The sequence below is a fragment of the Methanofervidicoccus sp. A16 genome (assembly GCF_003351865.1).
In the GTDB taxonomy this organism is placed as follows: domain Archaea; phylum AGJL01; class Methanococci; order Methanococcales; family Methanococcaceae; genus Methanofervidicoccus.
In genome coordinates this window covers 864232-1094917 of the sequence record NZ_CP022242.1, presented here as the reverse complement: position 1 = coordinate 1094917, position 230686 = coordinate 864232, and the positions used below count along the sequence as shown (strand labels likewise).

At 34.8% G+C, this 230686-nt stretch carries 188 protein-coding genes, 8 tRNA genes, 3 rRNA genes and 1 other RNA gene (1 of these 200 cut by a window edge); 112 read left to right on the top strand and 88 right to left on the bottom strand.

Features of this window, described 5'->3' with window-relative positions:
• Window positions 1-14 precede the first annotated feature (14 nt).
• The 4 genes from CFE53_RS05075 to rnpB all read left to right on the top strand — a co-directional run bounded on the left by CFE53_RS05075 (window position 15) and on the right by rnpB (window position 3610).
• A tRNA-Ala gene (locus CFE53_RS05075) sits at window positions 15-87 on the top strand.
• A gap of 100 nt (window positions 88-187) precedes the next feature.
• Window positions 188-3177: ribosomal RNA gene (locus tag CFE53_RS05070) — 23S ribosomal RNA — on the top strand.
• Window positions 3178-3227: 50 nt separating this feature from the next.
• Window positions 3228-3342: ribosomal RNA gene (gene rrf / locus CFE53_RS05065) — 5S ribosomal RNA — on the top strand.
• A gap of 31 nt (window positions 3343-3373) precedes the next feature.
• Window positions 3374-3610: RNase P RNA component (gene rnpB / locus CFE53_RS05060), an RNA gene on the top strand.
• 72 nt (window positions 3611-3682) lie between these two features.
• On the opposite strand, the gene CFE53_RS05055 is transcribed toward rnpB, so the two are convergent.
• From CFE53_RS05055 to CFE53_RS05045, 3 genes are all read right to left on the bottom strand, one after another.
• Window positions 3683-3883, bottom strand: coding sequence for a ferredoxin family protein (locus tag CFE53_RS05055; protein WP_148120778.1), 201 nt, complete (start codon window positions 3881-3883; stop codon window positions 3683-3685).
• 1392 nt (window positions 3884-5275) lie between these two features.
• On the bottom strand, window positions 5276-6259 hold the full coding sequence (locus CFE53_RS05050; protein ID WP_148120777.1) for an RNA-guided pseudouridylation complex pseudouridine synthase subunit Cbf5: 984 nt from the start codon (window positions 6257-6259) through the stop codon (window positions 5276-5278).
• Between the two features lie 534 nt (window positions 6260-6793).
• Entirely contained in the window at window positions 6794-6976 is a 183-nt protein-coding gene (locus tag CFE53_RS05045) for an AtpZ/AtpI family protein (protein ID WP_148120776.1), read from the bottom strand.
• 55 nt (window positions 6977-7031) lie between these two features.
• On the opposite strand from CFE53_RS05045, the gene CFE53_RS05040 reads away from it, so the two are divergent.
• The 3 genes from CFE53_RS05040 to CFE53_RS05030 all read left to right on the top strand — a co-directional run bounded on the left by CFE53_RS05040 (window position 7032) and on the right by CFE53_RS05030 (window position 10190).
• Window positions 7032-8174, top strand: a complete 1143-nt coding sequence (locus CFE53_RS05040) for a GTPase (protein WP_148120775.1) — start codon at window positions 7032-7034, stop codon at window positions 8172-8174.
• Between the two features lie 54 nt (window positions 8175-8228).
• Window positions 8229-9053 (top strand): DUF2400 family protein, encoded by an 825-nt coding sequence (locus CFE53_RS05035; RefSeq protein WP_148120774.1) that lies wholly within the window; start codon window positions 8229-8231, stop codon window positions 9051-9053.
• Between the two features lie 555 nt (window positions 9054-9608).
• Window positions 9609-10190: an FmdE family protein gene (locus CFE53_RS05030; protein ID WP_148120773.1), complete on the top strand. Its 582-nt coding sequence runs from the start codon at window positions 9609-9611 to the stop codon at window positions 10188-10190.
• Here CFE53_RS05030 and CFE53_RS05025 read toward each other — a convergent pair.
• Window positions 10187-10942 carry an N-glycosylase/DNA lyase gene (locus CFE53_RS05025; RefSeq protein WP_148120772.1) on the bottom strand — a complete coding sequence of 252 codons (756 nt, stop codon included), beginning with the start codon at window positions 10940-10942 and terminating at the stop codon, window positions 10187-10189. The two genes, CFE53_RS05030 and CFE53_RS05025, sit on opposite strands and share 4 nt — an antisense overlap.
• 318 nt (window positions 10943-11260) lie before the next feature.
• Between CFE53_RS05025 and CFE53_RS05020 the strand changes: the two genes are divergently transcribed.
• Both CFE53_RS05020 and CFE53_RS05015 read left to right on the top strand, forming a co-directional pair.
• The gene (locus tag CFE53_RS05020; protein WP_148120771.1) at window positions 11261-12916 is read left to right on the top strand and encodes an ATP-binding cassette domain-containing protein; all 1656 of its coding nucleotides are present in this window, start codon (window positions 11261-11263) and stop codon (window positions 12914-12916) included.
• A 672-nt stretch (window positions 12917-13588) separates the two neighbouring features.
• On the top strand, window positions 13589-14731 hold the full coding sequence (locus CFE53_RS05015; protein WP_148120770.1) for a class I SAM-dependent rRNA methyltransferase: 1143 nt from the start codon (window positions 13589-13591) through the stop codon (window positions 14729-14731).
• Between the two features lie 286 nt (window positions 14732-15017).
• Here the strand turns inward: CFE53_RS05015 and CFE53_RS05010 are convergent, their stop codons facing one another.
• Window positions 15018-15362, bottom strand: a complete 345-nt coding sequence (locus tag CFE53_RS05010) for a DsrE/DsrF/TusD sulfur relay family protein (protein ID WP_148120769.1) — start codon at window positions 15360-15362, stop codon at window positions 15018-15020.
• Window positions 15363-15372: 10 nt separating this feature from the next.
• The gene (locus CFE53_RS05005; protein ID WP_172456362.1) at window positions 15373-15585 is read right to left on the bottom strand and encodes a sulfurtransferase TusA family protein; all 213 of its coding nucleotides are present in this window, start codon (window positions 15583-15585) and stop codon (window positions 15373-15375) included.
• A gap of 1089 nt (window positions 15586-16674) precedes the next feature.
• Here CFE53_RS05005 and twy1 point away from each other — a divergent pair.
• The 8 genes from twy1 (at window position 16675) to CFE53_RS04965 (ending at window position 23789) form a co-directional block, all read left to right on the top strand.
• Window positions 16675-17646 (top strand): 4-demethylwyosine synthase TYW1, encoded by a 972-nt coding sequence (twy1, locus tag CFE53_RS05000; protein WP_148120767.1) that lies wholly within the window; start codon window positions 16675-16677, stop codon window positions 17644-17646.
• A gap of 222 nt (window positions 17647-17868) precedes the next feature.
• A complete protein-coding gene (locus CFE53_RS04995) occupies window positions 17869-19044 on the top strand; it encodes a radical SAM protein (RefSeq protein WP_148120766.1) in 1176 nt (391 codons plus the stop codon).
• A 4-nt stretch (window positions 19045-19048) separates the two neighbouring features.
• A complete protein-coding gene (gene coaBC, locus CFE53_RS04990; RefSeq protein ID WP_148120765.1) occupies window positions 19049-20245 on the top strand; it encodes a bifunctional phosphopantothenoylcysteine decarboxylase/phosphopantothenate--cysteine ligase CoaBC in 1197 nt (398 codons plus the stop codon).
• Window positions 20246-21319, top strand: coding sequence for an archaeosine biosynthesis radical SAM protein RaSEA (locus tag CFE53_RS04985; RefSeq protein WP_148120764.1), 1074 nt, complete (start codon window positions 20246-20248; stop codon window positions 21317-21319). It abuts the gene before it with no gap.
• Between the two features lie 315 nt (window positions 21320-21634).
• On the top strand, window positions 21635-22291 hold the full coding sequence (gene pyrF / locus CFE53_RS04980) for an orotidine-5'-phosphate decarboxylase (RefSeq protein WP_148120763.1): 657 nt from the start codon (window positions 21635-21637) through the stop codon (window positions 22289-22291).
• A 4-nt stretch (window positions 22292-22295) separates the two neighbouring features.
• On the top strand, window positions 22296-22556 hold the full coding sequence (locus CFE53_RS04975) for a hypothetical protein (RefSeq protein ID WP_148120762.1): 261 nt from the start codon (window positions 22296-22298) through the stop codon (window positions 22554-22556).
• A gap of 11 nt (window positions 22557-22567) precedes the next feature.
• On the top strand, window positions 22568-23287 hold the full coding sequence (locus CFE53_RS04970; RefSeq protein ID WP_148120761.1) for a uroporphyrinogen-III synthase: 720 nt from the start codon (window positions 22568-22570) through the stop codon (window positions 23285-23287).
• 4 nt (window positions 23288-23291) lie between these two features.
• Window positions 23292-23789, top strand: a complete 498-nt coding sequence (locus CFE53_RS04965) for an MJ0936 family phosphodiesterase (RefSeq protein WP_148120760.1) — start codon at window positions 23292-23294, stop codon at window positions 23787-23789.
• 1254 nt (window positions 23790-25043) lie between these two features.
• Here the strand turns inward: CFE53_RS04965 and CFE53_RS04960 are convergent.
• From CFE53_RS04960 to CFE53_RS04935, 6 genes are all read right to left on the bottom strand, one after another.
• Window positions 25044-25685 carry an HPP family protein gene (locus CFE53_RS04960; RefSeq protein ID WP_148120759.1) on the bottom strand — a complete coding sequence of 214 codons (642 nt, stop codon included), beginning with the start codon at window positions 25683-25685 and terminating at the stop codon, window positions 25044-25046.
• A complete protein-coding gene (locus CFE53_RS04955) occupies window positions 25686-26447 on the bottom strand; it encodes a 4Fe-4S binding protein (RefSeq protein WP_148120758.1) in 762 nt (253 codons plus the stop codon).
• Between the two features lie 871 nt (window positions 26448-27318).
• A complete protein-coding gene (locus CFE53_RS04950) occupies window positions 27319-27984 on the bottom strand; it encodes an METTL5 family protein (protein WP_148120757.1) in 666 nt (221 codons plus the stop codon).
• A 1-nt stretch (window position 27985) separates the two neighbouring features.
• Window positions 27986-28867 carry an RIO1 family regulatory kinase/ATPase gene (locus CFE53_RS04945; protein WP_148121167.1) on the bottom strand — a complete coding sequence of 294 codons (882 nt, stop codon included), beginning with the start codon at window positions 28865-28867 and terminating at the stop codon, window positions 27986-27988.
• 288 nt (window positions 28868-29155) lie between these two features.
• Complete coding sequence (locus CFE53_RS04940; protein ID WP_148120756.1) at window positions 29156-29557, bottom strand: 4Fe-4S binding protein; 402 nt, start codon at window positions 29555-29557, stop codon at window positions 29156-29158.
• Window positions 29558-29571: 14 nt separating this feature from the next.
• Window positions 29572-31110 (bottom strand): homocysteine biosynthesis protein, encoded by a 1539-nt coding sequence (locus CFE53_RS04935; RefSeq protein WP_148120755.1) that lies wholly within the window; start codon window positions 31108-31110, stop codon window positions 29572-29574.
• Between the two features lie 77 nt (window positions 31111-31187).
• On the opposite strand from CFE53_RS04935, the gene amrB reads away from it, so the two are divergent.
• A complete protein-coding gene (amrB, locus tag CFE53_RS04930; RefSeq protein WP_148120754.1) occupies window positions 31188-32042 on the top strand; it encodes an AmmeMemoRadiSam system protein B in 855 nt (284 codons plus the stop codon).
• A gap of 1078 nt (window positions 32043-33120) precedes the next feature.
• A complete protein-coding gene (gene hemB, locus CFE53_RS04925; protein WP_148120753.1) occupies window positions 33121-34095 on the top strand; it encodes a porphobilinogen synthase in 975 nt (324 codons plus the stop codon).
• 380 nt (window positions 34096-34475) lie between these two features.
• Here hemB and CFE53_RS04920 read toward each other — a convergent pair whose 3' ends face one another.
• The 3 genes from CFE53_RS04920 to CFE53_RS04910 form a co-directional block, all read right to left on the bottom strand.
• On the bottom strand, window positions 34476-35114 hold the full coding sequence (locus CFE53_RS04920) for a DDE-type integrase/transposase/recombinase (RefSeq protein WP_148120752.1): 639 nt from the start codon (window positions 35112-35114) through the stop codon (window positions 34476-34478).
• A gap of 641 nt (window positions 35115-35755) precedes the next feature.
• Window positions 35756-36640, bottom strand: a complete 885-nt coding sequence (gene dapF, locus CFE53_RS04915; protein ID WP_148121166.1) for a diaminopimelate epimerase — start codon at window positions 36638-36640, stop codon at window positions 35756-35758.
• Between the two features lie 520 nt (window positions 36641-37160).
• Window positions 37161-38516, bottom strand: coding sequence for a signal recognition particle protein Srp54 (locus CFE53_RS04910; RefSeq protein WP_148120751.1), 1356 nt, complete (start codon window positions 38514-38516; stop codon window positions 37161-37163).
• Window positions 38517-39823: 1307 nt separating this feature from the next.
• On the opposite strand from CFE53_RS04910, the gene hemC reads away from it, so the two are divergent.
• Window positions 39824-40729: a hydroxymethylbilane synthase gene (gene hemC, locus CFE53_RS04905; protein WP_148120750.1), complete on the top strand. Its 906-nt coding sequence runs from the start codon at window positions 39824-39826 to the stop codon at window positions 40727-40729.
• A gap of 3 nt (window positions 40730-40732) precedes the next feature.
• Here hemC and albA read toward each other — a convergent pair whose 3' ends face one another.
• The 3 genes from albA to CFE53_RS04890 all read right to left on the bottom strand — a co-directional run bounded on the left by albA (window position 40733) and on the right by CFE53_RS04890 (window position 43007).
• Window positions 40733-41005: a DNA-binding protein Alba gene (gene albA / locus CFE53_RS04900; protein WP_148120749.1), complete on the bottom strand. Its 273-nt coding sequence runs from the start codon at window positions 41003-41005 to the stop codon at window positions 40733-40735.
• 287 nt (window positions 41006-41292) lie between these two features.
• Complete coding sequence (gene tfe, locus CFE53_RS04895; RefSeq protein ID WP_148120748.1) at window positions 41293-41907, bottom strand: transcription factor E; 615 nt, start codon at window positions 41905-41907, stop codon at window positions 41293-41295.
• The gene (locus CFE53_RS04890; RefSeq protein WP_148120747.1) at window positions 41871-43007 is read right to left on the bottom strand and encodes an ATP-grasp domain-containing protein; all 1137 of its coding nucleotides are present in this window, start codon (window positions 43005-43007) and stop codon (window positions 41871-41873) included. The genes tfe and CFE53_RS04890 overlap by 37 nt, the downstream gene beginning before the upstream one ends.
• Before the next feature lie 342 nt (window positions 43008-43349).
• Between CFE53_RS04890 and CFE53_RS04885 the strand changes: the two genes are divergently transcribed.
• On the top strand, window positions 43350-44402 hold the full coding sequence (locus tag CFE53_RS04885; protein ID WP_148120746.1) for a radical SAM protein: 1053 nt from the start codon (window positions 43350-43352) through the stop codon (window positions 44400-44402).
• A 787-nt stretch (window positions 44403-45189) separates the two neighbouring features.
• Here the strand turns inward: CFE53_RS04885 and CFE53_RS04880 are convergent.
• The 3 genes from CFE53_RS04880 to CFE53_RS04870 form a co-directional block, all read right to left on the bottom strand.
• Complete coding sequence (locus CFE53_RS04880; protein WP_148120745.1) at window positions 45190-45591, bottom strand: class III signal peptide-containing protein; 402 nt, start codon at window positions 45589-45591, stop codon at window positions 45190-45192.
• A gap of 13 nt (window positions 45592-45604) precedes the next feature.
• The gene (locus CFE53_RS04875) at window positions 45605-46189 is read right to left on the bottom strand and encodes a hypothetical protein (RefSeq protein ID WP_150131694.1); all 585 of its coding nucleotides are present in this window, start codon (window positions 46187-46189) and stop codon (window positions 45605-45607) included.
• Between the two features lie 241 nt (window positions 46190-46430).
• Window positions 46431-47567 (bottom strand): DUF515 domain-containing protein, encoded by a 1137-nt coding sequence (locus CFE53_RS04870; protein ID WP_148120743.1) that lies wholly within the window; start codon window positions 47565-47567, stop codon window positions 46431-46433.
• A gap of 385 nt (window positions 47568-47952) precedes the next feature.
• Here CFE53_RS04870 and CFE53_RS04865 point away from each other — a divergent pair, with 385 nt between their 5' ends.
• Window positions 47953-49260 carry a formylmethanofuran dehydrogenase subunit B gene (locus CFE53_RS04865; protein WP_148120742.1) on the top strand — a complete coding sequence of 436 codons (1308 nt, stop codon included), beginning with the start codon at window positions 47953-47955 and terminating at the stop codon, window positions 49258-49260.
• Window positions 49261-49710: 450 nt separating this feature from the next.
• On the opposite strand, the gene cfbA is transcribed toward CFE53_RS04865, so the two are convergent.
• A complete protein-coding gene (gene cfbA, locus CFE53_RS04860) occupies window positions 49711-50136 on the bottom strand; it encodes a sirohydrochlorin nickelochelatase (protein WP_148120741.1) in 426 nt (141 codons plus the stop codon).
• A 162-nt stretch (window positions 50137-50298) separates the two neighbouring features.
• On the opposite strand from cfbA, the gene CFE53_RS04855 reads away from it, so the two are divergent.
• The 5 genes from CFE53_RS04855 (at window position 50299) to argS (ending at window position 54294) form a co-directional block, all read left to right on the top strand.
• Window positions 50299-50550, top strand: coding sequence for a 50S ribosomal protein L31e (locus CFE53_RS04855; protein WP_148120740.1), 252 nt, complete (start codon window positions 50299-50301; stop codon window positions 50548-50550).
• A gap of 25 nt (window positions 50551-50575) precedes the next feature.
• A complete protein-coding gene (locus tag CFE53_RS04850) occupies window positions 50576-51262 on the top strand; it encodes a translation initiation factor IF-6 (protein WP_148120739.1) in 687 nt (228 codons plus the stop codon).
• Between the two features lie 13 nt (window positions 51263-51275).
• Entirely contained in the window at window positions 51276-51506 is a 231-nt protein-coding gene (gene rpl18a / locus CFE53_RS04845; RefSeq protein WP_172456361.1) for a 50S ribosomal protein L18Ae, read from the top strand.
• A 384-nt stretch (window positions 51507-51890) separates the two neighbouring features.
• Entirely contained in the window at window positions 51891-52559 is a 669-nt protein-coding gene (gene hypB / locus CFE53_RS04840; RefSeq protein ID WP_148120738.1) for a hydrogenase nickel incorporation protein HypB, read from the top strand.
• A gap of 7 nt (window positions 52560-52566) precedes the next feature.
• A complete protein-coding gene (gene argS / locus CFE53_RS04835) occupies window positions 52567-54294 on the top strand; it encodes an arginine--tRNA ligase (protein ID WP_371678290.1) in 1728 nt (575 codons plus the stop codon).
• A gap of 428 nt (window positions 54295-54722) precedes the next feature.
• On the opposite strand, the gene CFE53_RS04830 is transcribed toward argS, so the two are convergent.
• From CFE53_RS04830 to yhbY, 7 genes are all read right to left on the bottom strand, one after another.
• A complete protein-coding gene (locus tag CFE53_RS04830) occupies window positions 54723-54878 on the bottom strand; it encodes a 50S ribosomal protein L39e (protein WP_148120736.1) in 156 nt (51 codons plus the stop codon).
• Between the two features lie 2 nt (window positions 54879-54880).
• Window positions 54881-55483, bottom strand: coding sequence for a 7-cyano-7-deazaguanine synthase (locus tag CFE53_RS04825; protein ID WP_148120735.1), 603 nt, complete (start codon window positions 55481-55483; stop codon window positions 54881-54883).
• 14 nt (window positions 55484-55497) lie between these two features.
• Window positions 55498-55848, bottom strand: coding sequence for a DNA-binding protein (locus CFE53_RS04820; protein ID WP_148120734.1), 351 nt, complete (start codon window positions 55846-55848; stop codon window positions 55498-55500).
• Window positions 55849-55861: 13 nt separating this feature from the next.
• On the bottom strand, window positions 55862-56308 hold the full coding sequence (locus CFE53_RS04815) for a 30S ribosomal protein S19e (RefSeq protein ID WP_148120733.1): 447 nt from the start codon (window positions 56306-56308) through the stop codon (window positions 55862-55864).
• A 354-nt stretch (window positions 56309-56662) separates the two neighbouring features.
• On the bottom strand, window positions 56663-59626 hold the full coding sequence (locus CFE53_RS04810; protein WP_216360695.1) for a DEAD/DEAH box helicase family protein: 2964 nt from the start codon (window positions 59624-59626) through the stop codon (window positions 56663-56665).
• 259 nt (window positions 59627-59885) lie between these two features.
• Complete coding sequence (locus tag CFE53_RS04805; protein WP_148120732.1) at window positions 59886-62468, bottom strand: site-specific DNA-methyltransferase; 2583 nt, start codon at window positions 62466-62468, stop codon at window positions 59886-59888.
• A 175-nt stretch (window positions 62469-62643) separates the two neighbouring features.
• The gene (gene yhbY / locus CFE53_RS04800) at window positions 62644-63039 is read right to left on the bottom strand and encodes a ribosome assembly RNA-binding protein YhbY (RefSeq protein WP_148120731.1); all 396 of its coding nucleotides are present in this window, start codon (window positions 63037-63039) and stop codon (window positions 62644-62646) included.
• A 99-nt stretch (window positions 63040-63138) separates the two neighbouring features.
• Between yhbY and CFE53_RS04795 the strand changes: the two genes are divergently transcribed.
• The 5 genes from CFE53_RS04795 to CFE53_RS04775 all read left to right on the top strand — a co-directional run bounded on the left by CFE53_RS04795 (window position 63139) and on the right by CFE53_RS04775 (window position 68742).
• On the top strand, window positions 63139-64656 hold the full coding sequence (locus tag CFE53_RS04795; RefSeq protein WP_148120730.1) for a methanogenesis marker 3 protein: 1518 nt from the start codon (window positions 63139-63141) through the stop codon (window positions 64654-64656).
• Window positions 64657-64898: 242 nt separating this feature from the next.
• Complete coding sequence (locus CFE53_RS04790; protein WP_148120729.1) at window positions 64899-65558, top strand: carbonic anhydrase; 660 nt, start codon at window positions 64899-64901, stop codon at window positions 65556-65558.
• A 747-nt stretch (window positions 65559-66305) separates the two neighbouring features.
• On the top strand, window positions 66306-67493 hold the full coding sequence (locus CFE53_RS04785; RefSeq protein WP_148120728.1) for a homocitrate synthase family protein: 1188 nt from the start codon (window positions 66306-66308) through the stop codon (window positions 67491-67493).
• Window positions 67490-68071 carry a hypothetical protein gene (locus CFE53_RS04780; protein WP_148120727.1) on the top strand — a complete coding sequence of 194 codons (582 nt, stop codon included), beginning with the start codon at window positions 67490-67492 and terminating at the stop codon, window positions 68069-68071. Before CFE53_RS04785 ends, CFE53_RS04780 begins: the two co-directional genes overlap by 4 nt.
• 362 nt (window positions 68072-68433) lie before the next feature.
• Window positions 68434-68742, top strand: coding sequence for a chorismate mutase (locus tag CFE53_RS04775; RefSeq protein ID WP_148120726.1), 309 nt, complete (start codon window positions 68434-68436; stop codon window positions 68740-68742).
• Between the two features lie 29 nt (window positions 68743-68771).
• Here CFE53_RS04775 and CFE53_RS04770 read toward each other — a convergent pair whose 3' ends face one another.
• The 3 genes from CFE53_RS04770 to hacB form a co-directional block, all read right to left on the bottom strand.
• Window positions 68772-70457, bottom strand: a complete 1686-nt coding sequence (locus CFE53_RS04770) for an S-layer protein (protein WP_148120725.1) — start codon at window positions 70455-70457, stop codon at window positions 68772-68774.
• A 286-nt stretch (window positions 70458-70743) separates the two neighbouring features.
• A complete protein-coding gene (locus tag CFE53_RS04765; protein ID WP_148120724.1) occupies window positions 70744-72519 on the bottom strand; it encodes a ribosome biogenesis/translation initiation ATPase RLI in 1776 nt (591 codons plus the stop codon).
• The gene (hacB, locus tag CFE53_RS04760; protein ID WP_148120723.1) at window positions 72520-73008 is read right to left on the bottom strand and encodes a homoaconitase small subunit; all 489 of its coding nucleotides are present in this window, start codon (window positions 73006-73008) and stop codon (window positions 72520-72522) included.
• Window positions 73009-73376: 368 nt separating this feature from the next.
• Between hacB and CFE53_RS04755 the strand changes: the two genes are divergently transcribed.
• The 11 genes from CFE53_RS04755 to larC all read left to right on the top strand — a co-directional run bounded on the left by CFE53_RS04755 (window position 73377) and on the right by larC (window position 86536).
• Window positions 73377-74486, top strand: coding sequence for a hypothetical protein (locus tag CFE53_RS04755; protein WP_148120722.1), 1110 nt, complete (start codon window positions 73377-73379; stop codon window positions 74484-74486).
• A 429-nt stretch (window positions 74487-74915) separates the two neighbouring features.
• Entirely contained in the window at window positions 74916-76829 is a 1914-nt protein-coding gene (locus tag CFE53_RS04750) for an aldehyde ferredoxin oxidoreductase N-terminal domain-containing protein (RefSeq protein ID WP_148120721.1), read from the top strand.
• Window positions 76830-76837: 8 nt separating this feature from the next.
• Entirely contained in the window at window positions 76838-77392 is a 555-nt protein-coding gene (gene afpA / locus CFE53_RS04745; protein ID WP_148120720.1) for an archaeoflavoprotein AfpA, read from the top strand.
• A gap of 124 nt (window positions 77393-77516) precedes the next feature.
• Window positions 77517-78593 carry a hypothetical protein gene (locus CFE53_RS04740; protein ID WP_148120719.1) on the top strand — a complete coding sequence of 359 codons (1077 nt, stop codon included), beginning with the start codon at window positions 77517-77519 and terminating at the stop codon, window positions 78591-78593.
• Window positions 78594-79604: 1011 nt separating this feature from the next.
• Window positions 79605-80375, top strand: a complete 771-nt coding sequence (locus CFE53_RS04735; protein ID WP_148120718.1) for a coenzyme F420-0:L-glutamate ligase — start codon at window positions 79605-79607, stop codon at window positions 80373-80375.
• Between the two features lie 8 nt (window positions 80376-80383).
• A complete protein-coding gene (locus tag CFE53_RS04730; RefSeq protein WP_148120717.1) occupies window positions 80384-80920 on the top strand; it encodes an SIS domain-containing protein in 537 nt (178 codons plus the stop codon).
• A gap of 616 nt (window positions 80921-81536) precedes the next feature.
• Window positions 81537-82622, top strand: coding sequence for a 3-dehydroquinate synthase II (locus tag CFE53_RS04725; RefSeq protein ID WP_148120716.1), 1086 nt, complete (start codon window positions 81537-81539; stop codon window positions 82620-82622).
• Between the two features lie 11 nt (window positions 82623-82633).
• Complete coding sequence (locus CFE53_RS04720; RefSeq protein ID WP_148120715.1) at window positions 82634-83392, top strand: geranylgeranylglyceryl/heptaprenylglyceryl phosphate synthase; 759 nt, start codon at window positions 82634-82636, stop codon at window positions 83390-83392.
• A 4-nt stretch (window positions 83393-83396) separates the two neighbouring features.
• The gene (locus tag CFE53_RS04715) at window positions 83397-83798 is read left to right on the top strand and encodes an HIT family protein (RefSeq protein ID WP_148120714.1); all 402 of its coding nucleotides are present in this window, start codon (window positions 83397-83399) and stop codon (window positions 83796-83798) included.
• 355 nt (window positions 83799-84153) lie between these two features.
• Window positions 84154-84300: a hypothetical protein gene (locus tag CFE53_RS06950; RefSeq protein ID WP_148121163.1), complete on the top strand. Its 147-nt coding sequence runs from the start codon at window positions 84154-84156 to the stop codon at window positions 84298-84300.
• 1003 nt (window positions 84301-85303) lie between these two features.
• Entirely contained in the window at window positions 85304-86536 is a 1233-nt protein-coding gene (larC, locus tag CFE53_RS04705; RefSeq protein WP_148120713.1) for a nickel pincer cofactor biosynthesis protein LarC, read from the top strand.
• Here larC and CFE53_RS04700 read toward each other — a convergent pair.
• The 5 genes from CFE53_RS04700 to CFE53_RS04680 form a co-directional block, all read right to left on the bottom strand.
• Window positions 86522-87190, bottom strand: a complete 669-nt coding sequence (locus tag CFE53_RS04700) for a (Fe-S)-binding protein (protein ID WP_148120712.1) — start codon at window positions 87188-87190, stop codon at window positions 86522-86524. The two genes, larC and CFE53_RS04700, sit on opposite strands and share 15 nt — an antisense overlap.
• 3 nt (window positions 87191-87193) lie before the next feature.
• Window positions 87194-87910 (bottom strand): GTP-binding protein, encoded by a 717-nt coding sequence (locus CFE53_RS04695; RefSeq protein WP_148121162.1) that lies wholly within the window; start codon window positions 87908-87910, stop codon window positions 87194-87196.
• A gap of 46 nt (window positions 87911-87956) precedes the next feature.
• Window positions 87957-88736: an ATP-binding cassette domain-containing protein gene (locus CFE53_RS04690; RefSeq protein WP_148120711.1), complete on the bottom strand. Its 780-nt coding sequence runs from the start codon at window positions 88734-88736 to the stop codon at window positions 87957-87959.
• Window positions 88737-88757: 21 nt separating this feature from the next.
• Complete coding sequence (comA, locus tag CFE53_RS04685; protein WP_148120710.1) at window positions 88758-89516, bottom strand: phosphosulfolactate synthase; 759 nt, start codon at window positions 89514-89516, stop codon at window positions 88758-88760.
• Window positions 89517-90059: 543 nt separating this feature from the next.
• A complete protein-coding gene (locus tag CFE53_RS04680; protein ID WP_148120709.1) occupies window positions 90060-91598 on the bottom strand; it encodes a radical SAM protein in 1539 nt (512 codons plus the stop codon).
• 280 nt (window positions 91599-91878) lie between these two features.
• Here CFE53_RS04680 and glnA point away from each other — a divergent pair, with 280 nt between their 5' ends.
• The 4 genes from glnA (at window position 91879) to CFE53_RS04660 (ending at window position 105611) form a co-directional block, all read left to right on the top strand.
• The gene (gene glnA, locus CFE53_RS04675; RefSeq protein ID WP_148120708.1) at window positions 91879-93228 is read left to right on the top strand and encodes a type I glutamate--ammonia ligase; all 1350 of its coding nucleotides are present in this window, start codon (window positions 91879-91881) and stop codon (window positions 93226-93228) included.
• 259 nt (window positions 93229-93487) lie between these two features.
• On the top strand, window positions 93488-96502 hold the full coding sequence (locus CFE53_RS04670; RefSeq protein WP_148120707.1) for a helicase-related protein: 3015 nt from the start codon (window positions 93488-93490) through the stop codon (window positions 96500-96502).
• Window positions 96503-96865: 363 nt separating this feature from the next.
• Window positions 96866-102076 carry a NosD domain-containing protein gene (locus CFE53_RS04665; protein WP_148120706.1) on the top strand — a complete coding sequence of 1737 codons (5211 nt, stop codon included), beginning with the start codon at window positions 96866-96868 and terminating at the stop codon, window positions 102074-102076.
• Between the two features lie 256 nt (window positions 102077-102332).
• Window positions 102333-105611, top strand: a complete 3279-nt coding sequence (locus tag CFE53_RS04660) for an Eco57I restriction-modification methylase domain-containing protein (RefSeq protein ID WP_148120705.1) — start codon at window positions 102333-102335, stop codon at window positions 105609-105611.
• Between the two features lie 43 nt (window positions 105612-105654).
• Here the strand turns inward: CFE53_RS04660 and CFE53_RS04655 are convergent, their stop codons facing one another.
• Window positions 105655-105993: a DUF4870 domain-containing protein gene (locus CFE53_RS04655; protein WP_253254742.1), complete on the bottom strand. Its 339-nt coding sequence runs from the start codon at window positions 105991-105993 to the stop codon at window positions 105655-105657.
• A 203-nt stretch (window positions 105994-106196) separates the two neighbouring features.
• Between CFE53_RS04655 and CFE53_RS04650 the strand changes: the two genes are divergently transcribed.
• The 3 genes from CFE53_RS04650 (at window position 106197) to CFE53_RS04640 (ending at window position 108341) form a co-directional block, all read left to right on the top strand.
• Window positions 106197-106604, top strand: coding sequence for a toprim domain-containing protein (locus CFE53_RS04650; RefSeq protein WP_148120703.1), 408 nt, complete (start codon window positions 106197-106199; stop codon window positions 106602-106604).
• Window positions 106605-106608: 4 nt separating this feature from the next.
• Window positions 106609-107295, top strand: a complete 687-nt coding sequence (locus tag CFE53_RS04645) for a 2,5-diamino-6-(ribosylamino)-4(3H)-pyrimidinone 5'-phosphate reductase (protein ID WP_253254741.1) — start codon at window positions 106609-106611, stop codon at window positions 107293-107295.
• A gap of 350 nt (window positions 107296-107645) precedes the next feature.
• Window positions 107646-108341, top strand: coding sequence for a TrmJ/YjtD family RNA methyltransferase (locus tag CFE53_RS04640; protein WP_148120702.1), 696 nt, complete (start codon window positions 107646-107648; stop codon window positions 108339-108341).
• Between the two features lie 278 nt (window positions 108342-108619).
• Here CFE53_RS04640 and CFE53_RS04635 read toward each other — a convergent pair whose 3' ends face one another.
• On the bottom strand, window positions 108620-109015 hold the full coding sequence (locus tag CFE53_RS04635; protein ID WP_148120701.1) for a translation initiation factor IF-5A: 396 nt from the start codon (window positions 109013-109015) through the stop codon (window positions 108620-108622).
• 361 nt (window positions 109016-109376) lie between these two features.
• On the opposite strand from CFE53_RS04635, the gene CFE53_RS04630 reads away from it, so the two are divergent.
• Window positions 109377-109748, top strand: coding sequence for a UPF0058 family protein (locus CFE53_RS04630; RefSeq protein ID WP_148120700.1), 372 nt, complete (start codon window positions 109377-109379; stop codon window positions 109746-109748).
• 7 nt (window positions 109749-109755) lie between these two features.
• Window positions 109756-111108, top strand: coding sequence for a CCA tRNA nucleotidyltransferase (gene cca, locus CFE53_RS04625; RefSeq protein WP_148120699.1), 1353 nt, complete (start codon window positions 109756-109758; stop codon window positions 111106-111108).
• Window positions 111109-111264: 156 nt separating this feature from the next.
• Here the strand turns inward: cca and CFE53_RS04620 are convergent.
• From CFE53_RS04620 to CFE53_RS04595, 6 genes are all read right to left on the bottom strand, one after another.
• Window positions 111265-111343: transfer RNA gene (locus CFE53_RS04620), tRNA-Met, on the bottom strand.
• Window positions 111344-111610: 267 nt separating this feature from the next.
• Window positions 111611-112834 (bottom strand): bifunctional sugar-1-phosphate nucleotidylyltransferase/acetyltransferase, encoded by a 1224-nt coding sequence (gene glmU / locus CFE53_RS04615; protein WP_148120698.1) that lies wholly within the window; start codon window positions 112832-112834, stop codon window positions 111611-111613.
• 129 nt (window positions 112835-112963) lie between these two features.
• A complete protein-coding gene (locus tag CFE53_RS04610) occupies window positions 112964-113782 on the bottom strand; it encodes an NAD(P)H-hydrate dehydratase (protein WP_148120697.1) in 819 nt (272 codons plus the stop codon).
• Window positions 113736-114353, bottom strand: a complete 618-nt coding sequence (locus CFE53_RS04605) for a DUF3343 domain-containing protein (RefSeq protein ID WP_148120696.1) — start codon at window positions 114351-114353, stop codon at window positions 113736-113738. Before CFE53_RS04605 ends, CFE53_RS04610 begins: the two co-directional genes overlap by 47 nt.
• Window positions 114354-114383: 30 nt before the next feature.
• A complete protein-coding gene (locus CFE53_RS04600; protein ID WP_148120695.1) occupies window positions 114384-114854 on the bottom strand; it encodes a YeeE/YedE thiosulfate transporter family protein in 471 nt (156 codons plus the stop codon).
• Window positions 114855-114863: 9 nt separating this feature from the next.
• On the bottom strand, window positions 114864-115331 hold the full coding sequence (locus CFE53_RS04595) for a cytochrome C (RefSeq protein ID WP_148120694.1): 468 nt from the start codon (window positions 115329-115331) through the stop codon (window positions 114864-114866).
• Window positions 115332-115457: 126 nt separating this feature from the next.
• Here CFE53_RS04595 and pstK point away from each other — a divergent pair, with 126 nt between their 5' ends.
• The 4 genes from pstK (at window position 115458) to pfkC (ending at window position 119904) form a co-directional block, all read left to right on the top strand.
• Window positions 115458-116228, top strand: a complete 771-nt coding sequence (gene pstK, locus CFE53_RS04590) for an L-seryl-tRNA(Sec) kinase (RefSeq protein ID WP_148120693.1) — start codon at window positions 115458-115460, stop codon at window positions 116226-116228.
• A gap of 183 nt (window positions 116229-116411) precedes the next feature.
• Window positions 116412-117512, top strand: a complete 1101-nt coding sequence (locus tag CFE53_RS04585) for a GTP-binding protein (protein WP_148120692.1) — start codon at window positions 116412-116414, stop codon at window positions 117510-117512.
• 9 nt (window positions 117513-117521) lie between these two features.
• Entirely contained in the window at window positions 117522-118424 is a 903-nt protein-coding gene (map, locus tag CFE53_RS04580) for a type II methionyl aminopeptidase (protein WP_148120691.1), read from the top strand.
• A 58-nt stretch (window positions 118425-118482) separates the two neighbouring features.
• Window positions 118483-119904 (top strand): ADP-specific phosphofructokinase, encoded by a 1422-nt coding sequence (gene pfkC, locus CFE53_RS04575; protein ID WP_148120690.1) that lies wholly within the window; start codon window positions 118483-118485, stop codon window positions 119902-119904.
• A gap of 157 nt (window positions 119905-120061) precedes the next feature.
• Here the strand turns inward: pfkC and CFE53_RS04570 are convergent, their stop codons facing one another.
• The gene (locus CFE53_RS04570; protein WP_148120689.1) at window positions 120062-120940 is read right to left on the bottom strand and encodes a DUF2121 domain-containing protein; all 879 of its coding nucleotides are present in this window, start codon (window positions 120938-120940) and stop codon (window positions 120062-120064) included.
• 229 nt (window positions 120941-121169) lie between these two features.
• On the opposite strand from CFE53_RS04570, the gene hypA reads away from it, so the two are divergent.
• Window positions 121170-121544: a hydrogenase maturation nickel metallochaperone HypA gene (gene hypA, locus CFE53_RS04565; protein ID WP_148120688.1), complete on the top strand. Its 375-nt coding sequence runs from the start codon at window positions 121170-121172 to the stop codon at window positions 121542-121544.
• A gap of 1153 nt (window positions 121545-122697) precedes the next feature.
• On the opposite strand, the gene CFE53_RS04560 is transcribed toward hypA, so the two are convergent.
• Both CFE53_RS04560 and purD read right to left on the bottom strand, forming a co-directional pair.
• Entirely contained in the window at window positions 122698-123846 is a 1149-nt protein-coding gene (locus CFE53_RS04560) for an alanine--glyoxylate aminotransferase family protein (RefSeq protein ID WP_148120687.1), read from the bottom strand.
• A 452-nt stretch (window positions 123847-124298) separates the two neighbouring features.
• Window positions 124299-125642 (bottom strand): phosphoribosylamine--glycine ligase, encoded by a 1344-nt coding sequence (gene purD, locus CFE53_RS04555; protein WP_148120686.1) that lies wholly within the window; start codon window positions 125640-125642, stop codon window positions 124299-124301.
• A gap of 72 nt (window positions 125643-125714) precedes the next feature.
• Between purD and CFE53_RS04550 the strand changes: the two genes are divergently transcribed.
• Together CFE53_RS04550 and CFE53_RS04545 are read left to right on the top strand one after the other, a co-directional pair.
• Complete coding sequence (locus CFE53_RS04550; protein WP_148120685.1) at window positions 125715-126104, top strand: DUF2111 domain-containing protein; 390 nt, start codon at window positions 125715-125717, stop codon at window positions 126102-126104.
• Window positions 126105-126122: 18 nt separating this feature from the next.
• Window positions 126123-126560, top strand: a complete 438-nt coding sequence (locus CFE53_RS04545; RefSeq protein WP_148120684.1) for a methanogenesis marker 5 protein — start codon at window positions 126123-126125, stop codon at window positions 126558-126560.
• An 854-nt stretch (window positions 126561-127414) separates the two neighbouring features.
• On the opposite strand, the gene CFE53_RS04540 is transcribed toward CFE53_RS04545, so the two are convergent.
• The gene (locus tag CFE53_RS04540) at window positions 127415-128596 is read right to left on the bottom strand and encodes a TIGR00375 family protein (protein ID WP_148120683.1); all 1182 of its coding nucleotides are present in this window, start codon (window positions 128594-128596) and stop codon (window positions 127415-127417) included.
• A gap of 798 nt (window positions 128597-129394) precedes the next feature.
• Window positions 129395-130180, bottom strand: a complete 786-nt coding sequence (locus CFE53_RS04535) for an MBL fold metallo-hydrolase (protein ID WP_148120682.1) — start codon at window positions 130178-130180, stop codon at window positions 129395-129397.
• A 115-nt stretch (window positions 130181-130295) separates the two neighbouring features.
• Between CFE53_RS04535 and CFE53_RS04530 the strand changes: the two genes are divergently transcribed.
• Together CFE53_RS04530 and CFE53_RS04525 are read left to right on the top strand one after the other, a co-directional pair.
• Window positions 130296-131009, top strand: coding sequence for an anaerobic ribonucleoside-triphosphate reductase activating protein (locus CFE53_RS04530; RefSeq protein ID WP_148120681.1), 714 nt, complete (start codon window positions 130296-130298; stop codon window positions 131007-131009).
• Window positions 131010-131062: 53 nt separating this feature from the next.
• The gene (locus CFE53_RS04525; protein WP_148120680.1) at window positions 131063-131827 is read left to right on the top strand and encodes a PP2C family serine/threonine-protein phosphatase; all 765 of its coding nucleotides are present in this window, start codon (window positions 131063-131065) and stop codon (window positions 131825-131827) included.
• Between the two features lie 288 nt (window positions 131828-132115).
• Here the strand turns inward: CFE53_RS04525 and CFE53_RS04520 are convergent, their stop codons facing one another.
• Together CFE53_RS04520 and CFE53_RS04515 are read right to left on the bottom strand one after the other, a co-directional pair.
• Window positions 132116-133645 (bottom strand): alkaline phosphatase, encoded by a 1530-nt coding sequence (locus CFE53_RS04520; RefSeq protein WP_148120679.1) that lies wholly within the window; start codon window positions 133643-133645, stop codon window positions 132116-132118.
• Between the two features lie 202 nt (window positions 133646-133847).
• A complete protein-coding gene (locus CFE53_RS04515; RefSeq protein ID WP_148120678.1) occupies window positions 133848-134255 on the bottom strand; it encodes a nucleoside-diphosphate kinase in 408 nt (135 codons plus the stop codon).
• Between the two features lie 98 nt (window positions 134256-134353).
• Here CFE53_RS04515 and purE point away from each other — a divergent pair, with 98 nt between their 5' ends.
• A complete protein-coding gene (purE, locus tag CFE53_RS04510) occupies window positions 134354-134830 on the top strand; it encodes a 5-(carboxyamino)imidazole ribonucleotide mutase (RefSeq protein ID WP_148120677.1) in 477 nt (158 codons plus the stop codon).
• Here purE and CFE53_RS04505 read toward each other — a convergent pair.
• Together CFE53_RS04505 and radA are read right to left on the bottom strand one after the other, a co-directional pair.
• Window positions 134827-135438 carry a hypothetical protein gene (locus tag CFE53_RS04505; protein WP_148120676.1) on the bottom strand — a complete coding sequence of 204 codons (612 nt, stop codon included), beginning with the start codon at window positions 135436-135438 and terminating at the stop codon, window positions 134827-134829. The two genes, purE and CFE53_RS04505, sit on opposite strands and share 4 nt — an antisense overlap.
• 942 nt (window positions 135439-136380) lie before the next feature.
• Entirely contained in the window at window positions 136381-137349 is a 969-nt protein-coding gene (gene radA / locus CFE53_RS04500) for a DNA repair and recombination protein RadA (protein ID WP_148120675.1), read from the bottom strand.
• Between the two features lie 123 nt (window positions 137350-137472).
• On the opposite strand from radA, the gene cbiT reads away from it, so the two are divergent.
• From cbiT to CFE53_RS04480, 4 genes are all read left to right on the top strand, one after another.
• Entirely contained in the window at window positions 137473-138018 is a 546-nt protein-coding gene (cbiT, locus tag CFE53_RS04495; RefSeq protein ID WP_148120674.1) for a precorrin-6Y C5,15-methyltransferase (decarboxylating) subunit CbiT, read from the top strand.
• Window positions 138019-138438: 420 nt separating this feature from the next.
• Window positions 138439-139671, top strand: coding sequence for a hydroxymethylglutaryl-CoA reductase (NADPH) (hmgA, locus tag CFE53_RS04490; protein ID WP_148120673.1), 1233 nt, complete (start codon window positions 138439-138441; stop codon window positions 139669-139671).
• Window positions 139672-141122: 1451 nt separating this feature from the next.
• On the top strand, window positions 141123-141659 hold the full coding sequence (ftnA, locus tag CFE53_RS04485) for a non-heme ferritin (RefSeq protein ID WP_148120672.1): 537 nt from the start codon (window positions 141123-141125) through the stop codon (window positions 141657-141659).
• Window positions 141660-142354: 695 nt separating this feature from the next.
• Window positions 142355-144604 (top strand): DEAD/DEAH box helicase, encoded by a 2250-nt coding sequence (locus CFE53_RS04480; protein ID WP_148120671.1) that lies wholly within the window; start codon window positions 142355-142357, stop codon window positions 144602-144604.
• A 242-nt stretch (window positions 144605-144846) separates the two neighbouring features.
• Here the strand turns inward: CFE53_RS04480 and CFE53_RS04475 are convergent, their stop codons facing one another.
• The 4 genes from CFE53_RS04475 to dnaG form a co-directional block, all read right to left on the bottom strand.
• Window positions 144847-146082 carry a methanogenesis marker 15 protein gene (locus tag CFE53_RS04475; protein WP_148120670.1) on the bottom strand — a complete coding sequence of 412 codons (1236 nt, stop codon included), beginning with the start codon at window positions 146080-146082 and terminating at the stop codon, window positions 144847-144849.
• A 174-nt stretch (window positions 146083-146256) separates the two neighbouring features.
• Entirely contained in the window at window positions 146257-146694 is a 438-nt protein-coding gene (locus CFE53_RS04470; protein ID WP_172456360.1) for a UPF0179 family protein, read from the bottom strand.
• Between the two features lie 8 nt (window positions 146695-146702).
• Window positions 146703-147026 (bottom strand): UPF0058 family protein, encoded by a 324-nt coding sequence (locus CFE53_RS04465; protein WP_148120668.1) that lies wholly within the window; start codon window positions 147024-147026, stop codon window positions 146703-146705.
• A 458-nt stretch (window positions 147027-147484) separates the two neighbouring features.
• A complete protein-coding gene (gene dnaG / locus CFE53_RS04460) occupies window positions 147485-148741 on the bottom strand; it encodes a DNA primase DnaG (protein WP_148120667.1) in 1257 nt (418 codons plus the stop codon).
• A 448-nt stretch (window positions 148742-149189) separates the two neighbouring features.
• On the opposite strand from dnaG, the gene purC reads away from it, so the two are divergent.
• Window positions 149190-149918, top strand: a complete 729-nt coding sequence (gene purC, locus CFE53_RS04455; RefSeq protein WP_148120666.1) for a phosphoribosylaminoimidazolesuccinocarboxamide synthase — start codon at window positions 149190-149192, stop codon at window positions 149916-149918.
• Between the two features lie 20 nt (window positions 149919-149938).
• A complete protein-coding gene (gene purS, locus CFE53_RS04450; RefSeq protein ID WP_148121160.1) occupies window positions 149939-150190 on the top strand; it encodes a phosphoribosylformylglycinamidine synthase subunit PurS in 252 nt (83 codons plus the stop codon).
• Between the two features lie 305 nt (window positions 150191-150495).
• Here the strand turns inward: purS and CFE53_RS04445 are convergent, their stop codons facing one another.
• Entirely contained in the window at window positions 150496-152223 is a 1728-nt protein-coding gene (locus tag CFE53_RS04445) for a DUF505 family protein (protein ID WP_148120665.1), read from the bottom strand.
• Between the two features lie 594 nt (window positions 152224-152817).
• Here CFE53_RS04445 and CFE53_RS06910 point away from each other — a divergent pair.
• Window positions 152818-153042, top strand: a complete 225-nt coding sequence (locus CFE53_RS06910; RefSeq protein WP_253254740.1) for a hypothetical protein — start codon at window positions 152818-152820, stop codon at window positions 153040-153042.
• 36 nt (window positions 153043-153078) lie between these two features.
• Window positions 153079-154002: a hypothetical protein gene (locus CFE53_RS04435; protein WP_148120663.1), complete on the top strand. Its 924-nt coding sequence runs from the start codon at window positions 153079-153081 to the stop codon at window positions 154000-154002.
• 98 nt (window positions 154003-154100) lie between these two features.
• Here CFE53_RS04435 and CFE53_RS04430 read toward each other — a convergent pair whose 3' ends face one another.
• Both CFE53_RS04430 and hypF read right to left on the bottom strand, forming a co-directional pair.
• Window positions 154101-154982 carry an AIR synthase related protein gene (locus CFE53_RS04430; RefSeq protein WP_148120662.1) on the bottom strand — a complete coding sequence of 294 codons (882 nt, stop codon included), beginning with the start codon at window positions 154980-154982 and terminating at the stop codon, window positions 154101-154103.
• Between the two features lie 750 nt (window positions 154983-155732).
• On the bottom strand, window positions 155733-158063 hold the full coding sequence (gene hypF, locus CFE53_RS04425; protein WP_148120661.1) for a carbamoyltransferase HypF: 2331 nt from the start codon (window positions 158061-158063) through the stop codon (window positions 155733-155735).
• A gap of 194 nt (window positions 158064-158257) precedes the next feature.
• Here hypF and CFE53_RS04420 point away from each other — a divergent pair, with 194 nt between their 5' ends.
• A complete protein-coding gene (locus CFE53_RS04420; protein WP_148120660.1) occupies window positions 158258-158992 on the top strand; it encodes a glycosyltransferase family 2 protein in 735 nt (244 codons plus the stop codon).
• A gap of 1 nt (window position 158993) precedes the next feature.
• On the opposite strand, the gene CFE53_RS04415 is transcribed toward CFE53_RS04420, so the two are convergent.
• The 4 genes from CFE53_RS04415 to ppsA all read right to left on the bottom strand — a co-directional run bounded on the left by CFE53_RS04415 (window position 158994) and on the right by ppsA (window position 163406).
• The gene (locus CFE53_RS04415) at window positions 158994-160025 is read right to left on the bottom strand and encodes an MnmC family methyltransferase (protein ID WP_148120659.1); all 1032 of its coding nucleotides are present in this window, start codon (window positions 160023-160025) and stop codon (window positions 158994-158996) included.
• A 342-nt stretch (window positions 160026-160367) separates the two neighbouring features.
• Window positions 160368-160709, bottom strand: coding sequence for a DUF555 domain-containing protein (locus CFE53_RS04410; protein ID WP_148120658.1), 342 nt, complete (start codon window positions 160707-160709; stop codon window positions 160368-160370).
• Window positions 160710-160733: 24 nt separating this feature from the next.
• On the bottom strand, window positions 160734-161048 hold the full coding sequence (locus CFE53_RS04405; protein ID WP_148120657.1) for a DUF357 domain-containing protein: 315 nt from the start codon (window positions 161046-161048) through the stop codon (window positions 160734-160736).
• A 60-nt stretch (window positions 161049-161108) separates the two neighbouring features.
• Complete coding sequence (gene ppsA / locus CFE53_RS04400; protein ID WP_148120656.1) at window positions 161109-163406, bottom strand: phosphoenolpyruvate synthase; 2298 nt, start codon at window positions 163404-163406, stop codon at window positions 161109-161111.
• A gap of 330 nt (window positions 163407-163736) precedes the next feature.
• On the opposite strand from ppsA, the gene pstB reads away from it, so the two are divergent.
• From pstB to CFE53_RS04375, 5 genes are all read left to right on the top strand, one after another.
• Window positions 163737-164498, top strand: coding sequence for a phosphate ABC transporter ATP-binding protein PstB (gene pstB, locus CFE53_RS04395; RefSeq protein ID WP_148120655.1), 762 nt, complete (start codon window positions 163737-163739; stop codon window positions 164496-164498).
• 19 nt (window positions 164499-164517) lie between these two features.
• A complete protein-coding gene (gene phoU / locus CFE53_RS04390) occupies window positions 164518-165228 on the top strand; it encodes a phosphate signaling complex protein PhoU (RefSeq protein WP_148120654.1) in 711 nt (236 codons plus the stop codon).
• Window positions 165229-165477: 249 nt separating this feature from the next.
• Entirely contained in the window at window positions 165478-167385 is a 1908-nt protein-coding gene (locus CFE53_RS04385) for a DUF2341 domain-containing protein (protein ID WP_148120653.1), read from the top strand.
• Window positions 167386-167394: 9 nt separating this feature from the next.
• On the top strand, window positions 167395-167928 hold the full coding sequence (locus CFE53_RS04380) for a hypothetical protein (protein WP_148120652.1): 534 nt from the start codon (window positions 167395-167397) through the stop codon (window positions 167926-167928).
• Between the two features lie 2 nt (window positions 167929-167930).
• The gene (locus CFE53_RS04375; protein WP_148120651.1) at window positions 167931-169823 is read left to right on the top strand and encodes a DUF2341 domain-containing protein; all 1893 of its coding nucleotides are present in this window, start codon (window positions 167931-167933) and stop codon (window positions 169821-169823) included.
• A 674-nt stretch (window positions 169824-170497) separates the two neighbouring features.
• Here CFE53_RS04375 and CFE53_RS04370 read toward each other — a convergent pair.
• Complete coding sequence (locus CFE53_RS04370) at window positions 170498-171595, bottom strand: DNA topoisomerase IV subunit A (protein ID WP_148120650.1); 1098 nt, start codon at window positions 171593-171595, stop codon at window positions 170498-170500.
• A 174-nt stretch (window positions 171596-171769) separates the two neighbouring features.
• On the opposite strand from CFE53_RS04370, the gene ftsZ (CFE53_RS04365) reads away from it, so the two are divergent.
• The 4 genes from ftsZ (CFE53_RS04365) (at window position 171770) to CFE53_RS04350 (ending at window position 174215) form a co-directional block, all read left to right on the top strand.
• The gene (ftsZ, locus tag CFE53_RS04365; protein ID WP_148120649.1) at window positions 171770-172867 is read left to right on the top strand and encodes a cell division protein FtsZ; all 1098 of its coding nucleotides are present in this window, start codon (window positions 171770-171772) and stop codon (window positions 172865-172867) included.
• A gap of 14 nt (window positions 172868-172881) precedes the next feature.
• Entirely contained in the window at window positions 172882-173100 is a 219-nt protein-coding gene (locus CFE53_RS04360) for a protein translocase SEC61 complex subunit gamma (RefSeq protein WP_148120648.1), read from the top strand.
• Between the two features lie 121 nt (window positions 173101-173221).
• Window positions 173222-173662, top strand: coding sequence for a transcription elongation factor Spt5 (locus tag CFE53_RS04355; protein WP_148120647.1), 441 nt, complete (start codon window positions 173222-173224; stop codon window positions 173660-173662).
• 64 nt (window positions 173663-173726) lie between these two features.
• Window positions 173727-174215 carry a 50S ribosomal protein L11 gene (locus CFE53_RS04350; protein ID WP_148120646.1) on the top strand — a complete coding sequence of 163 codons (489 nt, stop codon included), beginning with the start codon at window positions 173727-173729 and terminating at the stop codon, window positions 174213-174215.
• A gap of 847 nt (window positions 174216-175062) precedes the next feature.
• On the opposite strand, the gene CFE53_RS04345 is transcribed toward CFE53_RS04350, so the two are convergent.
• The 7 genes from CFE53_RS04345 to CFE53_RS04320 all read right to left on the bottom strand — a co-directional run bounded on the left by CFE53_RS04345 (window position 175063) and on the right by CFE53_RS04320 (window position 181976).
• On the bottom strand, window positions 175063-175929 hold the full coding sequence (locus CFE53_RS04345; protein WP_371677860.1) for a branched-chain amino acid ABC transporter permease: 867 nt from the start codon (window positions 175927-175929) through the stop codon (window positions 175063-175065).
• Between the two features lies 1 nt (window position 175930).
• Window positions 175931-176089, bottom strand: a complete 159-nt coding sequence (locus CFE53_RS06945; protein ID WP_371677858.1) for a hypothetical protein — start codon at window positions 176087-176089, stop codon at window positions 175931-175933.
• Window positions 176074-176991 (bottom strand): branched-chain amino acid ABC transporter permease, encoded by a 918-nt coding sequence (locus tag CFE53_RS04340; protein WP_148121159.1) that lies wholly within the window; start codon window positions 176989-176991, stop codon window positions 176074-176076. The genes CFE53_RS06945 and CFE53_RS04340 overlap by 16 nt, the downstream gene beginning before the upstream one ends.
• A gap of 227 nt (window positions 176992-177218) precedes the next feature.
• Complete coding sequence (locus tag CFE53_RS04335) at window positions 177219-177941, bottom strand: ABC transporter ATP-binding protein (protein WP_172456359.1); 723 nt, start codon at window positions 177939-177941, stop codon at window positions 177219-177221.
• A complete protein-coding gene (locus tag CFE53_RS04330) occupies window positions 177934-178695 on the bottom strand; it encodes an ABC transporter ATP-binding protein (protein ID WP_148120645.1) in 762 nt (253 codons plus the stop codon). Before CFE53_RS04330 ends, CFE53_RS04335 begins: the two co-directional genes overlap by 8 nt.
• A gap of 1641 nt (window positions 178696-180336) precedes the next feature.
• Window positions 180337-181602, bottom strand: a complete 1266-nt coding sequence (locus CFE53_RS04325) for an ABC transporter substrate-binding protein (RefSeq protein ID WP_172456358.1) — start codon at window positions 181600-181602, stop codon at window positions 180337-180339.
• An 80-nt stretch (window positions 181603-181682) separates the two neighbouring features.
• A complete protein-coding gene (locus CFE53_RS04320) occupies window positions 181683-181976 on the bottom strand; it encodes a hypothetical protein (RefSeq protein ID WP_148120644.1) in 294 nt (97 codons plus the stop codon).
• Between the two features lie 80 nt (window positions 181977-182056).
• Here CFE53_RS04320 and CFE53_RS04315 point away from each other — a divergent pair, with 80 nt between their 5' ends.
• The 6 genes from CFE53_RS04315 to CFE53_RS04290 all read left to right on the top strand — a co-directional run bounded on the left by CFE53_RS04315 (window position 182057) and on the right by CFE53_RS04290 (window position 187763).
• Entirely contained in the window at window positions 182057-183211 is a 1155-nt protein-coding gene (locus CFE53_RS04315; RefSeq protein WP_148120643.1) for a bifunctional 5,6,7,8-tetrahydromethanopterin hydro-lyase/3-hexulose-6-phosphate synthase, read from the top strand.
• Window positions 183195-184295 (top strand): nicotinate mononucleotide-dependent phosphoribosyltransferase CobT, encoded by a 1101-nt coding sequence (gene cobT, locus CFE53_RS04310; protein WP_148120642.1) that lies wholly within the window; start codon window positions 183195-183197, stop codon window positions 184293-184295. The genes CFE53_RS04315 and cobT overlap by 17 nt, the downstream gene beginning before the upstream one ends.
• Window positions 184296-184562: 267 nt before the next feature.
• Entirely contained in the window at window positions 184563-185216 is a 654-nt protein-coding gene (locus CFE53_RS04305) for a YIP1 family protein (protein WP_148120641.1), read from the top strand.
• Window positions 185217-185227: 11 nt separating this feature from the next.
• Window positions 185228-186742: a COG1361 S-layer family protein gene (locus CFE53_RS04300; RefSeq protein ID WP_148120640.1), complete on the top strand. Its 1515-nt coding sequence runs from the start codon at window positions 185228-185230 to the stop codon at window positions 186740-186742.
• The gene (locus tag CFE53_RS04295; RefSeq protein ID WP_148120639.1) at window positions 186735-187415 is read left to right on the top strand and encodes an ABC transporter ATP-binding protein; all 681 of its coding nucleotides are present in this window, start codon (window positions 186735-186737) and stop codon (window positions 187413-187415) included. The genes CFE53_RS04300 and CFE53_RS04295 overlap by 8 nt, the downstream gene beginning before the upstream one ends.
• A 232-nt stretch (window positions 187416-187647) precedes the next feature.
• Window positions 187648-187763 (top strand) — tRNA-Trp (locus tag CFE53_RS04290).
• Between the two features lie 29 nt (window positions 187764-187792).
• Here CFE53_RS04290 and CFE53_RS04285 read toward each other — a convergent pair.
• Window positions 187793-188707 carry a diadenylate cyclase gene (locus CFE53_RS04285; protein WP_148120638.1) on the bottom strand — a complete coding sequence of 305 codons (915 nt, stop codon included), beginning with the start codon at window positions 188705-188707 and terminating at the stop codon, window positions 187793-187795.
• 496 nt (window positions 188708-189203) lie between these two features.
• On the opposite strand from CFE53_RS04285, the gene CFE53_RS04280 reads away from it, so the two are divergent.
• Complete coding sequence (locus CFE53_RS04280) at window positions 189204-191096, top strand: beta-propeller domain-containing protein (protein ID WP_148120637.1); 1893 nt, start codon at window positions 189204-189206, stop codon at window positions 191094-191096.
• A 958-nt stretch (window positions 191097-192054) separates the two neighbouring features.
• Here CFE53_RS04280 and CFE53_RS04275 read toward each other — a convergent pair.
• The 5 genes from CFE53_RS04275 to CFE53_RS04255 form a co-directional block, all read right to left on the bottom strand.
• Window positions 192055-193185 carry an iron ABC transporter permease gene (locus tag CFE53_RS04275; protein WP_148120636.1) on the bottom strand — a complete coding sequence of 377 codons (1131 nt, stop codon included), beginning with the start codon at window positions 193183-193185 and terminating at the stop codon, window positions 192055-192057.
• Window positions 193185-194234, bottom strand: a complete 1050-nt coding sequence (locus tag CFE53_RS04270) for an iron ABC transporter permease (RefSeq protein ID WP_148120635.1) — start codon at window positions 194232-194234, stop codon at window positions 193185-193187. The genes CFE53_RS04275 and CFE53_RS04270 overlap by 1 nt, the downstream gene beginning before the upstream one ends.
• Before the next feature lie 65 nt (window positions 194235-194299).
• Window positions 194300-196429 (bottom strand): PKD domain-containing protein, encoded by a 2130-nt coding sequence (locus tag CFE53_RS04265; RefSeq protein WP_148120634.1) that lies wholly within the window; start codon window positions 196427-196429, stop codon window positions 194300-194302.
• Entirely contained in the window at window positions 196426-197307 is an 882-nt protein-coding gene (locus CFE53_RS04260) for a hypothetical protein (protein ID WP_253254739.1), read from the bottom strand. Before CFE53_RS04260 ends, CFE53_RS04265 begins: the two co-directional genes overlap by 4 nt.
• Window positions 197308-197880, bottom strand: coding sequence for a cellulosome anchoring protein cohesin region (locus CFE53_RS04255; protein WP_148120633.1), 573 nt, complete (start codon window positions 197878-197880; stop codon window positions 197308-197310). It abuts the gene before it with no gap.
• 198 nt (window positions 197881-198078) lie between these two features.
• Here CFE53_RS04255 and CFE53_RS04250 point away from each other — a divergent pair, with 198 nt between their 5' ends.
• Together CFE53_RS04250 and CFE53_RS04245 are read left to right on the top strand one after the other, a co-directional pair.
• A complete protein-coding gene (locus CFE53_RS04250) occupies window positions 198079-199440 on the top strand; it encodes an ABC transporter substrate-binding protein (protein WP_148120632.1) in 1362 nt (453 codons plus the stop codon).
• A gap of 50 nt (window positions 199441-199490) precedes the next feature.
• On the top strand, window positions 199491-203153 hold the full coding sequence (locus tag CFE53_RS04245) for a CARDB domain-containing protein (protein ID WP_148120631.1): 3663 nt from the start codon (window positions 199491-199493) through the stop codon (window positions 203151-203153).
• A gap of 609 nt (window positions 203154-203762) precedes the next feature.
• Here the strand turns inward: CFE53_RS04245 and CFE53_RS04240 are convergent.
• Entirely contained in the window at window positions 203763-204212 is a 450-nt protein-coding gene (locus CFE53_RS04240) for an Hsp20/alpha crystallin family protein (RefSeq protein ID WP_148120630.1), read from the bottom strand.
• A 145-nt stretch (window positions 204213-204357) separates the two neighbouring features.
• On the opposite strand from CFE53_RS04240, the gene CFE53_RS04235 reads away from it, so the two are divergent.
• The 4 genes from CFE53_RS04235 (at window position 204358) to CFE53_RS04220 (ending at window position 208070) form a co-directional block, all read left to right on the top strand.
• The gene (locus CFE53_RS04235; protein ID WP_148120629.1) at window positions 204358-205560 is read left to right on the top strand and encodes an oligosaccharide repeat unit polymerase; all 1203 of its coding nucleotides are present in this window, start codon (window positions 204358-204360) and stop codon (window positions 205558-205560) included.
• Between the two features lie 127 nt (window positions 205561-205687).
• A complete protein-coding gene (locus tag CFE53_RS04230) occupies window positions 205688-206818 on the top strand; it encodes a DUF373 family protein (protein ID WP_148120628.1) in 1131 nt (376 codons plus the stop codon).
• Window positions 206819-206842: 24 nt separating this feature from the next.
• Window positions 206843-207793, top strand: coding sequence for a magnesium/cobalt transporter CorA (gene corA, locus CFE53_RS04225; RefSeq protein ID WP_148120627.1), 951 nt, complete (start codon window positions 206843-206845; stop codon window positions 207791-207793).
• A gap of 1 nt (window position 207794) precedes the next feature.
• Entirely contained in the window at window positions 207795-208070 is a 276-nt protein-coding gene (locus CFE53_RS04220) for a signal recognition particle subunit SRP19/SEC65 family protein (protein WP_148120626.1), read from the top strand.
• Between the two features lie 962 nt (window positions 208071-209032).
• Here CFE53_RS04220 and yjjX read toward each other — a convergent pair.
• The 3 genes from yjjX to cgi121 are packed head-to-tail and all read right to left on the bottom strand — an operon-like array spanning window position 209033 to window position 211419.
• A complete protein-coding gene (yjjX, locus tag CFE53_RS04215; protein WP_148120625.1) occupies window positions 209033-209674 on the bottom strand; it encodes an inosine/xanthosine triphosphatase in 642 nt (213 codons plus the stop codon).
• The gene (hisD, locus tag CFE53_RS04210; protein ID WP_148120624.1) at window positions 209667-210956 is read right to left on the bottom strand and encodes a histidinol dehydrogenase; all 1290 of its coding nucleotides are present in this window, start codon (window positions 210954-210956) and stop codon (window positions 209667-209669) included. The genes yjjX and hisD overlap by 8 nt, the downstream gene beginning before the upstream one ends.
• A 4-nt stretch (window positions 210957-210960) precedes the next feature.
• Complete coding sequence (gene cgi121, locus CFE53_RS04205) at window positions 210961-211419, bottom strand: KEOPS complex subunit Cgi121 (protein ID WP_148120623.1); 459 nt, start codon at window positions 211417-211419, stop codon at window positions 210961-210963.
• Between the two features lie 462 nt (window positions 211420-211881).
• On the opposite strand from cgi121, the gene cobA reads away from it, so the two are divergent.
• From cobA to argB, 19 genes are all read left to right on the top strand, one after another.
• Window positions 211882-212607, top strand: coding sequence for a uroporphyrinogen-III C-methyltransferase (gene cobA, locus CFE53_RS04200; protein ID WP_148120622.1), 726 nt, complete (start codon window positions 211882-211884; stop codon window positions 212605-212607).
• A 115-nt stretch (window positions 212608-212722) separates the two neighbouring features.
• A complete protein-coding gene (locus CFE53_RS04195; RefSeq protein ID WP_148120621.1) occupies window positions 212723-213310 on the top strand; it encodes a flavodoxin family protein in 588 nt (195 codons plus the stop codon).
• Between the two features lie 117 nt (window positions 213311-213427).
• Window positions 213428-214516: a cell division protein FtsZ gene (ftsZ, locus tag CFE53_RS04190; RefSeq protein WP_148120620.1), complete on the top strand. Its 1089-nt coding sequence runs from the start codon at window positions 213428-213430 to the stop codon at window positions 214514-214516.
• Between the two features lie 104 nt (window positions 214517-214620).
• On the top strand, window positions 214621-216030 hold the full coding sequence (locus CFE53_RS04185; protein WP_148120619.1) for a winged helix-turn-helix transcriptional regulator: 1410 nt from the start codon (window positions 214621-214623) through the stop codon (window positions 216028-216030).
• On the top strand, window positions 216030-217079 hold the full coding sequence (locus tag CFE53_RS04180) for a cell wall-binding repeat-containing protein (RefSeq protein ID WP_148120618.1): 1050 nt from the start codon (window positions 216030-216032) through the stop codon (window positions 217077-217079). Before CFE53_RS04185 ends, CFE53_RS04180 begins: the two co-directional genes overlap by 1 nt.
• Window positions 217080-217149: 70 nt before the next feature.
• Window positions 217150-218307 (top strand): MJ1255/VC2487 family glycosyltransferase, encoded by a 1158-nt coding sequence (locus tag CFE53_RS04175; protein WP_148120617.1) that lies wholly within the window; start codon window positions 217150-217152, stop codon window positions 218305-218307.
• 444 nt (window positions 218308-218751) lie between these two features.
• On the top strand, window positions 218752-219708 hold the full coding sequence (gene cofD / locus CFE53_RS04170) for a 2-phospho-L-lactate transferase (RefSeq protein WP_148120616.1): 957 nt from the start codon (window positions 218752-218754) through the stop codon (window positions 219706-219708).
• A 9-nt stretch (window positions 219709-219717) separates the two neighbouring features.
• Entirely contained in the window at window positions 219718-220515 is a 798-nt protein-coding gene (locus CFE53_RS04165; RefSeq protein ID WP_148120615.1) for a D-aminoacyl-tRNA deacylase, read from the top strand.
• A gap of 15 nt (window positions 220516-220530) precedes the next feature.
• Window positions 220531-221181 (top strand): NAD-binding protein, encoded by a 651-nt coding sequence (locus tag CFE53_RS04160; RefSeq protein ID WP_148120614.1) that lies wholly within the window; start codon window positions 220531-220533, stop codon window positions 221179-221181.
• Between the two features lie 279 nt (window positions 221182-221460).
• A complete protein-coding gene (gene bioF, locus CFE53_RS04155) occupies window positions 221461-222573 on the top strand; it encodes an 8-amino-7-oxononanoate synthase (RefSeq protein ID WP_148120613.1) in 1113 nt (370 codons plus the stop codon).
• Window positions 222574-222705: 132 nt separating this feature from the next.
• On the top strand, window positions 222706-223344 hold the full coding sequence (locus CFE53_RS04150) for a DDE-type integrase/transposase/recombinase (RefSeq protein ID WP_148119920.1): 639 nt from the start codon (window positions 222706-222708) through the stop codon (window positions 223342-223344).
• 73 nt (window positions 223345-223417) lie between these two features.
• Window positions 223418-223491, top strand: a tRNA-Thr gene (locus tag CFE53_RS04145).
• Between the two features lie 12 nt (window positions 223492-223503).
• A tRNA-Pro gene (locus CFE53_RS04140) sits at window positions 223504-223578 on the top strand.
• A gap of 23 nt (window positions 223579-223601) precedes the next feature.
• A tRNA-Tyr gene (locus CFE53_RS04135) sits at window positions 223602-223678 on the top strand.
• Between the two features lie 4 nt (window positions 223679-223682).
• Window positions 223683-223759 (top strand) — tRNA-Lys (locus CFE53_RS04130).
• Window positions 223760-223771: 12 nt separating this feature from the next.
• Window positions 223772-223886 (top strand): 5S ribosomal RNA (gene rrf / locus CFE53_RS04125).
• A gap of 12 nt (window positions 223887-223898) precedes the next feature.
• Window positions 223899-223973: transfer RNA gene (locus tag CFE53_RS04120), tRNA-Asp, on the top strand.
• Window positions 223974-223977: 4 nt separating this feature from the next.
• Complete coding sequence (locus tag CFE53_RS04115; RefSeq protein ID WP_371678286.1) at window positions 223978-224649, top strand: 4Fe-4S binding protein; 672 nt, start codon at window positions 223978-223980, stop codon at window positions 224647-224649.
• A 1209-nt stretch (window positions 224650-225858) separates the two neighbouring features.
• The gene (gene argB, locus CFE53_RS04110) at window positions 225859-226749 is read left to right on the top strand and encodes an acetylglutamate kinase (protein ID WP_148120611.1); all 891 of its coding nucleotides are present in this window, start codon (window positions 225859-225861) and stop codon (window positions 226747-226749) included.
• A 148-nt stretch (window positions 226750-226897) separates the two neighbouring features.
• Here the strand turns inward: argB and CFE53_RS04105 are convergent, their stop codons facing one another.
• The 5 genes from CFE53_RS04105 to hisG form a co-directional block, all read right to left on the bottom strand.
• Window positions 226898-227407: a DUF2085 domain-containing protein gene (locus CFE53_RS04105; RefSeq protein WP_371677841.1), complete on the bottom strand. Its 510-nt coding sequence runs from the start codon at window positions 227405-227407 to the stop codon at window positions 226898-226900.
• Window positions 227404-227841, bottom strand: a complete 438-nt coding sequence (locus tag CFE53_RS04100; protein ID WP_148120610.1) for a hypothetical protein — start codon at window positions 227839-227841, stop codon at window positions 227404-227406. The genes CFE53_RS04105 and CFE53_RS04100 overlap by 4 nt, the downstream gene beginning before the upstream one ends.
• 138 nt (window positions 227842-227979) lie before the next feature.
• A complete protein-coding gene (gene fsa / locus CFE53_RS04095; protein WP_148120609.1) occupies window positions 227980-228636 on the bottom strand; it encodes a fructose-6-phosphate aldolase in 657 nt (218 codons plus the stop codon).
• Between the two features lie 864 nt (window positions 228637-229500).
• On the bottom strand, window positions 229501-230358 hold the full coding sequence (locus CFE53_RS04090; protein ID WP_148120608.1) for a DUF5518 domain-containing protein: 858 nt from the start codon (window positions 230356-230358) through the stop codon (window positions 229501-229503).
• A gap of 127 nt (window positions 230359-230485) precedes the next feature.
• On the bottom strand, window positions 230486-230686 hold the 3' end of the coding sequence (hisG, locus tag CFE53_RS04085; protein ID WP_148120607.1) for an ATP phosphoribosyltransferase. 666 nt of this gene lie beyond the right edge of the window; only the last 201 of its 867 coding nucleotides appear in the window; the start codon falls outside the window, past its right edge — the gene reads right to left on this strand; its stop codon occupies window positions 230486-230488.

Sequence of the window (230686 nt, the reverse complement as noted above, 5' to 3'; positions counted from 1 at the left end):
CAGGCTTACATCATGGGCCCATAGCTCAGCTGGGAGAGCGCCGCCCTTGCAAGGCGGAGGCCGTGGGTTCAAATCCCACTGGGTCCACTTTTATTTTTTTCGATCCATGATCTTGGGGGTCATGGATCGATAGCCCGAAGGGAGATGAGGGCCCCATAAGCCCCCGTACCTGGTGATATCCAGGTACTCCTATATCCACCTATCCTACCTGGTGGATGGCTCGGCTTGGGCGCCGACGAAGGGCGTGGCAAGCTGCGATAAGCCTGGGGGAGGAGCAGGCATCCGTAGATCCCAGGATCCCCGAATGGGACTTCCTGCCCCATTTGGGGCGCTCCGTAAGGAGCGGGAACGCGGGGAATTGAAACATCTTAGTACCCGCAGGAAAAGAAACCAACAGGGATGCCGTGAGTAGGGGCGACCGAAAGCGGCAGAGGGCAAACTGAACCCTGGGTGGTAACATCCAGGGGATGTGGGGTTGCAGGGCCCCCGTAAAAAACCCAGGTCGGGAAGCCGAAGTTGCCTGGAATGGCACACCATAGAGGGTGAAAGTCCCGTAGGCGTAACCGACCTGGGTTTTGGGGTGTCCCTGAGTACCGTGGGTCGGATATCCCGCGGGAATCTGGGAGGCATCGGTCTTCCAACCCTAAATACGTCCCAAGACCGATAGCGAACTAGTACCGTGAGGGAAAGCTGAAAAGCACCCCTAGCGGGGGGTGAAAAGAGCCTGAAACCAGGTAGGGACAGTATGGCACGGCCCCAAAGGCAACTGTTCCGAAGGAAACCCTCGCGAGAGGGGAGTACGAGGAACAGTGTCCAGGGTCGTGCCGTCCGTTTCGAAAAACGGGCCGGGGAGTGTATGGCTGTGGCGAGCCTAAGACCTTAAAGGTCGGAGGCGTAGGGAAACCGACAGGTCCGCAGGCCTTTGCCGAGGGACGGGGTCTTAAGGGCCTGGAGTCACAGCCATACGACCCGAAACCGGGCGATCTAGGCCGGGGCAAGGTGAAGCCCCTCATCAGAGGGGTGGAGGCCTGCAGGGGTGTTACAATGCAAAGTGCTCCCCTGACCCCGGTCTAGGGGTGAAAGGCCAATCGAGCCCGGAGACAGCTGGTTCCCCCCGAAGTAGCTCGCAGGCTAGCCGGGGGTTAGGTAGTGGGCAGGGTAGAGCACTGATAGGGTGGATAGGGGGCGAAAGCCCTCGCCACCCTGTCAAACTCCGAACCTGTCCACGCCGTAGCCCCCGAGTGAGGGCATACGGGTAAGCCGTATGTCCGAGACGGGAATAACCGAGACCCGGGTTAAGGTCCCTAAGTGCCGGTTAAGTGTGAACAGGAAGGGCGTCCCTGGCCTAAGACAGCAGGGAGGTTGGCTTAGAAGCAGCCATCCTTTAAAGAGTGCGTAACAGCTCACCTGCCGAGGTCAGGGGCCCCGAAAATGGACGGGGCTAAACCGGCCACCGAGACCCGGGGGCACCGAAAGGTGATCCGGTAGGGGGGCGTTCTGCGGGGGTAGAAGCTCGGCCGTGAGGTCGAGTGGACCCCGTAGAAATGAGGATCCCGGCAGTAGTAACAGCAAAGTGGGGTGAGAATCCCCACCGCCGAAGGGGCCAGGTTTCCACAGCAATGATCGTCAGCTGTGGGTTAGCCGGTCCTAACCCCCAGGGTAACTCCCTTGGGGGGAAAGGGAAACAGGTTAATATTCCTGTGCCGCCAGGGTACGTGCGGCAACGCAAGGCCAGTTCCTGACGCTTCAGGGTAGGCCAACCACCCCCGTCGGGGTGGTCAAGGGTATAAGTCCGGGGAGAGTTGTAATAACGAGAACCGGATGAAAGCCTGATGAGCCGCCCGTTAGGGCGGTTTGGCCGAGCCCTGGAGCCCGTGAAAAGGGAACTGGCAAGGATCCCTGGCGACCGTACCTAGAACCGACACAGGTGCCCCTAGGTGAGTAGCCTAAGGCGTGTCGGGAGAATCCAGCCGAGGGAAGTCGGCAAATTGGCCCCGTAACTTCGGGAGAAGGGGTGCCAGCGGCCTTCTCAAGGGGCTGCTGGTCGCAGTGACTAGGGGGGTCCGACTGTTTAATAAAAACACAGGTCTTAGCTAGCCCGAAAGGGTGTGTACTAAGGCCGACGCCTGCCCAGTGCTGGTACGTGAAACCCGGGTACAACCGGGCGAAGCGCCAGTAAACGGCGGGGGTAACTATAACCCTCTTAAGGTAGCGAAATTCCTTGTCGGGTAAGTTCCGACCCGCATGAATGGCGTAACGAGACCCCCACTGTCCCCGGCTGGAACCCGGTGAACCTACCTTTCCGGTGCAAAGGCCGGAGACCTCCAGTGGGAAGCGAAGACCCCGTGGAGCTTTACTGCAGCCTGCCGTTGGGGCATGGTCGTGGGTGTACAGCGTAGGTGGGAGCCGTCGAAGCCCCCTCGCCAGGGGGGGTGGAGGCGCCCATGGGACACCACCCACCCATGACCATGTCCCTTACCCCACTAGGGGGACACCGGTAGGTGGGCAGTTTGGCTGGGGCGGCACCCTCCTGAAAAGGCATCGGGAGGGCCCAAAGGTCGGCTCAGGCGGGTCAGAACTCCGCCGTTGAGTGCAAGGGCAAAAGCCGGCCTGACTTGGTTGCCCACAATACGCAACCAAGAGGCGAAAGCCGGGCCTAGCGAACCCCTGTGCCTCACCGATGGGGGCCAGGGATGACAGAAAAGCTACCCCGGGGATAACAGAGTTGTCGCGGGCGAGAGCCCATATCGACCCCGCGGCTTGCTACATCGATGTCGGTTTTTCCCATCCTGGGTCTGCAGCAGGACCCAAGGGTGGGGCTGTTCGCCCATTAAAGGGGATCACGAGCTGGGTTTAAACCGTCGTGAGACAGGTTGGTTGCTATCTGCTGGAGGTGTGGGCTGCCTGAGGGGAAGGTGGTTCTAGTACGAGAGGAACGAACCACCGGCGCCTCTAGTCTATCGGCTGTCCGACAGGGCATGCCGAGCAGCCACGCGCTAAGGGTTAAGGGCTGAAAGCATCTAAGCCCGAAACCCACCCCGAAAATAGGCAGCCGTTCCCTTTGGGGACGAGGGCACCCCTAGAAGAGGGGGTTGATAGGCTAGGGATGTAAGCACCGAGGGGTTTCCCCCCGAGGTGTTAAGTCCGCTAGTACTAATCGCCCGAGGGGATATAGGAGTACCTGGACACTTAAAGGTACGGGGGCTTATGGGGCGTTTTTTACCTGGCATGACGGCCATAGCGGAGGGGCTACATCCGATCCCGTCCCGATCTCGGAAATTAAGCCCTCCAGCGATGCCCCAAGTACTGCCTTTGGGTGGGAACGGGGCGACGCCGTCAGCCACTCTTTTTTAACAATTTTCAACAAACCATGGCAAGGGGGCTGGCGACTCTCCGTAAGGAGGAAGCTCCGCCCACCCATAAAGTGCATCATGCCCCGAGAGGGGCTGAATGGCCTACAGAAACGACACGGTCTTGGAACGATGACGATGATAGCAAATTGAGGAGCTCCAAGGGGCCGGTGAAACGAGGCCATTCTGCACGGGTGCAAGCGTTCAGCGCTTAGCCGAATGTCGCCGAAATTACAGAAGGCGGGCTATAGCCCCCATGCCATGGAAAATTTTATTTTTTAATAATATATTGATACATCTAAATATGTCGATTATTTGTATTAAAAAAATATTTAATCCAAGAGAGAAATAGCCTGATCTGGACACTGTAATACACAAAGCTGGCACTTGGTACAATTCTCAGGATATTTAGGTATAGGTGGATAAATACCTTTTTTATTTAATTTTTCAGATTTTACAAACACATCTCTTGGACATATGAATATACAAATATCGCATCCTTTACAGTAGTTCTCATTTATTTCAATTTTCACATTATCACCTAAAGATTTTATCAGTTATAAAAGGGAGCATATACGGATAAAAAGTAAGACCTTGTTGTCGATCTTTGAAATTTATTGATTAGTTTTTACTAATTTTACCTATATATATTATTTCTTAAATTTTTTATTTGTAATAATTACTTTTAATTATGATACAGAGACTTATTTGACTTAACGTATAAAATTTAAAAATTTAAAATAATAAAAGTCATTGAAAAAATTATTATAAAAATATAAGAATTAATACGTTAGATAGATTACTAGCAACAGTCTCTGTTAGAAGGATCCGCCCCTTTTTCCAATATTCAAGAACATTTCAAAAAGCATATATCTCTTATCTAGTTTTAACAATTCTTTTTATACTATTTTATTATAAGTAAGATAAATTATAATAAACCCTACTTCCCATCAAAAGGATAGTTTAAAGAATAAGAAGAATTATAAAAATAATAAAAAACTCCTCTAAGAATAAAGGATTAGCAGAAAATTTTAAAACTGTCTCTCCCGTTCTAAGATACTCAAGAGATGAAAACGAGATTTCACATTAATTAATGCTATGATTTACTATTTTTTTAATATTATTATTCTTATTATTTATTGAGATCTTGATGGTAGTTGTTTTTAATGCAAACTCTTTTTTGTTTATAACTATAATAAACCCTAATTCCCATCAAAAAAATTCTGATAAGAATAATAATTATAATAAAAGTATAAAAAGAAGGGTATTAAAATCAAAATAAGAGATAGATAATCTTTTCCTGGAATACTCTAAGATACTATAGAAGTGGAGTAGATCCTTCCTAACAGTCTGCTATTGTTAATGCCCCAGTTCCCATCAAAGTGATAATTTAAAGAATAATAAAAATAATTATAAAAATAATAAAGAAAAGGTTTAAAAAAAATAAAAAACTTCTATCATCCTAGATACAAAAAATTTTAAAAATAATATTGAAGGAGAATGATCCTCTGAATACCTTCTAATACAAGGATTCAGAATAGGATTTTCTATCTTACCTAAGTGTTCAGAAAGAACTTAGGATATCTAATATTTTTATAATTGATTATTTTTATTATTCTTTTAATCACACTTGGTGGGAACTAAGGTATTATAATTATTATTTTTTATCAGAATTTTTTATGGGAGTTAAAGTTATACAGAATAATTTTTTAATATTTTAATAATAATTTTTATTTACCTTTTCGTGGAATTATAGTAAAAATTTTATCTAAAAAAATAAAAACTCCTGAAAAGAAAAGATAACAGAAAATCATCCTTATTTTCTAACTTCTTAGTATAGGTCAAAAGATAGCAGAGAAATTTATTTTATCCCTTTTCTGCCTTTATTTCTAATTTATTCATTTCACTGTTTATTATAATTTATTTTATCTTTTTCCCTTCCACATCCTTGGATAAACGCCCCTCTCCATTAACACCCTCTGAGTATCCGCTATAGGGCTGGTATATTTCTTCCCCTCTTTTTTAATTTTCAATATATCCTTAGTACTTAGTAGTGACTTTCCTATCGCTACAGCCTCTCCTTTTAAGGTCTCCACCACCACAGTCTCCCCAGGCCCAATGCCTTTACTGATCTTGGAGATACCACTTAAATAGACATCTGCACCATGACATACAGCATCCACTGCACTGTCCTTTACTACCACCTTCTTTAGATGTTGGAGTCCATACTCTAAGGGTTTAACTATCCTCCTAAGTTCCTCCTCATCTCTATCCTCCCGCCAGAATACATAGGCATCCTTTAGATCCTGGAGATATACTGCCTCATCCTCTGTAAATGGACCACTTCTTATTCTACGAAGTTCCTGCATATGGGCGGAAGTACCTAGGGCCTCTCCAATGTTCCTTGCAAGGGTTCTAATATAGGTTCCAGATTGACACCTTACCTTAAATAGAATATCCCTCCCATCTATCTCCAATATATCCATCTTGTATATTTTCCTTATCCTTGGGCTCCTCTTTACAGCAGACTTTAAAGGGGGCCTTTGAATTATCCTTCCAGTGAATTCCTTAAATACCCTATAGATATCTTCCTCTTTAGCATCTCTGTGGAGATGCATGAGACATATATACTCCTTTGGAAGAGCGTGCCAGAGTTGAATACATTTCGTAGTATTCTCCAACGCCACAGGAAGTACACCAGTTACCTTGGGATCAAGTGTCCCCCCATGTCCAGCAAGATTTAAATTTAGTATCTTCTTTACCCAGAGGGCTACCTCATGGGATGTAGGTCCAGAAGGTTTGTCGATAACTACAAGACCATTTTTTAAAAGTTCCTCGATAGGTCTCTTATAGGGATTATGCCCATACTTATAGTTAGTCTCCGCCTCCTCTAAGGTTATTAGATCCAAACTTATCACCGTTAAGGTATTTCCACTAAAAAAGAATAATAATTATTATACAAATAATAAAAATTAAAAATACTGAAAATTTAATATTAATACACCTTTGAGATATAAAGTTTATAAAAATTCTCTAGATCTTTCCTAAGTATCTAAAACATTAGGGAGATTATTTATTTTTTAATAATTTTTATATTTTAATAACCCTAATTCCCATCAAAAAAATTCTGATAAGAATAATAATTATAATAAAAGTATAAAAGGAAGTATTAAAATCAAAATAAGAGATAAATAATATCTCTCCTAGGATGCTATAAGACACTATGGAGAAGTGGAGCAGATCCTTCTTAGCAGGTTGCTATTATTAATTTTGTTAAAAGTATTATATTTTAATAATATTTTAATATTTTTTCAGTTTTTATTATTTTTATTATTTAAATCATTACTTTGATGGGAATTAAGGTATTATTAATATTATAATTATTATTTTTATAAAGGGAGTATTATCTTAATGGCTAGGTTAAAAAACAATAGTGCGAGTCATTAAATATATTTCCTCCTTATCAACCTAAATACATTTAAAAATGCTAGAAATACTCCTAACAGAAACCCTACCACTACAAAAATACCGTTGTCGTACCTCTGATATAGAATATATCCAACAGTTATTCCTACCACTATATAGAGAACAAAGTCATAGGCGAGTTGAAGATCTTCAAGTCTCATAGAAAACCCCAGTACAATATATATACAATAGGATGTTTTTAAACTTTGGGATACTATGAGGGGCAAGAGGATAAAGAAGGTTCCCACTAAAAAGATAGTAGATAAGATTCTAGAGGACTGTGATGTCGTACTCTTTGTATTAGATGCTAGGAATCCAGAGGGCACTAGGAATAGAAAACTAGAAAAAAAGATTAGAGAAAAGGATAAAAAAATCATATACGTTCTTAATAAGGCAGATTTAGTACCTATAGAGATCCTAAGGGAATATAAAGAGAAAATGAAAAATGAAAATCCTGAAAGTACTGTAGTATTTGTAAGTGCAAAGCATAGAAAAGGTACCAAGATACTGAGAGACGCTATTAAAAAATACCTACACTCTGAGAGTATCCAAGAGGGCAAGGTAGGAATAGTAGGATATCCCAATGTAGGCAAATCCTCACTTATAAACAGTTTAACTGGTAGAAGAAGTGCTACCAGTGGTCTTGTTGCAGGGCTTACTAAGGGGGAACAGTGGGTAAAACTGACAAAAAACATTAAACTACTAGACACTCCAGGTATTATAGAGCCAAAAGAGGAGGACGAATTGGTAATGTTAGGTGCTCTTAGATACGAGAAGATAAGGGATCCAGTAGCCCCTGCAGTGAAGATACTTAGGGGCATCCATGCCATTAACAGGGATGCCATTAAGAGACTTTACAGGGTAGATGTTGAAGATGCTCCAATAGAGGAGGATACTTTGAGGGAAATAGGAAGGAAGTTGAACTATTTAGAAAAGGGTGGAGAGGTTGATATCACAAGAACCGCAAGAACTATAATAAAAGATTATTTAGAAGGGAGGCTAAACTATTACAACGTGGAGTTAAAGGGGTACGGCCAGGAGAGAGAAGATAACATCGACTTTATAGTTAAACATCTCCATGACTTTCCCTTTGTTGAAGATGCCTATGGTATAGTTACTCATCTGGAGGGTGTAGATGAGTTGAGAAGATTAAAGGTTAAGAAACCTGTACTTGGATCCAAGGAAGTAGGGGACGCTGTAGTGGTTGTATCCTTTGGAGAAAAGACTTATGACAGTGGTAGAAAGAAGGTAGAGGAGTACGCTAAGAGGAACAACATCGATCTATACTCTGTTTCTAAAGGTAAATGTGGCAGGAACAGGATAGTTGTAGGGGTGGGGGAGAGAAGAGTGAATAAATAGAGTTAAAATAATAAATATTAATAAAAAATTATTAAAAACTGAAAGGAGATTTACATGGATAGGGAACTATTAGAGTTGTTAAAGAAGTTTATTGAGATACACTCCAATATACCAGACCTACAGTTTAATCCAGATATACATCCAAAACTTCCAATAAATCCCTACTCAAAGGACCACAGGGAGAAAAGAAGGACTGCACACTACCTCTTACTTGTTGCATCCATCGATGAGGGGAATATCGTTGGGAGAGCAGATAATGCAAGGAAACTCATTGTAAGGTTTTATCAATATTTCAAAGAGAACCTGTTTAAAATAACTGATAGGTATATTTTTGAGGATATCTTGGATTACATTACTGCCGATCTATCTCTTGGTAGGCTTAAAAGGATGATTCCAGAGATCCTCGCAAGTGTCAACAGGTTTGTGATGGGAAGAGCAAAGGGCGACTTGATTAGTTATAGTAGGATGTTTCAAAAGCCTTACAACTTTGTTGAAGAGATTGGGAGGAATATCCTACGTATGGGTAAAAGTAATAACTCTGTAAGGAAGAAATCCTGGATGTATATGCGTTGGATGGTGAGGGAGCATCCAGATCTTAGGATATTTGATCACTTTTCACCTAGAGATCTCTTTGTACCTTTAGATAGAAACGTTGCAAGGGTTGCAGTATCTCTGGGAGTGCTTAAATCAACTGACAATCTCAATTGGGAGGATGTAGTTAAAGTAACGGAGTTCGCAAGGACACTTTATCCTGAAGATCCTGTAAAGGTTGACTACCCATTTTTCCTCTTAGGGAGGGAGATCAGAGAGTTGAAATTACCACTTAACACTGAAAACCTCAAGTTGCTCTTGAAGAAAAAATTATACTGTAGTTTTTAAGGATCAGAGTAAAGAGATGGTTATTTGCTTTTTTTCAATAGTCTTTTAGTACTTTGATATAAGGGTTTTTTATTGTAGGTCCTATCATAGACTGTTGTAGAAGTGGTACTGCTATGGAGGAAAGTTGACAGAGTTTTACCTCTATTTTCGTAGTTATATTTTTTTTACAAAAATCCTTATTAAAATTTATATTAAATAAGATTCTTTATAATTTTAATAATTTTTTTATAGTTAGTTTTATTATTTTAGATTATTATTTTAAATAGGAGGATAGGACTGATTATAGAAATAATAAAAACTAAAATAGAAAGATCCTAAGATATAACCGTTAACACCTAAAAAGTTAAAATCTGCCGTTATCTAATTGAACACTTTGAACACTGGTCTGTTATTTTTTATAGTATTCAACTTTAGTATTTCAGCAGTTTTTAAGATTTTTTATTTTTATAATAATTATTATTATTTTTTATCAGATTTTTATGATGGGAACTATCTAGTATAAATTATAATGAGTACCATAAGAATATATTATTCAAAAAATTGTTAGGTGATAAAATGGAAGAAGATTTAAACAAATTAATAGAATTTCACGGACATTACTGTCCTGGATTGATAATAGGTTATAAAGTGGCGAAATACGTTCTCAAAAATTTTAAAAGATCCCAAGATGAAGAGTTGGTGGCTATCGTATATAATAACTCATGTAGTGTAGATGCGATACAGTTTATACTTGGCTGTACCTTTGGAAAGGGAAATCTGATATTCAAAGATTATGGGAAGCATGTTTATATATTCTATTCAAGGGAGAATAAAAAAGGAATTAGAATATCTCTAAAAGAGGAAATTAGTAAGGAAATGAACACAGTTCGAAACTCTATGCTAAATACCACAGGAGAGGGCATAGATATAGACGCTGTAAAGAAATGGAAGGAGGAGTACTCTGATAAATTATTAAATCTACCTGAAGAAGAACTCTTCAATGTAAGGGACGTAGATATTCCAGAACCTAAGAGATCTAAAATATACCCATCTATTCAATGTGAGGAATGTGGGGAGTACTTTATGGAGATTAGGGGGAGGATAATAGATGGGAAAATAGTCTGTATGGAATGTTTTGAAAGATTATTGGAGAACTAAACTAACTCTATCAACTTTTTTACCTTTTGACACACATCTTCATTTAGGGATTTCAGAGGTTTCTTTACCCTTTCCCAATCTCCTAAGGCTGGCCACAGTAGGGAATCTATATGGAGGGGAGGAACTCCACTCTCTATGGCAACTTCATTCCAAAATTTTAATACATCTCCTTTTGTAAATTTTGCAGTGTATTTTTCTATTCTACTATCTTTTGGAATCTCAACAGTGTAGGGATAAGGGATAAATCTGTTAAATACCATCCTACCTCCATAACCGAAGATCTTAACGGCGAACACTACAGTCTTAGAGGAACCTTTGGTATTCAACACCTTGGCAAGGGAGTTTCTGAGAAGTTCCATGTTGTTATAGTAGTTTTTAAACCTCTCCAGGGAGAGAGTACTTAATAGATACTTCAACTTATACAGTCTCTTTATCTTGCCCTCTAAAAATCTCCTATTACCTTTCGAGTTGGAGAGAAATCTTATATACTCTTCTAGTGTATCTCCCGATATATCCTCCCAGGGATACTCTGAAAACTCCTTCCACCACCTCTCTCCAGTGGTAGAGAGTTGATAGGATACTAAGGCATTGAGTATTATCAACTTTAAAAACAACTCGTCGTTATCCAACCTCTCTTTAAGATTTTTCAGATATATATACTGTAGATCTATTTTTTCCTCGATGAGCCTCGCAGACTCTATTCCTAGAGATTTTATAATACATTTTAACTTATTTACCCTATCGTCCTCCATAACAATCACAGTTATAATAATAATCTGTCAGAAAAATTCGCTCCTTACTATAATATGAGATCTTTATTTATATTAGTCTCAAAGTTTATTCTTAGATATAAAATCCTATTAAAAAAATAGAATTAACGTAAGATTATAATAATTATTAAATTTAAAATAATTAAAAAAATGAGAGTTATTATTCCGCCATTCTCAGTACTTACTATGACCGAAGAGAGAGCAAATAAGTGGTTTTTTACTTTAACTATACATTATCTCTACTTCGAGTATTCTCTTATTTCTATTATTAAATTAACCTAACTATTTTCAGGTGATACTATGACAGCGGTAGTGGTCAAAAACCTCACTAAGAGATACGGTAATAAGGTAGCCCTAGATAACGTCTCTTTTCATGTTAAAGAGGGAGAGATATTAGGAGTAGTAGGAAAATCTGGGGCAGGAAAGTCTACACTGATCAGGATACTTAGAGGGGTAGATAGGGACTATGAGGGATACATCGAGATACTTGGTAGAAGGGACGATTTCAGAGAAGTTACAGCCATACACCTTCAGAGGAACTTTGCACTTTGGGCCGAGCCTGCAATCAACAACATTATAAGGAAGTTATACGCTGTAAGGAACAACTGTGATGAGTCTCTGCCTATGGAGGAGGAGTGGGAAGAGTACGAAAAAAAGGCTTTAGAGATATTGAGATTAGTTGGACTGGAACATAAAAAAGATGTATTTGCCAACGTGTTAAGTGGGGGGGAAAAACAACGTTTAATACTGGGAAGGCAGATAGCGAAGATATACGAGAGAGGAGAGGGAGTACTTCTTTTAGATGAACCTGCAACTATGGCCTGTCCAGCGTCAAAGCAGATACTCTTAGATATCCTAAAAAATATAAATAAAGAGTTGAATGTTCCCATAATTATTACATCCCATCTCCCAGAGATCCACAACTACCTCTGCCACAGGTGTATTCTACTGGAGGAGGGTAGGGTTGTATTGGAGGGAAAACCTAAGGAGGTTATAGAGAAGTTCTTACAGGAGATGTCTCCTCCCTACATTAGGAAATCTAAACCTAAGGATAGAGCAATAATAGAGGTAAAGAACGTATCTAAGAGGTACTTCGTAGTGCGAGGAGGAGAAACGTTGAATATGAGAGACGTCTCCTTCCATGTAAAGGAAGGGGAGATACTCTCCATCATAGGACCAAGTGGTGCTGGAAAATCTGTACTCTTAAGACTCCTTGCAGGACTGGAGTTCCCAGATAGGGGAAAGATCATAGTTGACGGTATAGATCTAAGTGAGTATGGATGGGAGAGAATAGAACTACGGAGAAGAATAGGAATACTACACCAAGAGTTTTCCCTCCCTCACTACATAACAGTAGGAGATATGTTGAAATATAGGGCTGGAGTAAAGGGGGAGAGGGCTATAGCCACTGCTAAGTTAAAATCTGAGGAGTTAGGTATATCTCCAAAGGTTGTAGATGGGATTTACCAGTTGATAGATCTCCCTGAGGAGGAGATGAAGAGTAAACTTGAGAGGTTGGGACTAACCTACGATATTGTAAATATCCTATTCCCCGCCCTTGTAGATGAAGACTTCAATCCTATGGAGATCCTTAAAACGCTAAACTTAGGGGAGGAGGTACTGAATAAAACACCTCTAGAGTTAAGTGGTGGAGAGAGAGTGAGGGTGGCCCTAGCCCTACAACTGATAACAAAACCTAAGATACTCCTCCTAGACGAGCCCTTTGGAGATCTAGATCCTATCACCTTGAGAGACGTCGCAAATTATCTGAAAAAGATAAACGACAAATACGGCACCACTATAGTACTGATCAGCCATCATATACCTCTAATAAAGGAAATAAGCGATAGAGTGATACTTATAGACAGGGGGAAAGTGGTGATGGAAGGAGACCCAGAGGTTGTCTGTGATAGGTTTATAGAGATAAGTAATTCAAGGTTTTTGGGAGGAAGATAAAAAAAAATGTAGTGAGGGTATAAAATAAAATGAGAGTTAAAAACTTGTCTATATTATTTTTTCTTGGAACTTTTTAAGATCTTAAATTTTTTATTCTTTAGATTACCTAGGTTCCTATTAAAGTGATAATAAAAAAATTTAAAATCTAATGATAAAATAATAATAAAAAACAATTAGAATAATAAATAGTAAAAAATTAATAAACAAAAGAAAAAAGAGGTAAAAACTCTTAAAAAGGAGGGTTAGCAAAGATCCTATTCTGTTTTCTAGTCTCAGAGATAAATCAGAGGATATAATAGATTTTATTTTTTTACTAAATTGGTCTTTTATTAGAGATATTTTTGGTTATAATTATTATTTTTTATTATTAATTTTTAAAATTTATCATAAGATCTCTTGTTGTTATTTAGTATTAAAAATAATTTTGTTCAGTATTGAATGAAAATAATGTCGATACTATTAAAATAGGATCATTTCTTCTCCCAATGTTTAAAAGGAAGTAAAAAGTATATTATTGTTATTATCATTATTTAATTTTTATTTAGGCTTTTAATAGAAAGTAGATTAATAATTATTATTTTAATTTTTAATTATTATTAAACCTAAAAATAGAATACGGTGAAATTTACCTCTTAATAAAAAGGTAAAACCACGTTTATAGGTGATAACATTATAAAACTCCAGATAGATAAAAGGGCCTACGAATCTATACAGAACTTTTCAAGGATAATATACCTCAAAGGGATACTGAACAGGGAGGATCTACCTGAAAGGGATGAAATAGTGGATCTCTACTACAGAGATAGATTTGTAGGTAGGGCCATCTATAACAGGGAAAGTCCCACTATAAAGATACTAACACTAAAGAAAGAGGAAATAGATAGGGATTTTTTCTATAAAAGAATAAAAAAGGCTATTGAATACAGGGAAAAGATCCTCGGTTTTAAAAATACCTACAGAATGATATACGCAGAGGGAGATTACCTACCATGTATAGTACTTGACAGGTACAACAATATAGGTTCTATGCAGATCTCCTCTAAGATCATGGAAAATTATGCACCAATAATATACGAATGTGTGGAAGAACTTACAGGTATCACAACCCTATATGTCCAAGGTGCTAAAAAAGGAGATAGAATAAAACCGAGGATATTTGGAGATAGGAGTGATGTTGAAACTATTATAGAGGAAGGTAGGGGAAGGTTCAAGGTAAATGTAAAGGGTCATAAAACAGGTTTCTTTTTAGATCAGAGGGACAACAGGATAGATATAGAAAAATATATCAAAGAGGGGGATAGGGTATTAGACGTATGTTGTTATACAGGTGGCTTCGCTGTACACTGTGGAGTAATGGGTGCCGAGGTGTGGGGAATAGACATATCAAAGAAGGCATTAGAAGTTGCAGAGGAGAATATGAAGTTGAATAATATCAAAAACTACCATTTCATATGTGGGAATGCCTTTGATATAATGAGGGAGTTGATAGAAGATGGAGAGTCCTTTGACGTTGTAATACTAGATCCGCCATCTTTCACAAAAACCTCCAAGGATGTTAAAAATGCCCTGAGGGCCTACAATACTCTTAACTACCTTGGTCTGAAACTTAGCAGAAGGATGTTAGTTACATGTTCCTGTTCTCACCATATAGACAGGGAAACCTTTAAAAGTACTGTAGTGTCATCCTCTTTAAGGGCTAAGAGGGAAATTAAACAGATCGGAGGTTATAGAACCCAATCTCCAGATCATGTAATTACCATGGCCAATAAAAATTTAGAGTATTTAAAGTGTCTATTTTTTGCTGTAGAATGTTAAAAAATATTGAGAACAATAACCATCTTTACAGTTTCTAGGGATTAAGATATACATAATATAAAAAAAGAATGTAAAGCCTGGCATTGCTCTCTTCCGACTACCTAAACATTTGAGGGTAGTAAGAATTTACTAACTCTTCTTTTAAAAGGTATTAAAGATATATTTATTTCTCTCCTTTATATTAATTTTTATTATTTTATTTTTTGATTATAGTTTAAGGTTTTCCTATTGACTAAAAATTAATTATAAAAAATTAATAAAATAAAAAAATTAAAACTAAAAAACATTAGAATGTGACAACTTTATCACTCTCTTTCACAAAGTCCACCAAGTCATGCATTGTACCTAATATTACTCCATCTATAAGATCTTCCTCACTTAAACCTCTCGCTCTACAGCAGGGACCACAGGCCTTTACAACCGCTCCAGATTCTATACAGTTTTTTAAGTACTCCATATAGTTTGGAAACTCAGAGGGATTTTGAGATTTCTTCGCTAGGTAGACACCGTCCTCTATAAGGAATATATTTACATCTATACCTTCTAACAGGGATGTAAGGGCAAATCGAAGGGCTGAATAGGCTCTCTCATGGCCATAGGGAGCTGTGGTGATTACCACTGTAAATTTCAATATATCACCCTTACTTCTCTATCACAACTTTAAAGATATTCTCATATTCCTCGATAGATACTACTTTATATCCATGGTTTTCAGCAAATCTTTTAATATTCTCCAGGGCAGGTTTATAGTCTCCTATTACAGTTAGTCTCTCGCCATTTGCTAAATCTTCTAATGCTTTCTTTGTTTTCAATACAGGCATTGGACATATGAGGCCACGGACATCTAACTCCATAATTTTTCCTCCCGATCTCTTGAGATAAAGAATCTCTTAGAGGGATTGTTATATAAATATTTCTATTAGGTATCTTAATATCTAATTAGGGTATTAAATTTAGTTTTGGACAAAAATATCTATATAATATTATTTTCTCTCTCTTTTTTCTTCGATGTCCTGGGTACCATTGGGAAAAGAGAATAATTTCAATAAGTTGATAGAAGTTCTATTTATAATATTTTTTAAAGTTTATAAAAGGGTCAGCCATTCTCTAAAGAGAGAGAATTGACAGTATTCTGTATATCTTTGCCTAGTGTTCAATGTAGATCAGGAAAAACAACAGTAAAAAAAAACAAGTAGTATCAATCTTATATCCTAATAATTTAAAAATTATTATTACTACTATAATAATAAAAAATAGAAAAAATATAATAAAAAGGGACAAAAAAATAATGAAACTAGGATAATATTAATAATATTATGAAAATTTACTGTATTGGGTCCAAACTGTTTTTTAGGTCTTGGAGGAACATTTAAAAAATTTTTATTAATCTGTTTTTTTAAAATTTCAATAACCTTCTTTTTTAATTTTTTTAATTTTACCGGCGGTTTTTAATAAATGATATAGGTTTATTATATAATTTCCATTTTTATAGTTCACATTTACACTAACTCTTATCTCCCAAGACCTTAAGTATAGTGAGTATATTTAGTTTAAAAGATTTTCATAATCCTATCTTAGATTTAATATGGTTATAATAAAAATGATCAAAACTTTTTAATAAATAACAACCATTAAAAGTTTCAATAAAAAATAAAATATTATAACATAATAATATTAAAAGTATTAAAGGTTTAACAAAGAATAAAAATGGTAAAAGAGTAAAAATCTAATAAATCTAATTATTATCCCTCTGGACTATCATAAGCACTAGAAAAGCAGGGGGTTTCGACTAATTTACCTTCTAAGGGTTTTTTACCTCTCTTTTTTTTATTTATTAATTTTTACTCTAATTTTTTAATGTAATTATTACATATCTATTTAGTTCAAAAATTACGGTCTCGACTATCATTTCATATTAGGCAAGATATCATCCTGGTGATATTATGACTACCTACAACAATCCATACATCCCTGAGGAGATATATAAAATTCTAAGGAAACAACGTTATCAGATAAAAGATCACAGTGCCGTTAAACTATGTGGCTGGGTCAAAAAATCACTCTTAGAAAATAAGAACTGTTATAAGTCAAAATTCTACGGTATAGAAACCCATAGATGTATACAATGTACTCCCTCTGTGATCTGGTGCCAGCAAAGTTGTATATTCTGTTGGAGAGTTTTGCCCTCAGATATAGGTACTTCTCAACTATCACATCACAATGTAAAGTGGAAGGAACCTAAGGAGGTTTTAGAGGACATCCTCAAGATGCACAGGAAGGTTGTAATGGGGTATAAAGGTATCTTAGATAGAATAGGTAAAGAGAGGTTTAAAGAGTTGTTAGATCCAAAACATGTTGCCATATCCCTCTCTGGAGAACCTACCCTATATCCCTACTTGGATGAACTTATAGATCTGTTCCACAGGAGAGGTTTCTCTACCTTTGTAGTATCTAACGGCATCCTTACCGAGGTTATCCAGGAGATAAAACCTACACAACTGTACATCTCCGTGGACGCCTACGACTTGGAGAGTTATAAGAGGATATGTAGGGGGAGGGAGGAGTACTGGCAGAGTATATTGGATACCTTGGATACATTGAGATCCAAGGAGAGGACCTGTATAAGGACTACACTTATAAGGGATTACAACACCAACATTGAGAAGTTTATACCTCTCTACGAAAGGGCAGATGTACACTTCATAGAGTTGAAGTCCTACATGAATGTAGGATACTCTCGGAGGAGGTTAACCTTGGACCATATGTTGAAGCATGAGGAGATATTAGAACTTGGTAGGAGGGTTGAGGAACTCTCCCACTATAAGGTGGCAGATGATTCTTACGATAGTAGAGTTGTTTTACTTGTGAATGAGGATAGGAAGGTTGAGAGGTTTATAGGTGGTGAAAATAAATAATTTGAGAATAATAATGTCTATTTCATTGAAGGATTTTAATAAAATAATAATTATTATCATAATTAAAAAACATAAATATGTAAGGAAGACCAGAAAGTTCTAAACATCAGGGAGAATAAGATAGAATCCTATTAATTTATTTTTAGACAATTTTTAATTATTTTTTTTATATTTTTTTATTTATTTTAATATATGGATAGATAATAAAGAAGAAGGGATAACATGGACATCGAAGAGTTAGAAAACACCTTATTAAAAAACATAAACAACCTTCCCTTAGGATGCCAACAGTGTATCAAAGGTGAAAAGTTAGTTCTATTTATTACAGGTGTATGCGATGAAAACTGCTACTACTGTCCAATATCTGAGAAGAGGAAGGGAAAGGATGTTATCTACGCCAACGAGAGAAAAATCACATCCATCGAGGAGTGTATAGAGGAGTGTATGCTATGTGAAAGTAGAGGGGCAGGTATTACTGGGGGCAATCCTCTTCTAAGGTTAGATAGAACCTGTGAGTATATAAAGGCACTTAAAAGTAGATTTGGCAAATCCTTCCATATACACCTATATACTACACCTACCTATATAGATGAGGATAAACTTAGGGCACTTAAGGAAACTGGATTAGATGAGATAAGGATACATCCTACAAAGTACTTCAATGAATACTACGGAGAGGGGAAAGAAGAAAAAAGAAGGGAGTATTTAAAATATTTAGTAAATACCCTAAAACTCTGTATGAAGTATATAAAAGATGTAGTTGTAGAGATCCCTTCTATTCCAAACTACGAGAGGGAGATCATCCAACTTGGAGAGACTATAGAGAGAGCAGGAGTTAGATTCCTGAATATTAATCAGTTGGAGTACTCCGAGACTAACTATCAAGCCCTTAAGAGTATGGGATTTGTAGAGAAAAACGACTACTCCTCTGAAGTACTTGGAAGTGAGGAGACTGCAAAAAAGGTAGTTGAGTACTTCAGAAGTAAGGGATCTAACTTAATGGTACATTACTGTCCCTCTGTATTGAAGGATGGGATACAGATGAAGAACAGATTACTGAAGAGGGCGAAAAATATTGCAAAGGATTACGAGGTAATTACAGAGGAGGGGCTTCTAATTAGGGGGGTGGTTTCATTTAGAAACCTCAGGGATGTTAAGGATCTACTGGAGATACTTGAGTACAACGAGGAGCCCTACGAGATAGACTTGGATAGAAAAAATATCTATTTAAATCCTTACGTGTTGGAGGAGATAGTAGAGATACTGGAGGAGAGGAGATACAGGTTTAAGTTCAGTGCCTATATCTCCGAGAGGTATCCTACAGTTGATGGTTTAGAGGTTGAGAGGATACCTTTAGTTGTAGAGAGGAGGAGTTTAAAGGATATAAGGAGGACGTGATACTATGGATCCCACAGAGAGCCTTAGATGTTCAAAATCTAAGATATTGGAGGGGAAGAGGATAGTTGTTGGAGTAACCTCCTCCATAGGTGCCATAGAGACACCTAAGTTGATAAGGGAGTTTATAAGGCATGGTGCAGAGGTTTATACAGTTGCCACCGAGGAGTCTAAGGGGATAGTGGGGGAGTATGCGTTGGAGTTCGCCTCTGGGAGGAAGGTATGCTATAACATTACTGGCCTTGTGGAGCATGTAACCCTCTACAACCTCTGTGACGCCATGATAATATATCCCACTACTGCAAACACCTTAAGTAAGATATCCCTGGGTATTGGAGACAACATAGTGAATACAACTGCAATGATGTTTATGGAGAACAAACCTCTCTTTATAGTTCCAGGGATGCATAGGAATATGCTCCAGAATGTAAGGGAGCATATAGAGAGGTTGAAGAGAAAGAGGTTGGTTTATATAATACCTCCAAGGATGGAGGAGGGGAAGGCTAAGGTGCCACCTGTGAAGGACGTTGTATTGAAAGTTATGGAGGTATTGAGAGGGGGGTACAGGGGAGGAGAGGGAGGTAAGAGGGTTTTAATACTCTCTGGAGGCACCGCCGAGTTCATAGATAAGGTTAGGGTTATTACCAACCTATCCTCTGGAAAAACTGGGTACTACCTTGCAGAAACCGCCTGTAGGAAGGGGCACCATGTAGAGGTGATATACGCCCTTGGGATGGAACCTCCCTACTATGTTAAATCCTATAAGGTAATAACCTCGAGGGAGATGTTGAATAAAGCCTTAGAGGTGGGAAGGGACGCCGATGTTATTATCTCCTGTGCAGCTATATCTGATTTCGTTCCAGAGGTATCCTTTAATGGGAAGATTAGATCAGATAGGGATATTACCATTAAATTGAAGAGGAATGTAAAGGTGATAAAAGAACTTAGAAAGGCGTTCCCTGAAAAAACCATCGTTGGATTTAAGGCTGAGTACGGTGTAAGTAGGGAGGAACTTGTTGAGATAGGTAAGGAGAAGTTAAAAGAGTACGACTTGGATTATATAGTGGTGAATGATCTTGCAAGGCATTACTTCGGCGACGACTACAACGAGGTAATACTTATAGATAGAGAAGGCACATTGAAGGAGTTCAAAGGTAGGAAATCTGAGATTATGGAAAGGATTATTAAGGAAGTGGTGAAATAGATGATAGAGTTTTTAAAGGATTTGAGAAGGGGATACCTTAAAAAGAGAAGGGAGAGGGATCCAAATCTACCTGTAAGTACCTGGATAGGGGATGATATCCTATCTAACGGGGAGGTTGGAAGGAGTATAACGGTAATACTGAATACACCTGGGTGTAGATGGGCCTATGAGTACGGTGGCTGTACCATGTGTGGTTATCTTATGGATGGTTCTCCTGGGGAGGTGTCTCCTGAAAATATAATAAATCAGTTCAACTACGCCATAGAGAGGTACTATAAGGAGATAGAAGATAATCCTAAAAATATCTGTATAAAGATATTCACATCAGGTAGTTTTTTAGATGATAGAGAGGTGCCAAGGGAGGCGAGGAGGTATATACTAAGTAAGATAGGAGAGTTGGATATTAGGGAGGTTGTAATAGAATCCAGGCCAGAGTATATAAGGGAGGATACCTTAGGGGAGGCCAAGGAGTGCTTAGGTAGTGTAAATATGGAGATCGGTGTAGGGGTTGAGACTTTCAACGAGGAGATTAGGAGGTACTCTATAAATAAGGGGATATCTAACAGGGATATCTTAGATACCTTGGAGTTAGCCAGGGAGTACTCCATAGGTTTAAAGGCGTATCTTTTGATAAAACCTCTCTTTATAACTGAGAGGGATGCAATAGAGGATGGAATATACTCAGGTAATAGATGCTTAGAGTTAGGGTTTAGTAGAATATCCTACTGTCCAGCAACTGTCCATAGGGGCACTTTGATGGAGATCCTCTGGAAGAAGGGACAGTACAGGCCTCCCTTTTTGTGGGGTGTCTTAAAGATAATATACGAGGTTAAGAGGAAAAACCCAGATGACATAGTGATCTGTGATACCTCGGGGATACCTTCCAGGAGGGGAGCCCATAATCTGTTAAAGTGTAAATGTAATGAGGAGATTAAAAAAGTACTTGAGAACTTTACATTAACCCAGGATATCTCAGATATTAAAAGAGTTTTGGAGATGGACTGCTGTAAAGATCACTGGGAGAGGTTTTTAGAGTTTGAGGAGAGAAATATAGTACCTTTGGGGGATATGTAATATAAAATACTAGTTCTTATTAAAGTAGTAATTAAAAGAATAATAAAAATAATAATTATTATAAAAATAATAAAATTAAGATTTTAAAAAATAAAAGGATAAACAGGAGTTTTTTTTCTTTTTTATTTTTTTTCAAATTATAATTTTAATTTTATACATCAAATTTTTTATGATAATTAAAATAAAAATATTAATTAATTTAATAAGACTAGAAATCATTTATTTTTTATCAGTATATCAACAACCATTATTACGAATAATATTATTATAATGAAAAAACTAATACATTTTTATTAAATAAAACATGGTGAAGAGATGGTAAAGTTGATGATAGCATTAGATGTAACAGATGAAAATAAAGCCTTAAAGATCTCCAAAGAAGTTTCCCAATACGTTGACGCCATCAAGATAGGTTATCCCTTAGTACTATCCTCCCATTTAAGTATAGTAGATAAAATAAAAAAGATTACAAAAAAAGAAGTTATATGTGATTTTAAGTTGGCAGATATACCATCTACAAATGAGAAGATAGCATCTTTAACCTTTAAATATGGAGATGGAATTATATGCCACGGGTTCCTTGGAGAGGACAGTGTAAGGGCGGTGCAGGAGGTAGCCAGAAGATACAGTGAATACAAGAAGGTTATAATGGTTACAGAGATGTCTCATAAGGGAGCAGTTCAGTTTATACAGCCAGTTGCAGATGAGTTGGCGAGGATGGCTAAGAGGTTAAAGGTAGATGGTGTAGTGGCACCTTCTACAAGGCCCGAGAGGTTGAAAACTATCAAAGACATTGTAGGAGACATACCTATAATATCTCCAGGGATAGGTGCCCAGGGAGGAGACCTAAATAAGGTACTGGACATTTTAGGTGAGGAAGACTATATAATTGTAGGGAGAGACATATACGAGAGTGAAAACCCAGGTGAAAGGGCACAGTACTACCACCAAATATTGAAAGAATCAAGGTGATAAAATGGAAAAAAAGATAATCAGTGTAAACAACAGTGTTATTTTGAAGTCTATGAAGGATGTCTTTGAGAGTGAAATTGTAGAGTTGGAGAAGGAGTTGAAAGAACTTTACGACAAATATAATATAAAAAATAGTAGAGAGATGGAACTGATAACCTGTAAAAACGAAGAGATGGAGAAGGATTTTACTAGGATGCTGGAGATAGAGGAGAATTTGGAGAACTTGAGAAAATGTTTAAGGGATCTCAATCTCAAGACACTTTAAAGGATGGGAAAATGAAAGTTATTATTACGAGACCTTTAGAGGAAGGAAAGAAATTTGCTAAGTTGTTGAAGGAGGCGGGTGAATTTGAACCTATTCTTTTACCTACGTTGGAGATAGTATATAGAGACGTGCCTATAGACATTGGAGAATACCAGTGGATAGTATTTACAAGTCCAAGAGGTGTTAAAGGTTTATTTAGGAATTTAGATGAGAGGGGGTTAAGGGAGATCAGGGAAAAAAAGATAGGTGCTATAGGAAAGGAGACTGCAAAGGAGTTTAAGAGGGTATTTAACAGGGATGTAGACGTAGTACCTGATAGATACACTGCTGAAGATCTCCTGGAGGTGTTGAAGGGAGTAGTTGGAGACGAGAAAGTATTAATACCTACCACTCCAGCAACTAGGGATGTACTTTCAAGACATCTAAAGGGAGATGTTGTATATGTTTATTACTCCAAGGAACCAGAGGATCTAAGGGATAGGATCGAGAGGTTAAAGAATGAGTTATTGAATGAAAATGATAAGACAGTATTTACCTTTACAAGTGGTTTAACAGTTAAAAACTTTTTTAAAAGCCTAGATGAAGAGTTTTTGGAGATACTTAAGAATCATTATATAGTATCTATAGGCCCTATTACCAACAAAGTTGTAGAGAGTTATGGATTTAAAGGATACATACCTAAGGAATATACAGTTAGAGGAATGATAGGGGTTATTAAATCCCTGAGGTGATAGGATGAAGATAGGTATCCTCTCAGATACCCATGACTACCTACCTAATATAAGGAAGGCTATAGAGATATTCAACAGGGAGAAGGTAGATACAATAATACACTGTGGCGACTTCGTCTCCCTCTTCGTTATAAAGGAGTTTAAGAACTTTAAGGGCAGGATATTGGCAACCTACGGCAACAACGATGGAGAGAGGACAAAACTTAAGGAGTGGTTAAAGGAGTTAAATCCCGAGAATGAGATAGACGATTATTTATCCTTTGAGGTAGACTCTTTAAAGTTCTTTGTCTTACATGGTACAAACAGTGAGGTATTAGATGCAGTTATAAAATCTAAGAAGTACGACGTTGTTATATACGGCCATACCCATAAGAAAGTACTTAAGGAGGAGGATGGAGTACTGGTGATAAATCCAGGAGAGTGTTGTGGCTACTTAACTGGTACTGCCACCGTTGGTATATTTGATACTGAGAGTAAGGAGTACAGGGAGTTTGTACTGTGAAATAAATAATAATAAAAAGAACAATTAAAATTTAAAATTATAAAAAATAAAAATATTAAAAAACCCTACTTCCCATCAAAAAGATAGGTTAAAAAATAATAAGGATAATCATAAAAATATAAAAATAAGAAAATAAGAAAAAACTTTTAAAATAAAAACTTCTATCATCCCAGATATAAAAAATTTTAAAAAGAAGATTGGAGGGGAATGATCCTCTGTAAACCTTCTAGTGTAGTGGATATCAGAGTAAGATCTCCTATCATACCTAAGTGTTCAGAAAGATCTTAAGATATTTAACATTACCTGGTTCCCATCAGGATTGTAAGAAGAATAATAATAAAAAATAATATTCATAATAAAAATCTTAATAAGGAATAATAATAAAATGTAATAAAATTCTGAAGGGATGGGGATAAAAAAGTAAAATAATATTGGATGCTGGGTAAACAAGTAATTATCACTTTGATGGAAAGTAGGGCATTAATAATAACAACCTGTTATAAAGGATCTACTCCACTCCATAGAGTATCTTAGAGCATTTCAGGAGAAATTATTTATCTCTTGTTTTGATTTCAATAATTTTAATACTTCTTTTTATATTTTTATTTTTTATAATTATTATTATTCTTATTAGAATTTTTTGATGGGAATTAGGTTATATTGATTAATTTCATTATGATTCTAATTATAATAATTATCTTTTTATTATTCTTTTAATTATTACTTTGATGGGAACTAAGATTTAAAAACTGTTAATATTTAAATCTAGTATAAAAACCCTAGTTCTCATCAAGATTGTGAGAAGAATAATAAAAAAAGTAATAAAAATCTTAAGAGGAATAATAAAATAAACCTCTATTCCCATCAAAATAACGATTTAAATAATAAAAATAATAAAAAAGACTGAGAAATATTAAAATATAGATTAATGATAGCAACCTGTTAGGATGGATCTGCTCCACTTCCATAGTATCTTAGAGCGTCCCAGGAGATCATCTTTTATTCTGGTTTTAATACCTTCTTTTTATTACTTTTATTATAATTATTCTTATCAGGATTTTTTGATGGGAATTAGGGTAAAAATATAGACAAAAAGGCAAAAGTATGTCCTTACCGGGTACTAGAGAAACAGGGCAGGATTTCTGTTAATCCTTCTTATCAGAAATTTTTCGTCTTTTGTTTACTAGTCTTTTATTATAGTTTTTTATTCTATTTTTTCTATTAATTATTTTTTATAATAGTTTAAAATATTTCTTATCTACCTCTCTTCCCAAACTTTGCAACCCTTCTAGCAATAACAACCTCTCCTATTTTGATCAACCCTGCAAAGAACTTCTCCAAACCTCCACATGCCCAGAGAGCCTGACCAAAGGTTGTATTTCTTATCCTCTTCTCGTACTCCTCAGGTGTTATGTCCTCTCCAGTGGTATTTTTAGTTACTATCGCCGCAGCCTCCATAAGTTCCTCCCAGGTTATGCCCTTCAACTCCTTCTCCAATATCTTAAAGAGTTTATACACAGGGATGTCATACAACTTTGCCAGGGTTTTTATCACATCGCAACTTCTTACAACTCCCACTACCCTATCCTCTTCATTTAGCACTGGAATACTTATAACTTTGTATTTAACTAACTTTATAACAGCATCTCTCGCAGGATCGTTCTCCCTAACAGTTACTACCTCCTCGTAGGGATACATAACCTCTGAGATAGGAATAGATCTGTCCTCCACCACTGCAAGATCCACTGAAAGTACTAGTCCTACCAACTTATCCTCGTCGTCTAAAACTGGAGCACTGAATCTCTTTTTCTTATACATAAGTTGGATAGCCTCTTTAACAGAGTAGTCTTTATATAACTTTAAAAAGTTGGTATCCATCAACTCCCTAACCTTCATCTACTGAACACCTTCAATATTTTTAATCTCGATCGCATAAACTGGACATACCCTTTCACACCTTCCACAGAATATACAGGATTTACTGTCTATCTCTACTCCCTCCTCTATCTCCCTTATTATACCGATGGGACACTCCACTATACACATTAAACACTTTACACACTTACTGTTATCCACTGTAATCTCCTTATGGAAGGGCACCTCTCCCATCTCGTTTTCAACAGATATGGCCTTCTTTGGGCACACCCTCTCACAGGCTCTACATCCAACACAACGGTTTAAATCCACCTTGAAACTCTTCCTCCTCTCAACATGTATCGCACCAGTTGGGCAGAATCTGGCACAGATACCACACTTTATACACTTGTTTAGGTCTATATTGTATTTCTTCAACCTTATAGTCCTACGTTCCACCTCAACCTCCTTTAATGTATAGATCAACTCCTCTCCCTTAATGTCTCCAGTGCACTCTAAGATATCTATAGCATTTACAGGACAGGTTCTTGCACATATCTCACATTTAACACATTTATCAGGTATTATCTCCGCAGGCTTCTTTATAGAGGGCTTTGTTATGGCATCTACTGGGCACTCGTCATAACAGAGGGCACACCTTATACATTTTTTTGGAACTACATAGAGATATTTTTTAGAGATCCTCACTCCTTCCAGTATTTTGTATATCTCCTCCTTACTAAAAGAGAGATCTTCAGAGATTTGAGACAAGATCTCTTTAATAGATCTTTTAATAGTGATCATTTTATATACACCGAGTATAATAATTTATAGTTTTAGGCACTATAGTTTAGGAAGTTTATGTTATTTTTATTATATATACTTAATTCAAAACAGTGATATAATAAAGATGATGGTTTCACTGTCTTATTTCCAGTGTTCAGAGATGTATGAGAAAGAGATAAAACAGATAGAGATTATATTTACATCAAAACATTTTTAAATTCGTAATTATAGATAATAATTATAAGACCTTAGTTCCCATCAAAGGGATAGTTTAAAGAATAAAATAAAAATATAATAAAAATAATTATAAAAATAATAAAAATAAAAAATAAGAAAAAGGTTTTAAAATCAAAACTTCCATTATCCCATTTTCATCGTTTCTTTTAATCACTACTTGGTAGGAACTAAGGTAGTAATCCTACTTGTTTCTCCAGTGTCCAATATAGAATAGAAAGGGTTATTTTATTTTTATCTCTATCAGAATTTTATTCATTTTATTCCTCTTTTAAAACTTTTATTACTTTTATTATAATAATTATTATATTTTTTTAATCACAATCTTGATGGGAACTGGGGTAATTATAAGAATAATTAGAGTAAAAAACGATAAAAAATTAATAAATAAAAAAAAGGTAAAAAAACTCTTTAAGAAAAAGGTTTAACAGAGATCTGCCCTACTTCTCTCTAGTGCTCAAGACATTTCAGGGGATGTTGTGAGATTTTACTTTTTTACCTATGTTATACTCCCATTAAGTATTTATTATGGGATTTATTTTTTATTATTCTGATATTAATTTTTTAATAATTATAACTATTAGAAGCAATTTTTATTATATTTTTATTTTCATTATCCTCAAAAATTTTATTTCTCCTTTTTATCATCATTCCTCTACTCTATCCTGTAAATATCTACAGGTATCTCCACACACCTCTTACTGTGAAAACTGTAGATCCTCGGTATCCTAAATCTACTCTCAAAGATATGGGTGATATTCCTCCCTTTCCCTTCAACGTAATTTATCACGAAGTCCCTAGTTGAAGAGTTGTGGATGGTATATACAACATCTCCTATCTCCAGTGCCTTATCTAGGAATATCCTATCTGCATGTCTCCTCTGGCATCCAAAGGGAGGGTTCTGTATTACTACAACCTCCATTTTATCATCTAAGTACTTCTTTATATACTCACTATCTATATCTTTAACGTCCATATTTATGAAAAGTACACTTTTAAGAATCTCTTCTAAATCTACACCTAAGTTTTTTACTACAGGTATCTTCTCCAACTTCCTAAGATTTTCCCTGGCACACTCTACAGATTCTCTATCTATATCTATACCTAAAACCTTCCTCGCCCCAAGGAGTTTTGCTCCTATAGACAACCTACCAGTCCCACAACCTAAATCCACCACAAAGTTATCCTTTATATCCTCCCTTGCAAAGAACAACAACTCACTGGCAAGTTTTCCTCCTATGGTGTACTGTTCTAAATGAGGTTTTGGATTTGGATGAGGATCTAAGTTATCCAGTATTATCTCCAGGTATTTCTTTTTCATATTAGATCTTACCTACAACGTAGTTATATATTTCATCTACACTCTCTTTTATACCGTACTTCTTAAAGTACCTAAGTACATTCCCTATATCCCTCTTTAGGTAGTACTCAACATCCATCTTAAACTCTCCAGGTAGAATATCCAACACTACCTTACCCTCCCTAACCTCTATAGCCTGTGGAAAGTCTATTATCAGAAAATCTCCCTCTTCATTTATCAGTATGTTGAATTCGCTGAGATCTCCATGGATATATCCAATGTTGTACATCTTCTTTATCTCCTCAACAATGTCCCAGAATAGTCCCTTAATATCTATCTCTAACTTAGTTAGATCCACCCTCTTCAACTCCACTCCATCCCACTTACCCATAACAATAGCATGTCTATTTTGATCTATGGGCTCAGGAACCTTTACAACTGGATACAGGTCATTTAACACCTGGAACTCCCTTTCTGCCGTCAATCTCGAGGCGTAGAGCCAACTTATATGCCTCTTATCTGCCAGGTATAGCCTGTACCTCTTCCCTCTTGTGAAACATGTCCTCCCCAACTTATGAAACTTTAAAACTGCCTCCCTGTTGTTAGTTAGTAGTACTGTATATACATCCCCCTCCTTTCCCACACCTAACTTACTGCCTATAGCCTTTATAAGATCCCTCTTTATAAATGCATTCAGTGCCAACCCATCGTATCCCTTATGGGATAACCTGTAGCCATAGGTACTCCTATTTACAAACTTATGTCTATCAAGTACCTTTAACCTGTATAGCACCTCCTTACTGTCTAACTTAGATTTTTTAATTATCTCATCTACAGGCACCCATTCATGGTTTCTCATAGATATCTCTATTATCCTTAGGATTTTCCAGTCCCTGTCCTTCATTTGTTTAACAGATTCAACTAAGTCTAATATACTCACACCTCCATCACCTATTTTTTATTCTTTTTATTATAACAATATTTAAATCCATGATTCAAAATAAAAGTATTAAAAAAGTAAATAATAAAAAAATAGTAGAGGTTAAACAAAAATCCTAAGAATCTCCCATTAGTGCCCTACTGTATATCAAGATACAAGGATAGGTTTCTTTTTATTTAGGATAATTATTATTTTTGATTTTATTTTTTATTATATTATTATAATAATTATAATTATTTTAATAATTTTTTATTAATAAAAATCAAATACCTCTATAGCCTTAAGAGGGCATATCTTAGCACAGTTTTTACATCCGATACACTCCTTCTCATTAAATACTATACTGTAATCCTCATCTCGAGATATGGCCTTAACAGGACAGTGTACTACACATGCTCCACAGTCTATACATTTCTCCTTATTTTTCTCTATTATCTTTGGAATATCTTCATACTCACCGTACTTTTTCAACAGATTTAGTGCTTCTTCGATTTGTTTCTCATTTCCACTTAACTCCAAGATTAGGAAACTCTCCTGAGGGTTCATCTTTGCCATTAAGATGTTTATCATAACCTTCGTCTCTAAGATAACCTTTGATATCACCGGTTTATCTATGTATTTCTCGTATACCCAGTAGTATATCCTCTTCTTCATAGTTTTCACCAGAGTTAAAATTTCCTATATCCCAGCAACTTCGAGAGGTCCTCGGCAGTTACTATTCCTACAACTTTTCCATTCTTATCTAATACCGGTACTCCAGATATATCGTATCTACTCATCTTCCTCGCCACAACATCTATAGGTTCATCCAATGTGGAACTGATAACTCGCCTTGTCATGATCTCGCAAATGGAGTTTATATTCTGGGCTACAGCCCTTGCAATGTCCCAGGATGTTACTATTCCCAATAATCTTCCCTCTCCATCTACGATAGGCAAATGATTAATATTCTTTTCAGTAAGTATCCTGGCAGCCTCCTCTATAGATATATCTGGTCTAGCCACAATTGGCGGTCTACTGAGGATATCCCTTACCAACTTGGCCTCTGCCTTCATAGGCTTACATGAACCTCTTCCCAAGGGAGCAACTGGCTCCGAAAGTGTAAATTCTCCCTTTAGTATCCACTTTTTAAGTTCCTCTGCAACCTCTCTAGATTTTTTATAACTTGAGACAGAGGCTGTCTTAACAGTTTTTTCCACCCATTTCTTCAACTCACTGTCGTATATCTTAATAGTAACTTCTCCCTTTCTAAGTTCCTTGTAGTTTGTCCTTGCCACCACAGGTCTATCCCTTCTCGGCACTCCATAATCTAAGATAGGTACCTCGATATCCTCATCCCTTACAGCACAGGCCCTTGCAACCTCTTCATTTAGTACTGGGATAGGTATACCTATGCCTACGTATAGGGTACATCCGTAATTAGGTATAGTACCTGCCCTTAAAAATTTAGTACTCATAGTTTTTAAGTCTCCCTTAACCATTAAGGTTCCAAAGGCCTTCTCTGGGTCGTGTTGTGTTCCTTCTCCTATTATATATCCAATACCTCCACCTAAGAATATCTTAGTACCTATGCCTATGGTGTTGAAGGTCTTCTTCTCCCTGTTGTAGTCGTTTTGGAGAGGATTCAACTGTCCTGCCCCTGAGTAGTTTATGTTGGAGTACTCTGGAAGTAAGGTGCCCATATAGGTGTATATCTTCTCATCCCTACTGTTTGTAGCTGCGGCATATGTTTGATAGCAGTTCCTTGGATTTACCATTATCGCCTGATTTAGGTCGTCTAATGTTATAGTTGTTGATACCCTCTTTCTCGGATAACAGTCAGTTGTATATCCCTCTGCAAGGAGCCTTATCTCCTTTCCTGCTACAAGATCCTCTATAACATGGGCTCCACCGTAGTTGATATCTATATCGTCATCGGAGTTCGGCTGTGCAGCACCAAGGTAGGCGTCAACTGCTGCCAGTCCCGAGTAGGCTTCCACTCCATTTAGATAGGTTCTCATCATCTTTATTGGAGGATCTGCATGACCGAAATTTAGAAACACTCCACTGGAACACATGGCTCCAAAGGTACCAGTTGTGACAACATCTACCTCCTTTGCTGCACCTTCAGGTCCCATCTCCTCTACAACTTCTATCATCTCCTCCGCTGTCAACACTACCGCATCCCCTTTTTTTATCTTCTCGTTGATCTCTCTGATGGTTTTCATGGTAATCCCTATAGCACATATTTAAGCAATAGAGATAATAATTATAATTAATATAAAATTAACTATAAGGTGATGATATGGTAATAAGGTACCCTGCAGTTGCAGGTATGTTCTACCCTTCAGATCCTCATGAGTTAATAGAGTTGATAGAGTACTGCTATCTTCACGAGTTAGGTCCAGGTTCCCTTCCAACAGGAGGAGTCTTTAGGAAACCTATAGGTTTAGTCTGTCCCCATGCAGGATATATATACTCTGGTCCTGTTGCAGCCCACTCCTATAAGGCTCTATCCTCTAGAGTAGATGGAAAGATTACAGTTGTAATCTTAGGGCCTAACCATACAGGATTAGGTTCTGGAGTTTCCACTATGAAGGGCATATGGAGAACGCCCTTGGGAGATGTGAAGACAGACGATGAGTTTATAGATAGACTATGGAGGAACTGCGATATCTTAGATTTAGATGAAAGTGCCCACCTTAGGGAGCACTCCATAGAGGTTCAACTTCCCTTCCTCCAGCATCTAAGTATGTTGCACCCTGTAGATTTCAAAATAGTACCTATATCTATGATGATGCAGGACTATGAGACCGCCATAGAGGTTGGGCATTCTATAGCAAAGGTATCTATGGAGTTAGATAGAAGGGTAGTAATAATAGCATCTACAGATTTCAGCCACTATGAGCCCCAAGATATAGCATCGAAGAAGGACGCCCTGGCAATAAGGGCCATACTAAATATGGATGAGAGGGAACTATATACCACTGTGGTAAATAATAACATAACCATGTGTGGTTATGGGCCTACCATGGCCATGATAAGGGCCATGAAGGAACTTGGTGCAGGGGATGTAAGATTACTGGCCTACGCTACCTCTGGAGATATTACTAAGGATTACTCCTCTGTTGTTGGATATGCCTCCTTGATAGTAGAGTAAAAAAATAATTATTATAATAATAAAAAGTAAAAAGTATAAAAAACCCTAGTTCCCATCAAAAGGATAATCCAAAAAATAATAAAAATAATAAAAAATAATAAGTTATTCTGGTATTTTCTCAGTTTCATGTAGATTTTTTATAAATAATATAATAATTTTTATTAATTTTAAATATTATTAGCCCTAGTTCCTATCAAAAAAATTGATAAGAACTACAACAAATTATAAAATAATAAAAGTATAAGAAGGTACTAATAAGAGATAAATAACCCCTCCTAGATACTCTAAGATACTATAGGGGTAGAACAGATCCTTCCTAACAGGTTGCTATTTCCTAGACTACATTGGACACTTTAGAGAAACAAGTAATGTTTCACATATTTTTTTGTTATTATTTTCATTACCCTAGTTCCCATCAAAAGAATAGTTTAAAGAATAATTATAAAAATAATATAATAAAAAATAATAAAAGATTTTAAAATAAAAACTTCTATCATCTCAGATATAACATTTTAAAAAGAAGATTGGAGGGGATGGTCCTCTAAATACCTTCTAATATGTGATATCAGATGGATTTCTTATCTTTATCTAAGTGCTCAGAAAGATCCTGGAATGTTTAATGGTTTTTTGTTATAGTATTTATTATTATAATGATTATTATTTTTATTGTTCTTTTAATCACTACTTGATGGGAACTTAGGTTATATTATTTTATTATTCCTCTTAAGATTTTTATTATGATATTTTTATTTATCCTTCTAATCACAATCTTGATGGGAACTAGGGTTATTTTCATTATTATTTTTTAAACCCTGCTTCCTACCAAAGTGATAATAAGAATAAAAAGAAATTAAAAAGGCATCTTACTTGTTTATCCAGTATCCAATATTATTTTACTTTTTTGCCTCTATCGGAATTTTATTACATTTTATTATATAACTTTTTTTATTATTTTTATTATAATAATCATTTTTATTATTCTTTTAATCACTATCTTAATGGGAACTAAAGTATTATTAATTTATTAACAACTAAACATAAATAGTATAAATAATTTTAAAAATAAGAAGGGGATAGTATGTTAATCAGGCCCAGGAGACTTAGAAAGAACGATAAAATAAGGGAGTTAGTTAGGGAAACTACCTTAACTAAGAAGGATCTTATAATGCCTCTATTTGTAGATGAGAGGATAGAGAGAGGAAAAAAAGAAATACCTTCCATGCCTAACCAATACAGGTTCAGTGTAGAATCTGCCATCGAAGAGTGTAAGGAAATAGCAGATCTAGGTATCCCTGGAGTTATACTCTTTGGAATACCTAAGTACAAAGACGAGTACGGATCCTCTGCCTACGATAAAGATGGAGTAATACAGAGGACTATAAAGGGAATAAAAGAGGAGTTGGGAGATGAGATCCTCGTTATAGCAGATACCTGTCTATGTGAATATACAACCCATGGACATTGTGGTATTCTAAGGGACAACAAAGTTCTAAACGATGAAACCCTTGAAATCCTATCTAAGGTAGCACTGTCCTACGCTGAGAGTGGTGTAGATGTTGTTGCACCCTCTGATATGATGGACGGGAGGGTTAGGGCTATAAGGGAAACCTTGGAGGAGAACAACTACCATGATGTATGTATTATGAGTTATGCTGTAAAGTACGCCTCTGCCTTCTACGGGCCATTTAGGGATGCTGCAGAGAGTTCTCCCAGGTGTGGTTTAAAGGACAGAAAGACCTATCAAATGGATCCTGGAAATTGGAGGGAGGCTTTAAGGGAGATAGAGTTGGATATAGAGGAAGGGGCAGATATGATACTGATAAAACCTGGATTACCTTATTTAGATGTTCTAAGGTTGGCCAAGGATAACTTCAATGTACCTGTTGGAAGTTACTGTGTAAGTGGAGAGTACTCTATGGTGGAGTCTGCCGCCCAGAAAGGATGGATAAATAGATTGGATGCTATAATGGAAGTACTTCTCTGTATCAAAAGGGCTGGAGCTGACTTCATAATTACCTATTGGGCTAAGGAAGTTTGTGAGTATCTTAAGTAAGGACTATTTATACAGGAAAAATATGCTTTTAGTGTTTAGAGAGATTTCTAAAAGATCGGGGAATATAGTTAATAACCCTAGTTCCCATCAAAAGAATAGCTCCAAAAATAATAATAAAAATAAAGAAAATGTTTAAAAAACAGAAAACTTCTATTACCCCAGGTACAAAAATTTTAATAAGAAGATCGAAGGAGAATGATCCTCTGAATATCTTTTAATACAGGGATTCAGAAATAAGATCTCCTATCTTAACTAAGGGTTCCGGAAAGATCCTATGGTATTTAATGATTCTTATTTTCACTGTTCTTTAATCGCTACTTAATGGGAACTAAGGTTATTTACTTTTTATCCCTATCCCTTCAGAATTTGGACCTGTCCACTTAACATAAACACCACCTCAGTTTATTATAATACAGAACAAATAACCTACAAAAGAAGTTCCAGTTTCTAACAGGATTTTTAGCATTAATAGAGCAGAAAAAGATCTTTACCCTCTGCTTCAGAGAAGAAAACACCGATTCTATCAAACTCCCCCGCCCAAAGGTCTGATGTTCAAAGTTTAAATTAAGACTTTTTAGAGCACTAATTAGCCATGGGGCTTTATCTATAAGGAATTTAGGCTCACCCCTACAGTACTTCAGTACTTTCTTTACAAAGGACCTCGTAATTAGATGATTCCTTATTGTATAGACTCTCATTAAAATTAATTCATTCCTCTCAACATCTACAGCTGAATAAACGTAATAGTGCTTCCCGCCACCTTTAACAACAGTTTCATCCACCGCTATTAGATCTCTTTCTCTTTCCTCTGTTGTAATGGATAATTCTTCTTCAAACTTCCTTATCCAGTTCCAAACTGATGTTTTTGAGACTGGATGAATCTCTGAAAGAATTCTGGCAGTCCTTCTTACTGAAGATGTCTGAATGTAGGTTGCAATGGCGAGTGTTTTAATTTCTATAGGTATTTTGTTCCTCTTAAAGATTTTTAATTCCTTTATAATATCTTTTACTCTTAGCATAATAGTATCTTATGTACATTGTTATATATGATGTTTGTTTTATGTGGACAGGACCAAAATCTGATAAAAAACATAATAAAAATAAAAAATTATTAAAATAAGTTATTGATGTATAAATTTGAAATTACAATAAAAATAGATAGATAAAATATCTCCTGAATATAACTTCTTACTGTTTTTAGGAATTTTAATTATTTATCTAAGTTCTCATTAAAAGATAAAAATATATTAATTAAAAATTATAATAATAATTAAGACATAAAAATAAAAAATAAGAAAATTGTTTTTTAAAATAAAACCTTTTCACACTAAATTATAAAATTTTTAAAATTATAAAAAAGTTATTAATAAGTGGATTTTTTCTTTTTTTCTGAATATTGGATTTAAAAGAAAACCTCCCTAAATAGAATTTATATCATGACAGAATATTCCTTCAATCTAATTCTAGTACTCAGAAGTATTCCAAGATAGATGAGTTAATGATTCTATTTTCATTATTTGTTATTTTTTAATTTGGATTTTATTTTTTTGTAGAGTTAAATCTTCCACTCTGATAGAAACTAAGGTTAATCATTAAGTTTATAGGTTTTAAAATTATTATTATAAAATTAAATTTTTAATCATTACTCTTTCGAATATTATTATAGAGCATCCCTCAATATTCCATCGTATACTAGTACAGCATCCCCCTTTAAATAAGCCCCGTTATCTCCAATCTCTACCTCTAGATCTCCCCCATCTAAATGTACCAGTACCCTATTACCAGTTTTTCCTAACTTATGGGCGAGGATTGCAGAACCTGTTGCACCAGTTCCACAGGCCCTGGTGTATCCTACCCCTCTCTCCCAAGTTACCATCCTAATTTCATCCTTCCCTAAGGTTTCTACAAAGTGGACGTTTATCCTCTCTGGAAATGCCTTGTGATTCTCTATTTCCCTCCCCAATACCTCCAAGTTCCTCCTTACAAAGTCCATATCTATACCGTTATCTTCGAGGAATATAACAGCATGAGGATTACCAACGTTTACAACACTTAATTTAACCTTATCTAAGACCCCACTGTTTAAATATAGGTACTCATTTAAAAATACATCACCCTCCTTTTTTCCCTCCACCACCATAGGTATATCTCTTAGTTGAAACTTAGGAACTCCCATATACACTCTGATGGATCTTACAGTGTCTCCCTCTATTTCCATCTCACATACCCTCAACCCTCCTAAGGTTTCCACATACAGTGGGTTCTTCTTCAACACTCTCTCATAGACGTACTTGGAAAAACATCTTATCCCATTTCCACACATCTCAGCCTCTGATCCATCACTGTTAAATATTCTAAACTTCACATCACAGTTTTTATCCTCTGGTTTTTGGATAAATATCACACCATCTGCACCTACGGAGAAACCTCTCCTACATATCTTTTTAGAGAATTCTCCTTTGAAATCTTCATTTACCTTTATACTATCGTACTCGTTTATTACTATGTAGTCATTTCCTAAACTATGCATTTTTGTAAATTTAATATCCTTTATCATCCTTCTCACCTAAATCTCTCTATTTATTATAATTTAAAAAATTATGATTATATTATAAAAATTTAAATGAAAGTGAATAAAAATCTGGGAAAAATAAAAAATCCAATAGAAGGCATTACTAACAGGAACTATATCTTGGTTTCTTTTTGATAGTTTTATTATAGTTTTTTATTTTTTTATATAGAGTCATTTTACTTTTACTTATTGACCATGAACAAAAAACAATTGTGCTAAACAATACTAGAGAATCTTTATAAAAAATTATATTATATTATAATAATAAAAATATTTAAATATTAAAAAATAAAAATATTAAAAGTACCTATATTTAAATAAAAGAACCATACCAGGTAAAAAGGTAAAATAAACTTTATTTCCTAACTTATATCGTGTACTGAAAAGCAGACAGGATTTTTATTAACACTCTTCAATTGAGATTCTTATTATTAACTTTTTTAATAATTATTTTTAAGGTTTAAATAAATTCATACATTTCTATATTTTACTACTAGCCATCTCTGTACATCAACTGTCTCATAATCTTCCCAATAGGCCCTCCCATCTTCAACATCTTACCTCTCTTCAAATTCTGGAATGCACTCTTAGTAGTGGCATAGTATCTTAGAAGTTCCTTTACCTCCTCCTCTCTAACCCCAGAACCTCTTGCTATCCTTCTTATCCTTGAGGATTTTATGATCTCTGGATTTTCCTTTTCCTCTTTTGTCATGGAGTCCATTATAACCTTATATCTCTTTAACTTCTGCTCCGTTAGATGTATGGCTTCCTTAGGTATAGTCCCTCCAAAACCTGGTATCATACTCATTATCTGTTTTATAGGACCCATCTTGGATATAGCCTCAAGTTGGGAGTATAACTCATTTAAGGTAAATTTCCCCCTCATTATTGCGTCTAAACTCTCCTCTGTCTCCTCGTCTATTATATTTTCAGTTTTCTTCAGTAAAGTATCTAAGTCCCCCATACCGAGGAGTCTTGAAACGAACTTCTTTGGATCGAAGACCTCTAAGTCATCTATTCCTTCCCCAGTACCTATAAACTTTATAGGAGCCTTTATCTCAGCCACGGCACTTAGGGCACCTCCTCCCTTCGCAGATCCATCTAACTTAGTAACTATTATACTCCCAATATCTCCAACAGTTTCCTTAAATGCCTTTGCCTGATTCTTAGCCTGTTGTCCCAAGGTACCATCTATTACAAGTATAATCTCATCTGGATTAACTACCTCTTTTATCTCCTTCATCTCCTCTAATAACTCCTTCTCCTCCTTATGTCTCCCTGCAGTATCTACTATTACTACATCTACCTTCTTTAAACGATCCAATCCCTCCTTAACAATCTCCACTGGTGTCTTCTCTCTAGATTCATCTCCATATAGAGGTACATGTATCTTCTCTGCCAGTTGCTTTAACTGTTGATAGGCTGCAGGTCTATATGTATCTGCCGCTATTAAACCTGGCTTTAATCCCATCTTCTGTATATACCTGGCAAGTTTTGCAGCACTGGTGGTTTTACCACTACCTTGAATACCAACCAGGAGTATAACGTTCCTCTTCTTAGGATCTATGTTTAACTTTTGCCCCTCCTCACCAAGTAATTTTATAAGTTCTTCATATACTATCTTTATAATGTGTTCCTTCTTTGACAGCCCCTTAGGAACCTCCTCGTATATAGCCCTCCTCTCGATCTCCTTACTCATCTTAAGTACCAGTCTAACATTTACATCCGCCTGTATCAACGCCTTTTGGATGTCCTTAATCACCTCCTTTATAAGTTTTTTATCTACAAATGTAGCATTTTTTATCTTGTTTAATGCTTTAGTAATACTCTGTCCCAATTTTTCCAACATACTTTCACCTTTTATAGATTAAGTCCCTTTTGATAAAGATTAAAAAACCTTATAAAAAAGGATTTGTCTACATCAATCTTAATTATTATGCCACTATAGAGGTATATACTAGCGATTTTATTCCTATTAGTGCCCAATTTATTATAAAAAGAAAAAAATAAATAGTTGTAGGAGATTCCTACATCTTCCAGATGATTTCTCTATTATAATTTTTTAAATTTTATTATAATATTATTTAGTTATTGCGATGATGTCTATATTCTTTGTTGTGGGTACTAGATAAGGGGACATTAAAAAGAAAAAATATTCGAAATAAACTATTTTATTATTATTCTCTATGATTATTTGGGGTAAATATTTGCTTATAACAGTTTTTATCAGTATTTAACTCCTGTTATTGATATGTTTTGTCTCATTTATACAAACTCTAATCCCAGTTCTAATTTATAGTAGTGGTTAAAGATAAAATAGAGAGACCATAATGTGAAAAAATAATGATAGAAATAAATAAAATCATATTAAAATATTTTAGGAATGTTTTTAATAGAATATTTAATATATATAAAGATGTTCATGAGGATTTAGAAATTTTATTTTAAAGTTTTTTATTTTTATCTTATTAAGTAATTCTTTTTAAATAAAAATAATTATTATAATAATTATTAGATAACCCTAGTTCCCATCAAAATGATAATATAAAAAATAATAATAAAATAAGAAATAAGAATAAAAACTAAAAGTATAAGAAGAAGTATTAAAATCAGAATAAGAGATAATCTTTCTGGGACGCTCTAAGATACTCTATGGAGTGGAGTAGATCCTTTATAACAGGTTGCTATTATTAACTTTATTATCTTTTTATTATTTAAATCGTTACTTTGATAGGAATTAAGGTTTATTTTATTATTCCTCTTAAGATTTTTGGTATTTTTTATTATAATATTTTTATTTTTATTATTCTTCTAATCACAGTCTTGATGGGAATTAAGGTTATTAGATAATAACTACATTTTAAAAGTTTAAGCACAGAAAAAGGATTTAAAAATAATAAATATAACTTTAATGACTAATAATTAAAATTAAATACAAAAATAACAAACTACAGAATATTTTTAAAACCTAATAAAAAGAAGTAGAAATGCCTTGAAGACGAAACTTTATCCCTACAACCTTTTCTATATTTCTCCCTTGAATACTTAGAAAAAAGAGAGTGAAACTTCACTATCATAACTTTTTTACTGGTAAAAGTGAAGTAAACAAATAAAATAAGATAATCTCTTCACATATATATATATTAGGTGAAAATCTTGAAGTTAATAATAGGTAGTAGGGGGAGTAAACTGGCTTTAGCCCAGACTTACTACATAAAGAATCTTCTGGAGAAGATAGATGAAGATATTGAGGTTGAGATAAAGATAGTGAAAACCAGAGGTGATGTGGATCAGAAGGCTCCTATATCCCAGTTAGGGTTGGGAGTATTCACTAAAGAGTTAGATATTAAGATGTTAAATTATGAGATAGATATTGCAGTCCATAGTTTAAAGGATGTGCCGACAGTGTGGAACGAGGATCTGACTATAGCCGCAACTCCAGAGAGGGAGAGTTACCACGATGTACTGGTATACAGCAAGGATGTGAATATAGAAGATAGTATTATAGTGGGTACCTCTAGTATTAGGAGAAGGGCCTTCCTCTCTCTGAAATATCCAGGGATGAGGATAGCACCTTTAAGAGGTAATATAGATACCCGATTAAAAAAATTGAGGGATGGAAAATATCAAGGTATAGTTGTGGCAGAAGCAGGTTTAAGGAGGCTTAAAATAGATCTAGATGCCTTAAACTTGAGTTATAGAATATTAGACATTCCTCCTGCACCAGCCCAGGGGGTTATAGGGGTGGCTGCCAGAAAAGAAGATAAGGAGATTATAAAACTACTTAAGAAGATAAACGATAGTAAAACCTATCTAGAATCTACTGCAGAGAGATGGGCACTGAAGACTTATGGAGAAGGCTGTCAAGCGCCCTTTGGAGCTCTTGCAAGGTATTGTATCGAGGGAGAAGAACTTCATCTCACCTGTAGTGTTGTAGATCTGGAAAAGGGAAGAATCGTATCTGAGGATGGTAAAATCAGATGTGATATAGAGGATGTAAAAGGTGCTAAAAGGTTGGCAAAGTATATAGGTAGTAGGTTGAAAGAGAAAATAGAGAGTTAGATTTTATTCTTTTGAAAGTACTATTTCAATAGTTGAAACATTGACTGTTCTACCATCCTCATTTTTTACCTTTTCAGTACCTAATCTCACTTCTTCCACTTTAACATTTGGTAAAAATCTGTTTCTTACCATTTCCTCTACATCTACAGCCTTACTTATAGCCTTACCTCTTGCCTTTATTACAACCTTATCTACGTTCTCCACGTTAAATTGTGTAAGTACTGCGAGGACATAGTTCATAATACTCTTTTTACCTACAAATACTGTCCCTATCATACGTGATCCCTCATTATTCTTTTTGAAGATGGAGATATTATAAATATTGTAGTGCTATTTATATGTTGTTATTCAACTTATAAAATTAACAGACACTAAGTTCTTATAAAATAGTCCTTTAAAGACACTTCAAAGGATATCTCTATAAAAAATATAACAAATATCCAAAAAATTAGAAAATTAAAAATTTAATAATTAATAAAATAATAAAAATAATCTCATAATTTTCTAATTTTAATATTAATTAATTTACCTACTTAGGATTTTAATGAAAATTATATCACACCCTAACTCTTTACTTTTCTCCTGGATCTCTTTCTACCTTTAGTTTTAGAAGTTGTTGATGGAGGAGATACCAAAAATATATTGGATTTCAATTCTTCCTCTAAAAATTTTATTTGGTTTTTAAGTATCTCTATATCTCTACTATTATCGTATTCCTTAAGTACTCCTCCACAGTGTGGGCATCTAAATCCACAATCCATGGCCTCCTCAAATATGTACTTAATTTCACACTTTGGACAATAAAAGAACATATTATTCTCTTCAAGTGTCAACTGCTCTTTAAGTTTTTTCAACAACTCCTGACCTCTTTTTCTTACAACCCATGGTAGTTTATCTAGTGTAGGTTTCCAAGTATAGGTGTACCAGTTAATATCTTCCTCCTTTTCTCTAGTATAATCTACAAGTCTTGCATCGTAGAGTTTATATAGTATCTTCCTTACTGTGTTTAACTTCATGTTAAGTCGTCTAGATATCTCGTCGTCAGTGGCTTCTCCTAACTCAATAAGAGTGTATAACACATCAAATCCTTCTATATTATCCTCCAGTATATCGAGGAGTACCTGCTGAACTAACGGGTTTTCTAGCATTTCGTATAGTTTTTTCTTACTTGTGACCATGGGATCACCATCTTTGAGATCTCCTTTACTGTATTTTTTACCTCCTTCATGTCCCTTCCAATTACTGTAGTTAAAGGTTCTCCTTTTTCAATCACAGCACCGTATTTAGGGACATCGACGATATTTCCACTTTTTCTTATATAGGAGGTCACCTTACTATCTGCGAATAGAATCTTTTTAATGTATTGTCTCGCAGATCCAATTTTTAAGGGATTTCTACACCCCTCTACATTCTCTATTATACACCTTACAAGGTTGCACTGTAGAGCCATCTCCACAGTTTCAAAAGTTCCCGGTATTCGTGGGTTGATCTCAACAACTACTGGGAGTCCATTCTTTATCATGAAATCAATACCGTTCATCCCTTCCAAATCAAAAAAATCGACAATATCCTCAAACAACTTTATGGTGTATCCAACATCTAACAGGTTATCTAGATTGTAGGGAGTAATACACCCAGAATAACTGTTATTTTTAATTATCTGTTTGTTAAAGGTGATAAACTCCCTACTTATATAGGATGCACTGAAACTTTCGGAGGGTATGTACTCCTGTACTAAACAGGGGTACTTTAAATTTTTTAGCAAACTACTATGTTTGTCATCACTCATATTTAAAGATATTGTATGAACCCCCATACCTCCATGACCGTAGATAGGTTTCACAACAACTTTATTATACTCCTGAAGATATCTATCCAACTGTTGATAGTTATAGGCGATATGTGTTTCAGGAATGGGACATCCCAAGTTCTCTAATTTTTTCATAATATAGTATTTGTTACTTAATCTCTTTATTTTCTTCGGGAGGTTGCCAGCAACATTCCAGTTAGGAGTCTTAGAGTTTTCACATTCAAATACTCCAGAACAGATGAAAATATAATCCACTTCATCAACGTACTTTTCTGCACAGTTTATCAACTTTCTACTATCGTAGTTCTCACTAAAACGTCCATGGTATGTATCACTTATAAAGTAGTCTCTTACGTCTGCATCTAGATCTACAGGGTTGTAGTAAGAAACTGAATAAACTTTATATCCCAATCTCTTTGCAGAATTTACCACTGGGCGAGTATTAATACCCACTACAAGGATTTTCATAGAGACCACTATTTAAATAATGGTGGAGAAAAAATATTTATATTAAAAATAGAATATAAGCCGTTAACAGGAGAGTTTCATCTTTTTAAGTATCTAGATTATTCCTATATTGTTTTTATTTTATAAGAGTTTGGTAATGATTTAAAATGTCTATTTAAAGAATTTAAAAATAATTATTATTATAAAAATTTGAAAATCTATGTTTATATTCCTCGGAAAATTCTAAGTACTAGAAAATCAAAATATAGATCCTGAAAATTCTCTCTTAAAAATATATTACTTCTAATTAGAACTTTTATCCTTTTTTAGAAAAAATTTAAAAACTTTTAAATGGAGATTTCTATGAATCCTTTAGAGGTTATGGAGAACTCTATCAAAGCCTATAAACTAACTACTAAGTACCACGGAAACTTCACTGATCTGAAGAGGGCGCTCTTTTTAGGATGGTACTGTGATCTCAAGGATCCCTGTAAGTTTTGCTATATGTCTACTCAGAAAAACAGAATAAAGGATCCTAAATCTGCCAGGAGGAGATTGGAGAGTATATTGGCAGAAGCCATACTTATGAAGAGGATAGGGTGGAAGTTGGAGTTCATATCCGGGGGATATGGATATACACCTGAGGAGTTAAATAGGATCTTGGAGTTAGTCGCATACCTTCAAAAGTCCAAACAGTATCTCAATGTAGGTATTGTAGACTTTGAGAGGTTAAACTTAGATGTGGTAGAGGGTATTGTAGGGGCAGTGGAGACTGTAAATGAGGATCTCCACAGATATCTTTGTCCTCAGAAGCCTTTAGATAAGACAAAAGAGATGCTGTTAAAGGCTAAGGAGTATAACTTAAAAACTGGTATAACTATTATTCTTGGTTTAGGGGAGAAAGAGGAGGATATAGATAAACTACTGAACTTAATAGAGGAGTTAGATCTAGATAGAATAACTTTCTACTCCCTAAACCCTCAGAAAAACACTATCTTTGAAAATAAAAGTTCTATTACTACCTTAGAATATATGAACTGGGTCTCTACTGTGAGGCTTAACTTTCCAAAGATAGAGATAATTACTGGAACCTGGGTAGATAAACTTAGCAATATAGGTCCCTTAATAATGAGTGGCTCCAATACTATTACCAAATTCCCCCTATTTAGTATCTACGGAAGGAAGGAGGGCATTACAGTAGAGAAAGAAATAAGATCCACTGGTAGGAAATTGTTAGGAACCTTCTCAGATATAGAGATTCTCAAAGGGAGTAAAAAACTTGAGAATACTCCGTATGTAGACGAGGAGATAGTTATCAGTGAAGAGAGTCTGAGACTTCTAGAGTCTCTAAAGGGTGCTATCAATAAAAAAATAGAAGATTATGTATCAAGAATTTTAAAAAGGGTTAAGGTATGAGATAATAAGGTTATAAGTTTTTTATTAGAATAAATATTATAATAAAAACAAATAATAATTTTATTCATAGCTCTCATTAAAACAATGTCAGAAAAAATAAGAACTGTTATATTTAAAAAATGGAAAAAATTATTAGTATTTAACATAAAGTTGATACACCAGTTAAAAGGAATCTTACCTTTATCTTCTCTTTTGCTAAGTACTAAGAAGATGGATAGAAATTTTTTACTCTTTTTAAACTATAACCAGTCTATAATAAATAATAACATAATTTATAATAAGAATTTTAAAAATTATAAAATAAAAACCCTAAAAAACTGTTAATACTCAAATAAAAATAAAATAATAAATTATTAGTTAAAATATAACTTTATCTTCAGGTTTATAGTATGTAGTGAAGGAGTAGGGCAGGATTTCTGTTACACCCTCTTAACCCTCTTCTTAAGAGAATTAAGAGAATTTTTGTTATTTTTTTAATTTATTATTTATTGATCTCTTTTTATTATTTTTTAACATTAATATTTTTTAATTTATTATATTATTTTAATCTTAGATAATAATCTTATAGTATTTATGTTTATGTTCTTAACTATAAAAAGACACAGAGGAATTTTGTCTTAAATTTATTTCCTAAAATTATCTAAGTGTTAAGATAAGGAGAATAAAATCTATCATTTAGATATAGATAGTGATCAGAACATCCAGAAGGTATTAATTTGGAAACTATTGTTGGGTTTTGTTCCATATTTTTATAATAAATAGATATTATTTTCAATAAGTAATATACTTATCCCCACTCTATATAGATGGTATTATAGTCTCTTTTTTCTAAGCATATTTCAATTATACTTAGATTTGTCTTATATTCACTATCATTCGACATTAAAACTATACTACAGTTTGTAGATATGGTATATCCATTACCTTCTAAGATTATATTACTACCATTTATTCTCCAAATTCCAGGAGGGCTCTTTATATATACAACCTTTCTTGAGCCAGGATCCAACACAGATAACATCTCTATGTTTGTCTTAAGTTTAGATAGAGCTCCATGCCCTAAACTTGCAGAGGAGGTCTCTATTGTTCTTCCAAATCCGTACATACCAGGGATCATAGTTGTTATTATTACAACAACTAGGAGAGAGAGGAATAATATTGAGAATTCCAAGGATATCTGTCCTCTCATAAAGGAAACACCTTTAATACTTATACATTACATAAGAAAACTCTAAAGATTTAGTTTCTCCATCATCTGTAGTGAATACCATGGCAGGAACGTCAAATAACTTCAAATTAATATCCATATCTGTAAGATCGTTATCCATAGTTGGTATTAAAGAATCATCAAGAGAGTTGTAAAGTTCAGAGTACCTCCTTGAAGACATCATTTTATGTTTATTTACGTACTTCCTATAAGAATCTACCCATATATCTACATCGTATTTTCCAAGGAGTTTATGGAAGGAATCGTAGTCCTTCAACACCAATGGGGCAGGGATAACTATACTTAATACTTCAGTATCAGATGATTTCACAATTTTTCCATTAACTAGGAGTTTATAGTTATCTACTTTAACACCATATTTACGGAGGGATTTTATCTGAGTTTCATCGAATACTTTTGTAGTATCCACCAGTGCAGGGCCTACAATTTTGAACTCATTTTGAGTTTTAGAAACGCTTAAAATATATGAGAAATTACCGTCTTTGTAGATTTTTACAGTAGTATAAGGAGGTATCCAAATACCAACTTTTCCATTTAGCGTTGTATAATAATCTTCCATATCATTGTTAGTAATAACTTTCTTATTTACATTCAACTTTAAGAAATTTTCAGAATATTTTAAAGATCTATCAGAAAAATATATATTCTCAGGTATTGCTATAAACACTGTATAAGGGTTTATATTGGTAATTTCAAAAGATAATTTCCAAGTACCTTCTATTTTACAAATAGTTTCAGCATAAGTTTGTGGTAGAATAAAGAGTAAAAGTAATATCAAAGAAATAATAACCCTCATATTCTCACTCTACTCTCACTATATACATGTCCTTTATAGATAATAACTTGGGTATAGTATCTGATGGAATAGAAACAATTAACAGATACTTTGCATTTTCATCAAAGATTTGAGTATCTGACGTTATTTTGTTGAATTTCTCTCCATACCTACCAAATTTACTTATTATTTTATTGTAATCTAATTTCCCGGCGGCTGTTGCATAGATTACTCCAGGGACATTTTCCAAGGAATATTCTATATCTGAAGTAGTTGAGAGTGTAGTGGTATCTCCATCTTCATTTAATGTACTAGATGTACTTTTAGACTCTTTGTATTTGATATTACCAACTATTACATAGGCAGAATCAACCATACCTGGTATAGGTTCCATACTAAGATTTCCTTTGTCATAAATTTCTATTTTACTTCCTTCAAAGGGTATCTTACCACAATGAGTTGCAGGAACTACAATTGCAACTTTATTGAAGGATACTGGAACTATGGTAAGATTTTTAATATCTGCCAAACTTAATTTTTTTACATAGTCTATAAGTTCTTTACCACTTATTAATGTCTTTTTTCCAAATACTAAAATAGCGTAATATTCATTAAGATCGACACTATTTTCAATACTTTTTAAATAGTATATCTTCGCATTCTCTTCGATATTACTATTTTTTAATATAGAGTCTATCTCTTCAATAGAATTGGCCTTTTCTATCTTATTTACAATATATTGGGCATATAAACTTTTAGAATAATACTTTCCGTACATCTGTTTAATACTTTCAATAACTCTTTCCTTATATTTCCTAAATTCAATATACTTTGCAGCATCATTTACTATCTTGTTTATCTCTTCTATGGAATCGCTATTTTCAATATTAGTTATATATACCTTGAGACGAGGATCATCTGGATACTTTGAAAACATCTGTTTAATATTATTTATTGCTGTATTTTTAGCCTCTTCTAACTTTTTATTACTTTCAATATATTTTTTCATTTCCATCTGGTATATATTGTATGCTACAAAGGATACTAGCATTATTGAAATAATAACTATTATAATATAACTAATAATTTTTGATTTTTCTCTAGATAGTCGTTTACTTCGTGCTTTTATTTTCTTCAATTTATCGCTAAAACTGTTTGCCATTCATATCCCTCAAAACTCTAAACATTGATATACATTAATGAATAAACCTCTTTTAGTTTATAGTTTGATTATATCATTTATTCATGTAATGACATTTAAAATTGTATAAAAAAGTTATATATAATTTAGGTATATTTTTTATAATCTGGTATTATTTCTAACCATGAGATAAAATTAGTTAAAATTAATAATTAATATATTACCCTAAAGGTGACTGAGATCCTCTTTATCTATACCTACAAATACTTTATTTTTCTAAAAATAAAAATTTCTAATAGATTTCAAAAAAGTTAATAGTTATATAAAAATAACATAATAAAAAGACATAAATATTAATGATAGTATAAAGTAATGTAGAGAATCTACTATTAATGGGGTGATCCCTTTGGTTGAGGTAGTAAAAAATGTTGTATGTCCCTTCTGTGGCTGCCTCTGTGACGATATTGAAATCATGGTAGAGGACGGCCACATTGTTGGGACAAGGAACGCCTGTAGGATAGGTCATGCAAAATTCATGCACTTTGAGGGCTCTGTAAGATATACAGAACCTCTAATAAGAGAGAATAAGAAGGATGACTTCAAAAAGACAGATTACGACACTGCAATTGAAGAATCTGCAAGATTGCTAGTAGAGTCAAAACTTCCTGTATTCTATGGATTCTCCTCTATAAGTTGTGAGGCACAGCGTGAGGCAATATTAATAGGGGAGAAAATTGGGGCTATTGTAGATAACACAGCAACTGTTTGACATGGTCCTTCTCTACTGGCTGTGCAGGATGTAGGATACCCAGTTTGTACCCTTGGAGAGGCTAAAAACAGAGCCGATCTTGTAATATTCTGGGGATGCAACCCAATGCATGCCCACCCAAGACATATGGGTAGATATTCTGTATTTGCAAGAGGGTTCTTCAGGGAGAGGGGAAGAAGAGATAGGACTGTTGTAGTAGTAGATCCAAGGAAGACAGACACTACAAAGTTGGCAGATCTCCACTTACAGGTGGAGCCCAACAAGGACTACGAGTTGATAAGTGCCATGAGGGCAGTGCTCAGAGGAATGGAATTAAACGCAGATAAAGTTGCAGGGATTCCAGTGGACACCATCTATGAAGTGGTAGAGGCATGTAAAAAGGCTCAGTTTGGGCAGTTGTACTTTGGTATGGGAGTAACTATGAGTAGAGGTAAACATAGAATTATAGACAACGCAATATGTCTGATTAGGGATCTCAACGCCTATACCAAATTTGGACTGATGCCAATGAGAGGGCACTACAACGTAAATGGGTTCAACCAGGTAATATCCTGGCTAACAGGATATCCTTATGCAGTGGACTTCAGTAGAGGTTATCCAAGGTACAACCCAGGGGAGACAAGTACCATTGACCTCTTACTTAGAGGAGAGGTCGACGTAATGATGAACATTGCATCAGATCCAGGAGCACACTTCCCACAGAAGGCTGTAGAGCATATAGCAAAGATACCTGTAATATGTGTAGAACCACACCAAACACCTACAACTGAACTGTCTAACATAATAATACCAACTGCCTTCACAGGGGTAGAAGTTGGTGGAATTGCATACAGAATGGATGGTGTCCCATTGGAACTGAAGAAGGTTGTAGAGCCTCCAGAGGGAGTTCTTACAGATGAAGAAGTCTTCAAGATTATGAGTAAGAAAATAAATGAAATGTTATAAAAACCGGTAATATTGGGTATCCTACATCCTGCGGAGATATTTAGGGGATTTGAAGGGGAACCCATCTGGGACCCTTCAAATCATTAACATTTTAAATCATTAAACCAAAAATTTACAACTCTTGTTTCTATTTTTTATCAAAAAAGTAAAATATAAGATATAAAAAAGAATAAAAAATAAAAAATTATAATATTAAATAACTTTTTTGAATAATTACCAAGGCTAAATAAAGTTAGTTTTTAAAGTATTCCAGATAACGGCGAGATTTACCTTTTCAACTGTTTATTAACTTTTTTATTTTCAATAATTTTTTAATTTTTATTATTAGACTAAAATACATAATAGTTTTTTTTTGTTCAGTACTTAAAACAGTAAAATTCATAGTTTTTATTTATAATTAATACTCCTATCGATCTCCTACTGAAGAGAAAAATAAAAAATTTATGTCCCTTAATTTCCAAGGGCTCTATCTATAATAATATCTACCAATCTGTCATCTGGTCCAATAGGTTCTCTATATATTATCTCTACACCCTCTGGGATCTCCACAGGTTCCTCATGATGGTGGTGGTGATGATGGTGTTCATGGTGATGAGAATCCTCCTCTTCTCCGTTATATATTCCTAAGATCTTAGGAATATCTCTCTTTGTATGATTTCCATGGGCTAAAAACACAGGTACTACAATTATCCTCTTAGCACCTTTCTCTATTACCTTTTTAATCGCTTGGGATATATTTGGTTCGTTGAACTCCATCATACCTATTTCTACAATGGGGTAGATGTTTCTCTCTCTTATTCTCTCTGCAATTTTACTAACTAATTCTTTTGAATAGGGTAATCTACTACCATGACCTACTAGAATTAACGCCTCCATACTTTTACCTCATCATACTTTTTTAGACAATATTCATACTATCCTTAGGTTATATATGTCTTTCTATTTAATATAATTATAATAACTTTCACCATAACCTTTAAATAAGATATTCTTTAAAATATAGAAAACCTTAAGTATCAAGGTAAAAGGGTGTAAAACATGGAGGAGAGGATATACACAATACCGTTAAGGGATGTTACCAACAGATCTGTAGCTACAAAAAGGGCTCCAAGGGCCATAAAAAAGATTAGAGAATTCCTGAAGAGACATACTAAGTGCGAGGTAATCAAGTTAGATAGGTCCATAAACGAGAAAGTATGGGAAAGAGGTATATCTAAGATTCCTCCTAGAATAAGAGTTAAGGTGATTAAAGAGGAGGATAACGTAGTAAGGGCTATACTTGTAGAATAAGATTTTCGAACAATCTGTGGTGTCTATGAGGGTGATAAAGGAGTATTTTTCAGGGATACCTACGTTAGGAGTACTTTCCCTTGCCACTGAATTATTTGGACTCTTTCCTCACTTTGTTGAAGAGAGGGCCTTAGAGAGATACTCCCGTATATTAGAAGTCCCTGTTAAAGCCCTAAATATTGGAAACAGTTCTCTAATAGGTTCTCTCTCTGTGGCAAATTCTTACGGTATAGTACTTCCTCCCTTAACCTCAAAGGATGAGATAGAAACACTAAAGGGATTTTTAAGAGAGAACGATATAGATATTGCTATCGAAAAAGTGGAGGCGAAAAATACTGCCTTTGGTAATCTTATAGCCACTAACGACAGGGGATGTATAATATCCAACGAATTGAGGGGGTATAGAAGGGAGATAGAAGATATATTAAATGTGGAGGTAGTGCCTCGAGATGTTGCGGGGTTAAGTACTGTGGGTTCCAACTTAGTTGTTACAAATAAGGGGGGCCTAGTCCATCCAAACACTTCTGAGGAGGAAATAGAGGAGTTGAAAGATATCTTCAAGATAGATATACTGGAGAGAGGTACTGCCAATAAGGGTAATCCTTCAGTAGGTGCCTGTATTGTTGCAAATTCAAAGGGCGCTATCGTAGGTGGAGACACAACAGGGCCTGAAATGTTAAAGATAGAGGAAGCCTTGGATCTAATAGAGTAATGGGGTGATAGAGATGATAAAGATCTACAGAATAACTGGGAGAATACTTGGTAAGGAGGAACCTATGTTCTTTAGAAAGGAGTACAGGGCTCTAAAAAAGGAAGATGCTCTAGAGTATCTGTACTCTGAAATGGGAAGTAAACACCATGTAAAGAGAACCCTTATTAAAATTGAGAAGATCGAAGAGATCCCTGAGAATGAAGTTACAGATCCAGTACTTCAGAGTATAATAAGGATGTATTAATCGATACTTTTTTTGTTTTTTAAGTTATGAACATAGTTTTTTAAATTATAATAAAAATAATTAAAATAATTATGAAAATAGTTAAAAAATTATCAAATATAAAGAGATAAAAACTCTTAAAAAAGGTTTAATAGAAATCCTGTCAAGTTTCTCCAGTACTCAGGGTAGTTCGAGAGTCAAGGACTAAATTTTACTTTGCTACCTGTTTTCATTCTTTTATCCTAATTATTACTATTTTAACAGTTTATTTATGTATTAACAATTTAAGATATTATTTTTAACTTTAATTGTCTCTAAAATTATTATAAAATTTTTTATTAAGTTTCGTTTATTTAATATAATTATTATAAAAAATTATTTTATAAAATGCTACAGGTGAAGATTATGCACTTTGTAAGTGTTTTGGACGTTGAAAGAGATCTTTTAAAGGCCAATAAGAAACTTGCAGATAAGAACAGGGCACTTTTAGATAAGTATAACGTCACCGCCTTTGACTTCATGGGTGCCATTGGTAGTGGGAAGACATTACTTATAGAGAAGTTAATTGAAAAATTAAAGGACAGATACAATATAGGATGTATTGCAGGGGATGTTATAGCCAAGTACGATGCAGAGAGGTTTAAGAAATATGGTGTGGAGGTTGTTCCCTTGAACACTGGCAAGGAGTGCCACTTAGATGCTCATTTAGTAAGTCATGCTCTGGAGGATCTTAACTTGGAGGAGTTAGATATACTCTTTATAGAGAATGTGGGGAATTTAATATGTCCTACAGATTTCGATCTCGGTGCCCATAAGAGAATAGTTGTAATAAGTGTTACAGAGGGAGACGATACAGTTAAGAAACATCCCATGATATTTAAAACTGCAGATCTCACTGTTATAAATAAGATAGATGTTGCAGAGGCTGTAGGTGTAGATCCCTTGAAGATGAAGAGGGACGCTGAGAGTATAAACGATAAGATGGAGGTAGTACTTACATCCCTTAAGACTAACGAGGGGTTGGATAAGGTAGTTGATTTTATAGTTAGGAGTAAGGAGGGATCATTAAAGTGATACCATGATAGAGGTAGAGAATACTATAAAAGATGCTATCTACAGAAAGATCCAGGAGATATGTGAGGAGGATGTTGGAGATATACAGTTAGATGAGCCACCTTCCTTGGAGTTGGGGGATTATTCAACGAATGTATCCTTCAGGTTGGCGAGGGTACTTAGAAAACCTCCGAAGGTTATTGCAGAGGAGTTGGGAGAGAGGTTAAAATCTGAAAGTATTCCCTATGTTAGTGATGTGAGGGCAGTTAACGGTTATATAAACTTCTTTTTAGATTATAAGGAGTATTCCAAGGATGGTATAGGTAAGATACTTAGGGAGAGGGAGAACTTCGGTAGAGGTAAGAAAAAAGATAAGAAGGTAATCCTTGAACACACCTCTGCAAATCCCAACGGTCCCCTCCATATAGGCCATGGTAGAAATGCCATAATAGGAGACAGTTTAAGGAGGATACTAGAGTTTATCGGTTATGATGTAGAAACTCATTACTATGTAAATGACATGGGGAGGCAGGAGGCTGTTGTTGTCTTCGGTTTAGAGAGGTTTGAGATAGATAAGAGTAAAAAACCAGATCATGCCATTGGAGAGATCTACGTAAAGGCAAATAGACTCTTAGAGGAGGATCCTCAACTGGAGGATGAGATAGGAAGGATAATGAGGGAGTACGAGGGATCTTTGGAGAATAAGGAGGATAGTCCAGTAGTAGAGAGATTCCAGTGGGCAGTAAATTACGCCTTAGAGGGTATTAGGGAGACCTTAGATAATCTTAATATTAAGCATGACGTATTTGTATGGGAGAGTGAGTACGTAAGGAACGGGATGGTAAAGGAGGTTATAAAAAGATTGATGGAGACTGGTAAAGTAGTAAAAGAAGATGTATATAAACTTGATCTATCAGAATTTGGAATTGAGAAGAAACTTGTATTGATGAGATTAGACGGCACTACCCTCTACTCCACAAGGGATATAGCCTACCATCTGGACAAGATGTCAAACTGTGATATAGGTATAAACGTCTTAGGTGCAGATCATAAACTTACCGCAGAGATGGTAAATGCCTCCTTAAAACTGTTGAATTCTAAGACTCCAAAGGTGATATTCTACGAGTTCATATCTCTGCCGGAGGGATCCATGAGTACAAGGAGGGGAAGGTTTGTAAGTTTAGACGAACTCCTTGAGGAGGCTGAGAGGAGGGCTATTGGAGAGGTTAAAAAGAGAGGTATTGCCAGGGATGAGGAGATAAAAGATATATCCCATAAAATCGCTGTAGGTGCAGTTAGGTACAACATAGTAAGGGTATCTCCAGAGAAACCTATGGTATTTAAATGGGAGGAGGCTTTGGACTTTGAGAAGGTGGGATGTCCAGTTATACAGTATGCCCATGCTAGATGCTGTAGAATATTGGAGCATGCTAAGGAGATAGGTAAGGTAGAGGATAAGGATCCTAAGGAACTCTTCAACTACGAGATGAAGGATCAGGAGAAGATACTTATAAAAGCCCTTCTGAAGTTCCCAAAGATCCTCGAGATGTCTGGAGAGTCTTTGAAACCTCAAACCCTTGCACACTATATGTTAGAGGTTGCCCAGAGGTTTAACAGTTTCTACGGGAACTGTCCAATACTCAAGGAGGAAAATGAGGATATACTGTACTCCAGGTTGAAGGTTGTAGAATCTACAAAGATAGTTATAGAGAATGGCCTTAGGTTGTTAGGGATAGAGTGCCCAGGGAAGATGTAGATTGATATAAATAAAAAATAGTAATAAACAAAACTTTTTAAATTAACAACAGTCATCGAGAATCTTAAATAAAAGAATGATAATAAAAAGAATAATTAAAAATCAAAAAACAAAAATCTTAATATATTAATATCCAAATAAAGAATAAATACAGGTAGGAAAGCAAAAAATATTCCCTTATCCTCTAGTTTGCACTGAGTACTGGAGAAAACAGGCAAGGTTTCTGTTAAACCTTCTTCTTAGAAGTTTTTATCTCTTTTTGTAGTTATTTTTTATTCTATTCATTTTTACTTTTTATATTTTTATTATTATAATAGTTATTATTTTTAATTTTTATATAAATTTAATATTGCCTATAATAGGAATAAAAATTCTAAAAAAGGATAGAATTGAAAAAATATAGACTATTTATTAGGTAAATGTATAACTTACTTCTTAAGTTTACTTCTTCTCCAATGCCTCATCTTTGGATGAGATCTAACCTTACCTTTAGTTCTTAGTATCACAAATAGTGGAACTCTTCTGTTCTGCTTTAAAGCCTTGGCAAGTCTCAACTTTTTTCCAAGTGGTTTTATGGATCCCATACTTACACCTCACTCTCCTTTTTTAACCCTATCACTCTAGACTGAGTATGCTTAGGGAAGTAATCCTTGGGATCTCTACCTTTAGCCCTTATCAGGGCTCTAATTTCACTCTCGTAATCTGACTTTAATATACTATCACTCTCTCCTTGGGAGAGTATGAAGTACCTATCTACGAGATATTTAATAGTCTTATGTCCAAAGCCCATAAGGGGATTTAAATATTCAATGCCCTTCCTCATCTCTATACTCTGTATCTCAGAGTGAGATAACTTCGGCACCCTGTCGTCCCTTCTAACACCATCTGCTATAACTTTGTACTTATCTGCCAATATCTCTATAACCCTCTTATGGAGATACTGGATACCCTTGCCAGGATATCCATCACTTAGGATGATCTCTACAGCTCTCTCGATAATTTCCCTGTCTAGAAACTCCACTTTATGGGGAATATTCAATATATCTGCAGTTTCCTGGGCGTACTTGTAGGAGTCCAATACTCCGAAATTTACAGTAATAAGTTCAACCTCATATCCCAACTTCTTCAAAAGTAATGCTGACAATGAACTGTCCTTTCCTCCACTGAATAGGACGTAGGCCTTTTTCATATGAAGACCTTTTTTTACTTTCTAATGAACTTTATCTCTCTCTTTCTAGCCTTACTCATCTCATGGAGTTTTTCTAAGAGTGACTTCAACTCCTCATCGGAGATAGGTACCTGGATCCTTCCCATCTGTGCCAATTGGAGAAGTTGAAGTTCTACCTGGGCGGCAAGTTCAGGTTTTGCCAATCTCAACCTAGCCAACCTAGCCCTCGCAGGTTCTGTAAGTATCTGTTTCAATATCCTTTTTTTCTGTAATTCGTACTGTTGTTGAAGTTGGAGGGCCTGCTGCTCTTCATCAGTCATTTTATTGGCAGCCATTCTTTTCTGTAGTTCTAGTAATTTTCTTCTTCTTATCTCTTCAATATCCATATTTACCCCCTTTTTAATATTTGGAGAGGGCAGGTACTTCTTCTATAATCTCATCTTTAACCTCTTTTGCCGTGTTATCCAGTAGAGACTGTCCCTTAGGAGTAATTATCCTACCCTCTCTAGTTCTTGTTACAAGATCTAACTTCTCCAGTGCCTGTAGAGCCTTTCTTATAATATTTCCACTACCTTTTACAAACTTCTCAGGTTTATGACCTCTGTTCTTCCTACCACCGTATGCAGTTCTTAGTCTCTCTACCCCTACAGGACCATCGATATATATCTTTCTAAGGATAGCGGCACATCTTATATACCACCATTCTGGATCATGTGGTCTCCTCTCCTTATGGGCCCCTGTCTTGACGAAATCTACCCACTCTGGTTTATCTATGCCCATCTCCTTCAACTTTTTTGCCACCTTTTCAATAAGTTTTGATGGAGGCACATCGTACACTGTTGTCATCTTTTACACCTCAAAAATTTTTTATATATTTTTTTAATTATTTATAAAAAATTTTTCATACTTATTATAATTTATATCAAAAGAGAGGGGTATTGAGCAAGTTCCTATATTATAGAATAGGGGTATATAATATTTACTAAGAACCCTACTGACCTGTCTACATAGCATCTCCAAACATTCTTAGGAAAGATATTTGAAGATATTATAAAATTGGTTTTCCTAATTTATCAAATTTTTCATAATACTAGCTCTCTGAAAGATTGTCTCCCAGAACCCCTTACCTTAATTCTCATCAAAGTGATGATTAAAAGTTAATTATAATATTTTTTATAAAATCTTTTATTTTTTAAAATATCATTGTAATATTTTAAATATATCCCCTACCTCATCGATCCAGTATTTTCTATACCCTTCAGAGAGTTTATTTCTATCCTCTGTATATAAATACAGGTAAACCCTGATTTTAAAACCGTCAAATTCAAATACCTTTGGTGATTCTATATCGCCGAATATCTTTCTGAAGTAATCTACCTTATGCTCAAACTCTGTATGTTTTATCCCCTTTGGATCCACAAATAGGATGTAGTAATCCTTTCCCTTTTTTAACCAAAATATGAAATCTGGTTTAAACCTCCTTATTTTATTGCTATCTGGATCGTAGTAGGGGATATATATTTCATCTAAGTACTCGTCTATCTTACTGAACATCCACCAGTCAACGTCTATATCCCTACTGTTGAGGTAGTTTTCCAGATCCTCTATAAATTTCACCTCACTTTTTGTCTTTATTATATGTCTTATATAATCTACTTTTTCTTTTTTGGAGAGGATTAGGGGGATGTAGTAGTGATTAACTATCTTTTTTATCTTTAGATCTTTGAAGTTTTCTTCCTTTGAAGTCTTTGCCAACTTCTCTATTTCAGATGTGTACTCCTCTATGGAGATCTCTCCCCTCTCAAACATTGTTTTTAATTCATCCTTCCTAGTTTCAGGATCTATATATTTATAAACCTTCTCTATCTTCTCCTTTAACTCGTTGATTTCCTCTTCTTTTAGGAATACCTTTATCTTTTTGAAGTGAATTATCTCCTCCTCTAATACTTTAAATCTATCTAACTCCTCGATATTGATGTTGAAGTGATTTATCAACTTCTGTAGTGCTACCTTGAATGGGATGGAAGAGTCTTGGACAATTTTATAGTACCTCTCCCTGTCCTTAAAACTGTTTTTTATATATTGGAGGAGATCTGGTGTTATGTTGTTCTCCACTATGGGGATCCTCTCATCTGTAGAGGTGAAGTACTCCCTAAGGGCGTTAAACAAGGTTTCCGATACTACGAATTTCTGTATCTCCCTCTCTTGATAAAGTTTCTTTTTGGAAACTTTGAATACTGGGATTAGGAGGGCGTAGGTTTCTGCATCTTTATTTTTTCTCAACTGGATAGTTTTTGCAGGTTCTTTTTCCATCTTTAAAGTGGTTATAACTTCAGAGAGTACCTTTCTCCTCGTCCCGAATATAAAGAGTGTTTCTATAGAGTCTATCAGGTATCTACCATCTTTAATACTTACTATTCTCTTGTAGATACCTCCATCCTCTCCCCTGTTGTAGAGGTTTCTCAACCTTCTCCTCTTACCTTTAATTGGCTCTATCCTCACCCCCCTTCCAACAGATTGAATTATGAACTTCTTTGCATCCTTTCCAACACCTATATTTATGAAGAGTATAATATTTGGCCTGTTGGAGTCCCAACCTTCGTAGAAGGCTCTGGATCCCATTAAGATGTTTATATCTTCCCTCTCGTCAAGGTTTTCGAATATACTTTTATCCTCATAACTCTCTATAACTTCGTACCCTTTGAGGTTGTCCTTTATCCACTTTACAGCATCTCCAATTTTAATTAATGCAAAAGGTTTATCACTGGTTTTTAGTTTAAATACAACCTCCTGCTTTTTTCCAGGGATAGTTATTGCCTCTACCTCTCCAAAACTCTCGGAGTTATAGACGTACTTTAGAATATCCTCTATTTTTATACTTTTAATTATATCCCTTTTAACCTTGAGGGGGATGTCCTCGTATATCAACTTAGAATCCTCTGAAAACTCCTGGAGTAGTTCATCCTTAACTGTCTCAAAGATATCTTTATTTATATCTCCCTTTCCTACTCTCTCTATCTCCTGGAAGAATAAGGTTAAATCAGGTTTTTCATCCTTAGTTTCTGTAAAGTTTACGGTGTTAACCAGTGTTAACATCAGAGGTTCATGGTAGATATTGCCGGCAACTTCCTTTATCTCTTCCCTAACCTTCTTAAGGTATGTAAGTAGGATTAGAGATTTTAAAAGGATCTTCTGCTTCTCCACCTTGTTGTAATCCCTCCTATCTTTAAAAGGTTCCATATCCTCTTTAAGTATATAGATGTGCTTACCGTAGCCCTCTGAGATAAACTTCTCCAAGTTGAAGTTGTAAACTGTTGTTATAATATCCCTTGGATCTGTAAAAGTTGCAGAGAAGTTGAAGAGAAAACCGTTCCTTGACATAATGGAGTAAAACATCTGCCTCTTAGATTCCTCCTTATCCCCCTTATGAGCCTCGTCTAAGATTATATACCAGTTTCCATTGTTTTCGTAGTTTCTAAAGTCTATTACCTTCTCCTTCTGCTCATCCCCTATTAGATCGGATCTGTAGTAGAAAACTGTTATCTCCTTGAGATATGGAATTAAACTCTCCCTTTTTATCCTCTCGTAGTCAGTTAGTTCTACGAAGTTTATTCTGAACCCCCTTTCTCCCGCCAACTGGTTGAATTCCTCCACATGTTTTTTCAACTGATTTAGTAGATCCTCCCTGTGGGTAAGGATCAGTATATCCCTCTCGGGAATCTCTTTTAATTCCATCAGTCTTTTTAGGATCTCAACGAGTTTTACGATAATAAGGGATTTTCCACTTCCTGTAGCCATCCAGAAAGAGGCCCTGTTTATGAAGTTGTAAAACTTTATCCTGTTGTTTTCAACTGGATAGTACTCTCTTATGATAGTTGAGAGGTTCTTCTTTAACCTGGAGAGTCTTATATCTAAGTTTTTTTCTAGATCTTCATCTAAATCGTACCTTTGGTAGAATCTTTTTTTATCCCCTTTATCCTCTTTAAAGTAGAGGTATAAAACCTTGATAGCATTTTTAAGGGATTCCTGTTGGAAGTCCCAGAGTTTTTTATCCTTGGAAAAACTTACAGTGTCTAAGATGTTCCAATTACCTGGTAAGGAGTCAAAATCTATATCTTCAACTATTGATTGTAGGATAGGTTTAAGGATTATATTTGCCACCATATTATCATTAGATTATTTTTTTATTAGTTCTTTAATATATAAGTTCCTTATATTTTTCCCTGAAATCATTTGGTTTAAAAAATAATAATAATGATAAAAGAAATGATAAAAATAATAAATATAAAAATCGTTAAGAGGATCATCTTTTTTCAATACTTCTTTTTAAAATTTTATATCTGGGATGATGGAAAGTCCTTATTTTAAAATCTTTAATTATTATTTTAATTATTGTTCTTTTTTACTGTTTACTGTCATCTACTTACCACCATATTAAAGGTTTGATTAATTTATAATCTAAATTATCAGTATTCACTATTTCTCCATCTTCAAATTCTACATATCCCTCTCCAATTCTCTTTATCCACTTTCCATATAAGTTGGAGATAGTCTCTGCAACGTCTATATTCTTGTAGAGTTTTTCAAGGTTAACCTTAACCTTGTTGTTTTTATAGTCTATCTCTAACGCCTCCAGGAGTTTTAAATCCTTCATAAATATGTATTGATTGTAGGGATCCTCTGTTGGATCGAAGAATGGATCGGTATCTGAGTATTTAACCCTTCTTAAGGTGTCTTCATATTGTTCTAATTGGTAGTATTTGAAGAAACCTCCTGCATTATCCTTGTTGTAGATCTCTTTAACGTCATTATCTTTTGAGATTCCAGATTTATCATAGGCTAAAACCTTCTTCATCCTAGGTAAGATTACAGTGTAGAAGTGTTCCCCCATCTCTACTCCTATCCACTTTCTCTTTAACTTATGTGCTACCGCCGTTGTTGTTCCAGAGCCGAGGAAGAAATCCATAACTATATCTCCAGGGTTTGATGTTGATTGGACAACTCTTTTAAGGAGTTGTTCGGAGTTTTCTGTTGGAAATCCAAATTTACTGGGAATAACATAGGAAGGTATATCTGTCCAATTTGAAGTTAGTTTCTCCTCAGGGGACTGTAGAATTTCCGGCATTCCTTTTACTAAATTACCCTGTGTATCTATATATTCTTTATTTTTATTGATTCTTATCTTTCCTTTTTTTATAAACTCATCGATCTTCTCCTGTGAAAGTGCCCAATGTCTACCTTTTGGCGGTAATAACGGTTTTCCAAAGAAGTATCTTACTTGAAGTTCATATGTAGATCTTTCACCTGGGAGGTGCATAGGTAGCCATTTTTGTTCCTTTCTCTTTTTAACAGGATAGTTAAACAGCATCTTCTCCCATGATTTAGAATAAAAGAATAGAGATTCTGTCCCTGTAAGTAATTTATTAACTTCACCCTTTGGTACATCACCTCTCTTTAAAACTATCTCATTCCTAAAATTCTCCCTCCCAAATATATCATCCATCAAAAACCTAACATAATGGTTCCCGTGGTAATCTATTCTAACAAATATACTCCCAGTATCCTTCAAAAATTCCCTTGCCAATCTCAACCTGTTCTCCATCATCGTTATCCAGGCGGAATCTAAAAACCTGTTAATGTACATGGTGAATTCGTTACTTCCAGTATTAAAGGGCGGATCTATATAGATCGTCTGCACCTTCTCCTTAAACTTCGGTAGTATGGTATTCAAAGCCTGCCAGTTTTCACTCTTAATTAACCACCCGTCCAACTCCTCATCTAAGTTGTCAAACAAACTTAAGATCTCAACCTCTAAATCTTTAAAATACCTTGTATCAATTGGTAAAAATCGACACTCTGGATTCAAGTTTTTACCTGTTATAGTTGGTATCAAGATCCCCTTAGGATCGAAATCCTCATCGACTAAATCCAACAGATACCACTCAACTACCTGATTCCCTATCTCCCCAACCTCCTCAAACCTCTCCCTATAAGATCTGTTATTTTCTTTAATACTCCTCCATCTATCTAACTCTCCCTTAAACTCCCTCTTCTGTTCAATCAACCTATCCACTATTTTTTCAATAACTTCTATTCCCCCTTCTTTTTTAGCGATCCTATCCAAGGTGATCACATAGTTACTGTTTAAAACAAACTTAGGTTTCTGCCAGATCTTAACTAACTCATCCTCGAACTGCCCCACAAAGTCGATGATCTTATAGGCGATCTCCTTCAAAACCTTCAACTGTTTAACCCTCCTTTCAGTGAATTCTGTCTCATCGGAGTAGATATACTGATAAAACCAGAGATCAAACTGCTCCTTCAAAAACCCCCTTGCATTTTTGTTTATAAAGTAATCCACCTCGTTCTGCTTTTCAAAAACCCTAAAAGTTCTCTCTAAGGTCTCCTCATCTAACACTATACCTTTCTTCTTCAACTCCTTTAAGATATCCTTCAATTTAGTTTTCCTCCCCCTTTCAGAGTAGAGTACGTTAAATACAACTGTACCATCCCTAACCTCCTTCAACTCAAAGATCAACTTCCTCTTCTCGTTAGTTTTTTTATGCTCCAACTTGGAGACATCGAAAATAAACCTCACACCATCTATCTCAACTTCCATCCCCTTAGGTTGTATATCTGTCTTGACGTAGTATAGCATATGGGTTTTCCAGAACATTACAACGTCCCTGTTATCTGTATAAACCCTCTCGTAGATCCTCTCATGAAAGGGAGTGTATCTGAAGTAAATAGATCCACTCTCACTGAAGTACCTTCTAAAGAAACTGTAAAGTTTATCGAATAACTCCTTTTTAAACTCTGGAAACTCCTCTGTTTTTTCATCTATCTCTTTCTGCAACTCCTTAAAGATCTTATCAAAATACTTCGTCTTTATCCTCATTAGGTTGATGTATCCAGACTCCCCCTCAACCTCTGCACCTATAAAAACATCCTTCAACACTTCAAAAAATTTAGATTCAGGATCCTGGATAAAATTCTTATTTTTCATCTTTATCCCCAATTATTTTCCCTTCTATATTATGTTAATAATATCTATTTATTCCAATATATTTAAATTTAATTAATTAAATAATAATATAAAAAATTGATACACTAAGAACAGTAATATAAATAAAAGGAATGAATATTTTATTGAATTCTCAATGTATTTTGCAGTATACAACCTAAGACCCTCTAAATTTCTTAGCAAATTTCAACTTTTCAAACTCCTTTATATACTTAGACTTCTCACTCTTTTTACTGGTGTATCTCTTCCACCCCTCCCTTGGCCTAAACAGTGTTATTACATTCCCAACTAAACTTACAACTTCCGCATCTGCCTCTGAAGCCAGTTTTCTAGCAATATTTTCCCGAGTATCTTTCTCCAGTGCTATCCTTCTAATTTTAACCTTTATAAGCCCTTTATCCTTTATCTGTCTTTTTACCTCGTTTATAACCTTATCTACACCTTCCTTTCCTATCCATACCACAGGTGATAGTGAGTGAGACTGTGCTCTAAGTATCTTTCTAGCCTTTGAAGTTAATCTCTTACGTGACTGTAATGAGACATTGTCCTCCATAATTATTTCCCCACAATTTTTATAGTAATTAATATAATTAAAATAATTTTATACCCAATATATCTTTTTAACTATATAAAAGTATTAGGAGAGGATCCCATGGTAAAGGTATTTGTAAATGGTAAGGAAAAGGAAGGAAAAACCCTTAAAGACGTGATTGAGGGAGAGTTTTATATTGAGGGGAGTAATGTAGTAATAGTGAAGGGAGTAAAAAAGGAGGTAAAAAGATCTAAGAAATACAAGATCACCACAACTAAGGGAGTATTGATAATAGGTATAACTGAAGATTCTAAGGTGGTAGATTTTTGGAATAGAAACTATAAGAAATTTGTTAATAAGAGTGTTAGATGGAGAGGAATATCTGATGTCGCATTTGGGCCTATTACCATAGATTTAGAGATGAGTAATAAGCCCGAGAAATTTAAGAAATGGGATGTAGTACTAAGTATATCTGGATTTGATAAGGAGGAAGGACATCTAGTATTTATCAAGAAGGACACTACAGAGGTATACGGTATTGAGAATCCAAAAATAGGGATTCTTATAGGAGGTAAGAAGATACTCTCCCAACTAACTCCAGAGGATAGAATACTCTCCATAGAACCTCTAAGGGAATCAAAGGAGATGGTGGATTATCTAACAACAAAGGATCTCAATATAGAACTTGAAGAGGGCTGGAAGATTTGGACCTACTGCGAAGGAGAGTTAGATGGACCTCCTCAAACTGTTGAGCATGTCCTTGCACTTATGGAGAACAACTACTTTGAGATCGGGGAGCATACAAATACCTATATTGCAGACTGTAGATTACAGAGTCTTGATATAGAAGAGGAAAACATAGAAGATAGGTTTAGAGGTGCTATTACAGTTAGAAACAGTGGGGAGGGTGTTGGTAAGGTTTATATTTACAGGGATGGGAGAACATCCACTCCTTCACATACTGTGGTAGGTAGGATAACAAAGGGCATGGAGTTAGTAGATTTTTCAGATGAAGGCGTTATAACTGTTAAGTTGAAACCTGAGAGATTAAATGTCTTAGGAATGACTCAAGGTGAGGCTTCTAAGTTATTCAGTAGATACGGTATAGAGCATGAGAGGGAAGGAGATAAGGACGATAATGCTATAGTGGTTGAACAGAAACCAGAGTACACCTTAGAGGTACTTAAATCTAAGAAGGTAATAACTAAAGGACTATCTCCAGATAAACTGTTATATATAGAGATATTTGATAGCAAGGCCCCAAGAACTGCCTGGTACTTTAGAAAAACCTCTGGACTCACTACAAGGAGGATAGGTAAGTTGAAGGTGTATTTCAAGGTAGGAGATATGGTAATGTTTGAAAGGAACGAAAATTATGCCCGTGGATTACTACCTGAAAATACGCCCTCAGAAAGGGTAGAGGGAGGTTATATAGGAGTAACAAATATGGTTAAAAGATATAAGGGGTACATAGGTGTAAGGTTAAACCCACATGATAAATACGGTCCTACAGGGGAAACCTTTGAAGGTACTAATATTGTAGGTAGAGTGGTTAAGAATATAGAGATATTAAAAAATGTGAAGGTGGGAGACGAGGTATATCTTTTAGAGTTGACATCCTCCCATCCTAGAGGATAAAGTTTCTTTATAAGGTAATTTTTAAATATATGGGAATTTCTCGAATGGGAAGGGCTATGACAAATCCTCTGATAATATTTAATTTTTTATAGATTTAGTTCTTATTAAAAATAATAAATAAAAATAATTATTTTATAGTAAAATAATTATTAGGATCATTAAGTTTATAAAAAATTGAAATGAAGTTAAAATATTCAGAAGAAGGACAGAAAACAGAAACCACAGAATCAGGTGTTGTAAGTATGGAAGGTAAAGATTTAAATACATTGATAAAAAACTACATGGAGTATAAAAAGAATTACTATGAAAAAAATAAGGAATTATTCCGTAAATTGGCTGAAGAGGGCCAGAAACCAAAAGTATTCTTTATAACCTGTAGTGATTCAAGGGTTGCTCCAAATATAATAACACAAAGTGATCCTGGGGATCTCTTTGTCTTGAGAGTTATAGGGAATTTTGTACCACCACATGAACATGCTTTAGAGTACAGTGGTGTTGCATCGGCAATAGAGTATGCAGTTTCAGTGTTGAAAGTGGAGCATATTATAATCTGTGGCCACTCACAGTGTGGAGCCTGTACATCTCTCTACCAAGATATTCCAGATGACCCAGAGATGATGGCCATAAAGAAGTGGTTAAAGGTTGCAGAGCCAGTTAAAAAGTATGTTTTAGAAAAGATAGAAAACAAGACGGTGGACAAAGAGAAACTTGCAGAACTTACAGAGAAAATCTCCATAAAATTCCAGATCGAGAATCTCATGACGTATCCAGGAGTAAAAAGGAGAGTGGAAAATGGAGAACTTTCAATACATGGGTGGTACTTCAGGATAGATACAGGAGAAATAGAGTACTACGACCTAGAAAAGGATGAATTTTTACCTTTGGAACTTTATTTGAAGTAAAATAATTATATTTTCTGTTTTTGTTGTTGTATTTTTATAGTTAAAAACCTAGTTTTTAAACATATAATCAAAAATAGTAAAGGATAAATGATTTAAAAATTAAATAAAAATAAAAAAGAGGGCGAAGGTAAGCAATGTTTTTTATTTTTTATGTTTTTGGATATATATTTTTATAGTTATTTTCTTATTTTTATTGAGATTCTGGATATTTACCAATAGAATTGAGAAAACTATTTTTTAAAATCCTCAATATATTTTAGTATAACCCTAATTCCCATCAAAAAAATTCTGATAAGAATAATAATTATAAAAATAGAAAGTATAAAAAGAAGATATTAAAATCAAAATAAGAGATAATCTCCTAAGATTGCCCTAAGATACTATGGAAGTGGAGCAGATCCTTCTTAACAGTTTGCTATTATTAATTTTATTATTTTTTTTATTATCTAAATCTTACTTTGATGGGAATTAAGGTTTATTTTATTATTATTCCCTCTTAAGATTTTTATTATTTTTATCATAATAATTATTATTTTTTAATTACAATCTTGATGGGAACTAGGGTTTTAGTATATTTTAATATTATGAAGAAGTTTAATATTTAGTGATGAATTATATATTTTATTGGTTTGTTATTAAATACTAAATAAGGTTTTTACACATTTCCTATATTCCCTTATACTTTATCTTAATCTAATATGAACTGGTAGTTCCGATCTCTAATAACTTCTATCTTGGTGAAAGGTTATGAAGTGGAAAGAAGGATGTCCCTACAATCCCAAGTTAAACATAGATGTTGAAGAACTATACATCTACGATACTACATTAAGGGATGGAGAACAGACGCCAGGTGTCTGTTTCAGTAAAGAGCAGAAGTTAGATATTGCAAGGAAGTTGGATGAATTAGGAATTAAACAGATAGAGGCTGGTTTTCCTGCTGTATCTGATAGGGAGAGGGAGACTATAAAGGAGATAGCAAATGAGGGACTGAACGCTGATATACTGGCCCTTTCAAGGGCTCTAAAGGAGGATATAGATAAGGCACTCTACTGTGATGTAGATGGTGTTATAATCTTTATTGCCACATCTCCCCTACATCTGAAGTACAAACTTCGTAGGACGTTGGAGGAAGTGGAAAAGATGGGAATGGATGCAATAGAATACGCCAAGGATCACGGCCTCTTTGTGGCATTCTCTGCAGAGGATGCTACGAGAACACCTCTCGAGGATCTTTTGAGGATCCACAAGAATGCAGAGGAGCACGGTGCAGATAGGGTTCATATTGCAGATACCACAGGAGTAGGCACGCCTCAATCTATATACTATATATGTTCAGAGTTGAGGAGACATCTGAAGAGGGCACATATTGGGGTACATTGTCATAACGACTTTGGTTTTGCTGTGATAAACTCTATATATGGGGTTATGGGAGGGGCAAAGGCTATCTCCACTACAGTAAATGGTATTGGGGAGAGGGCTGGAAATGCTCCCTTAGAAGAGGTTATTATGGCACTGATGGTGCTCTACGATGTTGATCTAGGGTTGAATATCTCTGTCTTGAAGGAACTTTCAGAACTTGTTGAGAGGTACTCCAAGATACCTGTACCAGTTAATAAACCTATAGTAGGGGATAGGGTATTTTACCATGAAAGTGGCATCCATGTAGATGGGGTACTTGCAAATCCATTTACCTATGAGCCCTTCCTCCCTGAGAAAATAGGCCATAGGAGGGAGATTGTCTTTGGAAAGCACTCTGGAGGTAGGGGAGTACGTGCCAAATTAAAAGAGATGGGTATTGAGGTATCAGATGATGATCTTTTGGAGATCGTTAAGAGGATAAAGGAGACAAGGGAGGAAGGTACTGAAATAGACGATAGGGTGTTTAGGAGTATTGTAGAGGAGGTAATAAAAAATAAAAAAGAGGGTTCTAAATGAGAAAGTTATTAATTTTATTTCTTGTATTTGGAATGATGGTAAGTTTATCCATGTGTATTGAGAGTACCTGGGATCATTCTGGAGTTGTAGAGAACAAGAGATCCTTTGAAGATACTAACGAAGTAAATTTAACCATAGGTGGACAGCCAATCCAACTTGTTTTAAGAACAACTGTAAGAGAGGCACTCTCTACAGAGTTGATAAATACCAACGACAGCGATATTGTGGAGAATTATTTGAGTCATAGAATAATATATCTCGAGTATAACAGATCCCTATCTCTCGAGGAGGGAAAACTGTCTTTAATAGATCTATCTCTAAAGTTGGGTTTTTTAAGACCGCTGTATGGACATGTTATTGTAGACGATAGCATATTTAAAAACGAGAGTGAGAGGGAGAAAGTTAAGAGTAGTAATATTACCTTGATATTGAAGGTAATTAAAGGAAACAGAAGTGCAACAATAGAGAAGGTAAATAATAGAACATACATAATAGAGGGCAATTCACTGGAGGAGTTAGATAAGGCAGTGTCTAGGTTTGTACTGGCAATATACAAAGGTATTGCAGAGGAGGGTTGAAGGGATTAATTTTTTATCCAATAAAAAGAGAGTTAAACACATAATAGCGGCTTTAAACTATATAATAAAAATTAAAATAATAATAAATAAAATTAAAATAAAAATTAGTATAAAATAGAAAGAGAATAAAAAATTCCCTATTCCTTCTTTAGAGTTCAATCCTATCTTTAAAAAGGAGGAATTAGTAGAACCACGCCCTACTCCTACAGTACTTGGGTAGACCAGAAAATAGAAGTATATTTATCTTTTTATCTAAAAAATTAGTTATTTAAAATTTTTAGGATTCAGATCGGGTAAGTATCATCATATCTCAGATAACCCTCTTCTCATCATCATCCTAAGAAAAATATAAAGGGGGAAAAATGGAGAATCCTATGGAGAGACTTAGAAGTATTAGGAAGGAGATAGATGAGATAGATGAGAAACTTGTTTATCTGATATCCAAGAGGACAGAGTACGCAAAGGAAATTGCTCATTTGAAGATGAAGTTGAACTGTCCTATAAACGATGAAAAGAGAGAGATGGAGATTAAGAAAAGGATATATGAACTGTGTAAGAAGTACAATTTAGATTTTGAGATGGTTTGGAATGTGATGGGTATACTTATGGAATACAACAAGAGAATTCAAAGAGAAGAAATCAACAGTAAAAACAATAAAAAATTACACTAAAAAAATTAAAAAATATTTTTAAGGGGGATTTAGTAGTTCTCTATGAGATACAGTGCAGCCTCTCTTGTTCTCTCTCTGTCTCCTCCTGCTACTACTAGTATCTTGTCATCTACTACCTGTAGTGTTGCTGGACTGTCGTTGTCAATGTTTATCTTACCTTCGTTCTGTAGTTCTTCACTTAGTTTGTTTGCAACTGGACCTCCTACGAGTATCAGGTACTTGTCAGTGTCTAAGGACGCCTCAGTGTCTAATTTTGCTATTGGTGTTTTTATTGGTACTACTTGCTGGGCTGTTGCTTTGATGTCTTTTAGTTTTAGTTTTGCGTTTAATACTTCTACTTTTTCTCCTATAGTCAATGGTACCTCCTTGGATACTTCCATCTTATATTTTGCGTATAGATTGTTGGGCTCATCATCATCAGTGAATTCTAATGTGGCATAGTCATTTACAAAATCTACAGAATCCCCTTTACCTAACTTTTCATACTTATCTCCTTCATATATTAATGCAAGACCGTAAAGTTCATCATTTCCAATTTTTAAGTACTTTGTTTTACATATATTTGTATCCTCTATTTCATCAAAGTCTTCGTTATCTATAGCTAAAAGGTTATCATTATTGTCAGTAGTTATTGCATACAATTTCCAATCTTTTACAAATTCCTCTCCTAATTCATATTCTTTAACATCCTTTGTAATAATTAGGGATGCATATCCATAAGTTTCTGATATATCTTTATATGTATCGTATACTATTACACCTATATCCTTGTATACAAATTCAAATGGAACTTTTTGGCTTTTAGAAGTTACTACTTCACCATCCTTTATGACCTTAATAGTCACTTCAGAATCAGTCCCCCCAACAACTGGTTGCAATACACTTTCAACTTTTACTTGATATCCATTACCTACATCTATAGTACTTCCTTCTTTCACATTTCCTGAGTATGCTTCCTTACCTAAATAAATTACATCTTCATCAATATCTACTATTCTGTAAATCTCACCTAAGAAAGGCATTTCCATACCAATACATAGTGCCTGCAAGTTTTGTGTATCTTTTTTACCATCTTTAAACATCAATGTACCGTATGCCAAACCATTCTTTTCTATAGTAAACCCAGTACTTGAATCATTTTTAACTGCTGCCAATAGAAACTCTATTGTATCTGCTTTCTTTATATCATCATTTTTACCAATATCGTCTGGATCTGCGTCACTATCAGTTATTAAGGTACTTAGTCTTGCTATTTTATTGTCTATTAAATCCCCTTTATCTCCTACTAGATTTTTAAGAGTATCTATATTATTATTATTTCTTAGACTCTCCGTATAACTTCTTTTAGGTGTTGTGAGTATCAGCATATATTCGTCTTGACCAAAATTTGGATTAGGAGTTAATTTATCTGACGTCTCAGTATCTGCACTTACTGTAAATTTTAAACATACTGATCCATCCTCAATAGTTGCATCCTTGTAGCACATTGATCCTATCTTAGCAGCTATATCTGCTGCAGATACTACGTCCATTGCAGCAGCCTTGGAACCTACAACTATTTCTACATTTGGTTGACCATCCTTGACTACGTTCTTCATGAATCCTTCAACATCTCCTATAGTTACTACACTTGCAGCCACTCCACTTGCCAAGGTGCTTGCTACCATTGCACCTCCTACTGCTATAGCAGTTATCTTTTTCAAACTCATTGCCATACCTTATCACCTAATATATTATAATTATAATTTATTTATTTTATTTATTTTATTTTTATTTTGTAGTTATGTCCTTTGACGGTAATTACTGTAGCATTTCTTATATATATACTTTACCAGTCGAAATAGTTGTAAAAACGATTTCATTAAAAAATAAAAAATATAATAACTTAATTTCAAAAAATAACTCATCATAATAAACATTTTAGGAAAATATTCAGTTGTAAATATTTGCAACTTTTTTAGTCCCATAATAAAATATTTCCATATACCTTAATATTTAAATTTAATTAATATAGTAATACTCCCCTATCTCCTTCTGATACCTGTCCATCTGACTACCCTCCTTATTCACCCTTGGCCTTCCAGTGTCAGGATCCCTTCTAAATGTAATCCCCATCTCCTTAAGGAACATATTCGCCCCAGTCCTCTTATCCAGTGGAGCACTACCTCTACCATACACTCCAGGCTCCCCACTAAACACCATAAATCTATCTGATATGTAGTCCTGGAAGAGTATATCGTGATCCACAACGAAAACCCCTGCTTCCTTCTCCTCTCCTATCCTCCTTATAATCTTAGACACTGCCAACCTCTGCTCCACATCTAAGAAGGCAGAGGGCTCATCGATCAGATATATATCTGCATCTCTCATAAGGGCAGAGGCTATTGCAACCCTCTGAAGTTCCCCACCAGAGAGATCTTCAATATAGAGATCCATAATCCTATCTATACCTAGGGGCTTTATAATCTCAGACTTATAAAATGAAGAATCTATATTTCCAATACCCCTTAAAAACTCCTCAACAGTCCCATCGTACTCTATAGATATATACTGTGGTTTATAGGAGATCCTTAGATCTCCCATGGACACCTGCCCCTCATCACATTCCATCTCCCCTGCAAGTATCTTCACAAAGGTAGTTTTACCTATACCGTTTGGACCTAAGATCCCTATAACCTCTCCCTTGTATATACAACCCCCTTCAACCCTCAAATTAAAATCTCCCAAGTTTTTCACTATATCACTGTACTCCAAAAGTAGTGGCCTCTCCCTGTAATCAATAGGTGGCCTCCTCTCAAATACCACAGGTTCCTTTCTAAACCTTATGTTCTCCTCCTTTAGATAACCCTCTAAATAAGCATTTATACCTACCCTTGTACTCTTAGGATGAGAAACTACCCCGTAGGCAGATGGAACCCCATACACTATATACACTAGATCAGACAAATAATCCAAAACTATAAGATCATGCTCAACTACAACTACTTTCTTCCCCTCAGACAACCTTCTTATAAGTTTTGCACAGTTGAACCTCTGCCTTATATCCAGCCAGGATGTAGGTTCATCGAAGTAGTATATAGTACCGTCCCTTAGACAGGCCCCAGCAATTGCAACCCTCTGAAGTTCCCCACCACTTAGTTTATCCAAGGATCTATTTAAAACATTCTTCAACTCCAAAACCTCAACCACCTCATCGAACATCCCCCTCTCGTCAACCCTCCTCAACAGTTCCCCCACAGTACCCTTTACAACCTTCGGTAGCATATCCACATATTGAGGTTTATAGACAGGTTTTATCCTGCCCTCCTTGAGATCCTTAAAGTACCTCTGAAGTTCAGTACCAGAGAAGTACTTTATCACCTTATCATAGGAGGGCTCCTCCTCTAAGTTACCTAGGTTAGGTATAAGGTTCCCACTTAGTATAGAGAGTATCGTAGATTTACCTACTCCATTTGGTCCAAGGATACCAACAACCCCATCCCTTGGCACCACTAAACCGTAGAGTCTAAATCTGTTTTTACCGTAGGAATGGACAATCTTATCCTCTGTAAGTTCCTCTGGAAGTCCTATAATTGCAATAGCACCAAAGGGACACCTCTTTACACATATCCCACAACCACTACAGAGTTCCTCGGAGATAACAGGTTTTCCAGTACTCTCATCTATAACTACAGTCTCCTCCCCCATCCTAACCCCAGGACAGTACTTCATACACTCCAAGGAACACTTCTTAGGTTGACACCTGTCGTAATCCACTATAGCCAACCTACCTCCCATCTAATCACCTCTCTTCAACTTTGCATAATTTACCAGTCCCCCAGATTTTAAGATCTCCCAGGCTATACCTTCAGGAACCTCACAGGGCAACTCTTTATTACCTATCCTTATAACCTTCCTATCTAAATCTATCTCTAAAATATCCCCGTCCTTAACAACCCCCCTTATCTCCCCACATACAACAGGGATAAGCCCAATATTTATAGAATTCCTGTAGAATATTCTTGCAAAACTCTCTGCAACTACAGCCTTAATACCACAGTACTTTATAGAGATAGGAGCCTGCTCCCTACTACTTCCACACCCAAAGTTCTCCCCAGCAACTATTATATCCCCCTCCTTCACCCTCTTTGGAAAATCCTTATCAATACCGTACATACAGTAGGAGGCAAGTTCATAGGGATCTGTAGTTTTAAGATAGGGCCCCGGAATAATCCTATCGGTATCTATGTCATCTCCAAATAGGTGAACTCTTCCCTTTATTATCATATTTATCCCTCTGAGAGATATTATAATTCATTACAACTTATAAAATGGAGGTAGATTAAGTATATTTAACTTAGAATTTAAAGCTGTGTTGGAAAAGAACATTTTTTAATTATAGTTAATTATAATAACTATTTTAATAATAATATAAAATAAAGAATAATAAAAAAGTTGCTAAAAAATGAAGAAAAGATAAAATCCTAATTAATATTTATAAAATTAATAATTTTAATTTTTATATTTTTTATTTTAGAGTTTTTAATAATTTTTTTAAGACCTAGTTATTAAAATCACTTCCTCATAACTTATTATCATTTAAAATCTTTCTACCAGATTATAACAATTAATACCTTATTAATATAGTGGTACACATGTTTTGGGATGATTTAGACAAAATAAAAAATTACGATTTTTTTCAGGAGATTGAGAATAGAAGTAATATAAAACTGATAAAGTACTTCTTAAAGTATATCTTTCAGGGAGATGAATCATATCAAGAATTACTGAGAGGTCTTTTCAAAAATAGAGAAGAGGAAAAGGAGAAGAAAAATTCACTGATTGAATATTTAACCCTCATAATAGTAGCTAATACACGGTACTATAACTTATACATTAAAAACTATATTGAAAGGTATAAAAAGAAATATTTAAAAGAGGTTCTAAAAGACAATAATAAACTTAATAAAGTATCTGTTTGGGAGTTTATAAAGGTAAGTGCCCACTCCAGGAACAACGATCTAAAACTTGAAAGGTTAGATGTAAAAAATGGATTAGTTAATATAGATCCTATAAGGGAAACATACTACATAGAAAAAATGAGGATAAAACTAAGGGAGATGATAGAAAAGATAAGAGCAAACAAAGATGTGAATCTCCTGGAAAACGAGAGTGTCAGGGAGATAGTAAGATTCATGGAAGGAATGGTTAAATTCAAGGATATAGGGGGAGGTATAAGATCTGTAAAATTTAAGGGCGAGATACCCTTAGAGTGGCACCCTCCCTGCATAAGAAAGATACTGGAGGATATTCTCAGTGGAGGTTCCCCATCCCACTATGCAAGGAGGAGTTTTGTAGTCTACTGGTTCTGTGCAAAGTTCGATCCAAATCTTAGGCCCCTCAACAGAGATGGAGAGTTAGTAAATGTCAGTGCCTTAGATATTGCAAAGAGTGAAGAGGCTATAGAGAACTTCTTAGAGGAGATGTTAAGGATATTCGGCAACGTCGAGGATTTCAACCCTGAAAAAACCAGGTACTACATAAGCCACAACATAGGCTACAGAGTTGCAGATCATCTTACCCACTGTGAGTACTGTAAGAATTGGAGAGAGGATGGAGGTAAAGGACTTAGTTATTACTGCAATCCAGATGAGATCTGTAGGATGAGGAAAAATGGGAAGCCTGTTGTAATACATCCTTTGGATTATCTATGTTACAATATCAACAGACATGTTAAAAGTAATAAAAAGAGAGAAAAAGACTGATTACTGTTAAAAAGTTTAAATTTTTTTATATAATATAATTCTGTCTCTTTTTATGTTGCTATTTTTACTCCAATTATTTCAATTATTATTAATTTTTTATTATAAATTGAAAAGTTATGTCTATGATCAAAATAATTATTATAAAAACTAGTGGTAAAAAACTAGAGAAGTTATTAAAAAATAAAAAGTATAAACATATCTAGAGATCTCTCTTCTATTCCTGATTTGGAGGAAAAGGACTTTTCTGAGTATTTGATAATATCATCTATTTTAATCCCAATGATCAGAAAACATTTTAAGATTTTTTAATTTTTATTTATGTAATTATTTAAATTACTATAGTTATCAAAATTTCTTAATAAAAACTAAGGTTTTAATAAGATAAACGATAATAGTTAATAAAACTACAAAACATCTTGAGATGAAACTATGAATATAATAATAGATGTTAAAAATAAGATGTATGAAACTGTAAAAGGAAACTTCTTTCCACTAAGTTGGGGAGCCTACATTCATCATAAATATGAAACCTGGAAATATCCTCCATACCATGAAAAAAACATACTAACCTTTGGAAGGGGCGTTTTGCCCGTAATAGGTGGAAATAGGTTAATATTTACCTTCAGATCTCCTCTCTGGGATGGTTTCTTCTTTTCAGCAATGGGTGGAGCAGGGTATACACTTAAATTCACAGGGTTGAGGAACGTTGCTATTATTGGTAAGTGTGATAAACCTAGTCTCCTTATCATAGAGAGGGACGGAGAGGATATAAAGATAGATTTTATAGATATGGAGTCCTACTTGGAGGAATATACCAATATTTACCACTTAAACGACTACATATTAGAAAAATTCGGCGAGAAGAACTACAGGGCTCTCATAGTTGGACCTGCAGGGATAAACACCAATATGGGAGCTATATTTTCCCAGACTGTAAAAAATGGGAAACTCCTTGAAGGTTCAGAGGATTGGGCTGGAAGGGGAGGAGTTGGTTCTGTCCTCTTCAGAGCCCATAACATCCTAGGTATTGTATATTACGGAGATAAGGATAGTATTAAGGAGGAGTTAAAGAAGGAGAAGGAATTGGCGAAAAAACTTAAAAATATGGTGGAGGAGTACTACAACAAACCCTATATGGAGGTTATTCTAGAACATACTAAGAAGTACAGGTACAACGAGGAGACAGGTACTGGAGGAACCTTTGGAAATAACTATTTATATCTATTAGATACCACTCCCATCTTTAACTGGAGGATGCCCTATATACCAAAACATATAAGAATGGAGTTTCACAAAAAGATATTAAAATATCTAGTAGAAAGGTTCAACAGAGAGGCGATTGAGCCTAGAAATTGGACAACCTGTGGAGAGCCCTGCCCTGTCCAATGTAAGAAGTACAGAAAAGGTTTAAAGGTGGATTACGAACCCTATGAGGCCGGTGGGCCTCTTCTAGGAATCTTCGATATATATGCCACTGATAAGGTAGTTCATACTATAGACTCATTAGGCTTTGACGCTATAGAGTGTGGAAATTTAATAGCCTGGGTTTTTGAACTTCTCCATGTGGGATTACTGAAACCTGAAAAGGTAGGTATAGACAAACCTGTATTTGACATATCCCAGTATAAAGATGAAGAGGATATACTGAAGAACTCCCAGTACAATGGAGAGTTGGCAGTTAAACTTGCAGAGATCGTGGCTTTCGGTAAAAATGAGATGGGAAGGATACTGGGACTAGGGATAAGAAAGGCCTCCAAGATACTTAACGAGAGGTTTAAGGGAAGACTAGAGAATAGTAATGCCTTTAAGAGGTTCAACGACTACGGGGTATATGTGCCCTTTGGAGATGAGGGAGGAATATCTCCGACCATGTACTGGGCAATTGGAAACTTCATCCCTTACCTTATACAGGGGAGATATCTTACCTACTATAAGGCTGGTGTATTCCCAGAACCTGAGGAACTGGCTAGATTAAGTGTAGAAAGAATTATAGAGGAGATCACCTTAGATAATATAGGACTATGTAGATTCCACAGGGGATGGTGTGCTCCACTCCTGGACACCTTAGTAAAGGAAACTACAGGGGAGGATATAAAAAGTATTACTTACAAATTAATAAAAGATATATGGATCTACGATAAACTGTTAGGAGGTTATCCTCCATATATTGAGAGTCAGAGGGTTAAGGATCTAATCGTAGGTGGGGCTGAAGAGTTTGGAAATGAAACTTGGGCCTCCTACTTTGAAGTGGAGGGAGAAGGTAAACTGAAGGAGTATATAAAGAGAGTACTTGATGAATACAGTAGATTACTAGGAATAGATTGGAAAATGAATACAAAATAGGTGATATTATGATAAGGGTCGCCTGGGGTATAACAGGTTGTGGAGACAAAATAGAGAAGGTAGTAGACACTATGATATTCTTAAAAAATGAGTTCAAGGTAGATATAGATGTTTACGCCTCTCAAAGTGCTAAAACTGTATTAAAGTGGTATAAACTATGGGATAAGTTGATAGCAGAATTTCAGGATATAGGGGTAGAGGTAAACGCCAACGCCCCATTCTTAGCAGGAAAACTACAAACTGGAAAGTACGATATATTTGTAGTAGCACCAACAACTGCAAATACTGTAGCAAAGATCGCCCACTGTATAGCAGATACACTTATTACAAACTCAGTATCTCAGGCAATCAAAGCCGGAGTACCTGTTTATATATATCCTCCAGATAACAAAGTTGGAGAATTAGAGACCATTCTACCTGGAGGAAAGACCTTGAAATTACGTATAAGGAAGGAAGATGTAGAGAACGTTGATAAGTTAAGGGAAATGGAAGGTATTACAGTCCTCGACACTGTAGAGGATATTAAGAGGGCTATTTTAGAGTGTATAAATAACAAAAGTTAATTTTTTAATCTTTTTAATAAAAATTTTAATAATTAAATTAAAAAATTAAAAATAAAAATTGATTAATTTAAAAACTTCTAAATATTCCTAGCAACTGGATAACAGAATAACATACTGTGAAAATATGGTAAAGGTTAGATTACGAGATTTTGTAGAGACTGAAATTGGGTTCTTTGCAGTGAATACCTATGAACATCCAAGGGACAGGGTTTTTGCATTTCTAAGATATTTAAATCTAGATGTGGCAGGTAAAGATGTTATAGACAGGTATAATTTAAATAGAGGAGATATAAGAGAGTTAGATGGAAAAAGGTATATCAAAATATCAGATACCAGAAAAACCTATGACATACTAAGGGATATGTATCCAGAGTATCTATACTACGATGATAGAAGGGATGTTCTACTACATGCAGTTAGTAAAGATAAAATAATAAAGATACTGAGGCCCCAGGAGAGGTTGGAGGAGATACTCAACAACTGTCAAAATCCCTTTGAGGAGAAGTGTAAAACCCTTGCCAATATATTCCACCAGTGTGGGTTAGACTATAAATATATGGGGGTGTCTGGTTCCACCCTTTTAAGGTTAAACAGTGAAAATTCAGATATAGACTTTGTAATATACGGTATGAAGAACCATAGAACTGCAAGAGAGATATTGAGATCTATCTTTGAAGATGAAAAGTACAGTAAATACAGAGAGATAATAAAACCTCTCTCAGAGGAACATTGGAAAAAGGTGTACAACAAGAGAATAAAAGACAATACTATTTCCTACCAGGAGTTCCTAAGACATGAGATTAGAAAGTACAACAGGGGGTTAATTGAAAATACTACCTTTGATATACTTGCAACTAGGGACTGGGATGAGATAGAGGATAACTGGAATACTATCTACAGAAACCTGGGACCTGTTGAGATAGAGGCCCTCGTAGTTAACGATGACTATATATTTGACAGCCCTGGCATCTACAAGGTGGAGGATGTTAGGATATTGGAAGGCAGGGATAAGCATCTGGCACCTAGTATTAAGGAGGTAGTATCATTTACACACACCTACGCAGGCCAGGCATTTAAGGGAGAGAGGATAGTTGTCAGAGGTAAGTTAGAGAAGGTAATAACTACCAAGGGGGAGTATATGAGGGTTGTAGTGGGCACTTCTAGGGAGGCATTCAACGAGTATATAAAAGTAATTAGTTAATTTTCTCTTTCTAGTAAGGAATTATTAGCTATAGGATGCAATTTATTTAACTGTGCTATGGTAGTATTAGAACCGTTATTTTTAATCATAAGATAATAAAAATATATCATAAAATATAAGGTGCCTCTCCCATACTTCTAACCTTAGATTTAAACAGTTTAAACCTTGTAAAGGATGAATTCCTCTTTGACGAGGTTTTATTTCGTAAAATTCTCTTTTTTTATTATTTATTACTTTTTTAATTTTAATTTAATTATTATATTATCAAATTAATTATAGAAGTATTAAGGTTATTGAGAAAATTACCTTAATTTCTATCAAAAAGGATAACTAAAAATTATTAAAAAGAAGTGAAGCTATTAATTGTATCTATTAAGATTTTTCCTGGATACTAAGGGATAATGTGAAAATCGTAATATAAAAGATATCTAAAAGAGGGTAGAAAATCTCCTTTCCTCCAATACCTAGGAGTAAAAGAGAGGATTATTCTTTTATATTTTCTTCCCATTTTTAAACAATTTCTCTAATTATTTTTTTAATATTTTTTAAATGGGAATTAGAATTTTCAAGAAGAGTTTTAATTTATAAATGAGTTATAATAAGGTATAAAAAAGTATGAATCTATTGAAAATATCTATTAAGGATCTTTTATTTTTATATAGTGTTTATTAGTAAATATTTAAGATTATTTTTTATTAAATTGAAGTTTAAGAAGTAATATATCCAACATTTTATTCATAATAAATTATAAGGAAGAGTATAAAGATTAAAGTAAAAATATTAATTTAAAAATAAAAATATTAATAATAAAAGTTCTTCATATTGTCCTTCTCAAAATAGTTTTTAAGTTATATGAAAAACAGAGAGATTCAGATTTATTATTTTTATAAAGATGAATTCCTCCTATCTTCGATACTAGAAAGAGAAAATTTCCTAATTTAGTTATCAATATTGATTGTATCTTGTCATGATCTCTAAGGCCATAAATAATAAGTCTATATCTGGGATCTTATGGTTGAGAAGTATATAAAAGAGAAAAGAAGAATGGAACTTATAGGCCTTGAAATACCTGTAATATCTGAAGATGACAACTTAGGGATAGAATATCTGGCAGATCTCATATCCTCCTATCCATTGAGAGATAAAGATATTGTAGTGGTGGCAGAGACACTTATATCGAAACTTGAGGGAAATATTATAAAAAAGGAGGATGTTAAACCAACACCTTTAGCCCACAAGTTGGCAGAAAAGTTGGGAAAGTCTCCAGAGGTTGTTCAGGTGATACTGGATCAGGCGAAGGAGATAGTGAAGATAGGGGATGGATTCATTATCACAGAGACTAAACATGGGTTTGTATGTGCCAACAGTGGGGTGGATGAGAGTAACCTCAAGGATGCAATAAAACCTCTCCCAGAGGATCCAGATAAAAGTGCCTCATTACTTAGGGAGATGATAGAGAGGAAGACTGGGAAGAGGATAGGGGTTATAATAAGTGATAGTATGGGGAGGCCCTTTAGGAGAGGTTCCATTGGGGTAGCCATAGGAGTTAGTGGTGTCTGTGCACTCTGGGATAGAAAGGGAGAGAAGGATCTATTTAATAAGCCCTTAAAAAGTACGGAGGTTGCCATAGGGGATGAGTTAGCATCTGCCGCCTCGATACTTATGGGAGAGTCTAACGAGGGAATACCTGTGGTGATAATAAGAAACGCTCCAGTGCCCTTTACAGACGGGAGGGGGAAAGATCTAATAAGGTCTAAGGAGGAGGATGTCTTCAGGGATTAGGTGATAACTTGCTTGAGGATTATATTGATGAGGTTGTACTACATTTAAAGAGGTTGAAGAATATCAATTGGGATAGTGTAAAACAACTGGTAGACTTGATCGCCTCCTCCAACTCTAAGATATTCACCTACGGTGTTGGTAGAAGTGGATACGTAGCCCAGGCATTTACCATGAGGTTGATGCACTTGGGGTTTAACGCCTACTTCGTTGGGGAACCTAACTGTCCCTCTATAGGAGATGGTGATATACTTCTGGTAGTATCTCGTAGTGGGAGGACTTACTCAGTAGTTAATATGGTTAAGAAGGTAAGGAAAGAGGGCTGGAATGTTAAGATAGTATCTATTGGAGGTAAGGGAGAAATAGGAGATATTTCAGATATCCATATAGATCTGAATATAGGGGATTATAATAGGGAGTACTTTCCAATGGGTACTCTCTTTGAGGAACTTGCCTTTATACTGTTAGATGGGATAATATATCTTTTGAGGAGGAAATTAAATATTTCTGAGGAGGATATGAAGAGAAGGCATTGTAATTTGTTATGAAATCAATGATCTCCTAATAAAGATAATAATAATTATATAAATTATAAAAAAATATATTAAAGTTAACCTTAGTTCCCACCAAGTAGTGATTAAAAGAACAATAAAAATGGTTATTATAATAAGAATAATAAAGATCTTAGGAGTAATAATAAAATAAAAGGGATAGAGGTAAAAAAGTAAATAATCTTGGTTCTCACCAAGTAGTGATTAAAAGAACAGTGAAAATAACCAACTATAAAAATTATTAAATACCCTTAGGGATCTTTCTGAACACTTAGGTAAGATAAGAAATCTTATTTTGGTATCCACCATATTAGAAGGTGTACAGAGGATCATTTCCCTTCATCTTCTTTTAAAATTTTTTGTATATAGGATAATAGAAGTCTTCTGTTTTTTTTTTAAAACCTTTTTTCTTTATTTTTTATTTTTTATAATTATTTTTATTATTTTTTATATTATCATTTTTGATAGGAACTAGGGTTTTTATTATTATTTTTTATATTATTACTTTGGTGGGAACTAGGGTTTTAAAAAGTTTTGTTCATTATTATAAAAACCATAAATATTATAATAATTTATCGTAATAATTATTATCATAATAATCAAGAGGGATAAGATGAAGTTTGGATGGATATATGTAAGTGGAGATAACTGGAATGAGAGAAAAGAGATAGTAAAAGACGCCTTGGAGAGTTCTATTCCTGCAGTTTATGTTCCTAAGGAGGATATTGAAAAGGTTAGAGAACTGGGAAATATAAAGGTTGCATCTAAAGATCTCGATGCAGATATTGTTGTAATAGGTAAGGGAGAAGATTTGGATATATTAAGGAAGGCTAAGGAGTTGGGAAAGGAGACTGGAGTATACATACCAATAGAGGGGAAGGAGGATGAGGAATACGCTGCCGAGGTAAGTAAGTACCCATATGTAGATTACATCATAATAGAGGGGAAAGATTGGACAATAATTCCTCTAGAGAACCTTATAGCAAAACTTGCAGATAGTAATGTTAAGATAGTATCTGTTACAGATGATGTAGAGGAGGGGAAGACTGCATACGAGATACTGGAGAAAGGGGTAGATGGTACCTTACTACGTTCCAAAGACACTAACGAGATTAAGGACTTCTCAAAGATGATAGAGGAGATGAATGCCGAGAGGGTAAAGTTAGACTACGCCACTGTGAAGAAGGTAGAACCTATCGGTAGCGGAGATAGGGTATGTATAGATACCTGCACTATTATGGAGGAAGGGGAGGGGATGTTAGTTGGCTCCTACTCGAGAGGGCTATTCTTAGTCCATGGGGAGACTGTAGAGAACCCATACGTTGCTACAAGGCCCTTCAGGGTAAATGCTGGCCCTGTACATGCCTACGTCCTCTGTCCAGGCAATAAGACGAAGTACCTAAGTGAGTTGAAGGCAGGAGATAAGGTTTTAATAGTCAATAAAGATGGGATGACAAGGGAGGCTGTGGTTGGCAGGGTGAAGATAGAGAGGAGGCCCTTGGTACTCGTGGAGGCAGAGTACAAGGGGGATATACTGAGGACTATCCTTCAGAATGCAGAGACTATAAGGTTAGTTGGAGAGGGAGGGAAACCTATCTCTGTGGTGGATTTGAAGGAGGGGGATAAGGTACTTATAAAATTCGATGAGAGTGCCAGGCACTTTGGAATGGCTATAAAGGAGACTATAATTGAGAGGTAAGGTGTTATAAGATGGAGATCTCCATTGGGAAGGTGGAGAGGAGACTTTACAGTATTCTGGAAAGTGAAGGTGCCCTCTACTTTGTACTTGTGGATCCTGAAGATAGGAATATCTCCCAGGTGTTGGAGAGGGTTGGGGAGTACGCAGATGCTGTAATCGTTGGAGGGAGTATTGGGGTGTCTAACTTAGACGAGATTACAAGGGAGATAAAGAGGGTAGTTAAGGATGTCCCTGTTATACTCTTCCCTGGTAATATAGATGGACTGACTCCCTATGCAGACGCTGTATTCTTCATGTCCCTTATGAACTCCAACAACACCTACTGGACAACCTTGGCACCTACCTTGGGAGCACCTATTATTAAGAGGTACTCCTTAGAACCTATACCTATGGCATACTTAGGCGTTGAACCTGTAAAGAGGACTGCAGTGGGATTTGTTGGGGAGGTGAATGAGATACCTCAGAGGAAACCTGAGATAGCTGCCATGTACTGTCTCTCTGCAAGGTACTTTGGGATGAGATGGGCGTATTTAGAGGCTGGAAGTGGTGCAGAGTACCCTGTAAGTGATGAGATGATCAGGGTTTCTAAGGAGTTAAGTGGTATCAACATCATAGTAGGGGGAGGTATAAGGACTCCTGAAGTGGCTTACAGGAAAATAGTAAGTGGAGCAGATGCCCTTGTAACAGGTACTGTTGTAGAGGGAAATCCTTCTGTTATGGAGGATATAAGGGATGCTGTAAAGAGGGCAGGAAGGGAGAAGTTGAGGTGATACTATGTGTATCTTCTGTAAGATAGTTAAGAAGGAGATACCTGCAAAGGTAATATACGAGGATGAAAAGACTATGGCATTCTTAGATATAAATCCAAGGAGTAAGGGGCATACTCTAGTTATACCTAAGGAGCACTATGAAACCTTTGAGGAACTCCCAGAGGATACCGCCTTAGCTCTAATTAGAACTATCAAGAAGGTTTTAGAGATACTAAAACCTCTAAATTTTGATGGTTATAATATATTAAATAACAACAAACCTACCGCTGGACAGGAGGTACCTCATCTACACTTCCATATTATACCAAGGTATAAGGATGAGAAGGAGGAGGTGATTAAACTATCTTCTCCTGTAGAGGTGGATTTGGATAAGGTGTTGGAGGAGTTGAAAGGGGAAAAGAGTTAAGGTGCCTCAAAGTGGCTTCTATGGAATGTTATTACTGATTACTTTTTATTTTTTCTGCTTTATATATAGTAATAAATAAGCTTTTAGACTACACCAATTATCTAGATCTCAATTAAAAAAATAATAAAAATAATTAAAAAATTAAAATTAAAGAAAAATAAAAAATCTTAAAAAAATCTAGTTTTTTGTCTCCTAAACTATATTGGGTGCTGAAGAATCATTCTGGGACTCTGTTAAACTTTTTAAAGAGTTTTTTACCTATTTTGTCATTACTCTATTTTATATTATTCTTCAATGTTCAGGAATAGAGAGAATATTACCTATTTATGCTTCCAACAACTTATATCCAAGGTAGATAGAGTTTTTTATTTTTCAAAACCTTATCTTATTTTTTAATTTCTTATTTTCAACTATTACCATCATTACAGGAAATGATATAAAGAAAAATGGAGTGGGTATTTACTTAGAGGATTCAAGTGCTAATATAATCTATATATTTTAATAACTTCGTTAATAATAAACATGAAAATATCCGCCTCCATAACCCAATAAACCTCTGGAATTTACTCTTCTTCCCATTTAAAATCCTTGCCCCCTATCCAATTCAATTATTATCCCTTCTCTGTCTCATCTATCTTATTCTTTCAGTTGTTTCTTAACATATTTTTTAATTCTCCTATGATTTACTATTCGAAAGGAAATAGCAGTCTATTAGGATAGTGATCAATCCTCTTCTTAAATTAGAGAAAAATTGTAGCCGATAGATCCCAAGATCCTCATTAAATAAATAGTATCATACCTAGATTTTAGAATTAACCCTTTTTATATTAATCTATTTCCTTCTTATTTTTATAATAATAACCCTAGTTCCCATCAAAAAGATAGTTTAAAAAAATAATTATAAAAATAATAAATATAAAAAATGTAGAAAATATTTAAAATAAGAACTTTCTATCTCTCAAATATAACATTTTAAAAAGAAGATTGAAGGAGAATGATCCTCTGAAGATCTTCTAATATAGTAGATATCGGAGTAGAATTTCCTCTTTTTACCTAAGTGATTAGAAAGATCCTAGAATATTTAATAGTTTTTGTATAGTTTTATAATGATTATTTTAATCATGATTTTTATTATAATGATTATCATTTTCACTGTTCTTTTAATCACTACTGATGGGAACTAAGGTAAATTAAAGATCATAAAAACTAAAAAATTAAAAAGGAATCTTACTAGTCTATCCTGTATCCAATATTATTTTACTTTTTTATCTCTATCCCTTCAGAATTATTTTATTGTTATTCCTCATTAAGATTTTTATTATTTTTTATTATGATAATCATTTTTATTATTCTTCTAATCGCAATCTTGGTGGGAATTAGGGTTTTATAATAAAATATTTTTAAAATATTAATAAAAATTAATTTAAAAAAGTTTACCTTTAAAAACAATTGGAGATTAAACAATTGTATTTTTGATAATCTTCCATAACCTCTATTGGGATAAAATGAAGTTATTGCTCCTCGATCCTAAGATATCTGGTATATCAGGTGATATGCTACTCTCTGCACTTGTAGATTTAACTGGAGATATAGAGACAGTGTATCAAATATCTCAAACTATAGAGGAGTTGGATAACTGTAAAAAATTTAAGATAGATATCAGGGAGGAGAAGATAAATGGAATAAGAGCGAAAAGACTTCATATAGAGATAGTGGAGGATAAACTTAAAAATCCTCAGGATCTAAAAAGGGCGATGGAGGAGGTAGTAAATAAGTTGGGACTTTCAGAGAAGGTTAGAAAAATATCTTTTAATATCCTCGAGGATCTCATATCTGCAGAGATGAAGGTACATGGAGATAAAAATATCCACCTTCACGAGATCTCCTCCCTTGATACCATCTTCGATATCTTAGGAAGTGCCACACTACTTGAGAAACATGGGTACTTAGACGGCAAGATTTACTCCACACCTCCTGTATTAGGTAGTGGATACATCCAAATGGAACATGGTATCCTCCCTGTACCTACTCCAAGTACCTTGGAGATACTCTGTAAATACCGTATAAAATACACAAACCCTCCCTATACAACCAACTTTGAACATACTACACCAACAGGTATCGCCATCCTGGTAAATATCGTAGATAAGATAGTGGATAGTTATCCAGAGATGATACCTTTAAAGGTGGGATATGGAGGGGGTTCTAAGAGGTTGGAGAATGTACCAAATGTTCTTAGGGTAGTTGAGGGGAGGATTGAAGATAAGGAAGAAAATATTGTAGTCCTTGAAACCAACGTAGATGATATCTCAGGTGAAGTTATTGGAAACCTCTACGAGGTACTGTTTAAGAGAGGTGCTAAAGAGGTTTTCGTTGTAAATGGTATAGGGAAGAAGAACAGACCCACTTATGTTATTACTGTAATTACAGACTACGGGAATCTCCACAGGATGGTTGAGACACTTATGGAGGAGACAGGAACCTTGGGGGTTAGAATTAAAGAGGTTGATAGGATTAAGGCAGAGCGTAGGATAGAGGTACAGAGTATCAATATAAAGGGAAGATCTTATAAAGTTAGAGTTAAGGTATCCTATCTAGGGGATAAATTGATAAATATAAAACCTGAGTACGATGATGTAAAGAAAATAGCAGAGGATCTGAATATACCCCTCAGAGTGGTTTTAAAGGAGATAGAGAAAGAGATATCTAAGATCTACAGGCACCTAAAACACCTTTAAGTCTATACCTTCAATATATACCCTCTTTCCCTCCACCTCTACTACAACTCCAGAGTGTACCTTCTGCATCATACAGTGGTTAGGTATGAATTTTACAGTACGTCCAACCTCTGGTATCTTACCTGCAACAACGGTACCCTCAAAGGCCAATACAATTGCAATACCTACATTCTTGTATCTCTTAAGTAGATCCTCATCACCTCTGATCCTATGGCATGGGCCTTGGATATGAACTACATAGAGTCCATCTTTTTCCTGAATAACCTTGGCAAAGTGAGGTATTGGACAACCTAAGGGCCTGTAGTGTATGAGATCTCCAACCTCTAATTCAACTCTTTTTGGGATCAGTAAGGTTTCCCTACAGGATGGCTCACCAGGTAGGGGATCCAGTATAAAATCTCCTCTATATCCATCGATTATACCAACTATTTTAATATTATTATTATTTTTATTATTATAATTTTTATATTTCCTCAGTATATCTCTCAACTCTTTCAAATTTCCACTGAAATCTTCCCGAAGTAAGATTGGACAATTCTCTAATGAGGTATTTCCCTTTAAAAGTTCCTCTGCAAATATATCACATTTGGGATAGTTACAGGCTCCACAGTTGTATCCAGGTAGTAGATCTACAACTCTCCTTAGAATCTCCATACTTCACTCCCCTACGTACTTTGTAAATCCGTCTATTCTCCTTAAAACTCCTCTATGATATTTCTTAGAAACTCTCTTTTCACCGATACAGAGGGTACATATACACAGTGGAGCACTATGTCTCAACTCTTCAAATTCTAAATCACTGTATCTTATAGACCTTGTCCCTAAGATTTCTTTTGCAATCTCCTCGCATCCCTGCCCACTTAACCCATTTACATCGTAAATCCTACATTTTGGATTCATCTCTAAAACCCTCTCCCTAAAAATCTCCCTCTCTGCCTGGGAGATGATATCTCCCTTTGTAATAGCCACTACGTCGGCACTTGTTAAAAATGGACCTACCTTCCTTGGAGTATTTGGCCCAGAGGTTGCATCTATTACACAGATTCCAAGGGTGTTCTTTGTATAGGGGGCACATCTATGACACAAACCAGCAGTTTCAACAATGAGTATATCTGTATCTTTTTCCTCCTCCTTTGCCCACTCCACCATCTCCTCTAAGTTGTATATTGCAAAGTGATCTGGACACATGTCCTTACTAAGTCCTACAAGTACAGGAATGCCTAATCTTTTGTACCTCTTATCATCCTCGGTATATAGACAGTCTATCTTCACCACACAGGGGTTAAACCCTGAATTTATGAGATATTTTATTGTATGAATCAGTACCGATGTCTTACCTGCTCCAGGAGTTCCTGCTACAACTGCTATCTTTATCCCTTTATCTGATATACCTGTCCTCTCCATCATATCCCATCTATTTTTATAGAATTAAATTTACGTCCTTCATCTCCAACACTTCTCCCTCCCTTATCTTCTCCCTGAGGGAGAGTATCCAACTGTCTATTTTACTTAACTTCTTCGAAACCTTCTTTTCCTCTGGTGTGGTGTTGATGATCTTACACATACCTCCCTTTTTCATAACCACCCTTCTATCAGTCATAAGGGCCAAAAGGGGATCGTGGGTTACGATCATTACGATCTTCCCGTAGTCAGCCAGTAGATTTAAAGCCTCATGTTTTTTTATCCCTGCATTTTCTATCTCGTCTATCAGTACAATGGGAGAGTCACTTATAACTGCTATATCAGCCACCATTAGACTTCTCGACTGTCCACCGCTTAATATTGTCAAGTTGTAATCCCTCTCAATAGGTTCTCCTGTCAACCTGTTTGCCAACTTCAATACTTCATCTACAACCCTATCTTTTTCAACACCCCTACTCTTTGCATGCATCAGTATGAACTCCTCAACTGTCATATCCGCTAAAAAATTCATATTTTGAGAAAGTTGGGCTATTATCTTTTTTCTCGGATCCCTCCTTATCTCTTCAGGGGGAGTTTCTCCATTTATCAGGATCTTTCTCCTTGAGAGGGTATCTCCCTGGGCCAGTTGCTCTATATCACTTATCAGCGTAGATTTCCCACTTCCTGTAGGACCTACAATACCAAATATCTCCCCCTTCTTTATCCTTAGTTCCCTCACACTCTCCAACTCTCCATACTTGTTATACCCTCCAATAACTGTGATCTCTTTGATATCCATAGTTTAACCTCCCCTGTTATTCTAAACCTTTCCAAAGGTATCTCCCCTTAACCCTCTCCTCAGAGTCTCTAAGGAGATCACATCCTCATAGGGGATATTTCCTAAATTAACGTCAGGCCCAATATTCAGTATAAAATAAACCTGTTGATTCTTCTGAGGAGCCTCGAATATCACCTTTTCAAGGGGGATTGAGTTTATCAGAGTTTTAAACTCCTCCTCTTTAACATTACCTTTACTGTCAAAGAGGCCTATAGACTTTCCACTCTCCCTACCCTCCACAATTACGTAATCTGCTCCTACATCTATATCCCTGTTTATCAACTCTATTCTCTCCTCCAAGGTTATCTTTCTATCCATCTCTACACTCTTTTTCCCAACCTCTGTCAATACAGTAAAACCTCTCTCCTTCGCCCTCCTTATAACCTCCTCCCTCTCCTCTAAACTTAGATTTATAGAACCATCTGATATCTCCACAGTCTCAAAACCTAACTCCTCACACTCCCTTAGATACTCCTCAAATAGCCCCTTGGAGTAGGCAACCTCAAATAAGGTACCGCCAGGGTAGGTTTTTATTCCATATTTTTTGTATATCTTAATTTTCTCCTTTACAATATCCCTATCTATTACTGCAGAGGTGCCCCATCCAAATTTAACAAAGGTTATATACTCCCCACATACTCTGAGGTAGTCTCTGAGAAATTCTGGAGGTAGTCCCTTATCTAAGACCATTGTAATACCTAACTTCTCCTTAGATTCTCTTAGAAATTCAAAGGCTCTCATACTTTCAACTCTTTTAATATGTTCTAAGATTTTATTATCAAAAGAAAATTTTAGGTAGAGTATTATATTATAATATAAACGGTGTTTATTGTAGTGTTAATGCTTTATATATTTTGTGGATGGGATTGGTGTTTTATTATATATCTAAATATTTTGATGATATTTTTAAGATAAAATAATGATAAAAGTAGTATAAGATTAGTTAAAACTTCATTAATCTACAGTAAAAACAGTAAAAAAGGATCTATAGGATCCAATATATTATACTAGGTGTATTAAGGAGTAAGTAAAGAAGAATAAGAATGTCTCCCTCAGATAACATCTAATATCTTCACGGGGTTTATACCTTCAATAGGTAAGAATCACTCTATTATTTCTTCATCTGTTTTACAGTGTTTAACAATTAAAATTCAACTAAAATTATTACTTTATTTTTTATTCTTATGTTTTTAATTATAATATTTTATTATCCTCCATTTTTTAATATTTTTAATTTGGATACTGGTATTTTATCTTTACAATGTTAATTTTATAACTCACCCTTCAACTAACTACCACTCCAGTTATAGATCTCCTACCGTAATCTACCACCTTCACATCTACAAAGGATCTAAGTTTCAACCCCTCCCCTTTTATACCTACCAGTATCGGATAGGTACCAAGTTGCCTACCAAAGTATAGGTTTTTCTCCTTCACCTCTAAGAGAACATCCCTTAATACAGTACCCTTTGGAACAACCCTCTTCAACATAGGTTTATCTATCTCCTCCCTAACCTTCTCCCTAAAACTTAGGAATAACTTCTTCCTTTTATTTGCTTTTTTAACATCTTTAATACCTATATTGGTACCGTAGAAAGGCACCACCTGTCTTATATTTATCCTCCTCAACATCAACCCTCTATCGTATATTTCCTTTAGATACTGGTAGTTTATCTTAAAGGTTCTCTTGGACTCTCCCTTTAACCCAAAGAGTAGGTTTATACCTGGAAGTAGATAGGGAAGACCACTTGGACCCCTCCTACCTCCAATTTCGTTAAGTATCTCCACAGCCTTAAGGACATCCTTGGGAGTTGTTAATAGGTTGTTCATCTTAATTACCTTCTCGTCGAAACTCTCCACACCGAAGGCAGCCACATTTCCACTTGTGCAGTATCTCACTAATATCTTGGCAACCTCCCTACTCTCCTCTTCATGTCTCGCTATTACTGCAGGGTTGGCGTTGTCTATGTGGAGTACCTTAGGTTTAACCCTGTTCCATATACTTTTAAATAATCTCTCTATTGCCTCAACGTTAGGTTTTGGTACCTCCTCCCTCTCACTCTCTAAGGATTTGTAGGAGAATATACATGGTTGCCTACCTATCCTGAAGTATCTAACACCTTCATTGTATAACGCCTCTATCTCATCAACTATATCCCTCTCATCCCTAAACTTTGGAGTGCCAAAACGTCTCGGCTCTGTACAGAAGGAGCATCCTCCACTTAGATACCTGGAGCATCCCCTGTAGGTCTCTATCTCTGCAACGATATAGGGATAGTTAGGATGCTCCCTTACGATCCTCGCCCCCTTTATTGCAAACTCCCTTATACTTTTGTAGTCTCTAAGTTGGTGGTACTCCCTGTCTATCTTCTCAAGGTTAAACTTATTCTCTATGAGATCAGAGAGGAGTTTCTCAAGGTCTCCCTCTGCTACAAGATGGAAGAAGGTTTTATACCTCTCTTCATCTTTTAAGGTACCTCCCTCCATGGAGGAGCCGAATCTGGTTCCTGCAGGACCTCCTAAGATCTTAATACCCCTGTAATTATATAAGATAGAGACTATCTCCCTCAATGTGGCAGGTTTAGCATTTAGATACTTCCCAGGTGTGTGGGATCCACATATAACTATTATAACATCAAATTTATTCAGATCATAACCTCTTTTCAACTCCTCCCTTAACTTATCTATGGTAATGTAATGAACATCCTTATATCCATAGTGATAGAGTACTCCAGCAGCGTACCTTGGATATGTACCTATATAGGGAGGTACCCCCAACCCTGCAGGTTCATCTGTGTATCCATCCAGTATTAAGAATCTCATAGTATCACATTATAATGAAGTATATAATATTTTAAAAATTATGAGAAAATAAGAAATAAAATTAAGTATTAAAAGTATTTCAAAACCCTAAATATGGTAAGATCGGACGTTTATTTCTAAAATATTGATAAATAGAAGAGTTAAAGAATTTTTTATTTTTTAAATTTATTATTTTTATTATTATCATTAATCTTTATTGACAATAAAACCGTAAATTATATATATTTAATATAGGAAAGATATTTCCGACAATTATAACAATAACTAATGGGTGGAAATGATGGATCTAGTTGAGAAGGCCCTAGATTACATAAAAACCAACGATGTTAAGTTTATAAGGTTCCAATTTGTGGATATCCTAGGTGCTCCTAAGAATGTAGCCTACCCTGTAAAACCTGGAGAGAAAGGTCTTGACGAATTAAGGGAGATACTTACAGAGGGTATATACTTTGACGGTTCTTCAATTAGAGGTTTTGTTCCAATAGAGTACTCAGATATGTTGTTAAAACCTGATCTATCAACACTCTCTGTTTTACCTTGGAGACCTACAGAGAAATCTGTAGCAAGGGTTATCTGTGATGTCTATACACCTGAAGGGAAGCCATTTGAAGGAGATCCAAGAAGTTGTTTAAAGAAGATAATGGACCAACTTAAAGAGGATCTAAATGGGGAATACTTCGTAGGTCCTGAACCAGAGTTCTTCCTAGTAAAACCAGATCCTCACAACCCACATAGGATGATCCCTGCTGACATTGGAGGATACTTCGATATGGAGCCTTTAGATGACGCCCCAGATATTAGAAGGGATATAGTATTGGCACTGGAGAACCTTGGATTCCACGTAGAGGCATCCCACCACGAGGTAGCACCAGGACAGCACGAGGTAGATTTCAAGTTTGACAACGCCCTGAAGACTGCAGACAGTGTTGTTACCTTCAAGACAACTATAAAGATGATAGCAAAGAAGTACGGGTTAATAGCAACCTTTATGCCAAAACCATTCTACGGTATGAACGGTAACGGTATGCACTGTCACCAGAGTGTATGGTTAGATGGAAAACCATCCTTCTACGATGAAAATGGACCATACCAGTTAAGTGAGACATGTTTAAGTTATATTGCAGGTATCCTTGAGCACGCCAAGGCAATTGTTGCAATAACAAACCCAACAGTTAACTCCTACAAGAGGTTAGTACCAGGATATGAGGCACCTGTAAATATCGCCTGGGCAAACAAGAACAGAAGTGCAATAATTAGAGTACCTGCTATAAGAGGTAAAGGTACAAGGATCGAGTTCAGGGCTCCAGATCCATCCTGTAACCCATACTTGGCATTTACAGTGATGTTGGCAGCTGGATTAGATGGAATAAAGAAGAAGTTGACACCACCTGAACCTGTGGAGAAGAACATATTCACAATGAGTGAGAAGGAGAAGAAGGAGTTAGGGATTGAATCTGTACCATCTAACTTGAAGGAGGCACTTGATGAGTTGGAAAACGATACAGTCCTGAAGAAGGCACTTGGAGACCATATATACGAGAACTTCATGGAGTTGAAAACTGCAGAGTGGGATAGTTTCAGAACTGCAGTTACAGACTGGGAGACAAACATGTACTTAGGAACACTGTAATTATCTCTTTTTTATTTTTTTATTAATGGATTTTTTTATTAATAGACATATCAACTTTTATAATTTAAGAACTATCTATTTTTTAAGTTAGTAAAATTATTACCTGTTTTTTATCAGGATTTTTAATAACTGTTTTGTATATTATGTTTTAGTTTTAATGTTTTCAATAATTCTTTTTTATAATAATTTTAACAATAATTATTTTATCAGGATTTTTTGATAGATATTTGAACTATTTTGTTATGGAAAAGGTGAAAAGGTGAATAAATTTATCGTTGATAACTTAGCAGGGATCCTCCCCTATGAAAAGAGTGTTTTAGATGTTTTTAGAGATAGAATTAAGAGATCTATTGAGAAAAATCAGGAGATCTCCTTTAAAATTGCCGTAGGATTTTTCTTTTTTGAAGGTTTTCAAAGGTTGTATCCAGAACTTAAGGAGTTGTATGAGAGGGGATTACTTAGGGAGTTTAAACTTGTAATGGGGCCAGAGACTAAGAAATCGACTAAAGAGATTTTGGAATCTTTGAAAAATGAGGGAAGTGTACTTAATAATGAAACTTTTAACTTCATAAAGGAACTGTATAACAGGGGGAAGTTTGACTTCAGGATATTCTTAGATAGAAACCTTCATATAAAATTGTATCTTTTTGAGGTGGGAGAGGAGTTGGAGATATGGACTGGTTCTGCAAATTTAACTGCAGGTGGGTTGGAGGAAAACATTGAGTTGATAGTTCCAGTTGAGGATAATATATATAGAGAGTTTTTCAATGAAATTTGGAAGAGATCTACAGATAAGGTTGAGGATCTAAAGGTAATAGATGTAATTAGAGAGGGCTCTATCTCTGAGGTTATCTACCTACATCCAAGGGATTTTATTGTTAATCTTATAAAAATTCTCGATAAAAAATATCTTATTAAGAATATAAGTGCAGATCTCTCCTACCTCGCCGAGTTCCAAAATATGAGTTACTACCTATGTGTAGATAAGTTGAATAGATACGGTGGATGTATCTTAGCCAACTCCTTTGGGTTGGGTAAGACTGACGTTGGATGTACAGTGGCAAAGTACTATAGGGAGTTAGGTAAAAAGGTTTTAATTATCCATCCTCCAGTGTTAAGGGAACACTGGGAAAATACGCTGAAGAAAGTTGGGTTAAAAGAGGGTGATGTTGAACTACTATCAAGGGGCAAACTTCAGAAGAGGGATTTTGACTATGGGAGGTACTTAGGTGTTGATCTGATCGTTGTAGATGAGGCTCACCACTTCAGGGTTTCAAAACCAAAGTCCAACAGGAGGGAGAATTTAGAGAATATTGTAAAGATCAATCCTAAATCCCATGTACTCCTTATTACTGCAACTCCAATAAATACCTCCCTCCTGGACTTCATAGAGTTGATAAAACTTTTTGTTAAGGGGAACTATAAGGAGAGGTTTGAATCGGAGGGGATACTTGCTAAAATGAAGGAGGTAGAAAATGAGATTAGAAAGAGGGTTATAACTTCGGAGACTGTTAAAAAGTTAAATGAGTTGATTAGAATATTTTCTGTAAGGGTGGAGTGGCCAGATCTCCCAATTTACTTTAAGGAGGATCTTAAAAAGATAGCAGGGGTTGAGGATATAGAGGAGCCTGATGTAGTCCCTGTAAATTACAAGTACGATGAAGAGATTGCAGGGGAGATCTTCGATAAAGTTGTGCCCTTTTTAAGTGAGGTTAATTTTGAATATACGAAACTGTGGGAGAGGGAGTACAGGGAGGATAAGAACCTTATATGGTGGTATAAGTGGAGACTTTACAAGAGACTTGAGAGTAGTATAATAGGGTTTAAGATAAGTTTAGAGAACATCCTCGAGAAAAACAGGTTTCTCTTGGGATACCTTAGGGAGGTTACAGTTAATAAGGAATATTGGGAAAATACTAGATTATTCTCAAAGGAGAGGTTGGAAAATATAAAAAATACATTCCTCTCCCTATCTGATTCAAAGAGGGATGAGATCCTGAGGAGGATAGAGGAGGATATAGATCTCATTAAGAGGATGTTAAAGAGTATTGAGGGTATTAAAGATCTCCAGGAGAGGGATGAGAAGATCGCTAAACTCCTCGAGATCCTTGAAAAGGAGGGAAAACCAACTATTGTATTTTCAGAGTCAAGGGATACTGTGATCTACATAGGTAAGAGACTTAAGAGGTACGGGAAATTTAAGTTTGCACTTGCCTACGGTGGAGAGGATCCTATTGATGAGGAGGGGGAGGAGTTTCATAAGGTGGATAAGGAGAAGGTGGAGAAGGAGTTCAACGAGGGTAAATTTGACATCCTAATTACTACAGATGTGTTAAGTGAAGGTGTCAATCTGCCAAGGGCAGATGTGGTTGTAAATTTCGATCTTCATTACAACCCTGTTCGACTTATTCAGAGGGTGGGGAGGGCTATAAGGATAAACAACCCTAAGAAGGTTATAATATACAATTTTGTGCCAGATGAGAGGATAGATAAGGAGTTGGAACTCTGTGATAGACTCGCCGAAAGGGTAGAGAATATAATCTCGACTATCGGGTTAGATTTCCTTATCTGGGCTATGGAGGAGGGCAAATTAAGGGAGGTGTCTGAGAGGAATAGAAAAAGAACTGTGGAGTTGATAAGGGAGTACAAGTGTATACTGGCAAGTAGGCATCCAGAGGAACTTGGGATGAAGTTATCTCCAACACTCTCGAAGGAGGATAAGGTATTGAGGGAGTTTATAAAGTTTTGGAGTATTTCAGAGGAGACTGTCGAATCCCGTAGTAGGGTTTATAGAAAACCTATATTTACCTCTTTGGAGGTGGGTAAAGGGGGCTACTTTGTTGTTTTTAAGTACAGGGGATCTGTCTATACCTTAGGTGAGTTGATCTTCTCTGAGAAGAGAGGGACTGCAAAACTAAGTAGGGAGGAGTTGGAGGAGATAAAGGGTTTAGTGTTGGAAAAGTGTTTGGAGATGGACAGGGAATTTCTAAAGGTAAGTTATGGGAGAAAGGATAGAATCAGTATGGAGATAGAGAGGATGGTAGAAAAGATGGAGAGGTTGAAGGAGGTATTTGAAGGTGTTGATATAACCACTCTGCCGAAGAGGGAGAGGGAGGATATTTTAGAGATTTTGAGAAAAGTTGAGAAGATCCCACCTTGGAGGAGGGGGGAGGAAATAAAGAAGTTGGAGGGTAAGATAGAGAGGTTAAAAAGTAGAGGACATCAGAGAATCTTAGAAGAGCCGGAAATTTTAGCGGTATTGAAGTATGTGTAGGTTTTATTGATAAAAATTATAGTTTTAATTTCCTGTCAAAGTAATAATAATTAAGAATAATAAAAATCTCATAGGGTTTTTATTTTTTAAACAACTTCTCTATTTATTTTATTAACTTTTATGGTTATATTTTTTCAAGTGTCCAAAAAAAATACTAAAAAGTGGTTGTTATGAGTAGAAGTCTATTTTAGTTTTTTATCATTATCTTATAGTATATTACATTATATAATATAATTTTTATTATAATATTTTATTTAAAATGTTATATCTTGACAGTTTCCATAAATGTAATCGAAATACATAAATAGTGGATTTTGAGATAAGGTATAATATATAAACAAATTATAACGGGGGAGGGGAGGTATGAAAAGAGTATATACTACACTATTTTTACTTACTCTATTTTTAGGTATTGTCTCTGTATATGGAGATACAATATACGTTCCTGACAATTATTCAACAATTCAACGGGCTATAGATGCTGCAAAGGATGGGGATGTGATAGTTGTTAGGGATGGGATTTACTATGAGAATTTAGTTATTAACAAGAGTATTATTTTGAAATCTGAGAACGGTCCGGAGAATTGTATTATTGATGGGAATAACTCTGGAAATGTGATAGTGATTAATGTAGATGGGGTTACTATTGATGGGTTTACGGTTAGAGGGGCTGGTGGTTGGTTTAATGCAGGTATTAGAGTAATATCAGGAGGGGCTGGTGGTTGGTTTAATGCAGGTATTAGAGTAATATCAGGAGGGGCTGGTGGTTGGTTTAATGCAGGTATTAGAGTAATATCAGGAGGGGCTGGTGGTTGGTTTAATGCAGGTATTAGAGTAATATCAGATAACAATATTATTAGGAATAATAGTATATCGGATAACTGGATAGGTATCTACTTATCCTCATCAAACAACAACACCATTAGTGGTAATGATATATCGGATAACGGGTGTGGTATCTACTTATCCTCATCAAACAACAACACCATTAGTGGTAATGATATATCGGATAACAACTGGGGTGGTATCCACTTAGACTCTTCAAGCAATAACAATATCAAAAATAACACTTTCATTAATGATGGTATTTTCATAGTAGGAGGATCTCTAAAGCACTGGGATCATACCATAAAAAACAACACTGTTAACGATAAACCTCTCTACTATCTCAAAAATCAGAGAGGTGGAGAAGTTCCAGAAGATGCTGGTCAGGTGATTTTAGTAAACTGTAGTGAAATGATCGTAGAAAATCTAAGTATAAGTAATACAGATGTTGGGATCGTACTTGGATTCTCATCACAGATTGTAATAAGGAATAATAATATATCGAATAACTGGAGAGGTATCTACTTATCCTCATCAAACAACAACACCATTAGTGGTAATGATATATCGGATAACAACTGGGGTGGTATCCGCTTATACTCTTCAAGCAATAACACCATTAGTGGTAATGATATATTGGATAACAACTGGGGTGGTATCCACTTAGACTCTTCAAACAACAACACCATTAGTGGTAATGATATATCGGATAACGAGGATGATGGTATCTACTTATCCTCATCAAACAACAATACCATTAGTGGTAATGATATATCGGATAACGGGTGTGGTATCCGCTTATACTCTTCAAGCAATAACACCATTAGTGGTAATGATATATCGGATAACAACTGGGGTGGTATCCGCTTATACTCTTCAAGCAATAACACCATTAGTGGTAATGATATATCGGATAACAACTGGGGTGGTATCCGCTTATACTCTTCAAGCAATAACAATATCAAAAATAACACTTTCATTAATGATGGTATTTTCATAGTAGGAGGATCTCTAAAGCACTGGGATCATACCATAAAAAACAACACTGTTAACGATAAACCTCTCTACTATCTCAAAAATCAGAGAGGTGGAGAAGTTCCAGAAGATACTGGTCAGGTGATTTTAGTAAACTGTAGTGAAATGATCGTAGAAAATCTAAGTATAAGTAATACAGATGTTGGGATCGTACTTGGATTCTCATCACAGATTGTAATAAGGAATAATAATATATCGAATAACTGGAGAGGTATCTACTTATCCTCATCAAACAACAATACCATTAGTGGTAATGATATATCGGATAACGAGGATGATGGTATCTACTTATCCTCATCAAACAACAACACCATTAGTGGTAATGATATATCGGATAACGGGTGTGGTATCTACTTATCCTCATCAAACAACAACACCATTAGTGGTAATGATATATCGGATAACAACTGGGGTGGTATCCACTTAGACTCTTCAAACAACAACACCATTAGTGGTAATGATATATCGGATAACGGGTGTGGTATCCGCTTATACTCTTCAAGCAATAACACCATTAGTGGTAATGATATATCGGATAACAACTGGGGTGGTATCCGCTTATACTCTTCAAGCAATAACAATATCAAAAATAACACTTTCATTAATGATGGTATTTTCATAGTAGGAGGATCTCTAAAGCACTGGGATCATACCATAAAAAACAACACTGTTAACGATAAACCTCTCTACTATCTCAAAAATCAGAGAGGTGGAGAAGTTCCAGAAGATACTGGTCAGGTGATTTTAGTAAACTGTAGTGAAATGATCGTAGAAAATCTAAGTATAAGTAATACAGATGTTGGGATCGTACTTGGATTCTCATCACAGATTGTAATAAGGAATAATAATATATCGAATAACTGGAGAGGTATCTACTTATCCTCATCAAACAACAACACCATTAGTGGTAATGATATATCGGATAACGAGGATGATGGTATCTACTTATCCTCATCAAACAACAACACCATTAGTGGTAATGATATATCGGATAACGGGTGTGGTATCTACTTATCCTCATCAAACAACAACACCATTAGTGGTAATGATATATCGGATAACAACTGGGGTGGTATCCACTTAGACTCTTCAAACAACAACACCATTAGTGGTAATGATATATCGGATAACTGGAGAGGTATCTACTTATCCTCATCATCAAACAACAACACCATTAGTGGTAATGATATATCGGATAACGGGTGTGGTATCCGCTTATACTATTTAAATAACAATATCATAAATAACACCATCTACCTCAACAACTTCATAAATAACAGTAATAATGTCGGTATATTCGTTAGTATTGATATTTCTACTCCTCTTCCAACGGATATCTGGCACTCCCCAGAGAAAATAACCTACACCTACAACGGCACTCAATACACAAACTACTTAGGAAACTACTGGGATGATTACACTGGAAACGACACAGATGGAGATGGAATTGGAGACACCCCTTATCAAATATCCTCATACGATATCGACAACTATCCACTAATGCAACCATGGCAAAATTACATAATTCCTGACATAAATATTACTCCTATATCCATCGATTTCGGCAATACTCTTGTAAATGAAACTAAAACTGTAATTATAACCATAACCAACAGAGGAAACGCTGACTTAATTATAACCAACATATCCACAGAATACCGAGCACCTCCAGCTGAGATTGGTTTGAAAAATATACCTAAATTACCTCTTATCCTTAAGCCCAAAGAATCATACAATCTTACAGCATTCTTCAGTCCAAGTAAGGAAGGTAACTACTCCAGTAATATAACCATTGAATCAAACGATCCCGATAAGCCTACAATAACAATACCTCTAATCGGTAGAGCTGTTAATGTACCAAATCTAAAAATAGAATATATTAACATAAACACTCCAATATACAACGGTATCAAAACAGAGATAAATGTATCAATAATAAACGATGGTACTAAAGACATAAACACATCATTCCTTGTGGATATAACTATTAAAAACTCCTCTCAAGAAGTTGTATATAACATAACAAGAAATATATCTAAGTTAAATAAAAGCAAATCTGAAATAATAACCTTCAACTGGACTCCTGAGAAACCAGGTACCTACAACGTTACAGTAACTGTAGATCCTGACAATAAAATAAATGAATTAAATAAAACTGATAACAACAAGACTTTGACTATTGAAGTAAAACCAATATCTGTATCCATCAGATTGTACAAGATTTCAGGAAATAATAACAATATAACAGCAGCAATAGAAATTTCAAACATTCCAGATTATAGACCTCTCAAAAAGTACAACATATCCATTAAATTACAAAACCTCTCAGTGATAAACATTACCTCAATAGGAAACCACAGTAATGTGACTTCTGATAATACTTTAATCATAACAGGTAACGTCACCAATAAATCAGGAGAATTCATAATTGTCAATATTACCTTTAATATAACTAATAGCAGCTACTCAGCGATATTAGAGAAGGCAGAACTGTTAGATACTAACAACATACCATTCTATGAAGTAATCCTAAAGAATGAGATTATTGGAACAGTAGAGAATATAAAAATAAATGTAAGTGGCTGTAACGTCACAACAAAATCATTAATAGAAGTAGGAGATATAAACTTAACTGAACTTCAAATAATAAATAACACTGATCCAAGCCAATTAAATGACACATTAATAATACCAATAGTCAACGAAAGTGCAAATATAACTATAAACGACAGTATAATTGGAAACATAACTAGAATCCTCGAAGTGGCAGAGAATATTACAAAAGAAAAAATTAAAAACGAATCTGATGTAAAAGAAGTAGTTGAAAAGATTGCAGGAAACATTACACCAGTATTATCTCAGAACTTCAATATAAGTAATATAACCAATAGAACAGAGATTGATAATAGCACAAACACAGTAAGAGCTATTATCTCCTTCAGGGCAGAAAATACCTCCAATAAAGGATTCGTAATAGTCAGGATACCAATAGGTAACCTAACAGTAAAAAATGTCACAGTAATTGAGAATGATACTGTAACACCACTACCACAGTGGAATGAAAGTATAAGTTCAGACATAGGATGGTACAGAATACCTGTCAAGGGAGTATTGGAGATAACACTAATAAAAGATCCTATGGTAAATATTACCCTCTCAGCGAATTTATCAACGGAAGAAGATTTACAAACTCCAGGAGGATCTTCTACCTCTAATAGAAGACCTAGAGGACCTGATGAACCTAGAGAATCTACTGAAGGATCTGAAGGAAGAACTACCAGCTCCACCATTATAGAAACAGACATCAAATCAGAGGAAATTAGAAACTTCATATATAAAACAAAACTCATAGTAGGTTCAGAGATAGATATCAACCTCTCAGCAAAGTACCTAAAAACTGATATAGATCTAATAGATACTCCCTTCGAGATAAAAGAAGACTGTATCCTCGTAGGAGGTCCAGTGGCAAACCCAGTTGTGAAAAAGTACCTGAATTACTTCCCAGTAAGAGTAACCAACGAATATCCAGGAAAACATAAAGGTGTAATAGAGGTAATAAAGATCGACGGTCACACAGTTGTCCTCCTGGCAGGTTCTGACAGATGGGGTACAAAGGCTGCAGTGGAGTACTTCAAAACCTTGGAGGATCTCCCAGATGAGCCTATCTTCGTGGAGTGGAGGAATGGGGAAGCAGTGAGGATAGAGAGGCCTTAATTAATAATTTTTTTTATTTTTTATATCCTAAATACTTAGAAACAGGAAATATAGACAGGGATTTTCTAATTTCTTTTTTACTTTGTATTGATATCTAATTAAATACCAGTGTTTAAATAAACTCTCATTTTTTCTCAGTACTCAAGGTATTCCAGAGGATAACAACGAGGTTTATTCTTTTTTTAATTATTCTTAGAATATTTATTATTATAAATATAAGAATAATAATAAAAATAATAAAAAAAGGTGATAAGCGATGGTTTATAACTTAGATTGGTTGAAGGAGAAGGGATTTTTTAAAAAGGTTATACCGTTGGAGGATGTTGAGGGGGCTTTAGTGGATGAAAAGAATATGTTAGCCTATGTGGAGGTTTCCTCCAACGAAGAGGTTGAGAGGATAAAGAGGAGGTTAATGTCTCTGAAGGTTAAGTATATCTGGTTTTTCTTTCCCTCTACAGGAAAAGTAAAAGTTTTTAGGAGGATCGGTGAGATTAAATGGTTCTACTATTCTCCTAAGATGAGAAAGGACTATCGGAAGAGTAGGGAGGATAAACTGAAGAGGTTCTCTCCAGACAATATGAATATTCTCTTCGATATCAGGGACGTTGTAGAGAAGTTTTACTGGGAGTTGTGGGAGCATAGAATACTGATGGCTAAGAGTATAGAGGAGTTGAAGGAGGATAGGGATAAACTTATAGTTGTCCAACGTCTGATCGACAGACTCATCTTCTTCTACTTCCTCGCCCAGTTGAAACTTATAAAGGTAAGGAGCGAGGGGATGGAGTGGGTTTTAGATAGGAGGAATACAAGGGAGTTTTTCCAGTGGATCTGTGATCAACTTAGTGAGGAGGAGTTGCAGGAGTTTCTCAACAGGATATTCTTTGACGTTTTAGGGAAGGTTAATGAGAGGGGTTTTGTCTCGGAGGAGTTTGAGATTGGAGGGGAGAGGTTCTCTATTCTATCACCTTGCTTAAACGGTGGGTTGTTTGTGGAGGAGGAGGTTGAAGGTATTTCAGAGAGGGATATTAGGATCTCCGGGATAAAGAAGTTGATCCTCGATGTCCTCAACAACTACAACTGGATAATTGGAGAGGAACTTCCCGAGGAGGAGGATGTAGTTGGAGATCTAACACCGGAGATCATCGGACATATATATGAAAAGTTTGTCGTCTCCCTGGAGCAGATAGGACTTGGGAGGATAAAGTTAGAGGATGTCCATACTGTCAGAAGGGAGTTGAGGTATGGGAGGAAGAAGATTGGAGCCTACTATACACCTGAGGAGATCACAAACTACATCTCCATGAATACCATCTATCCCTATATCAGAGATAGGTTGAGGGAGAGGTTTAAAGGGGATGGGGAAACTTTACTCGATAACCTCTTCAGTAAGGATAGTTTTAGTGGGGAGGAACTGGAGATTGTAAAGTACCTCTACTTTGAAGTTTTAAGGAAATTGAAGATCTGTGATAACGCCTGTGGTTCTGGTAGTTTCTTAATCGCTGTTGGGGATATTCTACTTAGGTTGTACAGTAGGGTTTTGAAGATCTTAGGGGAGAATTTAAGTGAGGATAAGGACGTTAAAAAGGTTTTAGAGGAGATGGAAAGATCTCCAACGAGGAACTACTACATCGTTAGGCAGATAATTGTAAATAACCTCTATGGAGTAGATGTAATGGAGGGTGCAGTTGAGATCGCTAAATTGAGGTTCTGGCTCTGGTTGATATCTCAGGTTGATCCTAAGAGGGTTGAAGGTAAGAGGATCGAAACACTCCCTAATTTAGATTTTAATTTAATGGTTGGTAATTCATTAATAGGATTTGTGGATATTGAGGATGTGGAGTTTGATTTTATCGGGGGACAGATAACCTTAGATTCCCTATTTGGAGATAGTAAGGTGGAGTGGCTTAAAGATCTTGCTAAGAAGAAGAGGGAGTTTAAGACTTTACCATCTCATGAGGCTGTAAAGTTGAAGGAGAGTTTAAATAGAGAGTTGGAAAAGGGGAGGGAGTTTTTAAATGAGAAGTTTTACAGTATGTTGAGGGGGAAAGGGATCAAGATATCTAAGGAGGAGTTTTTGAATTTGAAGCCCTTCCATTGGGGTTTTGAGTTCTACGATGTTTTTGATCTGGAGAAGCCGAAGGAGGAGAGGGGTTTTGATATTATAGTTGGGAATCCGCCTTATGTAAGTAATAAACAGATAGAGACATCTAATAAATTAATTTATTCAAAATTATTTTCATTAGCAAAAGGTCAATATGATATATTTACTTTATTTATAGAGAGAGCATTTACTATCTTAAAAATAGATGGATATTTTGGATATATAATTCCAGATGTATTTTTAGATAGATCTAATCATGCTCCAATAAGAGAATTTTTACTCAATTATACTCATATATTTAAAATTGTTAGGATTAGAGAAGTTTTTAGTGATCCTACAGTTTCAAATATATTACTTTTCTTCATAAAAAGATATGAAAACAAGGATTATATTTTAGAAGTGTATAATTTACACTCTTATAAGGACATAAAAAATGATAATAAGAAAAAATTCTGTTTATTATCAAGAGATTTTATACTGGAGATGCCTTTTGTACAGATTGCTATACTTTCTTTAGAGGAAAAGGATATTATAAAACACCTTATTAATAAACAAAAGTGTGAAAAATTTATAAAAATTCGTAGAGGCGAAGAATACGGGAAAAAGGTTATAAAAAAAGTAATAAATTTAAATCAAAAAAACCAATTTCTTAAAATTTTAGCTGGAGAAAATATTTTTAGATATTATATAAGTTCATATGGTTTTATTGAAAAAGAAAAAATAAAGAAAAATCCAGATTTATATAAATCTCCAAAAATAGTAATTAGACAATTAGGGGAAGAAATTAACGCTGCTTTTGATGGAAACCAAGATTTTATTACACTACAAACAGTTTATAATATTCATATGAAATCATTAGAATTGTCTGCCAAGACCTTTCTACTTATTATAAATTCTATGTTAATTAAATGGTATTATTCAAAACTTTTTAAGGGAAAACAGTTATTTCCTAGGATATTAATAGAAAATATATATACACTTCCACTAGAAATTCCACCAACCCAACAACCCTTCATAACCCTCGCCGACTACCTCCTCTTCCTCAACGCCACAGAGAATAGAAGAAAAAAAGAAAAAGAACTAATAAATTTCATCGACAGGCAAATAATCGATTCCCTGGTTTATGAACTGTACTTTAAAGAAAAATTCTACCAGGATAAACTATATCCAGAGCCGAAGGAGTACCTCTTAGAGTTGATCTCCAGGCACTTAAAACCAATTAACTACGATCTCTGGGCTGAACTCTATTGGAAAAGGGAATTAGAAGGAGAATTAAATAAAGAAGAGGAAAATAAAATAAAAGAATTAGAGGAAGAAAACTTAAAAACAATTAAAGAAGTTGTCAAAAACATCAAAAAAGACAGGAAGATCTCAGTACTGATAAACAAGATAAAGTCCCATCCCTGGGTTAAGGTTATAGAAGGGAAAAATTAATATCAGAATAATAAAAAATAATTATATATTATAAAATTAAAATTTAAATATTAACTTTTTTAAGGAGATCCTCTGCAATATCTCCAAATATTGGGAATTTGTACCTCTCCCCTTGATATGCCTTATACATGCCCAGTATCCAAAATGCAAGACTTACAAGATTTATCAATAAACTAATTAAACCTCCAATATATGGAATAAATGCTACTATCATGCCTATTATCGTCAAACTTAAAAAGGTTACCAAAGATTGCATAGCATGGAATTTAACAAAATCACTTTCTTTTTCCAAAACCAAAAATATAATACCAGTTATCACCCCTACTAAATAACATAATAAACCTTCGATATTTTCTTCTAAACCAAGACTAGTTTTCGACATATATAACACCTCTATTGTCATAAATTACTATAAATTTATACTTTAAATTCTGAATTTTCTATTTTTTATACTTTTCTGTGTTTTAAGCCTAGTTAATACCTCTTTAGTACATGAATTATACATTAAACATAAAATCCCTAATAATCAGAAAAATAATTTAAATAATGGTATATATAATAGTATAAAAAACATCCAAGATCCCTATGAAAAGAAATCTACGTCTCCAAAAACTTATAGAAGTTATAGAGGAGTTAAAGTACGAGAACAGTTTAGGGATCCCTATAATAGTAGAGGGTAAGAGGGATGTCCAATCTCTTAGAAAACTAGGGATAGAAGGTATTATTATCCCAATCTCCAAGGTGCCTATCTTCCAGGTTGCAGATGTGTTAATAGAAGAAGGCATTAGGGAGGTTATACTACTTACAGACTTTGACAGGGCTGGGCGCCAATACGCCAAGGAGATCATAGTGGAGTTTGAATCCAAGAGGATAAAGGTAAATAGATCCTTCAGAAGGGATATTATGAAATATACCATGGGGTTGAAAGATATAGAGAGCCTCTACAACTACATCCTTAAAAACTGTGAGGACTACTTCATAAACGACTGGTGATCCCATGGGCAATACACTGAAACCTTACGTAATATCAAACGTTGGAATGTCCCTAGATGGAAAGTTGGCCACTGTGAATAACGACTCGAGGATATCTGGCCCTGAGGATCTGAAGAGGGTTCATAGGTTAAGGGCGATGGTAGATGGCATAATGGTAGGTATAGGGACAGTACTCAAGGACGATCCAAGGCTAACTGTCCATAAGATAGACACAACTCCCAAGAGAAACCCAGTGAGGATAGTTGTAGATAGTAATTTGAGGATCCCACTTAACGCCAGAGTGTTAAATAAAGAGGCTAAAACCATAATAGCCACAACCTCCAAGATGTCAAAGGAGAAGGAGGAGAAGTTAAAGGAGTTAAAAAAGTTGGAACATGTAGAAGTTATAAAAACTGATGGAGACAGAGTAGATCTAAAGCAACTGATGGAGATACTCTATAAAAAGGGTATAAGGAGCATCCTCCTAGAGGGAGGAGGTACCTTAAATTGGAGTATGTTCAAGGAGGGTTTAGTAGATAAGGTTAGTGTGTATATAGCACCTATGATATTCGGGGGCAAAGATGCTCCAACCTACGTAGATGGAGAGGGCTTTAAGAGTGTTGAGGAGTGTGTTAAGTTGAAGTTGGAGAGGTACTATCCTATGGATGACGGTATAGTATTGGAGTTCCAAGTAGTTAAAGATCCTAAATAAAAATTAATGGTTAAAAGCAAGATCCAGGTATATAAAAATAGAAATCAATTATAATCAAGAATAAAATTAGTTATACTCAACAATAACTGGTGAGGAATTAGATTAAAATAACTATTATTAATATTAAAATAAAAACAAAGATCCCAAATTATTAAATAAAGAAGTTTATATAGGTAAAAATTAAATTTCGCTGTTATCCTCTGCTTTACACAGAGAGTTATAGAAGTAGAACAGAAATCTGTTAATCCTTATTCTTTATCTTCTCTTTTAAATAATTATTCTCATTATTTTTATTTATTTAATTTTTATTATTTTATAGAAGTAATTTACCAACAATAAAAAGGGATCCTATGGAACCTGTAGTAATCTTAGTAAATCCCAAGTACAGTGGAAACGTTGGAGCGATTGCCAGATGTATGAAGAACTTCGAAGTAAAAGAGTTAAGAATAGTAGGAAACAAAAATATACTAGATAAGGAAGCCTACATAAGGTCAGTACATGCCAAAGACATTCTAGATAAAGCGTTATTTTACAACTCCTTAGAGGACGCTATAGAAGACATTGACCTAGTAGTTGGCACCTCGGGAATAGTATCTGGAGATAGGAATTTAAAAAGGGTACCTATTACACCTAGAGAGTTGGCAGAGAAACACTTAGAGTTAAAGGGCAAAATAGGTTTAGTTTTTGGAAGGGAGGACGATGGGCTAACTAACAGGGAACTTGATCTCTGTGATCTCTTTCTATCTATCCCTACATCACCTGAGTACCCTGTAATGAACCTCTCCCATGCGGTGGCTGTAATACTCTACGAGTTGTACATCTCGAAACTTGAAAAACCTTTCCCTGTAAAGATGAGGGAGGCATCAAAACTTGAAAAGGATACTCTTATAAAGTTATTTGAGGACTTCGTAGATACCAACGAAAATATCCCAGAGTATAGAAAAGAACTGTGTAAGGTGATCTTTAAAAGAATAGTAAGTAGGGCATTTATCAGTGGTAAGGAGGCAAATACTCTTATGTGTGCCTTTAGAAGTAAAAAAGTATAAAAGATTACCCTAGTTCCCATCAAAAGGATAGTTTAAAGAATAATAAGGATAATTATAAAAACATTTTAAAAAGAAGATTGAAGGAGAAAAATCTTCATAATAAATATTAATAATAGCAACCTATTAGGAAGGATCTGCTCCGATTCCATAGTATCTTAGAGTATTCAGGAGAGATAATCTATATCTTATTTTTGATCTTAATACCTTCTTTTTGTTACTTTTATTATAATTATTATTATTTTTATCAAAATTTTTTTGATGGGAATTAAGGTAAAAGATTACTTACTAATTACCCTGGTGATCTTGTACCTTCCAACTGCCTCTATGTACTCTACCTCTACACCACTCTCAAGTCCCTCTACATCTTCAGGTATTGGGAGTTCTAAGGTTTCGTATGTTTCCAGATCCATTATCTGTACTGTATCTCCCATTATAGCCAAAACCTGCCCCTTTCTCCTGTCTATAATAGGTACCTCTACCTTTGAAGATGTTGGACCTACCATCTCCTTTTTAATTGGCTCAAAGATACCTATTGCAGTGATTCTAGCCTTTGCCCCTCCATGTTTTCCTGGTTTTGACTTTGTAATACTTACGATCCTACATGGGACGCCGTCTATCATTATATACTGTCCCTCCTTTAAAGACCCTAAATCTACAGGTTTTGTTCCTGGCACTCTCTCACCTTGTTTTTTAATCTTTTATTAATATCTCTTTTTTTTATATATTTTTTAATATTTCCATATAGGAAAAATAGTCATTAATTACAGCGGTATAGTATAAAAACTTTTGTGTAGTTAAAAAATAAAACTGCTAAGATGTCAACATGAATAAGATAATTTCTATATATATAAATCATAATAGAGAGATCATAAATAAAAAATATTTATGTAAGATGATAAAAGAGGGTTTTATAACGGCTCTGAATTGTTATCAGGGATTATTTTACTGTCTTAAATACATAAGGTAGATAAAGGTTTATATGATACCTCTATATAAATTTATAATGGTTTATAACAATAAATTTACGGGATAAGGATGAACAAGGAGCAACTTATGGAACTTCATCAGTTCTTTGTCCATGTTTATAGGGAATTAGTACCTGAAGATTATACCTGCCCCTATCTAGAACTTTACAAAAAGTTAGATGTCAAACCTCACCATATCCACAGGTTGAAAACTGAACAGAGTGCTGCTATATTTTTACTCTCTGCATGTATAGCCAGTTATATAGCAGATAACGACGATATGATTCCCAAATCCCTGTCTGTAAAGTTGTTAGAAAACGCCCTTAGATACCTAAATTCAAGATCTAAGAATTTTAATGATATAGAGAAATATATGGAGTTGATAGAGAAGATTAAAGATAAAAAAAGGAAAGATAGAAGGTTGGAACAACATCACCCTTAGGGAAAATATGGAGGATATCAATAGGATACTGAAGGAAGTATTAGAGGATATAGTTCCAAAAGAGGAGGAGAAGGAGGAGTTGAAAAGACTCTCTAAGAAAATTATTGAGGAGCTATACAATATTATCAAAAGAGAGGGACTAGATGATATAGTTGAGGATATAGTACAGGTGGGATCTACAGCCAGAGATACTCACCTAAGGAATGACTACGATATCGATATCTTTGTAAGGTTTAAAAGGGATGTGGATAGAGAGGTGTTGAGGGAGACTATCTTAAATATAGGTAGGAGGGCTATAGAGAACTTAGGAGGTACCTCCTGGGTGGAGTACGCCGAACATCCCTACGTCTCAGGGAGAATAGGGAGGTACGATATAGATATAGTACCATGTTATAGGATAGGTTGGAACGAGAGAATAATCTCCGCTGTAGATAGAACTCCTCTCCACAACGAATTTGTAAAGAATGTCCTTAAATCAAAACCTCTAAACAACGATATAAGATTACTGAAGAAGTTCTTAAAGGGAGTGGGAATATACGGTTCAGATCTAAAAACTAAGGGTTTCTCCGGATACCTATGTGAGTTGTTGGTTATACACTACGGGAGTTTTATCAATACCTTAAAGAACGCCCAGAGGTGGAGGATTGGGGAGAAGATAGTACTAGATGAGATATTTCAGATCTATGGTATAGATAGAGACTACAAATTTCCAGATTTTGATCATCCTCTTATAGTGTACGATCCTGTAGATCTTCAGAGAAACGTGGCGGCTGCCCTCAGTGAGGAGAACTTCTGTAGATTTATATTTTACTCTCGACAGTTCCTAGAGAATCCCTCTAAGGATTACTTCTACAACTATCATAGGAAACTAATAGAGAGATTAAGTAATAGAGATAGAGGAGCCTTACTTACTCTGAAGATAGAGAGAGACAGTAGTATAGTAGAGGATATTATATACCCTCAGATGGAGAAGTTGCAGAGGAGTATAAACAAGTTGTTAATTGAAAATGACTTCCAGATACTGGACTGTGGAGTTTATGCCAGTGAAGATGCCTGTTATCTATCATGGGAGTTTTTGGTATGGGAACTTCCAAATGTCAAGGTTAGAATTGGACCTCCTGTATTCAATAAGAGGGTTAAAGACTTTGTAAAGAAGTATCCTAAGCATTTTATCAGAGATTGTAGAGTATGTGCCTACGTAGAGAGAAAATATAGAGATGTATACCAACTTTTCGAGGATATAGTCTCTGGAAAATTGAAGGACAGGGTAAAACATCCTAAGTATGTTTCTCCTGTGAATGGTGAGGTTTATAGAGATATATTCGTAAATCAATATATGTCGATTATAAATATAAAATAATATTTAAAAATAGATACCTATTTTTCTTTTGAAAATTGCACTAAAAAAGAAAAAATATTAAAGGAGAGTTGTTGTGGAAGTATAAGACAGATGGTTAATATTAACTCCAGATGGGGAGTATATAGTTGCTGGGAGCGAATGGTAAAAAAATAAAAATGGTAGCGGGGCGAAGATTTGAACTTCGGATCTCCGGGTTATGAGCCCGGCGGGATCGGCCTGGCTACCCCACCCCGCTTCACAGCAGTAATTATAAAAGTAGTATGTTATATATAAAATTTTCGGTTTTGTGCAAAATATAACACAACAGTTGTTATAACTCCAGTTTTCATTAAAATATTAATTAGAAGAACAAATACTGTTATTTAAATAAAAAATAATAAAAAATCTTAAACTATATCTTAAAAAATTTTCTAAACACTAAATATATTTTTTATTTTAATTATTAATTATTTTATAATTTAAAAATTTAAAAAATTACTTTTGATAGAGAGTCTCTTATCCCTTATAACCTCTTTACCCTCTTCTCATCTATCTTATAAATAAAAGTATTGGGCTCCACATCCCTATCCACTAGGAGATTAGGACCTATCCAGGAGTTACTCCCAACCTTCACCCCAGGCATAAAGGATACTTGGACTCCCGTCTTTACGTTATCTCCCATTATCACTCCAAGTTTTCTAACACTCTCAACAACCTTGCCCTTAATATTTACCTTCACAGGCTTATCGTCAAACCTAAGATTAGCAGTTATGGTATTGCAACCGAAATTACAGTTCTCTCCTATTATACTGTCCCCTACGTAGGATAGGTGAGGTATCTTTGTACCTCTCATTACAATACTGTTCTTTATCTCAGAGGAGTTCCCTACAAAGGTGTTCTCCATAAGGACAGTATAGGGCCTGATATAAGCCAAAGGGCCGACAACTGCCCCAGACTTTATAACAGCAGGACCTTCGATTACAGAGTTGTGCTTTATTACAGCCCCCTCCTCCACTATAACATTTCCTTCAATTACAACATTCTTTCCTATATCTCCCTTTATCTCCCTCTTTATACCTTTTAGGATATGTCTATTGCTATCTAAAAGATCCCAGGGCCTACCGATGTCGTTCCAATATCCCTTTAACTTTACGCCCTTTATCCTCCTCTCCTTAATAAGTTCCTTTATAGCATCTGTAAGTTCCACCTCCCCCCTCTCTGAGGGTTCTAAGTCCTCAAGTATATCTAGGACATCACTCTGAAATTTATAAACGCCTCCGTTTATCAAGTTAGATTTTGGATTTTTAGGTTTTTCCTCTATCTCCACTACGTTACCCTCTCTATCTAACAGAACTACTCCAAAATTTTCGGGATTCTCTACCTCCACCAAGCCCATAGCGTTCTCATAGGATAAGATACCACTTAAATCGTCCTCAAAGATAATATCCCCGTTTATTACTAAAAATTCATCCCCTAAGTAATTCCTTGCACTTAAAAGGGCATATCCAGTCCCATCTATCGCCCCCTGTTCCACAAACGTTATCTTGGGATGGTCCCTGAAGTAATCTATAATCATATCCTTCTTATACTTTACAACAAGATATATATTATCTACAAGATTCTCCACTTTATTTATGATATATTCTAGTATGGGCTTTCCCCCCACTGGAAGCATAGGTTTAGGCCTATTTTCAGTTAACGGCAATAATCTTGTACCTTTTCCAGCACATAGAATAACTGCGTCCATAATCTCCCTATTCCAATGGTTATTTATTAATTACTTTATTTATTTAGATTTTAAAATTTTAAAACATCTAAAATCTTAAAAATAATTATTTTGTTAATTTTTATTAAAAATTCTTTTAGAAATCAAAAATTATAAACCTAACATCTCAAGAGCCTTAGGTATTTGAATTATTAACTCTTCAATCTGCGTCCTTGGAGTGGGATTCACAATCTCCCCAAGTAATCTGTTTACCTTACACCCCAATATACAAGCCTCCTCTGTTCTATAACCACAACTTATAAGGGAAGATACAACCCCTGTAAGTGTATCACCAGTACCTCCAATACATTCCATAGTTTCAATTCTTGGACTGTCTATTCTCTCTATTATATCCCCTTCCTTCACTATATAATCAACTTCTCCCTTGACAACCATATACCTTGGCATCCTGTTTCTGTAGGCTCTCTTTATCAACTCTGGTACCTCTCTATCGTCTACCTCGGAGATAAACCCTCTAACATAAGCGGGATGTGAGGCTTTCTCATCTGCCAAAAAGGCAAGTTCTCCTACATCTGGTAGAAAGATGTGGAATTTATCTCCTATCCCAGCAGCCTTTGCAGCGTACATCCCTCCAGCATCAGCTACTATCTTTGGAGAAAAGTCTATCTTCATTATCTCAGAGATCTTAGGTTTTATATAGTGTATTACTAATAGATCGTCATCAACATCCCTTAAATGTCTATATATCTTTAAACTCCCCTCTCCTGTACCAATATCTCCTGCAGTTATAACCTCTGGTAATTTCTCTCCAAAGTACTCATGAACTTTAATGGAGGCACCTATCAGTGCTCCAGTACCCATAGATAGGGGAAACTCCCTATTACCTATAACTATTTTATTTCCTTTCAGTTTTCCCTCTCCCCTAATAAGATCCAATCCCTCTATCGGTAGAGTACCTGCTACTATCATTTTCACATCTCCCCATGTTCTCTTTAACTATTCTTCTAGCCTCCTCAAAGGATTTGTTCAATGTATATGCACATAAGGTATATCCTAACTCCTTTGGGACCTCCCCTTCAGGGATCTCCAGTATATTTCTTCCCTTCAACTTCAGTGCAAGGTAGGGTACATCTGGACATCCCCCTCCAGATACGTTTAGGATGTTTCCCTCTCTATCTACAGTTATCTTCATATTTCCACATCTTACCATAATGGAACCGTCATTGAATTCCTTTACCTTTATAAGTTCAAGGGGCTTTAGAGAGGGATCGCTTAGAGGGATAAACTTTAGAGGTTTTAAGTTATTTTTCTCCAGTTCCCTTTTTATCCCTATCTCCTCCACCATCTCGTACTCTAAAGCGAGATCACACCCTTCTCTGATCTCAGGAGGTGGGGCAACAACCTTTATAGAGTATCCCTTTAAGATTTTCTCCGCCCTTATCGCCTCTTTAACACTTTTAAAAATTATCAGTCCCCTATGATCCTTCTTTTCCTCTTCTTTCTTTTTAACCTTTTTAAAAATAGAGGAGAGAAAATCCATCCTATCACCATTATTATAACGATAAAATATTTATAACAACATCTTTAAAACTGGTAGTACAAGTAGGTGAAACACTACGGCACCAACTAGTAATCCAAGGACGTAGGCTATTGCACTTTTATTTCCCTCAGCTGCCATCACATAGTTTCTAAAAGGACATCCACCCTGTATAACAGATAAAAACCCTACTCCTATTCCCCCAATTATTGTAACTAAGAAATGCGCCATAAATCCAGCACTACCTGCAGCATCCCCTGGTATGGCAGTTAAGCCCCTCTCCAAGATCCAGGGATAGAATGGAATCATACCCAACCCATGAAATATAAGGTATCCTATTAAGGAGCCTCCAAGGAATCCCAAGAGTCCTTTTATAAGCCATGTATCTCTAATTAGATAAAAGTCCCTCATTCCCCCGATAAAACAGAGTGCTGATCTCTGCCCAAGGTATCCAATTAGGATACCGAATATAAATGTCCCTATAGCAGGTAGATATCCCTCCATAGATATCACCTATGGTACTCTAAGATTCCCTTTTAGATACAACTCACTTCCCACCACAACTCCGATGAACAACCCTAGAAGGCCAATTATACCAAATATATCTCCATAACTAGTTCTTAAACTCATTCTAAGGGGACAGCCTCCCATTAAAAGGGCGAAATTTATCACAAGGAATCCAAGAATGAAGCTAATCCCTAAGTTTTTGGTGGATCTAAGTTTAAAGTCTTTATGAATAACAGCACCTATCAACGCCCCTAAAAATACACCTACCACAGTTAAAACAGGGAAAAACTCCGATACTGGAGCTACTCCCAGTGTTGTATCTACTATGTTGTTCATTATCCAGTTTATCAAATCCCTTGTATGACATGCAATACATAAACCGTAGGCTGGAGGAGGAGCAACCTTAAAAATTCCCTGCAGAATCGCCCCTGAGAACCCTGCAAATAACCCTGCCTGTAGCGGTGATATCTTCATACTACCACCTTTAATCCTATCTTTAACGGTATTATGTTATCGGGTTATATAAAATTTTCTTAATAGAGTTTTTAATATTCTAATTGCTATTAATATTTTTAATATGTATATCTTAATGTGATAACTATGCTGATAATACTTGTGGGCCTCCCATCTGTGGGGAAGAGTACCTTTGCAAGGAGACTGTCTAAGGAACTCTACTGTAGAGGTGTGGATAATCTAGTAATAGGAAGTGATGTTATAAGGGAGTGCTTTCCTGTCTGGAAGAGTGAGTACGAAGAGTATATAAAAAATGCAACGTACCAACTTATAGATAGCGCCCTAAGGGAGTTCTATGTAATAGTAGACGATACAAACTATTACAACTCGAAGAGGAGAGATCTAATAAATATTGCAAGGAAGAGAAATAGGGATTACATAATCATCTATCTAAGGGCTCCATTGGATGTTATATTAGAGAGAAATACAAGAAGAGGAGAGAAGGTTCCAAATGAGTTGATTTTAGAGATGTACAATAAATTTGATGAACCTGGAAAGAAGTACGCATGGGATAGACCTGATATTGTAGTGGATACTAATGGGGATATAGACTTTAATAAGATAGTTGATACCATTCTCGATAAAGGTACTAAGAAATCTAAAATAGAGAAAAATAGAAAAGAAGATAACTCTAAAAAAGAGATATGGGATAGGATAGATAAGATAACCAGGGAGGTTGTTGGAGAGTATATTAAAAAGGGAGTTGTAAAAGGAGAGGATATTAAAGTGATCTTAAAACTTAGAAAGGAGTTTTTAAAAAATCTAAAGTTTGATACTTTAAATGGTGAGAGGTGCTTGGAGAAATTAAAGGTTGATTTTAAAAGGTTTTTAGATGAGAGATTGGATAACAATAAATAATGATATAAAATTATTATATAATAAAATAATGAATACCTAATAAATTTTACACTACTTTTTTAATGAATTATTTAAATTTTTATTTTTAATAATTACAATCAATATTAACAATAATTTTCTTAAAAAAAATAATCGGTACTGAAGAGGGAATAATTTATCTCTAAAGTAATAACGGTGATCCTTATGGGAATAGAGGAGGAGATAAGGAGGATAGAGGAGGAACTTAAGAGGACGAAGTACAACAAGGCTACTCAGAAACATATAGGTATATTGAAGGCGAGACTTGCTAAGTTGAGAGATCTACAGAATAAGCCAAGGGGTGGAAGTTCAGGTTATTCCTATGCAGTTAAGAAGACTGGAGATGCTACAGTTGCATTTGTTGGTTTTCCATCAGTTGGAAAATCTACCCTACTAAATAAACTTACCAATGCAAATTCAGAGGTAGGTGCCTATGCATTTACAACTTTAACCATAGTACCAGGTATCTTAGAGTACAAAGGGGCGAAGATACAAGTATTAGATGCTCCAGGGATTATAGCAGGAGCCTCTGGTGGAAAGGGTAGAGGTAGTGAGGTACTCTCTGCCGTTAGAAGTGCAGATCTGATACTGTTGGTAGTGGATGTCTTTACCCTTGATCATCTACCTATACTGGAGAGAGAACTTTACAACGTAGGTATAAGGTTAGATGAGAAACCTCCAGATGTTAAGATAATAAAGAAAGATAGAGGAGGAATTACTATAAACGCCACTGTGCCACTGACTAAGATAGACGAGGAGACTATAAGGGCTGTACTCCAGGAGAACAAGATCCACAATGCAGATGTTGTAATAAGGGAGGATATTACAGTGGATCAACTTATAGACGTGATAAGTGGAAACAGAGTATATATCCCATCCCTTGTAGTGGTTAACAAGATAGATCTGGCAGATGAGGAACTTATAAAAAAGATTAAGGAGAAGTTGAAGGATAGACCTCATGTGTTGATATCTGGACATAAGGGTATAAACTTGGAGGAGTTGAAGGAGAAGATCTACAACACCTTAGGGTTTATCAAGGTTTATATGAAACCTCAAGGTAAAAAACCTGATCTAGATGAGCCCTTGGTACTATTGAGGAACTCTACAGTTGAGGATGTATGTAATAAACTTCACAGGGATTTTGTTAAGAACTTTAGATACGCCCAGGTTTGGGGAAAATCTGCCAAACATCCAGGGCAGAGGGTGGGACTTAACCATGTTCTCGAGGATGGAGATATATTAACTATAGTGATAAAGAGGAGGTAATGGGATAGTATGGATAACTTAGAGGAGAAGTTGGAGAAGTTAAAGAAGGCTGGAGAGATACATGTTAAGGTAATGGAGGAGGCAGTAAAACTTGTTAAACCAGGTGTGAAACTTTTAGATGTTGCCGAGTACGTTGAGAGTAGGATAGTGGAACTTGGGGGAGGTGTTGCCTTTCCCTGCAACATCTCTATAAACGAGGTTGCTGCTCACTACTCTCCATGTTATATGGATGAGAAAGTGTTTTCAGAGGGGGATGTTGTAAAGTTGGATATTGGGGTACATATAGATGGGTATATAGCAGATGGTGCGGTGACTGTAGATCTCTCGGGGTGTTACAGTGATTTAAAGAGGGCGTCGGAGGATGCCCTTAGATCTGCAATTAAGGAGATAGTGCCACCTATGAAGGTGGGGGAGATAGGTGCAATTATCCAGGAGGTTATCGAGAGTTATGGGTATAAGCCTATATCCAACCTCTCTGGCCATGTGATGGAGAGGTATCTACTACACTCTGGGGTAAATGTTCCAAATGTTAGGGAGAAGTCTAAGGAGTATATAGATGTGGGGGATATTGTAGCGATAGAGCCCTTCGCTACAGAGGGCTTTGGACAGGTTGTAGATGGTAGTGAGAGGTATATATTTAAGTTTCTCAGGTCAAGACCCCTTAGATTACCCCTTGCAAGGAAGTTGTTAAAACTTATAGAGGAGAAATATCCCTATTTACCATTTTCCGAGAGGTGGGTACTGAAGGAGGATGTAAAGTATAGATCTGCTCTGAGGAATTTAGTAGTTTCAGGTTGTATATACGCCTATCCAGTACTGATAGAGAAAGAGAGGGGAATAGTTAGTCAGGCTGAACATACTGTACTACTGACAGAGAACGGCGTAGAGGTTATAACTAAGGGACTACTCTAACTTATTTTTTATAGAGAGATCAGGGATTTAATATCCAATCTATTTATCGGTGGAAGAGATGGAAGATAGAGAAATTCAATACAGTAAAATCCTACGACTTATAGAAGGTTTTTCCAATATCGGTGTATTCCTAGCCTACAATGTCAATGTAGATGCAATAAAGATCTTTAAAGATGGAAAAGAGGTAGAGGAATTAATAAATAAGTTCCAGATAGAAGAGATATTAAGAAGTACAGAGAAACTCCCTAAAGAGATAAAAAGCCCTGTAGATTTCATAAGAGGATTAATATACAGTATGAAGTATGGAAAACCTGTTGAAGTACATATAGTTGAAGATGAAACCCTCAATAGGTGGTTTGACAGTATAAAGTACGACGAGGAGAGAATAGGAGGACAGGTAGGAATAATTTCCAATCTACTATCTGTATTAAATTTAAGAACAATAATAGCCTACACGCCTCTATTATCAAAGAAAGTGGCCGAAATGTTTAACAACAGTGATAATCTACTCTATCCTACAGTTGTTAATGGAAAACTCATGTTGGGGAAACCTATAGAGGTGTACAGAGAAGAGGATCCCTTAAAGATAAATCGTATCTTTGAATATAAAAAAGGTTTGGAGTTTTTTCTAGGAGGGGAGAAAATAAAAACACCCTGTGCAAATAGATTCATCGCTGCCTCAGATCTTGATGTTTATAGGGTAGAGATTAAGGAGGATCTAAAAGAAAAGCTACCTGAAATTGGTGAAATGGTAGATTGTGCCATCCTTTCAGGGTATCAGGGAATAAAGGAGAAATACTCAGATGGAAAAGACTGTCTCTACTATATTGAAAAATCCCAGGAGGATATAGATCTATTAAGGAGAAAAAAGGATATAAGGATTCACTTAGAGTTTGCCTCTATCCAGAATGAGAGACTTAGAAAGATGATATTAGATAAAATAGTTCCCAAGGTAGATTCCCTAGGGATGGATGAGGTTGAGATTGCCAACATTATGGAGATTATGGGATACGAAGATCTAAGTGACTCTCTAATAAAAGAGAGTAGGATTGAAAATGTCCTCTATGCCTGCAAGACACTTCTTGAGAGTTATAGCAACTTAGAGGTTGTACAGGTTCACACACTATACTACTTACTACACCTCTGTAGGAGAGATAATCTCTTAGAAGAGAAAGAACTTGAAGAAACCTTAGAGTTAGCCACAGTTTTAGCAAGTACAAAGGCTAAATTAGGTGGGATATCCTCAATTGAAGATCTGAAGGAAGGTATAAAGATACCTTACAATAGATATGGAAAATCCCTTAGAAAAATTGTAAAAGATATAAAGACAAGCCCGGAATATAGAGATTACAAGATTGCAATGGTACCTACAAGGTTAGTAGAGGATCCTAAATCTACAGTGGGATTGGGAGATACTATCTCTTCTGGAGCCTTTGTTGGATATGTTTCCCTGTTAAAAAATAAGGAACAAAGTCTTTAAACAATTTAAAAATAATAATAAAAAAAATAAAATTAAAATAATTAAATCTAAAAAGTAAATATTAACAAAAATCTAGTCCTCTCAATAGTACTCCGTATAATACCAGGAAATAACCTCAAAATATACTTTTTATAGAAAGCCCTGTAAAATTAACTAATTATTTCCTACATATTATATAATTAGTTTTAAGTATCGCATCCTTACCCTTTACCTTCATGGTACCGTTCTCTATCACTACTATATCCCCCTCCTCAAAATCCCCCTCAACTTCAATCTCTTTAAATATCTTTGGATTTGGACATATTTTATCTATAGCCAAATGATCCTCATTTAGGACAAGTTTCCCATTTTTTATAACACCAACTTCACCGTTGTTCTCTATCTTATCCACTATCGCCATTACCTTTCCAAAATCTATCATTTTTTGTCTCAACTCTTCCCTGTATCTTCTTAACTCCTCTAAGTCCTTTTCAATAACTTTTTCTAGATCCTTTTCCCTCTTATCTGTATATAGGATATCGAAGTCCTTGGAGGATGTTGGACCTCCGCAACATTTCCTCAGTATATCCTCAATAACCTCCTTTACCTCCTCAATACTCATCCTGTTGAAGTCGTACATATACTTTTTAAGTTCTTTACTAACCATCTCCTTAAGATGTTTATTTCCAAAGATGATGATACCACTGCCCTTTTTTATAGACTTATTTACAATATCATCGTTGAGTATATCCACTATGGCACACATCCCCTTCGTTAAATACATCCTTCTCCTACGGGAATCTGCACCTATGGATCTAACCTCCCCTACCAAAGTATTGTCTATTTTCTTCACCTTAACCCTCTCATCCTCTATATACACCTTAACTCCCAACTCCTCTGCAATCCTCTTTAACTCCTCCTCATCCTTAATCTCTCCAGAGTACAGTTTCTTCTCCAGTTCCTCCCTCTTCTTAGGGTCTCCCCTGAATATAATATTCCTTCTATCTCCTCCAATCACAGCACCGTTATTTCCATAGTATCCTACTACAATACTCATTCTATCACCAAAAAGTAATAATATAAAAATAATTAAAATTATTATTTTAATTTTATCATTTTAATCCAACTTGGAACAAAACAGTAATTAATTTCCTGATTCTTATAAAAATTCCATAAAAATCAAGATTGACTTTAATAATAAGTCTAATTAAAAATACTCACAAATCTTTCCAATTACGATTATTACATTTTTTAATATTGCCAATAGTCTTAACAAAGGTGTAAATATGCACGAGTTATCCTACGCAACCTCGATGCTAAACACTATATTAGAAACTGTAAAAAATCACGATTTTAAAAACGTTAAAAGAGTAAGTAAGATAAACCTGGAAATTGGAGAGTTAACGTTTATAAATGTGGAACAGTTGAAGTTTGCCTTTGAGGTGATTTCTAAATCTACAATATGCGAAGGGGCAGAGATAGAGGTAAAATTTATAAAACCTTATGTAATATGTGGCAACTGTGGTTATAAGGGAGAATTAGATGTTATAGATGATCTTCTTATAAGTTGTCCAAAATGTGGCAGTCCGTCGTCGTTGAAGATAGAGGGTGGTAGGGAGTTCAACATAAAGAATATAACTGTAGAGTTCGAGGATGAGTAGAATTATCTATCAAAGTAGTAATTAAAGAATAAAAATAACTAGGATTGAAAAACGAAAGTAAATCTTTAAAACTGTTAAAAAATGAAAAAATGGGTAAATTATTTTATTCTCGGTTTAAATCTACCATATTTGATGAGTATGGCTATAGAATCTATAATATATACTGATAAATGATGATTAAGCCTATTTTTAACTTTTTTGTTAAATTTTTTAATTAATTTTTAATACCTTAATTCCCATCAAAGTGATGGTTTAAATAATAAAAATAAGAATAATAAAAATTATAATTACCCTAGTTTCCATCAAAAGGATAATTTAGAGAATAATAAAAATAAAAATTGGTTATAAAAATAATAAAATTAAAGATTAAAGAAAATATTTAAAAAACAGAAACTTCTATTATCCCAGATGTAGAAAAAATTTTAAAAAGAAGATTGAAGGAGAATGATCCTCTGTAAACCTTCTAGTATAGCGGATATCAGAGTAAGATCTCCTATCTTACCTATGTGTTCAGAAAGATCTTAGGATATTTAATGATTTTTATATTGATTTACTATTCTTTTAATCACTACTGATGGAAACTAAGGTTAAAATTAATAACAGCAACTGTTAGGAGGATCTGCTCCACTTCCATAGTATCTTAGAGCACCCGAGGAGATTATCTTTTATTTATTCTGATTTTATACCTTCCCTTTTATACTTTTTATTTTTATAATTATTGCTATCTTATCAGAATTTTTTGATAGGAGGTAGGGTTTTTTAATATATTTTTTATAATTTATTATAATAGTTATATTATTATTTTTATTACTTCCAAAATTACCACTTTTATAGGTATATGAAAAGATATCCAAATTGTGGTTAGAAAATATAAAAGCCAATCCTGTTAGAAAAAATACCTTAAATCTAAATTAAGTACCTTTCTAAATGTTTTGAAGTGGAGGAAAAAGAGTGAGAATCATTGTTTATACTTCTTTTTTTATTTTTTTGAATAACTTTTTGTGTTATTTTTTATCTTTATAGTAATTATTTTGTTATTTTTATTGAATTTTTCTGTAATATAGAAAATAGAAGAAGATAGTAGTGTAAAAATAAAAATTTAACTCCCCTCACAAGGAAATACCTATTCCTGTGCCTCTTCTTCTACTAAATTTTACATCCCAAGTACATCCTTGGCAGCCTCTACTCCTCCACTGGCGTTATAACCTAACTCCTTAAATGCCATCTCTATGGCAGCCAAGGTTCCCAGTATATGGATCTCCCTTGCCTCCCCCATATGTCCTATCCTGAATATCTTACCACTAACCTGTCCCTGTCCACCAGCAATAATTACCTTATACTTATTAGAGAGGATCCCTCTAAACTTTCCATCCTCTATACCCTCTGGATATCTGGCAGAGGTTACAGTTATAGATCTTGCCCACTCCTCTGCAAAGAGTTCTATTCCCATAGTTTCCAAACCTGCAACTGTTGCCTTTGCCAATCTCTCATGTCTCTTAACCCTGTTCTCCAGCCCCTCCTCAAGTATTCTATCCAACGCCTTATTTAGTGCATAGATCAGTGAAACTGCAGGAGTATATGGTGATTCCCTCTTACTCTCGAACCTATCCCTGTACGCCTTTATATCTAGGTAGAAAGATTTACTCTTTGTATTATTTATAACGTCCCAGGCCTTCTCACTTATGGATATTGCGGAGATCCCTGGAGGAGCACTTAGACACTTCTGGGAACCTGTAACACATATATCTATGTGGAACTTATCTACATCTACGTAGTCTCCACCTAGGGAGGAGATGGTATCAACTATATAGAGGGCGTCGTAATCCTTAACTACCTCTCCAATCTCCTTAATTGGATTCCTTACACCTGTAGAGGTTTCGTTATGAACTACTGTAACAACTTTAATATCTGGGTTCTCCTCTAAGATCTTCTTTACATCTTCAGGTCTTGCACCTTTACCCCATGGATACTCCAATTTAATAACCTCTCCCTTATACACCTCTGCGATCTTGGAGAATCTCTCTCCAAAGTTACCGTTGCATATTGTAAGTACTTTATCCCCCTTATCTACAGTGTTGGCAATAGCCATATCCATAACTGCAGTACCAGATCCAGTGATAATATAGACGTCTCCCTCGGTAATAAACACCTTCTTCATCTTCTCTACAGTGTCCTCCAACAGTGTTCTAAACTCCTCTGTTCTATGGCCTATTATAGGGTATGCCATTGCATTCAGTACTTCACTTGATACCATGGTAGGTCCTGGAATCATTAAAAGTTTTTCATGGTCTATTCTTTTCATGTAATCCCTCCTTTTTATTTTGATCAATTAGATTATTGTTATTAAGTTTTATATTTACTTTAACCTAAGGGGCAGATTATAGGTGTCCCAATGGAGAGGATTTATCTAGCCTCCAACTGGAAATTCTTCCTAACTACTTTGTCCTATTTTCTTATTTTATATTTTGTTATTATATATAAGATTAGGACTGATAATAAAGATAATAATAAAGAATAAAAAAGATAAAAATTTTCTTAAAAAGATAAATTAACAGAAATTTCGACTCACCCCTATAGTTTCCAGGTATTCCACAGTAATAGTGAGATTTTAATTTCCACCTGTACTGAACCTTTAATTAAGATTTAAACAGTTTTCTTAAGATTTTCCATTTTTAATTCTTTATTTATTTTTTATAATAATTATTTTTATCGAGATCCTAATAATTATTGTCATAAATAATATTTTAATAAGGTTTATTCTCTACTCCCTTCCCTCAGTTTTCTCATAATCTCAATTCTCTTTTTGATCAACTCTATCTTACCTATATCTCTCCTGTGGAATACTTCTCCCTCTATATACTTTATAGCCTCCTCTACAATCCTCTCACACTCTTCAATATTCTCCGATACCCCCACTACTGCAATACTCCTTGAACCTGTTAGATACAACTTACCATCTCTCTCATCTACTGACGCATAGTAGAGAAGTGCTCCAGTCTCCCTTATCTTCTCCTCATCAACCTTTATAACCTCACCCTTTACAGGATTTGTTGGATATCCCTTTGGTGCAACGTACTTACATACAGTTGCCTTTCTCTCAAATTCTAAGTTTATCTTATCTAAGGTACCGTTAACTATAGCCTCACAGATCTCTAGGAAGTCGTTCTTCAGGAGAGGTAGTATATTCATCGCTTCAGGATCTCCAAACCTTGCATTGTACTCAACTACCTTAGGACCCTCAACTGTAAGCATAAACTGGCCGTAGAGGATACCCTGGTATGGACCAACCTCCTTCCTTATAGCCTCAACTGTATCTCTCATGATCTCCTTAGCCTCCTCCAGATCTCTATCACTCAAAAATGGCAACTTGTGATCTGGACAGGAGTAGGATCCCATACCTCCAGTAATTGGTCCCTCGTCTCCCTCGTAGGCGTGAGGGTGATCCTGGACTGCTGGAGTGAAGGCAATATTCTTTCCATCTACGAAGCCATGGAGTGTAAATTCTACCCCTACAAGTTTCTCCTCTATTACTACCTTTCCTCCACCTATATTCTTCTCAAGGATCTCCTTTGCATACTTCTTTGCCTCCTCGTTGTCCTTTAGTTGCTCCCCTACAACCTTTACCCCTTTACCTCCAGTTAATCCTACAGGTTTTACAACTACATCTATCCCCCTCTCACTTAAACTGTCTATATACTCCTCTACACCCTCGTAGGTATCAAAGGAGGCATACTCTACAGATCCCTTTATGTTGTACTTTTTCATCAGCCCTCTCATAAACTCCTTACTTGTCTCGATCTGTGCAGGATCTTTCTTTGGCCCTACTGTGGGCACTCCCATATCCCAGAGTACATCTGCCACTCCTACCTCTAGAGGTGCCTCGGGACCGATGACTGCAATATCTGGATTTACCTCATTTACAAAGGACATTATAGCCTCAACATCTGTCTCAGGTTTTAGAGATACCTTTTCCGAGATCCTGTATATTCCTGGATTCCTGTTCTTCATAACTGTATAGAGTTTTACAGAGGGGTTCTTCCTAAGAGCCTCTGCAATGGCATGTTCCCTTGCTCCACCACCTATTAACAACACCTTCATCTTATCACCAGGTTTTTTATATTAGGATAGGTATTATACTTTATATAATAAATACCTTATTAAGGTGAAAGTGTGTTAAAGGAGGTTTTGAAAAATGCAGATGCTAAGGATATTGCACCTATAGCATATACAATACATCTACTTGTAAATAAGGTACCTGTTGCTATGAGATCCAAGGAAAAACCTGGTGTAAGGGTTGAAAAGGGTAAAATAGTAGATACCAACTACGAGGGATACGTGTTAAAGTTGGCTATAGAGTTGGGACAGACCTTGAGGGTAAGTGCTGTAAAGGGACCCTATGCAGGACTGCCAGTAATAGTGGTGCCGATAGTAGATGATGGAGAGGTTCTTGGAGCGATTGGAGTAGTAGATATCACTGCAGGAATATTTGAGGAAATACTGACCCTTTCAAGGAGACCAGAGTTGATGAAATTCCTACCTGAGGAAGCCTTCCCTAAATAAAAATTATTAGGTGAGAGTATGAAGAAGATATTTATCTATCCACCTAACAGTCTAATACTTGGAGATCTCGTTGAGAGGTTTGGCCATAAACCCTTAATGCTCAACAACGTTGTAGGTAAGAAGGTTAGAACTCCAGAGATAGACAGTCCTCCTATGAACATGACAGATGAAGATCCCAAGAAGGGATTACGTTATGCAGCAATAGAGGTGCCCTCTGGAGTTAGGGGGAGAATGTCCTTAATAGGTCCCTTAATTGAGGAGGCAGATGCTGCCATTATAATGGATGAGGCTCCTATAGCATTTGGATGTATAGGTTGTGCCAGGACAAATGAACTTACAAAGTACCTTATAAGAAGAAGGAGGATACCTAAGTTAAACCTTATCTATCCAAAGAATGAAGAGGAGGCAAAGGTTGTGGTTCAAAAGATAGCCAAGTTTCTTGAAGAGTTGGAGTAGGTTTCTTATCTTTAATATTATTAATCCTAGTTCCTATCAAAAGGATAGTCTAAAAAATAATAAAAATAATTATAAAAATAATAAAATAAAAATAATAAAGAAAAGATTTTAAAATAAAAACTTCTATTATCCCAGATGCAGAAAAAATTTAAAAAAGAAGATTGAAAGAGAATGATCCTCTGTACATCTTCTAATATAGAGGATATCAGAATATAATTTCTTATCTTACCTAAATGTTCAGAAGATTCTAAGAGTATTTAATGATTTTTTATACTGAACTCTACTTCCCATCAAAAATTCTGATAAGAATAACAATAATTATAAAAATAAAAGTATAAGTGAGGACATTAAAATTAAAATAAAAGATAATCTTTCTGGGACGCTCTAAGATACTATGGAAGTGGAGCAGATCCTCCCTAACAGTTGCTGTTATTAATTTTTATTATAATTTCAGTCTTTTTTTTATTATTCTTATTTTTATTATTCAAATCATTACTTTGATGGGAATTAAGGTTTTTATATTTATTATTTTCATTGTTCTTTTAATCACTAACTTGGTGGGAACTAAGGTTATTATTAAATAGCAACTACATCGAGAGTCTCGAATTAAATTAAAATAATAATTATTATAAAAATAAAAATAATAAAAAAATGTTAAATAAAATTAAAACAGAGAAATCTTAAGGATCGTGTGTTAATTTCAACAATGTTATAAATAGAGTTTTGCAAATAATTAATTAGGAACAGGCACTTAAAGATATTTTCACGTAGTAATAAATTAAGAGATTCTGTATCCATTCTTTTTTATTATTTTTATCTTATCGTCATTAAATTTTTATTACTATCTTCATTATTTAACCTAACCAACTATCTAAAGTGGTCATCGGTTTATACCATCTGATCTTTGGAGGAGTTTTTAATATCCTGCCGTACTCTCCTCCCCCTCCAGGATAGTAGTATATCTTATTCTTTCGAAACATCTCGATAGTTTTACCTATCTTCTCATTTACCTTTATCAAGTTAGAGATGTCCTCCTTAATAAGGACATTTATCTCGTTACCGAAGAGTTCAACATATTTTCTCCATAAACTTTCAACGATCTTAGTATCAATACCTTTCCCAATAGATAGAGAGATTATCTGGGAGAGAGGAACTATCCTGTAGTAGGGAGGTCTAAAATCAGGATGAATAACCTTCTTATCCTTGGACAACTCTAAGGTTCTATCGTAGACTCCTTTTTTTATAACTCCTCCACATTCAGGACATCTGTAGTTCAACTTTATAGCATCCTCTATACGGTACCTTAGATGGCACTTTGAACAGGCTGTTAGATGGTACTTCCCAAGGGCAGGATCTAAGCCGTAGTTTGCAACGATCTTGTTATGTTTTATAGATCTCTTTATCTCTTCGAAGTTCTCCTCAAGATCTCCAATACTTCTAACCTCAAATTGGTTGAACTCCCTCCCCAATCTATAGGGATGGTAGGAGTGGGCATCGGAGTTGCTTAGAAAAGGTATATCTCTAAGTTCCTGGACCATATCTCCCATATCAGTATCTGCAGATAACCCTAACTCCACAAAATCAGGTTTCTTCCCATAACACTGATATATAGAATCGAAGGACTTGTAAATGCTAGTATAAGGAGTGAAGGCATGGGCAGGCCCTATAAGCCCTCCAGTCTCCTTAACTATCTCCAACAGTTCCCCTCCTCTAAGGGTAACCTTAGGTCTTCCCTCGGTATCTATGTTGTTAGAGTATCTCCTCAACCTCTCCCGAAGTTCGTAGGCTTTAGATATAGAGGGTAGCAATACAAGGTGATGAACACGGTTTTTATCCTCAATCTCCACTGTTAAAATTAAATTACTATCTTTATAATCCTGGATCTCCTGAAGATACTTGGGATGGAGACAGTCTCCAGTACCAATTATATTAAGGCCCTTTAATTTCCCGTATTTCAGTATATGCTCTATGTCCATATTCTTCGAGGTCCCCCCTGCAAATCTCGAGTGTATATGTAGATCACAGTTTACTATCAAAGTATCATCCTCCCAGTTAAAGTCTAAACATTAGAAGAAGAGATAGAGAATCCTGTTAGATCTTCTCTTAGGGTGGCATTAGTAGTTTAAAAAATATTGGAAATCTATAGATGTTCTAGGGTATTTAATTTTAACCAGAGATATAACATTTTAACGAAAAATAATTATAATAAAATAAACTTCTAATTATAATATCAAACCCTAGTTCCCACCAAAGTGATAATATAAAATAATATACCTTAGTTCCCACCAAGTAGTGATTAAAAGAACAGTGAAAAATGATAATTATTATAATAAAAATCATGATTAAAATAATCAGTATAAAATCTATATAAAAACTATTGAATATCCTTAGGACCTTTCCGAATCCTTAGATAATATTATGAGATCTTATTTCTGAATCCCTGTATTAAAAGATATTTAGAGGATCATTTTCCTTCAATCCTCTTTTTAAATTTTTCTGTTTTTTAAACATTATTCTTTATTTTTTATTTTTATTAATCTATTATTTTTTATAATTATTTTTATTATTTTTTGGACTATCCTTTTGATGGGAAGTAGGGTAAAATAATATTAATAAAATAAAAATAAGGATAAAAACTAAAAAAATTAAAAAGTAATCCTACCTGTTTCTTTCAGTGTCCAAATGGTTATATTTTGTTTTTTACGTCTATCAGAATTTTATTCCTTTTATATTATTCCTCTTAAAACTTTTATAATTTTTATCATAATAATAATTATTATTTTTTTAATTACTATCTTAATGGAATTGGGGCTAATATTAACTTTTTTAATTAATTATACCATCAACTTTTTACCAACATGTCCATATATAAAGTTGTTCAATTTACTCAAAACCTTTGTGGCGTATAAGCCTGTACAGTGGAGAGGCATTATAAATTCGAAGTTGTGGGCAGAGAGGTAGTCATATACTGTCTTTATATAATCTTTTGAGGCATGGATTAGATGGAAACCTCCTACAACTCCCCTAACATTCTTGTTTATCTTCTTGGCGTATTCTATAACGTTAATTATACCACTATGGGCACACCCTGTAAATACAATATCCTCAACAATTATAAACATATCATCATTTACATAGTCTACTTTACGTGTTCCATCCTCCAAAACCATATAAAACGGATCTATCTCGTAAGGAAATAACCTTTCAACTTTCCCAGATACTATCATATCCTTTTCATAGTGAGGTTTATCGTTTACAAGTATTAGATTCTCTTTTTTTAGATACTTCTTCAGATTTCTATCGATTCCTATATATCTCCCCTCTATATACCTGTCTACAAAGGCCTCTGGATGTATGTATATAGGTACTTTAAGTCTACTTTTGCCTCCCTCTATAAAGTACTTCAGTCCATCTGTATGATCGTAATGACCATGACTTATAACTATACAGTCGAAGTTGTCATCCTCCCCCATTAACTTTAAATTCCTCTTTAACGTATTAGGGTCCTGGCCTGTATCAAATAGTATTTTCCTGTCCTCAGTTTTTACAATTATGGATAAACCATGTTGAGCAATGTAGGGTTTACTGGCGATGTTATCAACAAGGACTACAATTTCCATAGGAGCCACCTTATAAAGATGATAATTATATCTTAATAATTAAAAATATAAAAATAATAAGAAAAAAAATAATTTTTAAAGTCGTAAATCAGTTAACTCTCATTCTGGGATAACTATGAAAATATTTGGAATAATAGATCTGTCCACATTGGATTACCCTAAGAGGTGCTCCTCTGTTGTATTTATGAGTGGTTGTAATATGAGATGTGGATACTGCCATAACTACTTACATATGAAGAGGAACACTCGGGATATTCCACCGTATAAGGTCTATAAAAGTATAGATCTAACCTTTTCAGAGGCTATAGTAATAAGTGGTGGAGAACCGACGGTACAGCCCCAGACTCTAATAGAGTTTTGTAGGATAGTTAAGAGGGAAGAGAATCTCCCAATAAAGTTAGATACCAATGGATCCAATGTAGATGTTGTAAAGGAGTTGATTCAGGAGGGCCTTATAGACTATCTAGCTGTAGATGTTAAGTGTGCCTTTGAAAAGTACTGGGATATTGCCCAATACGAGGGTAGTAAAATAGAGGATAATGTAAAAAAACTTATAAAGATCTGTAAGAAGGAGGGTATTTTTATCGAGTGTAGAACTACATATATTCCTGAGAAGATGGATAAAGAAGACATATACACTATTGTTAACACTGTGAAAGGTTGTAATCTCTACGCCCTACAGCAGTTTGACAGTGAACACTGTTGGAAGGAAGAGTACAGAAAAATGAGGGAGCCTACTTTGGAGGAACTTGTAGAGTTGGGAAATGTGGCAAAGGAGTACATCCCTAATGTTGTCGTGAGATCTAAGGAGGGAATACTGTATCTTTAAAGTGAAGAGGAAAGAACCTTTAAGGAAAAATAGAAAGATAAGAGGAGAAAACTATGGATAATAAACCTCTAAATCGTAATGAGATCATCTGTGAGGAAGATAAGGCCTACGGTATATCACATAAGGGCAACAGGACACATAACGAGGACTACATCCTAGTTAAGAAGATCAAGGATATCTATCTCTTAGCAGTTGCAGATGGTATTGGAGGACATAACGCAGGAGAGGTTGCATCTAAAATGGCAGTGGAAACTCTAGAGAACTTTATAACAGAGAGATACAGAGAGGATCTATCCATTGAAGAGATTAAAGAAATATTGGAAGAAGCCTACAATTTAGCCCATCGTAAGATAAGGGAAAATGCTATCGGAGATAAGGAAGGAATGGGAACAACACTGACAACTGCAATAGTAAAGGGAGACAGATGTATTGTAGCGAACTGTGGTGATAGTAGGGCGTATTTAATTAGAGATGGAAGTATAATTCACAGAACTAAAGATCACTCTTATGTCCAGGTTTTAGTAGATAGTGGTTTTATTTCAGAGAAGGATGCCATGTATCACCCAATGAAAAATATCATTATTTCGGCATTAGGGTTAGAGGATTTTATAGTAGATACCTACCTCTGGGACATAAAAAAGGGAGATACACTTCTTCTAAGTTCCGATGGACTTCATGACTACGTTAAAAAGGAGGATATTTTAAAGGTCGTAAATAGTTATAGCGATCCGAAGAAAATTGTTGAAAAATTGTTGTATATTGCATTAGAAAAAACAGAGGACAACGTGAGCATAGTAGTGTACAGAGAAAATCCTTAGAATAGATTAAACTCCTTTTTTACTGACTTTTTTATTATTTTTTATTTTAACTTTTTTATAATTTTTATATAATAATTATTATTTTTTTAATAAGAACTAAGGTTTATGAATATCATAAATTAAAATAGTGGTCTCTTTCTCTAATAATATGGAAAAAACTAGTTTTTACTTTCTTCAACTGTATTACTTTTTATAAAAATCCCTTTACTTCTAAAAATTTTTACAATAAACTTAAAAAAGTTATTATTTTTACCTACCACAAAAAATTAAAAAAGAAAAACTTATAATTTAGGATTCTGCCATCTCCATTATTATGGCAACATCCTTGTAGTCAATTATTCCATTATTGTCCATGTCCAGCCTCCTCTCATCTCCGTTCAGTGCCATCTTACCGACGTAGTAGTTAAGTGTTATGTAAGCATCGTCTAAATCTATTCTGTAATTTCCATTAGCATCTCCTTTTATAACTCCTATTCCGTTGATACTTACTCTCTTCTTTCCACCAAATAACATTATATCTGCAACTTCCTTACTTGTATCTACATGGTGTCTAAATCCTCTGAAGTATTCCGCTCCAGGACCGTATGCCAATATTGGAACTGGATTACCTGTATGCTTGTGGGATACAAACCCCACTCCTACTTTCTCACTGATGATCTCTGCTATAGCATTTCCAAGGGCGTACTTCTTACCAGATTTCTCGGCTTCTAAGGCTTCTTTGATCTTTTTAACTTCTTCATCTGTTAGATCTATACCTGTATACTTCTTTATAACCTCTTTTGGATCTGCTCCATTCTTTATTTCCTTTGCCATCTTTCCAGTGGATGCCTTGATACTGAGTATTCTATCCTCATCTATTGGATCTCCATAGTCTATTCCTACTCCCAGCCCACCAGTTTCATGGTCTGCGAGAACTATTACAAGGGTGTCTTTATTTTTCCTTGCGTAATCGAGACAGTATCCTACAACGTCGTCAAACTCCTTAGTCTCTGCTACAACAGATGCAACGTCGTTAGCATGACATGCATGGTCTATTCTTCCACCTTCTACCATCAGGAAGAACCCATCTGGATCCTTCTCCAACAACTTTATAGCCTTCTTTGTCATGTCCAGCAATCCTACAGTATCCTCGTCTCTGTCTAATACATAAGGCATGTGGCTGTCAGAGAACAATCCCAATACATAGTTTCCATCTACACTCTCTAAATCCTTCTTTGTGTACACAACCTTATAACCCATCTTCTCTGCCAACTTTAAGGTATCGCTGTCAAATTTTTTCTTACCTCCTCCAAATAATACATTAACCTTCTCCTTTATTAGTTGTTTTGCTATCTCTTTTTCCATATCTCTGTCTTCCACATGGGATGCGAATACCGCTGGAGTGGCGTGGGTTATTCTGGTGGTAGTTACCAACCCTGTAGCCTTACCACTGTACTTTGCCAGTTCTAAGAGAGTACTTACATTTACAAGTTTATCTCCTACCTTCACTGTAGAGATCATTCCGTTGTATGTCTTAAATCCAGTGGCTATAGCGGTTCCTGCCGCTGCAGAATCTGTAACTGGACCACTTAGTGAGTCTGTAAGTTCATAACCTCCATAGGTCAGATCTTCCATATTAAGATGTCCATAGCAAAGTTTTGTTATTTCCACCTGACCAACACTCATACCATCTCCAATTAGTACAATGACATTTTTTACTCCTTGAGATCTAATAGATAGATCCTCTCCACTGTAACTTTTTGCTATACTTGCCTGGAAGGTAAGTAATATGGATATGACAAATAAGGTGCTTAGTATTGCACCTATCTTTTTCTTCACATCTATCACCTATTTATAGAGTTTGACATAGGGTAATATATCTCAAATTGCTATATAAAGTTTTCTATATTTGAATTGTAATTCATATAATATGAACAACAATAGTTAAATTAATCCCGATAAAAAATAAAATTAATCCAAAATAGACATAAATTTGCAAAAATATTAAAGAATATCTATTAAAAAATAACAAAGTTAAAAGTTAATACTCTCCAAAAAACAACTGGATCTCCCTCTTAGCACTCTTTTCAGAGTCCGAGGCATGTACTAGGTTATCTGGTGTGGAATATCCAAAATCCCCCCTTATAGTTCCCATATCTGCCTCCAATGGGTTGGTTTTTCCTATCATTTTTCTAACTACAGATATGGCCTTTTCCCCCTCAATTACCATTACAACAACCCTATCTGAAGTAATAAAATCAACTAACTCCTTAAAAAAGTCCTTATTTCGATGTTCTTCATATAGTTTCTCTGCCAACTCCCTTGACATCTTCAACATCCTCATCTTCACTATTTCCAGCCCTTTATCTTCAAAGCGCTGAATAATTCTCCCCATTAACTTCCTTTTTACAGCATCAGGTTTTATCATTACAAAGGTTCTCTCTTTCAATATATCCCCTTTTACTTTTGTCAAAAGGTATAAATAACATTTTATAAATATATTATTTATAAACATTTCTTACATAACTAATGACTGAGAGTGGGACCATGATATGTATAATAATGGGTAGTGAAAGTGACTTAAAGATAGCTGAAAAGGGAATACCTATTCTAAAAGAATTTGGAGTAGAATTTGAGGTAAGAGTTGCCTCTGCCCATAGAACTCCAGATCTCGTCGAGGAGATAGTAAAAAATAGTAAAGCCAAGGTATTTATAGCGATTGCAGGGCTTGCAGCCCATCTCCCAGGAGTTGTAGCCTCCTTAACAACAAAACCTGTGATAGCGGTGCCTGTAGAGAGTAAGTTAGATGGAATGGATGCCCTATTAAGTTGTGTCCAAATGCCTCCTGGTATACCAACTGCAACTGTAGGAATCGACAGAGGAGATAACGCCGCACTTTTAGCCCTTGAGATCTTAGCACTCTCCGATGAGGAGTTAGCCAAGAAGTTGGAAAAGTATAGAGAAAAACTAAAAGAAAAAGTTATGAATTCAGATAAAAGAGTTAGGGAACTATATAAAAGTTAATCATCCTTAGAGGCACACCATTTACATTTTCTATAACCAAGATCTTGAGCATCCTCCTCACTGTAGAAGTATATCCTGTTATCTTCCTTTATTTTCTTCCCATAGGGACACTTGTTAGAGGTATGGTATATTTTTCCATACTTCGATGCGTATATCCCTGTAGGTGTAGGAGAAAGGAATATATCCCTCTTAAAGTTTCTCTTCTCTAACAGTTTAAAATTTTTTAGATCCTTAAGGTGTATAAGGTAGATGCCGTTGAATACTTCTACAGTTCCCACAACCTCTATAAGGTCCCCCTCCTTTATACTTGGAGTATAACTGTATATGTATTCTATAAGATCCTTTTCAATATCTTTTGAAGGGTATATTCTTAGATCGCCTCCTGTATTATCCCCAATTTTTATATACTTAATATCCTGGATCTTTCCACACCAATCTCTTATCACCTTCATACTCTGAATATACCCCTTTATCTTAACGTAATCTCCCTCTTCTATATCCCTTATTTTCTTCTCCTTAGGTTCAAAGTTGTAGAAGTTTAAAGATAAAATGCCAAATAAGACGGTTATTAGACAGATATATTTTATTTTATCATCTGAGAGTTTCATATTTTAATCCCTTGTTAAAGTATTTTCTGGTTTTTAAAGTAATAAAATCCTATGTTCTTGATTAATATCTTAATTTTCTCATTAAATAAAAATAAATACCCTCTTGCTACTTCGAGATACTAAGTTTCTACCCCTTACCCTTTTATTATTTTTCTAATAATTATAGTCAAAAACATAACTTTTAAAAATTTATTAATAAAAAATAATAATAACCAAAAAATTGGGATAAAAGATTAATAATAAAAAAGAGAGGAAAAACTTCTAAGAAGAAGGTTTAACAGAAACTCTGCCCTGTTTTCTCCAGTACTCAGTGCAAACTCGAGGACAAGGGTATATTTTTTGCTTTTTTGCCCCTATTTTGTTTTTATTGGATATTAACAGTTTCAATATTATTTTTTATAATTTTAATTATTCTTTTTACCTTAGTTTCCATCAGTAGTAATTAAAAGAACAGTGAAAATGATAATTATTATAATTAAAAATCATGATTAAAATAATCAGTATAAAACTATATAAAAACTATTAAACATTCTAGGATCTTTCCGAACCCTTAGGTAAGATAGAATATCTCATTCTGAATCCCTATATTAAAAGATATTTAGAGAATCATTCTCCTTCAATATTTATTTTAAAATTAGTTTGTATCTAGGATGATAGGAGTTTTCTGTTTTTTAAACATTTTCTTTATTTTATTATCTTTATAATTATTTCTATTTATTCTTTAAATTATTCTTTTGATGGGAATTAGGGTATTCTTTTTATAATTATTTACTTTTTTATTTAAGATCCTCGATAGTTGTTATTAATTTAAAAAGTTCTGTTCAGAATGATTGTCGTATTTATTGTTAATAAAAAAATATTGTAAAAATATATTATTAAAAAAAATATAAAAAAATTAGCAAAACTCTACCTTAATAGCCAATATACTTAAATATACACTCCTTAATCATGAATTCCCTTCTCAGTTATCCTGAATATAGCCTCGGAATCTGGGAGATGTGGAGAGTCGTACAACTTGGCTATCCTCTTGTCTCCCTTACCCTTCCTAAGGAAGAACCTAAAGGTTGCAGCATGGCCTACGATGTGTCCACCTATAGGTTGCTCTGCAGGTCCAAAGAAGGCGTCTAATCTTGATGCAACCTGGTTAGTTACAAGTACTACACAGTTGTAGAGATCGGCCAACTTATTTAAGGTTGCCATATGCCTACCAAGTTTCTGTTGCCTCTCTGCAAGTTTTCCCATCCCTGTATACTCGTTCCTGAAGGTGCTTGTAAGGGAGTCCACGATGATCAATTTTATATTATTTCCCGATCTAATAAGTTCCTCTATCTTCTCTGCGTAGAGCATCTGCATATCTGAGTTGTAAGCCCTTGCAACAAAGACGTTGTCAAGAACCTTCTGGCCATCTATTCCCAGGGCTTCCGCCATCTGCATGATCCTCTCAGGCCTAAAGGTACCTTCAGTATCTATATACACAGCCTTTCTATCCTCCAACTCACCTTCATCCAACGCCTCCTTATCTGCAATTATCATATCGTCACACTGGAGATTTACACATGCCTGATGCATAATCTGGGTTTTACCACTTCCGAACATCCCTGCAAACTCTATAGTAGATTGACTCTCCAATCCCCCGTTGAGTATCCTATCTAACTCCTTACTACCTGTAGATAGTTTCCATACAGTTTTCCTCTGCTTCAAAAGATCTGTACCACTTTTAAACCCAAGATCACACAACTCCCTCGCATGGGCAATTATCTTAGCCGCTACCTTCTCACTTATACCATCGATCTCGGCAAGTTCGCCAATTGAGGCAGTTGCTATTTTCATAAAATCAGTGTATCCAGCCTCAATAAGTTTCTCTGCAATTGAGGGACCAACTCCAGGTATATCAGTTAATTTATCTGCCATTGAAGGATCACCTTATAATCATGATGTATGATAATTATAAATTTATAATTATCAAAGTGATAGGATAACCTATTGGAAAATCACTATTTATAATTTTTGCAATATATATAGGAAGGTGTAAAGATGATCAGAGACGAGGATTTTTTTAGAATGGAGGGAGTTCCAATAACTAAGGAGGAGATAAGAGCCATAAGTATAGGTAAATTACAGTTGGAGCCTGATGATGTTGTGGTAGATATTGGATGTGGTAGTGGAGGTATGACTGTGGAGATAGGTAGGAAGTGTAAGTTTGTTTACGCTATAGACTACTCTGAAGATGCAATATTAACTACTAAAAGAAATTTGGAACTCTTTGATATAAAAAACTGTAAAGTGATAAAGGGAAAGGGAGAGGAGGTTTTAGAATCCTTGGATTTTAATAAAGCCTTTGTAGGAGGTACAAAGAATATATATAAAATTTTGGATATACTTACAGAAAAGAATACAGAGGTTATAGTGATAAATACAATAGTCCTTGAAAACACTGCTAGAATTCTGAACTACTTCGAGGACATAGATAGGTACAATATTGAGGTTGTAAATGTTGTTGTAAGTTATGGGAAGAAGATAAAAAATGGCCATATGATGCTATCTAGGAATCCTATAAATATAATCACCTGTAGATTGTAGTCTGAATATACCTTTTTATTTATCGGTATTATAATTTTTATCAAGTGTTTTAACGTATTTTTTATTATTTTTATATTAACCTCAGTTCCCATCAAGATTGTAATTTAGAAGAATAATAATTATTATAATAAAAATAATAAAAGTTTTAAGAGGAATAATAAAATAATTCTGAAGGGATAGAGATAAAAAAGTTAAATAACCTTTTCCTCCTATATTAGATACTGGATAAGCAAGTAAGATTTCTTTTTAATTTTTTTAGTTTTTATTCTTATTTTATAATTTTATTATTATTTTTTACATTATCACTTTGATGGGAACTAGGATTTTATATTATTGTTTTATATTATAATAATAATTATTTTTATTATTAAATTCTCAATGATACGTTAATTTAGATTAAATAGTAAAAAAGGGGAAAATATGGACAATAAAAATATCGAGGAGATTGTGGAGAAGTTAAAAAGAGGGGAGATTAAACCCTATCAACTTGAAGATATGATGGGCCCAAAGGATGCAGTAGAGGTTAGGAGGAGGTATATTGAAGAAGTAACGGGAGTGAAGTTAGAGCATGTTGGAAGATACTCTATAGATGAGAAAGAGGCTATAAAGAAGAACATCGAAAATATGATAGGTGCCATCCAGATTCCCTTAGGTTTTGCAGGACCGTTGAAAATTAATGGAGAGTACGCCAAGGGAGAGTTTTACATACCTCTATCTACAACAGAGGGCGCCCTTGTAGCATCGGTTAATAGAGGTTGCAGTGTTATAAATAAATGTGGTGGATGTACAGTTAGGGTAATAGATGATAAGATGACAAGGGCACCAGTATTTAAAACATCCTCTGTAGTTGAGGCAATAAAGTTGAAGAACTGGATATTGGAGAACTTCCATAGGATAAAGGAGGTTGCAGAGGGTACAACTAGATATGGTAAGTTGATATCTATTCATCCCATAGTAATAGTTGGGAGGTACGTATATCCAAGATTTACCTACACTACTGGGGACGCTATGGGAATGAATATGGTGACGATTGCTACGGAAAAGGCATGTAAATTCATCGAGGAGGAGGTTGCTAAAGAGGAAAATGGAGGTATAAAGGTGCACACTGTGGCACTAAGTGGTAATTTTTGTACAGATAAGAAACCTAGTGGAGTAAATATGGTAGAGGGGAGAGGTAAAACCATAGTTGCAGAGGTGTTTTTAAAGGAGGAGGAGGTAAGGAAGTATCTAAAAACCACCTCAAAGGCTATAGAGCAGGTTAATTTATATAAAAATCTCATAGGTTCGGCAGTTTCTAACTCTATGGGGTTCAACGCCCACTACGCCAACATAATAGGTGCTCTATTCCTAGCAACTGGGCAGGATGAGGCTCACATTGTAGAGGGAAGTATAGGTATAACTGTTGCAGAATCTGAGGAGGATGGGTTGTACTTCTCTGTTACTCTACCAGATGTGCCCTTGGGGACAGTAGGGGGAGGTACAAGGGTGGAGACACAGAGGGAGTGCTTAGAGATGTTGGGATGTTACGGTAGTGGCAAGGCTCTTAAATTTGCAGAGATCGTTGGAGGGGCAGTTTTGGCTGGAGAGTTGTCTCTCCTTGGAGCCCTTGCATCTGGACACTTAGCGAGAGCCCATGCCCAGTTAGGTAGGTAAGTTTATAAAATGAGATATTGAATTAACAACGATTTGGGAAATGGGGAAAAATACCCTATTATTAACCTTAGTTCCCATCAAAAGGATAGTTTAAAGAATAATAAGAATAATTATAAAAATAAAAAAATGTTTAAAAAATAGAAAACTTCTATTATCTCCGATATAAAATATTTTAAAAAGAAGATTGATGATCCTCTGTATGCCCTCCAATATAATTGGATATCAGAGTAAGGTTTTCTATCTTAACTAAGTGATTAGAAAGATCCTAGAATGTTTAATAATTTTTATATGATTTTATACTGATTATTTTAATTATGATTTTTATTATAATAATTATCATTTTCATTATTCTTTTAATCACTACTGATGGGAACGATAGTAAAAAATATAAGATAAAAAACTCTTAAGAAGAACTTTTAAGAATAAAGGATATAACAGATGTTTTCTGGCTCCCTAGTCCAAATGCAATCTAGAGAGAAGAATCCCTATTATTTTTATCTACTGTATTTACTCTTTATTTATATTTTATTTTATAATACCCTATTTCCCATCAAAAAATCCTGATAAAAAATAATAATTATAAATGCCTACTTCCCATCAAAATGGTAGTATAAAAAATTAAAGATCATAAAAACTAAAAAAATTAAAAAGGAATTTTACCTGTCTATCCTGTATCCAATATTAATTTTACTTTTTATCTCTATCCCTTCAGAATTATTTTATTGTTATTCCTCATTAAGATTTTTATTATTCTTATTATAATAAACCCTAATTCCCATCAAAAGAGTAGTTTAAAGAATAATAAAAATAATTATAAAAATAATAAAAATAAAAAAATAAAGAAAAGGGGTAAAAAACAAAAAACTTTTATAATCTCAGATATAACATTTTAAAAAGAAGATTGGAGGAGAATGATCCTCTGTATATCTTTTAATACAGGGATTTAGAATAAGATCTCCTATCTTACCTAAGGGTTCGGAAAGATCTTAGAATATCTAATATTTTTAATTGATTATTTTAGTTATGATTTTTAATTATAATAATTATCTTTTTATTATTCTTTTAATTACCACTTTAATGGGAACTAGAGTTTTATAATTTTAATTTTTTAAATAGAAGTAAATAAGTAATCCCATATCGGTGATGGGTTATGATTGTTTTATAAATTTAGATTTAATAATCTATTGGGATCTGGATTAATTAGGGGTTTTATTTGGTTTTATTGTGTTTTTCTTGTGGATTTTCTTTATTTATTTTATTTAATTGATTTTATACTTGTGTGGACTAAAATAGGGAAGATTATCAAGTCGCAGATCTTTGTATAGAAGTGCCCTTATCATAGGTTCGAGATAGGAAGGTTTATATGGGAGAAGATACAACTTTATTTTAAAATAAGAAATAATGTTTTTAAGGTCAATTATTGCCCTTTAATAAAAAATAAAGGTGAAAAAATGATAAGTGAAAAGTTACTAAAAAAGTTAAATGAGCAAATGATGAATGAGTTTTATTCTGCTAATTTATATTTGCAAATGAGTGCATGGTGCAATCATGAAGGATTTGAAGGATCTGCTAAATTTTTAAGAAATCATGCAGCAGAAGAAATGGAACATATGCAAAAATTATTTGATTATATTCAAGACATTGGTGCATTGCCAATTATTGATGCTATTGAAAAACCGAAATCAGAATATAAAGACTTAAAACATGTTTTTGAAACTGCTTATAAACATGAAAAATTAGTAACATCTCGTATCCATGAGCTTGTAGAACTTTCTTTATCGGAAAAAGATTTTGGAACTTTTAACTTTTTACAGTGGTTTGTTGAAGAGCAACGTGAAGAAGAAAAACTGTTTAAATCTATATTAGACAAAATAAATATGGTAGGATTAGAAGGGCGCGGTCTATTTATAGTAGATAGAGAAATTGGATCGATGAAAGATAAAGAGATTGAATCAATTAAAAATAAAGAGATTGAATCGATTAAATAAACGTTTTTATATTCTTATTTTTATTAATGTTATGTTAAGGGAGGTTGGTATAAAAACTATTTCTTCTCCCTTTAGCCTTCATCCTGTGTTATAGTAGTAGAGGATATTATAGACGGGGGTTATTAAGTAAGATTAAGGTTTTATATGGCAGAAATCATTAATTAAAATTTTAAATTAAAGAAATACTTTTTTAATATTTTTATAATTCTTTAAAATTATTTTTTAAACCCTGGTTCCCATCAAAAGGATAGTTTAGAGAATAATAAGAATTATAAAAATAATAAGATATAAAAAAATAAAAAATAAGAAAAGATTTTAAAATAAAAAATTAAAATAAAAAATGTTTAAAAAACAGAAAACCTCTATTATTCCAGATACAAAAATTTTAAAATGATCCCCTGAATATCTTTTAATATAGTGGATATCAGAACATGATTTCTTATCTAGGTGATCAGAAAGATCCTAGGATATTTAATAATAGTCTTTATATAGTTTTATACCGATTATTTTAATCATGATTTTTATTATAATAATTATCATTTTTACTGTTCTTTTAATCACTACTTGGATGGGAACTAAGTTTTTTTAATTAAATTTTTTTAATCCTTACTATTTTATTTTTTAAATCTAAGGTACTTCATTTTATATTCATTTTCACAAATTAATTTTGATAATATAATTTTAAGGTGAACCCTATGTACGTAGATCACCCTCTAATAAAACCTAACACTGTAGAGGCGAGAACTTATCAGGAGTTGATCGTAGCAAAAGCCCTGGAGAAGAATACCCTCTGTGTCTTAGGTACAGGTCTTGGAAAAACAGTTATTGCTACATTAACAATTGCAGGAGTACTGTCTAAAAGAGATGGAAAGGTTCTAATTATAGCCCCCTCTCGTCCCTTGGTAGAACAACACTACAACAGTCTAAAGAATTTCTTAAACATTCCTGAGAAGGATATAGTAGTTTTAACTGGAAAGATACCTCCTGAAAAGAGGAAAAAACTCTGGAAAACAGGTAAGGTATTCGTTGCGACTCCTCAGATCGTTGAAAACGACATCGTGGCAGGGAGGGTGCCCCTTGATGAATTTGTCCTCCTTATAGCAGATGAGGCACATCATACAACAGGTAATCACTCCTATACATTTGTAGCCTCTGCATTTAAGGGGAAGGTTAGAGTTCTTGGATTAACTGCATCTCCAGGGTCTGATATAGATAAGGTATTTGAGGTGTGTGAGAACCTTGGAATTGAACATGTGGAGATAAGAACCCATGAGGATCCCGATGTAAAGAAGTACGTTAAAACTGTGAAAATAAGGACTGTAAAGGTAAAACTACCTAAGGAGTACCAGGAATGTATAAAGTTAGTTAGAGAGGCTCTAAAGGAGAGGTTGAGGATACTTAGAGACTGTAAAATAATTCCCTCTACAGTGGTAAATAGATCTGAACTTCTATCCCTACAGAGGAGAGTGATGGAGATAGAGGGCAGTTCTAAGTACGAGTTGATAAGGGTGGTATCTGAGGCTATAAAATTGGATTACGCAGTAGAGATTTTGGAGTGCCAGGGAAAGGATGCGTTCCTAAACTACTTCGAGAAGTTAGGTAGTCAAAATACAAAATCTGCCAAAGAGATCGTTAGGGACAGTAAGGTACTGAAGGCAGTATACAAGTTGAGAACATTGGATGTAGATCATCCAAAGTTGGATAAACTCCTCAAGATAGTAAAGAATATCCTAAGTAAAAATAAAAAGGAGAAGATCATCCTATTTGCCCAGTACAGGGACACTGTAGAGAAGATCGTTAATCTCCTTAGGGAGAACAACATCGGAGCACTGCCCTTTATGGGCCAGTCTAACAGGGGAGGTAAAGGGATGTCCCAGAAGGAGCAGATAAGAACCTTGGAGAGGTTTAAGGGGGACGATAGTATAAACGTATTGGTATCTACAAGTGTATCAGAGGAGGGTATAGATATAACAAGTGTTAATTACGTAATATTCTACGAACCGGTGCCCTCTGAGATTAGGTTTATCCAGAGGAAAGGGAGAGCCTCCAGAGGTGAGGGGGGAGAATGTATTATCCTTATAACTGAGAATAGCAGGGATGAGGCGTACTACTGGTCTGCGATACAGAAGGAGAGGAATATGAAGAGGATACTAAGGGAGATGGTGAAGACGTTAAATAAGAAGTTGAAGGAGAGAAGAGTAGAGGGGTGTAGAGGACCTTTAGATGTCTATATAGAGGGCGATATTGGAGTAGTAGATAAAAGAGAGATCCCTTCTAAGTTAGAGAAGAAAGATGAAAGTGAGGAGAAGGATAGAGAGAAAAAACCTAAGATAGTGATAGACCACAGGGAGAGGAATATAGGAAAACTTCTATTTGAGAGGGCAGAGTTGGAGTTTAAAAATTTGGAGTTTGGAGACTATATACTCAGTGATAGGGTAGTTGTAGAGAGAAAGACGTCTGAAGACTTCGAAAACTCCATAATAGACAAGAGACTCTTCAAACAGTTGAAGGAGTTGAAGAACTACGAGAAACCTATTCTAATTATCGAGGGAGATAGGTTCGAGAGACTCGAAGAGAATGCAATAAAGGGTGCTATACTCTCTATAGTGTTAGATTACCACATCCCTATAATCTTCACCAAGGATCCAGAGGAGACTGCAGATATACTGTTAAAGTTGGCAGAGAGGGAACAAATTAAAAATAAGAGACCTGTAGAGATTAGAACTGGAAAGAAGCCTATGTCTCTAAGGGAGAGACAGAGGTTTATAGTTGAGAGTTTCCCAGATGTTGGGCCTGTCACTGCAGAGAATCTACTTCTAAGTTTTGGTACCATAGAGAATATAGTTAATGCACCTGAGGAAGAACTTATGAAGGTGGAAGGTGTAGGTAAGACAACTGCAAGGAAGATAAAAGAGGTGCTCACTGAAAAGTACACTAAGTCTTAAATTATAAGCTAGAATAATAATTATAAAAATAGTTAAGAATTAATAATAATATCAGATAGTCCATTTTATATGACATTTTAAATAATTTTTAAAATAAAAATTATAAATAATAAATATAATTTTAAAAAATAAAAAAAGTAAAATCTTCTAAAAAATAAAAATGGCAGATATTCCATCTAATTTTCCAATGCTCGGAACAGGTAGAGAAATAACATTGAATTTTTAATGAGATATAAAATACCTTACTCCTTGAAGTACTTATACCCAGAGGAGAGAAGTGCCGCACCTACTGCTCCAATATGTTGTGAATAAGGTGGTACCACTATCTTCCTACCAAGTATCTCCTCCAACGCCAACACCATACCCTTTAAGAGACTACTACCACCTACAAGTATTACAGGATCTCTTACATCTACCTCCTGTAGTTGTTGCTCGTATATCTGCTCTGCAACTGAATGGGCCGCTGCAGCTGCTACATCTTTTGGATCGGCACCCTCTGCCAAGGCTGTAACAAGATCCTGAATACCGAATACTATACAGTAACTGTTCATCCTCACCTTTCTCCAGTCTCCCTCTGCAGCCATCTCTCCCAACTCCTGGATAGACACACCTAACCTCCTTGCAGTGATCTCGAAGAACCTTCCACTGGCACCAGCACAGATACCTCCCATAGTAAAACTGTCTGGTATGGCGTTGTTAAGGGAGATAGCCTTGTTGTCCATACCTCCAATATCAATAACTGTCGCCTCACCTTCCTGTTTATCTGCCAAAAAGGCGGCACCTTTGGAGTTTACAGTAAGTTCCTCCTGTATGAGATCTGCTTTAAAGTACTCTCCAATGGTATGTCTTCCATATCCAGTAGTTCCAATGGTTTCAATATCCTCCATCTTTAATCCTGCCTCCTTCAGGGCCTCATTTACAGCCTCCTTTGCAGACTCTATAACGTCTCTAGTATAAACCCATCCCTTTCCAACAACCTTGTTATCTACCATTACTACAGCCTTTGTAGTTGTAGATCCACTGTCTATACCTAGACTTATACCTTCCTGTCTCTTTCTAACTAGTAGTGCCTTTCTCTCCACTATAGTTACTAGGGCTTCCATCCTTGTCAATAACTCCGATGCCTTAGTTCTCTCTGTAAAGGAGTACATAACAACAGGTAGATCTGTGTACTCCTGAATAAGTCTTCTAACCTCGTTTCTAACGAGAGCACCCTCTGCACATCTGAAGCATGTGGCTATAAATACTGCATCTGCATCACTGTTTCCCTCTATTATGGACATAGCCCTTGCAAACATAAGTTTTAAATTTGCAGAGGCTACCTCAAAACCTAACTCTTCATTAACCTTATCTATATAGTCTAAATCTACTTCAGGGAATACTATCTCTCCTCCAACTTCCCTTGCAGCCTTTTCAATTTCAGCCTGAACTCCACTGTATTCAGGACCACAGGTTATCTCTGCTATCTTTACTGCCACAGTATCACCGTATAAGTGATAAAAAATATTATTATTAATGATAAAAAATATTAAATATTAATCTTTCAACATTGTAATATTACACTGCAATGATGAGTGCCGACTTCACTGATCGGTGATGACATCGGGGACAGCTGAGCAGTTTATATTTTACTCTTTTTTTATAAAAATTTTTCAATCTACTGGAGATACTAATACCTTCCTCAGGGAGTGTCCTTTAGGACAGGACACCTTATTTTTAAATACCTTTACTATTTTAAACTTCTCAGACAGTCCCTCTGGATTACATAGTGGATAGTTTTCACAAAATATATTGTTGCACTTTGTACCATTAGATAGGGTTAAACCCTCTAACGCCTTTCTCGATTCTATTAACATAGGTATCTCCTGAGATACTTCAATTTCTACAACCTTAACTCCACATTCATGGATCTTACAGGGATGATCTGCAGATCTGACACTGAGGATCCTGTATCTCCTCCCTACAATCATGCCCTCATGACAGATTTTTTTAAACTTACAACTCTCACACTCCTTTAACATTCCACAGTAGATGAATTCATTCCCAGTCTTCGCCAATCTACTTCCAATTAATGTGATCTTCTTCTCCATAATAATCCCTATATTATATTCTTTTTAAATTTATTGTCTATTCTTCTCTGCCTTACAAGTTCCCTCTCTATTCTCTCCCCTGTACTTTTTAGTCTACTGGCTACACTCCTTGGGACGTTCCCATACTCCGATAATACCTTTGCTATACCACTTGCCAGTAGAAATATGGCATAAGTATGTTCAGATTTAGTCCTATGTATATGATGAGGGTATATTTTTAGATTATCATAGGATGTAAAATACATATCGATAGAATCTCCAAATTTCTTTTTCAATATCTTTCTCATATATACTAAAAGTTGATGTAATTGAATAAGTTCATCTTTGTGCATACAATCACCTAAAAAGAGAAGAGGGTTTTTATCAGTTTAATGTTTATCTCATCTATTAGTAGTTTCCTATTAAGCCAATCCTACTTATTAATCGTAATTTTAATTATATATTTCTTAATTCTTTATTAAAGGAATAATAAAAATGATAATAAAAATAAAAAACAATGAAATAATGGACAATGATAAAATAGAGAATAAAAAATTTTCTATATTTACATTTTTCTGAACTATCTTTAATACTTTAAGGTATGAATTTTCATCTTTAAGAGACTTCCATCTATAGGACTGTGTAGAAAATAAACACCTTTAAGGGCCAATAGAGTTTTGCTTCCTTTTCACCTATCCTTTTCTAAGATTTTATAATAATTATAACTTTTATAATAATTATTAAAGAATACTTAACCTTAAAAATTATTTTTCAATGATCCAAGATGTCCAACGGGAAATATTATTTTTAACTACATCACATCCTCATACTTCAAGATCTTTAAATTAGGCGGTTTTTTAGTTATATGTGTTTCCCTTCCAATTATAACTAAGTTAGAGTTGACATTGTTAAAAAATCTATCTATCAATTGCTGGGTTATTGGAGTGTCTGTGATAATAAAATAAACATCAGTAAGTAAATCCTCTGATAACTCTTCCATAGACAGTACCTTTTCAAAGTTTGGAGATATCAACTTTATCTTGTTAGTTCCTTTAATGTTTTCAATTGATGATCTAATATACTCCAATTTTAACTCATAATTTTCACTCTTTAGTACCTCGTAAGTAAGTGTTTCCTTGTTATTACTATCCTCCTTAGGGCACTCCTCCTTCGAGTTAAAGTCTGTACTAGTAATTTCCTCCTCCTTAGATGTCTCTACTACACTTCTACTGAGGTCGTTACATCTATTTACCTGTTGTAAATACTGCTCTACTGGTACCCTTAGCCTTAAATACTTTAATACCTCTTTCTTAGAGAGTTCCTCTACCTCCTTACCTTTGGGAGCCCTCGCAATGTAGTCTATATCACACCTCTGAAGGGATTCCTTCAGTATAAGTTCTCCTCCTCTATCTCCATCGATAAATATGGTGGTAATTTTCTTTTTGGACAGTTCTACAATAGTCTTAGGTATGGAGATACCTCCAACTGCTATTACGTTCTTGATCCCACATCTTAGGAGATTTAAAACATCTGCCCTTCCCTCTACCACTATTATACTATCTGAACTATCTATATTTGGACCTGCAGGTAACTTCTCTTCACCGTATTCAACTATCTCTCTAGTTCTAATATGCTCCCTGATCTCCTCTGATATATCATGGATATCTGTCATACTATCCATAAGGGTTTCCAAAAGTTCCTTCGCCCTATTTGTAATATACTTACGTTTTTCAAGACGAATATCCCTTATATCTTTCACTTCTACCTTGGCTGAACAAGGTCCTACCCTGTCAATAGTTTCCAACGTCGCAGCAATAATCGCTGTCTCAATCCTATCTAAACTAGATGGCAAGGTTATCTTTGCATAGGATTTCCCGTTGCTGTTGTTGGTAACTTCAACATCTATCCGCCCAATCCTCCCACTCTTCTGGAGATCCCTTAAATCTAAATCACCCCCTAGTAATCCCTCAGTTTGCCCAAATATCGCACCTATTATATCATTTTTTTCCACGTATCCATCTGCAACAAGTTCAGCGTATATGATGTACTTAGTAGTGCCAAAATCCATATAACATCCCTCCTTGATGCCAACAGTAATCTCGCTTTTGAATTTTTATATAAAAATAATAATATAACAATCTATTTAAACTTATTTTAATTATAATTTATGTATATTGAAATATTAAGATTAAATAAATAGGATAGAGGGGATATCATTGTTAAAACAAGATATTCTATTAGAAAAGGAGTTAAATAATAAGATCATATTCGTTAAATTGTAGTTTGATTAAAATGATGGAGAATTGGAACAAAATTAATAAAAATATGATAAAGAATAATAAAAATTAGTTTAGGTGAAATTAAAACTATAATATTTTTTCTAAAAATACCTTTGAGGTTTTAAAAAGGACGGTTCCAATTCTTAACAGATGACTAAAATACACCAACTACAGATATATATTTAAATTATTATAAAAAAATAAGAAATATGAATAAAAAAAGAAGGGTGGATAATAATGAATATAGATATCCAAGAGATACTTAAAAGGGAACCTCTTTACAGTGGTAAAGCGAAGTCTATATATGAAATAGATGAAGATAGAGTACTTATCGAGTTTAGAGATGACATAACTGCAGGAGATGGAAAGAAGAGAGATGTAAAGAAGGGAAAGGGTCATCTTAACGCCCTTATATCTTCCAAGTTATTTGAGGTGTTGGAAAAGGAAGGTGTACCTACTCACTACTTAGGATATATAGATCCTGTATATATGGTTGCCAAGAGGGTAGAAATCATACCTATAGAGGTAATTGTAAGAAACATTGCTGCGGGAAGTCTCTGTAGAAGGTATCCCTTCAAAGAGGGAGAGGAGTTAAAGAGGCCCATTGTACAGTTTGACTACAAGAGTGATGAATATGGAGATCCTATGTTAAACGAGGATATTGCCATTGCCTTAGGTTTAACTACAGAGGAGGAGTTGAAGAAGTTGAGAGAATTGGCTCTAAAGGTAAATGATGTACTTAAGAGGTTCTTCGATGAGAAGGGAATAATACTTGTGGACTTTAAGATAGAGGTAGGAAGAACAAAGGACGGAGAACTTGTCGTTGCCGATGAGATAAGTCCAGATACTATGAGATTGTGGGACAAGGAGACTAGAGATGTTTTAGATAAGGATGTATTTAGGAAGGATCTAGGAGATGTTGTAAGTAAGTACGAGATTGTAGCAAAGAGAATAGGATGTATATAAAAATATATAAGGGAGTTAGGATGTACAGGGCAGTGGTAACTGTTAAGTTAAAAAAAGGAGTGCTGAATCCAGAGGGAAGAACTATCTTGAGAGCCTTGAACTTCCTGGGATACAAAGAGGTTAAAGATGCAAATACCTTTAAATGTATAGAACTCCTTATTGAGGGCGAAGATAAGGATAAAGTGATAGAAAGAGTTGAAGAGATGTGTAGAAAATTACTTGCAAACCCTGTTATCCACGATTACGAGATTGAAGTGGAGAAAGTGGATTGATCTCTTTTTCTTATTTTTCCTATTATTATAATCAATGTTAAAAAAATAATAAAATAAAAAATAAAAAACTCTTAATGAAAGAAGAGGGGTTAAATAGAGATCCAAACCTGTTTTTTAATGCTCAAAACATTCTAAGGGATATTACAGGATTTTATTTACATGTTATATATTTATCATCTTTCATTAATTTTAATTTTTATAATATATTATTTTTTATTTAAAACTCCTCGATAATGATCTCTAGTACACTAGTTTATTTTATCGATTATAAAAAAGAGGTAAAAACCTCTGTCCGAGAAAAATATTTAATTGTTTATGCCCTTCCAGAGTTTGAGATAGGACTCTACCAGTTTAACTCCAGCATCTGTAAGGCCCTTCTTACCAATTAACCCAACGTTTTTCAAAATGACCAGACTCTTCTTTATCTCATCCACAGTTAATGGGAGTAACTTGGCTAGAAGTATGATTTCATTCTCTTTATGCTCTCCAACTTCACTTTTCTCTCTCCATACTCTGTCAAAGTCTTCCCTGTTGTTGTATATTGCCAGTAGTATATTGAAGGTAGTTGGAGTTATTGCAAACTTCGTAGATAGGAGTTCCTGTACCTTTGCCATCTCAACGGCCTCTTTAACACCCTCTCCAAGTTCTGTTAAAATAATCATCTTATTCTGTAGTTCTCTAATTAGTCCCTTGGACTCACTCTCATTTAAAGCCTTAATAATTGCCTCCTCATCACCACCAACGTGTTTCTGTATCAACTTAACTAGTTCGTCCCTGTGGATGTACCTCTTCACTGGCATGTTAATTAGGGCAGATATATCGTACTTAGTCAGATAAGGTCTTCTTTTAATGGATCTGGTTAATTTCAGTAAGAAACTACCTTTATCAGTAATACCTCTCTGTACTACCTTCTCTTCTTTACCCTTTACCACCCACTCTGCGATAGGTGTATCGTTGTGTTCAGGATAAGTAATTGCTTTCATACCGTCGGTAGTTACTGTTCCTAAGTCCTTAACCTTCTCTCCAAATTCAGTCATCCAGTATGTATCTTTATTTTTTATAACTTCCCTTCTTATAAGTTCCTTAAACTCCAATGTGTGAAGGACCTCTCCCAAATCTTCAATTCCACTTCTCTTTTTTATCTCCTTGTAGGTAGGTAGTACCTCCGGGTTGGTTTCATACTTCTCTTTGATAATCTCGATAGTCTTTAAAACTTTGATCTCGTCCTCCAATACATAGATAGGTGTTATCTCCTGATAGGTTTTACCTATCTCACTGTAGGTGTTTAGCATGGACTGTCCCAACTCTGTAATCTCCCCCTCTTCACAGAAACCACTGTCCACCATCTCCTCACTGAACTCTCCTCTCTTCATTGCATCGAAATCTTCCTTTCTTAGGATCAACGTTCTACCTAGTTTTGGAACCATGGAGGCAATCTTCAATACCTCCTTCAGTGCCACTGTTGTGGCGAAGGCCTTACCAGCCTCAGTTGTAGGGGATATACTTAGTAATCTCATAGCCTGAAGGGCGTTAAGTATATTGTCGCCCTGTTTCTTGGTGTTCTTATAAGTTATCAGTTCCTCGTAAAGGCCGATCTTTGGCATACCTCTTACAAAGTCCAGTATATCAGGTGTTAAATATACCACTGGGTGAGATTCTCTGTAGATCTTGAGTATCTCCTTCCCAACTTCAGTTAGTCCTTCAGAATTTGCCAAATGTCTCTCTACTAGTAAATTGTTCCATTTCTCTGGGACATAACCTGTTTTATCTAAGAGTTCCATAATCTTGATAATCTCAGAATTTATATACACATCAGGTATATCCTCTACAGGTATCTTGTCGATTAACTCCACCATCCTTTTTCCAACGTCTGTAAAGATTATGTCCTCTCCAGATATCTCTACAAATCCTAAGATAAAGAGTTCTGCTATTCTTACCTCAAACTCTTCAGGTAGTTTACTTTTTAACTCTTTACTTTTAGTTGTATTTTTCATAAGTTTCAGTATTTCCAAATGTCTCTTCTTTAAAAACATTTTATCACCTTATAAAATTTTAACAAGTGTGGAAGTACTTATTTGTTCATTTAAAGTTCTATATATAATTTTTGGTTTATAGATAGTGTCCATATGTTTATATTTGGATTTTTTAATATAATATTTCTAGTTTAATTACTAAAATAAAATGCTGTTTACCAGATTTTAGGAAAAAAGATTTGGACCTAATAGATAAGATTAATAATATTGGAAATAAAATTATATATAATGGATTATTATAATGATTATTATAATATAATTGGTTTAGAAATAAATAATGTTAAGTTTTTATCCAGTTATTACAAAGTTTAAGGGGGGAATATGGATTCTGAAAAGATATTCATTATACAGTGTATCTGTGAGGCAAAAATCTTTGATAAACTTAAAATATTGATCTCTGACAACATTTCAAAAATGTATTGTATAAAAATAACGAATATTTTAAACCACTCCCATTATTTTTTAAAGATTATTGTAAAAACCACTAGCACTAAATGTAAAATACTCTGTGAAATTTTGCAAGAGTACGAATTTATTATTACGAATTGTCAAGAAATAGCATTTCCTTCATATCTTGTTAGAATATCTGGGGATATGGATAAATGTTTAAGTCTACATAAGGAAATATTAAACTCTTTGATAAACTCGGGGGCACTCCCTATTAAATCTGAGATTATATCTGAGGACTTTAACACAGCCACTTGTGATATTGTTGTTACTAATAGGGATCCTTCAAAATGTACAAAGTTTTTAGAGTTGGTTAAAAAAGAAGATCTAACGTACAAGGTGATACCTATAGAACCTTATGAATGCTATTAATTGGAAATGTAATTAATAAAATAGGGTGATTTGTTAATGGTTCTCCCCCTTTTATATCCAAAGTCCCTTCAATTGAAAAAACTTATTGAAAAGGGACATCTTTTAAAAGCCCAAAAATTGATAGAAAGTGATATGTCTCTTTTAAAATATCTACTAGAATTTGTTGGATCAGATGATACAAAATTATCTTCAAATTCCATATACCTTTTAACGAAGATATTCTTAAAACATAAGATGAACCATAAAAAACTACTGCCGTACATAAAAAAGTTTTTGAAGAGTGATGACGATGAAATTGTATTAAATACGTTAATGTGTCTAAAATTACTGTTAAAAGAAAATCCAGATTACTTTAAATATGTGGAAAAAGAGATATACGAAATTAATAAAAAATCTGTAAATGTGCTTATAAGAGAGCATACTTGGGAACTGATAAAGAATTATGGAGATATTGAAAAGTTAAATGAAGCCCAATCTCGAAAAAATGCTCTATATGAAAAACTTGTTAAATTGAAGGACTCTATTAAACAGCAGGCATTAATTAAGAAACTACTTGATTTAGGAGAATCCCTTCTTAATCTTTCTCTAGTTAAAAAACTAGAGATCTCTGAAGAAAAAATAGAATCGCCTATAAAGAAAGAAGATTTAAAGGGAACTTTAAAACTCATTGAAAAAGGGAAATTAGAAGAACTAAATCCATTAAATGTAGCATACTGTTTTTCTGTTCTAATAAATTTGGATAAAAAGGAAATAGAAAAGTATATTGATAGCATTTTTAAACTGATTTTCAGCGATAATGAAATTATAAGAAATACTGCACTTCATACAATTTATGAAATAACTAAAAAATATCCAGATCTTGTTTATGAAAGGATAAGTATATTGAGAGAATATTGTAGAAAATATGGTAGAAATATACTAGTTGAAGAGATATTCCAAGAACTCTCAAAACATATATAATGGAAAATTAAAAAAATAATAAAAATTTATAATAAAAATAAAATTTTTTCCTAAATATATTTTACTTTTTTAGTTAGAGAAGTAAGTATTACTAATTATTATTTTTTATAGGGAAACCTAGCAATAATATCTCTGAGAACATCCTCACTGATATACTTCTTATTCCCCACCTTAAAAACCTTCTCCTCGATGATCCTCCCAAATGGTATAACAGGGCACCTCTTCTCCACACATATCTCCAATATATCCCTTAAATTCTCCTCCCTAGTACTTACTATATAGGTTCCCAGGTATCTAGTGGAGCGGGGATAAGGTATAGCGGTTATTTCCACACCTACCCTGGCCTTCACTATCATCTCAAGTATGTTGCACAACCACCCACCCCTGGAAGCGTCCTTACAGGCGTTAATCTCAATACCCTCCTCCACTATACTTAGAAATGTATCGTACTTATTTTTAGCCCTCTGGATCCTCTCACCAATATCTCCCTCTACAGGATGCCCCAACATAAGTACAACATCTCCAACCTGGGCACCTCCATCTGTAATTACCTTATCACCTATCAACTCACCAAATACCACTACAGATATACAGGATTTTAAACTCTCCTCAGTTTGAGTGTTTCCTCCGACGATTGGGATGTTTAAACCTAAGGACTGCCTCCTCAACCCCTCTATTGCCATCTTTATCTCTTCCTCGTTCTGGGCCTGGATGGCATCTAAGGCGTAGAGAGGTCTTGCCCCCATGGCTACAACATCACAGGAGGTATGGATAAGGGCAGTTTTTGAACCTAACTTTAGGGGATAAGGCCCCTCCATGTTTATAACATTTCTACCTATTACTACACTGTCATCCCCTGCCCTAATACCTCTTATTAGATCTTTTACCTTGGGATCCATATCCCACAATCTCTTTCTTGGATAGTTCGTCTCCATCATGTGTTTTATAGCATGTTTTATCTCGTACTCTATTCGTTCCATGTTATCGTTCTCTATTGTTATTTAACAATATAGAGTAATATAAAATCCTATAATAGTTGTGATTAAAAGAATGATAAATATTACTTATAATGAAAGTTATAATAAAAAGATAAAAACTCTTAAAAAGAAGATTTAACCAAATCCTATTTCTCCAGTGTTCGGTGTAGTCTAGGATATAAGAGTCATATTTTTGTTTTTTATCTGATTTCCATCAGATAGTAATTAGAAGAATGCTCTACTCTAATAAAAAAAATAATTTAAATATAAACCAAAAAAAAAATAATAATAAAATAAATAAACTTCTGAATACTATATTGAAATAGATAAGATATTCTGAATGATAGTAAGAAAAAAGTAAAATAAGTTCCTATTCTTCTAAGGCTACACTGGATACTGGAGAAACAGATGAGATTTCCTTATTAATTAATTATTAATCTATTAGAAAAGATGGGATATTCTATATTATTCCTTTTTAGTTTTTTATTCTTTTATTTTTTAATAATTTTTATTAAATCATTATTATTTTTTAACTATAAACTTGATGAAAAATATATCAATAAGATTAAGTTTTTATCTATTATTTTGAGTATTGAGAAAGTGAAGTAGAACCCCTTTTAATCCTTTTTAAGAGTTTTTAGCCTCTTTTTATTTGTTATTTATTTATTATTTTTATTATTATTTTCTTTTTTATTGATATATCCCACAGTTGTTGTTAGTTTAAAATATTTTTTTATTAATTTTATTTTTATGTTAATCCCTATTCAAAATATACCCAATACCCTGGCCGAAACTTATACCTCCATCTCCATTTGGCACCCTACTGTGATACAGAAACTTAAAACCCTCCTCCTCAACTCTCTCTTTTACCACTTTACATATTATACTGTTATAAGACACCCCTCCAGTGATACCTATATACTCCACCCCTTCCTTCTCCCCAAACTTTATAGCCATAGAGGACAACCCCTCCCCTATAGCGAGATGTATATACAACCCTATAAACTCCCTCTCATACCCCTCTAACAACATACTGTAAGCCCTATACACCAGATCACTTGTAATAAGTTTTCCACTCTTTATCTTTATATCCTCCTTAGCCATCTCTAAGTATCTATTATACTCCCTCTCCCCATAACCTCTACCTCTTACAAAACCCTCCAACCTTATAGCAGGTTCTCCGTCGTAGGTTTTTCTATGGCAGATGGAGAGCATGGCAGATATAGCATCTAACACCCTTCCACAGGAGGTTGTTTCCACAACGTTTATCTCTCTATCTAACTGGAAGAGTATAAGTTCCAAAGTTCTATCGTCGAAGAAGTTATAACTCCTTATAAACTCTAATAACTCCTCCTCTCCTAATCTTTTATAGAGTATAGACATCAACATCCTAAGAGGGTACTCTGTACATAGATCTCCCCCAGGCATGTACTGTTCCTCTAAGTGTCCCACCCTCTCCATATGGTTATCCCTATACCTTAATATCTCACCACCCCATACCTTACCGTCCTCCCCATATCCCACACCATCTATAGCGATGATTATAGACTCCTGGAATATATCTTCATCTCCAAGGAGGGAGTAGGCATGTGCCATATGGTGTTGGATCCTGTAGAGTTCTGCATCAAACCTCTCCGCCAACTCCTCGGCCAACTTAGTTGAGTTATAACCAGGATGTAGATCACATACAACCCCATGGATATCCTTAGTGTTTGTGATCCTAAGTAAGTTCTCTATCCCCTCACTTAAGTATCTAAATGTTTCGTACTTTGAGGTGTTTCCAATATGTTGGGATAGATAGAATCTATTACCCTTAACTAAACATGCTGTTGAATTCATCTCAGGACCTACTGCAATTATATTCTCCATATTTTCCCTAATATCCCTGTGATTTACCACAACCACAGGTTCTGGGACGTACCCCCTGGATCTCCTAAGAAATACCACCCTGTTATTCACCTTCTTAAGGACACTGTCATCACACCTATTAACTATCTCCCTGTTATGGATCAAAAAGTAATCTGTAATACCCCTCAGTTTATGGAGTATCTCCCTATTGTCTATAACCATAGGATAGCCAGGGAGATTTGCAGATGTCATAACATATCCTAATGCCTCTGAACCCTCTAAGAGTAGATAGTGTAGCCCAGAGTAAGGTAGCATAACCCCTACTGTATCTAAGTTGGAGATGTACTCTGAGAAGTATCTACTGTAATCCCTTCCCTTCTTCAGTACCACAATAGGCCTCTTTGGAGATCTCAAAAGGGATAACTCCTCCTCATCAACCTCTGCAAAGAGTTTAACATTCTCCTCCTTCGTCATCACTGCAAAGGGCTGAGTAGGTCTATTTAGACGTTCCCTAAGTTTTAAAACAACATCGTCTATATCACATCTACATGCAAGGTGGGTGCCTCCAATACCCTTCACAGCGAGAATATAACCCTCATTTAGAAGTTTTACACTTTCAAGTATAGCACCATCCCCCTCATCCAACACCTTACCCTCATTATCCACTAGATACACCCTTGGACCACAGTTTGGACAGCATGTTGCCTGGGCGTGGAACCTCCTATCCAACGGATCCCTGTACTCCCTTAGACACTCCTCACATAGGGGAAATTGAGCCATGGAGGTATTCTCCCTGTCGTAGGGAAGTCTCTTTACTATAGTGAATCTTGGGCCACAGTTTGTACATGCTATAAAAGGATATCTGTATCTCCTGTTATTTTTATCCCACATCTCCCTTAGACACTCCTCACATATGGATACATCTGGAGGCACAGTACTTCCATCTTTATCTGTTTTACTACCACTGTCCTCTATAACAAAATTCCTGTAATGGAGGGGAGTATTGTAATCTAACACCTCTATCTTATCTATCTGGGCTAAAGGTGGTTTCTTATCCCTTATATCCCTTAGAAAGTTTTTTATATCCCTATCTTCACCAGATACTACTATCTCAACGTAGTTTCCCATATTTTTTACATAACCTCTTAGGTTGTTATCTCTGCCTATCCTATAGATGAAAGGTCTAAATCCAACACCTTGAACTATACCCTTTATAATTATTTTTTTTATCTTCATATCGATCCCTGTACTAGGTAAAAAATAAATATTATAAACTTACTAATTATGATTTTTGAAATAATTTTTATAATTATAATTTTAATTATTTTAATAGTTCTATGGATAAAATTTAAAACAACTAAACTTATACAGATTTTCTATATCTTTTAAACTGTTTTTACTAAAATTTATCAAGAATTAGAGGAAACTATATGAGGGAGTCCATAGTAATAATTCCAACTTACAACGAGGAAAAAAACATTCTAAAGGTTTTAAAGGATCTAGACACTATATCTATAGATGTGCTTATTGTAGACGATGGAAGTACAGATAACACAAAAAAAGTTATTGAAGAGTATCTAAATAGGGGAGAGTATAAAAACAGGATTTATACCATATTTAAAGAGAAAAACGAGGGTAAGTCGAAAGCCCTTAAAAGTGGAACAGAGTTGGCGCTGAAGTTGGGATATAAGTATATCGTATTTATGGATGGGGACTACCAACATAAACCTAAGGACATTCCAAAGATGTCTAAAAAATTGAAGGAATACAAGGGAGATGCTGTTTTTGGCATAAGGAGATACTCTTCTATTCCCTTTCATAGACAGATATCTAATTTTTTAGCCAGTGTTTTTATGTCCCTCTTGATCTCCCTCTATGTAGGTAGGATCTACTTCTTTAGAGATATACAGTGTGGATTTAGGATCATCAGAGGTGATCTCCTGAGAGGTATGTACTTTGGTGAAGGATACAGTGTAGAGCACTTAGTGGCTATACAGTTGGCTAAAAAAGGGGCAAAAATATTGGAGGAGTATATAGATGTTGAGTATCATCCAGAGGCCTATTCTCATATTACTACTAGGAAAATACTTGATGTTATGATGGAAGTTGCAAAGTATATAATATCGGATCTCAAGAACTCTCTTAAATTAAATTTTAAAAAATAATTTACACTCCTAAAATTTCTCTCATTTTTAAAATCACCTGGGTAGAGTTTAAATCCAACTTTTGAATTTCTAAGAACTTCCTGTCTATCTTACCTAGTTTAACATTCTTTGTAGAATAGTACCTGCCTAATTCTAACAATTTCTTTTTAAATATCATTCTTTCAAAATTTCTATTCTTTATTATTTCCTCATGAGAAAGGTTTAAATTAGGATCTCTGTAGGGCACTCCAACTGTAGATATTGCTATAAGCCTCTCATCTGTTAGAGGTATCCTCCTTATCTTCCTATCTGGAGATGGGTTCTTATAGGCTATGGTTATTCCTCTCTTTCTACCTACGGAATTTCCCTCTGATATAATAAAGCCAGCCTCTACCAGTGCGCTCCTAAAGGGTATAGAGGAGGAGTAGGATATTAAAACACCGTCATCATCCATCTTCTTGTAAACTTCTCTTAAGAAATCTACAGTGTAAAGTACAGCATCCCTCTGGGGGGAGAATGCATCGTGAAATACTACATTATATCTTCCCTCTAACTTCTTAATGGCACTCCTCCCATCTTCAAGGTATATGTTTATATCACTTCTACTTGCATCTCCCTCGAGAAAATTCTTAATTCTATCCTTTATTATGTTATGTTCTTCGTAGGGCATATCTAGACATAGGGATAGAAAGAGCACCTCCTTGCAACACTCCACCATATCTATTCTACAGTTTTTATTGTAGTGAAGTGCTCCTATAGAGTTGTAACCTATACCACTACAAAGATCCAGTATTTTAGGATTTTTCATAGATCTGAGATCTGAAGGTATTACAAACTTTTCAATACTTTCCCTTAATGCTCCTATTCTGGAATGCATAAGTTCTTCCTTACATTCCGATACCAATGTATAAGTACCGTCTTCAGTTTTAACTAAAAGATTATGATTCAGGAGATCCCTAATGAGATCCTTTCTAAAATTCTCTATATCTTCACCCTTTTCAAATCTTGCCATGTATTTTCTAATAATATCTATGGCAACCTTATTTGGAAGCATATCTACACCTATTTTTATTAAAATTAAGATAAAATATTATAGATTAAAACAGAAAAAATAATTAAATCCAAAATAATATTTTAAAAAGGCAATTAAAAAGGCAGTACTTATATTACTTCTTTAGCACATATTTTCTGGGCGCCGGAAAAGATTAATTTTTTAATTGATTCTGTTCAAAATACGGGGGTTTAAATTATTAGGTTAGTGGAATTTTTAGATAAAAAATAAAAATAAAAAATACCTTTTAGGTAAATTTGACACCTTATATATTCTTTTATTAATATTTCATGTATTTGATTTTTACTCTTTTAATGAAAATATCTTAAAAATATATAGGGTTTGTTAGATCTCTACCACATCCACCACTTCAAGGGGAATGTCCTTTAAAGCCCTACCTATGGTAGATTTGGCTATCCTTATGGCATGTTCCAAACTCTCTGCATTAAATACCTTCATAGATAGTAGTAGTCCTACCATAGCAGTTCTAGCAACTACTAAAACACAGTCTATAGGTTCTCCACATTTTGGACATATGGTTAGCCCCACATCTATATCTACATACTCCATATTGTTCTTGTTTAGCAACTTTCCCACATTGGATATTGCTACACTTATGGCGTCCTCCACATCTTCAACGTTTTTTACTATGTAGGGAGCCTGTAGGGTTACATGATAGTTGGGCATTTTCCTCTCACCATCTTTTTTACTTTATTTCGCCAGTGTGAATTTTACATCGTCGTCTCCAACATCAAATATACCTAAACGTACTCCAGCATCTATCCAGCCGTAGGCATAATTTAGAGATGCAAATCCATTTATATAATCTCCCCTCTCTATAAACACCTTTGCATCCTTAAAGTAACACTCTATCATAGATAGAAAGTCCAGGGCGACGTCGTAGAGTAAACTTCTCTCTGGAGGTAGACCCTTTTTAATAATATCTATTGCCTCCTCTGTCTTTTTGAGATACTCCTCTATCTTCTCCTTAGTGATTCTATTTTGAATCTTCTTTTCCTCTACCATACTACCATCCAGAATATAAAAAATAATTTTAAAAATAATAATTATTATAATTTTTTTTAATTAATCCATCTTAAACTTCCTATCTCTTATAGTCTCCAAGATGATTCTCTGCTCAGTTCTCGCCACAGTTTTCCTTATAGTATCTATAGCATCTATGTTTGCAGAAATGCTATCAATACCCCATCTAACAAGTTTCTCCACCATAGAGGGCCTACTTCCAGCCTGGCCACAGATGGAGGTTTTTACACCGTATTTTTTACATGTCTTTATAACGTACTCTATCAACTTCAAAACTGCAGGATGATTCTCCCTGTAGTACTTCGCAACAAGTTCGTTGTTCCTATCTATGGCTATTGTATACTGGGTTAGATCGTTTGTACCTAAGGAGACAAAGTCGATCCCTTCTTTTATAATATCCTCTATGATAAGTGCAGCAGCCGGTGTCTCCACCATCACTCCAAATTCAACATCCTTTCCTAACTCTAAACCTATCTCCCTTGCCAACTCCTTTACCTTTCTAACCTCTGATGGGATTGTAACGAGAGGTATCATCAACCTTATATTTTTATATCCTTCACTTCTAAGTTTCTTTATTGCAAGTAATTCACATCTTAGTATCTCCTTCTCATCCAAACCTCTTCTAATTCCCCTCCAACCTAACATAGGGTTCTGCTCTACAGGTTCATCCTCTCCCCCTTCCAGCCCTCTAAACTCATCTGTTGGAGCATCCAAGGTTCTGTATGTTACAGGTCTCGGATAGAAGGCATCTGCCACCTTTCTAATACCCTCTGCGAACACCTCTACAAGGGCATCCTCTCCTTTCTCCTTAAGTATCTTGATTGGATGGACACCTGTCTCCAGGATCATATGCTCTGCCCTTAGAAGACCCACTCCATCTGCACCAGTTGCAGCAGCCCTCTCTGCAACCTCAGGCATGGAGACATTTACCATAATTTCAGTTGCAGTTATAATCACTGGAGATCCTGCACTTATCTGTGTATCTTTATCCTTCTCTACCTTCTCCTTCTTTACCTCTCCCCTATATACAATCCCCTTCTCCCCATCTACTGTAACTACCATGTTGTCCTTCAACATCTCTGTAGCCTTCTGAGTACCTACAACACAGGGAGTACCTAACTCCCTTGATATAATGGCTGCATGGCAGGTTAATCCCCCGTCATCTGTAACTATGGCACTGGCCTTCTTCATTGCAGGTACCATGTCTGGTGTTGTCATCTTTGTTACTAATATATCTCCTTCTTTTATCTTATCTATTTCCTTGATGTCGTGGATTATCTTCACCTTACCAGAGGCTAAACCTGGAGATGCTCCGATACCCTTTAGGAGTATCTCTCCTGACTCCTGAGATTCCTTAGACGTTTCTTCCTTTTTCTCCTTTAACGTAGTTACCGGCCTCGCCTGAAGCATGTATATATTGCCCTTCTCTATTGCCCACTCGATGTCCATAGGTCTTCCGTAGTGTTTCTCGATAGATAATCCCATCTCAGCAAGTTTTCTAAGTTCTTCGTCAGAGAGCACCCTCTTCTCCTTTAGATCCTCAGGCACCTCTACCTTTTTAGTCTCTCCCTTCTCATCCCTTATAAACATTACCTCCTTTCTCGCCACAGAGACGCTCTTTGGAGTTAAGGTCTTTTTATCTATAATGTAGGTATCTGGAGTTACTACACCACTTACTACCCCCTCTCCTAGTCCCCAGGCACCCTCTATTACCATCTCCTCGTAGTTCTGATTTATAGGATTCACGGTAAATAACACACCTGCCTTTTCAGAATTTACCATCTTCTGTACCACTACAGCCAATGCCACATCCAAGTGATCGAATCCCTTCTGCTCCCTGTAGAATATAGCCCTTGGGGTAAAGAGAGATGCAAAACACTTCTGAACAGATTTAACAACGTTTTTAGCCCCTTTAATATTTAAGTAAGTCTCCTGCTGTCCAGCGAAACTTGCATCAGGTAGATCCTCTGCAGTGGCAGAACTCCTAACTGCAACAAATACCTCCTCCCCACCACTCTCCTCACAGAGTCTGTTATAACTCTCGATAATGATTATCTCCAGATCTTTCGGCATATTGGCATCTAGTATTAATCTTCTTATTTCCTCTGATTTTCTATTTAACTCCTCAGGGTCATTTACATCTATATCCTTCAGGATCTCTCTGATCTTTTTATCAAGTTTCGTCTCCCTTATAAAGTACCTGTATGCCTCTGCAGTGACCACAAATGCTGGAGGTACTGGAAAACCTGCATTCCACATCTCACCAAGGGAGGCTCCCTTCCCACCTGCGATATCTACATCTTTGTTAGAAATCTCATCTAACCAGGCTATCAATTTCATGGTGTTCCTCCTATTTTTATTTATTTAAATCTTTATCTGTTAAAAGTTATTTATAATTTATTAAGAAATAATATCAAGAGGTATTACACATATATTCAATATTTTATTTTTTTCGTTGTTATAATTAAGATTGAGTCCTATGCTGTTTATATTTTGTGAATAAAATTTGACATTATAGAAACATTTATATAAAATATGATTTTACAGTATAGTTTAAAATAAAAATAATAATTATTATAATGTTAAAAAAATTAGAAAAAAGGTATATTAGAGCCACTTTTATAAATAAAAGAACTACTTTTATAAATAAAATTTACCTATGGTGATGTAATGGGTGGAAAGATAAAAATGGAAACTAAAAATTTAAACTTATACTATGGAGATTTTCACGCCCTTAAGAATATAAACTTACCAATATACGAGAACAAGATAACTGCACTAATAGGTCCCAGTGGATGTGGTAAAAGTTCCTTTATAAGGTGTCTCAACAGGTTGAACGATCTTGTTCCCAATACAAAGATTGAGGGTGAAGTACTTCTAGATGGAAAGAACATATACGATGAAGATGTAGATGTGGTAGATCTGAGAAAGAGGGTGGGGATGGTTTTCCAAAAGCCAAATCCATTTCCAATGAGTATCTACGATAATGTAGCCTTCGGTCCAAGGATACACGGTATAAAGGATAAAAAAGTCTTAGACGAGATTGTAGAATGGGCCCTAAAGAAGGCTGCTCTATGGGATGAGGTCAAGGATGACTTGAAAAAATCTGCATTTGAACTATCTGGAGGACAACAACAGAGGCTCTGTATAGCCCGTACCATAGCAGTTAAACCTGAAGTTATACTGTTAGATGAACCAACATCTGCACTTGATCCTATATCTACCCAGAAGATAGAGGATCTTATGGTAGAGTTAAAAAAAGATTACACTGTTGTAGTTGTTACCCACAATATGCAGCAGGCGAGTAGGGTATCAGATTATACAGCATTCTTCTTAATGGGAGAACTTATAGAGTTCGATAAAACTGAAAAGATATTCCTTGCACCTTCAAGGAAGGAGACTGAAGATTATATCAGTGGTAGATTCGGATAAATAGAATTTGGTGATATCTATGACAAAGGAAATATTCTACTCTAAGTTAAAAATGGTAGAAGACGATGTTGTCGATATGGGGAATATCTGTATATCTGCCTTAAATAAATCCACAGAGGCCTTTCTAAACTGTGATAGGGAACTTGCTAAGAAGGTGAGAAGAGGGGACGATATTATAGATCTAAAGGAGATGGAGATCGAGGATAAGTGTATTAAACTTATAGCACTCTATCAGCCTGTGGCAACAGATTTGAGAACTATACTGACTATTATAAAGATAATATCGAAACTGGAGAAGATAGGAGACTGTGCCTATAAGATCGCAGGGATTACGCTAAGATCCGACTTAAATATTAAGAGGGAGAACGAGATCATAACAACTATGACAGAACGCCTTGGGGAGATGTTAAGTGATGCACTTCAGGCATTTAAAAATAGAGATGAGAAGTTGGCCAGAGATGTACATGCACGGGATAAAAAGATAAATAAACTCTACGAACAACTCTACAGGGAGATGATCAGTTATATCGTTGAGGATCCAAGGAACATAACCATGGCTACAGAGACTATATTCATGGCTAAGTATTTGGAGAGGAGTGGGGATTTAATAGCGTCTATAGGAGATAGAGTAGTTTATATGATCACTGGAGAGCGGATAAAGGAAGAGGAGTTTGAACAGAAGTATAAGGTGGAGAAGATAAAGTATATTAAATTAGAAAGGGAGTACTGAGATTTTAGAGGGTAAAGAAGATCCTTACTATTTTCTACATGAGGAACAATCCAAGATTTTTTATTTTTTTAATAAATTATAAAAATTTATATTTATTTTAGAGTAATTATAATTGATTAAAGGAATTATAAAACAAGTCTAATGTCTTACTATTTTTATATTCCATTAGTGTTTAATTTTAAAAGAGAATGTTTTTATAAAAATTAATAATATATAAATCTATTAATTAATATCTAAGAAGGGAGTTATATGATAGGGTTGTCAAAGTTGAGATCAAATAAAGGGTATATATTTACCTTTGAGGCTATTGTAGCTGTCATGATAGTACTCCTCATCTTTTACGTTGGATACTTTACAATTACCCATAACATTTTAACATTCCATGAGGAAAAAAGGGATATTGAGGCCTTTGAAAAGAGTAATTTAATAGCGAATAAGTTGTTCAAGGATCATGAGTTTCCATCAAATTCCTACGTTCCAGACTATTTAAGATTTGTTGATAGGGTAAGGGAGAGGTATTATACCTCAAGGGACACCATTCCAGGGACTTTTGACCCATTTTCAGTTAGAGGTACAGATTATGAGGGTATTGCTACATACGAGAGTACTTGGGAGTATATAATAAATATCTCCAACCCAAATGACTACGATTTAGAGGGTTTCCAGGTGTTGGTTACTTTGACTCCCTCTAACTTTAACTTCGATTTCTCTCCAGATGGAAAGAGTATAAGTTTCTGGGAAAATGACAGTGGAACCCTTGAAGAGATCCCCTACTGGATCGAGATCTGGGAGTATAATAAAATAGGAAGAGTATGGATAAAGGTAAATAAGATACCTCGTAATGGATACACTATTATATATTTAAGGAGGAATCAGAGTGAGAATCCTGATATACGGGATAACGGTGAGGCGGTATTTATATTCTTCGATGATTTTGAGGATGGAAAGATAAATGATACTTGGAAAATTTTAAGAGGAGAGTGGGAAGTTATAGAGGATAGTGAGTTACCTTTTTACAACGGAGGTTCTGAGAAGAACCATGTGGCACACTTGAAAGCAAGTAGTGAGAGGTACAGAAGTATAATCTCAAGAGACTCTTTAAAAGTCTCAAATGGAGATATATACATCTTAGAGGCCATAGTTAAAGGTCGTACTGGAGCACAGGGAGGGAGTGCGGATAGTCCTGATACCATGGTAGGATTTTACGCCGATTCTTCTGTCCGTCCAGGTAAAGATAATCAATTTTACAATTCATTTACGGGATGTTATCAAATTTTTGCAATATGTCGTAATTATAATGAAGAAATTGTATCCTCCTCAAACATCTTTACCTACGATAATATATGGTACTATGAGAAGTTTATACTTGAACATAGTGACTCTGCTAAAAATAGAATATGTAATGCCTCAATCTGGAGATTCTTCAATGGGCACTATGGAGATCCAAACCCAAATGATAATACAGACTCAATGGTTAAGACGCATTGTGAAGTTGATGATGATCCTTCCAATCAAAGATATATACTTTTAGGAACTGCATCAGGAACTCATAGTGAAGAATACTGGTTTGATAATGTTAAGGTTAGAAAGTATGCTCCAAGAGTAGGTGTAACAGTAAGAGAGAATTTAATGGAATCTGTTGAGACTATCTCACTTAATGTAACCTACTACTTTAGAGGTACCCCTGATATAACCTCCAATGTACATGTAATAAATATCACTAATACTGGACTCAATTCCAGTAACCTTTACGTTAAAACAAAGAATCTCTTAGTGCCTGTAAAGATGTGGAGATATCCTAGTAATAGGATAATATCTGAAAATATCACCATGGGAGAGATTTTATATTTTGGTACTAGAAGGCCTTCTACGTTAGAATATATAAATATTTCAGCACCGCAAGATGTAGATGTAGTACTATCTGTCAATGGAGTTCCATTTAGGATGCATATTAGTAGTACTCCAACGTTAAGTGAGTTTGGAAAGGTAATAAATACTCACAACTGGGATATGCATCAACCTAATGAAATAAAGATAATGAATATATCCCAAGATGTACCTATAACTTTGAATATCGTATACTCTGAACCTTCTACAATATATGTATTGAAATTAAAACCTGCAAATATATCTTGTATTATACCTCTGAAAAATTAGGGGATGATTATGATATTTGATAGTGATATACTCATTGGAGTGATTATTCTTATAGTTGGAATGGGTTTCTTTACCTTATCTATGGTAGAACATACAGATAGTTACGTTGATGCTGTGAGAACGAATATTTTATATGACAAAGCAAGTGCCCAGTTAAAATCCCTTGTATCAGACGGTACTTTGGAATCTGCTATACTACTTATAAACAATGGTTATGAGTCCATGGCAAAAGAAGTATTAGAAAATAGAATTGATGTAGATAATTATGTACTAACTATTGGAAACTATACCATATCGGAAGGGAACCTCAATAACATTGATACTGTTATAGTATCTACAGTTATAGTGATAAACAGAACGGAAGGGTGGTACGGTATATATGGAGATAGTAATTCACTAAATATAACAGAGAAACACTTTTTAAGTGAAGAAGAGACTTACAACTATCTAAATCAGCATAATTATAATTATCCTTATAAAAGGGCCATATACTACTTTAGATCAAATAGGCCTATTAACATCACCCTGATCTGTGGTGGTTAAATATGTATACATCTCATACTATGCTCATACTAACTCTTTTATTACTACTAACGGCAGCACTTTTTTATAACACCATCGACCTCCAAAAAAGACAGGTAATAGAGGAGATGAGGGCTACTTCTGTGGATTTAAAATCTTCATCTGTAGAACATGTAGTATCCTCTTCCTTATCCCCCGTATTTAACAAGGTGTTAAATAACGCCAGTTTAAAAGTTGCTATGGATAGAACATTTTTTAACAGTTCTGAGGAAGTTGTAAATTACTTATGGAGCAATACAGAAGATTATATAAGGAATTACTTAAATAACGTAAGTGAATATTACAGTGACCAAGGTTACAACTTCACATATTCCTTCAACATTACAAATATCACCATGATTGATGGATTTACATTTAGAATAGATTACGATTTTAGTTATACTTTATCCTACAATGGAACTATAAACAGGACGGATAGTATAGAGTCTTTCCAATACGTAACTGTAAAAACTATATTAGACGCGTATCACTATCTAAAACCTACCTATATTATGCCGATAAATATATCCAACCCCAATAATTACGATTTAACAGACTTTCAGGTAAAAATTATTCTAAACAATAGTAATTTTAACTTCTCTATCGATCCTAATGGCAAGGGGTTAAGATTTGTAGATGAGGAAAACCGCCATATACCCTATTGGATAGAGTACTGGAACTATAGTAATGATAATATTAGCAACGACAAGGCTATTATATGGATAAAGGTTCCTGAGTTAGAAGCCGGTAAAAATACTACAGTATATTTAGTATCTACCTATCCAAAAAAACGGGAGAGTAATGGATATCTAGTGTTTGAGTTGTTTGACGACTTTGAATCTAACGATTCGATAGGTGTCAGATGGAACGATCTCTATGGAGACTGGAAGTACTATAATTTTAGTAATAACTATCTCTTATACAATGATATGTACAACAGACGAGTAGTTGGATGTGAAAATGCTCCTCCAGTTGCAAGAATAATCTCCTTTAACAATGTGAGTTTGAAGAATTATATAGTAGAGGTTGATGGATGGGGGGATAATAATTATAAAATAAAGAATAGGAGGAGATGGAAGCCATATCCCGCCCCAAATATAATGATAGGATATTTTGCAAATCCCCAGTATTATGGATTCACTACAACTCATCCAGATGCATTTTATACCTTTGATTTAGGAGGAAGATACAGAAACGATGATTATGCGCTATATGCCTACTTTGGTGGTAAAAATTTATATTGGGATGATAACGCCCAACTATTCCCAGGAGTAATGATATGTAATGAGCACATATATGCTATTCGAAATACCGCTGACGGGTTATACGAGTATGACAATAGAATAAGAGTAAATCACGCTTATACTTCATCACTTCAAAAAGAAACTTGGTATCATATAAAAATTCTTATTACCGAAAAAGAAGTAAATGGGAATAAAGTAAAAGAAGTAAGTGGAACCTACACTCCTTTAGAAAATTATATTAAATACAATATTGAAAATCCATGGATAATAAGTGCAACAATTTACAACCCTTATGGAAGTCACTTTTTACTTGGGACCTCTTGGGGGGATCATAAAAAATCCTTATACCAACATATATACTTTGACAACTTCAGAGTTAGAAAGTATGCACCAATAGAGCCTAAGGTGTATGTTAGTGGAAGTATCTCAAGAATATACCCACTAATCTATATTTCACCAAGCAGAGCCTATGGAACCCATTACGGAGAAGGAGTTAGTTATAACCCATACTTTGTAGAAGATCCTTCAGGAGAATATCCATCAATTGTAGATATGCTTGCAGGAAGGGACACTAAGGAGTGGGAGTACGGATACGGTATAAAACTGATAGGATTTAGCCTACCTGAAGATTAATTTTTTTAATAATTATTAAGTTTAAAAATAAAAAATAATAATTAAAAATCCATAATAAAGAGATAATATTGAACCCTAGTTCCCATCAAAAGGATATTTTAAAGAATAATAAAAATAATTATAAAAAAATAATAAAGAAAAGGTTTAAAAAACAGAAAACTTCTATCATCCCAGATATAGCATTTTTAAAAGAAGATTGAAGGAGAATGATCCTCTGAATACCTTCTAATACAGGGATTCAGAATAGGATTTTCTATCTTACCTAAGGGTTCGGAAAGATCTTTAAAAGAATAGGTTTTATATTGATTATTTTCATTATGATTTTTAATTATAATAATTATCTTTTTATTATTTTTTAATTACTACTTGGTGGGAACCAAGGTAGATTAATGATAGCAGACTGTTAGGGAGGATCTGTCTCACTTCTATAGTATCTTAGAGCGTCCCAGGAGGTTATCTCTTTTGATTTTAATACCTTCTTTTTATTACTTTTATTATAATTATTGTTATTCTTATCAGAATTTTTTGATGGGAATTAGGGTAATATTGAAATTTTATTACCACTAAATATTACGATATATTCACCACATTATAGATAATTCTCTGAATTTTAATATATAGCTTTAAAAAATAGAATGATAGGAACACCTATCTTAGTTGATACTCTGTTCCCTCTACGGTAGCCAACTCTTGGGGTCCTCTATCTTAGCCGGGAGATACTCATTAACAACGTACTTTAAACCATACTTAGCAAGGGACTGCTGTTCAGCCCTCTTCTTCATCATTAACATCTGATTAAGTGCCCTCTGCCACTCAGGGAAACTCTTTACAAAGTCATCATTCTTTAACCCATCCTTCAACCTCTTTATATCCTGCTCCTTCAAGGGGTGAGTTGGTAAATCGTAATCCACTATATCCTGAGGTGTAACTCCAATAAGCCTGGCACTTGGGACAGATAACTTCTCTGCAAGGTGAACAGCCTTACCACTACCTACCTTTAAAGTCCTGTAAATGTTTAAGTATCCATAGGGATCTCCATCTGTAAACACTAAGACTGGAAGACCATGTTCCTCATTTAATCTCTTAATAAATCTCCTTGTAGCCCTTGCAGGAACTCCCTTTAGAGACACTAGAATACAGTTCTTCTTTTTCCAGAATTTTTCAGCATTTAACCTGGCAAACATCCCTGCAGTCTCTATTGCAAGTATAAAGTCTGCATCTGTCTCAAATTCCAACCTTGTAACATCATTTGGAATGTTGTAGGCACCACTACCTAACTTCCTACAATCTATCTTTAACTCCTCACCTTCTGCAGTCCTATCTATTATCTTCAAGGGACCTACAACTGCAGAACCGTCCTCCTCTGGGATGAATCCCAACTCCTCCCTTAGACAGTTAAGTGCAGCCTCGAGATCCTCTATAACCTCATTAGATGGTTGTTGGTCGTCAAATCTCGCCTCCCCCCAGTTCTTTGAAACATAGTATGCCTCCCTTAGAGTTGAAAAGTCGTTGTTATCTAGAAGTTCCTTTGCAAACTCCATCATCTTAATAGTTTGTGCAAAGATCTTCGCCTGATTAACTGTTAAAGTTCTCTCCTTCTCCTTTCCTAGAAGTACAAAGGTACCTTTCTCCTTATCAAATTTGGCATTACTTAAACTTCTAATAGGTATTTTAAGTTTTGGTCTCTTTCCCTTTAATATAAGATCGTACATATTATTGGCAACTTCTATAATCTTCTTTTTAGCCCTCTCTCTCGCCTTAGATGATATCATAAATCTCACCTTGTAAATATAAAAATATATATTATAATTATTATAATATTGAAATAATACATACTAGGTTATACTTATATATCACCTATAATTTATAAAGATAACCAACAAAAAGGTTAATAAATACTATATGAAATTGATAAAAATAATAAAAAAATAACAGGAGGTAATACTTTGAAGTTTTTAAAGGGTATAGTAGAGGAGGGAGTTGAGCCCTTAGAGGAAGAAAATATGGAGTTATCAGAGGTGGATAAGGAACTTTTAAAATTTATTGAAATGTCTAAGATTAGAATAACTGTAGTAGGTTGTGGTGGTGCAGGAAACAACGCCTTAAATAGACTTGCAAAGGAGGATATAAAGGGAATAAAAACTGTTGCTGTAAACACTGATGCCCAACAACTTATAAAGACGAAGGCAGATGTAAAGGTACTCATAGGTAAGAATCTTACAAGGGGATTAGGTGCTGGTGGAGATCCAACGAAGGGTGAAGAGGCTGCCAAGGAAAATGCAGAGGATATTAAAAAGGCTATACAGGACTCTGACATGGTGTTTATAACCTGTGGGTTAGGGGGAGGTACTGGGACAGGTTCTGCTCCAATAGTGGCAGAGATATCTAGAAAGTTAGGGGCATTAACTGTTGCAGTGGTTACATTGCCTTTCTCCATGGAGGGAAAGATCAGGATGAACAACGCTATACAGGGACTGGAGAAGTTGAAGAAGGTAGCAGATACTATAGTCATTATTCCAAATGATAAACTCTTGGAGATCGTTCCAAATGTACCTCTGAGAGTGGCATTTAAAGTTGCAGACGAGATCCTTATTAACTCTGTAAAGGGAATGATAGATCTTGTACAGAACGTTGGAGATATCCACCTGGACTTTGCAGATGTTAGGGCTGTAATGAGTAACGGTGGAATAGCGATGATAGGAATAGGGGAGAGTGATTCAGAGAACAGGGCTAAGGAAGCGGTAAATATGGCACTAAACAGTCCTCTCCTCTGTGTAGATGTAGATGGAGCAAAAGGTGCATTGATACACATTACAGGACCAAAGGATATGAGTGTTGAGGAGGCTAAGGAGATAGTCTCAACAGTTACTGAGAGACTGGATGAAAATGCCACTATAATCTGGGGTACTACTATTGATGAAAATGCAGAGAACACCATCAAGGTACTACTTGTAATTACAGGTACTAAAACCACTGAAATAACACCATTTAATACTCCAAAGGGCAAAAAACCAGTTGTCATCGACATACTTCCTAGTATTTAAATAGGAGGTATATTATGGAAGAAAAAATAAAGATAGATGAGAAAATAGAGGAGTTGAAATCCTTCCTAAATCAGTGTAAGAGGGTACTGATGGTACTGAGGAAACCTACAAGGGAGGAGTATCTAAATGTTGCAAAGGTTACAGGATTAGGGATATGTTTCTTAGGAGTACTAGGGTATATAATCCATGTACCTATAGTGTATCTGAAAGGGATAGTTAAAGGGGTAAAGTAGTAAAATATATATAGGAATTTAATAAAAATTTTTGCAGTTCTTTTGAATTTAAATCTATTATTATTTTTTTAATGTATAACTCTTTTTTTAATATTTTTATCTTTTTTAAATGGTGATTAGTATGATATATGCAGTTAGGACTATAGCAGGTCAAGAGAAAAATGTCGCTGAATTTTTGGCGTCTAAGGCTGAAAAGGAAAAAATAGATATATACTCTATACTTGCAACTGAGGATCTAAAGGGGTATGTACTTGTAGAGGCTCCAAATAGAGGTGCAGTAGAGGAGTTGGTAAGGAGAACATTTAAGGTAAGAGGAATAGTACCTGGAGAAACCTCGGTAGAGGAACTGGAACATCTCCTATCTCCACATAAGATAATAGAGAATATAGAGAAAGGAGATATTGTAGAGTTAATAGCAGGGCCCTTTAAAGGTGAAAGAGGTAGAGTTATAAGGGTAGATAAAAATAAGGAAGAGGTAACACTGGAGTTAATAGATGCAGCAGTTCCCATACCTGTAACAGTTGGTGTAGAGCAGGTAAAGATAGTTTCAAAGAGTTCCTAATTAACGTAAGTTTTAAATAGAGAGTAGGATTATTAGGAATTACAAATTTATACAGGTGATGATAATGGGTACAGAAGTAGTAGAGGTACTGATAACTGGAGGTAAGGCTACAGCAGGACCTCCACTAGGTCCAGCTATAGGGCCCTTAGGTATAAACGTCATGAAGGTAGTAAATGAGATCAACGAGAAGACAAAGGCTTATGAGGGAATGAGTGTTCCAGTTAAGATTATCGTAAATACCGACGATAAAACCTTCAAGATAGAGGTAGGTATTCCTCCAACATCTGCACTTATAAAGAAGGAATTGAACCTTGAAAAAGGTTCCTCAGAACCAAAACACAAGATAGTGGGCAACCTTACAATGGAACAGGCTGTGAAGATTGCAAAGATGAAGATGGACTCCATGCTCTCCTATACATTGAAAAACGCCACAAAGGAAGTAGTTGGAACCTGTGTGTCTATGGGAGTTACAGTTGATGGAAAAGATCCTAAAGAAGTCATTGAGTTGATAGAGAAAGGAGAGTATGACGAATACTTCAAGGAAGAGGAGTAATTTTTATTTTTTATTATTACCCTTGTTCCTATCAAACTAATGGTTAAAAATAATAAAAATAATTATAAAATGATAAAAATAGAGTACTTCTATACTTTAATACCTCTTAATAAGGCGTAATAACTTTTAAAGATGAGTACTATATTGATAGGAAATAAAGTTAAAAAATAAAATCTTAAAACTATTATAAATAAAATTTCTCTTAACCTTTCTTAGAAGTTTTCTGTATCTTTTCTGCTAATTCTTTATTTTACTACATTATTATTTACTTTTTATTTTTTTTAATTACAATAACCCTAGTTCTCATCAAGACCGTGATTAGAAGAATAATAAAAAATAATAAAAAACCTTAAGAGTAATAACAATAAAAATAATTCTGAAGAGATGGAGATAAAAAAGTAAAATAATATTGAATAGTTTTTATGATTTTATTTTATTAATTATCAACTTTGATGGGAACTGGTAATTTTTATTATATTATTTATTTTAAATATTTATTAAGATCCTAGTTGTTGTTTTTAAATGCAAATTTTTTGTTATGGTCATATAACTATAAAAATAAGAAAAATAAGAAAAAACTTTTGCCTATATTACTCATCCTTGGAATCTTTCGAACACTTTAAAAAAGAATAAAAATCATTTTAAAAGAGAGTTAATAAGATTATTTTTACCTTTCAATAATTTAGACATTCTAAAAAGATAAGGATAAAATCTGCCCTTTTCTCTACATTAACTCCTTATAAGTGTTAAACAATTTATATTTTTTAATCTAATTTTTTTATTTTTTTTATAAAATTTTTTTAATAAATAATAAAAATTGAGTTATTTTAGAAAGTACTTAGAAATGTCATTGCCCCTCCATCCTGGACTTTATAGGTGGAGTATATATAGGTTTCTCCTTCAATATACCCTCTGGCTTATAACAGAGTATCAGAAGTGCCAAGATCCCAAAGACTATATACTGTAGCCAAATCGCCTCAAAGGGCAGATGAAGTAAGTACTTAATGTCGAACTTATAGTAATCGATCAGCATCTTAAGTAGTACAAATATAAGGGCTCCTAAGACTACACCTCTGTTATTTCCCTTACCTCCAAGGAGTACTATAAGGAAGGGATAGAATGTCCATTCCACTCTGTTAAATGCATTTCCTACAACACTTGAAGAGTAGAATACAAATATTACTCCGGCAATGGCGGCGATTGCAGAACCTAAGGCCATGGTTTTAACCCTCAACTTCATCACATCTCTACCAAAAGCCTTTATTAAATCCTCGTTCTCCCTGTGCCCCCTAAGTATCCTACCGTAGGGACTGTTCAACAACCTCTCTAAGAATATATAGATTATTAGGGCACCTATCAACGCCAGTACTGTATAGGCGTACATTCTGTACTCTCCAGGTACAAAGGCCAGTATATCAGGTATGGATACTCCGTAGTACCCCCCTATTATACCAGTGTTGTAGAACATGATGAAGTATACCACCTCACTTATAGCCAGAAGGGTAACACCTAGATAGTCCCCCCTAAGTTTTGCACTTGGAAGGATAGAAAGTGCCCCCACTATTGCCCCTAAAATTACAGCCAGTAGTACACAGAATATAAACACCCCTAACCCTACTATCGGGTTTTGGCTTATTATCTCTGTCATTTGATAGGAGGCTACACTACTTGCAGAGATAAAATCTCCTCCAACTCCAAAGTACCAGATCAACAACCTATTTAAGATCCCCCCCAACAACGACGGCACCTGTCAATACAGAGAGTGCCTTACCGAAGTTTGGTATCCCTCCATATCCAAACTCTAAGTTTAAACTTAGGGATACTATCGTATAGAGGGCGAAGAAGAAGAGTATTAAGGTTATAAGTTCAACCATTTTTCCACCCTCCTCCAAAGTTCAGTGCCAGTTATACCCTTTGAATGTATAAGTATAGTCCCTATCATCATAAGTAGAGATATCACCTTACTGTACACCAATACACCTGGTCCTAGGAATATAGAGAGGATATATGTAAATAGAGACTCAGATACTCCAATGATATATCCACCAATTAGAGCCCCTACTATATGGTAGAGTCCCCCCACTATACTAGCCGCAAATATGGAAACTATAAGGAAGTATCCCGTCTGAGGAACTATCTCCTGTAAATAAGGAAGTACAGAGCCTGCCATACATGCCAAAGCCCCAGAGAGGAACCAGGAGAAGAGCCTTGTATTTTCCACATTTATACCCATAGCCTCTGCCAGGGATGGGTTCTCCATAGAGGCTCTAAGTGCAATACCAAACTTCGTCTTATAGAGTAGTAGGTACAAACCGAGAATAGTTAAAAGTACTAAAAGGGCAGACACTATTAACCTTCCAGGTAATCCGTAGATGTCAAAATCTAGGTAGGTAAATACAAATAGTGTCTCAGTCTTCTTTGTTATGGAACTTAGTACTTCAGAGTAGGCTCCTATTATACCAAAGAGGATAAGATCCCAGGCCAACGTTGCTATCATCAACATCTCTATAGATGCCTTCCTCTTTATAAGAGGCTTCAACGCTATATAGTAGGTTAAGAGTCCTAAGATTCCCCCTAAGATGAAGGTAACAGGTAGGGAGAGGTAGGGATTTAATCCTGCCAACCTTAACAGTGTCAACGCTATATAGGATCCCACTATTGCAAAGGAGGCTTGAGCAAAGTTTGGCACCCCAGTTGTGATATAGGTCATAGTGAGCCCCAAGGCTAAAAGTACCAAGATGTTGGACCACACTATGGCACCTATAAGAACATCCATCATTACCATCACCAGAAAAACTTTTGATCAACTTTAAATCCCTATCCATTAATTAACAACCAATGAACCATAAAAAGAATTTAACTAAATGATCTTTTTTCAACCACAATTTTAAAGAGTATTTGCTATTACTAAAAAAAGTATTATTTTAATTTCTCTTTAGATTATTATAATTATTTTTATTATTTAAATAAATATTAAAATTAATTGAGTAGAAACAAAATTCCTTAACACTCCTCTATTCCCACAACACCTAAGAAGTAACTTTGAAACTTCTCATGGTTCAGAAGGGACTTTGCCGAACCTCCATAGACTACCTTACCACTGACGAACATATAACCTATATCACTTATCTCCAGGGCTCTCTTTGCATTTTGTTCCACCAGTAGAGGTGTAATACCGTAATTATCTCTTAACTCCACTATCTTGTCAAATATAACCTGGGCAAGTTTTGGAGATAGTTGTGCAGTAGGTTCATCTAATATCAGTAATTTCGTCTTTCTTACAAGGGCAGTGGCCATTGCAAGCATCTGCCTCTGTCCCCCACTGAGGGACCCTGCCTTCCTATCAAGTATCCCCTTAAGTTCTGGGAATACCTCTAAGGCGAAATTTATCCTCTCCTCTACCTCATCCTTCTCTAGGATATATCCCGCTATCCTTAGATTCTCCCTTACAGTGAGATTTGTAAATACGTTGTTCGTCTGCGGTAGGTAGGATATACCCATCTTAGTTTTCTCATGAGGTGGCGTATAGGTTATATCTTTACCCTCGTAGATTATACTACCTGAGTATATATCTGTAAGGCCAAAGAGGGATTTAAGAAATGTAGATTTACCACTACCATTTGGGCCAACTATTGTAGTTATCTTCCCCGTAGGTACCTCTAAATCTATATCGAAGAGTATCTGCAACTTTCCATACCCTGCATTAAGTTTTTCAACTTTAATCACCTATATACACCTCTATAACTTTTGGATCATTTAATACTCTTTCAATCTCCTTTTCACCCTTCCCATGGGCTATGACAGAACCGTTAAACATAACGTACAAGTTATCCACATACTTTAATACAATATCTAAACGGTGTTCAACTATTAAAAAGGATATACCTTTATTCTTTAATTCAACAACATGGGAGAAGATGTCATGGGCAAGACCTGGAGCAACCCCGGCGATAGGTTCGTCCATTATAATAAGTTTTGGATCTGTTATAAGTGCTCTACCTATCTCCAACAACTTCATCTGGCCACCGCTTAGGGACTTAGAAGGATGATCCCATCTGTGATCCAACTTTAAAAACTCTAATATCTTAAAGGCCCTCTCTACTAATTCCTCCTCTTCCTTCATCCATCTACTGTGAAATAGAGCATTTGTAATATCCTCACCACTATGTTTTCGACCTATGAGGACGTTCTCAAGGACTGTCATAGATTTTAAAGGTTCAGGGTTTTGAAAGGTCCTCACTATACCGTAGTTGTATATCTCGTTGGGCTCTCTGTTGGTTATATCTTTATTTTCAAATATAACCTTACCAGAATCCACCTTCAAAAACCCAGATATAGCATTTATAAGTGTAGATTTACCACTCCCATTAGGTCCCATAACCAGCGTTAGTTTGTTCTTCTCAACCTCTATACTTACGTTATCAAGGGCCTTTACTCCATCGAAGGATTTACATAGATTTTTAGTCTCCAAAAGGATCATAATGTCCACCTAAAAATATTAATAAGATGGCTAATAAGGTTTTTTGAAAAAATAAGAAGATAGGAAATTAGAGATTGATATAATAAACTTACTATACTTGTTAGTTTTCTATTAAATTCTTAACATTGGTTTTTAAGAAATCAGAAGTTTTATTAATCTATTTTTTATATAGTGGTATGGTATAAATAATTTTACTATTGTGATAATAAAGGATTCTATTTTTGCCAATGTTATAGTTGGGATAAAATTTAGATCCATATTTTATTGGAGATTTAAAATTAATAGTAAATAATAAAAAACTTAGTTTTTATCGATCTATTAAGAAATTAAAATTCCTTACTCTTCCCTATCCAGGTCTAAAAATACTTAAGGAAAGGATTGAATAGAACTAAAAGTTTTTAATATTTTATTTTTTAGTAGAATCAGTCTGATTCTGTTTTTTGTTATTTTATTTTTTAGAGTATTAAATATAATATTTTTTAATTTTTTGGAATTATACCTATTATAATGGCTATTATAATAAAAATAAATAATAATTATAAAAATACCTTAGTTCCCATCAAAGTAATAATTAAAAGAATAATAATAAAAAGATAATTATTATAATTAGAATCATAATGAAATTAATCAATATAACCTAATTCCCATTAAAAAAATTCTGATAAGAATAACAATAATTATAATAAAAGTAATAAAAAGAAGATATTAAAATCAAAATAAGAGATAGATAACCTCTCCTGGAATACTCTAAGATACTATAGGAGTAGAGCAGATCCTTCCTAACAAGTTGCTATTATTAATGCCCCACATCCCATAAAGTGATAATATAAAAAAATAAAAATCAATAAAAATAAAAAGAAAATTAAAAAGGTATCTTACTTGTCTATCCAGTATCCAATATTATTTTACTTTTTTATCTCCATCCCTTCAGAATTATTTTTATTGTTATTACTCTTAAGGTTTTTATTATTTTTTATTATTCTTCTAATCACGGTCTTGATGAGAACTAGGTAATGTTAATATCCTAAGATCTTTCCGAACCCTTAGATAAGATAGAAAATCCTATTCTGGTATTCACTATACTAGAAGGTTTACAGAGGACATTCTCCTTCAAACTTCTTTTTAAAATTTTTGCACACCTGGGATAACAGAAGTTTTCTGTTTTTTAAACATTTTCTTTATTTTTATTTTTATAATTATTCTTATTATTTTTAAACTATCCTTTTGATGAGAATTAGGGTATAAAAATAATTAATTTTTAATTTTGTAGTTGTTTAAAAATAGAAACTACTAGATCTATGGATAAAAAGACTTTGGTTGTAAGATCATTCTTTTTAGTGTTAGTTATAGGTATCTAATTTTTGTTTTAATAAAATAAATAATTAGAATATGTAAAAAATATTATTAAAAATAATAATTGTAGTGTATTCAATTATTTATAAAAGATAAAAATGAAATAATAATTTTCACTACATAAAAGAACAAATGCTGTTGTTATCTTTTTTTAGGAGTCTCTAACATTCTATGAAACAGAAAAATCTCAAAAACATCATTTTAAAAACTCAAAAACATTTTGTAGAAAAAATATAAAATTACTACTTAAAAAATTATTTTACGTAAGAATTAAAAAAAGAAAATAAATTACTCCTTCCACTCTACCTTCTTAGTCTCGTATCTCCAAGTACCTACCTTTTTCCAACCATCTTCTGTTATTGCATATATTGCATAGTCTCCACTGGCCCTGTCGTTGAATTCGTTCAGTACTATTTTTCCAGAGAGTGGTTCTACACCATACTCTCCATTATTGTACTTTTGGATAACCTCTTTTATCTTCTCTGTCATAACATCTGCATCATATTTTCCATTATTTGATTTAAGGGTCTCCACGTAGGCCATAGTTAATATCCATAGAGTATCGTAGGATATAAGACCGTAGGATGTTGGAGTACCTCCATATTTTTCACTGTATCTGTTAATGTATTCCTTAGGACCCTCTGATTCAAAGATTGTACTGTACATTCCAACCTTCGCTATCTTATCCTTCAATTCTAGTAGTTTATCGCTCTTTGCCACACCGTCTGATCCTATCCATTTAACATTCAGGAGTACTGAATCCTCTGGGATCTGTGAGAACAGAGTTGCTCCCTCTTCAAATCCTATGAATATAACTCCTACCTTGTCTCTACCTTTAGAATCAGCAACCTTTTTTACGCTATTCTCTAACTTTGTTATATAAGGAGACCAATCTGCAGGTGAAGGGTTACTTGGATAACCTATGTAATCGATAATATTTACCTTGTACTTTGGAAGGTTCTTTTTAGTCTCCTCTGAAAGTCCCTTACCCCAGGCATCATCTCTGTAGAATATTACAACATCTGTTATACCTAAATCTGCCGTTAAACTTGCTATAGCCTCTCCTTGAAGGTTATCACTTGCAACAAACCTATAGAGGTATTTCTTCTGTTCAGGGCTTGTTGCACCTATCAGTGGAGGTAATGCTGTAGATGAAGGAGACACTGCGATTATTTTGTTGGAGAGTGAGTAAGGTAGTACAGTTTTAACTTCACCACTGGACATTGGACCGACGAAGATATTTACTCCCTTTCCTCTTAAAATCTGTATCTTCTGAAGGGCTAAATTAGGATCTAATCTAGTATCTTCTGCTAATATCTCTATCTTATAAGGCATGTTGTTTTTCTTAAAGTATTCTTCTATGTCCTCTTTACTCAACTCTAAGTTGTTTCTAATATCTATTCCGTAGGTAGATAGAGGACCTGAGAAATCTAAAAGAGATCCTATCTTTATAACCTCTTCCTCTGATGTAGCCTGATTTGTACCAGTATTAGTACAACCTGTCATTAGAATGGCTAATATTACTACCCCTATTCCAACTATCTTTTTCCACATCCTACCACCCTAGGAAAATATTTGCCGTATTAAGTAGAAGGTGTTTGTGATATAAAAATATTACGAATTATTGAATTTAATTACTCATATAACTCACATTTTAGGGAGTATACTACAGTATCCTTTGGAAATAAGTTTTTAATTTTTTCCCTCATCTCTTCAAGTTCTCTATCTTCAGGTCTATGTTTTACTTCCTTATCTAGGGTAAATCCACATCTGTAGTAGTAAGCGTCTCCAACAATTGCACCGATCTCTGGAAACTCTATGGACCTTACCACTACATCTTCTCCAACGATCTTTACAATATCTTCTAGTATCTTCTTAAAGTCTATCTTTTCTTTAGTATAAAATACTCCATCTATCATTATTTTCATATTATCTCCACCTCAATAATAATAAAAATAGTAATTATAATTATTATTAAAGTTAAAAATAATATCTGACGGGGATCTCTATGTTGAAATTTGGCGAAGGAGTTCTTGGAAGGGATATTACTGCTATAGTTAATGTAGTACTAGGTAAGGGAGAAACGATAGACACTGTATTTACAAATGCACTAACAAAGGTACCTACTCCTATTCTGGCAAATTTACGGGATAATCTTATAGTAAAGCCCTTAACTTTGGTAGTACCTAAGAATACCCTAACTACCGATATTCAGTGTAACCTCCTACATGGTCCTATACAGTACGGAGTGGCAAAATCTGTTGCAGATATGGATCTCGATGAGGATCTGAAGTTGATAGTTACAGTCTCTGTACCAGATGTGCCCTACACCAACTTAAATAAGAGAAAACTGTTCCAGTACTACTACGGTGCTACGAGATTGGCTATAACCAGGGCTTTAAATGACTACCCATCAAAGGAGAAGATAAAGAAGGAGAAGTACAGGGCACTACACCCATTAGTTGGCTTTAGGGATGTAAGGTTGGAGAGACCTCCCTATCTACAGGTTGCACTGGATGTGCCCTCTATGGAGAATGTGGAGTATGTGTTGGAATCCCTACCTCCAAGTGACAGAATAATAGTTGAGGCAGGTACTCCCCTTATTAAGAAGTACGGTATTGAGGTTGTAGAGCATATAAGGGAGATATACGACGGTTTCATCGTTGCAGATCTGAAGACGTTGGATACTGGGAGGGTGGAGGTAAGGATGGCCTTTGAATCTACTGCAAATGCTGTGGTTTTAAGTGGCACTGCACCGAGAGAGACAATACTGAAGGGTATCCATGAGTGTGAGAAGTGTGGTATTATGAGTTATTTAGATACTATAAACGTAAGGGATCCCTTCGCCCTATATAACTCCTTGGAGTTAAAACCTGACGTCCTACTTCTTCACAGGGCTATAGATGAGGAGGGCAGGGTTCCAATAAGGGAATATAAAGATATCGATAGAGGGGAGAAACCTCTCCTTGGTATAGCGGGAGGAGTTACCTTGGACAACATAGAGGAGTTAAAAAAGAGATACCACATCATCGTCGTAGGTAGAGGTATTACAAAGTCCAGGGATCCAGGTAGGATTGCAAGGGCCATAGTGAATAAATTGGGGGATGATATAGATCAGTACAGGTTGTACTTAGAGGAGGATGAGGATGTCCCTATCAAATGATATAATATCCATTAATGACAATAACTTCTTGGAAAATATTAAAGGTAAAAAACCTCTCTTCATCTCTGTCATCTCCAACATAGAGACAACTAAGTATCTCCCTATCTCTGGAGTTAACAGAAAAGTAATAAAATATACACCTGCTGCAGATATGGAGTTGGTAACGCTTGGGAGAAGTATCTCCCTTCCCTCTCCTCCAGTGGATGCTACCATGTGTCCAAGTCCTGCAACTATCACCAGGGCAAATGTCCATCTGAAGGATATCCCTGTCTTAACTGTAGATGCTGGATCTGAGGTAAAACCGAAGATACCTCCCTCTACTTACATCCCAGTGGATAGGAAACCTACTGGAGATATCTCCAAGGGCCTTGCAATGGAGAACTCTAAGAGACTCTTTGAAGTTGGTAGGGAGGTAGGGAAGAGGTTAATAGCGGAGAGGGATTTTCAAGTTGCCATTATTGGAGAGTGTGTACCTGGAGGTACAACCTCTGCCCTTGGGGTACTCTTAGGATTGGGATACGATGCAGAAGAGAAGGTAAGTTCTGGTTCTGTTAAAAACCCTAAGGAGTTGAAGTTAAAAGTTGTTAGGGAGGGTTTAAAAAGGGCTAAGTCTCCAGATGTATTTGATATACTCAATGCAGTTGGAGACAAGATGATGCCTGTTGTTGCAGGGATGGTATTTTCACTGGTTGAGTATAAAAGGTATGTTATCCTAGGTGGGGGTACTCAGATGGCTTCAGTACTTGCAGTTATAAAGGAGATAGATAGAAAGTATATAAAAGAGGGGGTTTTAGATACAGGTTGTATCTCTATAGGTACTACAGAGTTTCTTTTGAAGGATAAGAATTCGGATATTAAGGGGTTAATAGAAGAGATAGGGGGGAGTATTCCACTATACGCCTCAAGATTCTACTATGAAAGATCTAAGATAGGGGGTTTAAAAGCCTACTGTAGAGGTGCTGTAAAGGAGGGTGTAGGTGCTGGAGGGATCTCGGTGTATTCCTATGTGAATGGATTATCGTCTGAGGATATTAGGGAATATGTTGAGATGAACTACCACAGGTGGTATAAAGTTAGGAACTAGATATTTAAATAAAGAACTTATAAGATAATAAAAAATAATGGTGTAAAAATTTTATCTAAACTTAGAAATACCAATCTTATAAAATCAAGCACTGTAAACAGATAAATCCCTTAATCATTATTTTAAAATAAGTTTATAATGATTTAAAAATATTGCTAACATTCTCTTAATCTAAAAAAGAAAATTATATAAAATATTTGTTTATTATATTATTTTATGTTTATTATTTTTATTTTTAATTTTTAGTTGAAAAATAGGGGAGGAAATATGAATATAAAGGATTTAATTTTAAATCCAGACAAGTTCTTTAGAGATCTATCAAGCAAAGAACCTTCTCTTATAATACCGTTTCTAATCGTTCTCGCTGTTTCAGTACTTGATGCCATATATATGTATTTTAGAACGTTAGTAATGATTAACCTTTTTCCACCAGATATACAGAGTAAGATATCAATAATATTGGCAATATCTCTATTATTTTCCCTTCTAAGTAGGTTTGTAGTATGGTTGTTAATAGCAAGTTTGATGCACCTAATTTCTGCGGCATTTGATGGAGAGGGCTCTTTTAAGAGAACGTTAGAATTTACCGGCTACGGTTTCTTGCCTAATCTAATAGGACTGTTAATTATCATTCCAATAAGTTGTTATTTCCTTTCAAATGTTCAAATACCTACATTAACGATGGAACAACTACAAGATCCCACAGTTGTAAAAAAGATCATATCATCTATAATTCCGAAGACTATGTTATATACAACATTTTTGATTGATATTGCAGTTATCCTGTGGAACTTTGGTTTATGGACCTATGGAATAAGATATGCAAGAAATCTTGATCTAAATAGGGCATTTATTGTTGCACTGGTTCCAACAATATTGCTTTTCGTCTATCAGTTATTTGGTATAATTAAGATGCTCTAAGGTGAAAGTTGATGAAAAAACCTTCTACCTTTTTTATTTTATTTTTGTTATTTGTATTGTTAATTATTTTTATTGATTCAATATATGGTGTAGAAATTACAAGTTTTGACTATAAAAATGAATATTTAGAGCCTGGAAAGACCTATGACCTCTGGGTTGTAATCCTACCAGAGGAGGAAATAAATAACACTGTAATCAGTATATATCCTTATGGAATAAGTAAAAAGTATATTCAAGTCCTTAAGGGAGAAGATTACGAAGGTCATCTACTTCAAGGTGAAAAGGGAGTAGGACATTTTCTCATATATATTAGAGAAAATACTCCATCAGGAGACTATAAAATAGTAGTATACTGCAACTATACCAGAGATGGAAGGAGATACTCAGATAACAGGGTATTTGAAATCCCAATTAGAGGAAAACCAGCATTAACATTGGAATATCCGCCAGTAATTAAAGAGGGAGTAAATAAGATCTATATAAAGATAAAAAATGAAGGAACAGGAACAGCTCAAGATGTAAAAATAGAGTTTGAAGATGGGAATAACATATATGCCCTCTCAGAGGGATATATAAAATATATAAAACCAGGTGAAAGTAAATTAGTAGAGATAAAGGTCTATGGAGAGAATATAGGGATGGCAAAACTACCATATACACTTACCTACAGCAGTCCTTATGACAACCTCCAACTGGTGGATAAAAAAGAAACTGAAGGGATAAACTCGAAAACAATAGTTTACAATTACAAAAATCAGAAGATAATAAAAGAGAGAGGAAACTTAGTATTCAAGATAATCCCAAATGATGCTATCAATATAGGTGTGAAAAACTACATCCTTCCTCTTGGAGAGGTATGTAACTTTACACTTTTTATTAAAAACAACTACAGGAATACTAACTTCACTGTAATTGTTGGGAAGTACTACATAGGAAACAGTCAAAAAATCATACCTATCAACTACGGGGAGGTTAAAAATATAACCTTCACCATTAAAGTGGATGAGGGAGGAGTTAAAGAAATTCCAGTGAAAGTTATCTTTGATGGGAACGAGATAGAGAGGAACGTATCTATAGATGTTGTTGGAGAGGTAGAAATAGTTTTAACTGGTGTAAATGTTGAGGGAACAGAGGAGAAAGTTATAACTGGGGATATATCTAACGTAGGAACAGGGAGAGCAAAGGGGGTACTGATATCTGTTAAAGAAACAGAGGATGTAGTACCATTAAAACCCTATGAAAACTATTTTATAGGTACCTTAAATCCAGATGACTATGGGAGTTTTGAACTCCACGCCAAGGTGACAAATAAAACTGATATAATTCCAGTAGTTATACAATATCGAGATGAAAACAATGGACTAATTAAAATAGAGAGAAATATAAGCGTTAAAAAGGTTGATATATTCTCCTATGAAAGTAGAGGAAATAATAGTTATATACCAATGATTATAGGAGGGTTATTTGTCCTTGGAGTTTTACTCTTACTCTACAGAATCTTTTCAAAAGGGAGACTAAATGATTGAACTTAGAGATGTAACAAAGACTTACACTGTAGGAAATGAAGTAATTTACGCCCTAAAAAGTATAAATTTAAAAATAGAGAAAGGGGAATTTGTGGCAGTTATGGGACCTAGTGGAAGTGGGAAATCTACACTGTTGAATATTATTGGGTGTTTAGATAGGCCAGACAGTGGAGAGGTTTATATAGATGGTATAAAAACTAACAACCTCAAAGATGACGAATTAACAGAGATCAGAAGGAATAAAGTTGGATTTGTATTTCAACAGTTTAACCTAATACCTCTTTTAACTGCACTGGAAAACGTTGAACTTCCACTGATATTTAAGTATAAAAACAGACTATCTGAAAGGGAGAGGAGAGATAGAGCAATAAGATGTTTAAAGATGGCTGAGTTAGATGAGAGATTTGCCAACCACTATCCAAACCAGTTAAGTGGAGGACAACAACAGAGAGTTGCCATTGCAAGGGCTCTGGTAAATAACCCTCCAATTCTACTCTGTGATGAACCTACAGGAAGTTTAGACTCAAAGACTGGAGAGAAGATATTGAAGTTGTTAAAGAGGTTAAATAGGGAGGGAAAAACTGTTGTAATAGTTACTCACGATACATCTGTGGCAGAATACACCCACAGGATTGTCTATTTAAGGGATGGGAGAGTATACTTTGAAGATTAGTGAAAAGATAATAAATTAACTAATAATTATTTTTTTTATAATCATAAAAATAACTTTTTTACTTTATATATTATAACTATTATTTAAATACTTAAAAGAGAGGTAAAAAGTAAATCTTGTCGTTTTTTCTTCCATTTTTATATTAAAAAAGTATCACAAAATATATAACACATTTCTTAATTTCCGAAAAATATATATACTACTAAATTATATTTTTTTAGGGGATGCTGGTGGGGATATGGTGTAGTCTGGCCTATCATCGGGGACTCCAAGTGCCTATATGGGCTTGGACCAACCCCGTGCAGGAGAAATCCCCGGACCTGGGTTCAAATCCCAGTATCCCCACCATTTTTTAATATCGAGATATATCTGTATATCTAAATACATGGAATAAAACATTCACGATCCAACTTATTTGGATCTATCTCTACAACCATCTCTCCATCCTTAAACATCCTTACTACACCACCACTGTCAGAGACCGTAATAGCCACAGCATCTGTATGTTTTGATATAGCCGCAGCAGCATAGTGCCTGGCTCCGAGACCTAAAGGTAGATTTAATGTGCAACTTAAAGGTTCCAAGTATCTACCTGCAGATATAACCTCTCCTTTATCACTGATTATAAAGGCACCATCTATCCCTGCAAGTTCCTTTATTGTACCCCTTACCCTTTTATCAAATATTACAGCATCATGTCCCTCGAAGGGATTAAGAATAAGTTGACTGGACATTTTAAGAACTCTTTCACTATCACCCACTACAAATATGGCTCCAACAGGTTTTCCTTCTTTTCCCTCAATGGATAACTCCATGGCTATATCCAATACTTCGTTAACTACCAACCTCTTAATACCCTCCATGGAGTTAATAAACTTGTGGAATTTTAGTAGGAAGTCGTTGGAAGATACCTCTATTAGAGATATAGTATCAATGCTTCCAGGCGTTCTAGGAACTCCCAGTATCGTTACTATGGTGTCTCCCTCTTTAATAAGGTTGTTTTGAAGTAATTTTATCATGGCCTGTTTTATCATGGTAGATTTATACTTGTTTCTGTATCTTAGAAGTATGGGTATGATCTTTTCCTCGTTTTTTAAGAAGGAGTAAGTATCTTCATTTGGTGTAGTTACAACTATCTTTAAGTCTTTTCTATCATTTTTTTCACATTTTTTGTCTAGATATTTTTTAAGTATTTTATATGTCCTTCCTGTCTCAGTAAATATGAGTAATATGTCCCCTATCTCTTGCGCTAGAGAGTAACCATGTTTTACAATAGATTCGGTCATATCCATAGAATCACCAAATTTAAAAGGATAAACCTCAGTTTTTATTATTAAATGATTTTGCAGTATTTTATTGAACCTAATTTTCTATATAATTATGAATGTCTATCTATTATCAGGAAATACACTTTTAATTCATCTCTATTTTTTTATTAAAATCTCATCTTTTATTATAAATAATTATTATTTTATTGGTTTGACTATTTATAACTAAATTACATAAATTCTCTTTAAAAATAGTAGTTAAATAATGAAAGAACAAGTAAACTTGTTAATTACAGAATTCGTTTTTTTAGATAACTTAGAAGTCCTAAGAGAAATATAACCAAAAACTTTAACTCTCTTTTAAATTATTTTTTATTTTTACTATTTTTTTATTTTTAATAATATCAATTATTTAAAATATTTGAGATATTTAATTTGATTTTTTACTATTCTGACTAAAAAGGTTATCTATTTTAATCATCAAAGAGAAATACTCTATAATTAACGAGGAGGGAAAATTATGAAAAAATATCTAATATCCTTCACAACTATATTGATATTCCTACTATCCTTAAGTGGCTGTTTTCAAAAACCTGGTATAGATAAGTTAGAAGATAGAGAGTTTAAAGTAGTGCCTGCAGATGAAAATAACTTTAAGGATTTTGTTAGGAGATTAGATAGTGGAAGATACAGTAACTTCTATAACTACAATATTCCCATAACTGCAGATAGATCCTATGCCTCTGTAACCTTAGAGACCACAACCTATAAGGAGAAAACAATCACTGAAGAAGCTCACGTGACTGTAGAGAGGTACTCTAAAACAAACGTCCAAGTAATAGGAATAGATGAGGGAGATATTGTAAAAACTGACGGTAGGTACATCTACTTCTCTCCAGAATCTGATGTTAGGATAATGTATTACAAATATCCCTACTGGACAGGAAGTACTTATATTATAGAGGCTTTCCCTCCAGAATCTGCAGGGGTAGTAGGTAATATATCCCACGGAGGTATTCTCTACCTCTACAACGATACCTTGATAATTATAGAGAGAGATAGGATACTAAGTTATAACATAACCTCTCCTAAGGATCCAAAATTAAAGTGGAAGATGGATATAAATGGTACCTATGTGGATTCTAGGCTGTACAGAGGAAAACTATACCTCGTAGTACTGAAGGGAGATATAGAGTATCCCCTCCCATGGAGAGATATGAAGATTAGAAATTACTACCTCCCTGTCCTACCCTCTACAGTATCCCACAACTTCGAAGGCTCCTATATAGTATCAGCCATAGATGTAGAGGATGGGAACATCTCCAACGTTGTTGCCCTACCAGGTTCTGGAAGTACAGTTGTTTACATGTCAAAGAATAAAATATACCTTGCCTATCATCTAGAGCCCAATATTGAGAGGATATACCTACAGTTCATAGAGGAGAATCTAGATAAATACTTCCCAGAGGATATTAGAGATCTGCTTAAAAATATAATAAACTCCCAGTACTTCGGTGATGAGGCAAAGTTTCTGGAAGTTAACAGGGTAATAAGTAATTATTTAAAGACCCTGAAGAGAGAGGACGCTCTGAACCTAATGAATACTATGGAAAAGGATTTCAACAAATACTTAGAGGAACACTGGGAGGATTTTGAGAAAACAGGTATAGTAGGTATAGACATAGACACCTTCGATGTTAAAAGTGGTAGTGTCCCTGGAAGACTTATAAACTCCTACGCCATGGATGAGTACAAGGGATACCTAAGAGTTGCCACTACAATAGGAGATTACTGGCAGTACAGGGATAGGAGTACCAACAACATCTATGTACTTAAGGATTTAGAGGTGTATGGAAAACTTACAGGTCTCTCTAAGGGAAAGAGAATCTATGGAGTAAGATTTATGGGAGATATCGCCTATATGGTTACCTACAGGGAGAAGGATCCTCTCTTTGTAATAGATCTCAGTGATCCCAAGAATCCAAAACTCCTGGGAGAATTGAAGATACCTGGCTATTCAACTTATCTACACCCTGTAGATGAGAATAGATTGATAGGAGTGGGAAAGGATGACGATGGGAGGTTGAAGGTGTCCCTCTTCAACGTGGAGAATAAAACTAAACCTATCAAGGTAGATAAGTACGTACTTCCTCAATATTGGTCTCCTGCACTTTACAATCCCCACGCCTTCCTATGGGATAAGGATAATAAGGTATTGGTAATTCCTGGAGGAAACAGTTGCTATATATTTAGAATAGAGGATGATAAAATATCCTTGGAGATGGAGGATATTCATAAAGGAAGAGTTCTAAGATCCCTCTATATCAACCAGTACCTTTATACAATTTCGAACAGTGAAATCCATATAATAGACATGAGAGATTGGGAGGTTGTTAAAAAACTGGTGATATAAAGGTACTCCAATAAAAATAACTCTGATTTTATAAAGATAAAAAGGATTAATAATTAAATAATAATTAAAACCTTAATTCCCATCAAAGTAGTAATTTAAATAATAAAAATAATAAAAAAGACTGGAAAAAACCTTGGTTTCTACCAAATAGTGATTAAAAGAAGAATGAAAATAATCAATATAAAAAATATCTTAGGATCTTTCTAATCACTTAGATAAGATAGGAGATCTTACTCTGATATCCACTACACTAGAAGGTTTACAGAGAACCATTCCCTTCCAATCTTCTTTTAAAATTTTATATCTGAGATGATAGAAGTTTCTGTTTTTTAAAACATTTTTTATTAATTAAATTCCTTTATTATTTTTATAATTATTCTTATTATTTTTAAAACTATCCTTTTGATAGGAACTAGGGGTTCAATATACAAATATTAGATATCTTAAGATCCTTCCGAACCCTTAGGTAAGATAAGAAATCATATTCTGATATCCACTACACTAGAAGGTTTACAGAGGATCATCAATCTTCTTTTTAAAATTTTATTATCTGGAATAATAGAGGTTTTCTATTTATCAAAACATTTTCTCTATTTTTTATTTTTATAATATATTTTTATTATTCTTTAAATTATCCTTTTTGATAGGAACTAGGGTTAGAAAAAATATTGAAATATAATACCTTATAAAATATTAAATAATAGCAACCTGTGAGGAAGGATCTACTCCACTTCTATAGTATCTCAGAGTATCCAGGAAGGATTATCTATCTCTTATTTTGATTTTAATACTTCCTTTTATACTTTTATTTTTATAGTTGTTATTGTTTCTTATCAGGATATTTTTTAATGGGAAGTAGGGTTTTTATTCTAATTATGTTCTTTTTCTTTTAAATAATTTTTATAATAATTATTATTTTTTAATCAACTATCTTAATGGAAACTAGAGTTATTATTTTCTACTGTATTCTTACTTTTCTCTCTCCTTTGTATACCAAATATACCACCAACAATCCTCCTATTATTTCTAAGATAGAACCTACAGGTAAGATTTGGGCAGGGCGGTTTATACCGTAGAGGTAGTGGATAGGTACCCAATACTTCAAGGATATTAGATGAGCGACAAGCATCAAGATAATACCTAATAGCATCGTTGTAGGTAGTAGCCACCTATGGTCGGAGGTCTTTATTACAACTCTTGCCATATAGGGAGCTGCTATTCCTACAAATGCCATAAGTCCAAGGTAGGGAACTATGGCTCCAACAACGAAGGATGTTAGTAGTAGTATTAGTACTCTGATCTTTTTTACATCTAATCCAAAACTTCTAGCATAGGATTCACCAAAGAGTAAGGCGTTTAGAGGTTTTATTAAAAATACACTACCTATCACAAAGATTAAAGTGATTAGGGTAAGAGGTAAAAGATTGTTTAAATTAACCCTTGTTAAACTTCCAACTATGAACATATAGTACTCTACAATAGAGAGTTCCTCTCCATTTGCTATTAAATAGGAACTTATGCCTCTAAAGAGATAACTGAAGAGGAGGGCAACAATTAGAACACCATTTACCTCCTTAACTCTAAGTGCTATTATAAGGAGTATTATTAGGGATAATATACCTCCACACCAGCCGGCAACTATCTTCTCATCTATGTTGAGGATGGAAAAGAGTTGTGCAATACTGTCTATAAATATTACCAAAGTAACTGCAAATAGTACACCGCTAGATATACCTGTAGTATAGGGGGAGGCTAGTAAATTCCTAAAGAGTGTCTGAAGCATTAAACCACATGCAGATAGGGTTATCCCTACAATAATGGCTCCGAAAATTGGGGGAAAACGTACTTCTTTTAAAAGTGTATATTTAAATTTCTTCTCTTCACTTAGAGGAGGTAGATAGAAGAGATCCTCTCCAGTGATTTTATGATATATGCTGTTTAACATAACCTTTGTTTCATATAGAATAAAATCTGTAGTATCTCCTAAGGTGATAGATCTGGCATTTCCTCCATAGTACATACATAGTATAACGAGTATCGCTATAAAAATTAGTAGAGTAGTTATTACAAAGTATCTATAATAACTCATTATATCCCCATACGCCTTATCTTTAAGTATATCAGTATAGCTATAGGCGCCCCTATTATAGATAGAGGACATAGAAGAGGCAGATTGTTAGAGGATGTAGGTATCAGAACTCCAGGTCTTGTAAGTATATCTGCAAGAAGTACAAATATGGAACCTAAGAGGGCAGTTGTAGGTATTACATAGAGGTGTTTTGAAGTTCCCACTACCATCCTACTTATTATAGGACATACCATTCCCACGAAGGCTATAGGCCCTGTAAAAGCCACTACCGTTGCAGTTAATATACAGGAGAGTACTATCAACCACCTCCTTAAACTCTTTATATCAACCCCTACACTCTGGGCGTACATCTCTCCAAGGAGATTGGCGTCAAGTTTTTTCGATAGTAATATGTAGGATAGTATAACTACAGGGATGATTAGTGAAGTCATGATTCGGATCTGATCCCAAGTTAAGTTATTTACAGAACCCATACCCCACATAAGATACCCAGAGAGTTCAGATCTCTCCTCGCCGAGAAAGTCTGCAGTATATACCACTATAGTGGTAAATCCAGAGGCTATGGCACCTATCATAATACCGCTTATCAGTAAGGTTGCAGTCTGTTTAACAACCCTTGCGATGTTGATAACTACAAACATGGTAATCAGAGAACCTATATAGGCTGCAAGGATAAAGCCATATAGTGAACGAGGAAACCCTAAGTTGAAAAGTAGAGATGTGAATATATACAACACAACACCTAAGGAGGCACCACTTGCCACACCCATTAGATAGGGATCTGCCAGAGGATTCCGGAAGTATCCCTGCATAAGTATCCCTGCAACTGCAATCCCCATTCCGACAATGATGGCTCCCACAGTTCTTGGTAGTCTTAACTTCCCTATTATCTTATCAATAATAGGATTGCCAGAGGTTCCCTCTAGGAGGTATTTTTTCAACTGTTCATCCTTTATAGGAATAGTACCCTCTTTGATACTTACGTAGGATAAAAGAGTGAGTATAACAAGTGATATAAAGAATACCGTTAGAAACCTCTTGTATTTCAAAGTTTCACCGTTGATAATAATTATTAAATAAAAAAATAATATAATTAGAGCAAAAATTATAATATTTATAATCCTCTCTTTTTTATAACAGTTAATATTGTTATCAATCCTATCATAAACCCAGAGAGAGACGTAGCGATGTAGAAGTATATAGATTTTGTACTAACAACAATATCCTTAGATACGATATACTCTCCATCGTAACACCTTATTATCTTCACCACTACCTTGGGAGTACTGATATTCACTACCTTGGAGTAAGTATTTATATATTTATATACTATACTCTCCTCTATGGGTTTTTTACTGTACTTTGATACATCTATCTTTTTCTCAAAATCCCATTGATAGTACTTAAGTTCCGCATCCCCTAGGAGTTTATCCTTGTATAGTGGATAATACACTACATTCCATTTTATGTCACAGGATTTAGTGATATTAATGGGGATCAGTAAACTTTTAGTCTCATTAGGATCTAACTCTATATAGTACTGTAGCTTTGGGGGGTAGTAATTGTTGTAGTAATTTACAAAGTTGATGTATCCTCCTACTTTATATTCAAAGGGATTTTTTAAAGAGAGATTTAAATAAATGGTGTAGTTTTTAGAGTTGTTATGAGAAGTATTTATATCAATTATAGAGTAGGATTCAAGGGGTGATACATCTACTATAGGAAGTATGAACTCTACCTTATCACTCTCATTAAAACTGTCCCACACTGTACAGGATACTAAATATGTAGTACAGTTAGTGTATATATGTACAGGATCCTGTAACGTTGAATTTTTCCCATCTCCAAAGTCCCAGAAGTATCTCAACGTCTCGTTATCTGCATCGTAACCTAAGGCTCTGAAATGAACTTTTTTATTATCCTCTATAAAGAGAACTACTTTCAACTTTGGAGGCGTATTCTCTCTTCTTTTTATTATATTTACTGTGAGATTTTTATAGGGAAGTGATAATTCTGTACAGTTTTCGTATATGGAAAGATTTTCTAGATAAATAAGAGAGGAGATGTTTTCATTAACCTTGGGAGATATTGTAAATTTTAATATACTGTAAGTCCCATTTGTTCCATTTGTAAGGGAGATGTTAAAGTATAGATAACTGTTGTTGTAGGTAATGTTGGAGAAATTTATCCTCTTATATATTTTAGAGTACTCAGGTACTCTGTAGTTAGAAACTTTAAAGAGGGAGTTGTTTATAAAGATACATCCAGAGAAATTGGTGAGGTTTCTATTAACGTTGTATACTTTTAATTTTATTTCTTTTGAATAACCTAAGGATATGTTTATCTTCTCTCTATAATCTCCATCTACATAGAAAATTAAACCACTGTATTTTGGAGTGGTATTTTCCTCCTTAATAATAGATACATTTTCTACTAACTTTCCGTTTATCCATAGATTTATAGATATGTTGTAAGAGGAACTGTTTATCAATAATGGTATCTTTAAGAAATTAAATGCTGTTTTATTTTCATACTCCTTAGAGAGGGCTGTGAAGAATAAGAAAGTATTATTCTCTATGGAGTAACTGTAATTTCTAGACATGCCTACATCGAGAGGTACGGGCACTCCTACGAGAGATACGTTACTAAAAACTATTTTTCCAGATATATTCTTTACAGGTGTTTCTGCCACAATTAGAGATAAAATACCATCTATTTTACTGTTTATCTTGAAATTTTTCAGTGTTAGAATTCCTATGGATTCATTTATGGATTTCACTGTTACTGTTGCTGGATATTTCACTATATTTTTATACGAATGTCCATTCTCGTCAGATATTGCTACATCTCTTAAAGTTACATTTACCTCTCCAGGATTCAACGCCTTGAAGGAGAGGGTAGCCAAGGTAAAGTTACCATAGGGTGGATCAGAGAGCCACATTAGAGACATGTATCCATAGGTGGGGTTTATCTTTATAGTAGTAAAATCACCAGCTCTCTCTCCAACCTCACTTAATTGAATATTACTTAAATTTACAATATCAGGATCGTAATGTATCTCAGTTTCAAAACCTTGACACTTTCCATCCTCAGGAACATTCTTTACAACTAGATCTAAGTTAAAGGTACTTCCGATCTCTACCTCTACACTACGAGGTACAAGTTCCACTGTAATGTTCTCTCCTTGAGATAGTGGAATAAATAAAAAAAATACCATTAACAACAAAATAGTTATGGGTTTCATACTATCCTCATCAACTTCATTATTGCTCCGAAAAGAATACCTGATAATAAACTACCTATGAAAGTGTAAATTAACAATTTATAATCTAACACCTCTGAAGTGTTTACTATAACGGTAATATTGGGTTTTCCTTCTGATATATTAATCTCTTTTACAACAACCTTGGGAACATCCTGATTAATAATAACTGTTATATTATTGATAACTTTACCTCTGTATTCTGAACTTTCTTCATCTACGATATTACTTTCACCCAAAGTTTCTTCCAACTTCGTGGAGTAGTTAATATAGTTGCCCTCTCCTTCAATAACTACCGTTGCACCGTGAAATTCAGTATTTGGATAATATTCAATACGTTGGGAAGTTTTACCATAATCTATATAGTATCTATTTTTATTACTGTATGTTATTCCATATTCGGAACTTACTATACCTGAAAGATTTAAAGTAGTTCTACCTTTTTTAATGGGACTGAAAGTTAGAGTACCAAGACATATATTACCTTCTTTAGGATCCTGAAAGGAAATACTGAGATAGAACGTTCCATTTTCAAATCTATATTCTTTCATTTTTACATTTTTAAATTCCTCACTCCAATTGAATCCTATAGGTTTTAAATGTTCAGAGGAGTAATTAATATATATATCAACTCCAAGGCATCCTCCATCTATTATTTCAGGATCGGAATATATTGATGGTGTACCTAAACTCTCCCTTGGAGGTATGTTCTCTACACATATCTTAAAATATACCGGTTCTTCATAGGTTTTTACATAATCAGGATCTAACTTCACAACTATACTGTCCAGAGCATAGGTATTAGTGAAAAACATTGAAAAAAATAGTAAGGTAATAAAAATATAGAAAACCCTCCTCATTTAACCACCGAATATCATTCTTAGGATATTTGATATGATCTCAATTATCCAAGAGAATACGTTATTATCCTCTGTTTTTTTGCTACTGTCCTGGCTGTTACCAACTATCTCTAAGTGATAGGTTACGGGAGATATTTTGATGGCATTACCATTTTCATCTGAGGCTACTGCACTGAATCTAATAGTTAGATTCCCCTTTTTTAGTGCTCTTCCTTTTACTGTAATTAGATGGAAATCTGAATTTAGAGGTTTATCTAAAAGAACAAATCTGATAAACACTGAGTTATTTTTTAAATCTAATAGGTAAAATCTCCCTGCTTTTTCTTTTATTTTTTCATTTCCCGTAGCATTTATAAATTGGATACACTCTGCACCGTAGATAGGTGTGTCGATCTTACATTCAAAACCAGAGATATTTCTATTTAAATTAACATCTACATCTATGGTAAAATTTTTACCTATTTCTATCTTTTTAGGCATGTCTACCTTTAGATAGATATTCTCTGACGCTAAAACCCCTTCTACTAATAGCAAAACTACAAATAGTATACTTATGGGAAATATTTTCTTCATAATTCACCCTCCTTCTATTTCTCTATCTTATTAAAAAATATCTGAATTAAAGTAAATTTTAAATTTTATAAAATAAACCGTAATATATAAATATAAAGTTCTGTAAAAAATAGGGCTGTGATTAGTTTATTTAAAAATAATAGAAAATATTTTTTTAATATATTTTAGTAATATAAAAAAGTTTTGAGGTGGCATATTATGACAAAAAACATATATATTATTCCTAAAGTAATACTAAGTGTTGTAACTTTATTAATATTAATAATGCCCGTATTTGCAGAGAGCAACTACAATTACAGATTTGGGGATGTAAATGAAGATGGTGAAATAAATATTGCAGATGTAGTGTATCTATTTAAAAATAGGAACCTACCGTTTGAAGACGGAGATCTAAACTGTGACAACAGTATAGACATTGCAGATGTAGTGTATCTATTTAAAAATTACGAGAAATTGAAAGAACCTATAAAGTATGCTCAAAACATGAATCTAAAGTACTACGACGAGGAGGGTAATGAAGTAAATCCATATGAGGGAGAGAGTTGGGCTTATAAGATATTCGTGGATGATAAAGATCAGAAAATCTTACTGAAGAACAAGTCCCAGCCAGTACCTGAATGGGCTAAAGGTAAGTACGATATAGTAATAGATGTACCACTGGAGAACGTTGTCGTCATGAGTTCAACACACATTGCACTAATGATGCCCTTAAATGACGATGGATCTGTGATATCCTCAATAAAGGGAATTATGTGGGGTAGTGGATACAAGTGGTACTTTGAGGAGATAGAGAAGAGACTTGAGAATGGATCTATAATAGACGTTGGTTCAACCCGGGAGCCAAACTGGGATCTAATAGTAAATATCTCTCCACAGGTAATATTCGTATATCCAGGGTACGATGGAGATGCAATAATAGAAATGTGTAAGGAGTTAAATATAACCTACGTTGCAAATGCAGAGTACTTGGAACCAACATACTTAGCAAGGTGTGAATGGGTAAAGATGTTTGCAGCATTCTACAACAAGGAAGATGCTGCCAAGAAGTACTTCACAAGGGTTGAGAAGAGATCCTTAGATGTAAAGAGAAGAACCTACAACTGTGATCCAAATGTGTTAGTTGCCTGGGGTAAGAACTATCGAGGATGGGGTGTATCTGTACCTAAGGCTCAATCCTACGTTGCCAAGGGAATAATGGACTTCTGCCACGCATCTTACATATTCACCGACTATCCAGGTACAGGTAGTGCAAAGATAGACTATGAAACCTTTGCAGAGAGGGCAAAGGACGCTGATATATGGGTAGTGCCATCAACAACTAAGTACTTAGATACCTTTAAGGAGGATCACCCTGGATATAAGGAATTCAAAGCTGTGCAAAATGGAAGGTTATTCTGTATAAGTGATGACTACTGGCAACTTGGACTGATGAAAACCGACGAGGTTCTAATGGACTTAGGTGCTATAATACATCCTGAGGCATTCAAGGGAAGAACAACCCACTTCTTCCTGAGGTACTACCCAGAGAGTAACACTGCAGAACCTTATACTGCGAATTAATTTAATTCCTTCTTTTATCATTTTTAAAATATTTTTTGGGGTGAAAGGGTATGAAATGGAAGTTTTTAATAGCAATTTTATTGATGTCATTGATTGGTATCTGTTATGGAGAGGATATCACAGTAGAACTTGTACCTAGTAATGTGGAGGTAGAGGTAGGAAATATTTTTAACTTAACTTTAGTTGTAAAGAATGTACCTGAGGATGGAAAATGTGGAGGTTTTGAAACTGAGATAAGTTATGATTCTAACGTAGTGAATTTAACTGATATTAAGTTAAGTGAAGTTGGAGAAAATGCTAGTTTAAAAGAAGTAAATCTTTCTTCTGGAAAAATAAGTTTAATATGGTTCTCTGAGTCACCCTATGGTAATTTCACCTTAGCTGTTCTATCCTTCAAGACATTAAAGCCTGGAGAGATAAATATAACTTTGAAAAAGACAGTAATAGCTAACGATAGTGGACATTCATATAATAAAGATAAAATTATAATCCACCCCGCCACAGTCACCGTTAAAGGTCCCAACCTAAACATAACAAACATCTCCATAGATACTCCTTACTACAGAATAAACACTCCAATAAATGTAACCATAACTAACAACGGTCATTTAAATAATAGCAGATCCTTCTCAGTGGATCTATATGCAGATGCTAACAAGATAGGATCTATAACTGTAAATGGGTTAAAGATAGGAGAAAGTAAAACTTTAACCTTCAACTGGACTCCTGAAAAGATTAAACCATACACCATAGTGGCAGTTGTAGATGTCGGGAACGTAGTACCCGAGGAGAATGAGGATGATAACAAAATTGTGAAGGTAGTTAAAGTTACTGAGAAACCAATATACATAAAAATAAATCCATCAAACTTAACAACTGACTTAGACGATACATTCACTGTAAATATCTCCCTATATGGTGTTGATTACAGAAGACCTGTAAAGGGAATAGAGGGAGTACTAACTTACGATCCACAGGTACTAACATGCACTAATTTCACATTCCTTGTAAATGCTACACAAGATCTTAAAAATATAACCTTCGAAAGAGGTAAAGTTATATTCAAGATAATAGACGGGGAAATAAATACTTCTAGTATAATAGCTACGGCAATATTCAAAGTTATAGGTGTAAGCACTATAAGTATTAGCTTCGAGGAAGTAAATATATCTGATGTAGATGGCTATCTCTTCAAAAATATAACTATCAATCCAGCAACGGTCACCATTAGAGGACCTAACCTAAACATAACAAACATCTCCATAGATACTCCTTACTACAGAATAAACACTCCAATAAATGTAACCATAACTAACAACGGTCATTTAAATAATAGCAGATCCTTCTCAGTGGATCTATATGCAGATGCTAACAAGATAGGATCTATAACTGTAAATGGGTTAAAGATAGGAGAAAGTAAAACTTTAACCTTCAACTGGACTCCTGAAAAGATTAAACCATACACCATAGTGGCAGTTGTAGATGTCGGGAACGTAGTACCCGAGGAGAATGAGGATGATAACAAAATTGTGAAGGTAGTTAAAGTTACTGAGAAACCAATATACATAAAAATAAATCCATCAAACTTAACAACTGACTTAGACGATACATTCACTGTAAATATCTCCCTATATGGTGTTGATTACAGAAGACCTGTAAAGGGAATAGAGGGAGTACTAACTTACGATCCACAGGTACTAACATGCACTAATTTCACATTCCTTGTAAATGCTACACAAGATCTTAAAAATATAACCTTCGAAAGAGGTAAAGTTATATTCAAGATAATAGACGGGGAAATAAATACTTCTAGTATAATAGCTACGGCAATATTCAAAGTTATAGGTGTAAGCACTATAAGTATTAGCTTCGAGGAAGTAAATATATCTGATGTAGATGGCTATCTCTTCAAAAATATAACTATCAATCCAGCAACGGTCACCATTAGAGGACCTAACCTAAACATAACAAACATCTCCATAGATACTCCTTACTACAGAATAAACACTCCAATAAATGTAACCATAACTAACAACGGTCATTTAAATAATAGCAGATCCTTCTCAGTGGATCTATATGCAGATGCTAACAAGATAGGATCTATAACTGTAAATGGGTTAAAGATAGGAGAAAGTAAAACTTTAACCTTCAACTGGACTCCTGAAAAGATTAAACCATACACCATAGTGGCAGTTGTAGATGTCGGGAACGTAGTACCCGAGGAGAATGAGGATGATAACAAAATTGTGAAGGTAGTTGAAGTTCGACCAGTAACCACCTATGTCAAACTGTACAAAATCTCTCAAGATAATAATACCATATGGGCAACATTAGATGTTTTAAATATCCCAGAGAAAAGACCTGTTGGAGGATATGACATATATATCAAATTAGAAAACCTATCAGTAATAAATGTTACTTCAATAGGGATATCCAATTGGAGTCTATCTAACAATATATTATTTATAACAGGTTACAACTTCTCTAAATCTGGAAATTTCTCAATAACTAATATTACCTTTAATGTAACTGATACAACCTACTCAATAATATTACATAAAATAATCCTTTCAGATATTGGAGGTTATCCTTTCAAAAGAGTGGCTATAGATATAAAGAATATAAAAATAAGTGAAAATATTAAAGATATATATCCAGTGGAATTAATAATAACAGAAGATATAAACATAACAAAATTAAAAGCAGAAAACTTAAATGACACATTGTTAATACCAATACTTAACGAAAGTACAAATATAATTATAAACGAAAGTATAATTGAAAACATAACTAAAATCCTCGAAGTGGCAAATAATATTACAAATAAAACAATTAAAAACGAATCTGATGTAGAAGAAGTAGTTGAAAAAATTAAAGAAAATATAACACCAGTGCTAGCTCAGAATTTTAAAATAAATAATAAAACAGTGAATACTACAAAAGTAGGAAACAAGGTAATATCTACTATCTCCTTCAAGGCAGAAAATACCTCCAAGAAAGGATTTATAACAGTTAGAATACCAATAGGCAATCTAACTGTAGAAAAGGTCACAGTATTCGATGGAACTACCACAGTAACCCTGGTAGAAAATGATATAGGGAATAAAATAGGATGGTACAGAATACCTGTCAAGGGAGTATTGGAGATAACACTAATAAAAGATCCCGTTGTAAAAGTTACACTCTCAGCAAAATTACCACCAAAGAAAACTACTATAAAAAGATCTACAGATGAAAGAGATACTCCTTACACTTCCAGTGGAGGAGGACCATCACCTCTCACTAAGATAGTAGCAAGGGATATCAAATCAGAAAATATAATGTATTTCGTATATAAAACAAAACTTATTGTAGGTTCCGAGATAGACATCAACCTCTCAGCAAAGTACCTAAAAACCGATGTAAATATAACTGACAGATCCTTAGAGATAAAAGAAGACTGTATTCTCATAGGGGGCCCTGTAGCAAACCCAGTTGTGAAAAAGTACCTGAATTACTTCCCAGTAAGAGTAACAAACGAATACCCAGGAAAACATAGGGGAGTGATAGAGGTAATTAAGATCGATGGCCATACAGTTGTCCTCCTGGCAGGTTCCGACAGATGGGGTACAAAGGCAGCAGTAGAGTACTTCAAAACCTTGGAAGATCTCCCAGATGAGCCTATCTTTGTGGAGTGGAGGAATGGGGAAGCAGTGAGGATAGAGAGGTCTTAATTGGTTTTTCATTTCCTTTTTTATTTTTTTTATAACTAAAAAATAACTAAAATAAAAAGATTTATAATTATAATAAAAATTAAAAGATATTATTAAAAACAGGAAAATACATTCTTTTTGAACAAAATCTAGATATCAAATAAGGTAAATCCTCTTAACTAATATTATTTTTATTTAATATTTTTAAATTACTTTAATTCCCATCAAGATTGTAATTAGAAGGATAATAATTATTATGATAAAAATAATAAAAATCTTAAGAGGAATAATAATAAAATAAACCTTAATTCCCATCAAAGTAAGATTTAGATAATAAAAAAAATAATAAAGTTAATAATAGTAATCTATTAAAAAAGGATCTGCTCCACTTCCATAGTATGTTAGAGTATCCCAGGAGATTATCTCTTATTTTGATTTTAATACATTCTTCTTATACTTTTAGTTTTTATTCTTATTTCTTATTTTATTATTATTTTTTATATTATCACTTTGATGGGAACTAGGGTTTTTAAATTGTTATTTTGATATAGGTTAATACTAAATAAAAAAAGAATTAAAAAAAATCCTATATAATTATTCTTTAAAAAATAAAAAATAGAGATATTCTTTTTACTCTATGTTAATACCTCTTCTAATAGAGGTTTCAGCCTTTGGTAGGTTTACGATTAGAAGTCCATTTTCATACTTGGCACTTGCAGCATCCTCCTTTACAGTTGCAGGTAATTTTATTACCCTATATACCTCTTCATCTTCAGGTATCTCGGAGTATATGATTCTCTCAGATTCAGTTACCATCAAAGGTGCCCTCTTAGCCCTGATCTCCAAGGTGTCTCCAATGGCGTTTAATACGATATCTTCCTTATTTACACCAGGGAGCATTGCAATAACTTTTATATTGTTGTCTCCCTCTATTACTGTAATGGGCATGAATCCTCTACCTGAGATCTCCAAACCAGTAGAAGTTAGAGCTCCTCTTCTAGTAGATACTCCCATCATAGGGGTCATAAACATCTCTGCCATTAATTTTTCTATTTCACTGAATGGATCCCTTCCAAACATACCTTTATCACCTCTTTTATTCTTATATATCCATTCCTCAGTAGTTCTATATAAATTTTTTGGTATAGTGTATGTATAATCACAACCAATAAAGATAAAACACTCCCTAATTTAAGGTGGTAGTATTAAAAAGTTTACTAAAATAATGAGTTTTTTAGAGAGGTATATTCTACATCCTGTTTTTATAATAACTTTTGGACATTTAGCTATCTTCCTACTTGCCATTCCTTACTATCCCTCTCTTGGATACTCATCATTAATAAAGATTTTTTCACTGATAACCTTTTTTATATTCTTCTATTCCATACCCTTTTTTATAGAGGATAAAGTATACAGGTATTTCAGTAGGATAAAAATACTCAATATCCAGTTGAAAACATTACTTCCTGTAATATACGGTATAATACTGTTTCTACTGATATCTTACGGAGTCTTTACCATTACAAACTCCTATATAATGTCTATAATCTATCCTATTTTAGTGTTGATAGTATCAAACCTTTTTGTTGTCTATAAGTTTTTGAATGATGGTATTATAAAAAACCCACCCTCTGTACTTAAAATACTTACACACATGGATACTATAATATTCATAGTGGGCATCCTGTCCTTTATAGTTCTAACTGTGAAGTATGGCACCATACCTATACTGGATTACGATGTTAGGATGGCTATCTCCAAGGATCCCTTAAGGCTTATCTCCACTGGAGCCCTTGTTTATGGAAGTATGAGTAATGCCCTCTACTTTATAGTAGCCTTTATACTTCTCCTACTTTTAGGATATAAAGCAGGTATTCTAATACTTACTATCTCTTTTTTACTCTATAGGTACAGTCTAAAAAAGATATCTCTTAAGGGAATAGTTGTCTCGATACTAGGGTTGATAGTTATACTGGCAGTTATGTCTAAGGTAATACTTCTATCCTCTGGACAGAGATGGAATATTGGTATCCTTAAAATACTATCTTACAGAGCCTACTTCGATATTACAGTGTTGGAGAAGATAGTAAACTACTCAACCCATACATTTGGTAAGATTGTATTGAACCCAGATGGTGAAAGACTCATTGGAGAGTTACTCTTTGGTTACTCCCACAACTTCACATCTACCATGTTTGGACCTGTATACTTAGATTTTGGTATCTATGGACTACTATTTGCAACACTACTAGGTTTATTCAGTAGGTCGATATATAAAGGAGATAGGAAAATATACTGTATATATGCAGCTATACTACTCTCTATGTGTGAGATAGGTATTAACTACGGATTTCTGATAGTTACCTTTCTTATGCTCTATGTAAATTCCCTGCTAAATCTTCGTAATAAACTTAAAAAATTTAATTAAGTCCTCTTAAAGAATAGATTAAAGATAGACACCTGAATCATTATTAACAATAAAATAATTATTATAATTATTATTATAATTTTTAAATTTATCATTTTATTATGAAACTGTTGAAATTGGGGTATATATGGGGGTTAAAAATAACGTTGTAGGTATTTTCACTGTTAATAACGTTGAAAATGAAAATAACTATAGAAATTACAATAGAGATAGGGAGAAATATCTCGTTATTATAGTAGATATGGACGACGATGTAGGTAGGAAGGCCAACATTAAAACTCCAGTACTAGGGAGGTCTGACTGTATAAACGCCGCTATTAAACTGGGACTGGCAGATCCAGGAGATACAGATATAAACTCCATACTTGGAGGTGTGAAGTTATACGACGATTTGAAAAGAGAAGGATATGAAGTAGAGTTGGCACTTATCTCTGGTTATAAAGATGTGGAATCTAAGGAGTGTGCCAAGAAAATTAAGGAACAGTTGGACTTCCTACTCTATCTCTACGAGCCCACATTTGTTTATTTCGTATCTGACGGTAAGGAGGACGAGTTGGTACTGAAGTACTTAGAGGGTAAAAATGTGTTTGTGTGGAAAAAGAGGATAGTTGTAAAGCAGAGTGAATATCTAGAGTCTACCTACTACCTGATCCAGGAGTTCCTTAAGAAAACGATGTCCCAATATCTGCCCTTTATATTTACATCCATAGGGTTTGCCATGGTTATCTACGCCATATTTGCAGATCTTGGTTGGAGGATCATCGTTGGTATAGTGGGGTTGTATATCCTCTCAGAGGGTTCAGGTTTAATTGAAGATCTAAAGAGATCCTTAAAGGAGGGTAAGAAAACTCTTGAGTTTAGGAGACTTACACCAATGGGTAATATAATTGCCCTGCTAATAGTTATTATAGGAGCATTTTACTCCTACAATATGGCTAACAGTGGAGATCTTGTCAATTTTGTAGGTAAATTTCTTTATTATTTTACAGATCTCTTTGTACTCAGTATGTTTATAGTTCTGGTAGCCCACTCTATAGACGATATCATCTACTCCAGTAGGGATATCTTAGATATTTTAAAGAAGTTTCTCTTTGGGATTGTGATTCTGTTTATACTGAGGGAGATCCTACTTAAGTTTTCAAATTTACTGTGTGGAGAGGCACAATTTATAGAACTTGTTGTATCTGTGGTAGTATATACGATAATAACTGGTATTCTCTTTATAGTACTCTTCTACAACAGAAACAGGAATAGATAGTATATATAGAAATGTTGGGATAGTATGCTAAAGATTTTAGGGTACAGGGGAGAGGATATAGTTAAAATAGATTTAGAAGAGTTAGAAAATTATAGAGATTACGTATTAATATGGATAGACTGCTATGCACCCTCAGATGAGGAACTTTTAAAACTCTCTAGAAAGATAGGTATTAGTGTAGATGAGTTAAAAGTAGGTTTAGATGAACAGGAGGTTCCAAGGGTTGAAGAGGAGGAGGATTACTATCTGATTATCTATAAGGCTCCTCTCTTTGAGGAGGAGGTTACCACTACTTCCTTTGGAATATTTATAAAGGATAATATAGTATTAACCATCCATATTGACAAGATAAAGTCCATTGGGAAGATATATAGTTTACTAAAATCTAAGAAACCGAAAACACTAATGGGGAAGGGGGTGGGTTTTTTTCTCTATGTACTTTTAAATCAGATTACTTTAAATTACTCGAGAATACTGTTAAATTTAGAGGATAAGTTAGACACATTGGAGGACGCCCTGATCAATGGAGATGGCAATGTAACAGAGGAGATACTACAACTGAGAAAAACCCTAGTATACTTCCACAAGGCTCTAGTATCTAACAAGGATGTTTTATCCATATTAAAGAGAAAGTATCTGCCAATCACCACACAGGAGGATAGGGAACATTTAGAGGATCTCTACTACGATACCCTCCAGTTGTTAGATATGGAGACTACATATAGGGAGTTGTTAGTTTCAATGATGGATATGGGACTTTCCTTAGAGAATATTAGAATGAACCAGATAATGAAGATATTAACCATGGTTACAACAGTGTTTGCAGTCCCTGTTTGGATAACTGGTGTATTTGGTATGAACTTCAAGTATATGCCCCTTGTAGATAATCCATATGGGTTTTGGATAGTTATGGGGGTAGTTTTGATTACCATAGTTATACTTATGTATATATTTATAAAGGAGGGGTGGTTATAGGATGAAAGAAATTGTTATCTGGCCTGTCTATATAGATAGGGAGAGGAGTCGAAGGGAGGGACGACAAGTGCCTAAGAGTTTAGGTGTTAAAAATCCAAAGTTGGATAGTATATACAGGACGTTAAAGAAGATGGGGTATTCTCCTCAGATGGTAAGAAACAAGTGTCATCCAAGGAGACACTGGGAGCCCTGTGGGTATATTAAGGTTAAAGTAGAGGAGGGCATTTCGAAGTTGGAATTACTTAAGGAGATATGTAGGAACTATGGAAGGAAGTAATTAAACTATTAAAAGTCCTAGTTTCTATCAAGATAGTGATCAGAAGAATAGTAATGAAAAGATATAAAAATTCTTAATTTAGGGTATTTTTATGTTAACTATTTTCTTATTTTTTCTTCTACTTCATTTTATTATTCCATATAACGTTTAAACCTATTGATATTAAAAATAATAATTATAAAACCCTAGTTCCCATCAAAAGAATAGTTTAAAAAATAATAAAAATAATTATAAAAATAAAAAAATAAAAAATGTAGAAAATATTTAAAATAAGAACTTTCTATCTCTCAAATATAACATTTTTAAAAAGAAGATTGGAGGATAATGATCCTCTGTATGCCCTCCAATATAATTGGATATCAGAGTAAGATCTCCTATCTTACCTAAGTGTTCAGAAAGATCCTAGAATGTTTAATAGTTTTTATATATAGATTTTATACTGATCATTTTAATCATGATTTTTATTATTATAACAATTATTTTTATTTTCATTTTTTCATTGTCCTTTAATCACTACTTGGATGGGAACTAAGGTAATTATAAAATAAAAGTTTAAGAGGAATAATAATAAATAAATTCTGATAGATGTAAAAATAAAATATAACCTTTTTTGGACACTGGATAAACAGGCAGAATTACTTTTTAATTTTTTTTAGTTTTTATCCTTATTTTTATTTTATTATTATTTTATTATATTATTACTTTGGTGGGAACTAGGGTTAAAAAATTAACAAATAAAAAAAAGAGACAAAAAACTCTTAAAAAAGATCAGCAGGAATCCTGTTCTATTTCCCTAATACATGGTATAATCCAGAAGGTAGTAGTCATATTTTTACTTTTTTACCTCTTTTATATCTTTATTTGGACGTTAAGAGTTTTTAAGATTTTTATTATTTATTTTTTAATTTTAATCAATCTTTTTATTATTTTTGTGATAAATATTATAAAATTCTCCCAAAAACTTAACTACGTAATCTAGGCACTATGGCCATAAGTACTGCATCCCTACAAAGATCTACCCTACTTACAAGGTCCTTCGTCAGATATCCAATTATGCCCTCCCTTTTTCCAATATCTTTTATACCGTAAACCTTTTCAACAGCCTTACTACACTCTTCTCCTCTTCTAACCTCTTCAAGTATCTCTTCAGGTATCTGGAATCCCTGAGATGTACCTATGGTATACTCCTCTCCATCAAAAATTGCACATATATGAATATCCAGATACTTTCCCCCTATCTCCACCACTCCCGCCTCAATACCTATCCCGTAGTGAGAGGGGACCTTCTCAAATGCCCCCTTTGCCCTGTTTATAGCCCCCTTTACAATCTCATCAACTCCAAAAGGTTGTTTAGACACTCCACTATCTACATCTACAGGAACAATGAGTATATTCTTCATAACCTTCTCCAGTGCCATCTGAGTTCCTTTGATCTTTGTGGGATTCTCACTTCCAAGGGCAACTCTTATCAGTTTATGTCCTCCAGGTCCCCCTCTTAACATCTTGGCCTTCTCTATACACTCCTCCCTATCGCATAGAAAGGTCCCATAGAGATAGTTCTTCGCAGGATCTCCACATATCTCACATACCTTATCCTTAAACATCACTATCCCCTAACCTTATCTTAACTGTCTTTGCATGGTTGTACAGTCCCTCGATCTCTGCAAGGGTTATAACAGTCTCAGATATACTTTCCAATCCCTCTCTACTAAGTTCCTGTACCGAGATCTTCTTTAAGAAGTGATCTACACTTAAACCTGAGTACATCCTTGCACAACCACCAGTTGGTAGGACGTGATTTGTCCCAGTAGCGTAATCCCCAACAGGTACTGGTGCATACTCTCCGAGGAATACACTCCCTGCATTCTCGATGTATTTAAGGATCTCTCTAGGATTTTCAGTGATGATCTCTAGATGTTCAGGGGCGTACTCGTTGGAGAATTCAATACACTCTTTAATATCTCCGTAGAGTATAGCCATATTTTGAAGAGATTTCTCTATAATACCTCTACGTTCTATATCCTTCATCAACTCTAAAATCTTATCCCTGATAGAGAGGGCTTTCTCCCTCGAGGTAGTTAATAATATACAGGAAGAGTTGGGATCATGCTCCCCCTGGGCCAGTAGATCCATGGCAACGTACTCATCTTTTGCATTTTCATCGCATATTATCAACACCTCAGAGGGCCCTGCAGGGAAGTCTATCTTTACCTCACTACCACTTACCAACATCTTTGCACAGGTTACGTAGATATTCCCAGGTCCAACTATTATATCCACCTTGGGTATTGTTTCAGTACCGTAGGCTAAAGCACCTATAGCCTGGGCACCACCTACTTTATATATCTCATCTGCCCCCGCAATATGGGAGGCTACTAAGGTAACAGGGTTTATCTCCTTCCCATAAGGTGGAGATGCAACAACTACCCTTTTAACTCCTGCCACCTTGGCAGGTACTACAGTCATAAGTACAGTAGAGGGATAGAACGCCCTCCCCCCAGGTACGTAGCACCCTGCACTCCTTACAGGCCTAACTATCTGCCCAGTTTTTATTCCATCTCTTTCCATCTCCCATTCTTTAATACCCTCTAACTGCATCTCATGGAACCTCTTTATATTCTCATAAGCCACCTCTATGGCAGATACAACCTTATCATCTACTTTATTGTAAGCCCCTTCTATTTCCTCCTCATAAATCTTGAAGTCCTCAATATCTACCTTATCAAATTTTCTGGTATATTCCCTTAGAGCCTCATCTCCTCTATTTTTAATGTTGTCAAGTATCTCCTTAACTGTCGGTATTATCTCCTCTAGGTTCATCTTATTTCTATTTATTATCCTATATTTTTCCTCCTCTGTTAACTCCTTAATTCCCTTAACTATCATACTATCACTTTATTATCTCCATAACACTTATTTTTTCACATATCCTTTTAACAACTTCTTCCTCATCTTTGAAATAATCTTCCTTAATATCGTATATTTTTCTGATCCTCTCCAACTTCTCAGGGTTTAGATCCAATACAGAGTTATCTATCTTTCCACCTGTATGTTTTAATACCTCCTCTAATGTATCCTCATCTGGGCATACTATACAGATATTCCTCCCCTTCCCAGTTTTCACCCCTATGATCTCTATGGCGGTAGATATCTGTCTCTGTGCAGAGGCCCTTACAAGGATCTCCATCCAGAAACTGTTTGTGATAGGTTCCTTAGACTTTGCCTGATTTATAGCATGTAAAATATGCTTCTCTGTTGCTATAACATCTCCATTTAATATTTGAAAGGGAAGATTTAATTTAAATATATCCTCTTTTATAGTACAGTCCCTTACACCTACAACTATCATAGTTATCACAACCTTACTTCCAATCAAAGTAATATTTTAAAATAATAATAAAAATAATTATAAAATAATTAGGTAAAAATTTAAAAAATAAAAAACCTCTATCTGCCCATACAAATACCTCCCCTACTCCTAAATACTGGATAAAAGAGATGATCTCCCAAAGGGGATTTCGTTATCTTCTAACTCTAACTATTGGGCATCCCTATATTACAATAGAATTAATACCTTTTGATGGAATCCCCAATTAATAATGTTGTTAAGGGATTTACTCCATTTCTTAAGTGTTCAGGAGATATTCAAGGAGAGTATTTAACTCTTTATAATATTTTACCAGTGTTTAAAGGTTTTATTTGATTTTTAACAACCTTCTTTTTATATTTATAATTTTTATAATAATATATATTATTATTTTTTATCTTTTAAAAATCTGGTTTCGCTTTTATAAATAAAAGGTGAAAAATAATGAAGGTTATCCTTGTAGGTGCAGGGCCTGGAGATGAAGAACTAATTACTGTTAAGGGATTAAAGGCTATAAAAAGTGGAGATGTAATCATCTACGACGATCTGATAAATAAAAACCTACTAAGATACGCCAAGGAAGATGCAGAATTAATATACGTAGGTAAGAGGAAGGGAAAACACTCCTACAAACAGGAGGATATCAATAGATTGTTGGTAGAAAAGGCCAAGGAAAACAAAGTTGTAGTTAGGTTAAAAGGTGGAGATCCCTTTGTATTTGGTAGGGGAGGAGAGGAAATACTCTATTTAAAGAAACATAACATACCCTACGAGGTTATCCCAGGTATTACATCGGCAATAGGTGTCCCAGAGGTTGCAGGTATTCCTTTAACCCATAGAAAGGTATCTACATCCTTTACAGTAGTTACAGGACATGAGGCAGAGGATAAAGATGAGAAGCAGGTAAGATTGAGGGATCTAAATGGAGATACAATTGTAATACTTATGGGAATAACGAACTTAGAGGATCATGTTAAGGAACTCCTGAAAAATCCCCGTAGAGATGAGAACACTCCAGTGGCTATAATAACCAACGGCACCACAGAGCGCCAGAAAGTGATAAAGGGAACCTTAGGAGATATTGTTAAGAAGGCTAAAGAGAACAATGTTAAACCTCCAGGTGTTATAGTTGTGGGAGAGGTTGTAAATGTGTTGGATATTACTAAATAATCACTAAAGTATTAATATTCATAAAAATAAAATATTTTAATAATTTAGTTTGATATAATATATTATAAGGAGTATAGAAAAAACTAAAGGAATATAATACTCTAGAGGTGATACATTGAAAGTAGTAGGAATAAGTGGTTCTCCAAGGAAAGGAAATACTGCCTTCTTAGTAAAGGAAGCCTTAAAAGCTGCTGAAGAAGAGGGTATTGAGACAGAATACATATCCTTAGCAGAAAAAGAGTTAAATCCCTGTTTAGCCTGTGATGAGTGTAAAAAAGAGGGCAAGTGTATAATAATGGACGATATAAACGATATACTAGAAAAGATGGCAAAAGCAGATGGTATTATCATAGGTTCTCCAGTTTACTTTGGGGGCGTTAGTGCCCAGTTGAAGATGCTCTTTGATAGATCTAGACCTTATAGGAGAGGATTTAAACTAAGGAATAAGGTAGGTGGTGCAATAGCAGTGGGGGCTTCAAGAAATGGAGGACAGGAGACAACAGTAAGAGATATCCATAACTTTATGCTTATACACTCTATGATAGTAGTGGGAGATAACGATCCAACTGCTCATTACGGAGGTACAGGGGTAGGAGGGCATGTAGAAGACTGTAAGAAGGATGAGATTGGCATAAAAACCTCAAGAAACTTAGGTAAAAAAGTTGCTGAAGTTATAAAGTTTATCCACAAGAGAAATATTTAAATATTTTTTTATAATATTAATAATTTATTTTAAAAATCAAAATTTAAAAAATTAATATAAAAATTAATAAATAATAAAAATAAATTACACTAGTATTAATAATCCAGGAGGAGGATTATGAGACTTGTTAATGAGGCGCTCTCTAGAAAGACTGATCAAGGTAGTAAAAATTTACAAGATGATAAGGTTGGAAAGGTAAATATTCTCGTAGTAGGTTGTGGAGGTGCAGGAAACAATACGATTCATAGACTTATGGAGATGGGCATTAAGGGGGCAGAAACTATCGCCTTAAATACAGATAAGCAACATCTAGAGCATATAAATGCTGATAAGAAAATACTTATAGGATCTACACTGACAAGGGGTCTCGGTGCTGGAGGTTACCCTGAAATTGGGAGGAAGTCTGCTGAGTTGGCAAGAGGTGTATTGGAGGATGTTCTAAAAAATGCTGACTTGGTGTTCGTTACTGCAGGATTAGGAGGAGGTACAGGGACAGGTTCTGCTCCAGTGGTGGCTGAAATAGCTAAGGAACAGGGGGCTATAGTAATTGGGGTTGTGACCTATCCATTTAAGATAGAAAGGGCTAGATTAAAGAAGGCAGAAGAGGGTCTTGAAAGACTAACAGAGACCTGTGATACTGTTATCGTAATAGACAACAACAAATTGTTAGAGTTGGTACCTAACCTACCTATAAACGATGCATTTAAGGTTGCAGATGAGATCATAGCAAATGCAGTAAAGGGTATAACTGAGACCATATGTGAGAAGAGTTTGATAAATATCGACTATGCAGATGTAAAGGCAGTTATGACCAATGGAGGAGTGGCTATGATAGGGGTTGGTGAGGTGGATTCTGATACCAAGGGAGACAGAGTAGAAAGAGTGGTTAAAGAGACGATGAACTGTCCTCTCCTAGATGTGGACTACACTGGAGCGACAGGGGCCCTCATACATATAACTGGAGGTCCAGATCTGTCATTGGATGAGGCTGTAAGGATCGGAGAGAGGATCACAGAGAACCTCAACCCAGATGCCAACGTAATATGGGGAGCAAGAATAGATCCATCCATGGAAGGATGTCTAAGAGTCATGGCCATAGTCACAGGAGTAAAGTCTCCAAACATATTCGGTAGTAATAGACCTCTAAAGAAGATATTGCCAAAACCTAAAAAGAGTAACTCTCTAGGAATAGACTATATAGTATAAATATAGTATAACTTTTTTATATTTTATTATATATTATTATAATTATTTTTTAATTATTTTATTTACTCTTTTATTTTACTTAGCAGTTAAACAAGGGAAATAAAATGGTGGTAAAAAAATACACTGTAGTGATTCTTCTCCTGTTTTTTACAGTTGTAAATATAAGTGAGGCTATAAAGTTTGAAGATTACAAGGTAGTATTTAGTATAGATGAGAATGACATCGTACACGGGAATATATACTTAGTTATATACAACAACAACTCTGAGGAGATCCCTACTATTACCTATATTCTACCCCATACTATCTACAACCTGAAAGTATCTTCTAACAAAAATATAAGTTATATAGAAGAGGATCACGAAGAAGGTTCTACTAAGATAGAGATAAAATTTAAAAGCCCTATAAAAAAGGGAGAAAGATGTTATATTAACATAAGTTTTAATGGAGATATGATCTGGGACAAATATGGAAAAAAGATGTTTTCAGCAACAATACCTGCTGTAGATTCCAACTTTACAATGACTGTAATACTACCAAAGGGAGCCGCTGTAGTATCTCCTGCAGAGGGCCTCTTAAGTATAACACCCCAAGATTACACCATAGACACCGACGGAAAGAGAATATACATAAAATGGAAGAGAAAACTGAACAAAGAGGATAGATACTTTACAGCAACTGTGTCCTATGTAGTACAACCTATTAATTACATCAACGATAACAATAACACGCCCCTTAACAATTTCTATTACAATCTACTTCTAATAACCCTAATGGTAATAATTATAGGGGCTATCTATGGAATATACTACGAAAAAAAGAAGGTTATAAAAAGGGACCAACTTATAGATGAGTTATCAAATAAGATTAATAACCTGTTAAACGACCTAAATATGCTTAAGGTAGAGTTAGAAAGTAAAGATAATACTATTTCACAGTTAAAGAAAAAAAACTGTGAACTAGTAGATGAGTTAAGTGAGTTGGTATCCCAGTTAAACACCTTAAAGGGAGAGGATATAGAGAAGGATAAAATAATAAAGGAACTTAAAGAAACCTGTGAAGATCTAAACAACCAACTTGAAGATTATAAAAGTGAAATTATAAAGTTAAATGTTAAACTGGAGGAGTTAGAGGATATCAATAAAAAGTACAGAGAAGAGTTGGAAAAAAGTAAAAGGATAATCTCTGAGAAGGAGAAAATCATAGAGGATTTAAAGAGTACTCTAAAGATATATGAGAAGGATATAGGAGAGTTAAAGAAGAAGATAAAAGAGTACGAAAGAACCTTAAAGAATATGCTAATGGATATATTAACAGAAGAGGAGAAAACTATTGTAAATTTGATAAAAGAGTACGGAGAAATCACCCAGAAGGAGATCGTAGAGATTACAGGGATGAGCAAACCTAAAGTCTCCAGGATAGTAGCAGATCTTGAGAATAGAGGTATAATAAAAAAGGTTAAAATTGGTAGGATAAATAAGTTGGCGCTAACAGATAAGTTTAGGTGGGAGTAATGAAAAGAATATATATTCTTATTTTTTTGCTGTTACTACCTTGGAGTGTAGAGGGGTTAGTTATTGGAGAGGAGAAACCCTCCCTTGTCGATACTGTAGTTATTACAAATAACAACTGGCCAGACTGTATAGTTGCTACAGAGTATGCATATAAGGTAAATGGAGTTGTACTTCAAACCAATACTGACTATCTAAATCCCTCTATAGAGTCCCTCATTGAAGCCATTGCACCAAAGAGGATAGTTATTGTAGGAGGGCCTTTAGCAGTTTCCCATAGTGTTGAAGAGAGGTTGAGGGAATACGGCAATGTTGTAAGAATATGGGGTCCCACTAGAGTAGAAACCTGTGAAAAGATTCTTAAGAGGATAAATAGTGAAAAAGAGATGATTTTAGTAAATGGTACAAACTTTAAAGACGTTATAGGAGTGATCTCCCAGGGTTATACACCTGTTTACTGTTTTATAAATGTTTATGATCCAAATGATATTATGAGAGTCTATAGGGACGACGGTACCGTTGAGTTGTACTATTATAAGAGCAGAAGACTTATTGGCAGGTACGATAGGGAGTATGTTTTAGAGGTACCTGGCGAGATCTTGGTTCTAAGTCGATGTCCAGATATGGATATAAAGTTCACAAACAACAGGTATATATCCAAATTTGGATATAAACTATTAGATTTAGAGAATACTTCCTTAAATTCCAACTGTAAATACTTAGTAGAGGTGAATAAGAACACACCTTCTGTAGTACTCCTCTCCAAGTACCTAGATATACCTATAGTGTATGATGGTTTTAATGTATCTAATAGTGATCACATTATAACTTTTGAAAACGATCCTGTTGATAGCAGTATTACCGTCACTGTAGATATTCTTATTCTTAAGAGGACTATGGAACTGTACAGAAAAAATAAGGATCTAAAACAGGCCCTTTATGAGGCAAAAACACAACTCTGGTCTAAGAATATCCCTGTTGAAAAATACAACATACCCTGCTCCTGTTTGGAGGAATATATGAATAAGAAATTAACAAAGCGGTCGTATTAATTTAGGAACTATTAAATAATAATAATTTTAATAATAATTAATTGGGAATAATAATTAAAATGGGGTTACTATGAAGATCCTTATATCTGTATGTGGTGAAGGATTTGGACACACTACCAGATGTCTTGCTATAGGAGAAGAGTTATCAAAAGAACATGAGGTTAAATTTATAGCGTATGGAAAGAGTATGGATTTTATAAAAAGGTGTAATTACGAAGTTTTTGAAACCTATCCAGAGGTTAAATTAACTGGGTATAACGGTAGATTTGATATTAAAGGAAGTATCTTCAACAGGGAGCATAAACCTACAAAGGCTATAAAGAGGGAGTTAAAGATAGTAAAGAGGTATAAACCTGATCTTATTATTACCGACTGTAAATACAGTACTGCCCTAGTTGCAAAGTTATTGAATATTCCTTTTTATATAGTTACTAACCAAAATTATACCAGATCCTGTGATAATAGAAAGTTCATCGTTTATCCTGTTATGAGGTTTTTAAACATAATAAATAAACAGTCTAAAGGTGTAATAATACCTGATCTCCCAATGCCCTATACCATCTGTGAGTACAACCTAACTATGTTGGACAACCTTCAGTTTATTGGACCTTTAATTAGATACCATGTGGATGACTACGAGGATGAAGATGATAATTATATCCTCAGTGTAATAGGCGGGTTTGAATACAGATACAGAATATTAGAGTTGCTAAATGAAATATCCAGACGAAAAGATATTAAGGTAAAAATGGTATGTGGAAGTTATGAAGTTGCAAAAAAACTTAGGAAAATTAAATCTCCAAATGTAGAGATCATACCTTTCACAACTAATATGGAGGATCTTATAAGAAGATGTTCCTTCATCGTATGTCATGGAGGACACTCTACCTTGATGGAGGCTGTAAGTTTTGGAAAACCTGTTATTACCATTCCAGACCTCTACCACCCTGAACAGGAGAATAACAGTAAAAAGATAGGAGATCTAAAATGTGGAATAGCCCTTAGTCATATCGATTTAGAGAATACCTTGGAGTGGGCCATTGATGAAATGATGAATAATCCTATCTACTTTAAAAATGCTAAGAAGTTAAAGGAGTTATGTAAGTTCTACAACGGTAGGGCAAATATAAGGGAGATTGTAAGGAAACATGAAAGAGATAGTAGATCAAAGGGAATTATTTCCCTTTTGAAGTTTTCAAGGGAGGGCAAGAGATTTAAGATGTTTTAAATTATGGTTATGAAACAAAAAATATATTTTTTTAGTAAATAATGCTACTCTCTATGAAAATTTTAATAAATTAATTAAAATAGGAAAAAATTAGCCTTATATTAAAAATCCTATAAACAATTATCAAAATAATAAGATAAAAAAATACCTAATAAAAATAATGGAAACCATTTGAAAAATAATAAATCTCTATCTTCGGAGAATTCTGCTATTTCTCCAGTATTGGGAATAATTGCGAAAGGTTTAGTATTGACACTAAATTTTTTCTATTTTGTTATAAATTATTATTTAGGTTATTATTTTTTGTCAATCTCTTTTTTTAATTTAATAATTCTAATTTTAATATAAATCATAAAGGACTCCTAATTAAAATATAATAATTAATAATAAAAGATAAACCAGGTTAATGGAAGATTGTATAACAAAATAGACAACAGGGAAACTATGAAGATAACTCTACTATCAGGAGGTACAGGTACTCCTAAACTTCTACAGGGTTTAAAAAGAGTAATTGACGAGGAAAATATCTCTGTAGTTGTGAATACTGGGGAGGACACCTGGGTGGGGGATCTCTACCTATCTCCAGATATAGATACAGTACTCTACACCTTCGCAGATTTAATAAACGAGGAAACATGGTACGGGGTTAAAAACGACACCTTCATTACTCATGAGACTTTAAAGATGTATGAATCTGATGGTTTCTCTGAATTTCTGAGGATTGGAGATAGAGACAGGGCTCTGAAGATCCATAAGACTTACTTCTTAAGAAAAGGTTATCCTCTCTCCAAGGTTGTAGATATGGAGAGGAAATTGTTAAACATTAAAGGTAAAGTATTTCCAATGACAGATGACAGGGTGGAGACGAAGATACTTGTTGAAGAGGATGTTGGAGATAGAGAGGAGAAGATCCTCCTAAAGTTCCACGACTTTTGGATAAAGAGGAAAGGTAGGGCCAAGGTGTTAGATGTATTCTATGAGAATTCACAGTATGCCAAGGGAGTAGATGGAGCGTTGGAATCTATAGAGGGCGCAGATTTGGTGGTTATTGGACCCTCTAACCCTATAACCTCCATAGGTCCAATACTCAGTATAAGGGATATTAGAAAAGCACTTAAGGGTAAAAAGGTATTTGTAGTATCTCCTATAGTGGGAGATAGTGCAGTTAGTGGGCCAGCAGGTGTTCTAATGGAATCTAAAGGTTATCCTGTTAACATTTATGGAGTGTATAAGTTCTACGAAGATCTCGTAGATACTCTTATAATAGACAATAAGGATAACTTAGAAGAGAAAAAAGAAGGTATAGAGTGCAATGTAGTGACGACAAACATTATACTTAAGAATATGGAGGATAAGATAAACCTGGCTAAGAAGATATTAGAGGAGTACAGGAAAGGCTAATGGGAGATTATGAGATACCTACTGATATACTCTATCAAGGATCCTGCAGGGATGAATATCAAGGAGAATTTAGATACAATATTGGAGGAAAGTGGTATTAGAAAGAATATCTCCTACTTTGAAACAGATAAGGATCTCATAACACTTACCCAGGAAGATATTCCAAAGGGATACGACTATTATATCTTCCTATCAAAACATAGAAGTGGTGGAGAGAATCCACCTCCAACTTTAACAGTACATACTCCTGGAAATCTCACAGCAGATAATCTCTTTGGAGGTAATCCAGAGGAGGTATGTCCCTGTGATAGTGTTTTAAACTCCCTACTTTTAAGGAACATCTCCAGACACAACAGAGAGGAGAGATATAGACATCTGAATTTCCAGGTATCCTTTGAAGGTGTCCACCATGGCCCTTCAGATCTAGTCGCCCCCACTGTATTTGTAGAGATAGGGAGTACAGAGAGGGAGTGGAGGATAAAGGAGGGAGGAGAGATCATCGGAAGGGCTATAATAGACACTATTCAACAACTTACATCTAAGAGATACGATCCTTTAGATAGAGTAATTGCCTTTGGTGGAGGACACTACGCTCCAAAGTTTACAAAGTTGGTGCTGGAGGGCAAATATTATGTAGGTTATATAGTTCCAAAGTATGCAAAGGTTTCAGAGAGAGTTCTAAATCAGTTGATCGAGAAACAGGACTTCGACTATGTGATCCTTGACTGGAAGGGCCTTAGAGGTGAGGATAAAAAAAGGTATATTAAATTTTTTGAAGATAACAATATTCTCTGGAAGAGGGTTTAATTAAAGGGATAAACCATGTACATCGTAATTGCAGGTATAGGGAGGGTAGGTTTTGCACTTGCCAAATCCCTTGCAGAAAAAAACCACGACTTAGTGCTTATAGATATCTCTAAGGAGGTATGTGAGGAGGTAGCCTGTGAGATAGACGCCCTTGTAATAAATGGGGATTGTACCCGTATTAAGACCTTAGAGAGTGCAGATATTGAAAGTGCTGATATATACATAGCAGTTACTGGCCAACAGGAGATAAACCTCATGAGTGCTTTACTGGCTAAGAACTATGGGGTTCCTAAAACTATTGTGAGAGTTAGGGATCCTGAATATAAAGAAGTATTCGAAAATCTAAATATAGATGTGGTAGTGAGCCCTGAACTTGTTGCAGCAAACTATATTGAGAAACTTATAGATCTCCCTGGTATAGTGGATCTTGCAGTGATAGGTAGGGGAGATGCGGAGATCTTGGAGTTAATTATTGGAGAGAACTCGAAAGTTGCCAATAAATGTATAAGGGATTTGGAAAAGAATAAAGATTACCTTATAATTGCCATCTATGAGGACAGCGAGTTAAAGATACCAGATGGAGATACTAGGTTAAAACCTAAAAATAGGGTTATAGTTTTGGCTAAGAAGGACTCTGTAGACTACGTTAGAAAGTTGTTTCTTTAATTTAAAATAATAAATTTTATTAAAAATAAAAAAAATTATTATAAAAAATAATTTATAAAAAGAGTAAAAAAATTTTTATTATGGTATTTTCCCCGGAGTTTCTAACATCTAGAAAAAGGATAAAATTCATCTACCTCTATTATTATTTATTTTCTAAGTAGGGAAGTTGATATAATATATCTTTCCTTTTTCTAGAGGTTTTTAATTATAAAAATAAATATTTCTAATTTATAAGTCTATTATTAAAATTATCCATCTATATAGGGAATATGGGGAATTATGTTTAGATCGGAATTAAGGAGGGAATTAGAAACTATTATGAGAAACAACTTATACCGATCCCTGAGAAAAAAAAGAGAAGATATTTTAGACTTTTCCTCAAATGACTATCTCTGTCTCTCAAAACACCCAGAGGTAATAGAAGCAGTTAAGGAAGGGCTGAAGTATGGTCTAGGATCTACAGGATCCAGATTAACCTCTGGGAATATAAACCATGAGATCTTAGAGGAGAGACTGGCAGAATTCAAAGAAACAGAGAGGGCCCTCCTATATCCAACTGGCTACTCTACAAACATTGGGGTTATAAGTGCCCTCTGTAAAAGGGGAGATCTCATTCTAAGTGATAGGTTAAACCATGCCTCTATAATAGACGGGTGTAGGTTAAGTAGGGCAGATGTGGAGATATACGAGCACTGTAATGTGGAAAGTTTAGTGAATATCCTAGAGGAAAAGAGAAAGAACTACAACAATATATTCATTATCACAGATGGAGTCTTCTCCATGGATGGGGATATTGCGCCACTGGAGGACATAAAGAGAATTGCAGACGAGTACAACGGTGTAGTTATAGTAGACGATGCCCACGGTACCGGAGTACTAGGCAGAGGTAAAGGTACCTTGAAACACTTCAACTTAAAACCCTCAGATAACATCATCCAGATAGGCACCCTGTCTAAGGCATTTGGAGGGTTGGGGGGCTTTGTATGTGGAATAGAGGAGGTGATAGAGTACCTAATAAACACCTCAAGGAGTTTCATATACTCAACTGCTCTACCTCCTTCACTGGTTTCTGGAGCCCTTAAGAGTTTAGAGTTGATAGAGGAGGGCCATTTAACTAAGAAGTTGCAGGAGAATATAAGGAGTGCAAATAGGATATTTAGGAGGTACAATCTAATTGAGGAGGATAGTTTAACACCTATATACCCTATAATACTGGGAGATAGGACTATGGAGGTTTCTGAGTATCTACTTAAGAATGGGATATACGCTCCAGGAATTAGGTATCCCTCTGTACCTAAGGGTCTTGAGAGGATAAGGGTTAGTATAAATGTGGGACATAGGGAGGAGGATTTTGAGAGGTTAGGTAGGTTGTTAAATGACTGTATATCATAATTTATGGTATTTAGAGAAAGATAATCAAGGAGTTAAAAAGACTTTTACACAAAATACTAATTTTCTACTCATTTTTTGGTCCTGTCCACATAAAACAAACATCATATATAACAATGTACATAAGATACTATTATGCTAAGAGTAAAAGATATTATAAAGGAATTAAAAATCTTTAAGAGGAACAAAATACCTATAGAAATTAAAACACTCGCCATTGCAACCTACATTCAGACATCTTCAGTAAGAAGAACTGCCAGAATTCTTTCAGAGATTTATCCAGTCTCAAAAACATCAGTTTGGAACTGGATAAATAAGTTTAAAGAAGAATTATCCATTACAACAGAGGAAAGAGAAAGAGATCTAATAGCGGTGGATGAAACTGTTGTTAAAGGTGGCGGGAAGCACTATTACGTTTATTCAGCTGTAGATGTTGAGAGGAATGAATTAATTTTAATGAGAGTCTATACAATAAGGAATCATCTAATTACGAGGTCCTTTGTAAAGAAAGTACTGAAGTACTGTAGGGGTGAGCCTAAATTCCTTATAGATAAAGCCCCATGGCTAATTAGTGCTCTAAAAAGTCTTAATTTAAACTTTGAACATCAGACTTTTGGGCGGGGGAGTTTGATAGAATCGGTGTTTTCTTCTCTGAAGCAGAGGGTAAAGATCTTTTTCTGCTCTATTAATGCTAAAAATCCTGTTAGAAACTGGAACTTCTTTTGTAGGTTATTTGTTCTGTATTATAATAAACTGAGGTGGTGTTTATGTTAAGTGGACAGGTCCAGAGAGGGGAACCGAAAAGTTTATATATGAGAAGTGTATTTATTTTGTGTGCAAGTGAAATGCCTCGGTGGCTCAGCCTGGTAGAGCGCCTGACTTGTAATCAGGTGGTCGGGGGTTCAAATCCCCCCCGGGGCTTAATACTAGGTTGGGCCTGTGGGGTAGCCTGGTCTATCCTTTGGGATTTGGGATCCTGAGACCCCAGTTCAAATCTGGGCAGGCCCATCAACCCATTATATGCTCAAAGTCCGGCGGTAGTTCAGCCTGGTAGAACGGCGGACTGTAGATCCGCATGTCGCTGGTTCAAATCCGGCCCGCCGGACCAGTGAGGGCCCGTAGCTCAGCCTGGTAGAGCGCCTGGCTTTTAACCAGGTGGTCGAGGGTTCAAATCCCTTCGGGCCCGCCAAATATTCTCTGGCATGACGGCCATAGCGGAGGGGCTACATCCGATCCCGTCCCGATCTCGGAAATTAAGCCCTCCAGCGATGCCCCAAGTACTGCCTTTGGGTGGGAACGGGGCGACGCCGTCAGCCACTTTTTCCCTTGCCCTGGTGGTGTAGCCGGGCCTATCATACAGGACTGTCACTCCTGTGACTCGGGTTCAAATCCCGACCAGGGCGCTTTATTTTTTTACTACTTTATATTTGTATATTTAAATATTTTTGGGATAAACAATATTTGATATCATCGAGGGATGCTGTGCTAGGTAAAAAATTACTAAAACTTATATTTAAGCATCTATTTCAAGAAGAAAATCCTAAAAAAGTGGTAAAGGAGGCGTATCCAAATCTAGACAACTGTATAGTCTGTGGTTTATGTACCAAGGTATGCCCTACAGAGGCTATAAAGTTGTTTAAATTTAGAGATGTTATCTGTGAGAGTTGTGGTGCGTGTGTGGATGTATGCCCAACTGATGCTATAACCCTAGATAGATTTAGAGTAGATAAGGAGAGATGTATAAAATGTGGATACTGTGGAATAGTGTGTACAATACCTATTATCAAGAAGGAGATACCTAGACCTAAAACACCTATTATAGTAGAGAGTAGATGTAATTTTTGTGGTCTCTGTATAAAGAGATGTCCTGAAGGTGCACTATATTTTAAAGATGGTAGGGTATTTATTAAAGAAGATAGATGTAAAGCCTGCCTATCCTGTGTTGACCTCTGTCCTATGAAGGCAATTTACACTCCAGAGGATTATATAAAATCCCTTATAGTAAGTATTGATATCTACTCCTGTATATGCTGTAGGGAGTGTGAATATATATGCCCTTTAAAGGATATGAAAAAATAATTATGATCAAAATAAAAACCCTACTTCCCATCAAAAGGATAGTTTAAAAAAATAATAAGAATTATAAAAAATAATAAGATAAAAAAATAAGAAAAAATTAAAAATAAAAAACTTCTATTAATCCCAGATACAAAAAAATTTTAAAAATAATATTGAAGGAGAACGATCCTCTGTATATCTTTTAATACAGGGATTCAGAATAAGATCTCCTATCTTACCTAAGTGATTAGAAAGATCCTAGAATGTTTAATAGTTTTTATATATAGATTTTATACTGATCATGATCATTTTAATCATGATTTTTATTATTATAACAATTATTATTTTCATTGTTCTTTTAACTGCTATTTGGTGGGAACTAAGGTTAATTATAATTAAAAAACTCTAATTTCCATCAAAAAATTCTGATAAGAATAATAATTATAAAAAATAAAAGAACATAAAAAGAAGGTATAAAATCAAAATAAGAGATAAATAATTTCTCCTGGGATACTCTAAGATACTCTATGAAAGTGGAGCAGATCCTTCCTCACAGGCTGGGTATTATTAATTTTGTTAGATTATTAGATATTATATTTTTATTATTAATACTTTCTTAGTCCTTTTTTATTATTCTTTATTTTTATTATTTAAATCTTACTTTGATGGATTTAAGGTTATTTAACTTTTTTATTCTTATCCCTTCAGAATTATTTTATTGTTATTACTCTTAAGATTTTTATTATTTTTTATTATAATAATTATTTTTTTATTATTCTTCTAATCACCATCTCGATGGGAACTAAGATATTAAAAATATTTTTAGTTTCGACTATGGACTCTGAAAAAAATATAGTGATGAATATTCTCGCCGTTATCCCTTAGATGTGCTGAGCACTCGAGAAATAAGGTAGATTCCTGCTAACTCTTTTTCTTAAGGGATTTTTTGTTCTCTTTAATTTCTTATTTCTATTTTTACTTGTTTTTATTATTATTTTAATTTTAATTTTTATTACAAGGTTTAAAACATTTATGTACTTAACTATAATATCATAAAAAAATAAGTAATAAAAATAAAGAAATAAAAATCGAAAAGATGAGAATTTTTACTCTTTTTATTATTTGCTATCTTAACTTTTTAATATTTTTAATAATTTTTATAATTACTATTTTTCATTATTTTACTATCACTTCGATGGAACTCAATATAACTCTTAAAAAGGTGAAACTATGAAGATAGACAACAAACTCAAGGCAGAGGTGCTGGTAGAGGCACTACCTTACATATGTAAGTTTCAGGACCATAAGATTGTAATAAAATATGGTGGCCACGCCATGATAAATAAAGAGGCTAAAAATTGGGTGGCCCAGGATATAGTTCTCCTAAGATTTGTTGGCTTAAATCCTGTTGTTGTTCATGGAGGTGGTCCTGAAATAGATGCTGCAATGAAGAAGATGGGAAAGAAACCTGAGTTTATCCATGGTTTAAGGGTGACTGACGAGGAGACGATGGAGATCGTTAAGATGATACTCGTTGGAAAGATCAACGGTGATATTGTATCAAAACTTGGAAAGTATGGAGGTAAGGCTATAGGGCTCTCTGGAAAATCTGGATATCTTATTAAGGCTAAAAAGAAGAAGGAGTATATTATAAAGGATAACAAAAAGATAGAGGTTGACCTAGGTAAAGTTGGTGAAGTGGAGAGGATAAATACTGAGTTAATAGACATACTATTGGAGAAAAAGTATATTCCTGTAATATCTCCTATTGGAATAGACGATAGAGGTGAAATATTCAATCTAAATGCTGATATAGTTGCAGGAGATATTGCTGCAGCTATTGGAGCAAAGAAGTTGATAATGATTACAGATGTGGACGGCATTATGGAAGATTTAGAAGATCCTTCAACACTCTTTAAAAAACTTACAGTCTCAGAGGCGGAGGAGTTAATGAAGGAGGGAGTGATCTCTGGAGGGATGATACCAAAGGTTAAGGCCTGTATAAATGCCCTAAAAAAAGGTGTGGAGAGCGTCCATATTATAAATGGCAAGATACCTCACTCTATCCTTCTGGAGATATTTACAGAGGAGGGTATTGGAACTATGATCGTTAAGGATTAGATGAAAGTAAGTTTAGAAATAATTATTATTTAAATTGAAAAATACAGAAATAAAGAAAGAAAAGAGCCTTAGGGAGAAGATCGGGATTTTTCTATTTTGATTATAATTCTTTTTATTTTTTTATTTATTTTTAAATTATTATTATATTTTATTTTTTATTAATATTCTCGAGGGTTGTTATCTTACCTATCCAAAGATCTTTTAAAATACTTAAGAATACAGGTAAAATATAAAAGAGAGCTACAAATCCTCCTATAAATCCTGTTATAAATCTCAACTCGTTGAAACTCTCTCTTAACCCTAGTAATTGAGTGGTGCCGTCTATCCCCATAGGAACCAATGCCAAAATTAGATACCATCTATTTAGAGTTTTGAAGTTATCCAACCTTCTAACAAAGGGATATATTATCATTCCTACTAGGATTCCAGTGTAAATTCCAAAACATCTAGCACATACTCCCATCTTGTGGTTAAATACATAATAACTTCTTTCAGGTAATTGGTGGCAGATCTGCGAATATATAGAGTAGATAAGAAGAGATAGCATCCTGTTTTTATCGTAGAAATAAGGAGCCAAAAAAATACCTGCATAAAAGATAAGAAATAAAAATAGAATTATTAGATAGGTATAACGGACACTCCCCTTCATATTCATCATTTGTTCCCCAATTTCTCGTAGAGTAATCCCCCAATACTTCCAAAGATAGCACCTATTATTATATATAGTGGGATATAAAGCATAGATATTACCAGAGAGGAACCCATTGCTCCCATCATCTCCATATGTAGTTCAGTAGGATAGTACTCCCCTATAAATGGAACCATTACTCCATATATCAAAATATTTATTAACATTCCTAACAACCAATTGATAACCCCTGCAATACCTCCACTAAGTGCTCCAGCTATCAGGTATTCAGTGTCACTTGGATCAAATTCTTTACTCATTAAATAAGCGGTAATAGCACCAGATAGAATGTAGAGAAGACAGCAGCAATTTAAACACGATATTATTGGGATAGAAGATAACACCCCTCCAATAATTCCTCCAATGAGAATAGGTTTAACCATCTCATCTCTTATATATCCCATAATTCCACCAATAATAACAAAAATATTATTAAAAAATATCTTAATTTTTATTATATATATTATTTTTTAAAATGAATATTTAATAACCTCCAAAAAACAGAAAAATAATGATATTACAAGATCAAAGGATATAAAAAATTATTTACTTCTATTTTTTAAATAGTTCTCCCAGTCCCTCTTGAAAATTTCTATACCTTTATCTGTTAATGGGTGGTGGAACATCTTCTCCAACACCTGGAATGGTATGGTAGCTATATGGGCTCCAAGTTTTGCAGCCTCGATTACATGACGTGGATGCCTGATAGATGCCACGATAATTTCCGTTTCTATATCGTAGTTCTTGAATATAGTTACTATCTCTCTTATTAACTCCATACCTTCCTGTCCGTTGTCGTCTAACCTACCTACAAAGGGAGAGACGTAAGTTGCCCCAGCCTTTGCCGCAATTAGAGCCTGATTTGCAGAGAATACTAGGGTAACGTTGGTTTTTATGCCCTCTTTTGATAGGATGTTTACAGCCTTTATACCTTCTTTAGTCATAGGTATCTTAATTACTATGTTATCTGCAAGTTTTGATAGTTCTCTAGCCTCTTTAACCATACCTTCAGTATCTAAGGCAGTTACCTCTACACTTACAGGGCCCTTTACTATGGAGCATATCTCTTTAACTACCTCTTGGAAATCTCTTCCCTCTTTTGCAATGAGTGTTGGATTTGTTGTAACACCATCTACTATACCTAATTCGGCAAACTCTCTTATCTTCTCAACGTTTGCAGTATCTAAGAAAAATTTCACCTTCTCACCTCTAATTTTTTAGTCATTATTCTCTTTATTATCTTTATATATTTTTCTTAGTAAGGAAAAGAAAATAATAAAATAACTTTAATTTTTATAATCTTAGTTCCCACCAAGTAGTGATTAAAAGAACGATGAAAATGATAATCATTATAATTAAAAATCATGATTAAAATGATCAGTATAAAATCATATAAAAACTATTAAACATTCCTAGGATCTTTCCAATCACTTAGATAAGATAGGAGATCTTATTCTGAATTCATGTATTAGAAGGTATCAGAGGATCATTCTTCTTCATCTTCTTTTTAAAATGCTGTATCTGGAATAATAGAAGTTTTCTGTTTTTAAACATTTTCTTATTTATTATTTTTATTATATATTTACCCTAATTCCCATCAAAAAAATTCTGATAAGAATAATAATTAATAAAAGTATAAAAAGAAGGGTATTAAAATCAAAATAAGAGATAAATAATCTCCTCCTGGGGCGCTCTAAGACACTATGGAGAAGTGGAGCAGATCCTTCTTAGCAGGTTGCTATTATTAATTTTGTTAAAAGTGTTATATTTTAATAATATTTTAATATTTTTTCAGTTTTTATTATTTTTTTATTTAAATCATTACTTTGATGGGAATTAAGGTATATATTTTTATTATTCTTTAAACCATCCTTTTGATGGGAACTAGGTGATCATCATAGAAATCTATAATCTATTATTATTACTTGGTAAAATATGTTCTTCTGGAGTTTTGTACTTGTAACAATTTTGACAGTTCTTCGAGACACTTGAGGTTTACTTCATTCTCTATTATTTATTTCAATCCCCACCTTATACTTCGATTTTTTAGACAAAATTAGATTTTATTTTTTAATAATGATTTTACTCCTTACTTTTTTGTAGAGTATACTTCCAATAGATCCAGAAATGGCACCTATTAATATATATAGAGGGATGTTCATCATGAGCCAATCTGTTGCTATTGCTATTTCCATACTTATTTCATCAGGACTACGGTAATTAGCCATCGATAAAATTCCATCTATGAGAATTATCAACGTATCTAGCCCCCAATTGATAAGTCCTGCAATACAACCACTAAAACCCCCAGATATTATATAGTCTTTATCAGTTTGATTAAATCCTTTTTTTTCTTCAGTCATTAAATGAGCTGTGATGACACCAGGGAGAATACAGAGAAGACAGTAACACTCTAACAATCCTATAGTAAAAATAGAGAGCAGTACTCCGCCGACAACTCCTCCAATAAGTACAGCTTTAGCCATTCCATCTTTTTTATTTTTTATTATTCCTTCTACTATCCTATAAAGTATTGCTCCGATAGTTCCAAAAGTAACACCTAGTAGTAAAGGAGTAAGAGAGTATATTAAGAGGAAAATGACAAATAATACAAAATCCATTAAACTGGAGTAGATAGGCAACCTCTCATGTACAAGGGCATCCAATACATAATATACAGTTATCAACAACCAACTGACAAATCCTGCAACACCCCCACTTAATACCCCAGATATTAGATAGTCCCTATCCCTTGAAAGATACTCCTGAGTTAGTAGATGGGCTGTGATGATACCAGATAAAATATAGAGAATATAGTAATAACGATCTCCTTCTATCCATCGAAGAATAAATACTAACACCCCCATAATAAATCCTCCGATTATCACAGGTTTAATCATCCTGTCATTTATATATTGCATAAAAATTACCTGTTATCTATTTTTTAAGTAGTTCTCCCAGTTTCTCTTAAAAACTCTATTCTTCAGCATTTAGAAGTTTCCATTCCCAAGAAAGGAATATTCTTCTCCACAAAATAAAATAGTTATTTTACAAGATTCTTTCAATCGGTATTATTAGTATATCCCTAGCACCAAGTTCTTCCAATTTAGCCACTGTAGAGAATACCTCCTTTTCATCTATTACTGCATGGATAGCTACTATACTGTCGTCAGAGAGAACCTGTGAAACTGTAGGGCCACTCATACCAGGTAGTACCCTTTTAATATCTTCCAATATTTCCTTAGGAGC

Coding starts and splice junctions, on each gene's coding strand:
- CFE53_RS04650 (WP_148120703.1), top strand. CDS start 106,197: ATGAAAAGAAATCTACGTCTCCAAAAACTTATAGAAGTTATAGAGGAG.
- CFE53_RS04680 (WP_148120709.1), bottom strand. CDS start 91,598: ATGAGATTCTTAATACTGGATGGATACACAGATGAACCTGCAGGGTTG.
- bioF (WP_148120613.1), top strand. CDS start 221,461: ATGTTTAGATCGGAATTAAGGAGGGAATTAGAAACTATTATGAGAAAC.
- CFE53_RS04465 (WP_148120668.1), bottom strand. CDS start 147,026: ATGCACAAAGATGAACTTATTCAATTACATCAACTTTTAGTATATATG.
- CFE53_RS04445 (WP_148120665.1), bottom strand. CDS start 152,223: ATGTTTTTAAAGAAGAGACATTTGGAAATACTGAAACTTATGAAAAAT.
- CFE53_RS06945 (WP_371677858.1), bottom strand. CDS start 176,089: ATGGTTGAACTTATAACCTTAATACTCTTCTTCTTCGCCCTCTATACG.
- hmgA (WP_148120673.1), top strand. CDS start 138,439: ATGGACAATAAAAATATCGAGGAGATTGTGGAGAAGTTAAAAAGAGGG.
- tfe (WP_148120748.1), bottom strand. CDS start 41,907: ATGGTCACAAGTAAGAAAAAACTATACGAAATGCTAGAAAACCCGTTA.
- CFE53_RS04435 (WP_148120663.1), top strand. CDS start 153,079: ATGGTTCTCCCCCTTTTATATCCAAAGTCCCTTCAATTGAAAAAACTT.
- CFE53_RS04255 (WP_148120633.1), bottom strand. CDS start 197,880: ATGAAGAAAATATTTCCCATAAGTATACTATTTGTAGTTTTGCTATTA.
- glnA (WP_148120708.1), top strand. CDS start 91,879: ATGGATCTAGTTGAGAAGGCCCTAGATTACATAAAAACCAACGATGTT.
- CFE53_RS04380 (WP_148120652.1), top strand. CDS start 167,395: ATGATATTTGATAGTGATATACTCATTGGAGTGATTATTCTTATAGTT.
- CFE53_RS04260 (WP_253254739.1), bottom strand. CDS start 197,307: ATGAGGAGGGTTTTCTATATTTTTATTACCTTACTATTTTTTTCAATG.
- CFE53_RS06910 (WP_253254740.1), top strand. CDS start 152,818: ATGGATAAATGTTTAAGTCTACATAAGGAAATATTAAACTCTTTGATA.
- CFE53_RS05040 (WP_148120775.1), top strand. CDS start 7,032: ATGAGGGGCAAGAGGATAAAGAAGGTTCCCACTAAAAAGATAGTAGAT.
- pfkC (WP_148120690.1), top strand. CDS start 118,483: ATGGAAGATAGAGAAATTCAATACAGTAAAATCCTACGACTTATAGAA.
- cgi121 (WP_148120623.1), bottom strand. CDS start 211,419: ATGATAGTTGTAGGTGTAAGGGACTGTACTATAAAAGAGGATATATTT.
- CFE53_RS04240 (WP_148120630.1), bottom strand. CDS start 204,212: ATGTTTGGAAGGGATCCATTCAGTGAAATAGAAAAATTAATGGCAGAG.
- CFE53_RS05030 (WP_148120773.1), top strand. CDS start 9,609: ATGGAAGAAGATTTAAACAAATTAATAGAATTTCACGGACATTACTGT.
- CFE53_RS04995 (WP_148120766.1), top strand. CDS start 17,869: ATGGACATCGAAGAGTTAGAAAACACCTTATTAAAAAACATAAACAAC.
- CFE53_RS04305 (WP_148120641.1), top strand. CDS start 184,563: ATGAATATAAAGGATTTAATTTTAAATCCAGACAAGTTCTTTAGAGAT.
- CFE53_RS04525 (WP_148120680.1), top strand. CDS start 131,063: ATGGATAATAAACCTCTAAATCGTAATGAGATCATCTGTGAGGAAGAT.
- CFE53_RS04505 (WP_148120676.1), bottom strand. CDS start 135,438: ATGAAACTCTCAGATGATAAAATAAAATATATCTGTCTAATAACCGTC.
- yjjX (WP_148120625.1), bottom strand. CDS start 209,674: ATGTTTAAGGATAAGGTATGTGAGATATGTGGAGATCCTGCGAAGAAC.
- CFE53_RS04280 (WP_148120637.1), top strand. CDS start 189,204: ATGAAAAAATATCTAATATCCTTCACAACTATATTGATATTCCTACTA.
- CFE53_RS04470 (WP_172456360.1), bottom strand. CDS start 146,694: ATGGAGAAGAAGATCACATTAATTGGAAGTAGATTGGCGAAGACTGGG.
- CFE53_RS04785 (WP_148120728.1), top strand. CDS start 66,306: ATGAAGTGGAAAGAAGGATGTCCCTACAATCCCAAGTTAAACATAGAT.
- radA (WP_148120675.1), bottom strand. CDS start 137,349: ATGGCAGATAAATTAACTGATATACCTGGAGTTGGTCCCTCAATTGCA.
- CFE53_RS04295 (WP_148120639.1), top strand. CDS start 186,735: ATGATTGAACTTAGAGATGTAACAAAGACTTACACTGTAGGAAATGAA.
- CFE53_RS05045 (WP_148120776.1), bottom strand. CDS start 6,976: ATGAGACTTGAAGATCTTCAACTCGCCTATGACTTTGTTCTCTATATA.
- hypB (WP_148120738.1), top strand. CDS start 51,891: ATGCACTTTGTAAGTGTTTTGGACGTTGAAAGAGATCTTTTAAAGGCC.
- larC (WP_148120713.1), top strand. CDS start 85,304: ATGAAGTTATTGCTCCTCGATCCTAAGATATCTGGTATATCAGGTGAT.
- CFE53_RS04935 (WP_148120755.1), bottom strand. CDS start 31,110: ATGAAAACCATCAGAGAGATCAACGAGAAGATAAAAAAAGGGGATGCG.
- cbiT (WP_148120674.1), top strand. CDS start 137,473: ATGATCAGAGACGAGGATTTTTTTAGAATGGAGGGAGTTCCAATAACT.
- CFE53_RS04355 (WP_148120647.1), top strand. CDS start 173,222: ATGATATATGCAGTTAGGACTATAGCAGGTCAAGAGAAAAATGTCGCT.
- CFE53_RS04420 (WP_148120660.1), top strand. CDS start 158,258: ATGAGGGAGTCCATAGTAATAATTCCAACTTACAACGAGGAAAAAAAC.
- CFE53_RS05025 (WP_148120772.1), bottom strand. CDS start 10,942: ATGGAGGACGATAGGGTAAATAAGTTAAAATGTATTATAAAATCTCTA.
- comA (WP_148120710.1), bottom strand. CDS start 89,516: ATGAGAGCCTTTGAATTTCTAAGAGAATCTAAGGAGAAGTTAGGTATT.
- CFE53_RS04825 (WP_148120735.1), bottom strand. CDS start 55,483: ATGAAAAAGGCCTACGTCCTATTCAGTGGAGGAAAGGACAGTTCATTG.
- CFE53_RS04150 (WP_148119920.1), top strand. CDS start 222,706: ATGCTAAGAGTAAAAGATATTATAAAGGAATTAAAAATCTTTAAGAGG.
- CFE53_RS04285 (WP_148120638.1), bottom strand. CDS start 188,707: ATGGATATGACCGAATCTATTGTAAAACATGGTTACTCTCTAGCGCAA.
- CFE53_RS04600 (WP_148120695.1), bottom strand. CDS start 114,854: ATGGAGGGATATCTACCTGCTATAGGGACATTTATATTCGGTATCCTA.
- CFE53_RS04970 (WP_148120761.1), top strand. CDS start 22,568: ATGAAAGTTATTATTACGAGACCTTTAGAGGAAGGAAAGAAATTTGCT.
- purS (WP_148121160.1), top strand. CDS start 149,939: ATGTACAGGGCAGTGGTAACTGTTAAGTTAAAAAAAGGAGTGCTGAAT.
- cobA (WP_148120622.1), top strand. CDS start 211,882: ATGAAGGTTATCCTTGTAGGTGCAGGGCCTGGAGATGAAGAACTAATT.
- CFE53_RS04965 (WP_148120760.1), top strand. CDS start 23,292: ATGAAGATAGGTATCCTCTCAGATACCCATGACTACCTACCTAATATA.
- pyrF (WP_148120763.1), top strand. CDS start 21,635: ATGGTAAAGTTGATGATAGCATTAGATGTAACAGATGAAAATAAAGCC.
- CFE53_RS04700 (WP_148120712.1), bottom strand. CDS start 87,190: ATGGAGATTCTAAGGAGAGTTGTAGATCTACTACCTGGATACAACTGT.
- cofD (WP_148120616.1), top strand. CDS start 218,752: ATGAAGATAACTCTACTATCAGGAGGTACAGGTACTCCTAAACTTCTA.
- CFE53_RS04740 (WP_148120719.1), top strand. CDS start 77,517: ATGGTAAAGGTTAGATTACGAGATTTTGTAGAGACTGAAATTGGGTTC.
- CFE53_RS04945 (WP_148121167.1), bottom strand. CDS start 28,867: ATGAAGGACAGGGACTGGAAAATCCTAAGGATAATAGAGATATCTATG.
- coaBC (WP_148120765.1), top strand. CDS start 19,049: ATGGATCCCACAGAGAGCCTTAGATGTTCAAAATCTAAGATATTGGAG.
- CFE53_RS04185 (WP_148120619.1), top strand. CDS start 214,621: ATGGTGGTAAAAAAATACACTGTAGTGATTCTTCTCCTGTTTTTTACA.
- phoU (WP_148120654.1), top strand. CDS start 164,518: ATGACAAAGGAAATATTCTACTCTAAGTTAAAAATGGTAGAAGACGAT.
- amrB (WP_148120754.1), top strand. CDS start 31,188: ATGGTAATAAGGTACCCTGCAGTTGCAGGTATGTTCTACCCTTCAGAT.
- corA (WP_148120627.1), top strand. CDS start 206,843: ATGCTAAAGATTTTAGGGTACAGGGGAGAGGATATAGTTAAAATAGAT.
- CFE53_RS04780 (WP_148120727.1), top strand. CDS start 67,490: ATGAGAAAGTTATTAATTTTATTTCTTGTATTTGGAATGATGGTAAGT.
- CFE53_RS04220 (WP_148120626.1), top strand. CDS start 207,795: ATGAAAGAAATTGTTATCTGGCCTGTCTATATAGATAGGGAGAGGAGT.
- hypA (WP_148120688.1), top strand. CDS start 121,170: ATGCACGAGTTATCCTACGCAACCTCGATGCTAAACACTATATTAGAA.
- CFE53_RS04585 (WP_148120692.1), top strand. CDS start 116,412: ATGGGAATAGAGGAGGAGATAAGGAGGATAGAGGAGGAACTTAAGAGG.
- CFE53_RS04410 (WP_148120658.1), bottom strand. CDS start 160,709: ATGCCCAACTATCATGTAACCCTACAGGCTCCCTACATAGTAAAAAAC.
- CFE53_RS04315 (WP_148120643.1), top strand. CDS start 182,057: ATGTTGAAATTTGGCGAAGGAGTTCTTGGAAGGGATATTACTGCTATA.
- CFE53_RS04360 (WP_148120648.1), top strand. CDS start 172,882: ATGGAAGAAAAAATAAAGATAGATGAGAAAATAGAGGAGTTGAAATCC.
- hypF (WP_148120661.1), bottom strand. CDS start 158,063: ATGAAGATAAAAAAAATAATTATAAAGGGTATAGTTCAAGGTGTTGGA.
- CFE53_RS04765 (WP_148120724.1), bottom strand. CDS start 72,519: ATGGGAGGTAGGTTGGCTATAGTGGATTACGACAGGTGTCAACCTAAG.
- CFE53_RS04950 (WP_148120757.1), bottom strand. CDS start 27,984: ATGAAAAAGAAATACCTGGAGATAATACTGGATAACTTAGATCCTCAT.
- CFE53_RS04330 (WP_148120645.1), bottom strand. CDS start 178,695: ATGATCCTTTTGGAGACTAAAAATCTATGTAAATCCTTCGATGGAGTA.
- CFE53_RS04775 (WP_148120726.1), top strand. CDS start 68,434: ATGGAGAATCCTATGGAGAGACTTAGAAGTATTAGGAAGGAGATAGAT.
- CFE53_RS04750 (WP_148120721.1), top strand. CDS start 74,916: ATGAATATAATAATAGATGTTAAAAATAAGATGTATGAAACTGTAAAA.
- CFE53_RS04810 (WP_216360695.1), bottom strand. CDS start 59,626: ATGGTGGCAAATATAATCCTTAAACCTATCCTACAATCAATAGTTGAA.
- CFE53_RS04530 (WP_148120681.1), top strand. CDS start 130,296: ATGAAAATATTTGGAATAATAGATCTGTCCACATTGGATTACCCTAAG.
- CFE53_RS04790 (WP_148120729.1), top strand. CDS start 64,899: ATGGAAGGTAAAGATTTAAATACATTGATAAAAAACTACATGGAGTAT.
- CFE53_RS04535 (WP_148120682.1), bottom strand. CDS start 130,180: ATGGAAATTGTAGTCCTTGTTGATAACATCGCCAGTAAACCCTACATT.
- CFE53_RS04770 (WP_148120725.1), bottom strand. CDS start 70,457: ATGGCAATGAGTTTGAAAAAGATAACTGCTATAGCAGTAGGAGGTGCA.
- CFE53_RS04855 (WP_148120740.1), top strand. CDS start 50,299: ATGGAGGAGAGGATATACACAATACCGTTAAGGGATGTTACCAACAGA.
- CFE53_RS04665 (WP_148120706.1), top strand. CDS start 96,866: ATGAAAAGAGTATATACTACACTATTTTTACTTACTCTATTTTTAGGT.
- CFE53_RS04325 (WP_172456358.1), bottom strand. CDS start 181,602: ATGTGGAAAAAGATAGTTGGAATAGGGGTAGTAATATTAGCCATTCTA.
- CFE53_RS04735 (WP_148120718.1), top strand. CDS start 79,605: ATGGTTGAGAAGTATATAAAAGAGAAAAGAAGAATGGAACTTATAGGC.
- CFE53_RS04820 (WP_148120734.1), bottom strand. CDS start 55,848: ATGGATATTGAAGAGATAAGAAGAAGAAAATTACTAGAACTACAGAAA.
- CFE53_RS04975 (WP_148120762.1), top strand. CDS start 22,296: ATGGAAAAAAAGATAATCAGTGTAAACAACAGTGTTATTTTGAAGTCT.
- CFE53_RS04265 (WP_148120634.1), bottom strand. CDS start 196,429: ATGAAACCCATAACTATTTTGTTGTTAATGGTATTTTTTTTATTTATT.
- CFE53_RS04605 (WP_148120696.1), bottom strand. CDS start 114,353: ATGGATTTTCTCTCCTCTATTTTTAAAAAGGTTAAAAAGAAAGAAGAG.
- yhbY (WP_148120731.1), bottom strand. CDS start 63,039: ATGGAGGACAATGTCTCATTACAGTCACGTAAGAGATTAACTTCAAAG.
- rpl18a (WP_172456361.1), top strand. CDS start 51,276: ATGATAAAGATCTACAGAATAACTGGGAGAATACTTGGTAAGGAGGAA.
- CFE53_RS04610 (WP_148120697.1), bottom strand. CDS start 113,782: ATGATAGTAGCAGGTACTCTACCGATAGAGGGATTGGATCTTATTAGG.
- CFE53_RS04985 (WP_148120764.1), top strand. CDS start 20,246: ATGATAGAGTTTTTAAAGGATTTGAGAAGGGGATACCTTAAAAAGAGA.
- CFE53_RS05020 (WP_148120771.1), top strand. CDS start 11,261: ATGACAGCGGTAGTGGTCAAAAACCTCACTAAGAGATACGGTAATAAG.
- cfbA (WP_148120741.1), bottom strand. CDS start 50,136: ATGGAGGCGTTAATTCTAGTAGGTCATGGTAGTAGATTACCCTATTCA.
- CFE53_RS04795 (WP_148120730.1), top strand. CDS start 63,139: ATGGTAAAGGTATTTGTAAATGGTAAGGAAAAGGAAGGAAAAACCCTT.
- afpA (WP_148120720.1), top strand. CDS start 76,838: ATGATAAGGGTCGCCTGGGGTATAACAGGTTGTGGAGACAAAATAGAG.
- CFE53_RS04090 (WP_148120608.1), bottom strand. CDS start 230,358: ATGCAATATATAAATGACAGGATGATTAAACCTGTGATAATCGGAGGA.
- CFE53_RS04370 (WP_148120650.1), bottom strand. CDS start 171,595: ATGATATCATCTAAGGCGAGAGAGAGGGCTAAAAAGAAGATTATAGAA.
- CFE53_RS05035 (WP_148120774.1), top strand. CDS start 8,229: ATGGATAGGGAACTATTAGAGTTGTTAAAGAAGTTTATTGAGATACAC.
- glmU (WP_148120698.1), bottom strand. CDS start 112,834: ATGGACGCAGTTATTCTATGTGCTGGAAAAGGTACAAGATTATTGCCG.
- CFE53_RS04875 (WP_150131694.1), bottom strand. CDS start 46,189: ATGGAAGATTATTATACAACGCTAAATGGAAAAGTTGGTATTTGGATA.
- purD (WP_148120686.1), bottom strand. CDS start 125,642: ATGAAGGTGTTGTTAATAGGTGGTGGAGCAAGGGAACATGCCATTGCA.
- CFE53_RS04645 (WP_253254741.1), top strand. CDS start 106,609: ATGGGCAATACACTGAAACCTTACGTAATATCAAACGTTGGAATGTCC.
- CFE53_RS04230 (WP_148120628.1), top strand. CDS start 205,688: ATGGGGGTTAAAAATAACGTTGTAGGTATTTTCACTGTTAATAACGTT.
- CFE53_RS04720 (WP_148120715.1), top strand. CDS start 82,634: ATGGAGATCTCCATTGGGAAGGTGGAGAGGAGACTTTACAGTATTCTG.
- map (WP_148120691.1), top strand. CDS start 117,522: ATGGATAACTTAGAGGAGAAGTTGGAGAAGTTAAAGAAGGCTGGAGAG.
- CFE53_RS04880 (WP_148120745.1), bottom strand. CDS start 45,591: ATGAGAGGACAGATATCCTTGGAATTCTCAATATTATTCCTCTCTCTC.
- CFE53_RS04755 (WP_148120722.1), top strand. CDS start 73,377: ATGTTTTGGGATGATTTAGACAAAATAAAAAATTACGATTTTTTTCAG.
- twy1 (WP_148120767.1), top strand. CDS start 16,675: ATGACTACCTACAACAATCCATACATCCCTGAGGAGATATATAAAATT.
- CFE53_RS04350 (WP_148120646.1), top strand. CDS start 173,727: ATGGGTACAGAAGTAGTAGAGGTACTGATAACTGGAGGTAAGGCTACA.
- CFE53_RS04655 (WP_253254742.1), bottom strand. CDS start 105,993: ATGTCGAAAACTAGTCTTGGTTTAGAAGAAAATATCGAAGGTTTATTA.
- CFE53_RS04570 (WP_148120689.1), bottom strand. CDS start 120,940: ATGAGTATTGTAGTAGGATACTATGGAAATAACGGTGCTGTGATTGGA.
- CFE53_RS04910 (WP_148120751.1), bottom strand. CDS start 38,516: ATGTTGGAAAAATTGGGACAGAGTATTACTAAAGCATTAAACAAGATA.
- pstK (WP_148120693.1), top strand. CDS start 115,458: ATGCTGATAATACTTGTGGGCCTCCCATCTGTGGGGAAGAGTACCTTT.
- CFE53_RS04300 (WP_148120640.1), top strand. CDS start 185,228: ATGAAAAAACCTTCTACCTTTTTTATTTTATTTTTGTTATTTGTATTG.
- CFE53_RS04560 (WP_148120687.1), bottom strand. CDS start 123,846: ATGAAAAGAATAGACCATGAAAAACTTTTAATGATTCCAGGACCTACC.
- CFE53_RS04960 (WP_148120759.1), bottom strand. CDS start 25,685: ATGAAGGTTAGGGAGTTGATGGATACCAACTTTTTAAAGTTATATAAA.
- CFE53_RS04640 (WP_148120702.1), top strand. CDS start 107,646: ATGGAACCTGTAGTAATCTTAGTAAATCCCAAGTACAGTGGAAACGTT.
- pstB (WP_148120655.1), top strand. CDS start 163,737: ATGGGTGGAAAGATAAAAATGGAAACTAAAAATTTAAACTTATACTAT.
- CFE53_RS04100 (WP_148120610.1), bottom strand. CDS start 227,841: ATGGGATATATAAGAGATGAGATGGTTAAACCTATTCTCATTGGAGGA.
- argB (WP_148120611.1), top strand. CDS start 225,859: ATGAAGATAGACAACAAACTCAAGGCAGAGGTGCTGGTAGAGGCACTA.
- CFE53_RS04890 (WP_148120747.1), bottom strand. CDS start 43,007: ATGAAAATCCTTGTAGTGGGTATTAATACTCGCCCAGTGGTAAATTCT.
- CFE53_RS04595 (WP_148120694.1), bottom strand. CDS start 115,331: ATGAAGATATCACCGCTACAGGCAGGGTTATTTGCAGGGTTCTCAGGG.
- CFE53_RS04105 (WP_371677841.1), bottom strand. CDS start 227,407: ATGATGAATATGAAGGGGAGTGTCCGTTATACCTATCTAATAATTCTA.
- CFE53_RS04725 (WP_148120716.1), top strand. CDS start 81,537: ATGAAGTTTGGATGGATATATGTAAGTGGAGATAACTGGAATGAGAGA.
- CFE53_RS04175 (WP_148120617.1), top strand. CDS start 217,150: ATGAAGATCCTTATATCTGTATGTGGTGAAGGATTTGGACACACTACC.
- CFE53_RS04815 (WP_148120733.1), bottom strand. CDS start 56,308: ATGACAACAGTGTACGATGTGCCTCCATCAAAACTTATTGAAAAGGTG.
- albA (WP_148120749.1), bottom strand. CDS start 41,005: ATGATAGGGACAGTATTTGTAGGTAAAAAGAGTATTATGAACTATGTC.
- hacB (WP_148120723.1), bottom strand. CDS start 73,008: ATGATAATAAAGGGAAGAGTTCACCTATTTGGAGATGACATAGATACC.
- CFE53_RS04940 (WP_148120756.1), bottom strand. CDS start 29,557: ATGAAGAAGAGGATATACTACTGGGTATACGAGAAATACATAGATAAA.
- ftsZ (WP_148120620.1), top strand. CDS start 213,428: ATGAGACTTGTTAATGAGGCGCTCTCTAGAAAGACTGATCAAGGTAGT.
- CFE53_RS04715 (WP_148120714.1), top strand. CDS start 83,397: ATGTGTATCTTCTGTAAGATAGTTAAGAAGGAGATACCTGCAAAGGTA.
- cobT (WP_148120642.1), top strand. CDS start 183,195: ATGTCCCTATCAAATGATATAATATCCATTAATGACAATAACTTCTTG.
- CFE53_RS04885 (WP_148120746.1), top strand. CDS start 43,350: ATGAATCCTTTAGAGGTTATGGAGAACTCTATCAAAGCCTATAAACTA.
- ppsA (WP_148120656.1), bottom strand. CDS start 163,406: ATGAAATTGATAGCCTGGTTAGATGAGATTTCTAACAAAGATGTAGAT.
- purE (WP_148120677.1), top strand. CDS start 134,354: ATGATATGTATAATAATGGGTAGTGAAAGTGACTTAAAGATAGCTGAA.
- CFE53_RS04870 (WP_148120743.1), bottom strand. CDS start 47,567: ATGGCAAACAGTTTTAGCGATAAATTGAAGAAAATAAAAGCACGAAGT.
- CFE53_RS04830 (WP_148120736.1), bottom strand. CDS start 54,878: ATGGGATCCATAAAACCACTTGGAAAAAAGTTGAGACTTGCCAAGGCT.
- CFE53_RS04415 (WP_148120659.1), bottom strand. CDS start 160,025: ATGCTTCCAAATAAGGTTGCCATAGATATTATTAGAAAATACATGGCA.
- CFE53_RS04955 (WP_148120758.1), bottom strand. CDS start 26,447: ATGATCACTATTAAAAGATCTATTAAAGAGATCTTGTCTCAAATCTCT.
- CFE53_RS04180 (WP_148120618.1), top strand. CDS start 216,030: ATGAAAAGAATATATATTCTTATTTTTTTGCTGTTACTACCTTGGAGT.
- hemB (WP_148120753.1), top strand. CDS start 33,121: ATGTTAATCAGGCCCAGGAGACTTAGAAAGAACGATAAAATAAGGGAG.
- hisD (WP_148120624.1), bottom strand. CDS start 210,956: ATGATAGTTAAGGGAATTAAGGAGTTAACAGAGGAGGAAAAATATAGG.
- CFE53_RS04805 (WP_148120732.1), bottom strand. CDS start 62,468: ATGAAAAATAAGAATTTTATCCAGGATCCTGAATCTAAATTTTTTGAA.
- CFE53_RS04630 (WP_148120700.1), top strand. CDS start 109,377: ATGAACAAGGAGCAACTTATGGAACTTCATCAGTTCTTTGTCCATGTT.
- CFE53_RS04320 (WP_148120644.1), bottom strand. CDS start 181,976: ATGAAAATAATGATAGATGGAGTATTTTATACTAAAGAAAAGATAGAC.
- purC (WP_148120666.1), top strand. CDS start 149,190: ATGAATATAGATATCCAAGAGATACTTAAAAGGGAACCTCTTTACAGT.
- CFE53_RS04340 (WP_148121159.1), bottom strand. CDS start 176,991: ATGGATGTTCTTATAGGTGCCATAGTGTGGTCCAACATCTTGGTACTT.
- CFE53_RS05005 (WP_172456362.1), bottom strand. CDS start 15,585: ATGGAGTTAGATGTCCGTGGCCTCATATGTCCAATGCCTGTATTGAAA.
- CFE53_RS04545 (WP_148120684.1), top strand. CDS start 126,123: ATGAAGAAGATATTTATCTATCCACCTAACAGTCTAATACTTGGAGAT.
- CFE53_RS04405 (WP_148120657.1), bottom strand. CDS start 161,048: ATGGTAGAGGAAAAGAAGATTCAAAATAGAATCACTAAGGAGAAGATA.
- CFE53_RS04430 (WP_148120662.1), bottom strand. CDS start 154,982: ATGGAACGAATAGAGTACGAGATAAAACATGCTATAAAACACATGATG.
- dnaG (WP_148120667.1), bottom strand. CDS start 148,741: ATGGATTTTGGCACTACTAAGTACATCATATACGCTGAACTTGTTGCA.
- ftnA (WP_148120672.1), top strand. CDS start 141,123: ATGATAAGTGAAAAGTTACTAAAAAAGTTAAATGAGCAAATGATGAAT.
- CFE53_RS04385 (WP_148120653.1), top strand. CDS start 165,478: ATGATAGGGTTGTCAAAGTTGAGATCAAATAAAGGGTATATATTTACC.
- CFE53_RS04160 (WP_148120614.1), top strand. CDS start 220,531: ATGTACATCGTAATTGCAGGTATAGGGAGGGTAGGTTTTGCACTTGCC.
- cca (WP_148120699.1), top strand. CDS start 109,756: ATGGAGGATATCAATAGGATACTGAAGGAAGTATTAGAGGATATAGTT.
- CFE53_RS04920 (WP_148120752.1), bottom strand. CDS start 35,114: ATGCTAAGAGTAAAAGATATTATAAAGGAATTAAAAATCTTTAAGAGG.
- CFE53_RS04235 (WP_148120629.1), top strand. CDS start 204,358: ATGAGTTTTTTAGAGAGGTATATTCTACATCCTGTTTTTATAATAACT.
- CFE53_RS04690 (WP_148120711.1), bottom strand. CDS start 88,736: ATGGATATCAAAGAGATCACAGTTATTGGAGGGTATAACAAGTATGGA.
- CFE53_RS04250 (WP_148120632.1), top strand. CDS start 198,079: ATGACAAAAAACATATATATTATTCCTAAAGTAATACTAAGTGTTGTA.
- CFE53_RS04165 (WP_148120615.1), top strand. CDS start 219,718: ATGAGATACCTACTGATATACTCTATCAAGGATCCTGCAGGGATGAAT.
- CFE53_RS04375 (WP_148120651.1), top strand. CDS start 167,931: ATGTATACATCTCATACTATGCTCATACTAACTCTTTTATTACTACTA.
- CFE53_RS04275 (WP_148120636.1), bottom strand. CDS start 193,185: ATGAGTTATTATAGATACTTTGTAATAACTACTCTACTAATTTTTATA.
- CFE53_RS04660 (WP_148120705.1), top strand. CDS start 102,333: ATGGTTTATAACTTAGATTGGTTGAAGGAGAAGGGATTTTTTAAAAAG.
- CFE53_RS04245 (WP_148120631.1), top strand. CDS start 199,491: ATGAAATGGAAGTTTTTAATAGCAATTTTATTGATGTCATTGATTGGT.
- CFE53_RS04480 (WP_148120671.1), top strand. CDS start 142,355: ATGTACGTAGATCACCCTCTAATAAAACCTAACACTGTAGAGGCGAGA.
- CFE53_RS04850 (WP_148120739.1), top strand. CDS start 50,576: ATGAGGGTGATAAAGGAGTATTTTTCAGGGATACCTACGTTAGGAGTA.